Below are 230,686 nucleotides of genomic sequence, written 5' to 3'. Positions count from 1 at the left end.
AGGTTTTGAAGAACATTTAGTACGTAATCAAACAATACGACAAAATCAACCAAAGGTAGGACTTGATTTAGACAAAGAAATTGTGAAGTTTATTTTAAACGGCGACACAACAATTATTAATTATGAGAATGAGAGTAGTTATTTAGGTACAATACGAAAAGTTTGTTATGACTTGATAAACCAGCAGTCTAGTGAAAATATCATTATGTTGGACAGTATATGTCATGCTTATTTTAATCGTAATGGAATTACGGATCGTTATATACTAGAAGTTGTTGATACGAAGAGTGGACAGATTGTTGCTACAACAGAAAATGGTTCTTCAAGGGTAAATAAACGTATTGTTTCTAACATTATTGAATTAGGTATGAAAAGTCATCATGGTTTGATTGTTTATTTTGATATACCTTATAAGACCTTCTTTGTTCAGATGACAAGTATTCTTATTAGTTCGTTTCTTATAATGATATTCTTGGTTATATGCTCTATTTATCAAGTGAAGACAATTTCTTTCCAACGAAACGTGGCAAAAGTCCGAGAGGAATTTATGAGCAGTATGGTGCATGAATTGAAGTTCCCGCTGTCGATAATTAAGAAAAAGCTCCTTGCGCTAAAACAGGAGGGGGTTGATAATTTGAATGAAAGGCAATTGGAAGCATTGAATGGAGGGTTTGATAGAGTGCTGCATTTGAATAATTTCGTGTTTAAATTATTAAATGCATGGAAACAAGGGTTCAAGGTTACGTGGGAAAAGTTATCTTTGCAGGATTCAATTGATGAACTTGTTCGACAGTTCAATTCCGTGTTCGAGAAAAGAAATGTTTCGATTAAAGTGGATTATCAATTGAGTAGGAACGTGATTGAAGCCGATCCGATTCACTTTCCGAACGCCATCAGTAACTTGATCGAGAACGCTATCAAGTATTCGGGTGGTTCGCCGAAAGTCGAGATATCGTGCAAGGACGAGGGGAATATGCTGATTATATCGGTAAAAGACCACGGGTTTGGTATTCCGGAGAAACTGAGGGAGAAGATTTTCGAGCGTTATTTCAGGGTTGCTCGCGGTCGTTCTGCCGATGTACACGGTTTCGGAATCGGGTTGAGTTACGTGAAACAGGTAATAGAGGCTCATGGCGGTGTGATTCGGGTGGACAGTACCGAGGGTGTCGGAACCACGTTCACGGTCATGGTGCCTTTGGTAACAGACGAAAACGATTAATATTTTACAAACGGGAAAATGGCTAAAATTTTGTACGCTGAGGATTCGGCGGAGTATTACGAGGATTTCATAACTTACTTGAAAAAGAATGGGCACACGGTTTACCACGTTACCGACGGGGAGGATGCGCTTGAGGTTTATCGTCAGAAGAAACCGGACTTGGCGTTGCTCGACGTGATGATGCCGAAAATGACAGGTTTGGAGGTCGCTAGAGTGATTCGGAAAGATGATTCTGTCATTCCTATTTTGTTTATCAGTAGTATTGGCAGTTCATCCGCCGCGGTAGCCGGATTTAAGAGCGGGGCAAATGATTATATCCGCAAGGATATGGATGAAGCTGAATTTAAAGCCCGTATCGAAGCCGCTTTAAGACAAATCGGATTTCGTGAGCGTAGCGAGAAAACGATAGATATTAGCGACGGGGTGTATCTTGACCTTGTGAACCGTGAACTTGTCGTGGACGGGGAAGTGATATTATTCAGTCCGTTGGAAATGAAGGTGATGAAAGTGTTGTGCGAGAACAAGAATTGCTACGTGACAAAAGATATTCTGGTGCAAGCGGGTTGGAGCAACACGTTCAAAGAATCGTATCGTTACTTGGATAAATGTCTTGTCGGGTTGAGAAAAATGTTACCGAAAGACGGCTCGATATCTATCGCTACCAAATGGGGGAAGGCGTTGGGATTAATGGTGAAAGAAAAATAGAGAAAGCCCTTTGGGAATAATCAAACGGAGATTTGATATTGTAAGCTTTATAGATTATCTTTGCTTATAGATTAAAAACGAGAGCATCATGGAAACGAGGAAACTTCCGATAGGCATACAGACATTTGAAAAAATACGTGTTGGCAACTATGTATACGTTGACAAAACGGCTTTCGTGTGGAAGCTGGTTTCCTCCAGTGCACCTTATTTTCTTAGTCGTCCAAGACGTTTTGGCAAGAGTTTGTTGCTCTCGACTTTCGAGTCTTATTTCGAGGGACGTAAGGATTTATTCGAGGGATTGACTATCGGGCAGTTGGAGAAAGAGTGGAACGTGCATCCCGTGTTACATCTTGATTTGAACGCCGAGAAGTATGATTCTCCCGAGGGATTGTACGCTATCCTCGACAGGTATTTGAAGATGTGGGAAGATCGTTGGGGACGGGGTGACGGCGAAAGTACCCCGGCAGGTCGTTTTTTTGATGTCATTCGTCGTGCTTGCGAGCAGACCGGACGCGGGGTCGTAGTGCTCGTGGACGAGTATGATAAACCGCTTCTGCAAGCATTGGGAAAGGATAACGCCTTACTCGAAGACTTCCGCGATACCTTGAAGGCTTTTTACGGGGTACTCAAGAGTGCCGACCGTTATTTGCGTTTCGTGTTTTTGACTGGGGTTACTAAATTTGCTCAAGTTAGTGTATTTAGTGATCTCAACCAGTTGAGTGACATTAGTATGTGGCCGGATTACGCTACTATCTGCGGGATAACTTTGGAAGAATTAAAGGATAATTTTCAACCGGAGATTGAACAATTGGCGGCAACTAACGCTATGGACGTCGGCGAAGTAGTGAAAAAGATGACGACGCTTTATGATGGCTATCATTTTTATCAAAATGCCCCGGGGGTATTTAACCCGTTTAGCGTGTTGAGCGTATTCACGTCTAAAGTATTTGGTCGTTACTGGTTTCAGACGGGAACCCCGACTTTTCTTGTCGAGTTGTTGAAACAGAGTGATTACGACCTTCGGGAATTACTTGACGGGGTAGAAGCTCCTGCTTCTTCTTTCACCGAGTACCGGGTAAATGTTGATAACCCGATTCCTTTGATTTATCAAAGTGGTTATTTGACGATTAAGGAATACGACAAGGAGTTCCAGAATTATCTGCTTGCTTTTCCGAATGATGAGGTAAGATATGGTTTTATGGATTTTTTAGTACCTTTTTATACCTCTTTGGCAGAAGATGAGCGAGGATTTTACATTGGAAAATTCGTACAGGAACTTCGTGTGGGGGATGTTGATGCCTTTATGAAGCGGTTACGGGCGTTTTTCGCGGACTTCCCTTACGAGTTGAATACCCGGACGGAACGTCATTACCAAGTTGTATTTTATCTCGTGTTCAAGTTAATGGGACAATTCACGGGGGCTGAGGTACGTAGTGGCAAGGGAAGGGCTGATGCCGTGGTGAAAACACCGAAATACATTTATGTCTTCGAGTTTAAACTAGATGGTACAGCCGAGCAAGCTTTAAAGCAAATTGATGATAAGGGATATCTTTTGCCTTATTCGGTTGATAACAGAGAAGTGGTAAAGATTGGGGTGGAATTTGATGCTAATGAACGTAATATCGGGAAGTGGCTCGTGGAATAATTTGATGATTATCTTTCTTTTTGGTAAACCGCCTTATTTTGAATAGTGGCGGAAGTCCTGTGTCAAGCCTTCGCAAATCCAATTAGCTAAAGCTTGGCGGTTGTCGTTTAGCAGGAAACGTTGTTGGTCACGGCTGTTTTGGATATTACCCAATTCTAGGAAAACGGCCACGGGGAGCGTTTGTTCAATGACGTATAGGTCACGGGTGTTTACCGTTCCGGAGAATCCCCTGTTAGGTTGATGTTTGTCGTATTTCTTGTTAAACACGTCTTGTAGCGTGTTGGCGAGATGTTTGCCCTTGGCGCTACCCTCGTAATGGTAAAAGAAAACGTCAATCTGTTTGCTCTCGCTCCGGCTGTCAAGGTGGATAAAGATAGCCCGTCGATAGGCTTCCTTGTCTTTGCGGAATAGCGTGTTGATTTTGTCACAACGTTGTTTGAGGCGTTGTACTTGATTCAAAGGGATGGGATCGCCCATGCAGGTTTCCCTATCGCCGGTGGCAAGGAATTTATCGTCCCGGATACCGTCCGCGGCGTCTTGGATGATGATGTGAACTTTGGCTCCTTTCGACATCAAGGTGCGTGCCAACCGGAGCATGATGTCGTAAGCGTATTCGTCCTCGTGCAGTTGGTGTCCCTGTAACACCCCGATAGCCCCGGGATCGGGACCGCCATGACCGGAAACCAGATAAAAGCAGGCCCCCTTGAGTTCGTCGGACTCTATCGTGTATTTCGCCAGTTTCTCCCCGAATAAAGGTTCATTACCTTCCCGGTTCATTGGCGGTAAAGTGTATTTCACGCCTAACCGCAGACCGTTATTTTTGTCCAGCTTACTCTTGTTGAGTTCCATGAATTGCGTGTAATGTTCCGGCTTCGTGCGTTCGAAGCGTTTCAGAAATTGGAGTATGCCTTCTCCTTTTCCCGGTGTTCCGGTTTCTTGCGTGAAGCCGTGGATGGGCAAAAAGATGAACAAAATGCTCGTGTATATGATGAATATATATTTCATGGTTTCAAAAATTCATCACAAATATAGTTCTTTTTGTTTGTCCTCGAAAATAATAAATTTAGACAAACGAAAATTAAAAAATACAATAATTCAAGCGTTTGACGCAACGGATGAGCTTTGTTGACATCTAGTATATAAACGTTAAAAAAACAGCTATGAAAAAGAGAACATGGAAAATTGTATTAATGTTGTCATTATTTATTGCCGTATTTGCGGCGTGTGATGACGATGACGAGTATTATTACGTGGGAGGTGGAAGTTCGTGGATCAGTTACGGTAACCTCGAGAAGATAGATAACGGTACTCGTTCCAAGTATGCTATCCGTCGGGATGACGGCAGTCGTTTGATCGTGACCGAGGGATACGGGATAAATTTTTCGGATGCCGAGGAAGGATTGCGGGTATTCGCCAACTACTCGATTCTGGGAAGCGAGAGAGATGAAACCGGGTTGGAAGGTAGAATGAATTATTATATTCGTTTGTATCGTATTACCGACGTGTTGACAAAGGACCCGGTGAAACTTTCTTTCATCAAGGAAAACGAGGAAGTGCGACAGGATAGTATCGGTAACGATCCGATTAACGTGTCCGAAGCATGGTTCGGTGGCAAGTATCTGAACGTGGAGTTCAGAATACCCGTGAAATCCGGTTCTTCAACCAAGCATTTTATCAATCTGGTAGAAGATGATGTGGTGGCGAATGACACGGTATACGTGACTTTACGCCATAATGCTTACGGGGAAGCTCCTAAGGACGGGGATCGTGCAAATCACGTGTGGAGTCGCGGAATGGTATCTTTCGACCTGACTTCTATCGTGCCGGAAGGAAAACAATCCGTACCTGTTAAATTGCTTTGGACAGAATACAAGAATGGTTCAATCGAAACTGTTACCCGTGAAGATAGCGGAACTTACACGCTTTCCGGCAGTAATGAGGAAGAAGCAGACAGCGGACTGAACCAGAGTAATAACGAACGCAAACTGGTGAGCAGCGAAGATGTAGTCGGAGAAGTTAATTAAAGACATTTGATTCAAGTAATAAAACTCTAAGGGAAATGAAGACTGACCGGACGGTCAGTCTTTTTTATTTAATGTATTCCTTCTTGAACCAATATTCGAAAACAGGATCAAGAAAGAGAAAGCCTTGAGGTGTATTATCCAGAATATCTTTTTGTTGCAGTATCACTTTATTTTTTGTCACGTTCTGTGGCGTTCCCAGTTTGTATTTAGTCATAACCTTTGCCCCTGTAAGCGTTTGTTCATTATTTGCGATAGCGATCAGGATATTGAGCTGTGAAATAGATAAGGCTTCGCATTCTGCAACGTATAGGGGAAGATTGGTATCTACGATTTGTTGGAAAGCTTTGTCTATGATTTCAAGTGTTACCGTTTCTTTTGTAATGCTCCAGACAAAATGAGATAATTGTTGTACATACCACGAGTGAGAACTTACTTTCTCCACGATAATTCCCGCAAGTTCTTCCGTGATGTTTTTGCCCGTGTGTTTGAAGGCGCTGACGATAAATGACACCCATTCCTGCTTGTCTATTTTTGCCAGAAACATGATTTGTCCGAACCTGTAAAAAGGTTTTGAGGATGAGTTAAATATCTCTATCATCATGTGGCGTTTACTCCCGTAAAGGCAATAGCTGACATGCTGGTGGTGCTGCCATGTGCTACGCATTTTGCCTTCCAAATGTTCATAGTCTTTTAATCCTGCCAGATTTTGAAATTCGTCTATGCAAACAATAATTTTCATTCCTTTTGCAACGGCAATTTTCTCCGGTAAATTCAAAAGTTCATGTTCATTTTCTTTAATTTGATGAATTTCAAAACCTATTGAAAAATCGGTCATCGGATCTGTCCCGATGGTAATTTGGGGAGAAAGAGCTTTCAAGAATTCTTTCGTATGGGTAATCCAAGTTTCCCAATTATTACTGGTGGCTTTAATTACAGCTTGTGCGAAAGTCTGGTAAAATTCCGCCTCGCTTCTTATCGTGAATACGTCTAAAAAGCATACTTTTACATCGTGGCGCTCTGCCATGAGTTCATGCATGGCTTCTTTGACGAGTGATGATTTGCCCCAACGACGAGGAGAAATCAACATCGTGTTAATACCCGAGTACAAGTTATTTTTGAGTATTTGTTTTTCGTGAACTCTATTCACGAAGGTTGCGCCCATGGCTAATTTCCCGTATTGAAAAGGTGAATCCATATCTTCTTTGTTTTCAACAAATGTATGATTTATTCGAGATATTTCCAATTATTGGTAAAAATATTTTATACCTTTTGGTATAAAATATTTTCTACTAAACGGTATTATACCTTTTGGTATAAAATGAGAATCCCGCGGAGTTCAGAACGGACTCCACGGGATATTTAAGGAAGGTAATCTTGATGTTTCTTGTTAGAATATACCGAATTTGATTCCAGCAAAATAGGTTCTCGGAAGACCGGGACCGTAGATGTAACCGGAATCACGGAACTCACCTTTGTCGAAGTCATTCTGGTAGCTGTTGAACACGTTTTGCACGCCACCGTTGATTTGTACCGTGTAGCCGCTACCGATTTTGATGTCATAAGCCAGTTTTACGGTACCGTCGAAGAAGGACTTGGTTTTCTTCAGCACGTCTTTCTCGATGTACCCGGCGAAGTGTCCCACGTACATGGGACCCGTGTAGGTTCCCGATAGGGCGGTGGAGAAGTTCTTGAACGGGAGTAAGTTCAGCGTGACATACCCGTATTGATCCGGGGAGCGGAGCAGCTTCCGGCAGGGGGCAACATCGGGGTCATTGCTCCATGCCACGGGAGCGGCGTATTTACTGCTTTGGAAAGTCGCGCCGAATTGTAGTTGAGTGGATTTATGCGGGGCAATTCTTCCCTCTATGTTGATTCCTTTTACTTTGGCATCCGAACCGTTGCGGCGTTCCAGTATTTTATTTTCTTCATCACCGGTGTCGACCTCTTCCAGCACGAAAGGATTTTTCAAGCGGGTGTAGAAGCCTTCCACGAGCAGATTGATTTGCACGGCTCCCAGCGTGGTGTAGTAATCAACGGACGCGCTGTAACTGCGTGATTTTTCTGTTTTCAGGTCTTCCGCGACTTGAATAAGAGTTACTTCTCCGCCCACGGCTGCCACGTGCAGGTCTTCGTCGTAGGTCTGTGGAGCCCGGAATCCTTCCGAGTAACTTGCCCGGAAACTGAGATCGGTGATAGGGTTGTAGCGGATATTCAACCGGGGGCTGAATATGGGATCGTCTACATGACTGTTTTTATCCAGACGCCCGCCCAGCAAGAAGCTGAAACGTGCCGTTTTCCATTCATTTTGCAGGTAGACGCTATATACGTTTACTTCCTGATTGATTTCCCGGTTGTAGCCGAGCATTTTGTCATTCAGTTTATTGTGCGAGAATTCAACCCCGGCGGTCAACATGGAGGGCATGAACAGGAATTTGTCGAAGTCATAGGAATATTGTGCTCCGCCCACGACGGTAAAGTCCTTAGTCTGCCCGTAGGCGTTCGTGTCGCGACCGGCACCGTAATAGGATTCCCGTGCGATGTTTTGTAACGAGGTGTAGGCGTTAAAACGGTGTTTGTAATCCTTGGATGAAAGGGTGTAGTTCAGCCCGCCGCCGTGTATGTTGTGGTCTGCTTGCTCTGCCACGTCAGCCTCGTGAGGGGGACGGTGAAGGTTGTCACCTCCCCGGCGAAATTCTTTGATATGGTGGTACTCCATGGATAACTTGCTGAAATGCGTGGGCTTGTAATAGGTACGGAAGCCCAGCGTGGTACTGTTGATCTCCCCTAGCTCGGAGAACCCGTCACCGTCATGGTCATAAGGCTGGCGGTCGCGCACCATCCCGAACAGGTGGATTCCGGCATTCCGTTGCTCGTTGACGATAGCCCCGTTGAAAGAGGTCACGTTGTCGAAACTCTCGCCGTCGATAGCGGAGAGGGTATGTCCTACTTGAAAATAGTTGTGTAACGGTTCTTTGGTGATGATGTTGATTGTCCCGGCGATAGCGTTGGCTCCGAACAATGCCGAGCCGCCACCCCGAAGAACTTCTACCCGGTCGATCATGTTAGCGGGGATTTGTTCCAGACCGTAAACTCCGGCAAGGGAACTGCACATGGGACGACTGTCAATCAGTATTTGAGAGTAAGGCCCGTCCAGCCCGTTGATACGTACTTGTTGGAAACCGCAGTTCTGGCAGTTGTTTTCCACTCGTAGTCCCGGTTGGAAATTCAATCCTTGCGACAGGCATACCGAGTTGGTGTTTTCGAATATTTTGGGTGACAGGACATTGACGATAACGGGGGCTTCCCGGCGGTCGGTTTCGTTCCGGTTGGCGGTGACCACGGCTCCTTCAAGCATCACGACGTCATCCTCGATGACGAAATTGATCTCTTGCGTTTTGCCTTTCACGATCTCGATTTCTTTTTCTACGGTTTTATAGCCTACTCCTTGCACGCGCAGGGTGTATTTTCCCAAGGGGAGGTTTTTCATGAAATAGTGTCCGCTCTCGTCGGTAGCGGTTCCGATGTTCGTACCTTTCAGTAATATCGTGAGGAACGGCAGGTGTTCGCCCGTTTCTTTATGGATAATGTGTCCGTTGACATTCGCGTCTGTCGTTTTTTTGACGCTTCCTTTCTCGTCTGCACGACAGAAAAGACCGAGAAGAAGGAATATAATAAGTGTAAGTAAGTTTTTCATAACCAATATTTTTCACGAGCGTGTCCGTATGGTATTGACACGACCTCGCGTCTTGTTTCAAAATAGAAATATCATTAATAGGTGAAAGCCTCGTGAAATAGCAGGGGTATTGCTTTATTACACGAGATTCTTACCGGAACTGTTGTTTCGGCAGAATAAACTATTTACACTGTAAAGGGGGGAGCCCGAAGGGGGCTTAAGGTGAATGTTTGTTTATCAGGTTCTTCCTCCTGATTATGAATATAGTAATGTATTTTGTGGATCAAGTGAGGAACACTAACGACAAGGGCAACGCTGACCAGTGTGATGAAATTGCTCAAATGGGCGATTAAGGTAAGCTCTTTTGCCGAGTGGGTGTGATTTGCACCGCCGTCCGAATCGGTATGACCGCAGAAGAAGTGCGAGTGTACGATTGTTACCCCGTTGACCACATGATAGTGCGAGAAAAACGTGATACTCCCGTAATAGCTCAAAAATAGAGCTAACAAGAATAAGTGAATGAATTTATTTACGTTTTTACTACGCATACCTTTTTACTTTGCTTTGCAAATGTAGATTATTTCTAAATAATAAACATGAATCTCTGTCTTAAAAATATATTAAATTAACGGGTATATGGAGGTGTGTTTTGACACACCTCCAGTCTATAAAGTTCATAAAGTCGAGCCTTCGGCTCCTAAGATCTATAAAGTTTATGATTTAATATTATGCTGATATTCAGTGTAATTGTGTGTTTGACTTTATGGACTTTTCGACTTTATGAACGAGAGGGCGTGTCAAAACACGCCCTCGTATGCGCCGGGGAGAGAGTTATTCTCCCCGGGTGATCGTGATTTTGTTACCCGGTAGGGTTGCTGTGATGGAGTTATCGTACATCGCCGCGCAAGTGACTGCCGGAAGCAGGTAATTACCGGGGTAAGCCGCGTTAAAGCGTAGCTTGAAGGTTTTCGAATCGCCTTGCTGGAGCGAGAAGTAGAGATACACCCGATCGTCGCGGATGTCCGCATTGTCGGCTCCCTTGAACGGGTTCTCGTTCGTGGTAAGGCGTTCGTTCAGAAATTCGAAGCCGGAGGGGAACATGAAAGTAAGTGCCAGTTCCTCGTATAACCCGATGTTTCCTGTGTTTTGTATCGTGATTTCAGCCACGATGTCTTCGCCTTGGCGATAATCCGTCCGGTTGTTGAGCACGCCGTTACGATAGTAGTTGACGGTCATTTTCAGCCCGGACATTTCGCTTTCGGTGATCACACCCAATGGGGTTGAGCTATTGATCGTGCGCACGTGGAGTGTGCCGGAAGTGTTATTTTTCAAGGTTACTTCTGAACGGTTATCTTTGACTGCCAATTCTTTTTGCAGTACGGTCTTCGTGGTTTTGAAGTTCTCTTTTCCGATTTGCACGTCAATGCCGTTGCCGTCCTTGAAGTAGCGTCCCGCGTAGTTGCCGATAGCGCAAAGTCCGAAGGCACTTTCCTGCGTGCTCAGCCATTCGTTGGAAGCAAATTTACGAGCCATTTTCTGCAACAGTTTGTAGGCGTCGTCTTTCATGTTCATGTCTACCATACTTTGCATGATAATTGCGTTATCCCGTAGATCGGAGCCGTAACACCTGCCCAGTTGGCGATAGAGTTTGGCTTCTGCCGGAAGGTTGGCTACCAGCGATTGGGCAATTTTGTCGTGTTTGCCGAGGGCGTAGGCTCCCGCCAGTTGCCAACGGGCAATCGGGTTGTTGTAATTATCCTCTTTCATCCGGTTCATGGCCGCCATGTTGGGTTTACCCGCCAATGCCAGCACGTAAAGACGGTAGGATTGTTCCAACTCGGAATAATAATCGTCCCGGCGCCAGCTATTCGCTTGTTTCGACAGGTAATCAAGAGCCGAAGCCTTCATGGATGCCGGGATGCGGTAACCGAGTTTCTCTGCCTGCGTCAGGAAGTCGGTGATATAGGTGGATACCCAGTCGGATACATAGTTGGAGTTCGTCCAGTAGCTGAATCCCCCGTTGCTTAACTGGTAGTTCCTCAAGCGATTGATAACGTCTTTCACGTGCAGTTCCACGGTTACTTTTTGTGCTTCGCTGAGATCCATCAGCCTGTCAAGCATCAGTTGCGGGAATACGGCAGAAGTGATTTGCTCGCCACACCCGTGCGGGTAACGGATCAGGTATTGGATGCGTTCCTCCAGATTAAGGGGCGGGATAGAAGTGATTTCAAGGAACGAGGTCGGTTCCAGTCCTTCCATCGTGTTGTTGAAGGTGATTGACTCGCCGCTTGCCACTTCGCGGGCATCCACGCGGGTAATTCTCGGGTTCGGGATTCGGATGTCTACATCACAACTGAAATGAGCTTTCTCCGATCCGCTTTGAGCGGTGAAGGTAAGCGTGGATTTACCGGTATTTTCTTTAATCTTCGCTTTCAAGAACACGATCTGTTCACCCGTGCCGGAGAATTTGATTTCTTGGCTTGCCGGGGCGATAACTTCTATCTTGTCGTCCGTCTTGAGGTTCACGGTGACATCTTTGATATTGTCTTTCATGGCAAATACCGTGACCGGAATTTCGATGATGTCGCCCGGTGTGAACAAACGGGGCATGGTGACGTTGAGCATCAGCGGTTTGTTGACTTTCGTGTTACGGGATGCCGAACCGTAGCGACCGTTATCTTCGGCAACGACCATGGTACGGACTTCGCCGATATACTCGGGCATGTTGAATGAATGGGTTTTCTTCTCTCCTTTCTTGATGGTGAAAGGACCTTTGAATATCACCACGGGGGTAAAACGGTCGCTCTTGCGGGTTTCTTCCGGGTCGAGGGCTTCGTCACCACCGACGGCAAAGGCTTTCTCCAAGCGTCCGCCAAAGGCTCCTACCACGTCGTCGTAGAAGTCCCATGTTTTCACGCCGAGGGCTTCCCGGGCGTAGAAAGCGGGGAAGGGGTTCGGCGTTTTGAACGAGGTAATGGCTAACAGTCCTTCATCGACAATAGCGATAGAGTAGGTCATCGGTTTGCCGTCGTTTTCACTTACCGTGACGGTGAAATTCTGTGACGGGCGGAGCTCTTCCGGCATGTCGATTTTGGGAGTGAGTCGTAATTCCGGGTCGTCGATGTCAATATTCAAAACCCCGTACAGGCGTATCGGTTTATCGTTGTTCCGGTTTTTATGAGGTTGTATGAGTGACACGTTGACATAGATATTGGGGCACATCTCGCTCGTGGCGGGAATCTCGAAAGAAGTCGTCCCTTCAGTTGTCGGAACCCGGAAAATGTCTTTCACGGTCTTTCCGTTCTCGACGCTCACGAGAGCCACGCTACCTGCCGAGGAGGGGAATGTAATCTTGATTTTTTCTCCGGCACGGTAGGATTTCTTGTCGCTGGTGAGCGTGAGCAGGGTTGCCATGCCGGGGATATTCATGTCGTTGCGCCAAGAACTGATGTAGAACGTGGAACCGGTGGAATGACCGGATTCTTTATCCCGTGCGATCACGTAGTAACGTCCCCACTGGTCGCAGGTCACGTCCACGTTGAATTTGCCGTTCTGGCTCTTGACCGTTTTGTTGAACACGGGGCGACGGTATGAGCGGTTGACGTATGAACCGATATAGTCATTCTCCGAATCCCACCACCAACGCCATTCCAAGGTGTAGACTTCCACCTCGATATCTCTGTTGTTGACAGGTTTGCCCTCGGGGGTAAGTACGGCACCGCTGATAGTCATCGGTTTGCCCGCCTTGTACCAATTATCGTCCGATTCCGGTAGTTTGATACCCACGTATTCCTTGTAGGGGGAGTATTTGAACCCGGAAGTGACGATACTGAAGTCTCCGCCCGGTTCGAACACCCGCGTCGTGAGCAGGGCGTTGAGCATACCGGGTGCGTTCTCCGAGGTGATGTTGTTTGCCGACAGGTTAAAGTTTCCGTCAGAGTCCGTCGTGCCGTCGAAGAATGTTTCGGTTGTCGTGTTGAAATAACGGGAACGGTCGTCGAAGTTATACCCGTTGTACCCGGGGAAGGTGGTATTGCCTTTCGAGAGCCGTAGTTCGGTGATAACTTTCAAGTTACTGGTTTTCGCCCCGTGCATCCATCGGGTTTGAACGGGTATCGTGTTTTTCGTCACGCCTTCCCCGAGCACGTTGCCCGGCAAGTTGGCGATGATATTCAAACGATTCGGTTTGATGCTCTCGATACGGACGGTTTTTCTGAAAGAAACACCCCCGACACGTACAACAGCCTGCCAGTATCCGGTCACGGCCTGCTCGTCGGTGCTGAACGTGAAACAATACAAACCGTGTTCATCGCGTCCCGCTTTGCGGGTTTGAGTCACGTTACCGTTCGGGTCATAGAGTTCCGCTATAATGGGATGTCCGACGGGAATCACGTTCTCCTTGTCTTCCAGCATGAAAGAGAGATGAATGTCATTTCCCGGACGCCATACGCCCCGTTCGCCATAGATGAAGCCCTTGAGTCCTTGCTGCACGACTTCACCGCTCACGTCGAAATTACTGAGCGAGAGGGACGAGGCGTCGTTGACTTTCAAGTAGGTTTTATCATTGCCCTTGGTCGCCACGATAACGAAAGGTTTGCCGGGAACCCGCAATGTCGCTATTCCTGCCGAATTGGTGACGGTAGAGTCTATTTTTTGGTTCTGGAAGTTATAAAAGAATATCCTGCAATTTTCCACGGGTGCCGCCGTGAGCAAGTCATTCACGGCAACCACGTATTTGCCGTCGGAACCCGCTTTGGCAATGACACCCAGAGATGTTACGATGAGATTCTTTTTCGGGAACCGGTCACTCACGTAATAGTAGGAATTGGAACAGGGATTGTCCCGCTCTTCCCACGAGTAATCGGAGGGATAGCTGTAATAATAGTCGTCATCGTCATAATAGTCATACGCGGAAGACGTTTCATCCCAGTTTTCTTCAGAGATAGCGTCTTGGGCTTCCTTGGCGCAATCGAGGGTAGTGTACGACTTTTGGAATCGGAGTTGTACCCGGTAAATCACGCCTTTTTCCAGTTGGATATGGTCTGCCAGATTGATTGTATAGTCCTGCCACTTGTTGTTGTCTTGTGGTACTCCCGGTTTCTCCAGCGAGATTTTCTTGTCGAGAATGATGCGTCCCACGCGGCGTAGCTGGTAGTCACTGCTGTAGTTGTAATTTCCTTCCTGAAGATAGAAGTTCATATTCTGGTTGAATACTTTTATTACCCGTAATTGCACGGCTTTCAAGGCGACCGCGGAGAAAGGAATAAGCACGTTGCCTTCTGCCGGGGTGAAAGTGCCTTCGCCGATGAACGTCACGGCGGGCTTGGCTGACTGGAAACTCACGTTGAAAGTGGCATCCGATTGGAGTTTTTCGCCCGTGGTATTTTTGATTCCCTTGAATATATTAACTTGAACCACGCCTTGCATCTTGTCCCGTTCGTTGGAATATACCCGAATGATATTGCCTCGCGTGTTGAAGTTCAAGGTGCCGACCCCGTCGATCGTGATTAGCCCTTGAAAGTCCTGACTGATGTCCACGTTGTCGGACATCGTGATGTCAATCGTGCGGGAATTTTCTTCGCTCGCTTTTACTTCCAGCACGGAGAAGACTTTATTGCCGGGTATTTCAACGATTAGGTCGTTACCGTTCTTTATTTTTTTGTCGAAACTCAATTCAAGGGATTGGCTGTCGTTCGCGCGGGTGATGCCGGCTATCGTGAAATAATGAATATAAGGGGTGTGTTCCCATTCGAGTGTCTGGTTTTGCCCGTTGATTTTTGCTTTCACGAGTTGCTCCACCTCGTTGGGGGTAACGGCGTCCGAGTTGGTGACGGAGGCTCGATACGAGAACTTGTCGTTGTCCTTGGGATCGACACTGAGGCTGCCTTCTTGGAAAGCGTAAACGAGGGGCAGCACTTTCACGTTGAAGCGGAAAGTCGACAGGTCGGACGGCACGTTGCATATTTTGTCCAATGCCAGCGAAATCTCGTAGGTCTGCCCGTTCTTCATCGGAGTCGTCGGGGTAAATTCTATGGTATTACCGTCCCGGATAGTGACACTTCCCTCCACTTTCGGGCTGATTTTCATTAATTTTTCCGGTTGCACGAGAACGTCGTCGCCTGTTTTCATCGTTTTTCCTTCCAACCGGATGTAGATAGGGTCGGTGGATTTTATCATTCCTTGCGTGAAGCCTGAAATGTATTTGCTGTACTCCAGTTTACTTTGTTCCTTCGTTTTCTCTTTACACGAGAAGAAATTGATTGTCAGGAGCAAAATAGAAATGAGAAAAATAACCTTTTTCATGTTTACCAAATATTTGAATCTTATGTATTGTATTTACAAATATAGCACAAAAAAAGCGGTGTTGTTCATTTTTAATTCATATTTTTGCGAACAAGTAAAACAAGGCAAATAAAGGAAAAAATATATGAGAATAGCTGTTGTTGGAACCGGTTACGTGGGACTTGTGTCCGGGACATGTTTGGCAGAAACAGGAGTGACTGTTACTTGCGTCGATGTGAATAGTACGAAAATTGATTTATTGAACGACGGGGGTATGCCGATATACGAGCCGGGACTGGCGGAGTTAGTAATCCGGAACCGGGAAGACGGGCGTCTTTTTTTTACCACTTCATTACGGGAGGGGTTGAAGGATGCGGATGCCGTGTTTATTGCCGTGGGTACGCCGCCCGACGAGGACGGGAGTGCCGATTTGCATTACGTGTTGGATGTTGCCCGGGAGGTAGGGGAGATTATCAACGATTATATCGTGGTGGTGACTAAATCTACTGTGCCTGTCGGAACGAATTATAAAGTGAAAGCCACGATTAAGGCGGCTCTGGAGAAACGGGGGGCGGATATCCCGTTTGATGTGGCTTCCAATCCCGAGTTCCTGAAAGAGGGGGACGCCGTGAATGACTTCATTTCCCCGGACAGGGTAGTGATAGGGGTGGAAAGCGATAGAGCCAAACACGTTATGGAGCGTTTGTATCACGCCTTCATATTGAACAATACGCCTATTCTTTTTATGGATATCCTGTCGGCGGAGATGACGAAATATGCAGCCAATTCGATGTTGGCAACCCGTATTTCTTTTATGAATGATATCGCTAACCTGTGCGAAATCGTGGGTGCGGACGTGGAGGCCGTGAAGAAAGGAATCGGTAGCGATACCCGTATCGGGAAGAAATTCCTGAATGCCGGTTGCGGTTACGGCGGTTCTTGTTTCCCGAAAGACGTGAAGGCGTTGATTCGCACGGGTGACGACCACGGGCATAGTCTTGAATTATTGAAGGCCGTGGAACGTGTGAACGAGAACCAGAAGAGCGTGTTGTTCCGGAAGATAACCTCGCGTTTCGGAAAAGAGCTGAAGGGAAGGCGTTTCGCCATGTGGGGACTCGCTTTTAAACCCGGAACGGATGATATGCGGGAAGCCCCCTCGCTGGTGTTGATAGAGAAATTGCTGGAAGCGGGTGCCGTGGTACGGGCCTTCGATCCTGTCGCGGTCGAAGAGTGCAAGCGGCGGATTGGCAACCGGATAGAGTATGCAGATAATATGTACGATGCCTTGGAGGGTGCCGACGCCTTGATTGTCGTGACGGAATGGGCGGAATTCAAGATACCGAAGTTTACCTTTATCGAGAAAGCCTTGAAACACAAGATTATCTTTGACGGAAGAAACATCTACAACCCGGAACAAATGCAGGAATTTGGGTACGAGTATTACGGGATTGGAAGAAAAACGAAGTAATTTACGATTTATGATTTTGGGTTTATGATTGCGTGCTAGTTGTTCGTGTCTTAAATCTTAAATCATAAATCTTAAATCATAAATTGAAAAGATGGATAAATATCGAATATTGTTTATCGTGAACCCGATTTCGGGATTTGGCTTGGGGTGGGAGATTCCATACCGTATCCGGCATATTGCCGCCTACAAGCATATCGAGTATAATATTCGATTCACGGAGTATGCCGGGCACGCGAAAGAGATCGTGGAGCAGGCGAAAAGTCAGAATTACACGCATATCGTGGCGGCAGGCGGTGACGGAACGGTGAACGAGATCGGTACGGCACTCATGGGGACGGGTATCGCTTTCGGGGTAATTTCCCTTGGAAGCGGTAACGGGTTTGCCCGCCACTTGGGTTTCTCCCAGATGATGACAAAAGCGCTGAAACAGATATTGAAGAGCGAAACGACGAATATAGACGTGGTAGAGATTAACGGGCTCTATTCTCTGAACGTGAGCGGCTTCGGGTTTGATGCCGAGGTGGCTCATTTCTTCAGTACCATGAAAATAAGGGGAATATTCTCGTATATTTATTCAATCGTGCGGATGTGGTTCCGCTATCCCGGTAAACGTTATCGTTTTCACGTGAACGGCAAGACGTGGGAGGAGGAGTGCTTCGTGTTGAGCGTGGCGAATAGTTCGCAGTACGGCAATAACGCTTCTATCGCCCCGAAGGCTTCCTTGCGTGACGGGTTGGTGGATATATGTATATTGAAGCGTCCCAAGTATTACCAGATTCCCCGTTTCCTGTACTGTTTCATGAATTCAAAGATTGCCCGCTTGCCTTATTTCAGCGAGATTCAATGCACGGAGGCGTTTATCGAAGGGGATTTGGCAAAAGCCCATATTGACGGTGATCCTTACACGTTGGTACCACCCGTTACCGTGAAAGTCCACCCGGGAGTGTTGAAAGTAATCGCCCCGAAATTGTCCCATAAAAAGGATGGCGGAAAGGTTTGATTGAGTTGCCTGCAACTCGCCGCAGGCGAACTATTGTTCGCTCGCGGTTAACATGATTTGCCGGTCGATCAATTCATCCAATGAAATGAAAGTTTCCGTTTTGGCTATGCCCGGGATGTTTTGAAGTGTGTTGATTAAAATATCCATCAGGTGCTGGTGGTCATTGCATCTTAATTTCAACAGGAAGGTGAATCCTCCCGTGATGAAGTGGCATTCCATGACTTCCGGGATACTTTCTATTTCTTTCACGACGGTTTTGTACGTGTGGGCGTGATCGAGGACTACCCCGATGAAAGCGCACACGCCAAACCCGAGGGCATCGGGTTTCACTATAAAACGTGAGCCTTCAATAATCCCCGCGTCTTCCATTTTTTTCACCCGCTGGTGTATCGCTGCCCCGGATATACCGCACTCCCGCGCTATCTCGAGGAAAGGGACTCTTGCATTCTTCACCAAGTGGGACAAGATTTTCCGATCTATATCGTCTATTTGATATTTTACGCTCATGTTTTTTTATTTTACCTGTTAAAACTCAACACGCTGTACAGCTGTTTCCTTTGCTTGTAATATTGCCACCCCTCCTCGTTCGTGATCGTGCGAATCACGCCATCGATCAGGTTATTGAAAATCGTTCCGAAGTCAAATACTTCCGGGGGATATATCTCCCGGTTGTGAATGTCGTTGAGTTTGGCGATATACATGCGAGCGACCATTTCGCTGGATACATCATCTTTGTACATTCCCTGTTGCATCCCCTTCTCTATATTTATTTTTATCTTCTCGTAAATAAAATCGGAACGCCGTTGTTTATGGCTTTCAAAAATACCCGGGAATGTTTCGGCCAACTTGAACGAAACGGATGGCGACACGTTAAAGAAACGATCGTGAATTTCATTTCCTACCAGTAATAAAATATCTATCGCGTTCCAACCGTCAAAATCGTATTCTTCAAATATCTTCTCGAACGCTACGCGTTCCTGTTCGAAAATGCTGTTAGCTATATCCTCCATTCCCGAGAAGTTCTCGTTGATCTCTTCCAGGGAAGTTCCCATTTCTTTTAGTTTATCGTCCGAGAGTTCCGTTCCGTGACGATAAACGTAATTCCTCAATTTGTCAGTTAATAGACACTTCTTCTCAGTCATAATGGATGTGGTTGTTTATAGTTTCTTGGCGTAAAGATACGAAACAATTAAGAATTGAAAGAATTTTAGGTTGTAAATTATCATATTCTGATTATTTTTGCACGAATACTGAGAATCTGAAACTTCTGAATGTTATGAGAATATTAGTCGTGAGAAAATTGATATTGCTCGGTTTAGCGTTTCTAGCCGTACAAAACGTGTTTGCCGAGGGAAATAAACCGAAATTGGTCGTGGGAATCGTGGTAAGTCATTTTTACCCGGAATGGTTGGATATGTACGGTGACAAGTTGTCCGAAAACGGGTTGAAACGATTGGTACAACAGGGCTTGCGGGTGAATGCCAATTACAATTACATGTACACGCAGACGGGGGTGGACCATGCTTCGATATACACGGGGATGCTTCCCGCGGAACACGGTATCGTGTCGAGAGCGTGGCATGATCGTTTGCGTCGGAAACGGCAATTTGCAACAAATTCAGATCGTTATACGGAAATCGGTGAGCAGCAAGCGGATAGTATCAAAAGTCTGGCACCGGATTATTTGCAGACGATGAGTCTGGGAAGCGCGATGAAGATGAATAATCCGATGTCCCGGGTGTACAGTGTGGCCATGAATGGCGATGAAGCCGTGTTGAGCGGCGGGTCTAGCGCGGATATGGCTATCTGGTTTAGCGAGAAGACCGGGAAGTGGGTATCGTCTACTTATTATCAACCGGTGTTACCCGATTGGTTAAGGGCTTACAACACGTGGGTGGAGAGCGATCATTTCGTGAACAAAGGATGGATGATGCTTTCCGATGAGGATAAATCGGCGGCACGTATCCGGTTGCGCAATCATTTCTATTACGATATAGCCCGGGCGAAAAGGGAATACAATACTTACCGGGTATTGAAGGCTACCCCTTACGGGAATACTCTTGTGCGAGTCTTGGCGGAAAAGTTGATTGACGCGGAACGTTTGGGGGAGGATAACGATCCTGATCTTCTGGCGGTGAATTTCTCCTGTCTGGATTACATGTATCGTGATTTTGCCATTGATTCGGAGGAAGAGAAAGATATGCTGATCCGTTTGGATATGGATGTTGCCGAACTGTTGAGAAAGTTGGATGCCAAGGTCGGGAAAGGGAACTACACGGTATTCATGACTTTCTCGGAAACGCGGGAATTGATGCCGGAGGATTTGCGGAAGATAAAAGTCAATTCCGATTATTTCAGTATTTTCCGGGCGGTGGCGTTACTGAAGTCTTATCTGGCATTAATATACGGTCCCGGTGATTGGATAGCCGATTACGATCAGGGACAAATTTACTTGAACCGGGGGCTGATAGAAGAACGAAAGCTGGAAGTGAAGGAGGTACAGGACAAGGTGGCCGATTTCATGATCGAGTTCGAGGGCGTGGCGAAAGTGATGACCGCTTATTCATTGATTCATACCTCTTTCCCCGATGGTATGAACCGGTTGGTGCAAAATTCTTTCTCGCACAAACGTAGCGGTGACGTGCTTTTCTGTATTCACCCGACGTGGGTTTCCGAGTTGAAGGAAATGGAGGATACTTATTTCCGTCACAGCAAACGTTCTATCGTGCCGCTATACCTGTACGGGGCGGGCGTGAAACCGGGGATAAAAGAGGATGCCATGATGTCCGATCTTTTACCCACGCTATGTAAAATATTGGGTATACGTACCCCGTACACGGCGCACGGGAAACCGATGCAGTGAAGGAAGTTTATAAAGTTTGTAAAGCTATAAGGTTCATAAAATTCTTAGTCCCCGCTAGTGCTTGGTTACCTTATGAACTTTATAAACTTTATGAACCTTATAAACTAGAATATTGTATCTTCTTGATGCGGCGGTTGTCAACCTCAAGGACTTTGAATTGATGTTCCTTGTAAGTGATTATTTCATTTTTTTGAGGTAATTCGCCTTTCAATTCAAGTATCAATCCGGCGAGCGTGTCCGCATCGCCTTCCACTTCCCGGAACGTGTCTTCATCAATATCCGTGATTTTGTAGAAGTCGTTCAAGAGGGTGGAAGCCTCGAACACGTAAGCCCCGTTTTTGTCCCGGGTATAGGCAATCTCTTGCTCGTCGTACTCGTCGTTGATATCGCCGACAATCTCTTCGATGATGTCTTCCATGGTGACAATACCGGAAGTACCGCCGTATTCATCCACGACGATAGCCAGATGGACTTTCTTTACTTGAAATTCTTCCAGCAAGTCGTTGATTTTTTTGGTTTCGGGCACGAAGTATGCCGGACGTATCAACGTCTGCCATTTGAACTCGTCGGTTTCATCCAAATGTTGCAATAAATCTTTGACGTAGAGGATACCGATGATATTATCCAGATTTTCCTCGTAAACAGGCATACGGGAGTAGCCGTGTTCCGATATGATTTCTTTCACTTGCCTGTACGTGGATTGCGAGTCGATGGCAATCACGTTGATGCGGGGACAGATGATATCTATCGCGTCAATATTGCCGAAACGGACAATTCCCTCGAGAATGTCCTTTTCCTCGTTGATTGAAGTATCTTGTGTTAACTCGAGAGCCTTGGAAAGCTGGTCAATAGAGATTCCGTCTTTTTTATCCATGCGTTTCCGGATAATCGAGGTCGAACCTATCAACAAGGTGGATAGGGGACGGAACACGTGGGACAGGAATGTCAGCGGGCCTGCCATGAAAATGACCATGTTGAGGTGCGAACGGTTGGCGTATAGTTTCGGGATGATTTCCCCGACCAGCAAAATCACAAAAGTGACCACGATGACTTGAATGACGAAACCAAGTACCGGGTATGCCGAGAAGTCAAATAAGGAATTGACCAGATAGGTGGAAATCACCACGATAGCCACGTTGACGAAATTGTTGGATATTAATATCGTTGCGAGCAGTCTGTCCGCTTTCTCGTGCAATTTGAGTGCTTTGTGGTAGCCCTTGTCTTCCAGATATTTTAATTGCGAGGGGGAGAGCGAAAAGAACGCCACTTCCGATCCGGAAACCAGCGCAGAGCACAATAATAAGAACAATAATAAGATGCAAAAAACTAAATCAATAAGGGTGAAGGCACCCGTGAAAACCTGTCCCGCGAGGGGAATATAATCTGCGTCCAAAATTAGAATAATTGGTTAAACTTAAATCGCCGAAAGAATAGGCGTAAAAATTAAAACGGTAGATCGTCACTATCGTCACTTCCCGCGCTCAAATCCGGTGCCGGTGGCATGGGGGTGTCTTGCGAACGGTCGTTGCCGTCTTGCTTGCGGGATAACATCTGGAAGTTGTCACCGTAGATTTCCGTCGTGTAACGCTTCACGCCGTTCTGGTCGTCCCATGAACGGGTTCTGATGCGTCCCTCCACGTACAGCATCATGCCTTTTTTCACGTATTGTTCCGCGGTTTGGGCAAGTCTACGCCAAAGAACGATATTGTGCCATTCGGTTTGCGTCACGCGTTCCCCGTTTTTGTTATTGTACACCTCCGATGTGGCAAGGCTGAAACGAGCCACGGCTACACCTCCGTCGAGGTATCTTACTTCGGGATCTCCCCCGACATTTCCGATTAGAATGACTTTGTTTACCATATATCAATAAGTATGGGTTAAAATTCGTCACAAATTACGGAATATTTTCGGAGAAACAAAAATATATTTTGTAAATTATCTCTTGTGTCTTGCTTACCCCTTTGTTAATGCTTGCATTACCGATGCTCGCCACCATGGACGTAGCATCTTCGAAGCATGGACGTAGCATGAACGTAAATCACCGTTGATGGTGTGTTTATGATTTAATTCTACTGTGTTTATGGAGGTGGGGAAAGGCTAAGTGTGGGTAGGGAAACGGTTCGGGTGAGGCTCGGGTAATACACGAGATTCAGTCCTGCGATATTCCATTGCCGGTAGGTCCGGTGCGTGTCACCTGCCCTTGGATAGTTTTTTGTGCTTAATAAGTTTCGGGAATAGGGGAAGATGTTGGCGATTTTCCGGTTTTATAATTTTATTTATTGATCGTTTATTGATATGAACGAAAATTATCTTAAGTATTCTATCCATAAAATTGTAATCGCTTAATTCTGAGAAATAAAAAAATGCACGAGGAGGATTTGCGGTAAATAAAAATACTGTATATTTATATCACAATAAACGATCGTTTATTGCGTTACAAAGATACAGCATTTTTATTTATCGCAAATCTTTCAAATAATAATTTTTGTTCCTCGCAACTAGATATTTAGTTTTTTTAGTAAATACTTACGAGTACTCCTTTTTGCCATGTTAATAAACGATCTTTTTTGGATATGAGATATGTTTATTGTAACAGTTTTGCCATGAGCGAGGAGAAGAAAATACTCCACTATATCGTTTACATGTGGCTACTTCTCGTGCGGGAAACAGGTGTGAGTCCCTTGTGAAGGGAATGATAAAACAAATGTATTGTAACAGATAATGGACATGAAACTTAAATTAATTATCACGGTGGTCCTGCTGGCGCTGTTCTCGGGCGTCAAGGCTCAGAAGGTGGCGGTTAAGACCAATCTGGTTTCGGATGTTATCTTCTCTCCCAACCTAGGTGTGGAGGTGGGGGTGGCACCGCGTTGGACTGTTGACGTCACGGGGCAATTCAATGCCTGGACATTGTCACATGACAGGAGATGGAGGCACTGGCTCTTGCAGCCCGAGGTGCGGTACTGGTTCTGCGACCGTTTCGCCGGTCATTTTCTTGGAGCTCACATGCACGGTGGGCAGTATAACATGGGAGGATTCAATGGGCGCCTTCATTTCTTGGGCACCGATGCGCGGAAGTTGCAGGGAGTTCGCTATCAAGGTTGGTTTGCCGGGTTGGGGGTAGCTTATGGTTATGCCTGGATACTGGGGCGGCATTGGAACCTGGAAGCAGAGTTTGGTTTCGGCTATTCCTACACTCGCTATGACAAGTTCCCGTGCGCCGTGTGCGGGGAGAAAATAGCGAGGGATAAGTCGCATCATTACGTGGGTCCCACTAAAGTGGCGATCAATTTAGTTTACTTGTTTTAAAGTGCGATAAAGATGAAAAGGATGATATTCATAGTGGCAACCCTGCTGGGGTTGGGATGTTTGCCGGGGGCTGTGGCGCAGGAGGTGAAAAATATCACGCCTGGTGTTTCCGTTAGCCGTTTCAAGATGGAACGGAACGGCAAATACCTCTCGGTGGAGATGGAGATGGACTTGACTGGACTCGAGGTGGAATCGAATCGTGCCGTGTTGCTCACGCCTCGTTTGGTCAACGGGACGGATTCGCTCGACCTGCCATCGGTGGGAATTTACGGGCGCAGGCGGTATTATTATTACGTGAGAAATGGCGTGAGCATGATTTCGGGTGAGAGTGAAATGGTGTTTCGGGCATCCGGGAAGCCGGATGGTATTGATTACAACCGCTCCGTCCTGTACGAGGAGTGGATGGACGGGGCGACGCTCAAGCTGCATCGTGGCGACTGGGGATGTTGCCATGAGATCGTGGCGGAATACGACGGTCCGCTGGGAAGGCACGACGAGGCCTTCTTCCCGGAACTGGTGTTCGTGCGCCCGGAAGCCGAAATGATGAAAAGCCGTTCGCTGTCGGGTTCGGCATTTATCGACTTCCCGGTAGACAAAACGGAGATTTACCCCGACTACCGTCGCAACACGGAGGAGTTGGGTAAGATCGAGGCAAGCATCGATTCGGTGCGGGGGGACAAGGATGTGACCATCGTGTCGGTGTGGCTCAAGGGGTACGCTTCGCCCGAAAGTCCGTACGCGCACAACCGGGACTTGGCGATAGGGCGTACCCGGTCGCTCAAGGAGCATATTCGGAAATTGTATGATTTTGCCGATGACATTATAATCACGGAACACGAGCCGGAGGATTGGGAAGGATTGCGGCGGTACGTGGAGAATTCCAATATCAATCATCGCGCGGAGATTCTAGGGATGATTGACAGTGACATGGAGCCGGATGCGAAGGAGGCAAAAATCAAACGCACCTACCCGGAAGAATATCGTTTCCTGTTGCAGTATTGTTACCCGGCATTGCGTCACACGGATTACCGCATTGATTACAATATACGCCGCTACAGCGATGTGGAAGAGATCAAACGTATATTGGCGGAACGACCACAGAACTTGAGCCTGAACGAGTTCTACCTCGTGGCGAGGATGTACGAACCGGGTTCGCCGGAGTTTACCGACGTGTTTGAAACGGCGGTGCGGATGTTCCCGGACGACGCGGTTGCCAACCTGAACGCCGCGAATGCCGCCATGCGCCACGGTGACCACGAGGCAGCCCACCGTTATCTCGAGAAGGCGGGCGATTCGGCGGAAGCCGTCTACGCGAGGGGTGCTCTCGCCATACGCGAGAAGGATTACAAGAGAGCGGTGACATTCCTGGAAAAAGCCCGGGAAATGGGACTCGAGAAGGCTGCCGCTACCTTGAAAGAATTGAAGGAAAGAAGATTCACTGAATAATTAAATACGAAGAATAATCAAATAAATTTTAAATAACCATATTATGAAAAAAAGAAAATTATTTCAGTTTTTTGCAACTGCACTTGCTTTGGCGTTTGTTGGTTGCAGTCATGATGCCCTGACAGGCGACGACCCAGAGGGGGATCAGAATGGCCCAAAAGACGCCGTTTACATGAACGTGACGGTGCAATTGCCCGTGGCAGGAGGAATGGGGGGGAGAAGTATTACCAATACTGGTACTAATGGTGACTATGGGACGAGTACAAGCGGTACTGAAATCGGTAAGGATCATGAAAATGTCGTGAATACCGTTCTGCTGGTACTGGCTGAAAAAGGGACGAATAAATTCATCGCTTGCGGTACACAAAACGGATTTGCTACTCCGAGTGACGGCAAAATCAAGACGGTTCAATCTATTGAAAAATCGAAATTGTCACAGTATTATACTAATACTGATAATGGTGATGGAAATGGTACATTAAAGTCCGGCAAAGAGAAAATTAACGTGTACGTGTTCTGTAATCCCACACTACGGTTACAGACTAAACTTAAGGGCTTGAGCAGTGGTGCAGAGTGGATTGATGAAACGGGAAAAGTTATAGAGAGTGACAAAGGTGTATTTCCTACTACGACTGAACAAGATGGGGGTGCTGTTTGGGGTGGTTCAGACCACAAGCAAGGCTTTTTGATGGCTACCGCCAAATCGAATGATATCGAAAAGGAAATACCCAAAACGTTGTCCGGATGGGATAACCATAATACGGCAGAAAAAGCATTCGATCTAACCGGACCTAATTATCTGGGAAGTAGCTCCGAGATTGATAATGGTAAAACAAATAATATTGAGGTAGGATCCATCGATGTGGAACGTGCCGTGGCTCGTTTCGATTTCAAAGACGGAAGTCCTTTAGCCTCAACATCGCCCTGTACCTATGATGTGGTGACATATAAAGATAATAATGAGGATAAAACTCTTATTCAAATAGAATTAACGAAAATGGCTTTGGTAAATATGAGTAAGGAGTTCTATTATCTTCGTCGCGTGTCAAATGACGGTTCGGATAAAGTACCCGGTTTCCCTGAAACTAATACTAATAACTTCGCTTATTGCGGAGTTGAAACGCTTTCCAATTACGTGGTAGATACTGATCCGACCTTTAAAACTGGAACTTTGGAAAAGAAAGGAAAAGTATATGCTAGCCATTTCAATTTCTGTTTGGGTGATACTACACTTACTAATATGTGGACTATTAATGAGAATGCACGCGGGCAATGGTACACATCAGAAATTTCAGATGTGCTTGACGGTTTAGATGATACCGATGACGGTTGGAATGCTACTGATAAAATAGGCTATAAAATCTGGCGTTATGTAACAGAGAATACCATTCCGACTGATGTTGCCAATCAAAAACATGGTATCTCTACGGGTATTGTGTTTAAAGGTAAAATGGTTGTCCCGGATGCATTAAGAGGTTCCGAAAAATATGGGGAATTGTATAACACTATAAATAATGCAGGCGATGTACTTACTGGGAATCCTAATGAAGACCCGATTTTATACGCTCATAGTGGTAATTTGTATCTAACTTGGAAAGAAGTACGTGCTGTTGCCATCGATAATAAAGAGTCATATCCGGCGTTCTATAATGCTGTATTCGGCACGGTTAGTGAGGAGGAGGATAAGCAGCCGAAAGCGGCAGCCGAAGGCGCAGCACCTGTTTATAGTACTGACGTGAATAGTCCCGATTTCTGGTGGGCAAAATGGCAGGATGCTGAGAATGTAGATGATTCTGGGCTTTCAGAGGAAGATAAAGATAAAGACGCTCGTGAGGAATTCAAAAGAATTGCAACTAGCGAGGGTGTTGAGTTTACTATTTACCAGTCTAGCAAGGAAGTGGATGCAAAGGGGCAGGTAATAGCTAAGGGGTACTATTGTTATTACTACTATTGGAATCGTCATAACGATAACAATAATGCAACCACCATGGGGGCCATGGAATTTGGTGTAGTACGCAATAACGTGTATAAATTGGCTGTTACTGATATTAGTCGGCTGGGGCATCCTCGCATCTCGGAGAATGATCCTGACCCGGAAGATCCTGATAAACCGGACGAAGAAGGTAAGATCTATTTTAAACTCTCTATCGAGGTGTTGCCTTGGGTAGTTCGCGTGAATAATATTGAATTCTAAGAGGATACCCATGCGAAGTAGCAAACGAAATATTATATCAAGACTCGTGGGTGCGGCATTAAGTGTCGCATCCATGGGGCTTGCTTTTTCGTCGTGCAAACTCATCAATGAAGACCTTGACCCGTGCCCGCACGGTGTATCGTTACGCTTCGTCTACGAGTACAACATGGAGTATGCCAATGCATTTCACAAGCAGGTGGACTGTCTGACACTCTATATCTATGACGAGGACGACAACCTCGTGGACACGCGGGTGGTGACCGGGGCGGAACTACAGGACGAGAATTACCGGATGGTGCTGGAGCTCGAGGAGGGAAATTATCATTTCGCGGCATACGGGGGAATGGCGTGCGAACAGAGTTCTTTCTCGCCGGTGGAGACTCCCGTGGTGGGCAGCAAGCGGACTGACCTGAAAGTCATGCTGGATGCCGACTGCCTCACCGTGCCTGAGCGGCGCGAGCTGCACGATATGTTCTGGGGAGAACTTACCCTCGGGACCGCCGACCTTTACAACGAGGGAACGGTGGAGATGAGGAAGAACACCAACAGCATACGCGTCGTGCTGCAACAAGAGAACGGGGGAACGGTCAACGCTGACGACTTTGACTTCGAGATTATCGATGACAACATCCTGTTCGGGTATGACAACGATCTGATACACGATGCCGTTTTGTTCCCCGAGGGGGAAACCGTAACCTACATTCCCTGGGCGAAGGGACAGGCACAGACGGGAGTCGCTATCGTGGGGCCCGACGAGGTGGTGCCCCAACCCGTGGACGTGGCGTACGCTGAACTGAGTACCTCGCGGTTGATGATGAAGAACAACCCGCGCCTTCTGGTGAAAAACCACGAGACCGGGAAGACGGTGATAGACTTCCCGCTGAAGCGCTACCTGTTGTTGCTTCGCGGCGAGCGTTACAAGATGGGCGACCAGGAATACTTGGACCGCGAAAGCCGTTGGACGCTGTTTTTCTTCTTGAGGAGTAACGATATTTGGTTGAACACACGCATCGTGGTAAACGATTGGGTGGTACGTATCAATGACGTGGAATGGTGATGGACGGAAAAATGTGATACAAGAAAGAGAAAACTGTTTTTTTTATGAAACTGAAGCATCGACATATCATCAGCATAGTTTTCCTGCTTTGCAGCTTGCTGGGATTCACCTCGTGCAACAAGGATTCCTTTAAACTGTCTCGCGAAGAGGGAGAAGAAAAGGATAACAGCGTGTTCCTCACTTTCCACACTGACGTGGCAGGAGGTTTTTCCCGCGCGGGTGAGGGTGAAGAGGGCGCTGACGAGAAGATCAGGCAGTTGCTGGTCGTGATTGTGTCGAAAGAACCGGGGGATGACGGCAAGTGGGAGGTGGAACACAACCGCTTGGTAAAAGGAGCTTCAACCGGAATTCCGTTGACAGACGGGCACACCTTCAAGGTGGAAGCCGGTCGCCAGAAGAGAATTTACCTGATTGCCAACCACGGGAACTTGAAGGATACGGGTGGAAAGCCGTTTGATTTCACTAACCAGGCATTTCTCCCGAATGAATCCGGCAAAGCGCCGGTGGAGGCGTATGTCTTCAAACCCGCTTACAAGCCCGGCGATGACGGCATACCCATGACCGCTGTGTATGATATCACGGTACCGGATAAGGAAAATATCACAAACGATGAATACGTATTAGGATACACGCTGTACGTGGTGCGGGCTGCCACCAAATTCTCGTTCAATTTTGAAAACCGTTCGCGGAGAAAGATTTCCGTGACCGGCATTGAGGTCGAGAACCTGATAACCGACCAAATGTACCTGATGCCTCACGTGAACAAGAATGCCGGGGGGCACTGTTGGGTGGTCGATAGTACAAGCGTGGACAATTATAAAGAATTGCCCTTCGACGAAGGGGCATCCAACGCCACGGACAAGAATTGGATAGATTGGATGGTAATAGAAACGGGAAAAACGGAAACGGACCACTACGAGTGGTTGACGGACTATGAGGTGCCGATGGGAACGACGCATGTTTCTCACGGGTTGCTTTCCTCCCCGCTGGTGCTACCGGCAAAGACGGACGAAACACTTCCCGAGGTAGCTTCCGCCGCTATTTATTTGCCGGAGAGCAAGAGCGTGAAAAGCGGAGATAACGCTTTGAAGCTACAGGAATACAAAGTGACCATTCGCACGGAAGAAGAATTATTGGATGGAAACAAAACGACAGCAGTTTATACTTCCACATTGCCACGCCTCGGTTCGCTCTTCCGTAACACGCACGTGAAGGTAAATATCGTGTTTAACGCCCTCGAGTGGCAAGTAGATGTGGAACCGTACTGGGGTGTAGTACTGGATCCGAAATTCGGGTTGGACGACCCTAAAGAAAAAACGAACGAATTCGAGAAATCGCAACAGATATGAAATGTAAGATAACCATATATACCCTCTTGTGCCTGCTGTTTATCGGCACGTTTTCTTGCAAGGACGATTTGTATATTGATGATGAAAGAGTAGGCGAAGGAGAATGCGTGATTAGTGGAACAGTGAAGTTTAAACCTCTTACCCCCACTCTGAATGGGAACTCGCGTTCTGCGGGGGATGCCATAAAGGCAATCAAGAGCCTGTGCGTGTTGCTATATAATGAAGATGGAAATTTGGTAAATAAATATCCGGTTGAGAATTATACTATTACAAATATTAAGAGAAAAGACGAGAATAGAACGGAATCAATCGGAGGGGAAGACAAGACGTTGCCATTGGCAGAATCCGAAACACCGTGTGCCACCTTCCGTTTGACTGTACCTTACGGGAAGTATTATATCTACGCGGTAGCCAACATGGGGGACTTATCCGGATATAATGACGTTATTAAAACGATAGCGGGATTAAAAAATATTTCTTTAATATGGAACAAAGATGATATAGGTGCCAATAACCAGATGTTCGGTCATTTCTTCTCGGATGCCCAAAGTAACGAAGCGCCTGTATTGACTATTAACAAGCAGAGCGAGAAACTACAGGCGTGGGTACGCCGTGCCGCTTCCAAAGTGACCGTGGCATTTGACGGTTCAAGCCTGAAAGAGGGTGTTTCGATTTATCTCAAAGAGTTACGTATAAAAAATATACCTAAGTCATGTAGTCTCGGTAACGATAACACCGCCAAGAGTGACGAGAATCTTATTCCAACAGGAGAAGAGGTAGTGTACAGCGAATCTGCGAGTTATGATGCGAGCTATCCCGCGCTCATCACAAAAGACACGCCTTGCTACCCGAGAGTACAGGAAACGGGTGAAAACGGAACAATGTCATGGGTGATGGATCCTAACGCTCACTCTGAGAATAACCCTAGTTCACTTTTCTTCTACGAGAATATGCAGGGAACCGGACCTAATAAACAACAGATTGACAACAACAACGATGGTATTCTTGATACCTTGTATCAATACAGGCAAAAACCATACGCCACCTATATTGAGGTGGATGCCTATTACGAGTCTACAAATCCAGAGCGACCGGGAATGTGTAACATTACCTATCGCTTCATGCTTGGACAAAACGTTGTGCAGGATTATAACGCCAAGCGCAACTGCCATTATAAACTGACGCTGCATTTCAACGGATTCGCCGATGAGCCTGACTGGCGCATTGACTATGTGACCCGTCTTTGGGTAACTCATCCTGAAACAGTTGATTACCGAGGCAAATATTTTGTGCCAACCTACAACAATACCATGCCAAATTATGGAAACACTTTCATGGGAGACAATTTCATTACAGTAACGAGTTTTATGTACCAGGCGGATAGTTGGGAGAATCATGATCCGGTGGAATATAAAATCGAGTACAAGGATGCCGGTAGCGATGAATTTACCGAAACATGTCCGGATTGGCTTGGCGGTTTCACCACTACACATGAAGGGAATGGTGTGTATAAATTGAAGATTAAGTATAATAACCCTTATACGTCTGTGAAGCTGGATTCGATGCTTTCGGTGAACGCTAACAAAGGCGGTGACCTATCGATGAAAGACGGTAAGAGAAATACTGCCAATTGCTATATTGTGGATGCAAAAGGAACATACGAATTTCCCCTAGTATATGGTAATGCCATTACTAATGATGTTGTAAATTCCGATGCCTACACCTTTAAAGGGACAGAGCTGCCTGGATATTCTGCACATTATCTTAAAAAATTTAAGAATTATAAGGGTGACGAGATTAGAAGTCCCTATATTTTGGAAGATACCGGCGAAACTAACGTTTCGGCATCGCTGGTATGGCAGGATGAGTTAAATCTGATTACAGACGTAAGATATGAACCAGGTGCATGTAGTGGAATAGGAGGTGTCCGATTCTCAATTGGAAACATCAAGGAAGGCAATGCTGTGATAGCACTTAAAGATTCGAAAAATACAATCATGTGGAGCTGGCATATTTGGGTCACGGCGATTGATTTTTCTGAAAAAAATGTAGTGCTCAGCCGTCCATACCGAGAGTTTGACCAATGGACTAAACCGCAGGAGCAGGAGTTTGAAATAATGCCTGTTAATCTCGGATGGTGTTCCGGAGGCAAGCCTATCCGGTATTATGACAGGCACGAGTGTGAGGTAAGGTTTACACAGCTTATTAGCCAAGCAGGACAAGAAGGTCTATCGATGACCGTGAAAATCATCCAAGAGCCTCACGTAGCTATCCCTTGTGGAAATAATCCTTATTTCCAATGGGGGCGTAAAGACCCATTCATCGCCGGTGGCAATGCAGATAAGACAACCAAGACATGGTATGACGCCGGTGGCAATATGAAAAATTCTGCTCCGTCATTAATGTATGCAAGCGATAGTGATAGAAAGGAATCGTATAAGGTGACAGCTGACCTTATCAAAAACCCAGACAAATGGCAGAATTGTCCTCGTATAAACAACAATAGTACTACTCAGCCTTATAGACCTCAAGATAATATTTATTTTAATCTTTGGGACAATAGTAATTGGGATGGAGACGATAAGGTTATTAAGACAATCTATGACCCTTGTCCGGCAGGATATAATGTAAGTTCTCTCTATGAATTCACCGGCTTTACAGAGGACGGCAAGGGCATAACAGGTAGTTTTAGTACGAATTCCTATGCCGTTATTGAGGAGAATATGATGAAGGAGCCGGACTATAAAGATGGAATAATAGAATTCTATACTAATAAAACAAAATTGATTTCTTTAGGATTCCCTTTGAATGGATATAGAGATTGGGATGATAATGCCTTATTACACACTTATGGTGTTAATGGTCAGATATGGCATTCGCAAGCCTCTCCTTATGATGTACCTGTAAATAGTGCTGATGCTGGATTCCGGTATAATGTCAAACATTTTGAATTCTCGCAAGGCGGTACTACTGTAGATGGTAGTACCTATTCTCCCCATATTTGGCCGTGTAATAATTACTATGCTACAGACGGTTTTCCCGTGCGCCCAACTAAAACACAGCCATAGGAGTATCCATGACAGAGAACGAATGTAACCGGATGAGAGGGTGCAAGCCGGAGACAAAAGCAAAATATCGTCCGGCTTTGGAATTGTATGTCGCCACAGACCTCTCCTGTGTCGAAATATGTCGGCGGTGTGGGGTTTCTCACACCGGATTTTCTCGCTATATCGCTAGTTACCATCGCCAATTGATGCTGAAACGCAATGGTGTCGAGTGCGGTCCGGAGATAGCTCAAGTCCGGTTGCGGAAGAAGAGCGGGCAAACCGCTGCTGCCCACGCCAAATACAAGGATGCTATTCGGGCGTGCGATGATGCGGCGTATATCGAGTTCAACGTGTCGCAGATAGCTCGCTTGTTTGAACTGAACCCTTCCGCCCTCGGTAACCAGTTACGGAACCACTATCCTGAAATACTGGAACGACGCGAAAAGGAACGGCATCGTTTAGGGGTGAACGACAACTTGCATCGGGGTGTGAAATCGTGGTGCAAGGAGCAATATGCCGAAGCCGTGGAGCACCTGCGAATCACGGAGGATACCATCAGGCAGACCGCTGACTTGTACGGACTCTCGTCCTCGGGACTACGGGAACATTTGCTGTATTATTATAAGGACTTGATTCGGGCACGGGCGAACAAACGCGAGCGTGCAAAAACGAACAAGATCCGGGGAGAGTTGACAGGGAACGGCAGGAAGCACGAGCCCATGCCCGAGAGCGAGAAAAAGTACCGTGAGGCGATACGGCTGTACCGGACTACCGCCATGACGCAGGAGGAGATTTGCGCGGCAACAGGAGTCACGGTCATGGGATTGCGCCATCATTTGCGGTTGTGGAACAAGGAGTTGATGGAGGAACGTCACGATGTTGACGGGCGTGGAGAGGGAACCCGTCCTACCGGGACAAAATGTTACTTGAAATCAACAGCCGCAAAGTACGCCGGGGCAATCGAACGGTTGAAGGCAACCGGGAGCCCCATGGCGGAAGTGGCGAAAGAGTTCGGGTTGAATCCCGATGTATTCAGGAAGTATCTGCACGAGCACGAACCGGAGCTTGCCGCAACTCTTGGCAGGACGAAGTTATCGAACGGCAGGTCGGTCTTGGCACGTAGTGCGGAGAAATATGACGAGGCGGTGCGCCTGTATGAAACGACAACCGAAACGCTAAAGTCTATTGCCCGGCGGCTGGGACTGCAATACAAGAGCGTGGGAGGTTTTGTACGCCGTAATCATCCCGAGGCGATAGCGGCTCACGATCGTTTGCTCGAACAGGAAAAGAAATTACAGGAACAAAAAGAGAGCCAGAGCTGCGAAAAGGAACAGACGGAAACAACTGTTTCGGTGCAAGAAGAGGAAACCAAGGAGAAAGAACACATCCTGCAGGTACTGAAACAAACCGGCGGTCACAAAAGAAATGCGGCGAAATTATTGGGTATCAGTAAATCCACTCTATATAATAAACTGAGAAAGTTTAATCTTTCCGAATAATAAGGGGGAGGGTGTAAAAACACACCCTCTCGTCCATCAGGTCTGAAAGTCCGTAATGTCGAACCTTCGGCTCCTAAAGTCTATAAAGTCAAATTATTTTTCCAGATTCAACCCTATTTCCAGTTTCGTGGTTTTTTGCAAAACGGAGGGGATGCCTTGAAGCAATCCTTTGATCATTCCGCCCATGTTTCCCATCGTGGCGGGATCAACGTTATCGAGTCCGGCGAGAATGAGGGGGAATATTTTTTCAATGAAAGGTTTGTCGATAAATAATTTCGCCGTGTTGCCTTCCAGCTTGTAGTTTACCGGGATGCCGTTCTTTACCATTTCAACGGCTTCGTTCAGCGTGGCGTTGTTTCTCAAGCTGTCTGCCGGCAAGGAAGCCAGAAGATTGTCAACATTCGGGAAAAAGAGGATTTGATCGTCTTTTACCTTGTATGTAACCATTCCCGGTTTGGATTTTTCCCATTGGGGTTCTGTTCCCTCTTGGTTTGGAACCGCATAGGTCACAACAACATTACCGTCTTTCTGGAACGTGATGTCTTTTAATTGTTGAGCCAGCTTGCTGCTTCCCATGGGAACGACCATCGTGGGGATGCCTGTAACTTTGAAGAAGCCCAGCACGGCATCGTTGGATGCTTCCCATGTCATGAATAGAGGTCCGGACACGAACTTCGGTTTCCCTCCCGGGACTTCTTCCGTTTTGATTTGACTAAGCTTCCATGTTCTGACAATCCCGTCGTTGCAGGAAGAGAATAAATGTAATGCACAAAGCATCATGAACACGCATACAATAGATTTTCTCATACTTCTTTTAATTAAATTGTAAATTATACTATAAAAACGACGAGTTAGCTGTTATCGGGTACAAATATAGGAAAAAAGATGAGAAAATTGTATTATTACGGGTACGATTATGGGGTTTATCCTTTGCTTGAATAACATAGACATCAAAAAATATTGACAAAAATGGCGAAGTTTGTTTCATTGTTTGTGGAAAAGATATATATTTGCAGACTGAAATCTAGGATAAATGAAATATATTATTGAATATTAAATACTTAAAGAAAATGACAAAGGCGGACATTGTGAATGAAATTTCCAGAACCACTGGTATTGAAAAAGTTGCAGTACAAACGACTGTTGAAGCTTTCATGGAAGCGATTAAAGGTTCTGTAATTGATGGAAAGAATGTGTATTTAAGAGGTTTTGGTAGCTTCGTCGTGAAGCAGAGAGCAGAGAAAACCGCTCGTAACATTTCCAAAAATGTAACAATCAAGATCCCGGCTCACAATATACCTTCGTTCAAGCCTTCGAAGAGTTTCGTGAATCAGGTTAAAGATCAAGTAAAATAAAGAAAGGAGTGAAATTATGCCAAGCGGAAAAAAGAGAAAAAGACATAAGATGGCCACTCACAAACGGAAGAAGAGACTTAGAAAGAATAGACATAAGAAGAAATAGTCATCGTTTGTGAGTAGAAAATATAAACCTAAGGGCTACAGTGCCTTTAGGTTTATTTTGATTAATAGATTAATTATCGGGTAGTGAATACTGAGTTAGTCATAGATGTAAAAGCGGAAGAAATTGTGATCGCTTTGTTAAAAGACAAGCGATTGGTAGAGTTGACGACGGAGAAGACTAGCGTAAAGTTTGCAGTAGGGGATATCTACTACGGGAAAGTCAAGAAGATTATGCCCGGGTTGAATGCTGCTTTCGTTAATGTGGGCTACGAGAAAGACGCCTTTTTACATTACCTTGATCTCAGTCCCCAGTTTTATTCTTTAGACAGTTATATCAAGCAGTGTATCGCCCGGAAAGGGATGCCTGTCGCTAAATTGAAGCTGGAGCCGGAAATCAACAAGAATGGGAAAATCGGGGAAGTGCTTTCCGTGGGACAATACGTTGCCGTGCAGGTGGCGAAAGAACCTATATCTACGAAAGGACCGCGTTTGACGTCTGAGTTAAGTATCGCCGGTCGTCACCTTGTGTTGATGCCTTTTTCTGAAAAGGTATCGGTGTCACAAAAAATTAAGTCGGTCGAGGAACGGAAGCGTTTGAAACGACTGATTGAAAGTATACGCCCCAAGAATTACGGGGTGATCGTCAGAACTGTCGCCGAGGGGAAGAATGCGGAGTTGTTTGACAGTGAATTAACAGAGCTTGTGGAGCGTTTTGAAATGGCTTTCAAGCATATTCGGGATATCGAACCTCCCAAATTGATACTGGGGGAGATAGACCGGACCAGTGTCATTCTCCGGGATATTTTGAATCCCTCGTTCGAGAATATATATGTCAATGATTTAGCCGTGAGTAAAGAAATTAAACGCTATATCAGTACAATAGCCCCGGAGAAAGAAGATATCGTGAAATATATATCTACCGATGTGCCGATTTTCGACTATTTTGGGGTAGATAAACAGATCAAGTCTTCGCTGGGACGTACCGTTTCGTTCAAGAACGGTGCTTATCTTATTATCGAGCATACCGAGGCTTTCCACGTGATCGACGTGAACAGCGGGAACCGCGTGAAGCTGGGAGATGATCAGGAATCCAACGCGTTGGAAGTGAATTTGGCTGCTGCCGACGAGGTTGCCCGCCAATTGCAACTGCGTGACATGGGAGGGATTATCGTGATCGACTTTATAGATATGCAGAGTGCGGAGAACCGCCAAAAATTGTTCGAGAAAATGCGCTCGGCGATGGAACTCGACCGTGCTAAACACACTATACTTCCTTTAAGTAAATTCGGATTGATGCAGATCACCCGCCAGCGGGTGCGTCCGGAAATGACCGTGACGACGACGGAAACTTGTCCCGTTTGCCACGGGAGCGGGAAAGCGGATGCCGCTATTCTGGTGATCGACAAGATTGAAGACCAACTGGAATACCTCGTGGAAGAGAGGAAAATTAAATATCTGGTGTTGAAGGTACATCCGTTTATCGAGGCGTATCTTAAAAAAGGTTTCTGGTCACTGCGCAGGAAGTGGGCTTTTAAGCATCGTATACATTTGAAAGTGGTCGGGGTGCCTTCTTTTTATATTTACGAGTATAAGTTTTTTAATCGTTTTAATAGAGAAATAGAATCAGAATAGGTAGTTTTACTTACAATTTTGTTTTCTCGTATTAAATCGATGTTAAAATAGTACCATGGATTTGCGCTACTGCAAATTAATGGTACTTTTGTGTCCGCTGTGTGATAATGCATACGATTTCGAGAAGCATGCAATTTGATGTTTTATTAAATAATTTTTTATGAAAAAAAGACTATTGACGTTGATCTTTACGTTGTTCATGGGTGCCTTCTCGGCTTTTGCCCAGATCTCCGACCCGACCAGTTGGACGTTCTCGCAGGAGAAAACCGGGGATAACGAGTACACTTTGACCTTTAAAGCAACAATCCAACCCGGGTGGACGGTTTATTCAATCAATACCCCGGAAGGAGGACCGATGCCGACATCAATCTCGATCGAGGAAGTTGGTAAAGGTGTAGAATTGGTTGGGGCTCCGGTAGAGAGTGAACCGCACAAAAAACACGATGATGTCTTTAAGGTAGATGTGCTGTATTTCGCGGACACGTATACCGTAAAGCAAAAGATCAAGGTTACCGATCCGGGAGTAACTGCCGTGACCGGTAGTGTTGAATTTCAGGCTTGCCAAGAGGGTGCTTGCGTGCCGGGTTCAAAAGATTTTACCATTAAGTTAGAGGACAAAGGTGGTGCTAAAGCTACTGTTGCTGAGGCTTCCGCGGAGAAGGATGCAGAGCAGGACGATAACCTGTGGATATTCTTCTGGGTGGCATTCGGTAGTGGTTTGCTTGCTGTCGTGATGCCTTGCGTGTTCCCGATGATCCCGATGACGGTATCATTCTTTATGCACGGGGATGCCAATAAGGCTAAGGCAAAAGCTAAAGCTATATTCTTCGCTTTATCCATCGTTGGGATTTACACGGCGTTGGGATTGATTATCTCTTTCCTGTTAGGACCGGGATTTATCAACTGGTTGAGCACGAACTGGCTGCCTAATATTTGCTTCTTTATCATATTCATGGTTTTTGCCGCTTCCTTCTTCGGGGCGTTCGAAATCGTGTTGCCGGCTTGGTTGGTGAACAAATCAGATAAACAAGCGGATAAGGGCGGATATGTAGGTGCTTTCTTCATGGCATTCACGCTGGTACTGGTATCATTCTCTTGTACCGCACCGATCGTGGGAACCGTGTTGGTTGAGGCCGCTCGCGGATCCGTGTTACGTCCGATTATCGGTATGTTAGGATTCTCTATCGCCGTGGCTTTGCCTTTCGGGTTCTTCTCGTTCTTCCCCTCGAAATTGAGCAATCTTCCGAAGTCCGGAGGTTGGTTGAATGCCGTGAAAGTGGTATTAGGATTTATAGAGATCGCTTTAGGTCTTAAATTCTTGATGGTAGCCGACCAGACTTATCACTGGGGATTGCTAGACCGTGAGGTTTACATCGCTATCTGGGTTGCTGTATTCACTTTGCAGGCATTGTACTTGATGGGTAAAATCAAATTCGCTCATGATAGTGAATTGACTCATATAGGTGTTCCTCGTTTGGTGATGATTATTATCACGATGTCATTCGTGATCTATTTGATACCGGGTATGTTCGGTGCGCCGTTAAAAGCTCTTGCCGGATACTTCCCGCCACAAGAAACGATAGACTTCGATATTAACCGTATCGTTCGCGATAACGCCAAGGAGATCATGAAAAGTGGTGTCCGGGTGGGGAATCAATCTTCCAACGGTGTTTCCGATGAGCCGGTGAAATATTCCGACTTCTTGCACTTGCCTCATGGATTGGATGGATATTTCGATTACAATCAGGCTCTGAAAGCAGCTCAGGCGCAAGATAAGCCCTTGTTTATCGATTTCACGGGTCACGGTTGCGTGAATTGCCGAGAGATGGAGCAGAGTGTATGGTCTGATCCTCGTGTGATGGAGATGTTGAAAAACGACTATGTTGTTGTGGCTCTCTACGTGGACGATAAGACCAAATTACCGGCAGAGGAAGTATATGTTTCCGACTATGACGGTAAGAAGAAAAACACGCTTGGAAAGAAAAACACTGATTTCCAGATCAAAATGTTTGAATCCAACGCTCAACCGAACTATATATTGCTGGATAGCCGTCATGGAAGTGACAAAGAGCTGAAACCACATGTATTGCAACCAGCCAGAGGTCATAACAAAGACCGGGATGCATTCGTGAAGTTTTTGCAAGACGGTTTGAAAGAGTATAAAGCTCGTGCCAACAAATAAGATTTGATTAATAATAAGAGAGAAGAGGGGTTTCCATTGCGGAAGCCCCTCTTTGCTTGCTCAAATATTTCGAGTCTTTCCTTCGATAGTTAATCGTCCGACCGCGAACAGGGAGGGGATAAAGAAGGAGATAATACCGATGGCACAGACAACGAGTCCGCCGATGGCGAAGGTGTTCGAGATGCCGATATTGTCGGCGATATATCCGGTTCCCATTAGCCCGATCATGGAGGGGAACATGCTGATGCTCATGAATATGGAAAATACACGACCGAGGACGGCGGGATTGACCTTTGTTTGTACCACGGCCATAAACGAGGCGTAGTACACGGAACCTGATACGCCCTCTATGGCTGTCAGTATCACGAACCACACGAACGCCGTGGGCGGTAAAAGCCCGGAGAACAGGAATGATATACCCAGCAGGATATACATTGAATTAATCAGCACTATTTTATTGACCTTGTATTGACGGAGGCTTAACACGAGTCCGCCCGCGAGGGAACCGACGCTCCATATTGCCTCTACCAGACTCATCTGGTAAGCACTTCCGGAGAAATGATTGAGAGTCATCAACGGGAACAATACGCTGATAGGCATGATAAAAAGAGTTGCCAGTATGGAAAGCAGGAAAAGGAGTGTCATTCCTTTATGGCTCGTGACTTCCCTTTGCGCCTCCCGTAAATCTTGCCATAGGTTCAATTTCGTTTTCGTTTCACCGGGTTTCGGGTTGGGGATGGTGACAAACAATAACGAGGTACAAGCGAGTAACGCACCTGCCACGTCAAGCATAAGAACGTAAGTCATATCGAGCATCGTGATGGCTAATGCCCCTAAAGCGGGCCCCGCGATGTTGCAGACGGATTGTATGATCTGGTTGATTCCCGCGACGCGTAAAAGCTGGGATTCCGGTGCCAACAAGGGGATGGACGCTTGCATGGAGGGCATGTGGAAGGCAGATCCGACAGAACGTAATGCCAGTAACGTGTATATTGCCCATACCTCTGCCTGCCCGAAGTAAAACAGTACGGCAAGAATGAAGGTGCAGAAGGCAATAAAACTATCCGACAGTATCATAATCCATTTCCGGCTCCAGCGATCGATGAGAATACCGGAGAATAGACCTAACATGGCTTGCGGGAGTAAGGCCGATATCGTGGCAAATGCCAGTGTTTCAGCCGACTTGGTTTCGAATGTCAGCCATAATATGATAGCGAAATTAACAAGTGAACTGGTCAGAATGGAGAAAAACTGTCCTGTCCATATAATAGCGAATACTTTTTTCCAATTATTCATGGTTGTTTTGTATGAATTTTAAACGTTTAAACGCATCTCACCCCGGGATGTGTCGTTTCTTTTTTTAATAATAAATGCGAAAATAGAATCTTTCCCGTGAATGGAAAGTTTCTCAAGATAGCCGGAAAAACAAGTCCCGGACTTCGTTAGCCTCTCACCCTGTAATTTCTTGCCATAAAGAAATGATAAATCTTCATAGATGGTATTTCATGTAAATTTCCACGAAAATAGATATATAATATGAATAATCCTAATAAAATGTGTAGATTTTCCATATCTTTGCATAGTAGGGCGTCTGTAATGACCTGAATATGTAATAATTCACGAAAAGTGTTGATTCATGGAAAGTAATCCACAATTAGAGTTGGCGTTTAATTTCTTGGAATATACCGGGGTGAACGTGTTCCTGACGGGAAAGGCGGGAACGGGAAAGACCACGTTTCTGAGGAACTTGAAAGAGCGTTCCCCGAAGCGGATGATCGTGGTGGCTCCGACGGGTGTGGCGGCGATTAACGCGGGTGGAGTGACCATTCACTCGTTTTTCCAGTTGCCTTTCGGGCCGTATATACCGGGTGTCACGGATGTGATAACGCATGACGGGAAGGCTCGTTTCACGAATAAGTTCAGTCGGGAAAAAATAAATATTATCAAGACGATCGACTTGCTGGTGATCGACGAGGTGAGTATGGTGAGGGCGGATTTGCTGGACGCGGTGGATGACGTGTTGCGTCGTTACCGGAACCGTAACGAGGCTTTCGGCGGGGTGCAGTTGTTGTTGATCGGGGACTTGCAACAGTTGGCTCCCGTGGTGAAGGATGACGAATGGATGTTGTTGAAACAACATTACGAGTCGGCTTATTTTTTCCATAGCAAGGCGTTGGCGGCAACCCGTTACGTGCCGATAGAGCTGAAGCAGGTGTACCGTCAGCAGGATGGTATCTTTTTGGAACTGTTGAACCGGATAAGGGAAAAACAGATTGATGCCTCCGTGTTGAATACTTTGAATCAACGATGTATACCGGGATTTACCCCTTCGGATGAGGACGGGTATATCACGCTGACCACGCATAATCATCAAGCGCAGCGGATTAATGATCTGAAAATGGCGGCATTGAATACCCAAGCCTACACGTTCAGGGCGGAGATAAAAGATAATTTCCCGGCGTACTCGTACCCCACGGATGAATTACTCGTGTTGAAGAAAGGGGCACAGGTGATGTTCGTGAAGAATGATTCCTCCCCGGAGAAACGTTATTATAACGGGAAAATAGGCAAGATCACGGCGATTAACAATAACACGATCGAAGTCGTGGGGAAAGAGGACGGGATGCGGATTCTGGTAAACCGGGAGGAGTGGACGAACACGAAATACACGTTGGACGAAGAAACGAAGGAGATCGTCGAGATGGTGGAAGGGCGGTTCAGCCAGTACCCGTTGAAGACGGCGTGGGCGATCACGATACACAAAAGTCAGGGATTGACGTTCGAGCGGGCAATCGTGGACGCGAACGCAGCTTTCGCTCACGGGCAAGTGTACGTGGCGTTGAGCCGTTGCAAGACTTTCGAGGGATTGGTGTTGAGTTCTCCCGTGACGCCCCGTTCACTGATCAATGATAATGCTATCGATCAGTTCGTGAGTGAGGTGGAGCAACATGAACCCGGCACGGAGGAGCTGCATCAGGCACGGCAATCGTACTTTCGGGAGTTGTTGCTGGAACAATTTGATTACGAGTCTATACGTTGGCGGTTGCATTATTTGTACCGGATACTGGACGAGCAATTGCGTCGCTTGTATCCCGAATGGGTGGAGCGTTACCGCATGGCGGGAGCCCGTTGCGCGGAGGAGCTGTTGATGGTATCGGAGCGATTTCAAAACCAGTTGGAGGGCTTGATGCCGGAAGACGGGGTTTACGAGAACAATCCGGTGATCGCGGAACGGGTACGTAAAGGTGCGGCTTATTTTCGTGAACACACGAAGACAATTTTCGGGGACTTTCTGGAGGAAGCGATACCGGAAATTGACAACAAGGAAGTAAGGAAGTCCGTCGAACAAGCCATGGAACGTTTCCGGGGTGAAATAACCTTGAAAATGGAGACTTTGAAGACGATAGGGAATGGTTTCTCCGTGACCGCTTATTTACGGGCGAAGGCAAAAGCCTTGATTGATGCTCCGAAAGTGAAAATCAAGGCAAAGAAAGCGGGTACGGTAAAGGCGGAAGTGTCCTCCGACATATTGCACCCGAAATTATATACCACGCTTCGGACATGGCGAAATAAAGAAGCCGAACGTTTGAAACTGCCCGTGTACACGGTGTTACAGCAAAAAGCTTTGCTGGGCATAAGTAATCTGCTACCGACAAACACGAAAGAATTGCTTGCCGTTCCGGGAATCGGGAAAAAGATAGTGGAGCGCTACGGTGCTTTGATTTTGAGTATGGTAGATGAATATAGAGGGTTTTAAAAAAAAAGACCGCTTTTGAGCGGTCTTTTTTTTATATCAAATAATAATTATTTTGCTTCCGGTATGAACGTCATGTCAACCACGTCGGCACCCTTGAATAATTTCTTGGTGAATTTCTGTACATCCTTCGGGGTGATCTTGTCGATGATATTATCGAAGTTTTTCGGGTCGGTAATATCGATACCGCGGAGGTAGTAAGTTTGGATAGCACTCATCCAATAGTTATTGTGAGGTTTGGATTGTTCACGGTTTTTCTTCATGGTCGTGATAACCTTGCTGATCTCTTCCTGTGTAGGAGCTTCTTTCATTAACAAGTCGATTTCGGCATAGATTAATGATTTCAAGTGGTCAGCCTTATCCGGGTCGCAATCGAACATCATGCTCATGCTATAACTTTCGTACGGTTCTCTGGATGATCCGGCTTGAACGCTTACTCCATAGGTACCGCCTTCTTTTTCACGGATATTTGTCAGGTATCTTTGATCGAGTACTCCTTTCAAGATGTTTTGGCAGATATTGTCGTGAATACTGGTTTTCATATTTTTAGAGAAGCTCGTGATAACGGTAGCTTTCGGGTCTTGCAACGGAAGTTCGATCACCTTCACGGTTTTTCCTTTCGGGCCTCTTACCTTGTTGTCAACCCAATTCTCTTTGCGGTTGAAGGACTGTACGGAACCCAAGTATTTTTCAACCAACGGTTTCACGGTTTCAGCGTCGATGTTACCCACGATAAAGAACGTGAAGTCGCTGATATCTTTGATTCGGTCACGATAAATTTCCTCGATTTGCTCGATGCTGATCTTATCCAAAAATTCTTTTCCGAATAAAATGTTTCTCGGGCTGTAATTGCTCATGATCCTGCTGATAGAGTCCTGCATGATCTTTTTCGGGTTGTTGTCCATGTTTGCGATAGCCGCGTAGTTACGTTGCATGATCGCGTTGTGGACTTCTTTGTCGAAACGAGGTTCCTCGAATTTCAGATAGATTAATTGCATCAAGGTTTCGAAATCCCCGGGAGTTGAACCACCACCGACAGATTCTGACAATCCGCCGATACCGATACCGACGTTTGCTTGTTTACCTGTCAACAATTTTTTCAAGGTAATAGCATCATAGTCGCCTAATCCGTAAGCTCCAACGAAATCAGCGACAACTTGTGCGGAGGCTAATTTGTCAACACCGTACAGAGAGGTACCCCCCTTGCTGTAAGAAGCCACGGCTACTTGGTCTTTCTCGAAATCTGCTTTGCGGAATACAATTTTCGCACCGTTTTCCAGTGTCCACTCTTCTGCTTCGAATTGCGGTAATTTCTTGGTAGCGATGATTTTTGAGCCTTTCAACTCTTTGTTGATCAGTTTGGCTTCGGCAGATTCGTCCTGATAGGGTTCAAGTTGAGAATCTTCAACTTTTTTCAACGTGGCGAGGGCCTCTGCTTCCGTGATGTGTTTCACGCCTTCTGCCGGTCCTTGCACGATGATTACCATGTTGGTCGGAACGATATATTGTTTTGCCAACGCGGAAACTTCGTCAACGGTGATTGTCGGGATAACCGCTTTCGCGAACTCGTAATAGTAATCGAAGTCAACGATAGGATCTCCTTCAAGGAAGTTTTCTTTTATTTCATCGATATAGGCTTCGGAAGTGGTTTTGTCTTTTTGCTTGTTAGCTGATTCCAAACCTACCAACATGTTTGTTTTTGCTCTTTCGAGTTCTCCTCGCGTGAAACCGAATCTTTTTACTCTTTCATTTTCACGGTAGATGGCTTCCAATGCTTCAGCTTCCTCGTTCGGTTTTGCTGTAGCCCCGAAGTAATAAGCGTTGACGCCTCTCACGATACCACCGGCGAAGCCTGCGCTTCCGTTGATGAAGGGAGGATTACCTTTTTGGAGTAATTCGGAGATACGTTGAGCCAACATCGTGTTGTAGAATGATTGAACAAGTCCTTTCTTCAAGGCTTCGTTCAGTCCTTTTTCTTCTTTCGTGGGAGCCGGGTATTTGATGTACACGGCGATGGAAGAATTGGTTACTTCCTTATCCGTGGCGCACACGAACTTGATTCCGTCGTGGGGAAGGACTTCGAAAGTTTCTCTCACGGCAGGATTTACCGGAGTCGGGATCTTGGAGAATAATTCCTTTACCTTTTGCTCCATTTTTTCAGCGTCGAAATCTCCGACAACTGCAATCGCTTGCAAATCGGGACGGTACCATTTGTGATAGTAATCACGGAGAGTCTGGTATTTGAAGTTTTTGATGATGTCCAAATCACCGATTACATCTCTTTTTGCGTACTTGGAATCGTTCAAAAGAACCGGCATGGTTACGGCTCTCATGCGGAATCCTGCGTCTCTTCTGGTTCTCCACTCTTCGGAAATAACGCCTCTTTCACCGTCGATTTCTTCGTCAACGAGCAGAAGGTAGTGTGACCAGTCGTGAAGCACGAGCAGACAAGTGTCTAAGAGTCCTTCGTTCGTGGTGGGAACATCACTGATATTGTACACGGTTTCGTCTTGCGCGGTATAGGCGTTCACGTTTCTACCGAATTCAACCCCGTGTTTTTCCAGCATATTGGTGATACCTTTTCTTCCGGGGAAGTGTTTGGTACCGTTGAATGCCATGTGCTCCAAGAAGTGAGCCAATCCGTTCTGGTCATCGTTTTCGAGGATTGCTCCCACGTTCTGGATGATGTAGAAACTTGCTCTGTCCTTGGGTTCCGCGTTGTGGCGAATGTAGTAAGTCAAGCCGTTAGCTAATTTTCCCGTTCTGACATTCGGGTCTTTGGGAAGTGGTGCTTTCATGTCATATTGGGCGAACAAGCTAGAGCTGAGTAGCGCCAATAAAGCACACACGGTTAATAGTCTTTTTGTCATACGAATTATTTTAATGTTTTAATGTTTGTGTCTGCAAATATAGTAAAGTGTAAGCAAATTTATCCTGTCGCTTAAAATCTTTAACGTTAATTTATGGCGGAATTGTAAAAATAGAGAAAAATGAAGGCTTTCCGGGGTAGTCGGAAAGATTATATGTTAATATGATTTTAACTTATCAGGTGTTTTGGAATCAGAAAAATCTGTAATTCTTAACTTTTTCCTGTTCAATTCTCGTATAGGGCATATAAAAAAGGAGAGGAATAGTATGATTTGGAAAATAAATATAAGTAAGTGGTTTTCTTGGCTAAACTTGGGAATTAAAGATCCCGAAACTGCTTCACTCGTGGAGGTGATGTTGCAGATCGCGGTTATTTGTCTGATCGCTTTTTTATTCACTCTTTTTCTCCGTAAAGGGGTGATGAGGTTGCTTGCCAAAGTGGTCAAGCGTACCAAGACCAAGTGGGATGACGTGTTTTTGGATGAACATGTTTTCCAGAGAGTTTTTAACTTGATACCCCCGCTGTTTATTGATTTTGCCTTTAAGATTGTTTACGGGAAGTGGGAGCATATTGAGCTTTTCCACCGTTTTATCGTGGCGTGGATTCTGGTGGTGGCGGGATACGTGATTGTCACGGTACTGGATGCCATTAACCGGATTTACGAGTCCTACCCGGTAGCGCGCGACAGACCTATCAAGGTGTTCGTGCAGGTAATCAAAATATTCGTGGTGTCGGCGGTCGTTATCACGATCGTGAGCGTGTTTATCGGGGAGTCGCCCCGTAATCTGTTGGTCGGATTGGGTGCTTTCGCGGCGGTATTGATGTTGGTTTTCAAAGACGCGATTCTGGGGTTTGTCGCGGGTGTGCAGTTGTTGTCCAATCAGATGGTGCGTATCGGGGACTGGATCGTGATGCCGAGTAATAACGCGAACGGGACGGTGCTGGAAATCAATTTGTACACGGTGAAGGTGCAAAATTGGGATATGACGATCACGACAGTGCCTACTTACCAGTTGGTTTCCAATTCTTTCACGAACTGGCGGGGAATGCAGGAATCGGCGGGACGGCGGATTATGCGCTCTATTAATATAGATATGAATTCGGTGCATTTCCTGTCGGATGAGGAGATCGCCATGTTGAGAAAATCTGACGTTCTGAAGGGATATATCGAGGATATACTTCCCGTGCTGACAGAACAGAACAAGGGGAAAGGGGATGTGTTGGACGAGAGGCGACTGACGAATTTGGGGATTTTCCGTCAATATGCCGTTCGGAAACTGGAAGCAAACCCGAATCTGAATATGGATATGACGTATATGGTGAGGCAATTACAACCGTCTGCCACGGGAATCCCGTTGGAAATCTATTGTTTTTCACGCATTCAGGAGTGGGTGGCTTACGAGAAAGTGCAATCTGATATTTTCGATCATTTGCTTGCCGTGATGCCTTATTTCCATTTGCGTATCTACCAGTACCCGTCAAAATTGTAAACGAGGGGGAAAATCAATAGGTTTTTAGTAAGAAGATAGAGGACGGGGAAGGTTGCTATATCTATTTTTGAGGGTGTTGGTTGGGTAATACTTCTATTATACTTCTATCATACTTCCATGAAACTCCTATGACGATAGATTTTTGACCTTGCTTGGGTTGAATTTGTGTAGATTATTTTATAAATGACGTGTAAGATAAGTTCATTATATATTTACGTTTGTTATAGGTTTTCAGTATGATTAGGGTTGTTTTAGAGGGAAAAACGGAGTTGACTCGTGACGCGGGTGTGGTAATTTGTGGGTTATACGGACGAAAGGCGGGTACTTTATAAACTTTCTAAACCTTCGGGATGGGAAAATTGGATTTTTGTACTATTTTTGGAGGCTAAAAATATTCGGATGAAGAGTAAGAAACGGAAATACTGGAATAAATTAAAGAATCGCTACAAGTTGACCATTTTTAATGAGTCGACCTACGAGGAGGTGATGCATCTTCGTCTATCCCCCTTGCAGGTGCTGACGGCTTTAAGCTCGTTGGCGGTGGTGTTGATTATTTTGACAATCATGTTAATCGCTTTCACGAATTTGAGAGAATTTATTCCCGGTTACCCGAGTCAACAGTTGAGAAGGCAGCTTACCCAGAATGCCTTACGGGTAGATTCTTTATTGAACGAGGTGGAGAAGAAAGATCGTTTCCTGCGTTCCATCCAGATGATTTTGAGGGACGAGGTGTTGGATACGACTCATTACATGGCTTCAAGCGAGAACGTAAAAATTAATTATGACACGACGATGTTGGGCGTGTCGCAAGAAGAAGCGGGTTTCCGGGAGGTGATGGAGAGAGAGGAGCGGTATAATTTGGCGTTGGGACAAGTCAGTTTTTCGGATGATGATTTCTATCATTTCTTTTCACCGTTGGACGGTATCGTGACGAATCATTTTGACGAGGGAACCCGTCATTACGGTGTCGATTTGGTTGCGAAGCAAAATTCTAACGTGTTGTCCGTGCTGGATGGTGTGGTGATCTTTACCGACTGGACGATCAAGACGGGATACGTTATTCAAGTGCAGCATCAAGGGAATCTGGTTTCAATATACAAGCATAATTCGGTGTTGTTGAAGAAGCAGGGAGATTTTGTACGAGCGGGAGAGGCTATTGCCGTGGTGGGAAATACCGGGGAGGAAACAACGGGACCGCATTTGCATTTTGAATTGTGGCAAGGGGGGAAAGCATTGAACCCGGAGACATTTATTAAATTTAAGTGATTGGAGTTTTTACGATTAGAAATTAATGAAAAATATAGCAATATTAGGATCGACCGGGTCTATCGGAACACAGACATTACAGGTAATCGAGGCTAACCCGGAACGGTTTCGCGTGGAAGTTCTCACGGCAAATAATCAGGTGGAGTTGTTGGCGCGGCAGGCGAAACAATTTAAACCTAATATGGTGGTGATCGGGAACGAGGAGAAGTTGGGGGAGTTGCGGGATTTGTTGCGGGATGAAGATATAAAAGTGTACGGGGGAAGTGACGCTATCGCTCAAGTCGTGCGAACGTCTACTATTGACGTGGTGGTAACGGCAATGGTCGGGTATAGCGGTTTGCTCCCGACGATCAACGCGATAAAAGCGGGAAAGACGATCGCGTTGGCAAATAAAGAGACGCTGGTTGTCGCCGGGGATTTGATCAATCGTCTGGTCGAGGAGTACAAGGTGGCGATATTGCCCGTGGATTCGGAGCATTCGGCAATTTTCCAGTGCTTGGCGGGAGAGCATGATAACCCGATAGAGAAGATATTGTTGACAGCTTCCGGGGGACCTTTCCGGGGGAAAGATCACGAGTATTTAAGGACGGTAACTGCCGCTCAAGCTCTGAAGCACCCGAATTGGCACATGGGCGCCAAGGTGACCATTGATTCCGCTTCGATGATGAACAAGGGATTCGAGGCTATCGAGGCGAAGTGGTTGTTCGGGGTGGAGCCTTCGCGGATTGAAGTGCTGGTGCATCCCCAATCCGTGGTACATTCGATGGTACAGTTTCAAGACGGGAACGTGAAAGCCCAACTGGGTGTACCTGATATGCGTTTGCCTATACAATACGCGTTGACTTACCCGGAACGGGTACATTCCGATATTCCCCGTCTGGATTTTAGCGTGTGTTCTAACTTGACGTTCGAGAAACCGGATATAAAGACATTCCGCAATTTGGGACTTGCTTACGAGGCGATGAACCGCGGCGGTAATGCCCCCTGCGTGTTGAATGCCGCGAACGAGGTGATGGTGGCTGCCTTCCTGCAAGGGGAAATCTCTTTCACGGCGATGTCCGACGTGATAGAGAAGACGCTGGATAAAGTCAGTTTCATCGGACAGCCGACGTTGGAGGATTATATAGCGACCGACCGGGAGGGACGGAGAATAGCAGAGCAATTGAAAAATAAATAATTTACGATTTATGAATTACGATTGACGATTGGAATCTAAAATCATAAATCAAGAAATCAAGAAATCTAAAATCAGAACATGGATGTATTAGTGAAGATATTACAGTTTTTGTTGAGTTTGTCGATTCTCGTGATGTTGCACGAGATGGGACATTTCTTTATGGCAAAACTTTTCAAGGTACGGGTGGAGAAGTTTTTTATTTTCTTCAACCCGTGGTTTTCGATTTTCCGTTTTAAAAAGGGGGAAACCGAGTACGGGATGGGGTGGTTGCCTTTGGGGGGATACGTGAAGATCTCCGGGATGATTGACGAGTCGATGGATTTGGAGCAGATGAAAGAGCCGCCAAAACCTTATGAATTTCGTTCCAAACCGGCATGGCAAAGGTTGCTAATCATGATTGGCGGGGTGTTGGTGAATTTCCTGCTGGCATTCTTTATATATATCATGGTGCTTTATACTTGGGGCGAGGAGTATCTGCCGGCGGAAAACGTGAAATACGGTGTCGTGTGTGACAGCATTATGTTGGACGCGGGGGTGCGTAACGGGGATATCGTTTTGTCTTTCGATAACAAAAAAGTGGAGCGTTTCAGTGATATCATGCTTCATCTTTTGCTGGATGAGCCGAAGACTATGCAAGTGCTACGGGATGAACGGGTTGTGAGCCTTGAAATACCTCCTACTCTGGTCAAGAAGATACTGGCTTATTCCTCCAATGGTTTTGACCAGAAGGCTTTGTTGGCACCTCGTTACAAGTATAACGGTGAGATTGTGGCTTTCGCTCAAGACGCACCGGCAAGGAATGCCGGGATGTTGGCGACCGACACGATTATCGAGGTGGACGGACGGGGATTTACTTATTATGACGAGTTCCAGTCACTGGTGATGAATCATCGGGATAGCGTGATGAACGTGAGAGTGTTGCGAGGGCAGGATACATTAACTCTCTATCTCGATATGGGCGACTCCAAGCTCATGGGGATACAGCCGAGGATTATAGCCGATTTCGAATTTGCCGTGAAAAAATATTCATTCTTGGAGTCCGTGCCTGCGGGTATCAACATGGGAGTGGATAAGGTAAAATCTTATTTGAAGCAGTTCAAGTTGTTTGAAAACGCGGAGGCGTTCAAATCTTTGGGTGGTTTCGTGTCTATCGGGAATGTTTTCCCGAGTGTATGGGATTGGCACGCGTTCTGGGATTTGACGGCTTTCCTGTCATTGATTCTGGGTGTGATGAACCTGTTGCCTATACCGGCTTTGGACGGGGGGCACGTGGTATTCCTGTTGTACGAGGTGATTACCCGTCGCAAACCGAACGAGAAGTTTATGGAGAATGCCCAGATAGCGGGAATGTTCTTTTTGATATTCTTGTTGCTATTCGCGAATATAAATGATATTTTGAAGTTGATCGGAATTTATTGAAAGAGTTATGAGTGAAATGGTTGAACAGTTCCGGGCGTACCGGGCTAAAATGAACGAAAAGATTCTTGCCGCTGATAATAAGGTAATCAAACGTATCTATAATTTGGATACGAATACATATATGGATGGCGCTTTGTCCGCCAAGGTGAAAGAGATGTTGGGATTGGCAACTTCCATGGTCTTGCGTTGTGACGATTGTATCAAGTATCATCTGGAAAAGTGTCATCAACTCGGGGTGACCACGGAGGAGTTGTTCGAGATATTCTCGGTAGCCAATCTTGTCGGGGGAACTATCGTGATTCCCCACACGAGGCGGGCGTTGGAGTATTGGGAGGAACTGGGGAAATATTCGGTGATTTAGTGATTGCCGATTCCGTGATTTGCGAAGTGCGGGCAAGGTAGGGAAATTAATTCATTTTCCGGTTGTTAGTTTAAGCTATATTTGTACCTTTGTACTCGTTTATAAAGGTAAATGTGGCATGTGCTTAAAGAATATTTTACGGATCGGTTTTTTATTCATTTTTGTTTTGTTTGAGTTTTCGGCCTTGTGGGCTCGTGATCGGGATAATGTCTTGGTTATTAATTCGTACACGGATGTTACCGTGTGGTCGAATTACGTGATTGACAGCCTTCGGAAAGATCCTTCGATCGAGGAGGATATTCTTGTCGAGTCCCTCAATATGCTTTTGGTCGAGGAGGATTCCATCGCGCGGCAAAGGAAACGTTTGATAATAGAAAAACATTCGATTCCATTGCCTCGTTGTATTGTGGTACTCGGGTCTCCCGCGTGGTGTTTATTTGAAGATGCTTTTAACGGGGTGTGGAAAGATGTTCCGATAATCTTTTGCGTGCAGGAAGATTATGTGACGTCGTGGACTTCCGTGTTGGGGAAAGAAGAGATTGTTCCGGGAGAGATGAAATCTTTTCGGGAACTGATAAAAGGATATAATGCCACGGTTGTCGAATGCCCCATTCACGTGAGGGGCACGATTGATGAAATGAAATTGTTGCTTCCCGGAATGGAAAAGGTAGTCCTTATTTCCGATCATCGTTATGTTAGTGCGCAGGTAAGATACGAGATGCGGGAAGTTTGTCAGAAGTATTTTCCGGATCTTCAAGTAAGTTATTTCACGGAAGGGGAGATGACTATGGATGATATGTTGGATTCAATATCTTCTTTTGATATAAACAAGGTTGGGTTACTGTATTTCTCTTGGTTTCAACGTGAGGGTATGGTCGGTAATAAATATATTTCATGTAATAATCATAAGACGATAAGTACTTTCGATCATCATCCCGTGTTTATATTGGAAGATATAGGGATTGAGGATGGAGAGCTGGCGGGAGGATATTTTTATTCGGGACAAGAGTTCGGGCATACGGTCGCCCGGACATTACGGGAGATCATGGCGGGAAAGAGTCCCAAGGATGTTGCTTGGCAACAAGTTGAACCGGATAATTATTTGTGTTATAATGTATTGCAGAAAGCCGGTATTCCCACGTCGATATATCCTGATAACGCGCATTACTTTTTTGTTCCGGAGAGTTTCTGGTCCAAGAACCGGTACATGATATTTGTTGTTGCCGTTTTATTGTTTTCTCTTTATTTGATGTGGGAGAGGATACGTTTGATGAGGAAGGAACGGTCTTTGCACGAGAAGGAATTGTCTTTTTTGAAAAAATACGAGGCATTATTTAATAATATGCCTATCGCGTATACGAAGCATAAATTGATATACAATAGTCGGGGGGAACTGGAGGATTATGTCGTGCAAGTTATTAATCCCATGTTTTGCAAGTATTTTAAAGGTGGTGAGAATATTGTTGGCAAGAGAGGGAGTGAGATTCTGAATAGTAATTATAAAGAGTATCTTGTCTTGTACAAGACGATGCTTGCCGAAAAGAAGTCTTTCACGATAGAGTATTATCACAAGGCTATCGAGAAATATTTCGAGGTGTTGCTTGTCGCTTCGGAACAAGTCGGGATGATCGATGTTTTTTGCGTGGATATTACCGATTTACGGAACACGAGAGCGCTGTTGGAGTCCGTGAATTATAAGTTGGCAATGGCTTTAGATGTTGCCAATATTATCCCGTGGCGTTGGAATTTGGAGGACGGGACTATGTTGTGTGATGTGAATCGTCCGATAGAGTTGCAACATTACCAAGGAAGTGAAGATACTTTGTCTGTACCTCAAGATCAATACTTCTCCAAGATTCACAAGGATGACAGGGAACGTGTACGTGCGGCTTATTCTGCCTTGATCGAGGGAAAGGTGGAAAAGATAAAAGAGGAGTACCGGGTTCTGGACAGGAATAATCACCATTATTCATTCGAGTGGGTGGAAGCGCAGGCTGCCGTGGAGAAAAAGGATAAGAACGGAAAGGCTTTATCATTGGTCGGTTCTTCTTTGGTTATCACGGGACGTAAGAAGATGGAACTGGATTTACGGGAGGCGAAGGAACATGCCGAAGAATCCAATCGTCTGAAGTCGGCTTTCCTCGCGAATATGAGCCACGAGATCAGAACGCCGTTGAATGCTATTGTCGGTTTTTCCAATATATTGGCTTCCGCGGAAGAGGAGCGTGAAAAGCAGGAGTACGTGAATATCATCGAGAATAATAACAAGTTGCTCTTGCAGTTGATTAATGATATTCTCGATCTCTCGAAAATCGAATCCGGTTCGATGGAGTTTGTTTATTCGGATTTTGATTTGAACGCTTTGTTGCATGAACTGGAGCAAACCTCCGCGTTGCGATTGACAACTTCCGCGGTGGAAATTGTTTTCGAGGAAGGATTGCCGGAATGTTGTATCCATATGGAGAAGAACCGATTGACTCAAGTTATAGCGAATTTGATTAATAACGCGACGAAATTCACGGAAAAGGGAAGTATTCGCTTCGGGTATCATTTGCTGGAAAAGAATACCTTGTATTTTTACGTGACGGATACCGGTTGCGGAATTAGTGCCGATAAGAAAGAGGCTATCTTTGAACGTTTTGTGAAATTAAATTCTTTCGCCCAAGGAACGGGGTTAGGATTGCCAATTTGTAAAACTATCGTGGAACGAATGGGTGGAAAAATAGGGGTAGAGTCGGAAATCGGTAATGGCTCTACATTTTGGTTTACAGTACCTTATAATCCCGTGAAATTGCATCACGAGGAGAACAAAAAAGACGAGTTTATCATACAGGAGGCGGTGGAAAAGGACAAATTGAAAATTCTGATTGCCGAGGACAACCCGAGTAATTACATGCTTTTCGAGTCTATTCTGAAGAAAGATTATAAGCTGCTACACGCGTGGAACGGGATAGAAGCGGTGAATTTGTTCGAGGAACATCGCCCGCATCTGGTGTTGATGGATATTAATATGCCGGAATTGAACGGATACGAGGCGGTTCAAAAGATACGTAAAATATCTTCAACCGTACCCGTTATTGCCGTTACGGCGTATGCTTATGCCTCGGATGAAGAGAAAATCATGGCGAGTGGTTTCGATGCTTATGCCGCCAAGCCGATTAACGCGAATGCGTTGAAAAGTAAAATTATTCATTTGCTGGAAAAAAGGATTATTTTATTGTAATATGTTGATGAGAAGGACTATCGGATGTTTCGTTCTTCTCTTTTGCCTGCTTCACGGAAGGGTGTCAGGACAGACGGATTCTTGTCGAGTGGTGTTTTATAATGTTGAGAATCTGTTTGATACTCGTAAAGATTCTTTGAGAGCGGACGGAGATTTTACCCCGAGGGGAAAAATGTATTGGACGAAAGAACGTTATTACCGGAAAATATTGAATGTGTCAAGGGCGCTGCTCGCGAGCGAAAGATTGCCGACGATTATCGGTCTCGCGGAAGTGGAGAATCGACAGGTTTTATTTGACTTGATTCGAAAAACCGGATTGGCTGATGGGAATTATGGGATTGTACACGAGGATTCGCCCGACGCGAGAGGGATTGATGCGGCTCTTTTGTATAATACAACGGTGTTTCGGGAATTGAGAAGTCAATTTTTCCCAGTGGAATTGAGGAAAGGGGAAACCACCCGGGATATCCTTTATTGCAAAGGGGTATTGAGGGAAGTCGATACGTTGCATTTTTTTGTCTGTCACTTTCCTTCCATGCGGGGCGGGGAGGCTAAAAGTGAATGGAAACGGGTGAAAGCGGCTTCTGTTGTAAGGGAGAAAGTCGATTCAATACAATCGTGTCAGCCGGAAGCGATGATCGTGATTATGGGGGATATGAACGGACGGGCAAATACTCGTGCACAACAGGCGTTGGGAACGAAAAATCCGGAGGGACAAGAAATAAACTCCCGCGATCTTTATAATACCGGTTATTATTTGTTGGGAAAGATGCGGGGAAGTTATCGTTTCAAGGGAGAGTGGCAGACGCTGGATCACGTGATTGTTTCCGGGACTTTGTTGGACGGAAAGCATGATTTGCGTTCTTCCGGGCGAATGGAAATTGTGGCTTCCGATTTTTTGATGGAGGAAGAAAAGGGAAGTTTTGGAAAACGTCCGAAACCGACTTACAGGGGGCCAAAGTATATCGGTGGGTATAGCGATCATCTTCCCGTGTTTATTGATCTGAAAAAATAAAACCAGTTGTAAAGCAACTATCTTAAAAATAAAAGATTACTTTTGTGGCAAAATTCATAGAACAAGATATGGACGACTATCATCAACGGTATTAATCTGAGTAGGGGTTCCGAATAAAGCCTCTATTCATAAATTGAAGGAGGAATTATTATGAGAACTTTCCTAATGGGTAAAGTAGGGTTCGTTGAGAAAAAAATATGGGAACCCAATTGCTGGATTAATGTTGTTTCACCAACTCAAGAAGATATTCGATATTTAATCGACGAAAAGGGTGTTCCCGAGGCTTTTATTGATGACATCGAGGACGTTGACGAGCGTTCCCGTCTGGAAGTGGAAGAGGGATGGACGCTGATGATTATGCGTATTCCTTTCAAATCGGTAGATAACAGTATTCCTTTTATCACGGTGCCTCTGGGTATTATCGTGAAGGGGGATGTGTTCGTGACCGTGTGTTATCACCAGACGGCAATGATACCGGATTTTATCAACTACGTGATCCGGAAGAATCTGGAGATAGAGAATAACTGGGACTTGGTGTTCCGTCTTTTCCTGTCTTCTTCGGTTTGGTACTTGAAATACTTGAAGCAAATCAACGCGCAGATGCACATGGCGGAGGTGGAACTGGAAAAGTCCATTCGTAACGAGGAGTTGCAGCGATTGTTGAAGATCGAGAAGTCTTTGGTCTTTTTTATCACTTCGTTGCGAGGAAATGATAATTTGCTGATCAAGATGAAGACGTTGAAGGTGCAACGGCAATTTTTTGACGAGGATCTGGTGGAAGACGTGGAGATCGAGTTGCGGCAGGCACAGGATTCCGCTCGAATATACAGCGATATATTGAGCGGGACGATGGATGCTTACGCTTCGGTGATATCCAATAATTTGAATATCGTGATGAAACGATTGACTTCTATCTCTATTATCTTGATGTTGCCGACGTTGATAGCCAGTTTGTACGGGATGAACGTGCCCAATTCACTGGAGGAAAACCCGTATGGTTTTTTGATCGTGATCGTGATTTCCATTCTTTTTGCTGTGTTCGGGTTCGTGGTGTTCAAGTGGAGGCATTGGTTCTGAAATTAAATTTAAAATCCTTGGTATTTTAACAAAGTCTTAACGGTTTGCCAATAAACTTTTGAAGATATTTGATGTCTTAACAATAGTGTCGTGAATGCCTGTGAAGTAAGCGAACACTAAGGTAATTGTATGTAATGTTTTTAATATGAACAAAGGATTAAAAAGAGTTTTACAGATAGGTATACCGATTGTTGTTGTGGGTATTATATTGATCCCTCGTTTGGATTTTTCTTCAAGTGATAGTGCTGACGATAGCCCGAAAACGGTTGCATCACCCCGTGCCGCATCGAGGGGGGCGCTACCGGTAACCGGTATTGTGGCTTCTCTTGCAACTTCTTCAACCGGTATTCCGGTGACGGGATCGTTGGTGGCTAACGAGGAGGTGGAGTTGGTTTCGGAAACTGCCGGGAAAATTGTTGAGATTGCGTTTAAGGAGGGAGCTCGTGTAAAGAAGGGGGATTTGTTGGTGAAGGTGGACGATTCCGATTTGAAGGCACAGTTGGAGCGGTTGGAGTTTCAAAAGAAATTGCAGGAAGCGAAGTTGGAGCGTTTGCGGGTGTTGTTGAAGCGGGAGTCGATAAGCGTGGAAGAATTTCAGCAGTTGGAAACGGAGTATAATATGAATCTGGCGGATATCGAACTTCTGAAGGTGAAGATTATCCGTACCGAGATTCGGGCTCCTTTTGACGGGCAAATGGGTTTTCGATACGTGAGCGTGGGGAGTTACCTGCAACCCAGTACGAAAGTATCCACAATCGTGGATGATTCTTTTCTGAAAGTAGAATTCGTGATACCCGAGAAATATATCGTGGGAGTTCCTATCGTGGGCAGGAAGATTGATTTTGAAGTGGCGGGATTGGAGCATGATATTAGCGCGGAAGTATATGCCGTAGACCCGCAGATCAATGATAAGCATGCAGCTATATTGCGTGCCCGTTATCGAAACACGGATAACCTGATGGCGGGAATGTTCGTGAAGGGACAATGGAACACGGCGGAAGGATTGAAATTTATCTTGATTCCCACGGAAGCCGTGGTGCCCGAAATGAACGGTAAGCGTTTGTGGGTACTGAAAAACGGCAAAGCAACCAGTGTCGCCGTGCAGACGGAAAGCCGCGATAATAAGTTTGTTGAGGTAACGGCAGGAATCCAAATCGGGGATACCGTGTTGACCGGCGGATTGATGCAGTTGCGTGAAGGGATGGCAGTAGATGTAAGCCTTAATAATTGAAAGTTGAAAATTGAAAATGAAAAGGTGCGGGGCTTATGTAGGTGAAATCTTAAGCGTCGGTCTTGTGCGGTAGGAATCTAAAATCTAAAATTTAAAATCTAAAATTAGATGAGTTTATCTTCGACATGTATAAAACGTCCCGTGTTGGCTACCGTGTTGAACCTGCTTTTGGTGATTGTCGGTTCAATCGGGTTGTTGTATTTGGGAGTACGCGATTACCCGAGTGTTGATCCCCCGGTGATTTCGGTTTCCACGTCTTTCGTGGGGGCGAATGCCGACGTGATCGAAACGCAGATTACCGAGCCGTTGGAGTCGGCGATTAACGGTATTCAAGGAATCCGTTCGCTAAGTAGTACCAGCCGTGACGGGCAGAGTCGAATCACGATAGAATTTGAGTTGGACGTGGATTTGGAAACTGCCGCTAATGACGTGCGTGATAAGGTTTCCGGTTCTTTGCGGCGTTTGCCGAAAGATATAGACCCGCCTACCGTTTACAAGGCAGATGCGGATGCCCAACCTATATTTGCTATTTCTTTGCGAAGCGGACAACGTTCTCTGATTGACTTGAGCGGTTATGCCGAACGTTATTACAAGGAACGGTTGCAGACGATTCCCGGGGTTAGTAGCGTGGATATTTGGGGAGAGAAGCGTTATTCGGTGCGCTTGCGGATGGACCCGGCGTTACTGGCAGCTTACGGGCTGACGCCGATGGACGTGCAGAGTGCCGTGGAAAAAGAAAATATCGAGTTGCCTTCCGGTCGTATAGAAGGAGATAACACGGAATTGACGATTAGGACGTTGGGGCGTTTGATGTCGATAGATGATTTCAATAATCTGGTGATAGCCCGTAATGGTGCACAGATTATCCGGTTTAGCGATATCGGTGTCGCGGAAGTTGATGCCGAGAATACCCGAAGTATAGCCAAGCGTAACGGGATTCCGATGGTGATGTGTGCCTTGATACCGCAGCCGGGTGCAAACTATATCGATATCGCAGACAGGGCATACGTGGTGATGAAGGATTTGGAGAAGGATTTGCCGGATGATATTGACGCGACAATCGCTTTCGATAATACGGTATTTATCCGTAGTTCTATCAACGAGGTGCAGGATACCATATTCGAGGCGTTTATCATGGTGGTATTAATTATATTCTTGTTCCTGAGGAGCTGGCGGACGACATTGATTCCCGTGCTGGCAATCCCGATATCATTGATAGCCTCTTTCTTTATCATGTATATTGCCGGTTTCACGATCAATATTCTGACCTTGCTTGCCGTCGTGCTGTCGATCGGGTTGGTGGTGGACGATGCTATCGTGGTGATGGAGAATATCTTTACGAAGATAGAGCAGGGAATGTCGCCTTTGCAAGCGGGATTCAAGGGGGCTAACGAGATTTTCTTTGCCGTAATCGCTACCACGGTGGTGCTGGTAGCGGTGTTCTTTCCAATTGTATTTTTGGAAGGGACGACAGGACGGTTGTTCCGTGAGTTTAGTATTGTTATTGCCGGGGCGGTTTGCGTGTCGTCATTCGTGGCGTTGACGTTTACCCCGATGATTTCCACTAAATTATTGACCCGGGATGCTGCCAAGAATTGGTTTTACCGGAAAACGGAACCTTTCTTCGTGGGGATGACCGATATGTACAGACGATGGTTGCAGATGTTCTTGAAAGTGCGTTATGTATCCATTATTATCCTTTGCGCTTCCGGGGTGGCTATTTATTTTCTTTGGTTGTTGATACCGTCAGAGATGGCTCCTTTGGAAGACCGTTCCAATATTCGCTTGAATTCTGTGGCGCCGGAGGGTGCGACATACGAATACATGAGCCGGTACGCGGATGAGATTTCAACTTTTGTTGAGGATTTTGTACCGGAGCAGGAGAAAGTCATCGAGTTTATCGGGGGCGGACAGACGAATCGGGCGAGCTTGCAGTTGTGGTTGGTTGATGCGGATGACAGGAAACGTACACAACAGGAGATTGCTGATGAACTTGCTTTGAAGGTAAGACAATTTACAGGGGCTCGTACTTTGGTTTCACAACAACAGACGTTCGGAGGACGTCGCGGTGGATTGCCCGTGGAATACGTGATTCAGGCGAAGAATCTGGAAGATCTGAAAGAGATGCTGCCCGTGTTTATGGATGAGGTGAATAAAAGCCCGATGTTCTCGGCTTCCGATTTGAACTTGAAATTCACGAAACCGGAGTTGACCGTGAATATTGACCGCGATAAGGCGGCAGCCATGGGGGTTTCCGTGCAGGATATCGCTCAAACGTTGCAGTTGACGATGAGCGAGCAACGTGTCGGGTATTATATTATGGACGGGAAGCAGTACCAGATATTGAGCCAGTTGGAACGTAAAGACCGGAATAAACCGAGTGACCTGCAAGGTATATACGTGAGAAATGCCAATAAAGAGTTGGTGCATCTGGATAACTTGATTTCTATTAGCGAGAGTTCGATGCCGCCGCAGTTGTATCGTTACGATCGTTTCGTGTCGGCAACCGTGTCGGCAGGATTGGCGAAAGGGGTAACGCTTTCACAAGGATTGGAGGAGATGGACCGGATTGCTGACCGGGTGCTGAATGACGATTTTAAGACTACTTTGTCCGGTACTTCGAAAGATTTCGTGGAAAGTTCTTCCAGTCTGATGTTTGCTTTCATGTTGGCATTGGTATTTATTTATCTGGTATTGGCGGCACAGTTCGAAAGTTTCCGGGATCCGTTGATTATCATGTTTACCGTGCCTTTGGCTTTGATCGGAGCAATGGTGACCTTGTGGTACTTCGGGCAGACGATGAATATTTTCAGCCAGATTGGTATTATCATGTTAGTCGGATTGGTATCTAAAAACGGTATTCTGATCGTGGAATTTGCTAATCAACGTAAGGCGGCAGGCTTATCCATGAGGGAAGCAATCGAGGATTCTGCCGTGGCACGTTTGCGCCCGATTCTGATGACCAGTTTATCCACGATATTAGGTATTTTGCCGATGGCAATGGCGACGGGAGCCGGGGCAGAAAGCCGTGTCGCAATGGGTATAGCCGTGGTGGGCGGTATGGTCTGTTCCACGTTATTGACTCTTTTTGTGATTCCGGCTATTTACACGTATTTGTCAGCAAAGAAAGTGCGGATCATAGAAGAAATTGAAAATTGAAAATGGATATATTCATGAGTTTTTTGAAAGGAATAAAACAAGTTGATATGATAAAATGTGGGTTACAATATAAGAGAATTGCATTGAAGGCAATATTTTTATTGCTCATTTTCAATTTTCAATTTTCAATTTTCAATTGTTTCGCCCAAGAGCGAAAGACTTTGCCGGAATGTATAGCGCAGGCGTTGGAGTCGAATTATTCTATTAAGATTATCCGGAATGAAGCCCGTATGGCAAAGAATGATTTGAATTACTCTACTTTTTTACCTACCGTGGATGCGAATGCAAAACAGACACAGACGCGTAATGATTCCAAAACGGAAAATAGCGCGGGAGAGGTGAATAAGATGTCCGATATAAAGACGGATAATTATTCTGCCGGGGTTGCACTGAACTGGCGTTTGTTCGACGGGTTGGAGATGTTTACCACGCACGAGAAGCAGAAAGAGTTGCTGGCGATGGGAGAACTTGCTGTTCAGCAGGCGGTGGAGAATCTGATCGTGAATGTAAGCGCTGCCTATTATAACGTGCTGGTGCAACAGCATAAGTTGAAGGCGGCTTTTCGTTCGTTGGAGGTTTCTAATGAACGCTACGAGGAAGCACAGACCCGCTACGAGGTGGGTAATCGTTCCGGTTTGGAAGCCCAACAGGCAAAGATAGATTTAAACGCGGACAGTTCTGTTTACGTGAAACAGAAAGAAGCGTTAAAAGGAGCCTACATCACGTTGAACAAGTTGATGAATACTGACTTGCAGTTGGTGGAATACGTGCGGGATACGATTTTATTGGGACCTCTTTTGTCTTTAGGTGTATTGGAACAAAGGACGTTACAAAGTAACACGACTTTGTTGCTGGCAAAAAAGGATCAGAAAATCTCGGCTTTGGATTTGAAAAATACCCGGGCTGTGTTGTTCCCCACGTTGGATTTTACTTCCGGGTATAACTATAATAAAACGGATACACCGTCTTCCGCGACCACGTTAAACAGGACGAACGGATTTTACTGGGGCTTCTCGCTGAACGTACCTATTTTTAGTCGTTTACAGAATCGTACGAAGATTAAAAACGCGAAGATCGAGTTGGAGAATACCGAGCTTTCATACCAAGAGGCAGAAAAAGAGATGCTCGGGGATTTAGCGTTGTTGTATAACACGTACGAGAATAACTTGTTGATGGTGAATTTCGAAAACGAGAGTGCTGATGTTGCGGCGGCAAATCTGGATGCGGCTTTGGAAAAATACAAGATCGGTTCTCTCTCGGGAATCGAGTTCCGGGAATTTCAACGTAGTTATATTGATGCCGTAGACCGGAAATTGTCGGCTATATATCAGGCAAAGGTTTCGGAATTGTCGTTATTGCTGGTGAGCGGGGAAATCCGTGATTCTATCGTGATGGAGAATGTCGAGGAATAGCGGTTGTTCGCGTGAAATATAAAAATGTTTGTTTGTCGTATCCGAAAAAAGTTTACTTTTGTGGTGACATGTGATTGTTACTGAGACATACAAACATGGGGAATATTGATTTTAATGATAGCACTTTTGAAGATTTATTCAAATCTTATTTCCAAGATTTGATGCGATTTGTATGTAGCTACGTGAATGACGAGGAGGTGGCGAAAGATATCGTTCATGATGTATTTTTTGCCCTGTTGAGAAACAAGAAGCGTCTGGATGTTTCCTATTCCATGAAATCGTATTTATTTACTTTAGCCCGGAATTACGCGTTGAATTATCTGAAGCATTTACGGGTGGTGGCAATGAACGAGAGGGAGGTTTCGGATTTGTTGGAGAATGCAGGTGAAGAACTGGGAGTTTACGAGGAACGACTAAACCGGTTGAATGAAAAATTGGCGGAATTGCCGGAGAAGCAGCGAGAAGTATTGATGAAGTGTTTTGTCGAGGGACGGAAATATAAAGACGTGGCGGACGAGATGGAGATCAGTGTAAATTCCTTGAAAACCCATATATCCCGCGGATTGAAATTCTTGAGAAACGAGTTGCGGGAAGATGTGGTGTTGCTGATGTTCACTTTAAAATAATCATTGGAAAAGTATAAGAAATGAGTTGAGAACATCAAATGTTCAAAGTCGAGAGTGCTTTAAGGAGCACTCTTTTTTGTGCCATTCCGAAAAAGTTGTGATTTTTGGGGATTTGATTCCGAAAAAGTTGTATTTCTGAAAGAAGTGAATTGAGAAGTATTGGGTATTTTGATGAATAACAGATTGTTATGGCCGGTTGGTCGGAATGAAAGAAAAATATAAAATAATTGTAGTTGTTTGTCACCCATTTCACGGGTGTTGTTGTGTTATTGTAAAATTTAAATAATCATGAGATATTGTGATGAAGATATAGAGTTTGCCGGACAGATATTGACGAATCGGGAAGAATTGGATGATACTGCCGTTGAATTGTGGATGAAAGATAAGGAACACGTGCGGTTGCTGGATGAGTTGGCTACCGTGAGGGAGAGGTTGGCAGTTGAAGAGTTCGGGCATTTGGAAATGGAGGAGTTGACTCGTTTGAAACAATCCGTGGCTGACCGGAGAAGCCGGAGGATGACATTGCGTTGGTCCGTGGCGGCTTCAATCGTGTTGATTGCTGCTCTTTTCATCGGGCGGATGGTAGATGAATGGCGCAATTTGGATGAAGAGAGATTAATTGCACAAACGGAACGAATTGCACCGGGGGTAAAAGCCGAATTGATTCTGGCAACCGGAGAGAAAGTCTGTTTGGGACAGAAAAGTGAAATGATTGCCGGTAAAAAGGAGATTGGTATTCGAAACGATTCGTTGACCGGGTTGGATTATGCCATGGCAAAGATGCAAAATGATGATGGCGAGGCGGTATTTAATATGATACGAGTACCTATCGGGGGATTTTATCAATTGACATTGGCGGATGGAACTCGTGTCTGGTTAAATTCCATGACGGATATTCGTTATCCGGTTACTTTTACGGGGGAATCAAGGGAAGTTTATCTGAAAGGTGAAGCTTATTTTGAAGTAAGTAAGGATACCTCGAAACCTTTTATTGTTCGGCTGAACGGTTCGAAGGTTACAGTCTTGGGTACATCATTTAATATAAAAGCTTACGAGGATGAGAATAATATTTACACGTCTTTGGTGCAAGGGGCGGTTCGGTTTACAAATGATGGGAATCGGGAACAAGTCGAGCTAAAGCCCGGAATGCAATGTATTTGGAATAGCGTTTCCGGAAAAACGGAAGTGTATGAGGTTGATATGGAGCAATTCGTTTCGTGGAAAGACGGAAGGTTTGTTTTTGAGTTAATCACGTTGGATGCGATGATGCGGCAGTTGAAGCGTTGGTATGATATTGATGTTGTTTATCAGGATGAAAAGGTGAAAACGTATGAGTTTTGGGGAACGATAGACCGTAATATGGATTTGAATAAAGTGTTGTCAATTGTGGCAAAGGTTAGTAAGGTGGCGTTTGAGGTGCAGGGGAAGACCGTGTTTGTTTCGGCGAAAAAGTGAGGTTTCACTAGTATAAATAAAAAACACGGAAATTGCTCGAACAATTCCCGTGTGGTCCTTCGGGAAGAACCTTAGTATAAATTGAATTTCAAAGTTATGAAAAAAAAGCGAATTTTGTACCTATCCGGTGCAAAGCAGAAATTTTTAAACCTAATTCGAGTGATGAGAATTACTATTTTTCTATTACTGGTTGGTTTGACACACGTGTCTGCAAGCGTGTTTAGCCAAAATACGTCGATTAATTTGAAATTGAAAGACGTTAAGTTGGAACAAGTTGTCAAAATCGTACAAAAACAGCTAAATCAAGATTTCTTTTTTAACCGGAAAGATATTGATGTGAATAAAAAGATCTCGGTGAATTTTGTTGAAGCATCATTGGAAGATGTTGTACGAGAAGTTTTCGGGGAGAGATATACTTATGAGATTGTTGATAACATTATTGTTATATCGACTCGTCAAGTGGTTCTCGAGGAGGTGAAAAAAGTTGTTATAAAAGGGATTGTGACAGATCAGGATAGTGTGCCATTGCCGGGAGTGACTATAAAAATAAAGAATTTGACATTTGGGACGGTGACGAACGGGAAAGGGGAATACGAGTTGGTTTTACCGGAAGCGAAAGATGTGGTACTGGTTTTCTCGTTTATCGGGATGAAGACCGTGGAGAGAAAATACACGGGAGAGAAGGTGATAAACGTGTTGATGGAGGAGTCCTCAACCGAGATGGAAGAAGTGGTGGTGACGACCGGATATGAAACTTTCAAGAAGAAACGTTTAACTAGTGCCATCACGACGCTAAAAGCGGAAGACATTATGGTTAGCGGATTGTCTTCCATTGATCAGATGCTGGAAGGACACGTGCCGGATATGATGTTTATGGTGAACTCGGGAGAGGTTGGGGTTGTTCCGAAGATTCGTATTCGCGGTACTTCCACGCTAATCGGGAATCGGGAGCCGTTGTGGGTAGTGGATGGAATCGTGGTGAATGATCCGGTTCCGGTGAGCCCGGATGAATTGAATGATCCGGATTACGTGAACCGTATCGGGAATGCTATTGCCGGGATCAATCCGCAGGATATCGATCAGATCAATATATTGAAGGATGCCTCCGCCACGGCTCTGTACGGGGCTAAGGCTGCCAATGGCGTGATTTTGATTACCACGAAGAAAGGGCATGCCGGTAAAATGATTGTTAATTACAATGTAAATATGACATTGAAGCGCCGTCCCCGTTACTCGGATCGTCGGATTGACGTGATGGATTCAAAGGAACGGATGGCTTTCTCTCGTGATTTGGTAAAGGCTCATTATAAATATGCCGAGCCGATGACGGAAGTGGGATACGAGGGATTAATAAATCAACTTTACCGGAATGAGATTGATTATGAGCAATTTCAAGTAGGGGTGAACGAGTTGGAATCGACGAACACGGATTGGTTTGATTTATTGACGGAAGATTCATTTTCTCATCAGCATACATTGAGTTTAACGGGGGGTACGGATAAAGTACGTTATTATTCTTCCGTGGGCTATACTCGTGATAATGATGTTATCAAGGGAAATCGAAATGAACGTTACACGGTGGCGATCAATCTGGATGCCACGTTGTCTCAATATTTGTCTACTTCCTTTAGTTTGAAAGGGAACGTGGGGAACCGGGAATATAACCAAACGGCTATTGCCCCGATGGATTACGCTTATAACACGAGTAGGGCAATCCCGGCTTTTGATAAAGAGGGACGATATTACTTCTATAAGAAGAACGTGAACATGTCGGAGAAATATAATTACAATATTTTGAATGAATTGAAGCACAGTTCCTATAAACAGGATAATGCGGCACTTCAATTTAACGCGAGTTTGGATTTTAAACTAAAAACTTATCTGACTGCCCAAGCTCTCTTCTCTTATTCTACAGCCAATACGGATATAGAGGGATATTATGACGAACAAACCTATTATGCGGCCAAAGAACGTCGTTCCGATTATGGTGTGGAACCGGATGAAAATACCACGAAATTGCCGTTTGGTGGGGAATTGCAAAAGGATAATACCCGGAATAGTTCATACACGTTTCGTTTACAAGTGAATTTTAACAAATATTTTGGTGTGAATGAGCAGCATAATGTGAATGCGGTGATCGGATACGAGATGAGTTCTACCGAATACAATGGTTATTCAAATGTGACAAGAGGATATTATCCCGATCGGGGAAAGCAGTTTGCTGTTGGTACTTCCTTGGAGGCGTATCCGGCATATCGGGCTTGGATAGAGAATAATGCCTATCCGAATATGACGGATAACATCACGAATCTGGTCGCCGGTTATGCTACTCTGGCATATACCTACATGAGTTATTTCACGATCAATGCTAATGCTCGTGTAGATGGTTCCAATAAGTTCGGGGATAAAAGTAATGATAAATTATTGCCCGTGTGGTCTGTGGCAGGAATTTATAATGTGTCGGAACATTGGAGGAATGCTTGGAATGGGATCGATTTCTTATCGTTAAAATGTTCTTACGGTTTTCAAGGAAATATGCTGGATGAGGAATCTCCGGAAATGACAATTAGTAAGAAACCCGTGGATCCTTATTATAATGAATTAATATCAAAGGTAATAAATTACCCGAATCCTCAATTGAAATGGGAACGAACGAGTTCCTTGAACACGGGTATTGAAATTGGATTTTTTAAACGAAGAGTACAGTTAAGTGCGGAGTATTATCTCAAACGTACGAAGGATGCATTTCTGTCAAAACCTATTTCCACGGTGAACGGCAGGAACCAATACGTGGTTAATTCCGGGAATGTTAGGAATAGCGGTTATAGTATTGGAGCTACGATAACTCCGGTTGTGATCCGGGATTTTAAATGGACTTTATCGACGTATTTTTCCAAGACCTTTAATAAGTTGAAAACAAAACCGGGTGCGGAACAATACGAGTTGAGTAATTTCTTGAGTGGAACTGCGTTAGTGAAAGGGAAGCCCGTGGGAACCTTTTATTCTTATAAATTTATCGGTTTGAACCCGGAAGATGGCGGACCGGTTTTTGACGACGGGCAGGAGGAAAACGAAAAACTGGAGAATCTCAGTAAATATGACACATACACGAAAGTGCTGGAGGCTTCGGGTACGAGGGAACCGACGATGTCCGGGGGTGTTAATAACACGTTCAAATACCGGAACCTGTTGTTACAGGTGAATTTATCCTATAGTTTGGGGTCTAAGATCCGGTTGTTTAAGATGTATAATGGTGCCGTGAGTTGGGATCCGGAAAAGAATGTGAACCGGGAGTTCATTCATCGCTGGAAACAGTCCGGAGATGAGGTTTACACGGATGTCCCGGGTATTATCAGTACTTCCTCTACAGCGTATAGGTACTATAATGACCATTGGTCAAACAGTCGGGGGTATAACGGTAACGTGATTGCTCAAAATTATTGGGATATGTATAATTATGGTTCACAACGGGTGGTTAGCGGGAATTATCTGAAATGCACGAACTTGAGTTTCACGTATGAATTTCCGGATTGGTTGTTGGGTAAATGGAGATTGACTCGACTGGCTGCTTCGTTTTCAGCGACGAATATGTTTACGATTTGTTCGTCCAAATTGAAGGGCCAGACACCGACTCAGGGGGGCTTTGCCGAGATTCAACTGTCAGAACGTCCGACTTATTCTTTGGGTATTAATGTATCATTTTAAGGTTTAACGATGAAAACGAGATATATAATTGGGATTTTGTTGATACTGACAACTTCCTGCTCTGATTTTTTAAAAGAAAGTTCACAAGATTTGGCATACGTGAGGAGTTATGTCGATTTGGATGAGACACTTCTCGGGGACGGGTATATGAATGTGGCGTCGGCAGCTAGCTTGGGAAGTGATAATTATTCGGAATTTTATTACCCGTATATTCATTTTATGGCAGATGAAACACAAGAGAATGTAGGTACGGGTAGATCAACCGTGCTAAGTAGCCGGGATGCTATATTTGGATATTATACTTGGCAACGTCGGGTTGGAATTAATGTAGAAGGAACTTTCCGGGCATCGGAAAATGCGGATTGGGATAAAATCTACAAACATATTAATATTGCGAACATGGTTATTAATACAATTGATAATCAGACAGCAAAAACATCTTTCGATCGGAACGAGATACAACGGATAAAAGGTGAGGCTTATTTTTTGCGTGCTGCTTATTATTTCACGTTAGTTAATTTATACGGGAAGCCCTATTCCTTAAAGACTTCATCGACGGATCCGGGTGTCCCATTAAAATTGACGGATTATGTCGAAGACTTGAAATTTAGTCGGAATACCGTGGCAGAAGTGTACGAGCAAGTCGTAAAGGATTTGAAAAATGCAGAGATATGTTTGGAAAACATTCCATTGAAGAGTGTTTATCGAGCCGGAATTGTTGCAACCTATTTGTTGCAGAGTCGTGTGTATTTGTATATGCAGAATTATACATTGGCGAAAGAATGTGCTCAAAAAGTGTTGGATAGAAAGGATGGGTTAATAGATTTGAATAGTTTTGATAACATGGAGCATAGTTTTCTTTCTTCCAAATCCGAGGAAACTATTTTTTCCATGGGAACAAGTATCACTCAACAGACGGTTAACGGATTGATGGAAGACTTTGGTATTTCGGATGATTTGTATGCTCAATATAGACCTTATCTGGGAAATGAAGATTTACGTAGAAGTTATTTTATGGAGGATTATTTAGGATACCAGAGATACACGAAAGTGAAGCCGGGAAGAACGGGGCGTATAGATGTTTCTGATAATTTTCTTTTCCGAACAGCTGAAGCTTATTTGAATCTGGCAGAGGCTGCTGCTTGTTCGGGTGATGAATCGACAGCCAGAACGGCCTTGAATGCTTTACGTTTGAAACGGATGGCTCACATCGGTTATATTTCAGTTGAATTAAGTGGAAGTGAACTGGTGACTTTTATTCGAGATGAAAGACGCCGGGAGTTGTGCTTGGAAGGACATCGTTGGTTTGATTTGCGACGTTATATGGTGAATGAAAAATATCCGTTTGTAAAGACGATCCGAAATAGTTATACGATTTTTCAAGATGATGATTGGGGAGATAAAGAACCTGTCGAAACTCGTGTTTTTGAATTAAAAGAAAATGATGATGCTTACACTTTGCCCATACCCATAGAAGTACTTAACTTCAATGATGGAATGAAGGATAACGAAAGGGCTGAGCGTCCTGTAATTAATGTTATAACTTATTAATTAATAGCTAAATCATGAATACTATAAATAGATTAAGTATGTTATTTCTTGCAGGTTCATTGTTCGCTGCTTGTAGTTCCGAAGATCAACTTATTCCAAGTCATTTTGATGTTAATGTTTTTGCGGCGAGTGGGCAAGATTCTGTGTTACAGCATAATTTTTTTGAATCTGTAGGCTCTTATTTGTTATTTAAGGATACCTTAAGTCGGGAAGTTGTCGGGATAGATAAAGACGGAAATACACTTTACCATTACGAGACTGTTGATATCGGTTATTCGCTGACCGGACTTTCAAACAATCGATATAGTTATAAATATTTACAGACCTTGGAAGATAAAAAAGCTGCAGCGGAGTTTCTCGAGAATCGGATTATGCCGGCAATGCGGGAAGATATTCGTCCCTATTCCGTGTTGGCTGTGGAGCAAACGGAAGAATCTGTATTGAAATGGGGTGAGTGGAACAAGAGTAATATTGATTTCTTTGCAGGTTACCGGTGTATGGCTATTTCTTTAAAGGGGATTGCACAAATGGATGAAGCACAACAGGTCCAATTGGCAGAAAGGTTGTTAGCTGGAATTGTGACTCAAAAGATCACTTCTTTAGGTATACGTGATTTAGGTGCTTTTTACGAGAATAGCGATAAGTATTATGGAGAACTAAGACGTGATTATCCGGAGGTAAAAGATGAGAAAGAGGTCGGTTTTCTTTCTTCCGGTTCATATCTTTTTCCCGATCGGCAGACAGATTTAAAAGATTATCTAAATGCTTATTTTTCAGTGACAGAAGAAGAATTTTTACAGAAATACAAGGATTATCTGGTAATATGTATTAAGTACAATTTATTGAAAGACTTGATAAAACAAGTCGGGTATACCGTGGAACGTTAAGTTGAATATATAAAGATAGAGATGATGAAAAACAAGATATATTTATTCGGAATTTTCCTACTGCTGGTTTTTTCCGCTTGCGAGAAGGATGAGCATGAGGTGATTAGTATAAAACCCGAAGCTACAGGTGTTTTTGTGGATACACGGGATGGACATGAATATAAGTGGGTCAGATTGGGTAATCTGGATTGGATGGTGGAAAATTTGGTTTATGGTGTAGGCGATTTTGTGGAACCTTATTATAACATAGATGATCCGGACGATAAGCAAATGGAAGATTTCATGCGTAATATGGAGATTTATGGTGGGCTTTATCCTTATGATATTGCGTTAACCGCGGCACCCGAGGGGTGGCGTGCGGCTACGGATGAAGATTGGAAGAATCTGGAACAGGTGTTAGGAATGGATTCTGACGAGTTGGATAAAGAGGGATACCGGGGTGATCGGCAAGGGGAACTCATGCAGCAAGATTCTGTTGGTACTGGATTATGTATGCAGCTTGGAGGTTTCTTTAATTATTACGGTACTCGTCGACTCACGGATTACATGGGTGTGTACGGGTTCTTTTGGGCTATATCACCGGAGCAGGATGAGGCAGAGGATGTTAATGCGATTTATAGAAAGATTAGTTATGATTTGCCGAAAGTGTACCGGGGTACGACGTTGAAAATAAAACAGATGAGTATTCGTTGTGTGCGGGATGCCGTGAAAGAATAATTAGAATAGTTGTATGTATGTTTAAAACTAAATCACAAGGAATGAAAAATTGGATGGTATTGTTTATGGTTGCTGCATTGGTAACCTTGGTAAACCAAGATGCGTGTGCTTGGGGAAAAAAGAAGGTTGAGAATAAGCGGGAAGTGGTAAAGCCTGAAACTCCTTATGAAAAATTATTTAAAGGGAAGAAATGTGAAACGGCTAAAGGTAAATTTATTACCTTGCATAAAGTGGGGGAAAAATTATATTTTGAATTGCCGTTATCCTATTTGGAGCGGAGAATGTTACTTGCGTCCACGTTGACGGGTGCAAGTGATAACGACCTAGGCGAGGTCGGTTACAAATCGAATGATCCGTTACATATCAAATTTACCAAGACAGACAGTACGATCTATATGCGATTGGTAAACACGGCTGCCACGTATAACGAGAAAGAAGCCGGAATGCGAAAAGCTTACGAGCGGAATTTTATGGACCCGATGTTGAAAGCCTATAAGATTATGGCATACACGAATGATAGTGCGGCAGTGGTGATAGATATGACCGAATTCTTTGCCAAGCATAACGAGATGTTGCCGGCTCTTCCTGATAATGTCGGAGGTTTTATTTCGGTTTCCGCATCCCCGAATAATGATGGGTTTGCTTTGCGTGATATAAAGGCTTTTGATGATAATGTTTCCATAAAAACGGATATGGCGTATAAAGTATCCATGAGTGTTTTGGGAATGTTTACTATTCGTTCCAATGATCCCGTGAGTGTGCGGGTAACCCGGACATTGTTGTTATTGCCGGAAAAGAAAATGCGTCCCCGGATTAGTGATTCGAGAGTCGGGATATTCCTGACGGATAAAATCAATCTTTCAACAGAAGAAGACCAGATACAGACGTATTCTTTAGCTCATCGCTGGCGTTTGGAGCCGAAAGATATGGAGGCTTATAAACGGGGCGAGTTGGTGGAGCCGATAAAACCGATCGTGTTTTATTTGGATGATGCTTTTCCCGAATTATGGAGAGAGCCGATTAAAGAGGGGACGATGAGATGGAACAAGGCTTTTGAAAAAATCGGTTTCAAGAATGTAGTACAGGTATTGGATTTTCCGAAAGATGATCCTGATTTCGACCCGGATAATTTGAAATATTCATGTATCCGTTATTTGCCTTCCACGACAGCAAATGCCATGGGACCCTCGTGGGTTGATCCTGTAACGGGAGAGATCATTAATGCTTCCGTGTTGGTATATAATAACGTGATTAAGTTGATTAACAATTGGCGTTTCGTGCAGACGGCTCAGATAGACCCTTCCGTGCGGAACAAGAAGATGCCGGATGAAATCGTGAAAGAATCGATCGCTTACGTTGTGGCACATGAAGTAGGGCATTGTCTTGGTTTTATGCATAATATGGCTGCTTCGGCTGCTTATCCGGTAGATTCTTTACGTTCCGCTACTTTTACCCAACAATACGGGACGACACCCTCTATCATGGATTATGCCCGTTTCAATTATGTAGCACAGCCGGGTGATAAAGGCGTGAGATTGACTCCTCCGGATTTAGGCGTGTACGATGAATTTTTGGTGAAGTGGAACTATCAACCGATACCGGAAGCTGAATCTATGAAAGAAGAAGCTGCAATATTGGAAAAGTGGGTGGATGAAAAAGCCGGAGATCCCCGGTATCGTTACGGGTGTCAGCAAGTAGCCAGTAGGTATGATCCCAGTGCGTTGGAAGAGGATTTAGGGGATGACCCGATGAAAGCCGGAGAATATGGGATACGTAATTTGCAATATATATTGAAAAATATGGATCAATGGATTACTGGGGATGATGACGGAGAGCATAAGGAAGCGTTGATGGAGTCATTGATGGAACAATATTTCCGCTATCTCCAGAATGTAAGATATAATATTGGCGGTATTTACCTGACACGTGTCAAGGAAGGAACCCGTGGAGAGAAATACCAAGCTGTTCCCAAAGCAGTGCAAAAGGCGTCTTTAGCTTGGATTATTCGGCAAATCCGTCAATCGGACTGGTTAAATAACCGGGAATTGTGCAAAAAGTTGAACCTTCAGGTGAGTGCTGCTCCTATTGTACAGGATGTGATCTCTGGCGAATTATTGAAGTCATACAAGGGTGTAATTTTATCCGCTCATGTGTCACAAGATCCCTATACTTTGAAGGAGTATTTTAATGATCTCTATAATGGTATTTGGGAAAATACATTGAAAGGTAAAAAATTGACGAGTGGGGATATTATTCTGCAAACTGCGCTTGTTGATATGATTAACGGAATGGTGGGCGAAAAGACAAAAAAGTCGTCTTTATTCGGTTTGAGCAAAATGGCTTCCGTGGAAGAGATGGTCGCTTATGGACTGGACGAATCCGGAATGATGCGTAAATACATGGATATCCTTAAAAATATCGAAGATGAGAAGGGAACGGATTACGTGACCCGTCAAATTCATCCGGATGCTTTCGGACAAGGATACGGTTGGCAACGAGAGGTGTCTGTGAAAGCAATCGACAATTCTACGACTTATATTGTGGCTTTGGCTTATAGAATCAAGAGTTTATTGGAGAGTAAATTGTCGTCTGTAGATAGTGCAACAAAAGATCACTACAAGATGTTATTGTTGAATTTGAATCGTGCATTGAAAGTTTAGAGGATATTACTAGACTTTTGTTTTAGAGTTTAGAGGAATTGTCTTGTGAAAAAGATAATTCCTCTTTTTTTGTAAACATATAATTTCTCAGACTCTTTTTTTAATTTAATAAAAAGTATATTTTTGTGAATGTGAAGTTGGGAGCGTTCATTAGGAGAAAAATGTAAAATGAAGCAGGAACTTTTGGATAATCGTGGTTTTGAGGAGTTATTCGGGTTGCATTTCAACAACCTCGCGGGGTTCGTGTATAATTACGTGCGGGACGAGGAGGTGGCGAAAGATATCGTGCATGATGTTTTCCTGACGCTCTGGAAGAACCGGAAACACTTGAATCCGGTGTATCCGGTAAAGTCTTACCTGTTTACTCTGGCACAAAACAGCGCGTTGAATTATTTACGTCATTTGCGGGTAATCGAGGTGAACGAACGAATGGTCGGGGAGCTGTTGGAGTCGGCGGCGGAAGAGTTGGATGATTACGAGAAACGTCTGGAACGCTTGGAGGAGAAATTGGCATTGTTATCCGAGAAACAACGGGAGGCGTTGGTGAAATGTGTCGTGGACGGGAAGAAATATAAAGAGGTGGCGGAAGAGATGAACATCAGTTTGAACACGGTAAAAACGCATATTACCCGTGCGTTGAAATTCTTGCGGGATGAGTTGCAGGATGATTTGGTACTACTTTTTATATTGGGAAAATAAAGTATAATTCGGGGTTGACCTACCCCGTTGCTGGGGTATTACTCTATTTTTAGGTGGCTTTCGCTAGGGTTTTAGGCGACTTTTAGGCGGCATCGCCCACTCTTAGCCCGTAGTTCGCCCACACTTAGCCCACGTTTTAGTGAAAAATAAACAAGTTTAACACATCTGGTGTTTTTGCGGATTCACCTTTTACCGGGGCTATTCAAAAAACATGGGGATGTTACGTTATAGGATAACGGGAGTGTATCCTCTTTATTGGTATCGGTCGGGTTGATTCATGATAAAAAAAAGGAAAAAACTTTATTTTTCTTGTCGCCCATTTTCGGGGGGTACGTGTATTAGCTGTGAAAAGCGAAAAGAAATGAAGCATAGAGAAGAAGATATAGAGTTTGCAAATCAGATACTTGCGCACCGGAATAAGTTGGACGATGGGCAGGTGGAGAAGTGGATGGACGAGCCGGGACACGTGGAGTTGTTGAAGGAATTATCGACACTTCACGGGCAATATGTTCACGTGGATTTCGAGAAGGAGCGGGCGAAAGAGTATGCCCGGTTCGAGAAAGCGATCGGGGGAAAAAGTCGGCGACGGATCATGACGTGGTCATCGGTTGCGGCTTCAATTATTCTGTTACTGGGGTGGTATGTAACTTGGATGGCGGGAGGTCTGTCGGGAGAGAGGAGTATAGGGTTGGTTGAGCAAGCCGGGAGTTTCAAGCCGGGGAGTAATGCGGTGGAGTTGATTCTGGATAACGGGGAGAAGGTCGTGCTTGACGGGAAAGGAAAACGTATCGGGAATGATGTCGTGTCCGGGATACGGGATGATTCCTTGCGGGGATTGACTTACGTGCAGGCACAAGTGAACGAGAGCGAAGAATTGGTGTACAACACGTTAAAGGTGCCGACGGGCGGTTTCTACCAACTGGAACTGGCGGACGGGACGAAAGTGTGGCTCAATTCCGAATCCGAATTACGTTTTCCCGTGCGTTTTGCCATGAACGGGCGGAATGTATATTTGAAGGGAGAGGCGTATTTTCAAGTGAAGCGGGATACGATGAGTCCGTTTCGGGTTTATTTGAACGAGTCGAGCGTGACGGTGCTGGGGACATCTTTTAATATAAAGGCTTACAAGGACGAAGAGAATATATACACTACATTGGTGGAAGGTTCCGTGCGTTTCTCGGAAGAGAGAGGCGGGGAACAAATTGTGTTGCAACCGGGAATGCAGAGTGTCTGGAACGTGGAATCCGGAAAAACGGAAGTGAAGGAAGTGGATGTGAACCAGTTTATCGCTTGGAGGGACGGACGCTTTGTATTCCCATCTACCACCTTGGAGGAGTTGATGCACCAATTGAAACGCTGGTATGATATCGAGGTGAAATATCAGGCTCCCGAGGTAAGGCGGTATGAATTCCGGGGAGCGATTAACCGGGATATGGATTTGCGTAAGGTGTTGTCGCTCGTGGAGAAGACGAGTAACGTGATATTTAATGTTCAAGGAAGAAAAATATATGTAGCAATTAAGAACTGAACCGGAGAAAAATGAGGATTGCCGTCAACAATCCTCATCTGATTCTCCCGAAGAAGAACCTCAATATTAATTTGAAATTCAAAGTTATGAAAAAAGTACGAAAGTTGTGCCATTCCGGCACAAACAGGGAATTTTTTAACTTATTCCGTGTGACTAGAGTAGTGTTTATGATCTTGTTGGTGGGGCTGGTACACGTGTCCGCCACCGTGGTGAGCCAGACGGTGCTCAACCTTAAATTAAAAGATGTTACGTTGGAAGAAGCCGTGCGGGGTGCGGAAAATCAGTTGAAACAGGACTTCTTTTTCAATAAACAGGAGATCGACGTGAACAGGAAAGTATCCGTTGAGCTCGTGGACGGCTCGCTGGCTGATTTCGTGCGGTTGGTGTTCGGGAGGAATTATAGTTATGAGGTGGTGGATAACGTGATCGTGATTTCTTACAAACCGGTGAATCAGGAACAGGTGAAGTCCGTCACCATCACGGGGATGGTCATGGATAAGGATAGCGTGCCGCTGCCGGGTGTGACGGTTCTCGTGAAGGGGACGAGCACGGGTACGGCGACGGATATTAACGGGGAGTATAAATTGTCGCTCCCGGAACAGGCTTCTATCGTGTTGGAATTTTCTTTTATCGGTATGAAGACGAGAGCCGTGACGTACACGGGACAGAAAGTGATAAACGTGGTGCTGGAAGAGGACGTGAGCCAGATGGAGGAAGTGGTGGTAACGGGATACCAGAAGATAGAACGTCGTAAATTGACTTCTTCTATCACAACGGTGGATATGGATCGCTTGAAAATGGTAAACCAGCCGAGTATCGACAAGTTGCTGCAAGGGCAGGTGCCGGGTATGACGATCGTGAGCACGAGCGGTGCCCCGGGTGCTGTTCCGCAAATCCGGATACGGGGTACTTCCACGATTAGCGGGAACGTGCAGCCGTTGTGGGTGGTAGACGGTATCGTGCTGGAAGACCCGGTAGACGCGAACGTGGACGATTTGCTGAATAACCGGAACTTGATCGCTTCCGGTATCGGGGGTGTGAACGTGGATGATATCGAGTCGATCAACGTGTTGAAGGACGCGGCTGCCACGGCTATTTACGGTACGCGTGCGGCAAACGGTGTCATCGTGATTACCTCGAAGAAGGGAACGGCGGGGAAAACCCGTGTGACTTATAACGGTAGCGTGAGCGTGGGAATGCGTCCGAAGTTGAAAGACGCGTATATGTTGAACTCGAAGGAACGGGTGGATATTAACATGGAGATGTTGGAAAAAGGATTGCTGAAGGCAAATTCCAATAAAGCGGGCGAATACGGTACGGTTTCTGATTTCGAGCGTTATTTTATCGACGTGCATGATCACAAGATGACGTGGGAACAGTTCCAGCAGAAAGTGAATCGGTTGGAAACGGTGAACACGGATTGGTTCAAGTATCTTTTCCGTAACGCGATCACGCAACGGCATAGTATTAGTATTTCCGGCGGCTCGGAAACGACGACGTTCTATCTTTCCGGTAGTTACATGGACGAGCAGGCAACCGCGAAGGATGTCGGGATGGAAACGTACACGATGGCAGCCAAGGTGTTTACCAAGTTAAGGCATAATTTACGGGTAGGCGGAATGCTCGACGTGAATATGCGCAATAACAAGAGTTTCTTCGCGGTGGATTCACGGGAGAATCCTTACGAATGGGCGATTTACACGACTCGTGCCCATAACGCTTACGACGAGAACGGGGATTTCAATTACATGTATTATAATGATTTGAAATTTAACTTTCTGGAGAATAGGGAACAAAGTTGGCGCAAGTCAAAGAGTTACGGGTTGAAAGGAACGGTGGATATCGAGTGGAAGATATTATCCGACTTGACATTCAGCAGCTTGTTCTCGTTCTCGAAACAGAATACCACGGACGTGGATATCGCCACGGAGGATAGTTATTTCGTGCGTTCCCGCCAGAAGACGATGCAGGATAACACGACGTACGAGTCCGTGTGGCATGACGGGGGATACCGCCGGAGCAGGGGAACGAATAACAGTTCGCTTACTTTCCGTAACCAGCTTACTTATATGCCGGTGATTAACGAGGATCATCGCTTTGACGTGATGGTGGGACAGGAGATACGGACCACGAAGTACGAGGAGGAAACCACGCAGATTTACGGTTACGCCCATGATAGGGGACACCAGCAAATTTTGCAATTGGATTTGATGGCGAAAATCGGGGAGCCTTACTGGGTGGAAAACTTGAACGAGTCGGCAGCCGTTTCGTGGTTCGGCGTGGCGGGGTACACGTTTATGAATCGCTACACGGTGAGTTTCAATGCCCGTACGGACGGCTCGAATCGTTTCGGGGTGAAGACCAACGATCTTTTCCAACCGCTGTGGTCTGTCGGTTTCAACTATCAGGTGAAGGAAGAGAATTTCTTGCGGGACGTGAAATGGTTGACTTACCTGACGCTGAAAGGTTCTTACGGCAGTCAGGGGAACGTGGCGGATGCTTATTCCGATCTGGTAGCGAAGGTAGGTACTATCGATGCCGTGAAGAAGGAGAATTATCTGGTGATCGAGGCGCCGAAGAACCCGAATTTGAAGTGGGAAAAGAATTACTCGACGAACTTGGCTTTGGAGTTCGGGCTTTTCAACCGGAGGGTGTACGGTTCGTTGGAATACTATTACAAGAAGGCTGTGGATTTGTTGGGTAAGAAAGAGGTATCTCTCGTTTCCGGTTTCCCGTCGGTGTCGGTGAACTGGGCTTCGATGAAAAACACGGGGTGGGAGTTTGCCTTGAACACGGTGAATATTGATTTGCAGGATTTCCGGTGGACGTCCAACTTGAATTTCGGTTACAATAAAAACGAGATACTGGACGTGTATTCCACCCCGACGTATGGTTCTATGACTAATGCCCAGCGGACGGATTACGCGTCGGCGGCTATCGTGGGTAAACCGATCAACGGGTTGTGGTCATACCGCTATGCCGGGTTGAATGAAGACGGACGGGCGCAATTCTATGACGCCGAGGATGAAAAAGTGTTGAAGGGTATGAATGACGTCGAAGGTTTGGTGTATTCCGGGACGACGATGCCGAAGATACAAGGGGGATTCACGAATACTTTCGAGTACAGGAATCTGGCGTTGTCCGTGTTGCTCGTGGGCAATTTCGGGAACGTGATCCGCTTGAGGAATATGACCACGGGACAGGCTTTCGCTTACCCGGAAGCGACACAGAATATGTCGAGAGAATGGGCGAACAGATGGCGGAACCCGGGTGACGAGGCACACACGGATATCCCGCGGTTGGAAGCGAACGAATTTGACGATGCCGTGTTCTATCCTTACCCGTCAAATGCCACGATGTACAATAATAGTGATCTGCGAACGGTAAAAGGTGATTTCGTGCGGTTGCAGAATGTTTCTTTGAGTTATGACCTGAAACTGGCAAAGTTGAAAGAGTGGGGGATACAGAATATCCGTTTCATGTTGCAGGGAAATAATTTGCACGTGTGGAAGAATTCAAAACTGAAAGGACAAGACCCGGAAGCGACGGGGGCTATCATGAAATATAGTTCGGCGAGTAACGCGAATGTTTCTTTCGGGAATACCTATTTGCCGTTGCCCCGTTCTTATTCGTTCTCAGTATCTGTACAATTTTAATGCTTTTGATTATGAAGAAGATATTTTATACATCCGTGTTTTTGCTGCTGACGTTGTTCAGCGGTTGTGATTTGCTCGATATAAAACCGGTGAACAGTATGTTGCCGAAGAGCGTGGAGGATTTCGAATCTGTCCTGCTGGGCGGCTATCCCCGGGAGAATTTCTTTATCAATACCGATTTGGCGACCGATAACGTGTACGCGAACTTGAGCGCCACGTCGGCTGTTACCAAGTCGTATGAACCGTGGTTTGTCTGGGCGGCAACGCACCAGTATAACGAGGCGGAGGATACGTATTGGAAACAATTGTACTCGTCTGTATTTTACGCCAACACGGTGCTGGACGAGTTCGCCGGGAAGACTCCCACCACGGAAGAAAAGGCTTTGTTCGAAACGGTTCGGGGGGAGGCTTATGCCCTGCGTGCCTATTGTTATTTCTATCTGGTGAATCTTTACGCCGAGAATTACGCGGACGAGAACATGGATAAACCGGGTGTTCCGATGCCGCTGAGTGCCTCGGACGTGCACCAGAATACCCAGAATAACGTGCGCGTGTCCGTCGGGAAGGTATGGGAACAGATCGAAAAGGATTTGGACGAGGCTTCCAAGGACTTGGTAGGCAAGGAAAGTAAAGGCAAGTATCGTTTTGATTATATTGCGTTGCAGGCTTTCAAGGCTCGTGTCTATTTGTTCACGGGTAAGTACAAGGAAGCGATCGAGGCGGCAAGTTACGTGATCGACGCGAAGTCTTTGTTCGACATGAACGAGATTCAGTCTTACTTGGACGGGTTGGATAAGATTTCAAACGCTTTCAGCTATACTTACGGGTTTATAGACACGGACTACCGGAACGAGGTGTTGTTCTTCGTGGGCGGCAAGGGAAACGGAAACCCGTATTATTATTACAAAACCCGTTTTAAACCGACGGAAGAGTTATTGAATCTTTGCAAGCGTGATCCCGGTGTGGTGGATTACCGGAGATATATTTTCGAATCGAATGCCGATCCGGGGAGTGCCGATTACGCGGAACAGGGACCGACGGTGTACCGGATGTTCGCGACTCAGCAGAGTGATTGTTATTATATCGGGTTGAAGTTGAGCGAGGCTTACGTGACTCGTGCGGAAGCTTACGCCCGGACGGGAGAGAAGGATTTGGCTATCGAGGATTTGAACCGTTTGCTGGTGACTCGTATCAAGAAATCGGATTACGTGGCACTGGATAAGGCTGATTTCACGGCAGAAACCGCCTTGCAGCGGGTTTTGGAAGAACGTCGGGTGGAATTGGCATTCGACGGGGGAATGCGCTGGTTTGATTTGAGGCGGCTCGGTAAGCCGGGTATCCGGCATGCTTACGAGAACGGGCAGGTACACACGTTGAATCAAGGGGATTTGCGTTACGTGTTACAGATACCGTTGTCTGAACAATTGAATAGCCCGAATATGCCGATAAACCCGAGATAGATGACGGATTATAAATTTGTAAATGTATATCATGATGAAATCTAAGACTATATATTTGATGTTGACTGCGCTCGTGTTGTTTTTGAGCGGTTGTAATAAGGAGAGTAAATTGTCCCCGACGGATGATTTGGGGATCGTCGAGATGTTTGGTCCGGACGAGAATGCCGATCCCCGGGTGAAATCGATGTATAACGATTACGGGGTTTGGGTGCGTACTTATTTCAGTAGTATCGACGAGTTGACGAATGCTATCCTTGCGCAGGACGCCCTTGTTGCCATGAGAGGGGCGAAGAATCTGGACGAGGAGAAAATCCCGGAAGTGTTGTATTACTCGGAAGCATTGTTGAGTAACGTGTCGAAAGAATACGCTAACTCGTATTTCCCGCTGGAGTTGTTTTACGTGAAGGAATACGGTTCGCTTTATTGGATTTACCCGGTGAAAGCGTTGGGGCGGAGCAGGCTGATTCTGATGTGGCCGAACACGTCGGAAGGGGCGATAGAGGTGACCGATCCCGTGAATCACTATTACCGGGATTCCGTGTTGGCGTCGGAGGTGTGGAGAAAAATAGGTACCATGATTGTTGCCCGGATGGAGGAGCCTCTGAAAGATTTCGTGGCGGCAGGCAAGGCGTATGATGACGGAGTGGCTTACGAGAAGCTGGGAGATGAGTTCGATAAGGATGAGGATGCTTGGAAAGAGGAGAATCCGGATGCGAATGATGATGACGAAGATGAGGTGAACAGTCGCCCTTACGTGATCAAGTATAAAAAAGCCGTGGCTGAATTGTGCCGGAACGGGGGATATATTACAGGAGGCTCTTCCCGCTCGTTCGAGGGGGATTTTGCGGAATGGCTTCGCTTGTTGGTTATGGAATCTTACGAGAATATTAAGAAGGAGTATCTGGATAACAGTAAATCCCGTGCTTTGAAATACGAGGTGATTACCAAATATTTCAAGGAATACAATTGGGATATTCAGGCTGCCGGTAATAGGTATCGTGAGAGATTTGACGGGTATAAGGAGTAGAATGGGGAACTAAGGTCCATAAGGTCTATACAGTCTGTAAGGTCCATAAGGTCATGGGTGTCCTTCAGACAAGTCTATCGGCAGCTTTGCTGTTATAAAAAAGCACCCCGCGGGGGAGACCAAAGACCTTACGGACTTTATGGACCTTATAGACTTTACGGACTAAAAAAATACATCATGAAAAGAACATTTTTAATATTGATAATATCTCTGTCGTCCGGATGGCTTTGGGCGCAGGAGGGGGTGAAGTTTGAAGAGTTGACATTTCAGGAAGCCTTGGAGAAAGCGAAAGCGGAGAATCGTTGGATTTTTCTGGATGCTTATACATCTTGGTGCGGCCCTTGCAAAATGATGGCAGAGAAAGTGTTTACACGAGCGGAGGCAGGGGACTTCTTCAATATCCATTTTGTCAACGTGAAGTCTGACATGGAAAAAGGAGAAGGACCCGCTTTAGCAAAGAAACTGGGAATTGGAGCTTACCCTACATTCGTGTTGATAAAACCGGACGGGACTGTGCATGATAAATTGGTCGGCGGTTCCGATGTTGCCGGAATTATCAACCGGGTGGAAAATTCCATGAAAAGCGAGAAGACCGTGGGGACTTTAACTATGCGTTACGAGCGGGGAGAACGGGATAAACAATTTCTATTGGAGTATTTGGAGGCTTTGTTGAAGGTAAGCGATATCCGGCAAGTGAGGGAAGTTGCTGCATTGTTGACAGAGCAATTGACTGACACGGAAAAGGTTGAACCGACGTGTTGGAGTTTGTTTGATAATAATGATTTGGCTCCTTTCGGTTCTGCTAATTATCATTTTTTACTGGAAAACAGAAAACAGTTCTATCGGCACGTGGGGCGAGAAAAGGTAGATACCCGCTTGGCAAATCTATACGCGGGAGTGCTTTCCTCTATTGTTTGGGGACGGGATACTAAAACGACCCCGGACGATGTTAAAGTGATGGAACGTGTTATCCGTGAGTTGCAAACAGACCGGAAGAAACAGTTATTAGCCTACGTGGCTATGGCGAATGCCTATAAAAAGAAAGATACGGGTAAGTTGTTGAAATTATGTCGTAAAGAATTTCCCCGCTTCTCGGATGCCGATGTGATGATGATGGTTATGCCTGTGTCTGTTTATTTCCGGTCACAGGAAGATAAAGAGGCGTTGAAGGAATTCGTGGAGATTGGGAAAGCGTTTATTCCGAATTTGAATATTCAGGCTAATGTTGATTACGTGTCGTATTATTTCACGGAGTTGGAGAGGCAGTTGTAAGATTATTTGTTTGTTTTCGGTTTATAAGACCGCCCTGTTTACGGGGCGGTTTGTTCGTTTTAAATAAACGGTTCAAAAAAAAATGAGATGAGGTGTTGTGGGAACGGAATTTCTAGCTATTTTTGATAGCAAGAAATGAACGTTTGATGATGTGCCAAAAAACGAATTTCATTATTTACTAAGGTCTAAGTCTTTTTTATACATTAATTTGTAACACAACAACTTATCCATATTCGATATTTTGGATAATCTTTATGATTTTATATCTTAACAAACGTTCATTTAATGGAATTTAGATGTGAATATAAATAATTGGAGTTGACTGATTTATCTAATCCGGATGATGTACATGGGTTGCGAAAGCGAGATCCTCGTGTTTATGAGATAATATTTAAGAAATATTATCCGAAACTTCTCGTGTTTGTGAATCGACATGTTGGAGATCAGGATGTTGCGCAAGATATAGTACAGGATATTTTTTTCAAATTGTTTGAGAGCAGTCGTTCTTTACCGGATAACTTTAATTTAAAATCGTGGCTTTATAAAGTTGCTCGAAATGCCGCACTGGATTATTTACGTCATTTGCAGGTGATAGATCGTCATAAATTTCTGATGGCTGACGCTATGATCGTGGCTGAGGATGTGGATGAGAATGTTGATGAGGAAATATATGATCGGGTAAATCAAGCTGTTGAAAGTTTACCGGAACAATGTCGCTTGATTATAAAATTGAATGTAATCGAGGGTAAAAAATATTTGGAAATCTCGGAAGAGTTAGGAATATCAATCAATACGATTCGTACACAAGTTTCCCGGGGATACAAGAAATTAAGGGATATATTGTCCAATGAAAGGGATACATTAATTCTTGTCATTTATATACAGTGAAGAATACTCTTTGGTAGTAAATTAGTTGTAATTTTCAAAAAAAATAAAATTCTTGTCACACAAAACAAGAGGCAAGCCGTTATAGGAGTGCGTTTGAACATTGAATTGTGAGAAACAAGGAGGGGAGTATAGAAGACAAGTTTGTACTTTTTTATAAACAACTCAAAAGCATGAACAAAAGTAACATTTGGATTGAGGCATTGTACGAATTTAGACGTGCACGCAGGAGTATCTTATTTCGATTATTTCTGGTTTTGGCAATTTGTGGGCTTATCCTTTACCAGTTCACATCTTTAGGAAGCAGTGATTCCGGTTCGGTAAAGCATGTGTTACAATTTGCTCCGGATTGGACTTCTTTGGCCTTATCCTCGGCAATACCTTTTAAAAGTGCTTATTACTTTAATATTATCCAGTTACTTTTTATCGTGTGTTTTGTGGTGAACGATTGGAGAATGCTAAACGTGGGTACCAGAGATGCGTTGTACGTTCGTCCGCAGGGGAACAACGAGATGGTCACAGGGTATGCTTTGGGGCTATTGCTTGTTTTTACTCTACTCAATTGGTTTTTATTCCTGACTTCAATTATTTTTAATATTGTCTTGTATCCCGGGTCTTTTAATTTGTTTTATTATTTATTCTATTGGATCACTCTTACGTTACCTGCTTCTGTTTATTTTCTTGGTTTTTCTTGTCTTGTAATCCGTGTTATCCGTAACCTGGGGATAAGTTTAATTGTGTCGTTTTTGTTACTGGGCGGGATAACTTTTTTAGGGGCTGGATTTTTGCATGGGGTGTTGGATCCTTGTGCCCGTTATCTCCCGAATATGTTTTCAGATTTCACGGGACACGTGAATCTGGGGAATTATTTGTTGCAAAGAGGAAGTATTTTGTTGACGGGAGGTAGTTTTGCGGTGTTCTCGATTATCCCTTACCCGAGAATCTTTAATTACGTGCGGAGTCGGAAAGTCTGTTTAAGCATTGCTTGCATTTTACTTGTGTTTGCCGCGGGAGGAGCGTTTATTTATCTTGGTCGGTACGGGAAAAAAGAGGAGTTAAGGGAAGTTTACAAGGGAGTGTACGAGAAATATGAACGAGATTCCAAGATTCGGGTGGTAAGCAATGACTTGCACGTGAAGGAACTTGCAGACGGGGGGATTTCCGTGAATAGCCGGATGACTGTTAAGAATAGGACTTCGGGCGAGGTACCTTTGATCATGTACTTGAATCCGGGTTTGAAAATTACTTCAATCAAGGTGGAGGGGCATCCTGTTTCTTTTCGGAGGGAGTATCAGGCTGTGCTTGTGGACGAAAAACTGATTCCCGGAGATTCGCTGGAAGTTATGATCGATTACGAGGGGAATATTGAAAATGCCTTTTGTTATTTGGACGTATCTTCCGACGAGTATTATTCCCCGGACGTGAATGCCAGCGGGATCTTTCGTCACGGTAATACTTCAGCCTTTTGCGAGAGAGGGTACAAATTGTTGCCCCCGAAGTGTTTGTGGTATCCCGTGGGACTTCCCCCGTACGGAGCCTCGGGAGGAATGGATTTGAATTTTACCCGGTATTCGTTAAGGGTGGAGCATGATCCCGCGTTAATCGCGATAGCCCAAGGAGAAACAATTGAAGAGGGAAAAGGGGTAACTTCGTTCCGTTTTACTCATGACATGCCTGGCATCAGCCTTTGTATTGGTAATTACAAAAAGCGGACAATAACGATCGCACTGGGTCTTAAGTTTGATACGACCCGATTGACACTCTATTATCATCCGGGACACGAGTATCTTCTCGAACGATATGATTTTCCTGATGAAGAGATTATGATGAAATTGAAAGATATGAAGAGTATATTGGAACAAGAGGAGTGCTTGAGTTTTGATGAAAAATTCACGAAGGAAGATTGGGCGATGGTGTACAAGTTGAAAGACAGTTCCAGAGATTTGAATGAGGCTTTTGAAATCGTTCTCGCGAGGAAAGGTTTTGACCGAATCAGTCATTACCCGTACCGGTGGTTTACCCTTTTGGAAGTACCATGTAGCTATCATGTTTTCCCCGATTTGATGCAATTAACCGGGGAAAGAGAACAGGCCGGTCTTGTGTTTCTTCCGGAAAAATTACATTCCGTGAGAAATTACCGGTATGAGGTTCCAAAGGGGGAAGAGGAGAAAAAAGGAGTAATGAGGATGTTCAAGTACGAGACGTTTGACCCGATTTTCGGGAAAGGAAGTTGTAATATAAGACCTGCATTCCGCGGAAAAACGACTTTTATTTCCTCTGCCGAGATACCACTAATCAATGAAGCTATGAATTACGCGTTGTTTCGTTGTCAACGGAGTATTGTTTATTTTGAAGAGAATAATTTTGACGTGATAGAATACTTGAAACATGGAAGTTTGAAGGATGCGTTGCATGATAGGTCGTTATCCCCGGAAGAGTTGCGAAATATAATTCAAAAGAAAAGCGAAGAATTGTGTATGTCTATCATGTTAAATGTCAAAAGTGACTCATTCCTCAAATTTCATCATGACATTTTGAAGAAAAATAGTTTTAAAGAGGTGGCTTGGGAAGAGTATTGTCAACAATTTTATCAATCTTTCGGTTTGCGTCTGGATTCTCTCGCTGAGCGCTGGTATGGCTCCAATCGGTTGCCTTTGTTTGACATCCGGGATGCACGAGCAATCGAGTACGGAGAGAGGGATGACGACGTGATGTTTAGTTTTAAAGTGTTTAACCGAGGTGATGTGCCGGGGCTTATTGCTACAACTGATTTGCGGGTATGGACAATCCCACCGCACGAAGGGAGGATGATCACGGCAAGGGGGCGAGGAAAGAATTTTAATTTTTATCGTATAGAAGCACCTTTGGCACAAAATCTTCCGGATAGTTGGAAGTTGTCGTTAGAGAAGGATGTTCGAGGATGGGTGGATACTGCGACTCGTGTGGTTCGTGTCGATTCTTCCGTTTTCTTTCAAAATAGAAATGCGGATGAGATTATCGTTGATAATGAGGCTCCCGGCTTCAGGGTGGTGAAGTCAAAAGATTTTAATCTCTTGTCTTTGCTGCGGAAAGATGAAGGACGTCCTGAATATGATGCCAAATATTCTCGTCAAACCACATGGACCCCCGTGATAAATGGCGGTTTTTATGGTTTTCCCATTCGAAGCGCGTATGTTAAGCAGGCGGGGACAGGCAAGCAGAAAGTGGAATGGAGTACCGAATTGCCTCGAGAGGGTAAATATGAAGTGTTTTTTCATTATGCAAAACCAACGTATATCGATATGGATAGAAAACAAGAGTTTTATTACTCCATTTTCGACGGGAACGGGGAGCATGAGGTGGTGGCATTCGTGAATGGAGATGACGTGGGATGGATCTCTTTAGGTGTGTTTGATTTTACGAAAGAGGCGAGAGTGACCTTAAGTGACAGGGATAGAAAAGAGCAAATAAAAAGGAACAATAGAGTTATTTCTCAAGAGTTAGTTGCTGATGCTGTGAAATGGGTTTGGCTAAAAGAATAATTTACACGAGTGAAAAATGATTTTTTTAGATAAAAAATAAAATTCTTGTCACACAAAACAAGAGGCAAACCGTTATAGGGGTGTATTTGAACATTGAATTATGGAAAACAAACAAATATCAACCCGGTTAATATATCGAAAGGTAGAAGGACTTCTTTCTCCGGCAGAGGAGGAAATTTTTGACACGTGGTTGAATGAAAACATGGAACATCGTCGTTATTACGAGAAGATACGAGAAGAGTTATCACGGGATGAAAAACGGGAGTTGTCGGAGTCTGAATTGCAGAAAGCATGGTCGGTATTTGAAAACCGGATGCAGAAACAGAGAAAAGTAGAGAAAAAGCGTTATTTTATCTGGAGTACGGGAATTGCGGCGGCTGTGGCTATCGTGTTGGGGTGTTGTCTGTTTTTGTACACGTATAAACGCTCGGAGCTCAAGATACAATCTGCCGTTCAAAACATTGTACCCGGGCAGAATAACGCTGTATTGGAATTAGCGGATGGGTCCGTGTATTATTTGGGAGAGAAACATTATTCACTTCAAGAGAAAACAGGAAACCGGATTATTGCCGATAGTACAAAATTGAGTTACGTGTCGCCACAAGAAGAACAAGGCACAAGAGAAATCGTGTATAATAAATTGAGTGTACCGAGAGGGGGAGAATACCAGATAGAACTGGAGGACGGGACTAGGGTGTGGCTTAACTCTGCTTCCCGGCTGAATTACCCGGTTGCTTTTGCCGGAGAGAGCCGGGAAGTGTACTTGGAGGGTGAGGCTTATTTCGAGGTAAAGCGGGATACGGCAAGACCGTTTGTCGTTCATGCCGGGGAACAGGATATCACTGTTCTGGGAACAAGTTTTGGCGTTACTTGTTACGCGAGTGAGGTGAGCGACTATACGACTTTGGTTTCGGGAAAAGTGAAAGTCAATTTTAGAAAAACGGATAAAAGCTATGTTTTACAACCGGGGATGCAAGTTGCTTTTAATAAGGAAAGCGGTGTGGTGACGGAACGGAATGTGGATGTGGCGGAATACGTTGCTTGGAAAGATGGAGTGTACGTGTTCAAGCAAAAGCGTTTGGAAGATATTCTTACCACGTTAGCACGCTGGTATGATTTTCAAGTTTTCTACCGGAGTGAAGACGTGAAGAATGTTATGTTCTCGGGAGAAATAAAACGATTTGGTGATTTCAGCTATTTGTTGAGTTTGATAGAACGCACGAGTGATGTGAAATTTATAATAGATAAAAAAGTAGTACAAGTTATGAGATAGAAAAATGAAACAGGAGAATACGGCAATATTCCCCTGTCACACGATAAGCCGGCAAGCTTATTCGATTGTTTAATTTTTACAACACAAATCTATGAAAAAAAGAGGTAAAATGTACACGCCTTTCAAAAAAAGGTGGTGTAAAAAAATGATTTTATTAATGAAACAGCTTTGTATCTTTTTGCTGGTGTTTAATTTCGGATTGAATGCCGCCGTTCATTCACAAAATCAACGGGTCACGGTTGATTTGAGGAATGCGGGAATCGAGGAGTTGATTACCGTTATCAAAAGTCAGTGCGACATGGGATTCTTGTATGATTATAACAAGATCAAAACGGTGAATAATATCACTGTAAAAATGCGGAATGCCTTGTTGGCCGAAGTCCTTGTAAACGCTTTGAGAGGTACCGGATTTATCGCGGAGATAGAGAATGACATGATTATTATCAAGGAGGCTCCCAAGGATGAGAAAAAGGAAGCCAAGACGATCATGGGAAAGGTCACGGATCATAAAAAAGAAGCACTTCCGGGAGTCACAGTGTTGATCAAAGGTACTTCAGTAGGTGTGGTGACGGATACGGCTGGAGTGTATAAAATCACGTTGCCGGATCAGAAAGACATTACGCTGGTATTCTCGTTTATAGGTATGATTTCCAAGGAAGTGAAGGTGACGAACCAGAAGGAGATTAACGTGATGATGGAAGAGGACGTGGAGGCTTTGGATGAAGTGGTAGTGACGGGGTACAACAATATCAGGAAATCGAGTTTCACGGGAAACGCGACTGCGGTGACAAGGAGTGAGTTAATGAAAACGAATAATAAGAATATTATCAGTGCGCTTCAGGTGTTTGATCCTTCTTTTCGTATACGGGAAAATTCGATGTGGGGTTCAGACCCGAATGCATTGCCTGAGTTTAATATTCGGGGTGAATCGAGTATCGGTATGAAGAAAGGGTTGGATGTAGAACAAATGAAACAAGAACAACATACCGATTTGAAGGATAACCCGAATCTCCCGATATTTATTATGGATGGTTTTGAAGTAGATGTGCAGAAAGTGTATGATATGGATATGAACCGGGTGGAGGGGATTACCATATTGAAAGATGCTGCGGCCACGGCAATGTATGGATCCCGTGCCGCGAATGGTGTTGTGGTTATCACGACAATCGCACCCAAACCGGGACAATTGATGGTGAGTTATAATGGAACATTCTCTTTAGATCTTCCGGATCTTTCTGATTATAATGTATGTAATGCCGCGGAGAAACTTGAATTGGAACGTTTGTGTGGGGTGTATAGTCCAGATAATGAGTCTCTTGCTGTGGATTACGAGATGAAATATAATGAGTTGTTGCAACAAGTGTTAAGAGGGTATGACACGGATTGGATGGCTCAACCTTTGCGGAATGTGTTTAATCATAAACACAGTGTATATGTCGAAGGGGGTGTTGAAAGTATTCGTTATGGGGTTGATTTGAAATATGAAACAAATGGGGGAGTGATGAAGGGGTCATATCGGGATCGCATGGGGGCAGGATTAACCTTGGATTATCGCTATAATAAATTGCAAATACGTAATTATGTTTCTTATAATTCAACCCGTTCTCAAAATTCTCCTTATGGAAATTTTAGTACCTACGTTGATATGTTGCCTTATTGGCGAATTCATGATGATGAGGGTAAACTGATACAATCGTACAGACCTCTATTAGGTCGTGATATTGCTAATCCGTTATACAGTGCTACATTAGATAGTTATAGTGGAAAGACCAGATATAACGAGTTGATAGACAATTTTAATATTAATTGGTATTTAGCGGAAGGATTGCAGTTTAAAGGACAGTTTAGTATCACGAAAACGGATACCAAAACAGAAACGTTTAAGGACCCTCGGGACCCGTATTTCGACACGCAAAGAGTATTTAATACTATTGACGAATTGGGACGACTGGATCGAGCTTTGACAGAAAGTTACAGTTGGACGGCAAAAGGTCTTTTTCTGTACAATCGTCAGTTTAAAAAACATTTTATTAATGCAACTGCCGGAATTGAAGCGGTGGAATCCCACTCTTCAACGAATAGTATGACTTTTGAGGGCTTTCCTATGGGAACGGTACATTCTTCCGAATTTGCCGCTCAGCAAAAGGACAAAACAAAACATGATGAAACGAACTCTCGTTTGTTCGGTTTATTGGCTAGTGTGAACTATTCTTATAATGATATTTATCTTTTTGACGGATCATGGCGTTTGGATGGTTCTTCTCAATTTGGTGCGGATAAGCGTTTTGCTCCTTTTTGGTCTGTGGGTGCCGGTATCAATATTCATAACTATGATTTCTTGAAAAACATGGGAATGATTACCTTGTTAAGGATTCGCGGATCATACGGAAGTACCGGTAAGGTGAATTTTCCTTCTTATACGGCAGTAACTACTTATTCAATGGATAGTGACGCGTGGTATTACACGGGACCTGCTTCTTATCTTTATTATTTAGGAAATGAGAAATTGAAGTGGGAAACGACCAACACTCTTGATGCCGGGATTGAATTCGGTTTATGGAATGGATTGTTGGACGTGAAGGTAAATTATTACCATAAGGAAACGGAAGATATGATTGATGAAACTTCAATACGCCAATCATCGGGTTTTTCAACTTATTATTCGAATGCGGGGACTGTTGTGAACAAAGGTGTGGAAGTTGATTTAAGAGCCACTCTATATAGGGATAAAGACTGGATGGTAACAGTTATCGGTAGTGTTGCATCCAATCGTAATGAAATAACTAAATTAGGTAAAGCGGCGGAGGCTTACAATAAGGCTTTGGATGAGAATTATAATGACCGGGCAGAAAGTGGTTATTATATCGGTTTACGGAGTGCTCCATTAAAAAGATACACGGTGGGGGCTTCTACAACAGCAATTTATGCCGTTCGTTCTGCCGGAATAGATCCGTCTAACGGTAAGGAAAAGTTTATTAAGAAGAACGGGACCAGTACCTATACATGGGATGCCAATGATCAGGTTGTTGTTGGCGACGAGACTCCGGATGCTCAAGGGGCTTTCGGGTTGAATGTATCTTATAAAGGATTTTTCTTGAATGCCTCTTTCCTTTTCCAATGGGGAGGGCAGACTTATAATGAAACTTTGATTAATCGGGTTGAAAATGCCGATATTACAAATAAAAATGTGGATAAACGGGTATTGGCTGAACGTTGGAGACAACCGGGAAACAGGGTGCCTTATTATGATATGAAAGCGAATCCTTATATTCGTCCGACTTCCCGTTTCGTGCAAGATTATAATTATTTGTCTTTTAATAGTCTGTCTATGGGATATGACTTCCCCACTAATTTGATTAGCAGGTGGCATTTGGCTTCTTTGGGAATACGTTTTAACGCGAATGATCTGGGACGTTGGTCAAGTGTGAAAGAGGAACGGGGAATCAGTTATCCTTATGCCAGAAATTATAGTTTAACCTTGAATGTCGGATTCTAAAAAATAAAGAGATGAAAACACGTATAAAATTATTATTATTCGCGATGGCTTTTATCCTGTCTTCTTGTGAAAGCTGGTTGGATTTGAAGCCTGTGACGCAAGCCACGGAAGAGCAAATCTTTAGTACGGCGGAAGGTTATCGTTCTACATTGAACGGGTTGTATAAGAATATGGGAAAGTCATCGCTGTATGGAAAGAATCTGTCATTTGCGATGTTGGATGGTTTTTCTCAGCAATATGATCTTAGTCCTGAAAATAATGGGGCGAAAGAATTTCAGGCTTGTGGAGAGATGAATTACGGGCAGGTACAACTGGCAGCAAGTATCGAAAAAACTTGGATGGCTGCTTATAATGTTGTTGCCAATGCAAATAACCTGATTCAGAATTTAGTGGAAAATACAACTCCTGAATTATTTGAATTTGGGGCAATGGAGCGCAATATGATATTAGGAGAGGCTTATGCGTGTCGGGCGTTGATGCATTTTGATATGTTACGATTGTTTGCCCCCGCTCCGATAAGTGACGATGGAGCAAATTATGTTCCTTATGTAGAGCAATATCCTAATATTCAACCGGCAGGGATATCGGTGAAAGAGTGTATCAATAAGGTTATAACCGATTTGGAGCAAGCGAGAGAACTTGTGTTTGATTTTGATACTTCGGCACTCGCGATGAATGCCGTGTGTACGGGAGATGCCCGGTTTTATAATAAATTCCCGTCTTACACGGAATTAGCGAGTAAGCCTAGTGCGTTGACGGATTTTTTCAAAGGACGCGGTTACCGTTTGAACTATTATTCGATAACGGCTTTGTTGGCTCGCGCATACCAATATGCAGAGAGATATGATGATGCTTTTGAAGCTGCAGATGCGGTGCTGAAATTTAAATATGAAGCCAGCCAATGGGATAAATTTACATTTTATGAATTCAAGACTACGGGAATAATGAATGGGACAGATAATAGGGTTTCGACTTTTGAAGGTAAGTCCAACTTGCGTCTGGTTGACAATCTGATATTTGCAGTGTATAACGCGAAAGCCTATGACGAATTGAATCTAGAAACGTATTTTTTGAAAGAATCCACTGGTTTCGTGGGACAATACTTTGTTGTAAGGACAGATGATATCTTTAAATCTTCAAAAGGTAATGATGAATCTGCCAACGACATTCGTTACACGAAAATGATTTTCATGGCACAAGACAAATACCCTGTTTCCGGCAAATGGTTCTATCATGAAGATGAAGCGATGCGTAAAAAAAATGTGACAATCCTTCCCGTTATTCGGGGAACTGAAATGCAATATATCATGGCGGAGTACTATGCTCGAAAAGGAAATTGGACAGAGGCTGCTAATAGTTTGAATGAGATTCGCCGGGCTAGAGGATGTTGGGATGATATCTCTTTTGATAAATGGGAAGATTTTGTGAAAGAGTTGATTGTTGACGCTCGTCGGGAATGGATTTCTGAAGGACAATTGTTCTATTTATATAAACGATTGAACGCAGATGTCGATTTCGGAAAAGGCGTGAAACGTCCTTTCAAACGGCAGGAAGCTGTTGTTCCTATGCCGGCAAGCCAATCTATGTAAAATTTAAAAGTAAAATGAGATGAAAAAACAATATGTGATATTTATGTTACTGTTGGCTGTTGCGTTCGGGGCGTGTGACAGGAGAGAGATTGAAATATTTACTGATAAGAATGAAATTTATTTCGAGAAGTTCTATATCGATGAAGTGTATCCCGGCTTGGCACAGGCTGATTCCACTGTAGCTTCTTTTTTCTTTTATCCTGATGGAACCAAGGATATTGAAGCAGCCTTGACCGTGTTGTTATCCGGGGATACGTTGAAAGAGAATCGAGAATTTCAATTGAAAGTGGTAGAGGAGGAAACTACGGCTAACCCGGAGGAATATACAATAGATCCGGCGTATGTTTTTCACACCAATACAGTGAACAAAGACTCTAATGATGTGCGTGATGTAATCAAGATAAAATTTCACCGGAGTGACCGGATTGAGTCCATGCCGAACGGAGTTACTTTGGTTGTTGAAATTATACCCAACGAGTATCTGAAATTGGGACAGATTGAGCGGACTCGGGCTAAACTGATCTTGACAACGGTAGCTGATAGACCAACATGGTGGAATAAAGAGGTCGAAAATAATTTATTAGGAGATTATTCAGGGAAAAAATATAAATTGTTTTTGAATGAAATAGATAAAAAAGCGGAGATGAGTGAGGAGTTAATCGCTAAACATCCGGATAGAGCTATTCAATTGACACTGGAGTTCAAAAATTGGCTGTTGAATCAAGACCCAGTAATTCTGGATGAAGATGAAGAGCCAATGGAAGTTGCTTTATAATTTTTAATTAGATGTCCTATGAAAACCAAATATATATATATAACATTATTTGTTGCACTGTTTATGGCAGGGTGTTTTGAAGATGAGGGAAATTACACTTATCTGCCTGAATCATCTCCAACTTTTCTTTTTAAATCGCCCAACCACATGTATTGTTACGAGGGAGAAACGACAATTATGAAAGGGGAATTCCGTTTTGATACGCCGGATTCGTTGGAGAGAATGGCTGATTTGAGTTTTGAATGGAAACTGAATGGCGTGGTGTTATGTACGGAAAAAGATTTTAATGTTCCCACGGATGAAGCGATGGAAATGCTCGGGCTTTCGGAGTTTCCTTCGTCACATTTAGTCGGGAGTTATAGTATAACGGAAAATTCGACAGGATTAAAGTATATGACTACCGTGTTATATAATTTTGTTCCTAAATATGGTAAAGGAAATTGGATGATTCTTTCTAAAGACGGAGGAAATTCAAAACTTTCTTACCAGCGGATGACGAAAAAGAATAACGGAAATAAAGTAGATACGACTTTTGAAAATACGGTAGGGATTTATCGGATGATGAATGGAGTGCCGATACCCGGGAGTCCCCGGAAATTATTAGATCATCACGCTCCTGCGCTATCTGCTTATTCCGGTGCCACGTTGATTCTTACGGATAAAGTCGCTTATGAGGTCAGTAATGAAAGCCTCAAGAAAGCAAGTGATTTGAAAGATGAGTTTCTGGATGGAACTCCGGTGAATTTTAGTATTGTTGATGCCTACTATACGAAGCAGCTGACTTTTTTGGTGGCAGAAGACGGTCGTCTTTTCCGTCGGTTATTTTCCGATAATTATTTAGGCGGGAAATTTTTGACGGAATCGTATGAGGTGGATGCTAAAGGATATGAGATAGATTTTATTGCCAATGGTCAGACGGCAACGTGGACTTCCCATCGTTTAGTTTATGACAGAAAGAATCATAGAGTATTGTCAATCAATCAGTGGTATACTCCTTTTGGAGCGATTTTCCCGATAACACCTTTGGGTTCAGGGCATAGCGTTCCTGTTTGGGATTTGGGTGAGGAGGTCGAGGTTTTGGCTATCAGTGAAAAAGGAGAAGAGTATTTAAATCCTTATACTGCAAACTTATTCAGAATGATTTATAATAAAGCCGGTAAGACTTATATTGCTGATTTTGTTCTGGATAGTAATCCTCCAGCCTATTATGCCAGTGCACTGAATAATTCTTATATGAAAGAGGTGGAATGTCCGGTACAATTGACAAAAGCGGATAAAATTTTAATAACATCTGCCAATAGTCCGGGTAATTACGGAAAGTTTATTTTTTACACCAAGGATAATGAATTGCGCTATATTGATTGTGGAAGTAATTATCAAGAAGGTATATTTATGACTTTTGACGATAAGGTGACTGCGATACATTATGACTTATCTTCTTCTAGACACAAAGAATTTGGTGTCGGATTGGCTAACGGAGATTTTATGAGAGTGGATATTCGAGATAAAAATAAACCTTTTATAATTAAAAAATCGGTGTTTAACGTAGGAGGAGAAATTGTAGATGTTTCTCAAACTTCGACACGAGAGTATAATGCAGAATAAGAAACGTATTTGTATGTAAATCACTAATTGTATCGTATGGAAAATTCTATTGTAAGAGTGGAACATTTGTCCCACAGGTACTCTGTGCATTGGGCTATCAAGGATATAAGCTTTGAAATAGCTGAAAATGGGGTAGTTGGCTTATTGGGTTCGAATGGAGCTGGGAAATCTACTACTATGAATATCATTTGTGGGGTATTGAATCAGACCGAGGGAAATGTGTTTATAAACGGAATTAATTTGAGGGAAGATTCTGTTGAAGCCAAAAAGTATATTGGTTTTTTACCCCAGCAGCCGCCGTTGTACACGGACTTGACCGTGGGTGAATATTTGAAGCATTCGGCTTTTTTACGGTTGATGCCAGCAGAGGAAGTGCCAAGGGCTGTTGAGCGGGCTTTGGAACGTTGTGCCATTACTCATTTTCGGGATCGTCTGATAAAAAATCTGTCAGGCGGTTACCAACAGCGGGTGGGAATAGCGCAAGCTATCGTGCACAATCCCAAGTTCGTGGTATTGGATGAACCCACGAATGGGTTAGACCCGAATCAGATCGTGGATATTCGGAATTTGATTCGGGAGATTGCAGAGGAGCATGCTGTTTTGTTATCCACTCATATTTTGTCGGAGGTTCAGGCTATCTGTGACGATATCAAGATGATAGAACACGGACGATTGGTATTTTCCGGCAGTATGGAAGATTTTGACAATTATATCGCTCCCGAGAGTTTTGTCATCAAACTTGGTCGAGCGCCCGGTAAAGCAGTGTTGGCTTCTTTGTGTGAGAATAAAGGTGTCGAGGAACTGGAACCGGGATGTTTTCGGATTTATTTTAAAGAAGATAGCGGAATTACGGAAAAATATATAGAAGCAAGTGAAGCGAATGATTGGGAATTGAGAGATTTGGTGGTAGAACGTTGTTCTTTGGATGAAATATTTGCGCAATTGTCAGGAAAAACAAAAAATATGGAGTAAGATGAAATGGAATAATAATATAAAGACTGCTATTCGCGTAGCGAAGATCGAGTTGAATTCGATGTTCTATTCCCCGGTGGCTTGGCTTGTTTTAGTGATATTCGGTTTTCAGATCGGGATGGCTTTTGCCCGGGTGTTTGGCGAGCAAATCCGATATCAGGATATGGGATATGATTTGTGGCAGGTTACTTCTGCCGTGTTCGTGGGGATGAAGGGTATATTACCTCCTATTCAAAGATATATTTATTTGTATATCCCGTTAATTACCATGGGATTGATGAGTCGGGAATACCAGAGTGGGTCGATCAAACTTTTGTATTCTTCCCCGGTAAAGAATGCTTCCATTATCATGGGGAAATTTTTATCGATGATGATATACGGTTTGGCATTAATGGCAGTGTTGGGTGTATTTGTGTTGTTTGCCGCGATTACCGTCGTGAACTTTGATTACCCGATGATACTTACCGGAATGCTGGGGTTGTATTTATTAATACTGGCTTATTCCGCGATAGGATTGTTTATGTCGTCAATTACCAAATATCAGGTGGTTGCGGCTATTGGAACATTGGCGATACTTGCAATTTTGAATTTTATAGGCGGTGTCGGACAGGAGTATGATTTCGTGCGTAATATCACGTATTGGTTATCTATCACCGGGCGTTCGGATTCATTTATCGAGGGGTTGATGGCAAGTGACGACGTGCTTTATTTCTTGATTGTCATCGGTTTCTTTCTCTCGTTGTCCATACTGAAATTGAACACGGAAAAGAGTATTATGTCTTTCAAGACAAAGGTGATGAAATACAGCGCTATTGTTGTGGTGGCAATAGCCTTGGGGTACGTTTCCTCGCTTTCTTCGATGAAGTATTATTATGATGCGACGTACACGAAGTCAAACACGCTTTCCAAGGAAAGTCAGGAAGTGCTTAAAAATTTGGAAGGAGATTTGACGATTACGACTTATGTCAATTTGTTGGACGAGAGTTTTTATTACGGTTTACCCCGTAACAGGAACAAGGATTTTGAACGGTTTGAAAAGTATTTCCGATTTAAGCCGGATATAAAAATGAAATACGTCTATTACTATGATAAGGCTAATAACCCGAGTCTGGAATGGAGGTACCCGAATAAGACGGACGACGAACGGGTTGATCTGTTATGCAAAGCGAACCGTTTGGATATAAAGATGTTTATGACGCCGGATGAGATCAAGGAAATGATTGACTTAAAACCGGAATTGAATAGGTTTCTCCGCATCGTGGAACGGGAGAACGGGCAAAAGGCTTATTTAAGAATGTTCAATGATAATAATAAACATCCGGATGAGGCGGAGATTTCAGCTGCTTTGAAACGTTTTATTTCACCTTCACCGATGGTTGCTTTCTCCACGGGTTACGGTTCGCGGGAAATGGATAATTACGGGGGAAGAGGATTTTACCTGTTTGCCAAGGATAAGTGGTTCCGTCAATCGTTGTTGAACAATGGTTTCGACACGAAAACAATAGATTTGGATAAAGATGAAATTGACGATTCGATCCAAGTGTTGGTTATATCCGACCTGCGGGAACCATTGTCTGACGTGGCAATGAATAACGTTCAGAAATATATTGACAGAGGAGGGAACTTGTTTATTTTAGGTGAATATAACCGAGAAGTGAATATGAATAAATTGGTTGCGTCTTTAGGTGTTAAATTTGAAGAAGGCGTGGTGGTGAATAAAAATGAATACACTTCTCCGACAGTACTTGTCGGTTTCTTTACCCCGGAAGCGGCGAAGAAATATCCGACATACGAGAAATTGCAGAAATATGATTACGTGGTAGCCTTACCCACGGCACAGGCGATTGATTATTCCGGCGTTAAAGATTTTGAGGTGACTCCGGTATTGGTTTCAGATCAGGATGCTTGGATCGAGAAAGAAACAACGGATTTTGTTGACGGGGAGTTTGAGTATAACCCGGAAGCGGGAGAGAAAAAAGGAGTACATGCCGTGTTGGTCACGTTAAGCCGAAAGGTCGGTGATAAAGAACAGCGGATCGTGATTTCAGGGGATGCCGATGTGGTGGCTAACGAAGCGTTGACCTCTCAGTTCACGGGAATCAGTGCATCCAATTACAGTATTATCAATGGTTCATTCCGTTGGTTGTCGAATGAACAATTCCCTGTTGACACGAGAAGAGCGGATTATATAGATACCAGCCTGCGTCTTCCGAAAGGATGCCGTTCGTGGGTAAATTGGGGTAGCATGTGTGTTTTCCCTTTGCTTATCTGTATGTTAGGAATCGTGGTAATATTTCGTAGGAAACGGAAATAAATAAGTTATGACAAATAAAATAGTTGAAGTGAAAGGTCTTTCACACCGTTATAGTGTGGATTGGGCTATCAGAGATATAAATTTCGAGATTGAAACGAAAGGAGTGTTTGGCTTGTTGGGCTCCAATGGAGCCGGTAAGTCCACGACCATGAATATCATATGCAATGTATTGACTCAGACGGAAGGAGATGTTTTTATCAACGGAGTCAACCTTCGGAAAGATCCGATTCAGGCGAAGAAGTTTATCGGGTTCTTACCCCAGAAAGCCCCTTTGCACACGGATATGACCGTTGATGAATACCTGTACCATTGTGCTGATATTCGTTTGATGCCGAAGACGGATATTCCGGCTGCAGTGGAACGGGCTAAAGAAAAATGTGGCATCACTCATTTCAGCAAAAGGGTGATTGGTAATCTTTCCGGGGGATATCAGCAACGCGTGGGGATAGCGCAAGCTATTATCCATGATCCGATGTTCGTGATTCTGGATGAACCCACGAACGGGTTGGACCCGAACCAGATCATGGAAATTCGCCATTTGATTCGGGGAATAGCGGAAGAACGGGCTGTATTGATTTCGACACATATACTTCCGGAAGTACAGGCGACATGTGATTATATCATGATGATCGAACATGGAAATACGGTATTTAAAGGAACGATAGAAGATTTTAATAACTACATGGAACCTAGTGTGCTATTGGTGATTATGCATAATGCCCCGGAAAATGATGCCGATCTTTTGAGTATAGAAGGAATGAAACGGGTGGAGCGATTGACACGAACCCGTATCCGTTTACACTTCACGGATGGGGATACCGCGATTGTCGGGAGAGTTGTAAATAAAGCGATTAGCAATAACTGGCATCTGCGAGAGATATCTTTGGAAAAAGAGTCTTTGGATAAAGTATTCGCTAAATTATCTGGAAAATCATTCTAAAAGAATTTATATTGATGAGGACAATAACAAGAATAATGAAGACAGAACTGAGAGTTCTGTTCTTTTCCCCGATAGCTTGGATGGTACTGATTGTTTTTGCTTTTCAAGCAGGATTGGCTTATTGTGATGAATATGCTAATCAGTTGCGTGATCTGGCGATGGGATACAGACCTTATTATTTGACGAGGTCTTTGTTGGCAGGATATGGTGGGGTATTTACACAAATGTTGAATTATCTCTACTTGTATATTCCACTTTTAACGATGGGGTTAATGAGCCGGGAGTTGAGCAGCGGTTCTATCAAACTGCTTTATTCATCTCCGGTTTCAAACTTGCAGATTGTATTGGGAAAATATCTCTCGATTGTAGTTTACGGTTTGATATTGGTATGTATATTGTTGATTCCCTTGTTCTTCACGGTATTCACGATAAAGGAGCCGGATATTCCGTTAATGTTCACGGCTTTGTTAGGTGTGTTTCTTACGGTATGCGCCTATGGGGCTATCGGTTTATTTATGTCCACGATCACGAAATATCAAGTTGTAGCGGCAATCGGGACTTTGGCGGTACTAGCCGTGCTGAATTTTATCGGCGGTGTCGGGCAAAATATTGACTTCGTGCGGGATTTGACTTATTGGTTGTCCATTTCCGGTCGCTCGAAGATATTTTTGGAAGGTATGATTTGTAGCCGGGATATTTTTTATTTCGTGTTGGTTATTTTCATGTTTTTGGCATTCACGTTCATTAAATTGCAAGGGGAACGGTTGAAGAGGACCGTGTGGCGGACGTCCGGTAGTTACTTGTTTGTTTTCGCTATGGTGTTATTGGCAGGATATGGTTCTTCACGTCCTCAAATGATGGTTTATTACGATGCAACGGCGACGAAATTGAATACCCTTACAGAGAATAGTCAGGAGATAGTGAAACAACTGGACGGGGGGCTGACCTTGACGACATACGTGAATTTATTGGATGATACTTGGTACAACGGTGCTCCGGATTCTAAAAATTACGATATGGAGCGTTTCGAGAACTACGTGCGCTTCAAACCCGAGATGAAAATCAATTACGTGTATTATTACGGGAAGGGTACAAACCAGCACTATGACAAGGTGTACAAAGATTTGTCCGTGGAAGAACGAATGAAAAAAGTATGCGAGGGGTACGATTATAACCCGGAAATGTTCATTTCTGCGGAGGAAGTACAGAAAATGGATGACATCTCGGAAGAAAACGGACGTTTTGTTCGGGTTTTCAAACGGGATAACGGTCAAAAAGCATTTTTGCGTATCTATAATGATATGTATGTCCATCCCTTCGAGAGTGAGATCACGGCGGCATTAAAAACGTTGGTCGGCAAATCACCTCTGGTAGCGTTTGTCAAGGGACACGGGGAACGTGAATGTAACGATTACGGGGATCGGGGATATGCCGCTTTTGCCAAGAATCCGACGTTCCGGAGTGCACTGATTAACCAAGGTTATCAAGTTCGGGAATTGACGCTTGGGGAGTCCGTTCCGGATAATGTGGATGTATTGGTTCTTGCCGATATGAAATCAGCTTTTACCCCGGAAGAACAAGCGAATTATGATGCTTATGTGGAGCGGGGTGGTAATTTGATTGTGTTAGGGGAACCGAAACGCCAGACATTCATGAATCCCGTGGTGGAGAAGTTGGGATTGCGTTTTTCTGATGGAATTCTGGTAGCTCCGTCCAAAGAATATTTAGATGATATTATTGCCGTGAATGTCATGGAGGGAGCGTTAAAAGCTTCGCCCTATTTTATGGATATGATAAGACGGGGATATACCGTAATAACCCCTTCGGCGTGTGCCGTTCAAGTGGTGGATGGGAACAAAGGTTTTGAAATTTCGGAAGTATTGGCAACTTCTCCCCGGGGCTCTTGGCTTGAGTATGAAACAACGGATTTTGTGAATGAAACATCCCAATTGAATCCGGAAAAAGGAGAAATCGAGCAATCCAATTCGGTCATGCTATATTTGACACGGGATATACCGGATAAACCGCAGCAACGGATATTCGTGCTCGGTGATGCCGATTGTTTGTCCACGAAAGAATTATCAACCCAACGGGCTGGATTGAACGGTGCGAATTTTAGCATGATCACGGAAATGTTCCGTAGCCTCTCTTATGGAGAATATCCGATAGAAACTGCTCGGGTGCGTCCACCGGATGATAATGTCAACATCCCACAGGATTCAATGTTCTGGCTTCAGCTATTCTTTATTTGGTTGATTCCGCTTTCCATTCTGGCGTGGTGCATCATGTTCTTGATCGGGAGAAAGAGAAAATAATTTTCGAAGACCGTAGATGTGTTTTGTGAAGGAGGTGTCCGTTAATTTCGGATGCCTCCTTCTTTTGTCAAAGTGTTTTCAAAATTATGGGAAGGTTTTGGTATTTCAAATTAAGTCGTATATTTGTACAAGTTACGTGAAGGTGTACAAATGAATACGGATGATAATTTATTGATCAAACAAATTGCCCGAGGGGATGAGGGAGCATTTAAAGCTTTGTATGAAGAGTTTTTTCATGTATTGCTGGCAGTTGCTTGTAAATACGTGGAACGGGAAGTGGCGGAAGATATCGTGCAGGATGTGTTTTTTAAATTGTGGAGTACTCCTCAAAAATTTCTGCACACGACAGATTTACGTTTTTATTTGTATCGTTCGGTTCAGAACGGGTGTTTGAATTATATCCGGAACAAGAAAGTTGAGGAGGGGTATAGAAATAAAGCAGAGATGGTCACGGAAGATTTCTTTTATAATGTTTTGTTAGAAGAAGAAATTTTTATTCGGTTGAGAAAAGCTGTCGATGAACTTCCGGAAAAATATCGCGTGGTAATAAACTTGAATTTAGATGGATTGAGTGACAAAGAAATTGCCGAAAGGTTGGGTATCACGCTAGATGCTGTCAAACAGCAGAAAAAGAGAGGAAAAGAGCGATTGAGAGAGCATCTGGATCATCCTTTCTTGATATTGTTTTTGATTTTTCTTTAATTTTTTGTCACTTTTCTTGTTGTTCCGTGTCATTTAATAAAAAAATAAAATGACGGAACGATTTCAATATATTAATCACATTGCAGATTTAATTGCTTTAGAGCTAACAGGGAAAATTAGTGGAGAAGAGCAACAAGAATTGGACTGTTGGAAAAAAGAGTCTCCAGAGCATATGGAGTTATACAAGAAATATTATTCGGAGATTTTTGTGGCTCATAAATTTGAATTTGTAAAGGAACATGATCTTAGAGAAGCCTATCAAGTTTTCGTGGAGAGAACATATAGAGCCGTACGACGTAGACGGAGAATCATGTTTTATCGCTACGTCGGAGTTATTCTTTTGTTATTTACGCTTGGAAGTATCGTTTTTTTGACTCGGGAGAAAGAAGAAGTGCCTGTATTTTTAGCACAAAAGATAATGCCTGGGACTTGTAAAGCTGTCCTAACCCAACCGGACGGTTTGAAAGTGGATATTTCAAATACATCTTATTTGGATTATATTACAAATAAGTCTTTGCCTGTAGTTTCCATGGAGAAGGAGGAACTCGATACACTTCCCTTGCGTTATTATACCATTACTATACCACGGGGCGGAGAGTATTCGTTGACACTAAGTGATGGTAGTATTTTGACAATGAATTCGGAGTCAGAAATTCGTATTCCGGAGAATTTTGATAAAAGACAACGGGATGTTTACATGAGTGGGGAGATTTATTTCGAAATAGCTCGGGATACGGCAGTCCCTTTTATTGTTCATACTGATCGCGGAAATATTAAAGTTTTGGGGACTTCTTTTAATGTTAGGGATTATCAGGACGAAACTTTTCTGGAAACAACTCTTGTAAGTGGAAAAATTGCATTTAATCAATCCGAAAAGGAGGTTTATTTGAAGCCTAATGAACAGTTGCGTTTAAATAAAGAGAACGGAGAAACTACAGTGGAAATGGTTGATGTTCGTTTATATTGTTCGTGGAAAGAGGGGCGTTTTGTTTTCGAGAAGGAACGTTTGGAAAATATAATGAATACAATATCCCGATGGTATAACATTAATGTTTCTTATGAAGATCAAGCCGTGAAGGATATTTTATTTACCGGAAATATCAAACGGTATGGTGACTTGGAACAAGTGATTGAAATGTTGAAATTAATAAACAAAATTGATATCGAAGTAAAAGGAAATGATGTTTTTATAAAGGATTGCCAATAAAAAAACAGGTGATACTCTCAATATCACCTGTTTAATTCTCCCGGAGAATGTCCGGAAAAATAGTATTTATTTGAATTACAAATGTATGAAAAAAAAGTTCAATTACAAAGACCATAGATGTGGTCTTCGAAAATGTTCTATTATGATGAGGTTTACAATCTTATTTATCTTGTTGTCAGTTCTCCAGATCAGAGCTGAAGTGAAGTCACAGGAAACATTGTTTAATCTGAAGATGGATGATGTTTCATTGATAGAAGTACTAAAGGCAGTTGAATCTCAAGGTAATTATACTTGTTTGTATAGTTACAGCGAGGTAGCTGATGTATTACATCTGAGTATAGATGTAAAGAATGCAAGTGTCCAAGATGTTTTGAAACAAGTGTTGAAAGGAACGAATTTGCAGTTCAAAATTGTAGATCAAACAATTGTTATTCAGAATGTGAAATCTAAATCGACGAAAACCGAACAGAAAAAAATTAAAGGGCGTGTGCTGGATAAAGAGCGGCTTCCACTTCCCGGGGTGACTGTTTTGATTAAAGGAACACTTGTGGGGTGTGCTACTGATACGGCGGGGCGTTTTACTTTGGTGTTGCCTGAAAATAAAGATTTGACACTAGAATTCCGTTTTGTCGGTATGGAGCCCAAAGAGGTGAAATTGAAAGATATCACAGATCAGAATATTCTGGAAGGGAAAACTGATTTGTTGGTGGTGCTTATGGAGCAAGCAGAGAGCCTCGATGATGTTGTTGTGACGGGATACGCTAATGTTAGAAAAGAATCATACACGGGTACGGCAGTCAGAATAGAGGGGAAAGATATATTGAAGGTTGGAAACCGTAACGTGATATCGGCTTTACAAGTATTCGATCCTTCATTTCGGATTATGGAAAATAATTTGATGGGGTCGGATCCCAATACCATACCGGAGTTTTATATTCGGGGACAATCAGGTGTCGGTATTCGAGAATTGGATGTCTCGGATGTTTCTGAAGCAAAGTTAAAGAATAACCCCAACTTACCTATTTTTATTTTGGATGGTTTTGACGTGAGTGCTGAAAAAATCTATGATATGGACCCAACCCGTATTCATAGTATCACGATATTGAAAGATGCGGCAGCAACAGCTATTTATGGTTCCCGGGCTTCGAATGGTGTCATTGTTGTTGAAACGAAAGCCCCGAAAGCCGGGAAGTTAAATGTGAGCTATAATCTAGTTGGTAGTATCACAACCCCGGATTTGTCCAGCTATGATTATTTTAATGCAAAGGAAAAATTGGATGCGGAGGTTGCTGCCGGATATTACGAGGTGAATGACCAGCAATCACTTCGAGAGGTTTACGCCCACTATATTGATAAGATGAATGCTATCAATAAAGGAGTCGATACTTATTGGCTGAGTCAGCCGTTGAGAACCGGTTTTAATCACAAGCACAGCTTGTACGTGGATGGTGGTAATGATGCTGTACGTTATGGGATAGAACTTCGGTACGATAACGAGAACGGGGTGATGAAGAAATCATACCGGAATCGGGTGGGAGCCGGTTTTTATATTGACTATCGTTTGAAAAATATGCAGATACGTAATCATGTTTCCTATGATCGGGTAAATGCGAAGAATTCTCCATTTGGTAGTTTTGCCGATTTCGTGAAACAGTTACCCTATAACGAGATGAAAGATGAAACGGGACACTACTTGCCGACTTTGACAATGTATGGTAGTGGTAATCCTCCCGTGAATCCGATGTTCGAGGGGAAGGAAACAAAGAATTTCGACAAGAATTATTATGAGGAATTCACGAATAATTTTATGTTGGATTGGTATATTACAGATGCTTTCCGATTGAAAGCCCAATTGGCGTTGACCAAAAGAGTAGAAGGTTCAAAGACGTTTATAGATCCGAAATCAGGTACTTTCGCAAACGTGAGGGATGATCTTGGTGAGTTGAAAGGTTCTTTAGCTGTTTCTGACGGTAAGGATTTTCACTGGACCACGAATTTGTTGTTAATGTATAACCAAACTTTCGGCAATCATTATTTAACAGGGACATTGGGCTTAAATACAACCGAAACGACGTATTACAGTACTTCAAGTGCTTACAAGGGATTCCCTTCCGGAAGTTTGAATTCCATCATGTATGCCCAGCAGCAAGATGGAAAAACACAGGAAACGGATAATCATACCCGTTTGTTTGGAGCATTTCTGACGATGAACTACTCGTATAAAGATATTTACTTGTGTGATGTATCTTGTCGTTTGGACGGTTCCTCTGAATTTGGTGCGGATAAAAAGTGGGCTCCATTTTGGTCTGCGGGAGTTGGTTTGAATGTACATCGTTATAAATTTTTAAATGATAACGAATGGATTTCTCAGTTAAAGCTTACGGCTTCTTTCGGACAAACCGGTAAGGTAAATTTCCAACCCTATGCGGCCAAAGATATTTATGAAATCTATGATAAGAATTGGTACATCACGGGAATGGGCGTACAATTAATGGCTTTAGGGAACACCACACTGGGATGGGAAGTGAAAAATGCCACGAATGTAGGAGCGGAAATCACGTTGAAAGAAGGTTTGCTTTATTTGAAAACAACTTACTATCACGAGAAAACTACGGATATGATCACGGAGATCGATATTCCGTCATCATTCGGTTTCAATAAATATTTTGATAATTTGGGAGAAATCAAAAATACAGGTTTTGAATTCCAGTTACGTTCGGATATATTGAATAAAAAAGATATGTTGTTTTCGGTATTTGCCAATCTTTCCCACAATAAAAATGAGATATTGAAAATATCCAATTCATTGAGTAATTATAACGATAAAGTAAATGAACATTACGAAGGTTATAATCAATGGAATTCCAGTGACGAGAAATATGCGAAACCATTTATGAAATATGAAGAAGGTGGTTCGTTAACCTCCATTTTCGGAATGAAGTCTTTGGGGATTGATCCGTCTAGCGGGCAGGAAGTATTCGAGAGAAAGGACGGAACAATTACCTATGATTGGGAAGCAAACGAGCAACAGATAATAGGAAACACTGAGCCCGATGCTAAAGGTTCATTTGGTTTTAACTTCATGTGGAAATCATTATCTGTTTACGCTTCTTTCATGTATGAATTCGGGGGAGAACGCTACAATGATACTTACCCTACTCATATTGAAAGTGTGGATTTATGGAGACATAATGCGGATAAACGAGTTTATTCCGATCGTTGGATGCATATCGGCGACCGTACTCCATTGAAGAATATTGCAGACCGTTCGGCAGTATCTCGTCCAACTTCCCGTTTTGTTCAAAAATATAATACCCTTGATTTTAATTCATTGAGTGTTTCATGGTCATTTGAAGGCAATTGGATTAAGAAGTTAAAAATAAACACTTTGAAGTTACAATTTAATACGACAGGATTGGCTCATTTTTCAACGGTAAAACAAGAAAGAGGGACATCCTATCCTTATGCCAGAGTATATGATTTGACATTGAATGTTAGCTTTTAATCGTAAAAGTGTTGATTATGAAAAGAAATATTGTTTTGTTATTATTATTCGTGTTGACAGCTTCATGTAATGATTGGCTGGAAATTACACCGAAGAGTCAAATAAGTAAGGAAAAATTGTATTCTGACGAAATTGGCTTCCAGAATGCATTGAATGGTATATATCAAGGAGCCTCTGTTTCAGATTTGTATGGTAAAAATCTGACTTGGGGTATGTTAACAGCTATTTCTCAGACTTATAATCCGGAATCACTACAAGAGGCGGAATCTTATTTTTCTGAATACACGTATGACAACGAATACACGAAACCTATTGTTACCGCGGTTTGGGAGGGGCTATACAAATTAATTGCTAATTGTAATTTACTATTGAATGAGATAAGTGATGCTTCTCCCTCGTTATTTACTTTGGATACAGTATCTAAAAATGTGATTACTGGGGAAGCGTTAGCGTTGAGAGCATTCTTCCATTTTGATATTATTCGTCTTTACGCTCCGGCTCCGGTGACGGAGGATGAAACTCCCTTAATTCCGTATCAGGCAGAATGGCCTTCGGAGATTAAAACGAATCTCGGCGTGACGGCTGCGTTGGAGGAGGTCATCAAGGATTTGTTATTGGCAAAAGACTATCTTGCTTTATGCGATACTTCGTTTAACAAGTCGGCCATGTCTAGTTTTGATGCTCGTTTTAACGGTAATTTCTGGCCCGCTCAAGGTGGTACTTTTATGAATTACCGGGGAATGCGGATGAATTATTGTGCAGTTTTGGGAATGTTGGCCCGCGTGTACCTTTATAAGGGAGATAAGGAACGTGCTTATCAATACGCGTGGGAATTTTATAATAAGTTCGTGTTTGGTAAAAAATGGTTTAAATATAATGCCCCCTATGACTTTACAGATGATTTGACATATCGATGTAAGAAGCATTTGTCTGATTGTTTGTTTGCTTTCTATAATTTTGACTTGCTGGATAATTATGCTGATTATACGGTATATTGGGGCGACCCGATGATGATTCAAGGTGTGGATGAAATTTTTGAAAATGACGGAGATGATTATCGTAAAAATTATCTATTGGAGAAGAAGGAGGACTGGGAGACGACCTATACCTCTCTAAAATACAGAAGAGTGAATTCATTCTCGATAGATTCCGGGGAAGGACGTGTATTACCCAATTTGCGAATGAGCGAAATATATTATATTTTGATCGAGTGCTTGTATGAAAAAGAGCAAGCAAAAGCTTTTGAATTATTACAGGAATTGAGAAGGGCTAGAGGGTGCAAGCGTATAGTGAGCTCTGCTTTGGGAATTAGTGATTTACAGGATATTTTGATTAATGACGCTCGCCGGGAATTTATAGGGGAGGGGCAGTTGTTCTTCATGTATAAACGATTGAACAAATCTATTTTGAGTGTCGGTGCGGCAGTTAATCCCAGCAATAAGGTATTTGTATTTGGAATCCCGGATAGTCAGAAAATCTATTAATTAAGAAATTATGAAAAGATATTTATATTTAGCATTGTGTTTGTTGGGGATGATCGGATGTTCAACAGACAATATTGATTTGTATCAATCAGATGGATATATTTCTTTTGTGAATAAAGAGGCGGATACACTTATGATTTCGTTTTTCCTTTTGGGAAATTTGCAGGAATACGACTTACCTGTTGCGGTTCGGTTTACAGGAGATCCTCTGCTGGAGAAAGAGGCTATTTCTCTTTCTGTGAATAAAGAAGGGACAACAGCTGACACTAAATTTTATGATTTGCCTCAACCCGAGTTTCAGGCGATGAGCCATTTGGATACTTTCTACGTGAAACTTAAAAATTTCCCGGAATTGCAGCAGAAGACGGTTACCCTATGTTTGGAACTGGCTGAAAACGAAAATTTTAAACTGGGAGATCGTTATTATCGCCGGATGCATTTGAAGATAAATGATAATGTTGCAAAACCTTCGTGGTGGACTCCTGATGTCGAGACTTATTATTTAGGGGGGTATTCCGATAAGAAATTTCGGGAATTGATGACAGCGGCACAACCTGATTTGAGTAAGGTGGACGAAGGGTTAATTCGTACTTGGGCTTTGAAATTGAAATATCATTTGGAAGAACGGGCATCTTCTCCGTTAGGACCTGTCACGGAGGTTGACGGTTCATTAATGAGTGTTCCTGTCAGAGGTTAATCTAAAATGAGAAAACGATGAGAATAAATAAATTACTTTATGGAATATTAATTGCCGTTTTCGGTTTTTCATCTTGTTATGATGACAAAGGCAATTATGATTACAAGGAATTGGGCGTTAACGATATCACAATATCATTTAAATCTTATACGGTAACACCGTTTTACGGTGAGCCTGCAATATTTGTTCCGATAATTAAATATGCCAATAAGGAGGTTGATACGACAATTTATAAATTTGAGTATTGTTTTGAGAAGTATGGTGTTGTGTGTACGGAGCGGAACATGAATTATGTGTTTCAAGGTGAAACGGGTAGTGTGTCCGGAATTGTGATAGCAACGGACACAACCACGGGTAAGAAATGGTATCAGTCGGTTTCTGTTTCCTATCAAAGTCCTTACGAGAAAGGATGGATAGTTTTATCCGATGATGGAGGGAAATCTCGACTCAATATGATACGCTTGAGGAATGACGAGTATGTCACAGACCAGAAATTGTACACGACGCTTTATGGTGAAGATTTGGGTACACAACCTTATCGCTTATTCTTGAATACAAAGGGAATGTCTTGGAATGAAAATAAGGAATTGCGTGTGCTACAATATGGTCCGGAGGGTTCGGTTTCCTTGAATCCGAAGAATTTGGAGAAAACAAAAACACTTGCATCGGAATTCGCTTCCGGCGAGGAACCCGATGGCTTGAAACCTGTTACTATGGGATTCTCGGCTAATGCTGCTGTTGTTGTTGGTGACAAAGGGGATATGTACACTCGAACTTATAATAATGATAAACTGAATTATAGTATGTTTGTGGATATACCGATGAAGTATAACAATCGGATATTGGATATTCAATATGTTTTGACTGATCATCCGCTCCAGACTATGTATAATATTATCATATATGATCGGGCAACCCAACGTTTTATGACGATTTATGCGGCAGCTTATTATTACGCGGGTACGCCCAGTGTATTGAATCCTCCGGTTGTATTGCCTCCTAATATTCCTACACCGAACAAGCTGACAGGCTACGAGAATTTATATTCCCAGTTGTTCAACACCAGTTATTATGAAACGGGAGTGTTCGCTTTATTGAAAAACGAGGAGGGGAAAATTTTTGCTTACTCTTTTTCTTATGACACTGGCGATGATGTATGCACGGCTTTATCCATGAGTGAATTTACCGCAAGTGACAAGGTAAATGAAAATACAAAATTTCATCGTTTGAGATCCAGACCTTATTTATTTATCGCTACGGGTTCAGCCTTGTATTATTATGATTTGAACACGAATATAGCATATCCTTACAAAACTGATTTTTCCGGGAATATCACTTGTATCGAATCGGATTATATAAATAAAGACTCTGCGGTGGGTATAGGTTTGGATAATGGCGAGTTTTATTTGTTGGATGTGTCGGAAGATGTATTTATGAGCGGACAAATTCCGGAACCGATATATCATACGAAGGTGGCGGGGAAAGTCGTGGATTGTTTGTGTAAGTAGAATTTTATAAAAAATGAGATAGGTGTTATCAGGACAGGGAAGACAACCTGTCCTGATATTAGAGAACACGTTTTTTTTTTACATATATGTAATTGTTTCAAGATCACTGCTATGAGATTTAAAATCATTTTTGTTTTGCTGGCAATGTTATGTATTGCCACTACAGTGGATGCTCGTAAAAAAGATAAGAAAAAAGCGAGTCAGGAGGTGAAGTTAGAGAAGAAAGACTCTAAATATGAAGAATTATTTAAAGATAAAGCTTGTGAATCGGTAAAAGGAATGCTTACGATTCATAAAATGGATGGAAAGGTATATTTCGAATTACCATTGAGTTTGTTGGGGCGTGAGATGCTGCTTGGCTCGACGGTAAGTGAGATTACGGATAATCGTTTTTCTATCGTGGGAGAAAAGCCGTATGACCCTCTACATGTAGTGTTCACGAAGGCAGATTCGATGGTTAGCCTGCGTTTGATTACGTCTGATTTTGTTTCCCGGGATGAAAATATAATCGAGAGGATTCGGGAAAGCAAAGTTCCTGCTATTTTGAGAAATTTCGAAGTAAAAGCCTATACTCCGGATAGTACGGCAATTGTGATAGACGTTACAAGTTTTTTCTTGGATGATATCGATAATATGGGACCTTTTAATCCATATAGTCCTATCACCGGGTATGGTAGAGCTTGGATAGAGAAAGAATTTAAAGCCGGAGATTCTCGAATTGCAACAATCAAGGCTTTTTCTGATAATATTAGTGTGCAGTCTTCTATGGTGTATACCGTGAATGTCAGGGATGAGCGATATTATTATGTCTATAAGCAACCTTTCACGGCACTGATGAATCGTAGTTTGATTTTGTTGCCGGATGAACCGATGAAACCTAGACTGGCGGATCCTAGAATCAATATATTCGTGACAATGAAAACTTTATTCCGTAACGAGGGGAATGGGGTAAAAAGAATTTATTATGCCAATCGTTGGCGGTTGGAACCTAAAGACGAGGAAAAATTTCGTAATGGTGAATTAGTCGAGCCTCGTAAACCTATTATCTTCTACATAGATAATGCGTTTCCGGCAAGTTGGAAACCTTACATTAAAGAAGGAATTGAAAAATGGAATCTGGCTTTTGAAAAAATAGGTTTCAAGAATGCTGTTGTTACGAGAGATTTTCCCACGGATGATCTGGAGTTTGATCCTGATAATCTGAAATATTCTTGTGTTCGTTATTCTCCTTCTCAAGTAGCAAACGCTATGGGACCTTCTTGGACAGATCCGAGGAGTGGAGAAATATTAAATGCTTCTGTCTATTTATATCATAACCTCATACAGTTGGTGCAAGACTGGCGTTTTTTACAAACTTCTCCGGCAGATCCGGAGGTGAGGAAGATGAAATTGGGGGATGATATGCTAGGAGAATGTATTCGTTACGTGGTGAGTCATGAAGTCGGTCATTGTTTGTCCTTAATGCATAATATGGCTGGTTCTTCAGCTATCCCGACAGATTCTTTACGTTCCCCGGCTTTCACCCAAAAGTATGGAACAACGTATTCTATTATGGATTATGCGCGCAATAATTATATCGCCCAACCGGGAGATAAAGAACGAGGGGTACGCTTGACTCCCCCGGAATTGGGAATCTATGATTATTTTTCAATTAAATGGCTGTATACTCCTTTTTTAGATATGCGGACTCCGGAAGAAGAAGTACCGGTCTTGTCGGCTTGGATCAGTGAAAAGTCCGGAGATCCTATTTATCGGTATGGAAAACAGCAGCTTGATGTGCACATTGATCCCAGTTCCATGGAAGAGGACTTGGGAGATAATGCCGTGAAATCGGCAGAATACGGGGTGAGAAATTTGAAATACGTGTTGGAGCATCTCAATGAATGGGTAGGAAAGAAAGACTTTGATTACTCTTTCCGGGCAAGAATGTATAATGAGGTTTTATACCAATACTTGCGGTACGTGAATCACGTGTTAAGTAATATCGGGGGTATCTATTTGAATGAACGCTATGCAAGTGACAAACGCCCGAGTTACCAGCCTGTACCCAAAGAGAGGCAAAAACAAGCATTGCACTTCTTGTTGCAGGAGATGAAAGATCTTTCATGGCTGAATGGCGAGCAGTTTAAAGAGGGGTTTGCGTTATCGGGGAATATGTCGAATTTAATTGAAGATGAATTGTTTGAATCATTGATGAACTGTCCTTTTGCTTTAAATCTATGTGCCGAAAAAACAAAAAGTAATCCTTACACGGAAGAAGAATTTATGGAAGATTTTTCTCGTTTCGTCTGGGAATCAACCCGAAAAGGAAAAACATTAACAGAAACCGAAAAATCGTGGCAGATTAAATTCTTGACTCATGTGTTTGGAAATGCAGGTGTACAGAAGGGACTGAACGAAGAATCAATGGGTGCTTTAGCTTTTACCGCGAATCAATGTCAGGTTGCTATACCGGAGGTAATCAAGGAAAGAAGTCGTTCGTATTTCGGAATATTGCCTCCCTCTATTCTAGGGCGTTTCACGAATCAAGTGGAGCAGGCTGTTCCGATTTGTACAGATAATATGACACCCCGGGAAAAAGCCGGATTCGGTTTCTTTGTAGCGGCGCAACAGAAAGGTAAGCCTATGGAGCATTTTTATTTCTCTTTATTGAAAGACATACAACGTTTATTGAAAGAAAAGGCGAACACTGGGTCTTCAGATACTCGTGAGCACTATCGTTTACTCTTGTATAAGATTGAAAAAGCGTTGAAATAGTAAGTCCTGAAAATGTGAAATGAGATATGAAAAAGATTCTATATTTTAATATACTTGTTTTCTTGTTGTGCGGATGGGGTATGCCTGTTGCCGCGAAACAAAAGAAAGAAGAAGACCGACAAAAAACGGAAATAAAGACCCCTTATCAGAAGTTTTTTGAAGGTAAGAAAAAAGTGACCAAAGAAGGATGGATGAAAGTACACCGGATAAATGGAAAAGTGTACGTGGAGTTCCCCTCTGTTTATTTAGGAAAAGATATGTTGTTTGCTTCTTCCATTGAAAATACCAGTGATAATGGAGAAGGTGTTGTCGGGCAATTTGCCGGTGCGGGAATTGTTTTCCGGTTTATCAAGCAGGATTCAGTGATACAGGCAAATATGATTAGAAATCTTCCCTTTGACACGGGTGATAATCGGGACTTGACAGATTTGCTGCAAAAATCAAATTGTGGTGGTGTGTACACAAGTTTTAAAATAGAAGCGATAAACCCGACAGATTCATCCTATTTAATAGATATGACACCTCTCTTTCTGGAAAGTTCTTACAATACCAATCCGTTTTCCGGTTTTTCTGGAAATTCATTGTTCGGTTTTGTATCCAGAATTCATAATTACAGGGCGGAACGTTCGTTTTTGAAAGATATTGATGCTAAGGCATGGAACATAAATGTAAAATGTGAATTGAGTTATAATGTCGACCGTTTAATATTCGGTGCGTTTTTGAAAGATAAAGATGTACCCGTAACGGTAACAGTGAACAAGATGCTGACCCTGTTGCCGGAAAATATGATGCGTCCTCGTTTGGCAGATCCCAGAATAGGTGTGTTACCCGAAAGGAAAATGAATTTTTCGGATTCGAAGGACGGGGCAAAGCAAATTTACCTTGCCAAGCGTTGGAGAATAGAACCAGTGAGTGAAAGCGATTATAAACAGGGGAAGATAGTGGAACCCCGTCAGCCAATTGTCTTTTACTTGGACTCTCTGATGCCTGAATTTTGGAAACCTTATGTCAGGGCTGGTGTTGAGGCTTGGAATCAGGCTTTTGAAAGAATCGGGTTTAAAAATGTTGTTCGAGTGAAGGATTTTCCCGTGAAGGATACGACTTTTGATGCTAATGACATTCGGTTTTCCACGATACGTTTTTCCCCGTCAGTATTATGGATGACGAATATACAGACTTCATTACATGAAGATCCGAGAAGCGGGGAAATTTTGAATGCGTCGATCTATATACACCAGAATTTGATTTATGCGATGATAAAAAATCGTATGGTGGCAACCATGACGGCGGATTCCTCCGTGAGGCATGTCTGTTTGCCTGATTCGGAAGTCGGTAATATGATGAAGATGCATGTGATGCAAGCTGTTGGAAAATGTTTGGGGTTGGCGGAGAACTTGGGTGCATCCTACGCGTATCCGGTGGATTCATTGCGTTCGGCTTCGTTTACAAAGGAATACGGGTTGAGTCCTTCGATAATGGATGATCTGGTTTATAATTATATCGCTCAGCCGGAAGATGTGCAAAAAGGCGTTCTTTTGGAGCCTAAAGGTTTAGGAGTATATGATTTTTTTGCCATAAAATGGCTGTATGAGCCTATCTACGGGGTACAAGATTTCCAAGAGGAACTCACGACACTTGACCGATGGATTAAAGAGGGCCAACAACAACCTTACTGTCGATTCGGTAGCAAGCAGATAGGATATCCTGTTTATGATCCTTCCGTGGCGCGAGGAGATTTGGGGGATGATCAAGTAAAAGCGTTGGGGTATTTGCTGAAGAATGCGAAAATAGCTGTTCAACACTTGAATGAATGGTATGCGGAAAATGACGAGAACTTACAGATGCGGGCAGAACTGTCCCAGTATCTGGACGGTCTGCTAACAGGTAGAATACAGGATGTGGCTAATATTATCGGTGGTATTTATCTCCGGGATGTGAGAAATGGTGATGATAAGCCTTCTTACGAAGTTATTCCTCGCGAGAAACAGCGTGCCGCGGTAAAATGTTTACTTCAATTGACAAATGAATTCTCTTGGCTTGACGATAATATATTGATGAATGAATTAGAAATTCAAGACAGTCGGGGAGATTTAATGCGACAGTTGGTCGTGTCCAGTTTGTTTGCTCGAATTAAACCGGTTGCCTTGTGTACGGAAAAATCTAAAGAGGCTTATTCGATTCGGGAATATATCAGTGATCTTTATCAATGGGTCTGGGGAAAAACTTTAAAGAACCAAAAACTGACTAGGAATGAAATGGATGTGCAAAGAGCTTTTTTGACAAGCGTTATACAAACTTCTGCGGTAGATGCTTCCGTATCATCTTTCGAACCAGTCGGTCAGGTTGCGTTAGTTACTCCTGAAAGAAATAATTTAGCCGCACGTTACTGTAAGACTGTTTTGGAACAAATGGTTCGTGACAGGGCAAAAATGCAGCAAAGTGGTTTCAGTCCGATACCCATGATTCAACAGAATAATTATCCTGTTGCCCATATTTATTACAAAATGTTGTTGGATATTCAACAGTTATTGAAAACGAGAATACAATCTAGTTCCGGGGCTACTCGTCAACACTATGATTATTTGTTGTTTAAGATAAGACGGGCTTTGGAATTGAAATAATCTATGTAAACTGTATCAGTGTTTATTCGATTTTAAATAAAAATCCCATTACTTCCCGAAAAAGTAATGGGATTTATTAAGTTGTATTTACTTATTCTATATCCTTAATAATATGTATCGCATTCAATGCCAGAGGAAAACCGATATATGGCAGGCATTGAATCATGGCAGCGATGAGGGTTTCCTTGTTGTTTCCCGCTTTAAGGTTGCCTTGCGCATGCGATTCGATTTGCCGTTCTGCACCGAGGGTTGCCAAGATGCAGAGGGATAATAATTCACGAGTTTTAATATCCAGCCCGCTCCGGGTGTAAAAGTCGCCGAAACACATTTCCGTGAGGAGGCGGGGAAGAGTGTCATTCATTCCGGCGGGGAGAGTTTTCAACGCTTCTTTCATTTTTTCGCCGTAGAGCGCGTGTTGGATTTCTTTCCCTTTCTCGAATCGTTCTTCCTCTTTCACGGTTTCTTGGGATTCCAACGGTAGGGCGATACCACGTTCTTTGAATACCTCGTTGATCGTGCCAAGTGCGTTCAGTGTTTTCGGGAAACCGATAAACGGGGCGCACAAGTAAACTAATTCCCGCAATTCAACGGGAGTTACTCCCGCGTTCAAGGCTGCCCCGGCGTGGGCTTTCAGTTGTGGCAACGTCTGCATCGCGGTTAATGTAATGCAGGTGATCATCTCGCATGTTTTCATGTCCAGATTGCCGGTGCGGAAAATATCCCCGAAGATGAACTTCTGGAGAATATCCATCATTTCCGGATCCGAACCTTGTCCGGTTAATGCTTCTCCGCCGAACAAGGTGGTATAATTCTTTTTACATAACTCGATTCTATCCGTATCTTTTTCATTTTTAGGCGTTTCTTGCGCGAAAGTAGAAATCGCTTCCGAGTATTCCTCGTCAGTCACTTCGCCCATCCATTCCGTGTTGTTCTCGCTGACTCTGGGCGTAATTCCGATATGCGTGAAGCGGCTGTCCGGGGCGGCTCCATGCCAGTGAATCGTGTTGGCGGGGATATTCACCACGTCGCCGGGTTGTAAGCGTCGTGCCGGTTTACCTTTTTCTTGGTAGTAACCGATGCCTTCCGTGCAAAGCAAAATCTGACCTATCGTGTGCGAATGCCAGTAATTGCGTGTTCCCGGGGCAAAAGTGACATTGTACACGTTACACTCGTACTCCGGTTGACCGGATAGGTATTGCAACCAAGCTTCCCCGGTGAAATTTGCCGTAACGGGTGTGCCTAAACCCAGCACCGGCTCCGTTTTCTTTGTAGATGCTTCCATCATTAATTTGTTTTGATTATTATTTTTACTGTAAGTGCCATTCTTGCATGAATTTGTAAATGTCATGACCATGCAAACCATTATTAAAACGAAATTCTTTCTCATGTGTATTTTGTTTTAGGTTAAAATTTCAGTTTAATTCTATCCGGTTTCTTTATTACAAAGATATTTCACCTCGTGCGACAGGATGGTATATGGATTACGGATGTTTGTACCCATTTTACAGGTCGGGAATAAATTCATAAAGAAAATTTTTAACTTTGTATCAGACATATAATAATAGAACCCATGGACGAGATATTGAATATTGAAACAATAGACCAGTACAATAAGCTGTACAATCAGGAAACGTTGCACCCTCTCGTGAGTGTTGTCGATCTTTCGAAATCAAAAGAGAGAAGGTATTGCCGGATGAATTTTGGTCTTTACGCTCTCTTCTTGAAGGAAGTCAAGTGCGGGGATATGCGTTACGGGCGTAATTATTACGATTACCAAGAAGGGACGGTAGTTTGTATCGCCCCGGGACAGGTGGTCGGTTTCGAGGACACGGGCGAGGTCTATCAGCCGAAGGGGCGGGGATTGGTGTTTCATCCCGATTTGATTCGGGGTACGTCATTGGCGCGGGATATTAAGAATTACTCTTTTTTCTCTTACGAGTCGAACGAGGCTTTGCACCTTTCGGAACGGGAGAGGGGAATCGTGCTCGACTGTCTGAACAAGATATTGATGGAATTGGAGCACTCGATTGATAAGCATAGTAAACGGCTTATTGTCACGAATATCGAGTTATTGCTTGATTACTGTACCCGTTTCTACGAGCGGCAGTTTATCACTCGCGAGAGCGTGAACAAGGATACGCTCACGAGGTTCGAGAATCTGATAAACGAGTATTTCCAAAATCAGGTACAGACGGAAGGATTGCCTTCCGTGAAATATTTTGCAGATAAAATATGCTTGTCACCCAATTACTTCGGGGATTTGATTAAAAAGGAAACGGGGAAATCGGCACAGGAATATATCCAGTTGAAATTGATAGGTGTCGCCAAAGATAAAGTGCTTAACCCGGCTAAAACGATTAGCCAGATCGCTTACGAACTGGGATTCCAGTACCCGCAGCATTTCGTGCGTGTTTTCAAAAAGCGGGTGGGGTGTACCCCGTCGGAGTATCGGTTGCAAGGTTCGTGATGTTTTTTTTCAATGTATTATGGAGAATAAAGGCTATCGAAAACAACCTTCGCGAAATTAACTTATCCAAAGGCGAAGGAAAGTTACCAGGTTCCATAACACGTGTAGAGCGATAACATGACCGAATCCTAGCTGAATTCTTGTGTACCCGAAGATTAAGGCTCCGGCGAAGATGGCCAAGAAGAACGTTATAGGCATGTTATAGATATGGTATATCGTGAAAAGAGTTGCCGATAGGTAGAAAATAACGGTAGGGTGGGTATTCCATTTGTAAAAGAAATGGAAGTTTGTGGTGATAGATATGCATAAATATCGATTACTGGGTGTGGTTTCCGGTAATTATAGTTTATTGTATAAAATAATATAAAAGACATACTTCAATAGGGTATATTACTGTAATATTATAGTTATTTTCTAGGTATCCGCTCCTATTCACTTCCCATTCCACTCCCATTTAAAGTCTATTTTAATAAAATATTTATTGTGTTTTATTTGCATTTAGATAGATTTTATTATATATTTGTCCTATCGGATATTTGTTATAGATAACGGTGAATGATAGGATTTTCTTATGATTTGACCGATAAGTTGGTATGTATGGTGTAAGTAAAACAAGGAAGGTATGGCTACATTAAATGATTCTTTATTGAGTGGAGCGTCAGGGAAACTTGATGGCTACGTGATTTATCGGGTGGGGAAGAAGACGTATATGCGGAAATTGGCGGAGAATGTGTCTAACCCTCGTACGGACGGGCAGACGATGCAGCGGGCGAAGTTGCCGGGGGCACAGACGATGTATCGTGCGATGCGGGATGGTATGTTGAAAGATGTGCTTGATGTTGCCGCTCGCGAGGAAGAGCGGCGTTCCGGTTATCATTGGTTTTTGCATGCTAATATGAACGTGTTCGGGAAAGAGCATTATATTGATTACTCGAGATTGGAATTGACGGCAGGGAGTTTGCAATTGCCTTTCGAGATGAAAATGATCGAGGGGGACGAAACGTACGCTTTGTTTAGTTGGATAGATAATTCCGGTTCGGTGACGGCACAGGCGACAGATCGGTTGCTGGTAGCCGCGATCTTTGACGATGAACCGTATAGTCCGGTGGTGTTGGAGATGGATAGGTCGTGCAGGGGTGACGGTGCGGGAGTCGTGAATTTGCCCGAGGGTACGTGGAAAACGGTACATTTATATTGTTTTTTCGCTTCGGAAACGGAGAGGCGTTATTCCCCGTGCCGGTATTTTAGTATTAGTAAATCTTAAAAAGAAACGGTTATGGCTATATTCGATTCGACTATTTTTCGAGATTTGTCAGGGTCCGTGGGAAACGTGACCGCGTATAAATTGGGTGACAAGCAGGTGGCAAGGGCAAAGACTTTCGTCGTGCGGGATGCGAAGTCTTTGGCTCAGTTAAAGCAGCGTTTGCGGATGAAAGAGGTTGCCCGGCTTAGGCGGGGGATTGTGGGGGTGTTGCCCTTGGGGTTTTGTACTTCGTCAAGGAAGGTGTGTTTGAATGGTTTCTTGAAAGAGAATATCAAAAAAGTGGAGGTTGATGATGATTTGAACGTGACGTTCGATTTGTTGTCCCTTTCGCTTTCTGCCGGGGAGTTGGCGTTGCCGTCGATACAGGCGGAGGTTGACGGGGATATGCGGCGGGTGATGTTTCATTGGGTGAAGCAACCGTTGATGCCTTACATGTTCAAGGATGACCGTTTGTACGGGGTGGTATATGAAAGTGGCTTGCGGAGGTGTAGGAAGGTGGAGTTGGGGACGAGGGGTGTGAGTGGGGATATGGCGTGGGAGTTGCCGAGAGATTGGGACGCGGGGAAGTTGGTGGTGTACGGTTTTGCCGTGAGTGCCGACGGGAAGAAGGCGTCGGGGACGTTGGGCGTGTGCCGGAGTTGAACAGGATGTGGTGGCTCGTAAAGATGTCGTAAGATGGATGATTTTCAAGATAGTGATGTGTTGGTGAAGTCCTTGCGGAGTGGTGAGGAAAGGGCATTCGTGTATCTTTTCGATAATTATTATGACGGTTTGGTGAATTATGCCGGGCGTATCGTGAAGGAGGTGGAGTTGGCAAATGATTTGGTGCAGAGCACGTTTTGTAAACTTTACGAGGATAGGAAGGTGTTGGATGTGCGATTGTCGATTAAGTCGTATTTGTATAAGTCCGTGTATAATAGTTGTTTGAATGCGATTAAACATCAAAAGGTTGTCCGCAATTATATCGACCGTGAGATGTTGGATTTTTATTTCGAGGAGGTTGTCCAGCGACCGGAGGTAGAGGTGGAATTGCTGGAACAGGATATAAGAAAGGTGCTTGAAGAGGCTGTAGAACGGTTGCCTGAGCGTTGCCGGGAGGTATTTGTCTTGAGTAAAATGGAGGAATTGTCTAATAAGGAGATCGCGGAGAAGTTGAATGTTTCCGTGAAAACGGTTGAAGCACAGATGACTAAAGCTTTGTCCCGTTTGCGGAAGGATTTGGAATGGTTACTTTGTGTTATTTTTGTTACAAATTTTTGATTCGGGCGTAGGGGTTATCCTTTTCAGAGTTGTCATATAGGTATAAAGGAAAATACTATGGCAAACGAGATGGATGAATTGATATGGCGAGTGCTTGACGGGAAGGCTTCTCCCGGGGAGATTCGCCGTGTGGCGGAGTGGGTGAAGGAGTCCGGCAATAGGGCGTATTTCCGACAGTTGCGGAAGGTCTGGAATCTGGTGAATGGTCCGAGTGTTACCCCGGAACGGAAACGGGTGGAGTTGGAGCGTTTTCGGAATTTCATGCGTCAACAGCCCGTGAGAAAAGAGAGGCGTTTGGTTTGGAAAGAGGGGTGGTACAAGTATGCTGCCGTTATAGTTATTCCTGTTTTGATAGCTGTTTATTTGTCGTGGTACGAGTTTGCGCGGGAGGATACGCGGGTGCTTTTGAACGAGGAACCGGTGTATCCGGGTACCCGTCAAGCGATATTGACTATCGCGGGCGGGGATACGATAGCCTTGCCTCCGAATCGGGATGTGGATATTCAACTGGCTGGTCAAGTGCGTGTTGTCGGTTCGGGAGAGAGTATCGCTTACGAGTTGGGCGAGGGGGAGTGCGCGAGTGAGGAGCGGTATAATACGTTGACGACTCCGGTCGGGGGTGAGTATCAAGTGGTGTTGTCCGACGGGTCCCGGGTGTGGTTGAATGCGTTGACACGATTGCGTTACCCGGAGATATTCAAGGAGGATTGTCGTGAGGTGCATTTGAGCGGGGAAGCTTATTTCGAGGTGGCGCATGATCCGGAGCGTCCGTTCGTGGTGGTGGCGAACGGGGTGGAGGTGACGGTTTACGGCACGCGGTTTAACGTGAATAATTACGGGACGGACGTGGTACGAACCGTGTTGGTTGACGGTAAGGTGGGAATACGGGTTATGGAGTCGGGCAAAGAGGTGGTGTTGAGCCCGAATGATATGGCGGAGTTTTTCGAGGTGTCGCGGTCTGTAAAAGTGAGGAAGGTTGACCCGTACGTGTACACGGCGTGGAAGGAGGGTAAATTCGTGTTTGAGGATGAGCCTATCGAGGAGATTATGAAGCGTTTGAGTAACTGGTATGGCATAAAAGTTCTTTATGCTGACGAACGGGTGAAGAAGCAGACGTTCACGGGGGTGATTACCCGTTACACGGAGGTGAGTAACGTGTTGCATTTGATCGGGGAAACGGCTGTCGTGCGCTTTCAGTTGAATGGAAATGTCGTGACCGTGGGTACGTGATAAAAATAAAACCGGTAGTTATTGGGCTAACTACCGGTAATAGATTGATGCGTTTGCATCAAAATGTCAAACTAATTGCAAAGTTATGAAAAAATTTGAAGAATCGGGAATTTATGTCGCGAGAGGGTGTGTATTGCTGTTATTTTTGTTGTTTACGACGGGAGTTATGGCGCAACACCAGAAGGTGACGATCGACGTGAGAGATGTCGGTGTACAGGAAGTGTTTAAATCCATTAACAAGCAGACGGGGTTGGATTTCGTGTACGGGGCGTTGCAGTTGAAGGAGCTTGGTACGGTGACACTTCAGATGAGGGATGTGACGGTGGAGGAGGTGATGGCGAAGTTGTTTGCCGGGACACAGTTCGAGTACAAGTTTGAAATGAAGTCGATTGTTATCAAGAAAAAGGAGAAGAGGGATGAGGTGAGGAACCGGAGTTTGAGCGGAAGCGTGAAGGACGAGAATGGAAAACCGTTGCCGGGCGTGACGGTGGCGGTGAAGGGGATTAGTTTGGGTACTGCCACGGATAAGGATGGGAAGTATAAGTTGGTTTTCCCGTGGGTGGAGAAGCCGGTTATCGTGTTTTCTTTTATCGGTATGGAAACTTTGGAGGTCAAGTACGCGGGCAATGACACGATCAATGTGGTGATGAAGGAGTGTGTTGCTGAGTTGGAGGAGGTGTTGGTGCAAACGGGTTACCAGTCGATTGACCCGAGAAAGAACACCAGCGCTGTTACCACGATTAAGGCCGCGGATATTATTACTCCGGGGTTGCAGACGATAGACCAGATGCTGGAGGGGTACGTGCCGGGGATGGTTTTTATGCAGAACACGGGACAGATTGGTGCCGCACCGCGTTTGCGCGTCAGGGGGACTTCCACCGTGTTGGGGTCGCAGGAGCCGTTGTGGGTGATTGACGGGATCGTGCAAGAGAATCCGGTGAACGTGGATCCCTCGCAGATTAATGATTTGGATTTCGTGAATCTGTTGGGGAATGCCATATCCGGCTTGAATCCGGAGGACATCGAGCAAATCGACGTGCTGAAGGATGCTTCGGCAACGGCTATATACGGTGCCCGCGCGGGGAATGGCGTGATCGTGATCACGACGAAGAAGGGGAAGGCGGGTCCGCCCTCGGTGTCTTATTCGTTTTCCGGCACGTATACCCGTCGCCCTTATTACACGGACCGTGCTGTGAACGTGATGAATAGCGAGGAACGGATTGATTTCTCGCGTGAGTTGATTGCCAAGCAGACGGTTTACCCGACAATTAAGACTTGGATCGGGTACGAGGAAGCGATCAGGAAGTATTACAGGGGGGAGATTTCTTTCGAGAAGTTCCAGCAAGACGTGGGGTATTACGAGCGAGTGAACACGGATTGGTTCGATCTGTTGATGCAGAATTCATTCTCGCATAAGCACACGCTGAGTTTGTCGGGCGGAACGGACAAGACGAAGTATTACGCTTCCGTGGGGTATAGCGATATGAAGGGTGCCGAGCGGAGGGAGAAGAATAAGTTGTACTCGGTCAGCTTGAAGGTGGATGTGAATTACAATCGTTTCGATTTGCATTTTGATATGAAAGGGAACGTGGGAGAGAAGAGATACACGCCTTCGGATGTGGGTGTCACGGAATACGCTTATAATACCACGAGGGCTCTTCCAGCCTACACGGAATCGGGAGATTACTGGTATTACGCGCGGGAGGGAAGCGATAATACGGGGTATTATCAATTGTTTAATATCTTGAAGGAGGTGGAAAACAGCACGCAGGATATTGATTCTCACGGGATGACTTTTACCGGAACGTTGGGATACCGTATCATGGACCCGTTGAAGTTTGCCTTGACGCTTTCTTATTCGGTGAATAACACGGAACAGGATATCTGGCACGGGGAGGATACTTATTATTGCAGGAAGTTGAGGTCGAATATGCCGGATGGCTCGGAGAATCTTAATTATAATAGATTGCCCGTGGGTGGGGAATTGCAGGAGAAGAACACGAGAAGGAATGCCTATACTTTGAGGGGACAGTTGAATTTTAACAAGTATTTGGATGTTGCCCGGAATCACATGATCGTGGCGGCTGTAGGTGGGGAAATGTCTTCTAATAAGTATAAGGGGCTGGAACAGACTTATCGCGGTTTTTTGAAGGAACGCGGGTTGCAGATGGCGGAGATTGATTTGAAAAAGTACGTGAAGTACGCGGAGTGGTTGCAAACGGCAGAGGCGAAGGGGATTCGTACTGATCAGTTGACGAATATGATTTCGGGGTATTTCACGTTGTCGTATAGTTACAAGGATTACTATACGTTGAATTTTAATACCCGCGTGGATGCCTCGAACAAGTTTGGTTCCCGCGCGAATGATAAGTTTTTGCCGATATGGTCGGTTTCCGGGAGGCTTAATTTGAAGGAGGCGTTTATGGAGCGTGCCAATTGGGTGAACACGTTGGCTTTGAGGGCTTCGTTCGGTTATCAGGGAAATATGCTAGATTCGGAAACGGTGGAAACCGTGATAAAGCGGGGAACGCATGACAAGTATTTTAACGAGTACGCTTCTACGATTTACAAGTATCCCAATCCTTTGTTGAAGTGGGAGAAAATTTCCAGCGTGAATACGACTTTGGATTTTGCTTTTTTGAAAAATAAGATCCGGGGTTCTGTTTCTTATTATTACAAGAAGACGAGGGATGCTTTTTTGAGCAAGAAGGTTTCGGAGGTTAACGGAATAGATGCTTACGTGGTGAACAAAGGTACGTTGACGAATCGGGGGATGGAGCTCGCGTTGAATTTTATCCCGGTGAACACGTTTGGCGGTGGTTCGAAAAACGGTTTTCGCTGGAGTTTTGATCCTCAGTTCGGTCAGGTAATTAATAAGTTGCTTAACAAAGCTATAAATAACGGCAAGAAGCAGAGTTTGCGCGACGAGGATAATATTACTTACACGGATTATTTGAATGGAAGGGTAGAAGTTGCCGGTCGACCGTTGAATAGTTTCTTCTCTTACCGTTTCGCGGGTTTGGACCCGGCGGATGGCCGCCCGATGTTCAGTGGCACAGAGGTTAATTACACGGTGAATGGAGAGGAAGTGCTGGGAGAAGATGGCGAGGTGATCACGAACAAGAGTCGTTACGCTGAGATGACGAAGGAGCAGGTGTTCCTGGAAGTGATGGATTATTCCGGTTGCCGTGTGCCGAAGTTGCAGGGAGGTGTACGTAATACATTTTCTTATAGAGGGTTTGCGTTGGCGTTGAATTTGAGTTATAGTATAGGTTCCAAGGTGCGTTTGTTGAGAATGTACCCGAATATTGCCAAGGAGAACGGAACGTTGGCTCCACAGCCGATGGAGAACGTTCGCCGGGAGTTTTTAAGGCGTTGGAAGAGCCCGGGGGATGAGGCGTACACGAATGTGCCGGGGATTATATCGGATGATGAGTTCGTGAAGTCTTTGTCTAACGGTTGGTGGCGTAAAGAAACGTATTCGTTCGGGACGAATATCTGGCAAATGTATGATTACTCGGATATTCGTGTCGTGAGCGGGAATTATCTTAAAATACAATCGGTGTCGTTGCGTTATAATGTGCCGACGAGATGGTGTAACCGGTTGTTTTTGAAAAGTGCTTACGTGAGTTTGTCGGGTACAAACCTGTACACTTGGGGGGCTAAGGCGTTGAAAGGGCAGGATCCTTCCACGCAAACGGGTAGTTCGACGAAAATCGCGCAGTCCGTGCGTCCCACGTATTCGTTTAGTTTGAATGTAACTTTTTAATCGAGTATGGTTATGAGAAAGATGATTTATGTTTTGTGGCTGTGTTGCTTGGGTGGTCTTTTTTCCGCTTGTAGCGGTTTTTTGGAAGAGTACTCGCAGGATTTGACTTATATACAGACCGTGGATGATTTGAATGAGCTTTTGGTGGGAAGCGGTTATATTTCAAACACGTCGGATTTTTTGCCTATGTTGCACGTGATGGATGATGACACGGAGTACGTGAGAAAACCCACGACGCCGGGATATTGGGGGTTCCATTATTGGTTGGCTAATCCTTTCGTGTCGAGTGCCGGGGTGGAGCAGAAGGACGGGGTGTGGTCGACGTTTTATAAATATCTGGCGGCGATTAACGTGGTGATGACTAAAGCGGAGGATTTCGCGTCGGAAGGCGAGGCGTATAGAAAAGTGAAGGGTGAAGCTTATTTCTTGAGGGGGATGGATTATTTTTATCTGGTGAATTTGTACGCGAAGCCGTATTCCGCCAAGACGGCGGCGAGTGAACTCGGTGTACCGTTGAAGTTGACGGAGTATGTCGAGGATAAGCATTACGTGCGGGCTTCGCTGGCTGAGGTGTACGCTTCGATTGTTTCCGATTTGAAGAGTGCTGCCGTTTATCTGGAGGGAACGACGCAAACGACGAAGAGAAGGGCGAACGTGGACGCGGTACGTGCTATGTTGAGCCGGGTGTACCTGTACATGGCGGGAGAGGAGAATTGGGAGAATTGTGTGGCGATGTGCGATTCCGTTTTGAAGAGTAAACGGTACGATTTGTATGATATTAACGAGCATGAGCCCAAGAAGGATTTTATTTTTTTGGATTCCCCGGAAACGATATTCACGCAGGGAAAGTGTAGTGCCCGAAACCCGATATTCATGGGACAATCTCAAGTAGCTACTTATATGTTGACACAGGATTTGCTGGGGAGGTATGATGCGGATGTCGATTTGAGGTATTCTCATTGGTTTAATAACGTGAGGAATATCGGGTGGATTTGGATGAAGTATTCGCCTTTAACGCCGGTTGTTTCGACGATGGTTTCGAGCGAGTTTTTGCTTCGGTTGCCGGAGGTGTATTTGAATAAGGCGGAGGCGTTGATTATGTTGGGACGCACGGAGGAGGCGGTAGAGGTGTTGAGGGCGTTGAGGGAAAAACGTTTGGTGGAGGGGACAATGGATGTTATTCCCTCGAATCAGAAGGATTTGGTGGATTTCGTGCGGCTGGAACGCCGTTTGGAGTTGTGTGGGGAGGGGCACCGTTGGTTTGATTTGCGGCGTTACGCTGTTCACCCGACTTTCCCGGAAGAGAAGGAGATTATACACGAGTATGTGAATCAATCGGCACGTATCGGTTATTACAGGTTGGCTCCTTATTCCGAGAATAGCGGGAATTGGGTATGGCCGATACCGGAGTACGCGATTACTTTTAATGACGGTACGTTGGTCGCTAACGAGAGGGATGGTGCGCCTTTGGTTGAATATTAAAAAAGAGAGAGATGAAAAAGATTTTATTTGTATGGATGCTGTGTTGCGGGCTGATGGCTTGTAACCGGGATGATAAGGATACTCATGTTTCTTATAAAGATATGGAGTGGTACGTGGTGGAGGATAGCGACGATGAGTTAGACCATTTGATTTACGAGGTTTATAAATCTACGGGGATTCCTCTTTTTTACAAGGACACGATTCGGAGCCGTACGGAGGTGAATGAATGGGGGGGAGTGTACACGCTTTACCAGATATTGAACCCGAATTACATGATAGAGGGTATGTCTAAATTGTGGACATTCACGAAGTCTACGGACCGGGAAAAATTGAAGAAGGGGGTGGAGTTGTTTCGGGATGAGGTGTATCCCAAGCTCCCGAAAGGATATCGCTCGGCGTGTTATCTTTTGGTGGATCAGTTGCGTCAAAAGGAGTTTTATACGGATGTCGTGGGGGCTCGTAAGGGGATGAATACGACGGTTATCGGTCGGGTGGCAGAAGTGGACGAAATGTCCGAGGAGGAGCGGGAGCGTTTGGCTTGGGAGGTTGTCGCGGAGGAAGTGTATGATAGTATCCAGTTGAATTATTCCAAGGAGGTGGATGCGTTTTTTCAAGTGAGTTTCGTGCTGTGCAAGAAAAAAGACGTGTATTCGGATATTATCACGAAGTTCAAGAGTAATATTCCGAATTATAATGCCGGATCGAATGGGGCGGCGACAGACCCGAGGGAGGCCGGTTTCTTGCGCTGGTGGCAGAGTAAAAGGTATACACCGGAGTATAAGGATGATGTGTGCAGTTATCTGATAGAGGTGTTGATGGGTGATGACGAGGGGTTCGCGGAAAGGAACGCGGGGTTTAAAGGATGTCTCGAGAAATATGATATTATAAAAAGTATCGCCGTGGAGATGGGGCTTAGGAGGTAAGTTTAGTCTATAAAGTCTGTAAGGTCCATAAGGTCAAAAGTCCATGGACCCCTGCGGGGCGCTTTGCTTACGGCAGTGTTGCTGCCGATAAACTCTGTCCGAAAGACTCCAGTGACTTTACAGACTTTATGGACCTTATGGACTTTACGGACTAAAGGTGTGTTTTGACACACTGTATAATAATATGTTGTATGTAAATGAATTGTATGAAAAATCCAATTGTAAGAGTGGAACATTTATCTCATCGTTACACGGTGCAGTGGGCGATAGAAGATATTAATTTTGAGATTGAAGCGGGAGGAATCGTGGGATTGTTGGGATCTAACGGTGCGGGTAAGTCAACGACCATGAATATTATTTGCGGGGTGTTGAATCAGACTCGCGGGGAGGTGTTTATTGATGGGGTTAATTTGAGAGAACATCCCGTGGAAGCAAAAAGGAATATCGGTTTTTTACCCCAAAAGCCGCCGATTTATCCGGATTTGAATGTCGAGGAGTATTTACGGTTTTGTGCGGACTTGAGGTTTGTCGCTAAAAAAGATATTCAGTCGGCGGTGAACCGGGCAATGGCACGTTGCGGTATCACGCATTTCAAGGATCGTTTGATACGGAATTTATCCGGGGGATACCAGCAACGCGTGGGAATAGCCCAAGCTATCGTGCATGACCCTAAGTTTGTGATATTGGATGAACCGACTAATGGTTTGGACCCGAATCAGATCGTGGAGGTTCGTAATTTGATTCGAGAGATTGCCTCGGATCGTACGGTTTTGCTTTCCACTCATATTTTGTCGGAAGTGCAGGCTACATGTCGGGATATAAAGATGATCGAGTGCGGGCGTGTTGTTTTCTCCGGTACGGTGGATGATTTTGACAATTATATCAAACCTAACACGTTGTTGGCATGTTTTGAACGCCCTCCGCTGGAAGATGAATTGTTGGCCGTGGAGGGAATCACCAAGGTGAAAAAAGTGAACGAGAAGAATTATCGCCTGTGGTTTGACGGTGGGCGGGATGTGTCAAAGGATGTGGTGAAGTGCAGTGTGAAGAATGGTTGGGAGTTGGAAGAGATTCGTTTCGAGAAGAGTTCTTTGGATGCCGTGTTCGCAAAATTGTCAAATAAAGAGATTCGTGAATTATAAAACGTGGAATGATGAAAACAATATATAAGATAGCGAAATTAGAGTTAGCTAACCTTTTTTATTCTCCGATCGCGTGGTTTATATTGATAATATTCATGTTGCAGATGGGTATTAATTTCGGGGAGATGATGGGGTCGTTGGGACGGTTCCAAGAGTTGGGACGGAATTTAATGAATTTGACGGCGAGGGTGTATTACGGGGGAATGGGTGGTTTGTTGCGCGGGGTGTCAAGTTCTTTGTATCTTTATATTCCTTTGTTGACGATGGGGTTGTTGAGTCAGGAGTTTAGCCGGGGATCGGTGAAATTACTTTTCTCTGCCCCGATTACCAGTTGGCAGATTGTGCTTGGAAAGTATGTCGGCATTATGATATACGGGTTCTGTTTGATGCTCGTTATCGGGGTGTATGTTGCCATCGGTTGGGTGACGATTGAAAATTTTGACTGGCGACCGGTGCTGATCGGGATGTTGGGGTTGTATTTTTTGCTGGGAGCTTATGCGGCTATCGGGCTTTTTATGTCTTCGTTGACTTCGTACCAGATTGTTGCCGCTTTGGGGACTTTTGTCGTGTTCGCGTTGTTGAATCTGGTCGGAAGGGTCGGGCAAGATATTGAATTCGTGCGGGATATCACGTACTGGCTTTCTTTGGGAGGGAGAGTGAACACGTTTTTGCAGGGCATGGTTTGTAGCGAGGACGTGTTGTATTTTATTATCGTGATCGCGATGTTTCTTTCATCCTGTTTTTTGAAGATCCAGCTGGGGCGTGCCCGTTATTCCGGTTTGTCCAAGATGATGCGTTACGGGGGAGTGTTCGCGGTGGCGATGCTTGCCGGTTACGTGACTTCTCGTCCGGTGTTGAAAGTGTATTATGACGGGACTTACACGAAGGCGAATACTATTTCCGAGGCTAGTCAGGATATCGTGAAACGACTGGACGGGGGAATGACGATCACGACTTACGTGAATCTCTTGGATAATGTTTATTCTTTTTCCCGAAAGGGTGTTTTGAGTGATATGGCTTTCTTCGAGAAATACGTGCGCTTTAAGCCGGATATTAGGATGAAGTATGTTTTTTATTATGATGAGGTGGATAATCCGAAATTGGAGCAGATGTATCCCGGTTTGAGTGCCGAGGAGAAAGCGAAAAAGGTGGTGAAGGCTGCCAACTTGAATTTGGATGATTATTTGTCCCCGGAGCAGATCCGTGAGCGTGTGGATCTCTCTGAGGAAGGGAATCATTTTGTTCGTATATTGGAAAGGGATAACGGTCAGACCGCCCGCTTGAGGATATTTACCGATATGCAGAAGCATCCTTCGGAAACGGAGGTTTCTGCAACGTTGAAACGTATGGTTATGAAGTTGCCTAAGGTCGGTTTTTTGAAAGGGCATGGGGAACGTTCTATTACGAGAAATAAGAATCGGGATTATTCTTTGTTCGCTTATGGCAGATATTTCAGGCATTCGTTGTTAAATCAAGGGTTTGATGTGGTGGAGTCCGAATTGGAACCGGAAAAGGATAATTTGCAGGATATTGATATTCTGGTGATAGCAGATCCGTTGGAAGCGTTTGAGGATTGGGAACTAGAGCAGTTGTCGGATTATATTGACCGGGGAAATAATTTGATTATAGCCGGAGAACCGAAGAACGATGAGTATTTAGCTCCTGTGTTGGAAAAGTTCGGGATTCGATATGTTCCGGGGACATTGGTGCAACCGATGGAAGAGTTTCCTGCCGATTTGCTGGTGGTTCGTTCGACGTTGGCGGGAGCGAGATTAAGCAGGGTGAGTGCCGGTTGGCGGCGTTCGATTTTTACCATGCCGGGGGCTATGGGAATTGATTCGGTGGCAGACAAGGGATTCAGGATGATTCCTTTGTTGGTATCTCGGGATTCCGGTTGTTGGAATGAGGTGGAAACGACGGATTTCGTGAATGGAACCGTGAAGTTGAATCCCGCGGCAGGAGAGAGGGAAGCCCGGATGGTAACGGCGATGGCTCTTGAAAGGGAATGTAACGGGCGAAATCAACGGGTGTTGGTGCTGGGGGATGCCGATTGTATTAGTATGGGCGAGCTTTCTGCAGTCCGGAGAGGTATACGGGCTTCGAATTTTTCGTTGATTCAAGGGGCATTTTGTTGGTTGTCCGATGAGGAATTGCCGGTAGATATACGACACCCGAACCCGATTGACAATAAAATCTTTTTGGGAATATCTTCGGGAACATGGGTGAAAGTGTTCGTGAAATGGATTCTTCCTTCTGTTTTGTTGTTGTTAGGGATGATTTTGCTTTTGCGCAGGCAAAGGAAATAGAAAGAGTGTTATTTATAGGAAGAGCACGTCAATTTTTTTTGACGTGCTCTTTTTGAGCTTTTCTTATGTTTTCTATTGGCAAAAATGGAGTAGGAGATTATGTCCGATCCGTTGTAGTTTGAGCATTTGTTTTTTCCGGGGAGTTTGTAGCGGGTGTTGTCGCCGCTTCGGCTTGGGCTTGTTCGTCACCCGGGAGGACAAGGTTGATCTTGTACTGGTTTTTACCGTTGTAGATTTTTAAGGCTTCCGGCTTTATCGTTTCCACCCGGAGGTTTGCCTCGGGTATTCCTTGGGTGATAAGGTAAGTGGCGGCTTTTTGATTCCTTAGGCGGATGAAGCGGTCTACTTGGTCTTGCAGGGTTTGTTCGGGAACGAGGGACAGGGCTTTGTCGGTCACGGAATTATTTTGGTGTTCCGGGGCGACTATACCGGACAGGTAGGTATTCAAGTTTTGATCTTTGGTTTCTATTTCGCCGATTTTGGCGTAGTCGATTGCCAGAAGGGTGGAATCGCTTTTTTCCGGGTGTTGTGACAGGTAATATTTCTTTTTGGCGTTGAATAGAGCCAGTTCTTCCCGTGCTCGCGGGAGGTTGATTTGCTGTTCCAATACCAGCGTCATGGCGGGTTTGTCCTTGATGATTTTTGCCAGATCGTTGAACGTGGTGAATTGTTCCGATGTAAATTCCCATTGACTGGGGTCGAGAGGGATGGATTGCAATTTATCCGGGGATAATCCTAATGAATTTGCCATGAAGGTGACCGGGGAGACGGCTATTTTCACGAGCAGGTTGGTAAGCGTCTTGAAAATCAGTTTCCGGTAGGAGAATTCCGGGGAGGTGATGTTGCCTTTTACCGGGAGTTCCATGTTGATTTTGTCGTTTTTATCCTTGATTAGATAAAGGGCAGTCTTCATCGGGATGTTGTATTCCGCTTTCAGGTCTTTGCGTTTGTTTTCCAGCTCGAACCGGAAAGCATCCAGTGTATTTCTTCCTTCAAGCATATTGTCGGTAATCACGTTCACGCTGGTGAAAGCGAGATTTCCCTTCCGTATCGGGTAGGCGAAGTAGGCGAGACAATAGGGATCAAAGCCGCGCAGGTCTACGTTTTTGATGCTTAATGTCAGCATGAGGTTACTGATGTCGTCGAGTTTCCCTTTCCAGTTGAGGAACGCGCTTCCGCCTTGCCCCATGTTCATCTTCATTAGAATATGGTTCGTGCCGGAAAGAGTCACGGAGTCTGCCTGCACGGAGATGTGTGTCATGGGAAAAGAGAACGGTTGTGCCAGCGTGTGGTCGTTAAACGTGAAGGAACATTCGGCGATGTCGAGTTTGTTTAATTTCAACCGCGTGGGTGTTTCCGCCACGGAATCTGTCGTGACCGTGCTTCGTGTCGTGTCGGCGGGGGAGGCTTTCATGAGGTCGGAGAGGTTGTTGTGCTCTTTGTACAAGTCAAACGAGGTGGTGAGGCCTCTCATGGTGAGGGTGTTGAAATAGAATGTGTTTGTCGAGGGATTGATTTCCTGTATGTCTATCCCGATGGTGTCGAGAGTGAGCACGTTCTTCTGGTGCATGTCCGCGAGAGATAGTTTCTTTAATCCGGTTTGTCCCTTGACCGAGAGATCGAGCACGTGATTCACGTTGCCCGTTATATCCATGTCGGCAGATAGTAACCCGCCGAGCTTACTGATATTCAAGTAATCGGTCAAGTAGGCTTGCAGGTTGTCTATGGCAAGGTCTTGGAGATTCAAATGGATGAGGTAATCGCCGTTTGTCAAGTTGTATTCGGTTTGAGTTTGCAGGCTACCGCCGTTGCTGAAATTCAGGTTGATGCCCACGTTCGTGTTCTCCCCGCTGAAGTAAACCCCGGGAATGTGGAGGTTCATATCTTCCATGTCCCAGACGGATTGGCGTATTTTGTCCTCGTAGTACACGCGACCTTGCCGGAGATTGATGTTGCTTATGGCTATTGTCATGGGGGAGGAGTTTGTTGTGTCCTTGGAGGATGCCGTTTCCGTGGTGTCGGATGAGGCTAGTGCCAGCAGGTCGTTGAAGTTGAATACGTCCCCTTTTTGCCATACCATGACCCGCGGGTGCACGAGCGTGATTTCGTTTACCCGTAATTCGTTAGCGAGTAACCTGTATAAAGACAGGTCTACCACGAGGGTGTCGAATGACACGAACGCCGTGGTGTCGTCCGGTTCGTAAAGGGTGAAATCGGAGATCCGGTTGTACCCCGTGAAAAGATTTGAATAGAGCCCGTTGATTTGAATTTTCCTGCCGACGAGTTCTTTCCCGTGTTTGTTAATGTAGTTTTTGGCTATCGGCGGTGCGATAATTGCACAGATTATAACTAAAAATATAATAACTATCAATGTGATAACTAGTATTTTAATAAACTTCTTCATGATTTTTTCTAAAATAAAACAGTCAATATATATAAGAACAAAATTAGTGTAAAAAGGCGGAACTTCGCTGTTTTAATTTACGTATTTAACAGTGTTTACGTTACCATTTTCTCTAAATAAATGAAAATTGGTCTGAAAGTTATAGATTTTTATTTAAGAGGGGTGTTTGGTTTCGTTTTGTAAGTAAAATAATTAATTCATGTTAAATATTAAGTTAAAATCGAGTTTTGAGTCACCCTTTTTGCTCTTTTAGGTGTTATAAGGGTGTAAGTTGAAATTAATGTATCAAGCAGTATGTTGAAAATTGTATTAATCGTAGGAGTATTATTATTCAATCTTGTTGGAGTGGAAGCTCACGAGAAGGAGATGGATTCATTGGATAATTTAGTGAAGAGGTTCGAAGCGAATCCTGCGGACCCACAGACCACCATCAAGTTGTTGAAGGAGTTGAAGAGTCAAGGCAAACCTAGTGGTGATGTCGTGAACAAGTATTTTCAGACGCAGCAGGAAGCTGATTATCTGAAAGATTACAACTGGTCGATTATCCGTGATTTTGTGGATGACGTGAATGCACCACAAATTAAATACGTGTTTAACAATCAATCCAAGTTCATACAGCGTTTTTCTAAAGACGATGTGTTCCAGAAATTGGATAACGTGTTCGTGGGACACTTGGAGCGGTATTATAACTCGAACCGGACGGAGTATAACAAGTACTTGGATTTCCTGAGAAATACGGGGTACGAGCATTACGACGTGGTTTCGGATTATTTTTACATCAAGCAGTTGCGTGCGGAACGGAAGTCTGAGGACTATTTCTACAAGGCTCGTAAGTTGTTCCGTTATTTCCCGGAAAACCGGAAAATGATCAAGGAGATCACCGATGGTGCGTTGGAGATCATGAATGACGTTTCCCGTTTGAAGGTTATCCAATTGTGGGCAGGCAAGACCGTAGAATCCAAAAAAGATTTTGATGCGCTTTATAATTATGTGCTGATTTCTAACAAATGTGGTTTCGGTGACGTGGCCAAGAAATATGCCCAGATCGCGACTTCTGTTGCAGAGCAGTCATCTAACCAGATGTTGTTGGAGAAAGCAAAGAAATTGAATCAGTTGATTAACTAGGTATAAATTGAATCGAATAGTAGGCGGGGGGTGTCAAAACACCCCCCGCCTGCTATTTCAGAAAAAAATGTTATCTTTGTATGAAATCAAAAAGGGATGCTTATGAAAAAAATTCTACTATTAGCAGTTTACTTGCTGACGTTGGGGAGTTTGACGGGATTGAAAGCACAAGCAAAAGAGACGTTGGTGAAAGTAGGGGATGATGTTCCGGAGTTCGTGGTTGAGATGTTTGACGGGAAGAAAATCGATATCAAGGATTTGAAAGGGAAGATCGTGTTGATTAATTTTTGGGCGACTTGGTGTCCGCCTTGTCAGGAAGAGTTGAAGCGGGTTCAGAAAGAAATTATAGACAAGTTTAAAGGGAAGGATTTCGTGTTTTTAGCGATTTCACGGGAGGAAACGAAGGAACAGGTAGCTAAATTCCGGGAGAAGAACGGGTATACTTTTCCCATGGGATTAGATCCGGAACGTAAGATTTTCGAGAAGTTTGCCACGGCATCAATCCCGCGCAATTTTCTTGTTGACAAGAAGGGAAAGATTGTAGCTATCGAGATCGGTTACTCGGAGAAGTCTTTTAATGAGTTAATCAAGAAGATAGAGAAGTTACTGGAAAAGGAATAACGAACAGGAAAGAGGATTTTTGAGGGTGTGTTGAAACACACCCTCTCGTCTATAAAGTCTGAAAGTCCACAAGGTCGTAAGGTCAAATGTGTAGAAATTGATAATCACGAGAGTAATAGGTATTCGGAAAAATATAATATCTTTGTGTTGCAAGATATGAATAAAGGATCGTTTATTAATTGTGTTGCCCCTAAGATGGGAGGAATGTGTATAATTCTTATATCTAAGTAATTACATTTTTTGAAATATAATAATGCATTCATAATACACTAAATTTTATGGGTGTTTTTAAACGATCGTTTATTTATATATAATGTTGGGTGATAAGAAAATAAATATACGTCAAAAAGAGGTGTTTGATAAATGCTTTCGTGTTTATTATCAAACACTTTGTTATTTCGCGTATAATTATTTAAAGGGGCAGGAAGAGGCGGAAGATGTTGTACAAGAAGTTTTTATTAAATTGCTTGATGCAACAGAAAGCTTTGATAATGAGGAACACTTGAAACATTACCTTTATAAAGCGGTTCGGAATGCATGTCTGAATCAAATAAAACTCTCGGGAATTCGGTCTGAAATCTTGAATAATATACAAAAAAATACTCCTCAAGATGAAAATGACTTTTTTGTCCATGTCGTTCGAGCAGAGGTCTATGGGGAAATTATGGCTGCTGTTAATGAATTACCGAACGAGTGTGGACGTGTTTTCAAGTTGGCATACGTGGATGGTTTTAGTAACGAGGAAGTCGCCGAACAATTATCTATCAGCGTGAACACGGTAAAATCCCAGAAGAATAAGGCAAAGATTCAATTGCGGGAGAAGTTGAAAGGGTTGTATCCAGTATTGTTGTTTTTCTTGAATATATAGATTTTTTTTTGGGGGGGGGTATTTTCTTGAAAAATAGTTGTTTGTAAAAAAAAGATTACTTTTTCAAGAAAAAAAATGAGTTTTGCGTAATCCTTTTTTTCGAGTTATTTGTATTAGGGCAAATTTGAAGAAAGAGATGAAGAATCCATTTAAGTTTGCAAAGGAATTATTACGGTATAGCCGGGGAGAACTTTCAGGACGAGAGAGGGAAGAGATGGAGAATGTACTAGAGGAAATGGAGAGATTGGATGAATTGGCGCGGGAGTTGGGGGATAAGGAACGTATCGGGGAGGAGTTGAGGGTAATCCGGACTTTTGACACGGAAAAAGCGTTGCGAGAAATAAATCGGAAGCGTGGAAAAGGACGGCGTTTATTTATACCGTGGGTGGCAGCGGCTTCTGTCGTGGTTGTTGCCGGAATGACAGTTTTATTTTTGTTGAATCGTGTTCCGGAGAAGGCAGCGAGCGTACCTGTTGTGGCAAGAGTGGAACCCGGGAAAGCGAAGGTTACTTTTGAAATGGCTTCCGGGGCTAGATTCGTGTTGGATACATTGACCTCGACGATTCGTAATGACAGGGCTAACGTGGCTTTTGAAAACAGTGACGGTACTCTTCGAGTTGAAGAGCAGGTTGATACCGTGGGCGATAATGTTCCCGAGGTAGGGAGGAATAAGATATTAGTTCCTTATGGTGGTACTTATTCATTAATTCTTGCCGATGGAACGAAGGTATATTTGAATTCGGGAACAGAGTTGGAGTTTCCCTCTCGTTTTAGTAAAGAAAAACGGCAGGTAACTTTGAAGGGAGAGGCTTATTTTGAAGTGGCCAGAAATGAGAATAAACCTTTTATAGTGCAGGTCAACGAGATGGCGGTAAAGGTGTTGGGCACATCTTTTAACGTGAAGTCTTACGTTGACGAGCCGGGTGTTTACACGACGTTGGTAGAGGGTAGTGTTGCTATTGCTCGCGATGGGCAACCGGACAAAGTGATCGTTCCGGGCGAACAGGCTTACTATAACAAGGGTGTTGGAACATTGAGTGTTAACCCGGTAGACGTGGCTGAATTTATTGCTTGGAAGGATGGTTTCTTCTTGTTTAAGGATCTGCCTTTAGAGGAAATCCTGCGTATCGTGTCGAGGTGGTATGACGTGGAGGTGTTTTACGTGAATCAGGGAGCGAGAAGCGTGGTGTACAGTGGTAAATTGCCGATGTATTCTTCTATCGAAGACGTGTTGAGGAAGTTCGAAATCTCGGGAGAGGTTCGGTTTGACTTAAAAGGAAGAGTTTTAATGGTTTATGACAAATAACAAACGGGATTGGGCAATCCCGTTCGCGATTACTCACTCGTTGGGCAACGAGTAGAATAAATGTTTAATTTAAATGTGATACAAATCTATGAAAAAAAATTGGGACTTGTTGCCAATAATATGGCAATACAGGAAAACTAAATTCTTTTTGTGTATGAGAATCTTGATGATTTTATTGCTGATCGGGTCTTTGCACCTCTCGGCAAACAGCTTTTCGCAGACAAGGGTGTCTTTAAACATGAAAGACGCTACCGTGCAGGAAGTTTTTTCCAACTTGGAGAAGATGACGGATTACACGTTCCTGTACAAGTTGGATTTGGTAGGCAAGTGTGGAAAAGTGAACGTGGAAGCCACGAATAAAGATTTCAGTCAATTACTGGAGGATTTATTGAATCCGCTCGGGTTGTCTTTCAAGATTGATGATCGAGTGGTGGTGATTACTGCTGCTAGGGTGAGGGATGAGAAGAAAGATGAAAAGAAAATGATCACAATCAAGGGACGTTTGTTCATGGCGGATAGTACCACGGTGCCGGGGGCGACGGTTATCTTGAAAGGTACGTCTACTGGTGTAATCACGGATATGGCGGGTGAATTTACTATTACCATCCCGGAAATGGAGGCTCCCGTGTTGGTGTTCTCGTTTATGGGGTTAAAAACGAAAGAGGTGAAGTACACCGGACAGAAGATTATGATGGTGTTGATGGAAGAGGACTCGAAGGCGATGGATGAGGTGGTGGTTACCGGGTATCAGAATGTGAATCGCCGGGATATGGTTGGTGCCTACACAACGGTGAAGGCTTCGGATATTATGATGCCAGCCTATAATACGATTGACCAGATGTTGCAAGGTCGTGTTGCCGGTATGGTGGTTATGAACACGAGTTCCCGTGTGGGAACGAGTCCTAAAATTAAGATTCGGGGAACTACGACGTTATTAGGAAATCAAGCTCCTTTGTGGGTTGTGGATGGAATTATTCAGGAAGATCCTTTGGAAATTGAAGCAACAGCTTTGTTTACCCAAGATTTTAAGGATATTATCGGAAATCAAGTTTCTTGGTTGAATCCTATGGATATAGAGACAATTACGGTATTGAAGGATGCTTCCGCTACTGCCGTTTATGGTGCTAAGGCTTCTAATGGTGTCATTGTTATTACAACTAAGAAAGGTAAGGTTGATCGTATGACGATTAATTATACAGGAAATATGTCTATAAATACGAAGCCGAATTATGGTATGTTTAATTACATGAATTCTAAGGAGCGTATTATTTTTGCCCAAGAAGTATTTAATGCCGGTACTTCGTATTTGAACGAGCCTATAAAACAATCTTATACTTATGAGGGAGTAATGAGGATGTATTTAGAAGGAGATATCAGTTATGATGATTTCATGCAAAAGAAACATTATTTCGAAACGGTAAATACGGATTGGTTTGATTTATTGACACAAACTGCCGTGAGTCACAATCATAATTTAAGTGTTTCCGGTGGTACTGAAAAAATGACATATAATATTTCTTTGGGGTATAATAATTCAGAAGGGCAGGAAATCGGAAACTCGAGCGAAAGAATGACGGGACGTGTTGGTGTCGGTGTCAATTTACACAAAAATATACGTGTAGACGCAAGTATTAGTGGAAGTACAACTACAAATAAAGGATTTGGTGTTGATGTAAATCCGATGTCATACGCAACAACGATGAATCGGGCAGTTCCTGCTTATGATGAAAATGGAGAGCCTGTTTTTTATCAAGTTTCCGGAGGGTATGCACACAATAATGTGAGTTCTTTGGCTTATAATTTTATAAATGAACGGGATAATAGTGGTTCACTTGTTGAAGATACGCATTTAGCTGCTAATTTGAATTTTAGTTGGGATATTCTTGATTGGTTGAAATATGAATTCACGGGAGGATATACTCGTGCGCAAAGTAATAATGAAACTTGGAGTTTGGAGAAAACTCATTATATCGCATCAAAGTATAGGGGGTATGATTACGGAACTGTTGAGCCGGGGAGTGCGTTGTTTAAGGCAGCAATATTGCCTTTCGGTGGCGTGTTAGCCACTGTTGATGGCTTATCGTCCTCGTATAATATACAGAATAAGTTGTTGGTTTCTAAAAGTTTTAATGATGAGCATAGATTGAATGTGATGTTGGGAATGGAGCTTCGTTCATCTTCGGTAAAAAGACATGAGAACAAGGTGTTTGGTTATGTGCCAGAACGTGGTGAAAAATTAATAAAACCGACGCCTCCCGATGCTTTTTTCCCGATAAATGGATCGTTTGAAGATTGGGGTGTTTTAAGCGATTTATTTTCGAGAGATTGGAGAAGAATTAAAAATACAGATAATTTCCTTTCTTATTTTGCTACTATTGCTTATTCTTTGAAGAATAGATATGTGTTTAATTTCTCGATTCGTAATGATGAGTCAAACCGATTTGGGCAGGATGCAAATAATCGTTTTGATCCGACTTATTCATTCGGTGCTTCTTGGAGAGTTATGGATGAACCTTGGATGGAAAGTATTGTCGGATTTGTGAATTCATTGAATTTGCGTGTGACTTACGGTATACAAGGAAATGCAGCGACGAGATTAGGACCGGATTTGATTCTTTATCAAAAGGGGGCTGCTAATGTATATAATCAATATTATTCATCAATTAGTAGATTGCCGAATCCCAATTTGTCATGGGAAAGAACGAAGTCTTGGAATTTCGGATTGGATATGCAATTGATTGAAATGTTTAATGTGGCAATAGATTATTATACTAGAAGTTCAAATGCTATTGTATCTCAGGATATTCCATTTGAGTATGGTAGAACTTCGATGGATATAAATGGAGGCAAGATTCGTAATAGTGGGGTGGAGTTTACTGTTAGTTTTACTCCGATTCAGACAAAAGATTGGGCCTTGAGTGTTTCGTTGAATTCATCTAAAAACTGGAATGAAGCAGGTAATCAACAATATACAGCTAACAAGAATGATTTATTGAATGGAGCTTCTGGTAAAATTTTGAAAAAAGGTTATTCTGTTACTGGTTTTTGGTCTTATTCTTTCGCGGGTTTGAGTGCTGAAGATGGACATCCATTATTTAATAATCTTGATGTTCCAGAAGAGGAACGGGATTCTAAAGTGGATCCAACTACATTTTTGGTATATTCCGGGGATCAAGAGCCTTCATTTACCGGAGGATTGAGTTTAGGGTTGCGTTGGAAAAATCTTTCTTTATCAACCAATTTTTCTCTATTACTTGGAGCGAAAAAGCGTTTGCCTTCACCTTATGAAAATTTCCCATATGGAGGATTAGCCGTACCGGGGGAATTGGATAATTTGAGTAAGGATTTGAATAATCGTTGGAAGAAACCGGGTGACGAGAATAAAACAAAAATTCCGGGAGTTGTACTTCCTGGACAGAGATATGAATATGTTTTGCCAGATAATGACACAGGGCAATGGCTTTCGATGTGGGAGCAGTCAGATGCAATGGTTGTGAATGCTTCCTTTTTGCGGTGTAATCAATTATCTTTATCTTGGAATGTAGATAGGGAGTGGTGTAAAAAAATAGGTGTAAAGACTCTTAGTGTGAATGCAGGGGTTTCTAATTTATTTGTTATCGCTAGTAAGAAGTTTAACGGTTTTGATCCGGAATTAGGTAATAGTGTACAACCGAAGAATTACTCGTTTGGGGTTAATATTGGATTTTAAACAATGAGAAAGATGAAAAAAATATTAATAGTATTGTTTGCAGGAGCAATTGCGGCATGTTCGGATTTTTTGGAGCCAAAGTCGCAAAGTGAGTATATACCTAAGGAAGCAACAGCTTTGAATGAAATGTTGCTGGGTGAAGCTTATCCTATGTTATCAGGAGGAGATAATGCAAAGTCGCTTTTGGATATTGTTTCCATTTTGGATGATGATGTGATGTGTACGGATACTCCGGGAGTTATTAATTCTTCAGTCACAGAATCAAATGCGAGTGAGTTTATTTTGTTACGTGCCTTATTTTCATGGCAACCAGATGTATGTGTTGTGGCGGAGAATTATGAAAGCCCGCTAAAGTGTTGGGGAAATTATTATACTTACATTTTAGGTGCAAACGCAGCCTTGGATTACGTGGACGGGGTATCTGGTACGGAAGACGAGAAAAATATAGTGAAAGCTCAGGCTTTGGCTTTACGTGGTTTTTATTATTTTTATCTAGTGAATATCTGGGGAGAGTCTTATAGCCAAAATAAAGCAGGTTTAGGGGTTCCATTGAAATTAACAAGTGGATTAGAAAAGCGAGATATATCGAGAAATACAGTAGAAGAGGTATATGAACGTATATTGAAAGATTTGAATGAAGCAGAGAGATTGTATGGGGAACTGCCTGAAAGTTTGCGGTTTAAAAAAGATTATAGGACAAGTTTGCCTATGGTACAATTGTTGAAGTCACGCGTGTATTTGTACATGGAAGATTGGAAAAATGCGGCAATATATGCAAAAAAAGTAATTGAAGATTGGGATTTTGCTTTGACAGACTTGAATAATTTGCCAAAGGATTCGTATTATAATTTTATATCTATGGATTGTACCGAGGCGATTTGGGTGTTCGGTTCAATAGCGGAATATATGACTTATTTAGATGTTAATGTATATATAGACGATCCGATGGATGATGAGGAGCATATTTCTGTTAAGTTTTTTAATGCATCTGATAAATTGTTGAAATTGTATACAGATGGTGATTTGAGAAAAGCTAATTATGTGTTGCATGAAAGGTATAATGATTCGTGGGGTAATCAATATGAAGGTAATTATTTAGCAGTTGGAAAATTCGCAATTAATCCGGATCATAATGTAGCTGCCAGATCTGGATTTGCGCATGCATTTAGATTGCCGGAGGCTTATTTGAATTTGGCTGAAGCCGCAGCAATGGATAAAGATGATGAAACAGCGTTATGGGCATTGAATGAGTTGAGGAAGATGCGTTTTGCAAAAGAAAAGTATAAATCTGTTTCAGGACTTAGTGGAGAAGTATTGGTGGAAAGAATTCGTTTGGAAAGACGTTTGGAGCTTTGTTTCGAGGGACATCGTTGGTTTGATTTGAAACGTTATGGAACAACTCAGGTTGAACATCAATGGAAAATGGAGGGAAAATTAGTTCAAACATATTTATTGCCCGAGAATGATCCATTTTATGCCTTTCCTCTTTCACGAGATGTGTTAGAACAGAACAAGAGTTTGGAACAAAATAAGTTACCTAATCCTAGATAGTTGTTGAATATAAAAACGATAGATTATGAAATGGATATATATATTGTGTAGTGCCATAATTATGGGGTTGTTTGCCTCTTGTTATGATGAAAAAGCATTGACACCCACGGAAGATGGGGAAGGTATGAGCCGATATGAATTTCCACAAGGGACAAATGCTTGGGATAAGGATATAGAGGAGATTGCAGAAAAATTTAATGTATATTTGATATATAAGGATTTTACGCATGCTGATTTTAATCGTTCTTGGACGGGTAGTAGCCTAGGAATTGAATATTATGGGGAGGATTTGACGGATGAACAAGCAGAACGGGCAACTCGTTTTATGAAAGAGCATGTATTTGCATATTTGAACGAGAAGGTTATATCTAGGGTATTGCCCATGTATTGGTATATGGCTTATGATGTCCATGTTCTTAATATTATCCTTCCGGGAATTTTGGAATTTAAAAATCCTCAACCAGAATATAACGATGGTTTGGATTTTTGGGTAATTTGTCTGGAAGGTGAAGATCCGGAAGATTCAGGTATGATGGCGGGTGGTGATAAAATAGATTTTCCTATAACCCCAAGGGATTTTTATCTAAGAAGAGGAGGAGTACTAGAGCATATATTATTGACTTCTTTTGATAAAGGTAATATTGAAATTCCTGCAAGTTTTGAAACGGGTTTTGATTATAAAACGGAAGTTAAAAGTGCTGATTGGGAAGTAGATGATGAAAATTATTATTTAACTCGAGGATTTCCCGGATACCCGGGATCTGGTACTATTGGAGATGGTTTTAAACCTTTAGAATATATAAGTCAAATGAGTAATATTAAAAATTTCCAAACTTATATTAAGTTTTGCTTGTATTATTCTGTTGCAGAATTAGATGAAAAATATCCTCGTTCTAAATATCCGCTTTTGAGAGAGAAGCGAGATTTCGTGGCTAATTATTTTAAGACAACATATGGTGTTGATTTTGATGCCATCATAGAGGGACCTGAAATTGGGGAATAATTTGAAAAATAAATCGGGAGGAATTTTCCTCCCGATAAAAAACGAATGGTATGTTTAAAATCGGATATATACTTGTTATTGCGTTATTGTTGAGTGTTACAACTTTTGCCCAATCAGGATTGAAGATTGCCGGAAAGGTGAGGTTGTTGAAATCAACAGAAATAGAATTGAGGACGATTGAGGGAGAAAGGTTGTTGGCGGTTTCGGCAAAGAATGGGGAGGAGTTTGTTATGGGACCTTTGGAGATAGTGCCGGATGTTTACCTGATTTGTTTCGGGGAAACAAGTCAGCCGATTTATTTGACGAATACCGAGGTGACGATAAAAGGATTTTACGATTGTCAGAACGTGGGGAATAGTTCGTTGGATTTCACGGGGATAGACAAGTATTATGAATTGTTGAAGTGGTTGCCGAAGGAGCAGTTTGCGCAAGATAAGACGATAGATGTGGGTGTGAAAGGGAAGTTGGAGGGGAATATGTATAGTGCCTTGGCGTATATCGCGAATATGTCAACTTATGAGCCGAATAAGTTGTTGTTGGACTGTATGGCGGGGAGAGCGTTGGAAACGGCTTCCGGGAAGTGGTTGAAGCATCGGGCGGATAGTTTATATCATTATTCGATAGGTGCCCCGGCGTATGATTTCACGTTTCGGGATGCCAGTGGGAAAAAGGTGAGGTTGAGTGATTTTCGTGGAAAATTGGTTCTCGTGGATTTTTGGGCTTCATGGTGCGGACCGTGTCGTGGGGAGATGAAGAAATTGGTACCGATATACAACGAGTTGAAGGGGGATGATTTGGCATTTATCAGTATATCGTTGGACTCGAAAGAGAAGAATTGGAGAAAGGCATTGGAAGAGGAGAAATTGCCTTGGGTGACGTTGTGGGATGAAGAAGGTTTTGTTATCGGTAACAAGCCGAACACGATTCAACGGGCGTATGGTTTTTATAGTATCCCGTTCATTGTTTTGATTGACAAGGAAGGACGTTTGCTGGCAAAGGATTTGAGGGGAGAACGGGTGAAAGAGGAGATTCTGAAAGCCAGAAGGGGGTAATTTTAGATTTATGATTTACGATTTTAAATTTTAGATTTAAGATTTGAGGTTTTGATTTTGGATTAACGATTGGTGAGAACGAGTCGTATTGATATTGTATTGTAAAAAAGGTAAAACTGTAAGAGATGAAAAAGTATTTTTTGTTATTAATGGCAAGTGCATGTATCAGTGTTGCTGATGCGCAGTTGGTGAAACAGAATGAGCGGGGTGAAAAGAAGCAGTCCGAGTTGGATTGGTATAATTGTTCGTTTGAAAAGGACGGGGTGTACGGTGCGGAAATAAACAAGGCGTACGATTTTTTGAAAGGGAAAAAGATTAAAAAAAGACCAGTGGTTGCTTTGATTGGGACGGGAATGGATGTGGAACATGAAGATTTGAAGCAGGCGATTTGGTTTAACCCGAAAGAAAAGGCTAATGGAAAGGATAACGATAAAAACGGTCTGGTAGGGGATATCAACGGTTGGAATTTCTTGGGCGGTAAAGACGGTCAAGTGATGGAGAGTACGATGCGGGAAGGGGACCGGGAGTTTTTACGGTTGAAAGATAAGTATGCTGATTATATATTCGACGGGAAGGATTATTACAAGGTTATTAACGAGAAGATGACGAAGGTGGCTGCCCCGGAAAATATAGAAGAATATAATTATTTTCGTAATAAGGTGTTACCGGAATCTCCGATGGCAGGTAGTTATGCCGGATGGCAATTGACTTATTTGATAAGGGATTATGCCGCTAAGTTTGACCGGATGATGAAAGAGCGTTTTCCGGGAAAAGAGTTGACCCAAGAAGAATTCGGGATTTGTTATGACCCGAAAGCACCTCGCGATTCTTTGTCTGAAGTGGCGTTTATGATGTGTGCTTATGCTTTTAGTGTTTATCAGTCAGATAAATGGGAAGATGTTTATAAAGGGATAAGAAGTGGAGCACAGATTGAAATGTCTGGAAAAGAATACAGGGAGAAAGTAGAGCGTTTCGGGTCGGATGGGCGTGCTGAAATCATAGGAGATAATTATCTGGATATAAATGATAATAAATACGGGAATAATGTATTGTTGACGACAGATGCTGCGCTCGGTACTATGGTTGCCGGTATTGTTGCCGGTAAGAGAGATAATGGTTTGGGGGGAAACGGTATTATGGATGAGGCAGAGATTATGGCGTTGCGGGTTATGGCAGAGGGAGAACCTTATTTGAAAGATATCGCGTTGGCCATTCGTTATGCCGTGGACCACAACGCTGATGTTATCATGTTGCCGGTTCAGAATACGCTTTACCCGGAGGAGCAGAAAAAATGGGTTAGTGATGCTTTGGAATACGCGGAGAGTAAAGGTGTTTTCGTTGTTTCTCAAGTGTGGGATGCGGCGCAGGATTTGGCAGAGGAAACTTATTTCCCGAATCGTTGGATGACGGGTAAAAAGGAATTGACGAATTTGATGATAGTTGCTTCTTCTGATAAAGCGGGGAATCCGTCCATGGATTCGAATTATGGAGCCAAAGAGGTGGATTTGTTTGCCCCGGGTAGAGATATTTATTCTACCTACACGGGAGATACCTATCAAACAGGAAACGCTATCGGTTTTGCTGCCGCAACCACGGTGGGGGTCGCTGCTTTGATGAAAGCGTATTACCCGGAGTTGACCGGAACGCAGATTCGAAATATCTTGTTAGAGTCCGTGACATCCAGAAAAGACGCGGAGGTCGAAAAGGCTATTGTCGTGAATGGTCAACGGACACAAGATTTATTCTTGTTTGGAGATTTGTGCCTTTCCGGTGGGATTATTAATGCTTATCAGGCAGTAGTGGCTGCTGATAAGGTGTCTAAATAATGAGTGATGAGAATAGGAATTAAGATTATTCTCGGATTGTTGTTGTGTTTGATTGTTGTGCCGCTTTCGGCACAACAAGTCAAAAGCGTGATACCGTACCGGATGGTGGGGGGAAAGATGATTGTGGATATGAGTGTGAATGGCAAGGTGCGTTCGTTTATATTCGACACGGGGGGACAGATGGCTTTGACCGGGGAGCTTTGTGATGAGTTGAATATTCCGGTGGTGGATTCGGTGAAGGTGACGGATGTAAACGGAAAAGAGGTGGGACTTCCCCGGGTGCTAGTGTCTAGTCTGTTGACCCCGGATGAGCGAATTAATTTCTCCGGAGTTCCGGCAATGAAGTTGTCAACACCTTCTCCTTTCGAATGCTTCCACGCGGACGGATTGATTGGGAGTGATTTGCTTAAGAATCTGATTGTCGAGATTGATGGTAAAACTAAAACGATAACGGTAACTTCTGCCGAGAAAGCATCGACCGTTTCTTTGCGTAAAATGCTTCCGTTTTCGGGGAAAGGATATATGCCGATTATCACGTTGCAAGCCGGGGCGGGAAATAGTTTGGTTGCCTTATTTGACACGGGGTGTCCTAGTTTTTTGTCCTTGAAGGACACGGACTACGAGGAGCTAAGTGCTAAAAGTGCTTTTGAGGTGAAGAGTGAAGGAGTCGGGGGAGGCTCTATAGGTGTCGGGGGGATGACAGAGTCAAAGGTCGCGTATCGAGTGGAGTTACCGCTTTTGTCGGTGGGAGCGACTAAATTCAAGAATGTGACGGCAGAAACTTCAACGCCGCCTTACACGTTGTTGGGGGTGAAGTTGTTGGAATATGGTAAGGTAACGATTGATTATTCTCGTAAACGCTGGTATTTTGAGCCTTACGAGCAAGAGTTTGACATGGCAAGTAAGCATTATAACGTGAATTTGCAAGTGAAGGATGGAGATTTAGTGGTTGCTACGGTATGGACGGCTATGAAAGAAGTGGTAGACCCCGGTGATAAAGTGCTAAAGATAAATGGCAAACCCACGGGGAAATATGATTTTTGCGAGAGTATTATCACGGGAATACCGGAATTGAAAGCGAAGAAAAAGACAAAATTGACAATTCTCACGAAGGAGGGGGAGAAGGTGATAGTGTATCAAAAAGAATGAGGGGATTGGCTATTTATGATTTACGATTTATGATTTTGGATTTATGATTATGAGGAAATTGGCGATGATAGCCGGGATGTGTCTGTTGGGGATGACTACATGGGCACAATCGACGAAACGGGTGTGTGACACGATACATTACGAGTTCGTGCAGAATAAGATTATTATTCCGGTGACGGTGAACGGGGTGACTGTGAAATATATCGTGGACACGGGAGGGCAGACCGGGACGGATTGGGAGAACGTGCAGAAGATGGATGGTGTTGCCACGGGAGCCTCGAATCCTATTTCTGATTTGAACGGGATGAAACAATTGTATCAGGTGGCGGAAGTGAAAGACGTGCAGTTGAGCCCGAATTATAAGTTGTCAAAGATGAAAACCATGGTTTTCCCCGTGGGCGGATTGTTTCAGGCGTTGGGGGTAGCCGGAATCCTTGGAGGAGATGCGTTTGCCCAATCGGTGGTGACGTTTGACGCAAGGGAGCAAATTATGGTGATTAATTACCCGTATCGTCCCGAGCGTTTGAAGATTACAGACGGGGTGGAGATGTTCGGGGGGATGACTCACCACTCTATCGTGAAAATGGAGTTGGGGGGAGTAGAAAAAGAAGTGTTGTTTGACACGGGTGCGGGAGGCTTTTTGTTGTTGAATGATGCTGTTTTTAAAGAGATTGAGGAGAATGGAAATGGAGAAAGAGTGGCACGAGGTTGCGGAATTAATGGAATAGGATTGGAAGGATTGTGCGACCCGGTGGAGATAGAGAAAGTCAACGTGAAAGAAATGGTTGTTTTAGGGAAGAAATTCACGAATGTCGGGAGCGTGATTTCAGGGCGTAACTCTATCCTTGTTGGGGTTGATTTGTTGAAATACGGGAAAGTGGTGATTGATTATATGCGGAATCGCTTGTATTTTTTCCCTTTTGATTCAGGAGTTTCGGATATGGGCGGTGCGCCTAAAACATGGAACGTGGGTATTTTGCCCGCTAACGAGCGTTTCGAGATTACCACGATATGGGATAGCATGAAAGACGTGGTGGCTTTGGGTGAGCAAGTGATTGATATTAACGGTACGGATATCACGGGATTCCCGATGAGTCAGGCGGTGATTGATGATTTGATGAATGCTATCGTGGAGGATACTGCTTATATTATTGTGTTGCGGGATGGAAAGAAGGAAAAGATAGAGATTAGGAGGGAGTGATTTTATTTATGATTTTGGATTTACGATTTATGATTATGAGAAAGTTAATGATGATATTGGGGTTGAGTTTGTTGAGTATAATGACATGGGCTCAATCGAAGAATACGTCCGTGGAGGTAAAGGATTACCGGGAGGTGGACGGAAAGATTATTTTGGAAATGGTGGTGAACGGGGTGATGGCGGATTTTGTTCTGGATTTGGCGGGGCATAATGCAATATTGCCGGAATACGTGGAAAAGTTGAATATCGATGCGAACGTGAAGGGAGATTTCCGTTACGATACATTTCAATACAAACGGGTTCCGGTGGAGAAATCGGTAAATATAGAAACAATTTCTTTTGGGAATAGCGTGTTCGGTAACGGGGTTGCGGCATTTGTGTTGAAAGATGAACCATATTTGCGAAAATTGGGTGTCGCTGGTATTGTCGGGGGAACGTTGTTTCGGAGTGTCGTGTTGACGATAGATTCGAGAAGAAAGAAAATTACGATGAGTAATCCTTATCGTCCTGCTTATATGAAATTGGACCATCGTTCTAATATAGAAGTGGTCACGGGTTCAGGGATAGTTTGTCCCGTGGAATTGGATGGGGTATCTTACTCTTTGTTGCTGGATACGTGGAGTGATGGAATGATTGTTTTGAACTCGGCTGACTTTGCCGGATTCAGCGGGAAGGACGGGAATGGAATGAAGAAAAGCGTCGGGTATGCCGGTACTGACGTGGCAGCCTCGAGTAAGTTTGCCGAGAAATGTCGTTTCGTGAAAAGCGATTTCACGGATGTGGCTGTTGTCGAGAACGAGTCTTTGCCTCGGTCGGTACTGGGAAACGGTATCTTGAAGCAAGGGTTGGTTTCCATTGATTACGGGAAACAGAAAGTGTATTTCCAACCGTTTGATTTGGCAGAGGTGAAAGATGAAGTGACGGGAGGCAATGAAGTAAAGGTGGAAGCCGGTAAATTGAACCCGATAACACGGGAGTATTTTTTGGAGCATGTTTACGATTACCGGAAGAGCAAGGAGTTTGTGTTCAAGGGGGATAAACCTGTCGTGATTGATTTCTGGGCAACTTGGTGCGGACCGTGTATGCGCTTGATTCCGGAGTTGGAAAAAATGGCGGAAAAGTATAAAGACCAAGTGATATTCCTGAAGGTGAATGCCGATAAAGAGAAGGAGTTGTGCGGTATGTTTAATGTTGTGGCGTTGCCTACATTGTTCTTTATTCCTGTCGGGGGAAAACCGATTATAGACGTAGGGGCGACTCCGGAAAAGTACGTGGAGATTATCGAGAACCAGTTGTTGAAGAAGTAGAATTAATTGATAGATTATGAAATTAATAGGAATTGTATTCTTGTTGTTTGTGTCTTTGAGCGGGATGGCACAGCAGGCCGAAACGTTGAAAGAATACGTGACGAAGAGATGGGAAGATTTCAAGGTGCCGGAAAAAGAGGTTGCTAAAGCGATTCTGGCTGAACGGGAACAAATAGCAAGATATATAAAAGCGAATGGCGCTTCGAGGGAGGCAGTACAGGAGAACGGGGCTCAAGCTATTCGTCGGGTGGCTGATTTGTATGACGAGGGAAAAGATGCCCGGTTAAAGGCTTCCGTGATTAAGAAAGTATTGAAAGGTGTTGACTTGTCATCTAAGGAATTCGTGAAATGTTCCGGTTTAGAGTTTGTCGTGGAGGATTATTACGGCTTGAAAGCAGTCATGGAAGGTGCCCCGGCAGAAGAGGCTTGGGGAAGTATGTGGTTTAATACCACGGTAGAAACGATAGGAAATGACTATGATTACCGGAGGTATCGTCAGATACTTGAATTGAATAACCCGGAGTTGTCATTGGCTTATTTGTCTTGTTTGAGGTCTGTTTTCAGGTATAACGGGTACACGAAGGGATTGGACGAGCTCCGTCCGTTGTTCGAGAAGAATATGCCGGAAGGGGATTTGAAGGATGAAATCAATAAATTGTACGAGGGGTACGAGCATCTGAAAGAGGGAAATGTTGCTCCGGCATTCACGCTGAAGGACTTTAAGGGGAAAGAGCATTCTTTGGCGGATTATAAAGGGAAGGTGTTGGTCATTGACGTGTGGGCTACGTGGTGCGGGGGATGTATTGCCAAGTTGCCGACATATATGGCTATGAGTCAGAAGTATAAAGAACGGGATGATATTGAATTTATCACGATATCGATAGATGATAAAGGGGCTTTCAATAGTTGGAAGTATGCCTTACCTCGTTTGAAGTTAATGGGAGTGACTAATTTATTGGCATCCAAGGGTGAGTGTACTTTCCAGAAAGATTATAACATAACAGGTATTCCTCGTTATTTTCTGATTGATAAGGAAGGGAAAATCGTATCGGTTTATGCCCCGACACCCGGAAAGGCTTTTGAAGCATTGATTGATAAGACATTGGAAAAATACGTAAGAGAGTAGTGTATGAAAATAACTGTTTGGTGCGTGCTTTTGTGTATGCTGGCAACCGGGCAACGGGTAAATGCCCAAGGTAAGGTGACGGAACAACAAAAGAGTGAATACGCGAAAGGAAATCAGGACCCGAAGTTTTTAAAGGGGTATATTGATGCCTTGAAGGCTGACGGGCGGACAGACGAGTTGAATGATGCTGTCGACCGTTATCTGATGGTGCTCCCGTTGAATGAACGTTATTCGGGGGAAAACTTGCATTATTTTATAGAGGATATAAATAGTTTGAATGCGAAGTCTTTCACGGGTATTATTGAACATTGGAAAGATATTCCTCTGGCAGCGAATCAGGTGGAAGAGGTCGTGAAGAAGATTAATGACGTGTGTAAGACGACATTTTTTCAGACCTTTTTTCAAGAAGGGGACGCCAAGGGAATGCCGACCGTGGATTGTTCCTCGTTGCTGGCAGCTTTGAAAGGGTCGAAAATCCCGGTGCCGGAAACCCGTCGCCGATTGATAGAGATGTGGCAGAATTGGCGGGAGAAAAAGGTTGATAGTATGATTCGTGCTTTTGAACAATTTGTTATCGCATATGCGAACGAGGATAAGGAGGGGGCTTTGCAACTTGACCTGATGTTGGACGGTGTCGTTTTGGGGAATATATTGAATTATATATTGGAAGAATGTAATTTTGAGCAATGTTCGAAGATGTTTGAAGTTATGGAGCATGCCATCGAGAAAAACGGGCGTACCGGACTCTGGGATTTGATAGGAATGTCAAGAGATAATTTTGAGGGGAAGAAGATGATGTTGGAACTGGGAGAGGAATGATTACGAGGATATATTAAATGAACAAGATATGAGATACTTCATTGCTTTTTTAGTGGTTTGTTGTGTAGGATGTACACGATCATCACGTTACGCTTTTACCCTGAAAGGTGATCTGGACGGGATGAAATACGGGAAGGCTTTTTTGATAGCCCCCGGGGATAGTGCAAAGATTCTGTATACGGCAGAGATTGACGGCGGGAAGTTTGAAATCAAGGGTGAGTTGGACGAACCGGGGTCGTATATATTGAAGGTGAATCGTAGGCAGTTCTATTTTTTCATGGATGGAAAGAATATGGAGGTGACAGGCGATTATTCAAAGTTGGGGAATCGTAGCGTGAAAGGCTCTCCTGCCAATGACTTGAACGAGGAATACGATAAGATTGCTCAAGAACAATTCTATACCGTGAGAAACGCACTGATAAGCGAGTACAAGGAGGCTTTGGACGCGGGGGAACAAAAGTTGGCGGACGAGAAGATGACGGAAGCGTTGAAAGCGGAAGAAATTCAATATCGTTTGACGAAAGAGTTTGTCAAGAAATACCCGGACAATATGTTTTCCGCTTATATTGCGGATAATGTAAAAGGGGAGAGCCATGAGAAGGGGAAGGCGTTGTACGACTTGCTTTCGGAAAGGAATAAATCGTCCTATTACGGGCGTTTGTTGAAGAAACACACGGATGAATTGGCGGTTTCGGCTTTGGGGGTTCCTTGTCCTAACTTCACGGCAACGGATGAGTCTGGGAATAAGGTATCTTTGGATTCCCAGAAAGGGAATATTCTGATATTGGATTTTTGGGCATCTTGGTGCGGACCGTGTCGGCAGGAGATGAAAAACCTGCGGGAGCAGTACGCTGAATTTAAAGACCAAGGGGTGCGTATCATGAGTATTTCTTTGGATGATTCCGTGGAGAAATGGAAAAAAGCTTGTGAAGAAGAGCGGATACCGTGGATTAGCGTGAGGGATGACAACGGGTGGTCGAAGTCGGAGATACGGAAATTGTTCGGGATACAGGCCATTCCTTTTATCGTGTTGTTGGATAAAGACGGGAATATCGTGGCAAAGAATATCCGTCGGAATAGTTTACGGGAGAAGATTGTCGAATTGTTGCAAAAATAGTAGGTTATGAAGACAAGAAATATTTTACTGGTTTGTATCATCTTGTGTGGTGCTTTTGGCAGTTATGCCCAACAACAGAAATCGAAGGACGACGTTTTGTTTGAAAAGATACACGCCGTTTATAATCGTATCCCCGGTGGATTGGGTAAAGATGAACTTGTCCGGAAGGTGAATGACGCGGAAAGGGAGGCTCGGCAGGCTATGGATTCTCTTTCCGGCAAGGATGCCAAGCAGAAGGCGGAGTTGCTTTGTTATAACGGGATATTGTGGAGTCTGGGTGCGCAAGCTGTTGAGATGAAAGATAAGGCATTACAAAATGAAGTTGCGGAACGAGTGAAAGGGCTGGATTTGGATTCTCCGGTATTGGAGGTGTTGACAGACGTGGAGAGAACCAATTTGTTGAACGGGTATTTCCGTGTTTTTATGCCGGAATTGTCTGAACTGGCACGTGCTACTTATGTTTTGTATAATATCAAGAGTGAAGAGGTGCGCAATCCTTACGTGTTGTCCGTTTTGGTTTCCGAGTTGAAGCGGCACGGCTACACGGATGAGGTGAAAGGTCTGATGGAGGATATAGAAATTTGTTCCAAGACCGAATCAACCCGTCAGACAGCGTTGGAATTGAAGGAGAGGTATTATCCCGTGCGCGTGGGGGCTATGGCTCCGGATTTCGAAATGGAAGACGAGAACGGGAAAATGATAAAACTTTCGGATTTCAAGGGAAAAGCTGTATTTATTGATGTCTGGGCGACTTGGTGCGGGGGATGCGTGGCAGGATTGCCCGCGTTTATAGAACTCAAAAAGCAATATAAGAATCGGGATGATATTATATTTCTGACTATTTCCGACGACGGGGTGGAAGCAAAAGCCCGTTGGAAGAACTTTCTGCGAGAGAAAAAGTATTCCGGGATTATGCCGCATCTGATTATTAATAAAGAAAAGGATAATTTCACGGGGGATTATTGTATCACGGGTATTCCCCGGTATATCCTGATTGATAAAAGTGGAAAAATTGTGAATGCATGGCATGTCGGGGCGAATCACGAATATTTCCCGTTCTTTTTCTCCATGGAACTGGAGGGGATGAATAGGGAGTGATTTATCATTTTTTTGCAAAAAGGAAGGAACTGATTTGTTAAACAGTTCCTTTTTTTATATTTTTGTTTTCACACGTTGGTGCGAATGCAAATATGGAAAGAAAACAGGTAGATATTAATATGTTGTTACTACGCTTGCAACAAGGGGATGAGAAGGCTTTTCGGAGTTTATTCGAAGAGTTTTATCCCTCGTTATGTTTGTTCGCTACCCATTATTTAGGAGATAAGGATGAAGCTGCCGATATTGTACAGGAGTCTTTTTTGAAGTACTGGAATAAACGGGCTGATTTTGATGATTACCGGAGGATAAAGTCTTTCCTTTATGTCGTGGTTCGCCATGCTTGTTTGAATCATTTGCGGGATAGAAATTTGCGATTGCAGGTTTCCGACGAATTGATTAAAGATACCGAACAAGACTTTCATGATTACTTGATGGAAGAGGAGGCTCATCGTATTTTTAATAAGGCGATTGATAGTTTGCCAAACCAGATGCGTGCCGTGATTAATTATTCGTTGGACGGATTGAAGAATGCTGAGATTGCCGAGAAAATGAATCTGACAGAAGGGACGGTGCATGCTTATAAAAAAGAGGCTTATAAAAAGTTGAAAATCAGTTTAAGAGAGTGTTATTATTTATTATCTGTATTTGTGTATTTATTTTTCGAGTAGTTAATAAATATTAAATCAAAGCATACTGACACTCCATAAAATTTATTTTTTGTGTTCTAGGATAAAATGAATACAGAAGATAGGTTTGAATATGGATGATAAATATTTTGATATTGCCGAATTGGTAAGTAAATACCTCGTGAATGATTTGACGGATTCCGAACGGGAACGTTTAATGGAATGGGTGAAATTGTCCGAAAAGAATGGCGCTTGGTTTCGTTCGGTTACGGAAGAGGAGTTTGTCAGGTTGAAGCGTCAGGAATTAAAAGCTGTTGATATAAATCAAGGTTGGTTTTCTCTCTTGGGTAAGAAGCAACAGGAACGTAAACGGGTGTTGCGGATGTGCTTGTTGAAATACGCCGGTATATTTATACTTCCCGTTCTGGCATTAACGATGTATTTTTTTATGCATGAGGAACAATCCACAGTTCCCACGAGTGTAGCGCAAGAGATATTGCCCGGGGTACGTAAGGCTATTCTTCAAATGGCTGACGGTTCGTCGGTTTTGTTACATGCTAGGCAAGTGGATACTTTTAAAGAGAAGGACGGTACGTTAATAGATTTGAACGGGGAAAGTATCGTGTATGAATCAAATGATACTTCCGGTGTTCAAGTGGCAATATATAATACTTTAACGGTGCCTCGCGGCGGGGAGTACGTGTTGACTCTGAGCGACGGTACGGCTGTGCATTTGAATGCGGATTCAAAGTTACGTTTCCCGGTAAAATTTGTAGGTGATAAGAGAGTGGTTAAGTTGGAGGGAGAGGGATATTTTCATGTAGTGCGAAACGAGAATTCTCCTTTTATTGTTGAAGTATCCGGGATGGAAGTAACTGTTCTGGGAACGGAATTCAATGTATTCGGGTATGATGAAAGTGGAGAGGTACGAACTACGTTAATAAACGGGAGTGTGAAAATTTCATCGGAAAAGAACGAGAGAGTGTGTGTACTATCTCCCGGAGAACAGGCTGTGTTTAACAAGGAAAACGGGCAAATAGAAGTGAGTGAAGTAGATGTATCCTATGCTATTGCGTGGAAAGACGGGCTGATACGTTTCAGGGACCGTCCATTGAAAGAGATTATGGGATTTATTTCCCGTTGGTATGATGTGGAAGTCGTTTATAAGGATGAGGACGTGAAGGATTATCTTTTCGGGTGTAATTTCGACAGGCATGCGACAGTATTACCTTTGTTGGAACTTTTCCAAAGTACGGGTACTGTTCACTTCGAGATTGTTGGTAAGAAGATTATTGTAAGTAAATAAAATAGCGAAGAATAGTCGCATATTCTTCGCTCATTAATCAGCCTCTTGGCGGAGGCATAATTGTAATTAAATCTGATTCAAAATTATGAAAAAAAAATGTAGATGTACTCATTGGGAGGGAACAAAAATGAAAAAATTGTTCTTTCTCTGTCAGGTGACTCTTTTTCTTTTGCTTTCCGGTAATATTTTAGCGGATACCAGGGAAAAAGAACCATTGATTAATCTTTCTATGAAAGATGTACCTGTAAAGGATGTGATTTGGGCTATCGAGAAACAATCCAAGCTTGTTTTTGTATATAATACGGCAGACTTGGATAAGGTAGGGAAGATTAGCGTGGAAATCAAGAACAAAACGGTGCGGGAGGCGTTGGATATATGTTTGAAAGACACGGGATTCGAATATATTATTCAACAGAATACAGTGGTGATAAAACGAAAAGGGGTTACTACACGGGAAATACAGAAGGTTACGGTTCGAGGAAAGGTCGTGGATAAGGACGGTGCGCCTCTACCCGGGGTGACTATTTTAATCAAGGGTACTACCGTGGGTGTTTCCACGAACGGGGACGGACAATACGCTATAAGTGTCGCGAAACAGGATAGCCTTGTCTTCGTGTTCTCGTTTATCGGGCTGAAGACCAAAGAAGTCAAGTGGAACGGACAGGAAACATTGAATGTGGTATTGGAAGAAGATTCCCATGTTATGGATGAGGTGGTGGTATCGACGGGGTACAATACTGTCAACCGCAGGGATATGGTCGGTTCCTACACGAGCGTGAAAGCCGCTGATGTCATGATGCCGGCGTATAACTCGATAGACCAGATGTTGCAGGGGCAGGTCGCCGGTATGGTGGTGATGAACACGAGTTCCCGGGTGGGAACAACCCCGAAAATCAAATTGAGGGGAACAACGACTATTTTTGGAAACCAAGCCCCGTTATGGGTGGTAGACGGTATCGTACAGGAAGACCCACTGGAGTTGGAAACCGCGGACGTTATGACTCAAGACCTGAAAGACATTGTGGGCAGTCAGATTTCTTGGTTGAACCCGATGGATATAGAAACGATTACCGTGCTGAAAGATGCTTCAGCCACGGCTGTTTACGGTTCAAAGGCTTCTAACGGGGTAATCGTGATTACCACGAAGAAGGGAAAAGCAGGCAGGTTGACCGTGAACTACACGGGCAACATGACTATTAACACCCGCCCTAATTACGGGATGTTCAATTACATGAACTCCAAGGAGCGGGTGCAGTTCTCGCAAGACGTGTATAATGCCGGAGTGTATTACATGGAAGAACCGATAACTCAGCCGTATACTTACGAGGGAGCCATGAAAATGTATTTGGCGGGCGATTTAAGTTATGATGAATTCATGAAAAGAAAGACTTTTTTGTCAACGGTGAATACGGATTGGTTCGATTTGTTAACCCGTTCGGCTGTCAGTCATAGTCATAACGTGAGTTTGGCAGGAGGTACTGAGGCGGTAACTTACAATGTTTCTTTAGGGTATAACAACACGTTGGGACAGGAAATCGGAAACTCCAACGAGAGAATGACGGGTCGGGTAGCGGTGAATATACGTTTACACGAGAAAGTGCGTTTGGATGCCAGCTTAAATGCAACTTCCAGTACAACAAAGGCTTTTGGCGAAGAAGTGAATCCGATGTCGTATGCCACGACAACGAGTCGTTCCATCCCGGCTTATGATGAAGAGGGAAATCCGGTATATTATCAAAAACGGAAAACGTATTTATACAATAAAAGTGTACAGAGTTTGAGTTACAATTTTATCAATGAACGGGATAATAGCGGCTCTACCAACAAAAATTTGCATGTATCTGCCGCCCTTAACTTCAGGTGGAATATACTGGATTGGTTGAGTTATGAATTTACCGGGGGATATACAGCCTCGAACACCAACGGGGAAACTTATAACACGGAGAGAACGTTCCGTGTGGCTTGGAGGTATCGCGGGTATGATTATGGAGCGGCGGAACCGAACAGTTCATTATTTAAAGCGGCACTTTTACCTTTCGGGGGTGTGTTGTTTACCACGGATGCCACGCAACGTGCTTATAATATCCAGAACAAAGTGTTAATATCCAAATCCTTTAACGAGGACCATCGTCTGAATGCCATGCTGGCAATGGAACTTCGTTCCTCTGCTGTTACCAACAATGCTAATAAAGTATGGGGATATATGCCCGACCGGGGAGAAACTCTGGTAAAACCCACGCCGCCGGATGAATTGCGTCCCTTGAGTAATGCTGTTTCCGGTTGGGGAATATTGGATGAGATTTACGGGAGCGGGACAGGATGGACGCGCACCAAGAATACGGATAATTACCTTTCTTTCTTCGCGACAGTGGCTTACTCGTTGAAAAATCGTTACGTCTTTAATTTCTCGATGCGAAATGACGAGTCCAATCGTTTCGGGCAGGACGTGAATAACCGGTTTGACCCGACATATTCTTTCGGTTTGTCTTGGAGAGTGATGGATGAGCCGTGGTTAGCGGGAATAAAGAATTGGTTGAACAACTTTAACGTTCGTGCCACCTATGGAATACAGGGAAATGCGATGACTAAATTGGGACCGGATTTGACATTAAGACAATATGGCATTCTTTCGGTTTATAACCAGCATTATTCTAAAATCTCCGGTTTGCCGAACCCGAATCTTTCTTGGGAAAAAACAAAGTCTTGGGATTGGGGTGTGGATATGACCTTGCTTAATATATTTGATGTTGTGGTTGATTATTATAGAAGAAATTCGAACGTTATTGTCACCCAAGATTTGCCTTCCGAATACGGAATGTCGGATATGAAAATGAACGGGGGAAAAATAACGAACGAAGGAGTTGAGTTCACGGTTAGCTTTACCCCGGTAAGGACTAAAGATTGGGCTTTAAGTATCGCATTGAACTCTTCAAAAAACTGGAATAAAACAGGAAAAGAAGAATACGAAGCCACAAGAGATGAGTTACTTGCCGGTAATAGCGAGAAAATTTTGAAAAAAGGTTATCCGGTGGGAGGTTTTTGGTCTTATTCTTTTGCCGGGTTAAGCAGTGAGGATGGTCGCCCCTTGTTTAATTATCTTGATGTGCCGGAAGCTGAAAGAAATTCCGGGGTAGACCCGACTACTTACTTGGTGTATTCCGGTACGAAAGAACCGAATTTCACCGGGGGATTGAATTTCAGTTTACGTTGGAAGACGTTGACACTTTCATCCGGTTTCTCCCTGTTGTTAGGATGCAAAAAACGTTTGCCTTCTCCATACGCCAATATACCTAATGGAGCGAAAATCCCGGATTCGGATGTGAATTTGAGTAAGGATTTAACCAAACGTTGGAAGAAACCGGGAGATGAAAACTACACGAAAATCCCCGGATTGGTGACGACGCTGAGTAGTAATGTTGTTTTACCGAATGGTTCGGAGGAACAATGGATGAGAGTGTGGGAACAATCTGATGCTTTGGTGGCGGATGCTTCATTCTTGCGTTGCAGGCAATTGTCATTGTCTTGGCGGATTGGCGAAGATTGGTGCAAACGGATGGGGTTGAAGACGCTTTCCTTGAACGCCACGGTTTCAAATTTATTTGTTATAGCAAGCAAGCGCTTTAACGGTTTTGACCCGGAATTGGGGGATAGTGTGCATCCGAAGAATTATTCCGTGGGAATTAATATTGGATTTTAAAAATGTAGGATGATGAAAAAGTTATTGATAATATTATGCGCGGGTTTATTAGCCGCTTGTTCGGATTTCTTGGAACCCAAATCGCAAAGTGAATATATCCCGAGAGAAGCTGCTGCCTTGAATGAAATGTTATTGGGGAATGCTTATATACAAGCGGCAGGAGGGGACGAGGTCATGAATCTGTTGTTGATGTTCGACGATGATATCATGTGTTCGGATTCGGCAGGTGCGATAAACACGATGGTGATGACGGGAGATGATTTTCTGTTATTGGAGAAACTTTACGCGTGGCAGCCGGACATTTTTATACAGGAAGGTACTTTGATGTATCAATCCCCTTGGGACTGGTTCTATTCTTATATCTTGGGAGCGAATGCGGCGTTGGATTACATTGATGGAGTTTCGGGAACCGATGATGAAAAAAATATCGTGAAAGCTCAGGCTTTCGCTTTGCGCGGTTACTATTATTTCCAGTTGGTAAACATGTGGGGAGCTCCCTATAACTATGACAAGAAAGCATTGGGGGTACCCTTGAAAGTGACCAGTGCGTTGGAAGCGAAAGAACTTCCACGAAACACGGTTGAAGAAGTGTACGCTCAGATTTTGGCGGATTTGAATGAAGCTGAGAAATCATACGAGAAATTGCCCAAGGAACAACAATACCGGAAAGATTACAGAACCAGTTTACCCATGGTGCAATTATTGAAATCCAGAGTTTACCTGTACATGGAGGATTGGAAAAATGCGGCTATTTACGCGCAGAAAGTGATTGATGATTGGGATTTCATGTTGACAGACCTCAACTCTTTGCCCCAGAAAACGACGGCACAACCGTATTATAATTTTATTTCGCAAGATTGTTCGGAAGTGATTTGGGTGTTCGGGAAGATAGATAAATTTGTGAATTTAGTGAAGCAGGAAATGATATTTCCCGACCCTTATAAACCGGGACAAAACTTAGAAACTAATTTCTTTAATGCTTCTTCCGGGTTGCTTGACGCTTTCAAAGCCGGGGACCTTCGGAAAGAGAATTATATCGTGCGTTCTCCTTACACTGATTCCAAAGATAACCAGCATCTTGGTGGATACGCCCCTTACGGGAAATTCGCGGTGAACTATGCCCATGAACCTATTAGCAACACGAACTTCGCTCACGCGTTTCGGTTGGCGGAAGCCTATTTGAATTTGGCAGAGGCTGCTGCGTTGGATAAGGATGAGAAAACAGCTAAACAAGCATTGGAAACATTGTTGGAGAAGCGTTTTGTGCCGGGCACAGTTTCGGTGACGGAAACGGGAAATGCATTGATTGAACGTGTCCGTTTGGAAAGACGGTTGGAATTATGTTTCGAGGGACATCGTTGGTTTGACCTGCGTCGCTACGGGATGCCGTCCATCACCCACGAGTGGAAGAGTAACGGACAGGTTATCAAGCGTTACACGTTGAAAGAAAAAGACCCGTTCTACACGTGGCCTATCCCGCAGGATGTGATGGAAGATAACAGAAAGTTGATACAAAATCCGTTACCGGAAGTAAGAAATTAAAGAGAATATGCTATGAAATGGAGATATTATTTATATAGTTTATTAGGCTGCGTCTTGTTTTTTTCCTGCTATAATGAAGATACATTGACAGATGACGCGAGTGGTGAAGATTTAGTTCGGTTTGAATTCCCTCAAGGCACGAATTCATGGGATGATGACGTGGTAGCTATCAAGGAGAAATTCAACGTGTGTATTATTTACAAGGATTTCCAAGCCTCTGATTTGAATCGGACATGGACGGGAACTATTGGAAGCCAGACCTATTTTGGCGAGGGATTAAAGAGTGATGAACAAGCGGAGTTCATGATTAGTTTCATGAAAAACCATGTTTTTGCCTATCTGAACCCGGCGATTACTCAAAAGGTGTTTCCGATGTATTATTACATGGTTTATGATTGTCATGCTCCATTCGTGTTTGGACCTTACAATTTGAAAGCACCCATGAAAAATATTTTTGACGGGATGGATTATTGGTCGCTTTGTATGTTCTATGGGGAATCGGATGCTATGTCGGATATGCTCTATGGCAGACTTGAAGCTCCGGAAACCCCGGAAGATTTTTGGGAGTGGAGAGGAGTTATCTTGTATAAAATTTTAGAGAAAGCCTATGAAAAGGGAAATATAATTATGCCGGAAGAATTTCAAGCAGGGATTGACTATAGAACAGAGGTTGAATCCGATCCGGGAACAGAGGGAAATCCCAATTATTACGCGAAGCGCGGTTTCCCGGGTTTATCGGTTACTTACACGAGGATGGATGCGCTGAAGAGTATTGGAAACACCAACCCGAGTAAGAACTTTTTCGCTTACATACATTTGGGTATGAGGTACACTTCGGAAGAACTGGAAGCAAAGCATCCGAAAGCAAATAATCCCTTGTTGTGGGAAAAGCGTCAATACGTTCTTAATTACATGAAGACTAAATACGATTTGGATTTGGAGGCGATAGCTAAAATTCCGGCTGTGAATTAATTATCAAAAAAATATTTCAAATAATGGAACTGTCTAACGTTTCTCTTGTTAGACGGTTCCCACTCTAGTATTGATTAAAAAATGTATTGTATGAATTATTGGTATGTAAATTTACTGGGACTACTCTTTTTTATTTTCCCGTGCAGTGGGAATGCTCAATCCCGAACTTCATTGCAAGATGAAGTAATCAAAGAATGGAACACCTACAGTCTTGAGGGAGCCACCGTAGAATCGATTTTAAAGCAGAGAGCGGCTGTGGAGAAAATGATTCTTGCCCGTGACAAGAAAGATGAAATGGCACGTCTTGCCAATCAAGTGAAGGCAATAAATCTGGTTGCCGATTATTATAGACAACACCGGGACGCTGGTGTGAATAAAAGTGCGTTACGGAAAGTATTGAAAGGCGTACGTTTTGATTCGCGGGAGTTTTTGGCACTTCCCAATCTTGAAAGAAACATAAATACTTATTTCAACGTGAAAGCCTTGGCGGACGGTTACGAGGCATCCCGGATTTTAGGCGATAAACGGGATGAATTGGAGTACGAAAAATACAAACAAATACTGGAATCCCGAAATTCCGATTTGATATTGTCTTATTTTGCAGGGATTAGGAGTGATTTTATTCTCAACTACACGGAAGCATTGAAAAAAGCCCGCCCTCTATTCGTGCTATATATGCCGGAGGGAGAATTAAGGCAGTTAGTGATGGATTTGTATGCCGCGAAGGAACGTTTGAGTTCGGGAAAGGATGCTCCTCTCTTTACTTTAATAGACTATAAAAGACAAGAGCACTCTCTTCAAGATTTCAGGGGTAAAATATTGATAATCGACGTGTGGGCGACTTGGTGTGGAGGATGTATCCGTAAATTACCTTATTTTATGAAAGTTGCGGAGAAGTATAAAGACCGTGCGGACGTGGAATTTATCACGATATCCATTGACGAGGAGGGCAAATTCAATCATTGGAAGTACTCTTTGCCAAGATACAAATTGTTAGGAGTTAAGAATTTGATTGCCTTCCCGAAATCGACACCCTTTCAGGACGATTATGACATACACGGTATTCCCCGGTATATCATAATAGATAAAGACGGGAAAATAATTGATACCGACGTTCCCGGTCCGGGTAATGGTTTCGAAGAATTTGTGGATAAATTATTAGGTAGTTCAATTTAAGCGTACGAGATATGAATAATTGTGTAAAGAAAGGCGTTTTGCTAGTCGTTGCTGTTTTTGCTTTCATGAGCGGTTGGGGACAAGCGAACGTGTTGGAACAGCAAAAGAAAGAATTCGAACAGGGAAAACGTGATATCGATTTTTTAGCGTCTTATATCGCTAATTTAAAAGAGAGTAAAGAGCGTCAGGCTCTGAGTCGGGCATTGGATTGTTATATCGTGCTCTTGCCCGAGGAACAACGGTACGCGGAACAAAGTGTACAGGATTTTATCAGTTACATCGATTATCAGGAAAGTCAGGTTTGTCTGGATTATATCAAGAATTGGGATAAACTCACTTTGAGTGAAGAACAGGTGAAACAGATGAGTCCCAAGATGGAAGTGATGATTTTATGGCCGGTGTTTCATTGGATGACTTCTCCCGCCGAGAAAAAGCCGGCACAGCCCGATTGTGAAGAAATCGTGTTATTATTGGAAAATAACAACGTGGCAGCCGTGTCCCCGACTTGTAAAACTTTGTTGGAAATGTGGCAATTATACAAGCGGAAAGATATTGATAAAATGGTGAAATTATTCGTTGGAATGCTACAATCCGGGGGGACTGTAAGCGGGATAGTAGACATCGGAGTGATAGGTTATTTAGTGAATTATCTGTTGGAGGAAACAAACGTGTCACAGGCACAGGAAATACAATCTGCCTTGGAAAACCTCTTGAAGGACGATTCATTGGAAAGGTCTAAAGCCAGTTTACTGAAAGGATGGAATGATGATTTTACCGGTAAAATCTTGCTAGGAGAAGAATAATGAAAATAGGGATTATTTTTATCATGCTGTTGTGTATCGGGTGTTCCGGTACACAACAATACTCCTTCTCGATTCGGGGAAACGTGGAAGGTGCCAAATATGGCAAAGCATTCTTGTTGACACCCAAGGAAGAAGTCATTTGTTCCACGAAAATCGATGGAGGTGATTTTGAATTGCGGGGAACTTTGAACGAACCCGGGCAATATGTATTGAGAGTGAACCGGCAACAATTCATGTTCTTCATGGATGGAAAGAAAATGCGAATAGAGTGCCCCTATCGTTCTTTCTCGTCCAAGTACTTGAAAGGAGCTCCGGCAAACGATTTGTCCATAGAGTATGGCAAACTCCAAGAAGACTATACGGCAAAGCAAGAGCGTTTTTTAAAAGAATATAAAAAAGCGATGGATGCCGGGAATCAAAAAGCGGCAGACGAGGCGATGACTCAAGTGCTGTTAGTTGGAGAATCGGAATTTGTCCTCACGAAAGAGTTCGTGCGTGAGCATCCCGACAATATCTTTTCGGCTTACATTTCGGAGAAAGCGGGGAGAGAGAATTACACGAAGGCAAAAGAGTTGTACGAGTTGCTGACTCCCCGGGCTCAACAATATTCATGGGGACGTCTGTTGAAACAGCACCTTGACGGTTTGGCAGCGTCCGCCGAAGGACTCGTGTGTCCGGAATTTACCGTGTCGGACGAGGATGGTAATCCGGTTACAATGAATTCCTTGAAGGGAGATATTCTCGTTCTCGACTTTTGGGCATCTTGGTGTGGTCCGTGCCGTCAGGAGATGAAAAGTTTGAGAGAACAATACAAGGAGTTCAAGGATAAAGGCGTACGTTTCGTGAGCATCTCTCTGGATGCCTCTTCGGAAAAATGGAAAGAAGCGTGCAAGGAAGAGAACATTCCTTGGCTCAGTACTTTGGCGGATGGTGGATGGGATGATTCCGAGGTGCGAAAACTGTTCGGCATACAATCCATCCCTCACATCATACTGGTTGGCAAAGACGGGAAAATCGTGGGTAAAAACTTGCGTCGCAATCTTTTGCGAGATAAAATCATCGAGTTGTTGAACAAATAAATTGTACTCCAAATGGGAAAAAAATTATTGATACAATTTATGATTGTATGGGGAGTTTGTGTGTCCGCTTATGCACGGGAACAACAAGCTTCTGACACGAGTACGGTCGTGAAAATGAATCTCGACACCCCGGATTTGGAATCGTTGCGGGAACCCGAAATCATTCGCCTCGTGAATAGAGTCTTGGCTCTCAAGGAACCCAAGTTGGACGTGATGGGGCGTGCCACGTGGGTATTATATAACATCCGGAGCGAGCGAGTGAGAGAATGTTACGTCATGTGGGCATTAGCTGAAAAATTGGATCGAGGGGATAACACGTTTATCGAGCATATTTTCACGGATATGGATTTGTGTTCCGTGTCTGAAAAATTGACAAATAGAGCCCGGGAATTGGTAGCCTTGTACGAACCTTTGCAACCCGGAAAGGATGCCCCGGACTTTGAACTCGAGTCGAGCGACGGGAAAACCATTCGTTTGCACGATTTGCAAGGGAAACCGTTGTATATAGAAGTGTGGAAACTTGATTCCGCGAATTGTCGGAAAGATTTGGCACGTTTGGAAGAATTGAAGTCGGAACATAAAAATGTTCAGTTCGTGACGGTGGTCGTTGAACCTCTGGGCAAGAAAGAAGCTTGGAAACAATTTTTGAGGGATAACGGTCACGAGGGCAAAGGCATTCATCTCTTTGCCGACGAGAACGCTGCTTTCCGCGAGGCATATCGTATTAAGTCCATCCCCCGGTGTATATTGTTTGACGCGAAAGGGAAATTCCTAATCCCGTGGAGTGTATCACCGGGGAATGAGTATTTCCCCTATTTCCTTTCTATGTTGAAACAGCAACAGGGGAATAAAATGAAGTAATTAATGTATTAAATAAATAGAGTGATGAAAATAAAGAAATTATTCGGGAGCGTGTTGTTCATGTGTGCCGTGTTTGTGGCAGAAGCACAGACTCCTGTCGATTGGCACTTGTTGTCGCCTGCCAAAGACAAAGTTTACGGGGCAGGTATTTTAGAAGCTTACCGCGAGCTGGAGAATACTACTCCCAAGCGAAAAGTGGTAGTGGCGTTAATTGACGCGGGCTTTGACGTGCAACACGAGGCTTTGGCTAACGTCTTGTGGCGAAACAAGAAAGAAGTTGCCGGGAATGGAAAAGACGACGATAAAAACGGGTATCGTGACGACCTGCATGGTTGGAATTTTCTAGCGTCCCCTGACGGTAAGTTAATCGAGAGGACTTCCGATGAAGCTTTCCGGCAGTTCTTGAAAGTAAAGGAGCGTTTCGATGAACTTCACGGGAAGGAAAGAAGTGATGAAGAAAGCAACGAATACATCGGGTATCTTAAATTTGCAAAGAACAGTCGGTTAGTATCCCTGTACACGGGAGCAAGTTTTAATTACAATATAGCTAAAGGCGTCGAAGAATTAGATCGGCTGTTACGGGAAAAATGTCCCGATCGTGAACCTACACTGGAAGATTTTGCAGCCTTGAACCCGATAGTGCAACAATCCGGTGATACGCTTCAGAAAATCGCCTACTATACTTATAGTATAATATGGAGCTTCGGGAATCAAAATAAGAAATGGGATACCCTGTATCGAAATCGCTACAGAAGCAGTGAGGCACAGCGTCAGGAGTGTGAAAAAGCGTGGGCGGCATTGGTCGACGAGAGGAGTTTGGCGAACGATGATTTCAATACCCTGTCAAACAAATATTACGGGAACCACGACTTCCTTTCTGCTGCAGCCGACGAGGGAACAGCCGTGGCGGGCATCATTGCCGCCGCACCCGGTGTCGCCAAGGGGATAAAGGGAATTTCCGATCAAGTGGAATTGATGCTTATCCGTGCCGTCCCCTCCTCCGGTGACGCGTATGATAAGGACATAGCTTTAGCCATTCGTTACGCGGTAGAACAAGGAGCGGATATCATCAACATCAGTTTTGGGAAATATATGTTGGATAACCCGAAATGGATAGATGATGCTATTGCCTATGCCGAGAAACACGATGTATTGATTGTGCATTCTGCCGGCGATAACTATCGTGACACGGAGAAAGACCCGTATTTTCCGGTGGCACAAGGTCAGGGGCGTAAACACGCGTTCTCCAATATAATCACGGTCGGAGCCTCCGATATGGAGGGAAATCCTTATATCAACAGTAATTACGGGGCAAGCAGTGTCGATGTCTTCGCTCCCGGCGTGCAATTGTACACAACGGTTCGCGGGGATAACTATCGTAAAGTGACGGGTACGAAAATAGCGGCTCCGGTAGTCACCGGTATCGCAGCCATGTTGAAATCTTATTACCCCTCGCTCAAAGCCTCACGAATAAAGGATATTTTAGTACGCACTGCCCGGCAGACGCCCTCTGCCACTGTCCCCTTCCCGCATGATCCGACCAATAGTGAAGGTGCGCCGACCGGGGGATATGACCGGTTATGTGTATCGGGAGGTATTGTTGATGCCGTTGCCGCTGTTCAACTGGCACGTGAGATTTGTAAGGGAAAGTAATTAAAAATATTCAGTATGAAATTCAAACAATTATATATTAGTCTGTTGGTCGTGAGTCTTGCTTTTTCGTGTTTCACGACCAAGGCAGAAACTCCTGCCTTTTATGTAGAAGTGCCTTACACGACCATCAACGGAAAGATTATCATTGAAGCGCGGGCAGAAGGCGTCCCGGGAAAATTTATTTTTGACACGGGTGCACCTACTTATATCACCTATTCTCTGGCTCGGCGTCTTTCTTTAGACGCCACAAGCACGCAAAATATTCTGGATGCTCACAATCAGTCGATGACTTTGGAGAAGACACAATTGAAAAGTTTGTCCATGGGGATAAAGCCGGGAATTAATATAGAAGAAATTCCGGTCACGATTATGCCTGAAGGTCATCTTATCGAACAATTCGGCGTGGATGGAATGATTGGTTGCGAGTTATTTCCGGGGGCAGTCGTGCGTATAGATTCTCGTCAGAAAAAGATAATTATAACCGATAACATTTCCCCTTTCCGTATTAATTTGAGGAATCGTTTGCCGTTGCTCCACGTGCAAGGGCAGATACCGTTTATAGAATTGAACGTGGGAGCGGGGGTGATAGAAACGGTTATGTTCGATAGCGGTTCGGGAGCTTTCTATGAAATGACCACGGCGACCGCATCGGAAGCTCTTCGGGAGAATGCCGCTGCTTTGGAATCCAAGGGATACGGTAGTAGTGGTATCGGTATGGCGGGGGCTGCCTCTGCCGGCGAACATAATTTGATTCGTTTATTTGAGTTGCGTGTCAGCACGGGACGTTTCCGGAATATTGTCACGGAATCGATGGATGCACCGTGTTCCCGTTTGGGTTCACAATTATTGGACTACGGTACGGTGACGATTGATTACGCCTCGAGCGCTTTTTATTTTGAGCCTTTTGAATCGGCACCTCAAGATTTGTACAAGAAAAGATGGAACGTGGATTTCACCGTGGCGAATGGTCACGTCGTGATTGCTTGCGTTTGGGGAGAGCTGGTGGAAAAGATTTCTCCGGGAGAACGTGTTTTGAAGATAGACGGGGAACCCGTCGGGGAGGTAAATGTCGCCGATGCCTTACAATCTTCGATAGTGAAAATTAAGAACGAGAAAGCTGTTATCACGGTTTTACGACAAGATGGAACGGAAGTGGACGTTACTATTGAGAAAAAATAAATAGTTGACATATTTTTGAAGTGAGGTTGCCATGCAATCTCACTTTATTTTCTGTTTCTCTTTTACTTTTTTCTTTCATTTCTATATGAAATAAATTGAATAGTAATTTGGATTTAGATTAAATCACTACCTTTGTAATTATAATCAGGATATTACAAAAGGAGTTATGGAAATGTTCTTAAGTGCATTGCAGAGAGGTGACGAGAAAGCCTTCCGATTGCTGTTTAATGAATTCTATACTGCGCTTTGCTTATTTGCAGAGCGCTTTTTAGGAGATCGGGAAGCGGCGGCGGATGTGGTGCAGGAGGCATTTCTGAAATACTGGGATCGACATTCTGATTTTGATAATTACTACAAGATAAAATCATTCCTTTACGTGGTCGTGCGGCACACGTGCCTGAATCAACTTCGCGATAAACGGATTCATGTGGAAATCACGGAAGATGTCGCTATCGAGTCCGATGAGTTTTTCCGTGAGCAGGTTATGGAAGAAGAGGCATATCGTGTCTTCTATCGTTCGATAGAAGAATTACCGCAACAGATGCGAAATGTAATTCAGTATGCCTTGGAAGGATTAAAAAATTCGGAAATCGCGGAAAAAATGGGTGTTTCCGATCATGCCGTTCATGCTTATAAAAAAGAAGCGTACAAAAGATTGAAGGTCAGAATGAAAGATCATTATTATTTGTTGCAGGTAATCTTTTGTGTATTGCTTAAATAATTAATAAGTGTTAAATCCATAAAAATAGACATACCCGATATCCTATTTCATGTGTTGTAATGATAAAGAAGAATAATTGTCAACACAAGGAAATGGATAAGACGGATTTTGATATAGCGGTTTTAGTCGGAAAATATCTGGCGAATAACTTGACAGAAGAAGAGCAAGTATATTTAAATGAATGGCTCGCATTGTCCGGGCAAAATAGAATATGGTTCCGTAAACTGACCGATGAGAATTATAAAAAGGAAAAAATAAAGAAATCCGCCACGATTGATGTCGGGCAAGGTTGGCAATCTTTACAACAGAAACGCTCCGGTAAACGGAAACGGCAATTATGGATTCGTTGGAGCAAATATGCTGCTATATTTGTAATACCGGTATTTGCCGCGTGGATTGTTTATCAACAGTCTTCTCGTTCAAGGGTAACCGAATCGCCTGCACAAGTTATTGTTGCCGGAACGAGTAAGGCTCTTTTAGTCTTGGCCGATGGGACTTCCGTGCCTCTGGAACAGAAAAAGCAAGGAGTATTGGTAGAGCAGAACGGGGTTAAAATTGATTTGAAGGAGGAACATATCGAGTACGAAAATGCTGTTAGTGTCCGGGAGGACGAGTTAATATACAATGAGTTGATTATCCCGAGAGGAGGTGAATATTCTTTGACCTTGTCCGACGGGACGGTCGTATTCTTGAATGCGGATTCGAAACTTCGCTTTCCGGTTAAATTTGGGGATACGAAGCGGGAAGTGGAATTGGAAGGTGAGGGATATTTTGAGGTTACCCGTAATGAGAAGGTGCCGTTTATCGTGAAAACTTCCCGGATGGATGTTTTGGTGTTGGGAACGAAATTTAATATTTCGGCTTACGAGGATGATTCTATCACGATGACGACTCTGGTGCAAGGAAGTGTAAGGGTTACCGCGTCGGATAACGGAATGAGTGTTGTGCTTCAGCCTAACGAGCAAGCCGAATTGGAACATGGAGGGAACATTCTTCAGGTAAGTGAAGTAGATGCCTCGTTTGCCACGGCTTGGAAAGACGGACGTTTACGTTTTCAGGAAAAACCTTTGCATGAAATCATGAAAACCGTTGCCCGATGGTACGATGTGGAAGTGGAGTACATGGATGAGGAGGTAAAAAACTATCCTTTCGGGTGTAATTTCAGTCGGCATGCGACGATTGAACCTTTGTTGAAAGTGTTTGAGGCGACCGGTACGATCGGCGTGCGGGTAGATGGACGAAAGATATTGATAATGAGGAAAAAATAGAACGGAAGATGGTGGCACATCTCCCGTTCGTGGAGTACTTCGGATGAAGTACAGTAAATTCAAATATTAAATACCAAAGTTATGAAAAAAAATCATTTGAACCTTCAGAAATGGGGGAGAAAGATGAAGTTTGTGTTACAATTGTGTGTTGTAACCCTATTTCTTCCCCTTTCCGGACATGGAACAGTGAGTACTGTTTTACAGCAGAAGTTGATTAACCTGTCGATGAAAGATGTGACTCTTAAAGAAGTCATATGGGAAATCGAGAAGCAAACTGATTTTGTATTTGCTTATAACGCGAATGATTTGACGAAAGTCGGTAAGATCAGCGTTGATGTCAAAGATAAAACAGTGGAAGATGCTTTGAAGATTTGCTTAAAAGGTACTAAGTTGACTTATGTTTTTCAGCAGAACATTATCGTGATTAAGCAGGAAGGACAACAATCCGTTCCGGAGGTTAAGAAAATCACGGTAAAAGGCAAGGTTGTAGATCGTGACAGTGTTCCGTTACCCGGTGTTACTATTTTAGTGAAAGGGACTAACGTCGGTGTAATTACCGACGCGAACGGGAATTATTTGATCACGATACCCGATGCGACTGATCCGGTACTTGTATTTTCATTCATCGGGATGAAAAAAGAGGAAGTGAAGGTGGCAGGAAAGGAAGTGATTAATGTTGTATTGAAGGAGGAGCAAACCACGGTGGACGAGGTGGTTGTTACCGGTATTTATTCCCGTAAGAAAGAGAGCTTTACCGGGTCTTCTCAGACCTATAAAGCGGAAGAGTTGAAAATGGTAGGGACTCAAAACATTTTGCAGAGTTTGAAGACGTTGGATCCGGCGTTTAATATTATTGAGAATAACCAGTACGGTTCCGACCCGAACCGTTTACCGGATATTGAGATACGGGGAAAAACGAGTATCGTGGGTTTTAAAGAGGAGTTTGGTGAAGATCCTAATCAACCCTTGTTTATTTTGGACGGTTTCGAAACGACATTGCAGACAATCATGGACTTGAGTATGGATCGGGTGGAGTCCGTCACGATATTGAAAGATGCCGCTTCCACGGCAATTTACGGGGCGAAGGCTGCCAACGGGGTGGTTGTGGTTGAAACAAAAATTCCGGAACGGGGGCGTGTGAAACTTTCTTACAATGGTAGTTTTGATGTTTCTTTTGCCGATTTGACAGATTATAATCTTATGAACGCGGAAGAGAAATTAGAATTTGAACTTTTGTCCGGGCGTTTTGAGTCCAACTTGCTATACTCGGAGGAGGAGAATATGGCCCGTTATAACCGACTTTTGGCAAACGTGAAGAGAGGCGTGGATACCTATTGGATGTCAGAACCTTTACGGACGGCATTCACGCAGCGGCATAATGTTTATGTCGAAGGAGGTGATCAGCAGATGCGTTACGGGCTTGGAGTTAATTACACGAACATAGAGGGGGTTATGAAAAACTCCCGTCGCCAGATCATGAGCGGTAGTTTGGATTTGCTTTACCGGAAAAATAAATTGAGTTTCAGTAATAAGTTGACGGTTGATTTCAATAAAACCAACGATCCGGTTGTTGCATTCTCCGCTTACTCCCGGGCAAATCCTTATTATCCGAAATACAATGAGGCAGGGGGTGTTGATAAATGGTTGGAAACGCCTTATAACCCGGGAGAAAGCGTGGGGATTCAATCCGGGAACATATGGGTGGCTAATCCGTTATGGAATGACGCGTTGAGTAGTTATAATAAAGGCAATTCATTTGGTGTCAGGGATAATTTTAATATTGAATATCGTCCGTTCGAGTTTTTAAGGATGCGGGGACGTTTCGGGATAAATAAATCTACTTCCGATAATGAAAACTTCCGTTCACCGGAAGATACCTCATTTGACGGGATGGAAATTTTGAAGAGAGGTTCTTACAGTGATTCCCGTTCTGAAAGTTTTAGTTACGAGGGGGATTTCACGATTACTTACGGGCAATTAATAGCGGATGCTCATCAAATCAATGCTGTTGCCGGGACTTCTTTTTATGAAAGTACCAGTGATTCGAAGTCGTTTTCTGCGATAGGTTTCCCGGAGGGAGATTTTACCACGCCGGCATTCGCGAATAGTTATCCTGATAACGGGAAACCCAACTATAGCGATTCTAAAAAGCGGAGTGCGAACTTTTATTTTAACGGGGGATATTCATACAAGAACCGGTACTTGATGGATGTCAACCTTCGCGCGGACGGGACTTCCGTGTTCGGCTCGAATAAACAGTTTTCAACGACGTGGTCTTTCGGTCTTGCTTGGAATATTCACAATGAAAAATTTGTCCATGATAACACGGATTTTTTCTCTATGCTCAAAATAAGGGCTTCAATCGGGAATCCGGGAAACCAGAATTTCGGTTCGTACAACACGATTACGACTTATAAGTTTAATAACTGGATGATGAATAATTTTGGAACCGGGTTGTTGGTTGATGCCTTTGGTGATCCGGATTTGAAATGGCAGAAAACGATAGACAAGAATATCGGTTGTGATATCAGTATGTTCAACAATCGGTTCCACGTGACGTTTGATTATTATCACAAGTCGACCGATCCATTGATGGCTTCTATCGGGATTCCGTTGTCTGTCGGGATATCCGGTCGTTTAACGAATATCGGCAAGCAAGTGGACAAGGGATATAACGGGACGATCAAATATGCTTTTATTTACCGCCCGAAAGAAAGAATAAACTGGACGACGAGTGTTAATTTCAGACACGGAACGGCTTACTACGATAAAATTGGCAATAAATTGGATCAGTATAACCGGCAGAATATCGCTAAAAGTCTGACACGCTATTATGACGGCGGGAGTCCGACGGCTTTGTGGGCGGTTCGTTCGGAAGGAATTGATCCGGCGACGGGAAATGAAATTCTTTTGACGAAAGAGGGAAAGAAAGTGATGTCGCATAGTTATGATAATGAGGTGATTGTGGGTGATACCCGCCCAAAATTGGAAGGCGTTATCGGTAATACTTTGTACTACAAGGGATTTTCATGTAGTATATTTCTACGTTATAGTTTTGGTGCGGATGCTTTCAACACGACATTGTATGATAAGGTAGAGAATATTTCCGAGACAGATTTACTTAGTAATCAGGATAAGAGAGCGTTGTACGATCGTTGGAAGAATCCGGGCGACCGCGCGAAGTATAAAGCGATTTCATTGACGGATGCCTTCCCGATCTCTTCCCGCTTCGTGCAAAAGAATAACTATCTTGTTTTTGAATCTATTCGTGTCGCTTACGAGTTTGAGCAACGTTGGATGCAAAAGATCCGTTTTTCGGGGATGACTGTCAGCGCGTACATGAATGATATTTGTCGTTTTTCTACCATAAAAGATGAAAGAGGTATTGACTATCCTTTTGCCCGGAGTGTATCGTTTGCGATATCTGTTAATTTTTAAAAACTACAAGTATGAGAAATTATATATATACAAGTATAATCGGGTTGATGTTCATGATTCAAGGGTGTTCCGATTGGTTGAACGTCAAACCTAGTGACCGGGTGTCGGAAGAAAATGCTTTTTCTACAATTTCCGGGTTTAAACAAGCGTTGAACGGTATTTACGTGGAACTGAATCAATCGGATTTATACGGGCGTGCCTTGACGGCGGAATTTGTGGAAATATTGGCCCAACGTTACGCGATTAACGAGGAGGCGACGGCAAATTTGTTATTATCGAAATATGAATATGGCGGTTCCGATGCTAAAAGTAGGGCTTCGGCTATTTGGGCTAAAGCCTATAATTTGATTGCCAATACAAATTTGCTGGTTAAGAATTGTGATGTCAATCGTTCCGTGTTACCGGATGATTATTATCATATCGTCAAAGGGGAAGCGTTGGCTTTGCGTGCCATGCTGCATTTTGATTTGTTCCGATTATTCGGGCCGGTGTATGGGAAAGACTCCACCGTGACATCGATTCCTTATTATAAGGAATTTGTTTTGGATGTCAAACCTTCATTGCTGGGTAATGAATTTATTCAACAGGTGATTGATGATCTTTCGGAGGCGGAAGAGAATTTGCAAGAGTACGATCCGGTTATAACGTTTGGTCCCAAGGGGGATCGTCTGGATAATTTCAAGAGTGATCGTAATTTGCGTTTGAATTATTACGCGGTACAGGCGTTATTGTCCCGTGTATACTTGTACAGGGGAAATAATGCAAAGGCTCTGGAATATGCGAAAAAAGTTATCGAAGTGCAAGAACAATGGTTCCCTTGGGTGAAACCGTTGGATATCGTGGCGGGTTCCGAAAATCCGGATAGGATGTTTTCAACGGAGATACTATTTGCTTTGCAGAATCTGAATCGTTCCTCGATTTTTACAGCCTTGTTTGACGCGAATAACCAGAAATTGAATAATTTGCTTCCCATGCGGGATGACGTGGTTAATTCCGTGTTTGATGACGAGAAGCAAGATTACAGGTATATGACTCACTTTGCTTCAGGTACGGTTGATCTAAGCGGAGTGAATTATAAAGTGTTTAATAAATATCAAGGGAAAGATTCCCTTTTTGCTCAGATGATTCCGATGCTTCGCGTTAGTGAAGTATTCCTGATCGCGGCTGAGGCGGAAGAGAGTTCGACCGATGGTGTCAAATACTTTAATCAAGTGAGAAATAGCAGAGGACTTGAAGGGATTAGGAGCAGTTGGTTATCTTGGATGCTGGAGGAAGAGTGGCGCAGGGAGTTTATCGGGGAAGGGCAATTGTTTTTCTATTATAAACGTAATATGCTGACTTCGGTGAAATCTGCGTATGAGCAGTACGGGACTACATCCCTGACGTTGAAAAATTACGTTCTTCCTATTCCGGACGGAGAGTTAAAATACAACTAAAATGAATGAGTACTATGAAACAGATTATTTATATATTATTTCTACTCTTGACCTTCTGTGCTTGTAACGAGGAGGTGATAGCACCCTACGAGGGAGATTGCGGGATGTATTTTGACGTGCAGCAGACTTCATTGGATACCCTGCGTGTTGCGTGGGGATTGAAAGATAGTGAGATAAAAGAACAGACGGTGAATTTGACTGTACGTCTTTTCGGTGATGTGGCGACTTATGACCGGAAATTCTCGATAGATATTATTTCTGATGAAAACGATTCTTTACGCTCGGTGGAAGGGATTGATTACGTGAAATTTCCCACGGAATACGTGATTCCGGCTAACGAGGCGGAAACTAAAATTACGGTGAAAGTGTTACGGACGGATGCTTTGATGAAGCAGGCTCGTCGTTTCACGATTCGGTTGAATGAAACGCCCGAGTTACAGTTCCTGTATAGCCGTACTCAGTACATAGATAGCGTTACGTCCAGAATGATTGATACTCAACGCGTGATTTACATGAATGAGGCTTTCCCGGAGCCGGGATGGTGGTATCGTTATGGCAGATCTATTTTTGGAACATGGTCAGCCACCAAATCCAAGGTGATTTGTGACGTTATGGGAATAGACCGGGAAATTTGGGTAGGAAATCTTGTTGAACCGTTTACTGTCGGCTATATAAAATTTGTCGGGAAGTACATGCATCGTTGGTTACAAGAAAATCCCACGAAGGATGAAGACGGGGAATGGATGCAAATGGGACCCGATTCGCAAGTATGAAGTTTTTTGTGAAAATATAAAATAGTGAATTATGAAATATAGATACTTGTTATTTCTTGTATTAACATGCTTGTTTATATCATGTTATGATGACAAAGGCAATTATGATTACGTTGATATCAACGAAGTGGAGATATCCGGTATTGCTCAAGACAAATTCTATGAAAAGATTGCTTTTGTAGATACGTTGAAATTGTACCCGGAGATTAAAGGCTCTCTGTACGGGAGTGATGCGGACAAATACACGTATGAATGGAAAATTATCCCGGCGAGTGCAAACAAAACGGGGGATGAAGAAGACTCCTTGGATTATGTTGTTTGTAGGGAAAAGAATCTGGTCTATCCGATAGAGTTGGCTGCGGGTGATTATCGTTGCAGTTTTATCGTGTCGGATAAAGAGAGCAGCGTGTTGTGGCATCAGTTTTTTTACATGCGCGTGAAAACGTTGACAAGTGAGGGGTGGATGGTTTTATGTGATAGAAACGGGGAATCCCGCCTTGATATCATATTTAATGTAAATGAACAGGAAGATCTTATCGCTCATGATTTATGGAAAGACCGTGAGTTTAAGACGGGAAAACCCTATAATTTGGTATTTACTTATAACTTGAATGGAAGTGGCAGATTACTTATTTGCGAGAACGGCACGTTTAACTTGGATGTGGATGATTTGCATGCCGGGGAAGAGAATGATTTGCGTTGGATTTTCGGTACTTCGCCATCACGGGTAGATGTACGTGCTTCCGGTTTATCTCAATTTGCCAATAAAATGAGATACTGGGTAGTAGTCGACAAGCAGGGGGATTTGTATTCTAATAACACGTCTGATGTGGGAAGTGTGTTCGGTTTCCCTATTAATATGGTTGACGGAACGACTGCGTTTGAAGCAGCCCCGTTTGTAGGGGTGACTTACGTGTGGTATTACGGGGCTTCTATCTTGTTGTATGACAACACGCACAAACAATTCTTGGAACTGAAAGACGGGTCTGTTTATCCGTCCGTGATGAAGTTCGCGGGGACACAGTTGTTTAACGTGCAGACCGGGCGTGATATGGTACACGTGGAATCGACAAAAACGGGTTATAATTATGCTATATTGCGGGATCCCTCGACAGGGCAATATTATTTCTACGGTATGATTATGAATGCGGATGGGAAAAATTCACAGGAATATTACGGGGAGATCATCGGTGACGGCTTGGCTCAAGCGACGCAATTTGCCTGTCATCACATGTATCCTTACGTGTTCTATCTGGCGAACAATAAAGTGTATCAATTCGATATGGCGCATCCGGAAAACGAGGCGAAAGAGGTGTTGTCTTTCCTTGGGGAAACAATACGGTTGATTAAATTCAATCCTTTTGTCGCTTGGGCTCCTTATCAGGATTGGGAGAGAGCCCGCGGCTTTAATTTAGTGGTAGCCACGAACGTGGACGGGGCGAACGAAGATCAGGGCGGCATCGTGAGGATGTACGACGTGCCTAATTTGATGGGCGATTTGGTGAAGAAGAAAGAACATACCGGATTCGGTAAAATTGTAGATGTTACATACCGGGAAAGAGGGAGATAAGATGAATATGAAATGGTTATTGGTTATTTTGGGAGTTTCGTGTGCTTGTCACACGGCTCCCCGGTACGAGATTAAAGGAAAACTGGCAAATTATTCCGGGAAGGTATTTTTGCTCACCTCCGGTTTAGAGAAGAAATGCGATACGTTGGCTTCCGCGGAAGTAAAGAAAGGTGTATTCGAGATGCGCGGAAGCGTGCGGGAACCCGTTGTAGCATGGATACTGACGGAGAAAGGTGATTTAAAAGTTCCTGTATTTCTGGAAAATACTTCATTCTCGTTGGAAGGAGATATAAATCAGCCGAAGAACTACGTGTTTACCGGGGGAAGATTGCAGGACTTACGGGAACAGTTTAGGAAAGAAGTGGAAGATTCGATACGGGCGCGTGAAGTAGCCCTTCAAAAAGAGTACCGGGAAGCGGCGGCAGAAGACAATCTTTTCGGGGTTATGCACGTGCGGGCGAAAATGGCGGATTTGGATTCTGTTTACGAGCGAAAAGAGAACGCGTTTCTTCGGGAGAACAATAATATTGTTTCTGCCAGCTTGATTCGCGGGCGATTGAACGAGTTGCTGCAGAGGAAGAAACTGAGAGAGAAATTTGGATTATTGGGTGACACGGCGAGAAATTCATTCATCGGGAAAGAGTTGACGTATTATCTGGAACGGGAACAAAGTACGGCTATCGGGGCGATTGCACCTGATTTCACGATGAATACACCGGAAGGAAAACCTGTATCCCTGCACGCGGTAAAGGCAAAAGTGAAGATTTTGGATTTCTGGGCTTCTTGGTGCGGACCGTGTCGTGCGGAGAATCCGAACGTGAAGAGGGTGTATGATAAATACCACGCTGACGGATTGGAAATTATCAGTGTATCGTTGGACAGTAAAAAGGAACGATGGGTAAAAGCGATAGAGCAGGATAGTCTTCCTTGGATTCATGTTTCTGACCTATTGGGGTGGGAGAATGCCGCGGCTAAATTGTATGGTGTGCGCGGAGTCCCTTTCGTGCTTGTGTTGGATAAAGATAATCGAATCATCGGTACCGGATTGCGAGGGGATGAATTGGAGAAGTGTGTGATAGAGGCGTTACGTTAATTGATATTTTACACGAGAGGGGGTGTTAAAAGTCATTTTAAACTCTCTCTCCCCTTCGGGGTACTCCCTCTATAAACAGAAGGAGAGCTGAATTACTTACCGTCTTCGGTAAGATTCACCAGCTCCTCCTCTGTTTATAGAGGAAACCAGCGAGTAAGCGAGGGCAGAAAGAGAACTTACTCTCGGTTTGCCGAGCGTGAGTTGGTTCGAAACCGGCTTCCGGGCTCACTTGGCCGCGAAGCAGACGGAGGAGTTTTTTGAAGAAAATGACTTTTAACACCCCCTCATTTCCGTTTTTTAGCCAGAGCAATCGTGTCAAAATAATTCTTGCTGTTTTCCTTCCCTTTTCAAGATGAGATTCTGGTGTATTCAATAATAAGTAATAATCATACCATATACTTTTGTGTTGTTAAATTTTATTTAATTTCAATTAAAATGCTATTATTTTACCTTTGTGATAAGGGTTGAATAGGAGATGAATAGGAATTGAATAGGAAATGATATAAATAAAATACAAAGTAAATATATCATATATAATTACTATTTAACTTACTTTGCACGAAACACGAGAGGAAGAGAGGATGATTTCTCTCGCTATTTAATTCTGATGCGGTTGTCCAATTTTTTAGCTAATCATCAAAATATTTCACTACTTTTGAAGTCTTGTGTAACGTGTATTATTATTCGTATGAGGAAAGTAGTTTGCAGTATTTTGTTTATCTGGCTATTCGTGAGTACTAATGGTCAGTGTCCGGAGGATATCCGGTGGAACCCGTCGAACGGGATGAACTTCGTGGAGTTTCTGGAAGTGTGGAAACCGGGAATGCCTGTCAGCGAGGATGATAATTTTTTCATTTCACGTGTGAAACTGAAGGAGCGTTTCGAGAACGTGAAGACGCAGGTGCATCCGGAATTGAGCATGGAACGGCAGTTGTGCTGGTGGACACCCATGGGGGACGGTAAGAAGCAATGGAAATCGTTTCCCCGCAATCAATTTGAGGCGGATAATTTTAGTATGTGGCAATACGTGGATATACACGGGAATTGGGGGGACGGTTGGTTCCGGGTTCCGGGGGTATTCAATGATGCGGCACATAAAAACGGGGTGCGCACGGGATGCGTGTTGTTTATCAACTGGGGGGAATCGGTTCGGAAGCCGGGTGACCGGGTGTACGATCTTTTCGCTAAATTGACGGAAAAAGATGAATATGGGCGTTTCAGATACGCGGAGAGGTTGATTCTGTTTTTGAAGTATTACGGGATTGACGGCATCGGTATCAATCCGGAAGGAGTGTGGAGTGCCGATATCGCTTCGGAGGTTCAGGATTTCTTTGCGGAATTGCACGTGCAGGCGAAAGTGCAGGGATTGAAGGGTTTTCATATAGATTGGTATGATAGCAATGATAATAACGGACGTTTGAGTTTCGGGCAAAACGCTTTGCAGAACCGTAACCGGGATTGGTTCCAGAAAGGGAATCGTGTGGTGTCGAATATGTTTATGCTGAATTATAATATTGATAATTGGGGAGGTAACAAGGACCCAATGGGTGAATCAGCCCGCAATGCCGTTGCCTACGGGAGAAGTTCGTATGACGTGTACGCCGGGTTCTACCTGAGAGGACGGGGGCTTTCCAGTTATGATTTTGAACCTCGTGAAGGAAAGGGATGGGAAGTGTTGAAAGACAAACCCGTGTCCGTCTGCCTGTGGGGTGAACATGAGCGGAATAATATTCATAACGCTTCCCGCGAGTACGGGGAAGATTCGCTTACCGTGCAAGAAACTTATTTGCGTAAACTGGAATATTTTTTCACGGGCGGGACAAGAAATCCCGTGAATGCGCCTGCCGTGACCAACACGATCACGACGGTGAACGAGAAGGATATGCAACGTTTTCACGGGATATCGACTTTCTTTCCGGCACGAAGCGCGATACGGGAACTCCCTTTCGTGACTCGTTTTAACTTGGGGAACGGGTTTTTCTTTAACAAGGAAGGGAAGACGGTCAATACATTGGCTTGGTACAACATCGGGATGCAGGATTGGATGCCTTCTTGGCGTTGGTGGGTAACGGGACGGGACGAGTGTGTCTCGGAGGATGCCGTGCGATGTGATTTCGTGTTCGAGGATGCTTGGTTCGGGGGCTCGTGCTTGAAATTGCACGGGGCGACGGGGTATTCCAAAGTTCGTTTGTTCAAGACGGATATACCGGTTGACGGGCATGTAGAATTGGCTTTTACTTGTAAAGTGGAAAGAAGTGACGATAGTCACTTGAAGGTGATTCTTTCGAGGGTAGGGACGGAGGCGGAGTTTATTGAAATTCCGGTAAGGCAAGAAGTGAAGCCGGGGCAATGGCAGACGATAAGATGTAAGTTAGGAGATTACGGGATACAGGCGGGGGAAAGAATCGCTTGTATTGGTCTGGTGGTCGAGAATACGCCGGAAGACTACGAGGCTTTTATCGGAGAGTTGTCTTTAATCGACCCGCGGGTCAAGTATAATCCTGTACGTCCGGATATTTTGGCAACGAAGGTTATTCGGGAATACAATGATTCTCTGGATTTTAAACTGGTATGGGATGTAATCCCCCTCGTGAATCGCGAGAAGGATATGCCCGTGATGAACGAGGCGGTGGACACATGGTATTATGAGGTGTACGTGAGGGAATCGCCTCGTGGGAAGGCTCGGTTGGTGGCGACGACTACTTCGTGGGCGGCGTACGTGTGTGGCGTGCCTGTTTTGCCCGGTGGCAAAGGACTTTGGTTGGGAGTACGGGCTGTGGCACCCGACGGAAAGCGCACGTCTAAGATTACATGGGAGAGAGTAAAATAGGAATCGTGTATCGATTTTAACGTAAATTTAACCTATCCCGCGGAGCAAGGAGGGGGATAGATGTTTATATTTGGAAATTAATTATTTTGTGTTTTATATATTATTAATTGCGAGATGAAACAAATTTACCGATTATCAATTTTGTTGTGTTTGATGATTTCGGTGATGCCGTCATTTGCCCAGAAGAAAAAGGGCGGCGGTAATACCCGAAACGAGTATGTTGTGTTGGCATCCAAAGACGTGCAGAATGATGCAGCTTGGATGCAGGTAGTGGATGCTTTGAAAAACAAGCATAAAGCGGAGGTCTTCTTTTACGAGAAAGCTCCCCGTGAGAATCTGGCCGATCTTCAACGGGTGCGTCCCCGTTACGTGGCTATCGTGGAGAAACCGGAGAACTTGGGACGTGATTACGTGATAGATATGCACCACGTGAGCCGGGAAGTCGACAATGATATTTTTGCCGATTTCTTGTGGGGTGTTATCACGGGCTATGACGCAGATGCGGCAATGAAAATGGTGAACAACAGCACGGAACCTTTGTTGGTGAAAGATGCCGTTGCCACGATCATGGAGTTGAATAGTGCGAAATGGTTTGATAATTACGCTTGGGTTGACGATCATAGCCGTGGGCTTTGGGGCGAGAAGAAAGGTAGAGACGCGAAAGTGCAGACCGCCCAGATAGACCCGAAGACTGTCCTGAAGAAATTCACGGACTTGTATGGCGATTACAACCCGGATTTGGTTGTGACTGCGGCTCATGCCACCGAAAGGAATTTGGAGATGCCTTTCTCTTTAGGCAATATTCTGGCGAAGAACGGAAAGCTTTACGCCAGCGATCATTATACCCGTACAACTTGGGATTTAAAGGAGAGCGGGAAGCGTAAAGTGTATTTTGCCGTGGGTAACTGTTTGATCGGAAACGTGAACAACACGAAAGAGAGTATGGCTATCGCTTGGATGAATAGCGGTAATGCCGCTACTATGATCGGCTACGTGGTAACTACTTGGCACGGTCGTAACGGTTGGGGTGGTCTGAAATATTGGGTTACCAATCCGGGACGCTATACTTTGGCTGAGGCAATATACATGAACCAGCAGGATTTCCTGTACCAGCAAAACGAGTGGTATCCTTCTTTAATTAAGGAAAACTATAACTTTGACGGAAATGAATTTCAGATTGCGGGACAGAAGATTGCGGAGGCAATAAAAGGACAACCCACGAAAGATCAGATCGGTTTCTGGCATGACCGCGATGTGTTGGCGTATTATGGCGATCCGAAGTGGGAGGTACGTTTGCAGGAAGTTCCGGGAGAAACGGATTTCACGGTAACTTCCAAAGTGAAAGGAAAGAAATGTATTATCACGATCAAGACAAACGAGAATTTCAGTCTGGAACGCATGAAGGGGGATAAGTTCAAACAGGAACATGTGTTGGATTTACCCTTCAACTATTTCTTCCCCGTGCGTTTGAACAATCCTCGTCTGGCTGCCGGACAGGACTGGAAGGCTGTCGTGGACGAGAATTTCCTGATTATTTATAACCCGGATTTCAAACCGAATTCTACTTACGAGGTGGTGTTGGATATAGATAAATAAGGATTAGAGATAATTTTGTAAATGTATGGAGTGGCAAAAAATAGACTTTTTTGCCACTTCTCTTCTTAAGGGAACTGTGTCTTGTTCCTGAAGGTCGGGAATCCCTTTTCCGCGATATATACCCCGCAGATAATCAAAAAGGCACCCCCGATGGCGATAAACGTGACATGCTCGTGCAAGATGACGGCGGAGGCGATGAGTGTGACAAGCGGGGTAAGATAGATGTAATTGTTTGCCCGGATACCTCCCAGTACTTTCACGGTTTTATTCCATGCGATGAAGCAGATAAAGGAGGCGACGATACCCAAGAATAGAAGGTTGCCCCACACTTGCGGTGTAGTAAACACTTCCGCATTCCTGTGTAACGGGTAGAAGTGGAACATGGGTAGTAACGTGACCAACCCGTAGAAAAACACTTTACGGGTGATAAACACTGTCGGGTAAGTGTCTAGTTTTTTCAGTATAATCGTGTAGAACGCCCAGCACAACGCGGCGGCAAGTGTGAGTAAATCCCCGATCGGTTTTACTTGCAGCACGATGCTCCCGTTGAAAACGACAAGCACCACTCCCGCGAGAGCCACGAGGGACCCCCATGCGAATGATTTCTTCAGCTTTTCCCCCCGGATAAACACGCGTGACAGTAAGGCGGTCAGGATCGGTGCCGTGCATAGTATGATTGACACGTTGGATGCCAGCGTGTAGTCGATAGCGATATTCTCTGTCACGAAATAGAGTGAACCGCCTGTGATACCGGAAGCTATGAATAATAATTCATCTTTCACGCTGTTTGCCCACAAACGGCGATGTTCCAGTGCGCAAAGAAGAATGTATGCGATAGCGAAGCGGTATAGCATGATTTCAACCGGTGTGAGTCCGTTATTTAACAGTACTTTCGTGGACACGAACGTGACTCCCCAGATGGAGATGATAAGGAAAGCGGATATATGATATAGCGTGTTAGATGTGGGTTTCATTTATTGCATAAATATTTGTATTAAATGGGTGCAAATGTATAAAAGAATATTGATTTCCCGTAATATGTGCGAAAAAATATGACGCTACTCTTTTTTGTTGTCTACATTGGGTAGTTGTAATATATTGAAAACGTGAAAAAGAATCGGATTGAGCGTTCGTGTGTGAAAAATGTTGCATCCACGGAACTTTTTCTTAACTTTGAAATGTTAAATAGAAATACCATGAAACAAATTGTTGTCGTTTGCCTGTTCGCGTTGCTGGTGTGTGCTTGTGAGAGGGAAGAACATTTTATAACCGATGCCGTCTACCGTGAAATGGTAGAGGTTGATTTTCAACAGAAAAAAGCCGTGTTCGGGGAGGCTGACACGGTACTGTTTGACGTGTTTAATACCGAAATGACTCTCGCGGAGCGGGAGGCGTTGACTTTCCTCTACGCTTATTCGCCGCTCGTAGATATTTCCTTGTCGGGCGGGGAGTTCTTGCTTGATAACGTGCGTCTGGCATTCCGGGCACGTGAAGAGATGCCGTGGGGAGAAAAGATACCGGAACATATTTTTCGGCATTTCGTGCTTCCGGTGCGGGGAGGTAAAGAGAATCTTGACACGGCGAGAGCGGTGTTTTTCAATGAATTGAAAGAACGGGTTGCCGCTTGCGGGAACATGGAGCGGGCGGCGCTGGAGGTGAATCACTGGTGTCACGAGAACGTGATTTATCGACCGACGAACGCGCGTACGTCTTCGCCTCTTGCCACGAGGCAGCGGGCTTACGGGCGGTGCGGGGAAGAGTCCGTGTTCGCTCTGGCGGCATTGCGTGCAGTGGGGATTCCCGCGCGGCAGATATACACGCCCCGTTGGGCGCATTGCGATGATAATCACGCGTGGATAGAGGTTTGGATAGACGGTGAATGGAAGTACTTGGGGGCATGCGAGCCGGAACCGAGGTTGAATATCGCGTGGTTTACCTTGCCCGTGCAGCGAGCGATGTACGTGGAGGCGGAAGTGTTCGGGAAATACGAGGGAGACGAGGAGATCGTGTCGACGAACGAGAACAGTTCGGCTGTAAACGTGACTTCCCGTTACACTCGTGCGGCGAGAACCGTGGTGCAGGTGAAAGACACGGCGGGGAATCCCGTGGAAAACGCTAAAGTGGAATACAAGATATTTAATTACGGGGAGTTCTATCCAGTGGTGACGCTCCATTCCGATGCGCGGGGAGAAACGCACCTGACGTTGGGAGAGGGGGATGTCGTGGTTTGGGCAAGTCGGGACGCTCGCTTCGAGGTGGTGAGGTTCCCCGTGAACGAACGGGACACGCTCGTGGTGACGTTGGATAAGCGGGAGGGAGAACTTTTCTCCGCTGAATTTGAGTTGGTTCCGCCCGAGCAGCGGGATATCGAGGCGTTGACTTCGGCGGGGGAGAGAGCCGAAAACGATTGTCGTTTCGTGCGCGAGGATTCTATCCGGGATGCTTATGTTGCCACTTTTATGACACCCGGAGAGGCGCACCGCGTGGCGACGGAATTGGGCGTCGACACCGCTCGTTTTGCCCGGTATATAAATGTTGCGCGAGGCAATTACCGGGAGATAGAACGCTTGTTCCGCTTGTCGGGGGATAAGGAACGGGCGATGGCGTTGCTGGATGTCGTGGCGGAGAAAGATTTGCAGGATACCCCCGCTGACGTGTGGCTCGACCATTTGGAAGGGACGAGGGATTTCGAGGAGGATGCCCTTTTCCGTGACTACGTGTTGAACCCGCGTGTTCAGAATGAATTGATAACGGCTTTCCGGCAACCGATTTGGACGGCGTTGGCACGTGAAGGGGTACTCTCGGGCGAGGATACTCTCGGACGGCGTGCTATGGCGGAACGGTTGTTGCGATATATCGAGCGAACGCAAATCGTGAACTATCCCGCCAAGGTGGCTACCCCGCCTGTCGGGGTTTTGAGGGCGGGTGTGACTGATGGGCTTTCCCGGGATATTTTTTTCGTGGCGCTTTGTCGTACGGTGGGGATTCCAGCTAGATTGGGGGCAGTTTCCGGTAAGGCGGAATGTTGTCTGGACGATATGTGGTACACGGTGAATTTTGCCTCGGACCAAGCCATGCCGAAAGGGAAACTTATGCTCTATTACCCCGGTGCTCCTGTCGGGGACCCGAAGTATTTCTTGAACTTCACGATCGGGAAGCTCAAGAACGGCGGGGTACGCGTGATTGACTTGGGAAGTAATGCCGATGTCGATATGGGGGCAGGTGCTTCTTACAGTAAGATATTCGCCGCTCCCGTGGAACTGGAAGCGGGTTATTACACGCTTTCTACCGGTAATAGACGGAGTGATGGGGCGGTGATGGCGGGATTGACAACCTTTCGCGTGGAAGCGGGTGAACAGACTGATGTCGAGTTGCGGATTCTTCCCGTGATGGAACGGGTGGAATTGGCGGGACACGTTGCGTTGCCCTTGGTGTTCACGCCGGAGGGGGCAATGTCACCGGGGGACATATCTTTGCCCCGGCAAGGCTACACGGCTATTGCGGTGGTGGAAGCCGATAAGGAACCGACCAATCATCTGTTGCGTGACATGGGCAGTATAAAGGACGAGTTGGAACGGTTGGGTGTCCCGCTCTACATTGTTTTTAAAGATAAGGATAATTTGCAAAAATTTAGTCCTTCCGATTTCCGTCCGTTCCCCGCGGTGATACGCTGGGGGCATGACAGCGACGGGAAGTTGCTCCAGCGTCTGGCGGAAGGATTGCAACTCCGTGACACAGGCAATCTCCCGTTGGTAGTTCTCGTGAATGACAAGGGGGAAGTGGCTTTCATGTCAAGAGGGTATCGCGTGGGATTGGGTACACAGATTATGAACGTGATGAACCGGAAATGATGCAGATAAATATACGCACTTTTGATGTAGAGGACGCGGAAGCGGTGTCCCGTTTGATTAGGAAAAATCTCGTGGAGGTGAATAGCCGGGATTATGACGGTGCGGTGATTGATTACATGTGTCGTTTGTTTTCTCCGGCGTACCTGCGGGAGTTGACCGCCGGACGTGTCATGTTCGTGGCGGAGGTGAATGGTGTCGTGTCGGGTACTGTCGGGTTGGAGGGGGATGAGGTATGTGCCCTTTACGTGGCGCCGGATGCTCACGGGCAGGGGATTGGCGAGCGGTTGATGCGACATGCGGAAGAGGTCGCCTTGGAGCGGAATATTCACGTGCTGCATTTGTCGGCAAGTCTTACGGCTGTCGGTTTTTACGAGAAGATGGGATATGTCGCCCGGGAAAGGGAGGAGTCCGAGTATTTCGGCCCCGCTTATATCATGACGAAATTAATTGAAAATTGAAAACGAGAAAACGTTATCTCTTTTCGAGGTTCTCTTGTTTCAACTTTCAATTGAATTCCGTACATTAGACGCCTCTTTTGTGGAATTTTGTATGTGTTAATTTATATATTATGAAAGAAAAGTCTGTTAGTGTAAAGGCTTTATTGCCTGTGTTATTCGGGTTCTTCATCATGGGATTTTGTGACGTGGTGGGAATTTCCGTCGGTTTTGTAAAGAAAGATTTTCAATTGAGTGAAACGGTGGCGAATTTTCTTCCCTCTATGGTGTTCCTGTGGTTTTTGTTGCTGGCTGTCCCTGCGGCAATACTGATGAACCGTATCGGGCGGAAACGAACTGTGTTGGTGAGTATGTTTATTACTATCGTGGGAATGTTGATTCCTTTCGTCGATTACAACATGATTACCTGTTTCGTGGCGTTTGCCCTTTTGGGAATCGGTAACACGATCCTGCAAGTGTCGTTAAACCCGCTTTTGACAAATGTCGTTAAAGGTAATGTGCTTGCCAGTTCGCTCACGGCGGGACAAGTACTTAAAGCGGTTTCCTCGTTCTGCGGACCTTTTATCGCTGCTTTTGCCGCTTCCGTACTGGGGAATTGGCAGTATCTGTTCCCGATATTTGCGGGATTGACACTCTTGTCGACGTTCTGGCTTATGGCGGTGCATATCCGGGAAGAGGCTCCGGAACAAGCGTCTTCATGGGGTGCGACGTTCGGGTTGTTGAAGGACAGGACGATTTTCCTGCTGTTTCTCGGAATCGTGTTCGTGGTAGGTGTCGACGTGGGTACGAATATGGTTGCTCCCAAGTTATTGATAGAACGATGCGGCTTTACCGAGATCGAGTCCGCGGTGGGGCCGAGCACTTATTTTGCGTTCCGTACTATCGGTGCGTTTATCGGTACGTTCTTGTTGGCACGCGTGGCGGGTAACAAGTATTTCCGAGTGAATATCCTCGTGGCTATTGCCGGATTGCTCGTGTTATTCTTTGTCAGCGGACAATACGCTATCCTCGCTTTGATCGCCTTGATAGGTTTCACCTGTTCCAGTATATTCTCGCTCGTGTTCTCCATGGCTATTCAAGCACGTCCGGAGAAAGCGAACGAAATATCGGGTCTTATGGTTACCGGAATCTTCGGGGGTGCCGTGGTGCCGCCGCTTATGGGATATCTTACCGACCTGCTCGGTAGTCAGGCTGGGTCGCTTTTCGTGATCCTCGGTTGCCTTTGCTACCTGCTTTACTGCTCGTTCGGGATAAAAACTAAATAATTTTTGATTGACGATTTATGATTTTCGATTCTCATGTTGTAGTCATAAATCGTCAGTCTTAAATCATAAATATAGAAAGTTATGTACCAGTTTGATAAAAGAATAGTGATGACGTTGGATGCCGGGGGTACGAATTTCGTGTTCTCTGCCATACAGTCCAACGCGGAAATCGTGACGCCGCTCACGTTGCCTTCCAACGGGGGGGATTTGGATAAATGCCTCGCGACGATGGTCACGGGGTTCTCCGCAATCAAGGAGAAGTTGCCGGAAGCTCCCGTGGCAATCAGTTTTGCTTTTCCCGGCCCGGCGGATTACGTGAACGGGATTATCGGTGATTTGAAAAATTTGCCGGCATTTCAAGGGGGAGTGGCGTTAAAAGCCTTTTTGGAACGGGAGTTCGGTATACCCGTGTTTATTAATAATGACGGTGATCTTTTCGCTTACGGGGAGGCGTTGGCGGGAGCCTTGCCGGAGGTGAACCGGATATTGCAGGAAGCGGGCAAAAACAAGGTGTACAAGAATCTGATCGGCATCACGCTGGGAACCGGGTTCGGGGGTGGTGTCGTGCGGGAGCGGGAACTGTTTCTTGGGGATAATGGTGCTGCCGCCGAGGTATGGGTACTGCGTGACAAGCGGGAACCCCGTTACGGTGTGGAAGAGGGTATCTCTATACGGGCTATTCGGCGGGGATACGCTCGTTTGTCGGGCGACACACGTGATTTGACACCGAAAGATATATTCGATATTGCCGAGGGTACGCTTGACGGGGATGCGGAGGCGGCACGTGAGGCTTTCGCCCGTTCCGGGGAAGTGCTCGGGGAAGCTATCGCCTCGATGAACGCTGTGATTGACGGTGTTGTCGTGATCGGTGGCGGTATTATCGCGGCTCATAAGTATCTGATGCCTGCCGTCATGCGGGAGTTGAACGGAAGTTTGTGCATGTATGACGGCTCCCCGGTCGATCGCATGGAAATGAAGGCTTTCTTCTTGGATGACCCGGCGGATCGTGAGGCATTTCTTGCCCCGACGACCCGGCAGATTATCATTCCGGGTACGACGGAAACGGTGGATTACGATCCCGTGAAACGTGCTGCCGTGGTGATAACGAGATTGGGTACAAGCAAGGCAATCGCTTTCGGGGCGTATGCTTTCGCGTTGAATGAACTGGATAAATGAGTTTATAAGGTTTATAAAGTTCATAAGGTTAATAAAGTTTATAACATGACATAAGCTTGTAAATCTTATGAACTTTATAAACTTTTTTGTATATTTGGAACGAACAAGAATTGTAAACTAGAAGAGAGTACATGAACCCTGATTACTTTTTCTGACGTTACTTCCCGGGTAAAGTTGTCGTGATCCCGCGACCGCTCTTTTTATTTTTTATTCTGAATTTTAATTTCTAAATTATATATTTATGAACCCTGATTACTCGTTGAACCCGCACGTTCTGGCGCGGTATCTACAAAAAGAACCGAAGAATTTTACCAAGGAGGACATCATTCGTTACGTGAGAGAGAATGATATAGAGATGATAAACTTCCGCTACCCCGGGGCGGACGGACGATTGAAGACATTAAACTTTATTATTAACAGTATCGAGCATCTTGACAATATCCTTACTTGTGGCGAACGGGTGGACGGATCGAGTCTTTTCCCTTATATAGAGGCGGGTTCGAGCGACCTCTACGTGTTGCCCCGCTATCGCACGGCGTTCCTCAACCCTTTCAGCCAGATCCCGGCGGTAGATATTCTTTGCAGTTTTTACACGAAGGACGGCAAACCTCTCGAAATGTCGCCCGAGTACACCATGCGCAAGGCTCACGAGGCGTTACGGCAGGTAACGGGTATGGAATACGAGGTGATGGGAGAGTTGGAATACTACGTGGTAACCGAGGTGGAGAGTTATTTCGATATACCCGACCAGCGCGGGTATCACGAGTCGATGCCTTTCTGCAAAGGTCAGGAGTTGCGCGAGTTGGCAATGAAGTACATCGCTTCTACCGGGGGATTGATCAAGTACGGGCATTCCGAGGTGGGTAATTTCACGCTTGACTGCCAGTCGTACGAACAGAACGAGATCGAGTTCCTGCCTACCCGTATGGAAGACGCCGCCGATCAGTTGATGATTGCCAAATGGATACTCCGCACGCTGGCACACGAGTACGGGGTAGACTTGACATTTGCCCCGAAAATTACCGTGGGTAAAGCCGGTAGCGGTTTGCACATCCACACCCGTTTGAGCAAGGACGGCAAAAATGCCATGGTAGAAAACGGTAAGTTGACGGACAATGCCTTGAAGGCGATTGCCGGGTATCTTGATCTCGCACCTTCGTTGACCGCTTTCGGGAACACGAACCCGACATCGTATCTTCGGCTAGTGCCTCATCAAGAGGCGCCCACGAATATCTGCTGGGGAGATCGCAATCGTTCCGTGCTCGTGCGCGTACCGCTCGGTTGGACTAGCGGGGCGACATACATGATGCGTGATGCCAACCCGCTGGAACGCGTGGAAGAACATGATTACAGTAACAAACAAACGGTGGAATTTCGTTGTCCGGACGGTTCGGCAGACGTTTATCTTTTGATTGCCGGACTCGCCGTTGCCGCCCGCCACGGTTTCGAGATGAAAAATGCTTTACAATATGCCCGTGAGCGTTACGTGGACGTGAATATTTTCGACGATGCCAACAAGGCGATAGCCGATAGGTTGAGCCATTTACCTACTTCTTGTCACGAGTCGGCACTCTGTCTTGAACAACAGCGCACCGTTTACGAGGAATATGGAGTGTTCGCTCCCGCTCTGATTGACGGTCTGATCGCCTCGCTTCGAAAATTCAACGATGCTGATCTCCGTGAACAACTCAAAAACGAGGATATCTCCGTGGAGGAATTGGTAGAGAAATATTATTATTGCGGGTAGAGGAGGAAAGGTAAAAACTAAAAGCTAAAAGTTGAGAATAGGAATATACTTTTAGCTTTTAGTTTTTATTTTTTAACTTAATTCAGTCCGCTACGTTCCAGCAAAGCATCAACCGTCGGTTCTTGACCGCGGAAACGCTTGTAGAGTGTCATCGGGTTCTCTGAAGCACCTTTTTCCAGTACTTCACGGCGGAACGATTCGGCAGTGGCACGGTCGAAAATACCGTGTTGTTTGAAATGCGCGAACGCGTCGGCATCAAGTACCTCTGCCCATTTGTAACCGTAGTAACCGGCAGCGTATCCACCGGCAAAGATATGGCCGAAGGCGGGACAGAATGCGGTACCTTTCACGATAGGCATAATCTCCGTGCGTCCCATGGCACGTTGCTCGAAGTCAACGAGAGGCTCGGTAACAGGAGCGGTGATCGTGTGCCATGCCATATCCACCATACCGAAACTCAACTGGCGTTCGCTGGCGTATCCCGACTGGAAATTGGACGAACGTTTGATCTTGTCGATATATTCCTGCGGGATGGTTTCCCCGGTCTGGTAGTGGGTTGCCCACGTGTCCAGCCACTCTTTTTCAAGCGCGTAGTTTTCCATGAATTGCGAGGGCAGTTCCACGAAGTCACGGGATACCCCGTCCATGGAAGTCGAACCGTAAGTACATTTGCCGAAGATGCCGTGTAAGGCATGTCCGAACTCGTGGAGGAAAGTGGTTACCTCGTTGAAGGTCAAGAGTGACGGCAGCGTGTCAGTGGGTTGCGTGAAGTTCATCACGAGTGACACGAGGGGACGCTGGTCTTTGCCGTCCACCGTCTTTTGCCCGCGGAAAGCGGTCATCCATGCACCGCCGCCCTTGCTTGCTCGCGGGAAAAAGTCCGTGTAAAGCACGGCGAGGAACGAGCCGTCATTATCGTAAACCTCGTAAGTCTTCACCTCGGGGTGGTAGCGCGGAATATTAGTCACTTCCTTGAACGTAATACCGTAAAGACGGGTAGCGAGGTCGAATACACCCCGTTGCACGTTTTCCAGTTTGAAATAGGGGCGCAACATCTCGTCATCGAGAGCGTATTTATCTTGCATCAATTTATTGGAATAGTATGCCCAATCCCAACGTTGCAATTCACCTTTCAACCCCTTGGCGCGGGCGTAAGCTTCCACTTCCGCTTTATCTTGCAGCGCGTGGCGGTGCGATGCCTCGTGCAATTGATCGATAAAGTTATTCACGATAGACGGGGTATTTGCCATCCGGTCGGTGAGGGCATAGTCGGCATAGGTCGGGTATCCCAGCAATTTCGCTTTTTCCAGTCGTAGCGCTGCGATACGTTTTACCACTTCCTCGTTGTTATGCTCGTTGTTGCGGTATGCACGGGAGGCGTTGGCACGGTACATCTTCTCGCGCAGGTCGCGATTGTCGGCGTATTTCATGAAAGGTCCCATGCTCGGGTAATGGAGGGTAAATATCCAGCCTTCTTTGCCGCGCTGTTTGGCGGTCATGGCTGCCATTTCCTTCACTCCGTCGGGAAGTCCCGCGAGGTCTTTCGCGTCGGTCACGTGCAACTCGAAATCATTGGTTTCCGCCAGTTCGTTTTTATCGAACGTGAGGCTTAGTTTCGACAGTTCCACGGATATTTCCTTGAACCGTTCCTTGGCATCGCCTTCGAGATTCGCGCCGCCGTCGATAAACGCTTTCCACGTGTTCTCCAGCAAGGTCGTTTGTTCCGTGTTAAGATTCAACTTCTCTTTCTGCTCGTGTACTTGTTTCACGCGGGCGAAAAGAGCGGGGTTCATGTATATGGCGTTGCCGTGAGCGGTGAGTTTGGGCGATACGTTCTGTGCGATATCCTGCATCACGCTGTCCGTCAGGCAGGCGTTCAGGTTGAAAAATATACCTGCCACGTCACCCAACCGCTTGCCGGCACCGTCCAGTGCCACGATGGTATTTTCGAATGTCGGCGCTTCTTTCGAGTTGGCGATGCGGTCGATATCCCGTTGTGCTTCCTCGATGGCAGCGTCAAAAGCGGGTTCGTAATGCTCCGCTTTGATCTTGTCAAAAGGGGGCGTCTGGTGGGGTGTGGCGAAGTCCGCCAACAGCGGGTTATCGTTCGTCTTTCCGCAAGATGCCACAAGTAAAATGATTGCAGCCATAGATAATGTTTTTCTCATGTTATATTATATTTGTTATTACTCGAATTTCGGGCACGAAGTTACGAAATAATTGAAAATTGAAAATGGAGAATTGAAAATGATTTACAATGTTTCCAGAACTACCCCAAAAAAGAGGTTTAGATTGAAGACCTTATTATTATATATATTTAATCATTCAATCTAAAATAGAGCCTTGGCTCGCGGGAGGCTTCATCATAGACTATTTTTTCCGTGTTTCCTTTTGAAGTGAAGTTTTCACCGGACGAGAAAAATAACAGGTCTCGTGCCTGTATAAGTATAAAAAATTGTATATTTGCCATATAGCAATTATTTCCTTGCATATCCGGTGGTCAATTATGGATAAATCTTATCCGGATATGTAGGGAATCATAGGATCGGCAATCTGGTTATTTTCCCCTTGAATACTATTTTAGGCTCCACGACGAAGGGGATGATAGAAACTGTAATATCTAGGGCAAGACTATCGTTCTTGATAGTTCCTTCATGCGTGTAGGACATTTTGCGAGAACCGACGCTGACGTTGCCATTTCCCTTTAAGCTAAAGATGCCGTTGGTAGAGGTAATGGTTGCCGTTGCCGCGTCTACCGTGATGCCGCGCACGGGCATAGTGAAGTCTACCAGCTTGAGGGCGAGCGTTTCGTTCGTGTCCGCCTGTATCTCGATACCGCAGGGAATGGGGCCTTCCGGTATCATGCCTTTGGCTTCAGGGGGTACCATCGCTTTCACGTGGTCGGGTAGCACGATGGTTGCTTCACCGCGGTACACCCCGGGTAGCTTATCGATATCACCGGTACGGCGGTCGGAACAGCTATTGCAGGAAGTAAATAAAACGGGCACCGACATGAAAACAACCAACAAGATAGTAAAGAAAATGTTCTTGTTCATGAACTATGGATTTATTTTTGTATTTTCGAGCGCTAAAAATAGAAACTTTTAGACGAAAAACCATCAGGATTATGAAATTTATAGGACAACTTATTCTCGTTTTGTTTGTTACCGCCGGGATGGCAGGTGTTGTATCAGCGGGAGCCAAGGACAAAAAAGATCACGGGGCAGCCGTTGCCGGAACGTACGACGGGAAGGCATACATCGAGATCATGCAGCGGGAATTGCCGTTGAAATTGGAATTGAAACGGATACACCGCGATAGCGTGATCGTCGAGGTGACGGACTTCGTGCTTCCCACGGGACAGAAGTTCAGCTATCGTTCCGCGGGAGTGTCCGTGAAACCGGAAGTGAAAGACGGCAAAACGGTGTACAAGTTGAACATTTCTTTTACCTATAATTATAATAGTATGCCGATGCGCGTAACTGCCACGGGAACGATCACCGACGGGGAACTGAATTCAACGGTGAAAGCGGTTATCATGGACGCCATGGAAACGAAAGTAACCTATAAAGCGAAGTGTACGACAAAGTAGTGAAAAGGCATGCGTACTGGATTTAGGGGATACGGCTAATGATACATCAGGAGGAAAAGATAATTCGTTACTTGAAAGAAAAAAACGCGGAATGCGTGAAGATGATATTTGATAATTATTATCAAGTATTGTGCTTGTTCGCTTTGCGTTTCGTGCATTCTTTCGAGGACGCGGAAGATGTGGTGCAGGAGGTGTTGGTAAACTTCTGGGAGAAGAAAAGAGGAACCGTGTTCGAGGGTTCCTTGAAGTCGTATTTGTTCGGGGCAGTACAAAAAGAAGCGTTATATATGATACGTCAATCGGGGCGTCTGATTTTCGAGGAAATCGGGAATTACTCGGATGTATTGCTTGACGAGGTATCTGTCGAACGTGAAGAAGATATTAACGCCCGTCGGGAGAAATTACGAAAAGAAATACAGCGATTGCCGGAGAAATGCCGGGAAGTATTCATCGCTATCGTGTTGGAAGGCTTGAGTTACAAAGAGGTTGCCGATAAACTGGGTGTTTCTGTCAATACCGTCAAAACGCATTACGCGAGAGCGTTGAAACAATTGCGCGATAACCTCGATACGATTATCCTGTTGATTTTACTGCGGCTGAGAAAATTGGTGGTGTCCTGAGCTTTTCCCTATGCCTCTGCTTCATTACACCTATTCTTCTCTCTATCTTCGTTAATTGTAATTAATGAATAAAACTTTTATAATCCTATTGTTATTCTATTTTAATAGAATGACAATAGAATGGCAATAGAATAACAGTGCTTGCAACCAAGGCGTAATACCTTGTCATATAGGGCGAAACACATTCTTGGCGAGAAATAATATTAAGTATAGAATATTCGTTCATGATGAAGATATTCTAACAAGAAAAAGTGTTCGGAGTATAAATTTTGTATCCCGTTAAATGTTTGATTCAGAATGATTAATAGCCGTTGAGATTTTTTTTACACAAAATCTCTGGAAAAGACGAATAAAAAGGGACAAATGTCTTCGTAATGCCTGTCAATAAGGCGTTTGCGAAGACAAATGAGGACAGGCGAAAAATCGAGGTAACGTAAAGGAAAGCGGATTTATGAAGAAGAACGGTCTCCAAATCATTACCCGCCGAATGGTGATTTTTAACACACCGTGTTGTATTTGGCAGCTTGTGGCACAGGTTGGCATATCAAGGTCTAACTCGTTGAGTAATAACTTTGCAAACAAAAAACGAGTATGGCAAGAAGCACATTCAAGGTTCTGTTCTACGTGAACGGCAGCAAGGAGAAAAACGGTATTGTCCCCATCATGGGACGAGTGACAATCAACGGGACTGTGGCGCAGTTCAGTTGTAAGCAGAACATCCCGAAAACGCTTTGGGACGTGAAAGGAAACAAGGCGAAAGGCAAGAGCCGCGAGGCACGAGACATCAACCTTGCCCTTGACAACATCAAGGCGCAAATCATCAAACATTACCAGCGCATTTCAGACCGCGAGGCATTTGTTACGGCTGAGATGGTGCGCAACGCCTATCAGGGAATCGGCAGCGAGTATGAGACGCTGCTAAAAGCATTCGACCGTGAGAACGAAGTGTTCAAGAAACGGGTAGGCAAAGACAGGGTAATGGCTACCTATCGGGCACGTGTACGGGCAAGAAACCATGTAGCCGCCTTTATCAAGTCGTTTTACAGACGCAGCGATATGTCCATGTTGGAACTTACTCCCGATTTCATCAAGGAGTTCGCCGCATACCTCTCGACTGAAGCCGGATTGCGGAACGGTTCGATATGGGCAAACTGTATGTGGCTGAAAGGCGTGGTCATGAAAGCGCATTATAACGGGTTGATACCGCGCAATCCTTTCATCCAGTTTCATATCAGCCCCAATGTGAAAGAACGGGAATATCTGACGGAGGATGAACTGAAAGCGGTCATGACACATGAGTTTGCAGACAGCAAGCTCGCATACATCCGTGACATTTTCATCTTTGCCAGTTTCACCGCCTTGTCATTCGTGGACATTCAGGAACTGACGAATGACAACATCGTGGAGGTGAACGGCGAGAAGTGGATATTGTCCAAACGCCACAAGACAAAAGTCGCCTTCCAAGTGAAGCTGCTGGATATACCCTTGCAGATAGTCGAACGCTACCGACCGATGCAGAAAGACAATCGTATATTCCCCGGCTTGAACTATTGGTCTATCTGCAAACCGTTGAAACGGATGATAAGGGAATGTGGCATAACCAAGTCAATATCATTTCATTGCAGTCGTCATGGCTTCGCAACATTAGCTTTGAGCAAGGGGATGCCCATTGAAAGCGTAAGCCGTGTGTTGGGACATACGAATATAGTCACGACCCAACTCTACGCAAAGATAACCACGCAGAAGCTCGACAACGACCTGACCATGTTCGGCGACAAACTGAGTAAGACGTTTAACGGAATAACGATGTCATGAGTATGAGAAGAAACAGCATAACAGTGAATGAATCCGGCAATATCATCATGCCGGAGAATGTCTCAAACATTTGGATGAGCGAGCCGGAATTGGTGGAACTGTTCGGAGTAATTGCTCCGACACTTCGTTCTGCCATCAGAAACATCTATAACAGTGGAGCATTAAAAGAATACGAGGTACAGAAGTATGTTCGGCAGGAGAACGGGTATCATGCCGATGTGTTCAGCTTTCCGATGATAGTCGCACTTGCTTTCCGCATTGACAGCTTCGGTGCGGAACAGGTGCGCAATGCCATATTTAAAAGGCTGTACTTGCGAAAAGAGAAAACAAATATCTTCTTTTCGCTGGGTATAAATGGTTGGGATATGTCTAATTATCAGGCATAAGTTCTAATGATATGACGACATGAAGTAGTGAGACCTATGCGTATTCCCATTGCCAACAATGTATTTATACGAGTATGTGAATAGGTGTATTGCCATTCATACGTACGATTACGACAAAGAGGGTGTGTCAAAACTCAATTATTAAAAAGATGAACTTATAATTTGAAATTTGAGCATCCTAAAAGATCCCCAAAAGGGTCGTATCATTACTCCATACAGAGCTTGATACGACCCTTTTAAGTGTTATACGTTACAATCTGTAACTTTTAGAAGTTGTCATTTCTGTTTTGACACACCCTCCTTTTGTTGTATGTCATAAAGCCAAATCCAAGAAAATCTTACGTGAGGTATGCGTGAGTTGTTAATCCGTTCTGCGCTAATTGCCGAGTTTTGCACTGATTAAACAAAAAAATGAAGTGCTAATGAAACAAGGCAACTTTGAAAATGAGGAGTTTATCCGTGTGGGTACTACCCTCTACAAGTTAGTGAACCAGCCCCGTCTGAACGGAGGCTATGTGAAGAAGCGCATCGTGTGGAACAACGAAACACTGCGGCAGGACTACGGCAAGGACTATCTCGCCACCGTGCCGAAGTACGACGGCTTCTGCACCGTCCCCGACCATGTGGACTACCGTCCCGTGGTGGACAAGTTCCTGAACCTCTACGAGCCGATAGGACACCGTCCGCAACAAGGCGAGTTTCCCTGTATCCGGTCATTGGTGCGCCATATCTTCGGTGAACAGTATGAATTGGGCATGGACTATCTTCAATTGCTCTACCTGCAACCCGTGCAGAAACTGCCTATCCTGCTGTTGGTATCAGAAGAACGCAACACGGGCAAGAGTACATTCCTGAACTTCCTGAAAGCTGTGTTTCAAAACAATGTCACTTTCAATACCAACGAGGACTTCCGCAGCCAGTTCAATTCCGACTGGGCAGGAAAACTGCTCATCGTGGTGGACGAGGTATTGCTCAACCGCAGGGAGGACAGCGAGCGGTTGAAGAACCTCAGCACCACACTTTCCTACAAGGTGGAAGCCAAAGGCAAAGACCGTGACGAGATAGCGTTCTTTGCCAAGTTCGTGCTATGCTCCAACAACGAGTATCTGCCTGTTATCATTGATGCAGGTGAAACACGCTATTGGGTGCGCAAGATAGACCGTCTGCAATCCGATGACACAGACTTCCTGCAAAAGCTGAAAGCTGAGATACCTGCCTTTCTGTATTACCTGCAATACAGACAACTTTCCACCGAAAAGGAAAGCCGTATGTGGTTTGCGCCCTCTTTGCTGCATACCGAAGCCTTGCAGAAGATTATCCGCAGCAACCGCAACCGATTGGAGATAGAGATGTGCGAACTTATCCTTGACATTATGGAAAGTGTCGGCACGGACACATTCTCGTTCTGCCACAACGACATTCTTCTTTTGCTGGTACATTCGCAGGTAAAGGTGGAGAAGCACCAAGTCAGAAAGGTATTGCAGGAATGTTGGAAACTTACTCCTGCCTCTAACGGGCTTACATATACCACTTACCAATTCAATTACAATCGGGAGTGCCGATATGAGCCGATAAAAAGAGTCGGTCGTTTCTACACCGTCACAAGGGAACAACTTGAATCCCTGTAATACTATTCTTTTTTTGTTGAATTGATGAATAATGATATAACCATACTGATAATAAACAGCATACACTCTCAACAAATTCTCAACAATCGAAAAGAAAAGTTGAGAGGGAAACAGCATCAGTTTGTTGGATTCTCTATTTGTGAGTGGTTTGTTGAGAAGATGTTGAGAATATAAAGCATTAACGTATAGGACAATACATATCTCATTCATCAAATCAACGTTTTTACAGTCATCATCAAATCCATAGAAATTATATCATGAACATCCAAGAAGCAAAACAAATCAAAATTGCGGACTATCTGCAAAGTTTGGGTTATTCGCCCGTAAAGCAACAGGGAAACTGCCTGTGGTATAAATCCCCGTTCCGTCAGGAAACGGAAGCCTCGTTCAAGGTGAACACCGACCGCAACCTGTGGTTCGATTATGGACTGGGAAGAGGTGGTAACATCATCGCACTTGCAGGGGTACTGTACGCATCCGACCATGTGCCTTATCTGCTTGGCAAGATAGCGGAACAGGCACCACACATCCGTCCCATATCTTTCTCTTTTCGCCAGCAGGCATCCGAACCGAGTTTCCAACATTTGGAGGTGGGCGAACTCACCCATCCGGCATTGCTCCGATACTTGCAGGAACGGGGCATAAACATCGCTTTGGCAAAGGCGCAATGTAAAGAGCTCCACTTCACCCATAACGGCAAGCCCTATTTCGCCATCGGTTTTCCGAATGTGGCGGGAGGATTTGAAGTGCGTAACCGTTTTTTCAAAGGCTGTGTCGCACCCAAAGACATCAGCCATATTCGGCAACAGGGAGAAGCGAGAGAGAAATGCCTTGTATTCGAGGGCATGATGGACTATCTTTCATTCCTCACGTTGCGGAAGAGGAACTGCTCGAACTTGCCCGACCTTGACAGGCAGGATTACGTCATCCTCAATTCGACCGCCAATGTTTCCAAAGCTATAGATGTGCTGCACGGGTATGGACGTATCCACTGCATGCTCGACAATGACGAGGCGGGAAGAAAGGCGTATCGGGAATTGGAAAGGAAGTTCGCCGGACGCATCCGCGACTTCTCCGACAACTACAAAGGGCATAAAGACCTGAACGATTACCTGCGTGGAATCCGGCAGAAATTAGCCGTTAGTCCACCGCCAAGAACTATCGTAAAACCCAAGAAGAAAGGGTTGGGATTATGACATCCCGAATGAGAAAAACGGGAGATGCCCGAAACTCATTCCTTAAGGATTGGGAGGTAGCAAGTTTGTGTTTCGGGTGTACCGAAACCGCTTGCCACCCACCATCCAAATTGCAGGAGGTGGCATCCCGTCGGTCTATACAGTTGAATCAGTAACCGAATTAAAAGGAATAAAATATGGAACAGACAAAGGAACACAAGGAACGCAACAAGGGAGGTCGCCCCAAGAAGGAAGCAACCGAGAAACTGAAATACCGTATCGCAGTGAAAATGACGGCAGCCGACTACTTCCGCCTGCTGACACGATCGCATGAGGCGGGCGTATCACCAAGCGAGTACATGAGGGAATGTTTCCGTAACGGTCATGTGAAAGAACGGCTGTCGGAGGAACATGCCGGATACATCCGCCAACTCTGCGGCATGGCTAACAATCTCAACCAGCTTGCGCGTAAGGCAAACGCCGGAGGCTTCCACGATGAACGGTGGGACTGCAAGGTGGCAGTGGCAAGGATTCATGAACTTATAACCAAGATAGGGATATGATGGCGAAAATCGTAAAAGGAAGCGACTTCAAGGGTGCGGTGGATTACATCATCGACAAGAAGAAGGATACGCAGATAGTAGCAAGCGAAGGCTTGTTTATGGAAAATCTGGAAACTATCGCCATGAGTTTCAATGCCCAGTCACGGATGAACGATAAGGTGACAAAACCTGTCGGACATATCGCGTTGAGTTTTTCCAAAGAGGATGAGTTACGGCTGACGAACCGTATCATGGCAGGCATCGCGCTTGAATATATGGAACGGATGGGAATCAAGAATACGCAGTTCTTCATCGCCCAGCATTTCGACAAGGAGCATCCACACGTGCATATTGCTTTCAACCGCATAGACAACAACGGCAATACCATATCGGACAGGCACGAGCGTCTGCGCAGTACCCGCATCTGCAAGGAATTGACCTTGAAATACGGCTTGCATATGGCTGGCGGAAAGGACAATGTCAAACGCAACCGCCTGAAAGAGCCAGACAGGACGAAATATGCGCTTTACGACATCATCAAAATGGAAGTCGGCAGATGCGGCAACTGGAACGTGCTTATCGCCAACCTGAAACGGCAGGGAGTGGAAGTACATTTCAAGCATAAGGGGCAGACCAGCGAGGTGCAGGGTGTTGTATTCTCCATGAATGGCTACCATTTCAACGGCTCCAAAGTGGACAGGCGTTTCAGTTATTCCAAGATTGACGCGGCTTTGCAGCACAACAGATGCAGGGAACGTATGGGAATAACAGCCGGAATATATGAAACGGCTACACCAAGCGCACCGTCCGGCACGGCACAAAGCGAGTTGTTCAACGGCTCTTGGGGATTGCTAAAAAGCAGTGGCTCATCTTATAACGCTGCTGATGCGGAAGCCAATCAGGAAATGGTGGATATACTTCGCAGAAGGAAGAAAGTTAAGCGCAAGAGAGGTGTTGGGTTCTAATATTCTGTACTAATCCAATTCTCACGACACTTGCGCTCTATATTCATTCGGAGTGTAACCTACCTCTTTCTTGAACAGTCGGGTAAAATGTTGCGGGTACTGAAAACCGAGATTATAGGCGATTTCATTAACGGTGTCGTCTGTAGATGCAAGTTCCGTCTTGGCTATTTCAATAGACTTGTCATGAATGAAATGCAGGGCGGTTGAACCTGTTTCTTTTTTCAATAAATCACTGAAATAGTTGGGCGAGAGGCAGAGCTTGTCTGCACAATACTGTACAGTGGGCAAGCCTATCCGTTTAGCAGCCCCATCATGGAAGTATTCGTCAAGCAACCGCTCAAATCTTGCGAGGATGTCTCGGTTTTGGTTGTCGCGTGTGATGAACTGGCGGTCATAGAAACGTGTGCAGTAATCAAGGAACGTCTTGATGCTGTCTGTGATGAGGTTCTTGCTGTGACGGTGTATCGGATGGTTCAATTCATATTGAATCTTGTGGAAGCAATCCATGATGATTTGCCGTTCTTCCACACTAAGGTGCAATGCCTCGTTTGTCTCGTAGGAAAAGAACGAATATTCACGCATTATCCGCCCGAGAGGTGTATTCCGCAGCAGGTCGGGATGGAACATAAGCAGGTAGCCATCTGGTTGGAACTGCATGCCGTCATCTTCCGCACCGAACACCTGTCCGGGCGCGATAAATATCAGTGTGCATAATTATTCCTAAGTCTGTGAAACCGGAACGCATGAAGCAGAATCTCGACATATTAGACTTCACCCTGTCGGCCGACGACATGGCACGGATAAAGACGCTGGATACCGACAAGCCTTTCTTACTCGGCTCGCACGAAGATCCAGAAATCGTAAAATGGTTCATGCAGTACAAAAACGCCTGAACATCAACAACCATATTTCGATAGCCGCTATCGACTATATTAAGAAGTTATTCGTATATGCCTTTATTGTAATCCGTCATGTACTGAGTAAATGTTTTGCCTGTTTGCTGTTTGAAGAAGCGCATGAGATGGCTCGGATCAGAGAAATTGAAATCATCCGCCATTTCACTGACAGTGCGGTTGGAGAATAGCAATTCGTTCTTCAGTTCCTCAAGCAGACGTTGTTTTATCAAATGGGTAGCTGATACTCCGAATTGGGCTTTTACTGAGTTATTGAGTGTGATGCGACTGACATGAAGCATGTCTGCATATTCCTGCACCCGCTGGTGGGTGCGGATATTCTGTTCCAACAAGTCCTTGAACCGAAAAGCGAAATTGTTTTTAGCAATTTCAGCGGGCAAGCAATAGGCGGCAGCGTATGTACGATTGATAATCAGCAAAAGATAATATAGTAAGGAAACAATGATATTGTACGTATCGGACACTGGATTCATCAGCTCATACTTAATCTTTCCGAGCAGCCGCATATATTCCTTCATTTCGTCATGTGTGGCATTGATGTAAGGCGGCGTATCTGTCTGGTAACAATACAAAAGGCGAAAAACGAAGAACTTGTCGGCGATAAAAGTACGCATGAAATCTTCGCGGAATATAAGGAACGTGTAATCCAACGCCGTCTCATCTACATGCCACTCTTGTTGCTGATGGGGTGAAAGCAGGAGAACCATGCCGTCGCGCAGTTCAATCTTGCGGAAGTTCAGTAGCAAATATCCGTTTGCCTTACGGAAAAAGTAGAAGCTGAAGAAGTCTGTCTTAAACCGCTTGTTTTCTGTCAGCACAAGTCCGATGTCCTTGTTTATGGCAGTATTGATGTAAAAATCCACGCCGCAGCGTGTCTTGTTGAACGGTACGCTGACCAGTCGATCAGGGTTGATTATCTCGTCCATATCCTTGTCGTTTTTGCAAAGATAATAATTTCATTTATCAAAATGGCATAATTACCGTTTTTTCAGGCATAGATGTTTCGCCGGATTCTTCCGAACTTTGCACCCGTAATCAATAACAAGACATATAGTCATGAAAAAGACATCCACAGTACAATTGGTGCGCAATGCCACCTTGAAAATCAGGTATGCGGGACACACCATGCTAATTGACCCCGTTTTAGCCGACAAAGGCACTTTGATATCGGCCCTCGGTGTGAATAAAACACCGAGGGTACACCTCACCATTCCTATTCAGGATATTATCGGAGGCGTGGACATGGTGCTCCTGACCCACAATCACATCGACCATTACGAGCCGAGTGTCCCCACACATTTGCCCAAAGAAATTCCTTTCTACGTTCAGCCCCAGGACGCGGACGCCATCAGAAACGACGGATTTACAAATGTGATACCCATCGAAGAAATAAAAACAATAGACGGCATATCCATTTACCGCACGACCGGACATCATGGTTTCGGGCAGATCGGGCAGATGATGGGACCTGTATCAGGTTATGTGCTAAAAGCCGAGGGCTTCCCGACCGTTTATATAATGGGTGACTGCCGATGGGAAGCATGTATCCGAGACACCGTGGAACGGTTCAATCCTGACTATATCGTGGTAAACTCCGGAGGTGCAATCTTTCCCGAATTTTCCAAAACGGACGGTCCTATCATCCCCGACGAGAACGAAGTGATGCAGATACTTGACGAATTGCCTTCGCATATCAAGCTGATAGCCGTACACATGGATGCCATCGACCATTGCCAGACCACCCGTGCAATTCTGCGCAATGAGGCAACGCATCACGAAGCCGACATGAGCCGGCTGATTATCCCGGAGGACGGAGAAACAGTTGTGTTATGAGTGTCTGCATTAAATCCCTGATAAAAAACATGAACATAGTGGTAGGGTGCACTATAGGATGCCCTTACTGCTATGCCCGTAACAACTGCCGCCGTTTCCACATTACCGACGACTTTTCCGTGCCTGAATACATGGAACGAAAACTGCGCATCATCGATACGTCCCGTCCTCATGTGTGGCTCATGACAGGAATGAGCGATTTCTCCGATTGGAAGCCTGAATGGAACGCAGAAATTTTCGAGCGGATCAGCAGCAATCCCCAGCACGCCTATATCTTTCTGACGAAGCGCCCTGACAAAATCAGTTTCTCCTCTGACGACGAGAACGTATGGATGGGCGTGACCGTCACGCGCAGTTCCGAGAAAAGGAGGATTGATGATTTGAAAAAGAATATCAAAGCACGACACTACCATGTCACGTTTGAACCTCTCTTCGATGATATCGGCGAGATTGATTTCGAGGGAATTGACTGGATTGTCATAGGCACAGAGACCGGAAACCGAAAAGGAAAGTCATATTCGCGCCCCGAATGGGTGCTTAGCATTGCAGAACAGGCAAAGGCTCATGGCATACCGGTGTTCATGAAAGAGGATTTGCTGCCGATTATGGGCGACGAAAGAATGATTCAGGAATTGCCGGAACAATTTACCAGACGAATACAATGAATATGGATACAATAAAGGAAATAGATGTAAAGAGTGTAATGACCAAATCCTCTCTGCCGGTGGGAGGATATTCGGTCAACCCTTATGTAGGGTGTCCCCACGCCTGCAGGTATTGCTACGCATCGTTCATGAAACGGTTCACCGGGCACACCGAGCCGTGGGGTACGTTTTTAGATGTAAAAAACTGGAAGCCGATAACGAATCCTCATAAATACGACGGTGAACGTGTTGTAATAGGGTCTGTGACGGACGGTTACAATCCGTATGAAGAAGAATTCCACCGTACCCGAAGGCTGCTCGAAGAGCTGCGAGGAAGCGATGCCGAGATTATGATATGCACAAAGTCCGATCTTGTCCTTCGCGATCTCGACCTGTTGAAGAGTTTTCCCAAAGTGACTGTGTCATGGTCTGTCAATACGCTCGACGAGCAGTTCTGCGCAGATATGGACAACGCCGTAAGCATTGAACGCCGTCTGAAAGCGATGCGTCAGACATACGAGGCAGGTATCCGCACCGTATGCTTCGTCTCGCCCATATTCCCCAGAATAACAGACGTGAAGGCAATAATAGAGGAGGTAAAAGATTATGCTGATTTAATCTGGCTTGAAAACCTGAATTTACGCGGGCAGTTCAAAGGCGGGATAATGACGTATATCCGTGAGAAGTATCCTGACCTCATACCGCTTTACGAGGAAATTTACAATAAAAAAAGGCTTGAATACTGGCAGGCATTGGAGCAGGACATTTCAAATTACGCCAAGGAGCAGGGCTTCCCGTATCGTATAAACGATCTGCCATACGGACGCTCGGAAAAAGGCAAACCTGTCATCGTAAACTACTTCTACCACGAAAAAATACGATTGACAAAATGAGGCTATGCCGGACTGATGCAGAAAAGTTGTAGCGCGGATAAAAGCACCATGTATGTGGATAATATCCGGCAATCTTCCGAGCGTATGCGGGAGATGCTCAACACGCTGCTGGATTTCTTCCGTCTGGACAACGGCAAGGAGCAACCCAACCTTTCCCCTTGCAGGATTTCCGCAATCACGCATATTCTTGAAACGGAGTTCATGCCCATTGCCATGAACAAGGGGCTGACTTTGATAGTGGAGAGCCACACCGATGCGGTGGTTTTGACCGACAAGGAACGTATCCTGCAAATCGGCAACAACTTGTTGTCAAACGCCATCAAGTTCACGGATAACGGTAGTGTATCATTGGCAGCGGATTATGATAACGGTTTGCTGAAACTTATCGTTGAAGATACCGGTACGGGCATGACCGAAGATGAGCAACAACGAGTATTCGGTGCATTTGAACGTCTTTCAAATGCCGCCGCAAAAGACGGCTTCGGATTAGGATTGTCCATCGTGCAGCGTATTGTGGCGATGCTCGGTGGAACTATACACTTGGAAAGCGAGAAAGGCAAAGGGAGCCGCTTCACGGTGGAAATTCCCATGCAGACAGCCGAGGAACTGCCGGAACAGACAATTCAAGCGCAAATGCGCCATAATCATATCTGCCATGATGTGATTGCCATCGACAATGACGAGGTACTTCTCCTTATGTTGAAAGAAATGTATGCCCATGAAGGGATGCACTGCGATACCTGTACCAATGTTTCGGTACTGATGGAGCTGATACGAAAAAAGGAATACAGCCTGCTTCTGACGGATCTGAATATGCCTGAGATAAGCGGTTTTGAACTGCTGGAACTGTTGCGCTCATCCAATGTAGGCAACTCGAAGAGTATTCCCATAGTCGTGACAACCGCTTCGGGCAGTTGCAGCAAGGAGGAACTTATAGGGCGTGGATTTGCCGGATGCCTGTTCAAGCCGTTCTCCATATCCGAACTGATGGAGATTACGGATAAATGCGCATTAAGCAGCATATTGGATGAAAAGCCGGATTTTTCCACTCTGCTATCTTATGGCAATGAATCCGTCATGCTGGACAAACTGATAGCGGAAACCGAAAAGGAAATGCAGGCGGTCAAGGATGCAGAACAGCGTAAAGACCTCCAAGAACTGGACACACTTACACACCATCTGCGAAGTTCATGGCAGATTCTCCGTGCCGACCAGCCATTGAGGGAACTTTACGCCCAACTTCATGGAAGTGCCACTCCAGATGACGAAGCGATATGCAAAGCGGTGACCGGCTGTGCTGGATAAAGGTGCTGAAATTATCCGGCAGGCAAAAGAAGAAAGGAAAAATACGAAAATGGATAAAACAAGAATCATCGTGGTGGAGGACAATATCGTGTATTGCGAGTTTGTCTGCAACCTGCTGGCACGGGAAGGATTCCGTACCGTGCAGGCTTACCACCTCTCGACCGCGAAGAAACTTCTGCAACAAGCCTCAGACGGGGACATCGTGGTTTCTGACCTACGACTACCCGACGGTGACGGCATCGACCTATTACGATGGATGCGCAAGGAAGGCATGACACAACCGTTAATCATCATGACCAACTATGCCGAAGTGCATACGGCAGTCGAAAGTATGAAACTCGGCTCGCTGGACTATATCCCCAAGCAGCTTGTGGAGGATAAACTTATGCCTCTGCTTCATACCATCCTGAAAGAACGGAGTATCGGACGAAATCGTATGCCCGTTTTTGCCCGTGACAGTTCCGCCTTTCAGAAAATCATGCAACAGATAAGATTAGTTGCCCCTACTGATATGAGCGTGCTGATATTCGGAGAGAACGGCACGGGCAAGGAGCATATCGCCCACCATCTGCATGATAAGAGCAAAAGGGCAGGGAAACCGTTTGTGCCTGTGGACTGCGGTTCACTCTCCAAAGACCTTGCGCCCTCGGCATTCTTCGGACATGTCAAAGGCGCGTTTACGGGTGCGGACAGCACAAAGAAAGGATACATCAATGAGGCAGAGGGTGGCACATTGTTCTTGGATGAGGTAGGCAATCTCGCATTGGAAACCCAGCAGATGTTACTCCGTGCCATACAGGAACGGAGATACCGCCCTATAGGTGACAAGACGGACAAGAGCTTCAATGTCCGCATCATCGCCGCCACCAACGAGGATCTGGAGAAAGCGGTCATTGAAAAACGTTTCCGACAGGATTTGCTGTACCGTTTGCACGACTTCGAGATAACTGTTCCGCCCTTGCGTGACTGTCAGGAGGACATCATGCCGTTGGCGGAGTTCTTCCGTGAGATTGCCAACAATGAATTGGAATGTAGCGTGACTGGGTTCGATGCGGAAGCCCGTAAGACATTGCTGACCCATCCGTGGCCGGGTAATGTCCGTGAGCTTCGGCAGAAGATAATGGGCGCGGTGTTGCAGGCACAGACGGGAGTTGTCATGAAAGAGCATCTGGAACTTGCCGTAACGAAACCGACCTCACCTGTCAGCTTCGCCTTGCGAAACGATGCGGAGGACAAGGAACGCATCTTACGCGCGTTGAAGCAGGCAAACGGAAACCGCAAGGTTGCCGCCGAATTGCTCGGAATCGGACGTACAACGCTGTATAGCAAGTTGGAAGAGTATGGATTAAAGTATAAATTTCAGCAATCATAGCCCGCAACTTGCCGAAAATAGAAGTAACGGTTAAACCGGATTATTCAGCGAAGATAAAAAACGTCCTGTGATAAAAATCATGGGACATTTTGATGTGTATCCGATTTTTATTGCTACTTTTGTACCAAGACGAGAGACATTGACAGCAACTCACAGCAGAACGTAGAAATAGACAGGGTTGCCAAATCATTACCTCATTTTTACCTTATCCTCAGAACTGCTTGCTAATAAAGTGGTTATAAAAATCTTCCAGAATTACGAAAAAACTTTGTTTTCCTTTCACCCATATTCGTTAAAAGTGCAGTATGTAAGAAACGAAGGATAGATATGCAGGAAAACATACATCAATGGATAGCTGACTACACGGAAGGTTCTATCAGCCGGGAAGATTTCAAGAGGCTGGAGGCGTGGATTGGGCAGACGTCGGAAAATAAGGCTATTTTCGAGGACAGCCTTCGGGTGTACAGGGAAGCACACGGGATCGGTTTTATGGATAGGATGGATCGGGAACGTTCATGGAAAGTGTTGGAACGTAAATTGAAACGACGTGACCGGGTAAGAATGATTCGGGTTATGGCGGCGGCTTCGGTATTGCTTGCCGTTATGATCGGGACGTGGTTATTCCTGCCTGTAAAACAAAGAACGATGGTGATTCCGGTCGCGGAAGTTATTCCCGGGAATGCTTCCGTGATACTGCACATGGCTGACGGGAAGAGTGTAAACCTGAAAAACGAAGAGGCGTTGGGATTGGTGGAGAAGGACGGTACGGAGATTACCAAGGATACCGCGAGCGCACTCGTTTATCATGTAAACGAGAAAGTTGCCAAAAGCGTGTTGCATACCGTGGAAGTACCGGTTGGCGGGGAATTTGATCTAACCTTGGCTGACGGTACGCGGGTGTGGTTGAATTCCGACACGAAGTTCCGTTTTCCGACCTATTTCTCGGGGGAAACACGAGAGGTGTACGTGGAGGGCGAAGCCTATTTTGTCGTGAGTAAAGACGCGGAGCATCCCTTTATCGTGCACACGGGTGGAGCCCGGGTGAAGGTATTGGGTACGGAATTTAATTTATGCGCTTACCCGGAAGAGAGAGTCGTTACGACACTGGCGAAAGGGAAGGTGGAGGTTGCCGACGGAACGTGTAAAGTCTGTCTTCAGCCGGGAGAACAGGCGGTATACAACAAGAGCGTGAATAATATAGAGGTGCGTAAGGTGGATGCTGCGCTTTATTCATCGTGGTTGAAAGGTGTGTTCGAGTTCGAAAATATGTCCTTGCGGGAGATCGGGAAACAATTATCCCGCTGGTATGGTGTTATTTTCGAGTTCGATGACGTGGGGACCGGGGATCGGCGTTTCACGGGGGGAATAAAGAAATATATCCCCCTGTACCAATCCCTCGATATACTGGAAAAGACGACGAACGTGATGTTCAGGATAAAGGATAACGTGATACAGGTACAATCGAAGTAATAAAGTGAGGACGGGTGATAAAAAGCGGAGAATGGTACCAGCATCCCCCGCTCACGTGTAACTCGTTCCTCTTAACTGATAAAAGTCAAGTTGGAATAACGTAAAATTGATTTGCAAAATTATGGAAAAAAGGCGAATTATTCGCTGTCTCCTGCGACAAACTCGAGATGGTAACTCTTTTTTGATTATGAAACTAACAATTGTTTTGACAATTCTCCTGTCTATTAGTGCTTTTGGAGAAGTGGCTTCCCAGAACGTGAGTCTGAAATGCGAGAATGTATTGTTGAGAGAGGTATTTAAATCGTTGAAGCAGCAAACAGGTTACCTGTTCGTGTTCAACGAGGAGGAATTGGACAAAGCGGTCCGGGTAAGCGTGGATATCAACAATTCCACCTTGGCGAAAGCCTTGGATAGAGTGTTACTGGGATTGCCTTACACGTACGAGATTATCGACGATATGGTGGTGATAAAACCCGCCCCGGTGAAGACGACCGCGCGGGATTCCGTGGTTCGGAAAGTAGAGGTGAAAGGTGTGGTGAAGGATTGCAAAGGCGAACTGTTGCCGGGTGTTACCGTGTTGATCAAGGGAACGGCTATCGGCGTGGCAACGAACGTGAACGGGGAGTACACGATAGCGTTGGATCCTAAGAAACAATCCTTGTTGTTCTCCTTTATCGGGATGAGAACCAAGGAAGTGGTTTGGAACGGACAGAAAAGACTGGATGTCGTGCTGGACGACGATTGTGTTAGCATGGACGAAGTTGTGGTGACCGGCTACCAGACAATCGACAAACGGAAGTTGACAAGTTCGATTTCTTCCCTGACGGACAAAGATCTGGATTTCAGGGGTGCGTTGACAGTAGACCAGATGTTGGAAGGAAAGGTTCCCGGGTTACTCGCGATGACGTTGAGTACCACCCCGGGAGCCGCCACCAAGATGCGTTTGCGGGGAAGCAGCACGTTCACGGGAACACGCGAGCCGTTGTGGGTAATCGACGGGATTATTTACGAGAATCCGGTGCCCCTCTCCGCCGACGAGATTAATAGCTGGGATAATATTAATCTGATCGGTAACGCTATCACGGGTTTGAACCCGCAGGATATCGAGCGTATCGACGTGTTGAAAGATGCTTCTGCCACGGCTATTTACGGTACCCGTGCGGCGAACGGCGTGATCGTGGTGACGACGAAGACGGGAAAGGTCGGTAAGACTTCTTTGAGCTATAATTTTAACGCAGGCTTCATGCGACGCCCGACCTATGACGATTTCGAGTTGATGAACTCGAAGGAACGCGTGGAGGTTTCCCGCGAGATCATGGACAGGGGATTGTATTTCGAGTACACGCCCCAGCGCATGGGATACGAGGGGTTGATGATGGACTACTGGGACAAGAAAATATCTTTCGCCGAGTTCCAACAAGGGGTTTCCGAGATGGAAGGACGCAACACGGATTGGTTCGGGGCATTGTTCCGTAACTCTTTCAGCCAGTCGCATGATATCAGTCTTTCCGGCGGTAACGAGAATACCCGGTATTATTTCTCTTTTGGCTATTCCAGTAATAAAGGTACCGAACGGGGGACTGACTTGCAGCGGTTAACCGCCCGCATGAATTTATCGACTCGTCTGCGGGATAATATTCTGTTGGATATACGTTTGAGCGGTTCGTTGCAGGATGCGGATTACAATCCCGGTGATTATTCCGCTTTCGACGAGGCATACTACACGAACCGGACGATCCCGGTGCGAAATGCTGACGGGTCTCTGTATTACGTGGACAGGAATGTGAACGTGAATCGTACGGCAAACACGAATGTGTACGCCGGGTATAATATACTGAACGAGTTCGCTAATGGCGGTAACAATATCGTGAACAAGAGTTTGAACCTGACGGCTTCCTTGAATTGGGAGATTCTGCCTAATCTGCGCTACATGGGAACGGTGGGATTGACGACGACGACAAACCTCACGGAGGAATGGATGGGAGAGAAGAGTTTTTACGTGGCTGATTTGCGCGGGTGGGATTACGGCGAGAGACCCGCGGGTGACGTGCCACCGAAGAATATCATGGATGGCGGCGTGTATTCCAATAGTTCGATGAACCAGTACGATTGGACGGTGCGTAACCAGTTGAATTATAATTTCACGATAAAGGAGATACATCATTTTAACGTGGATTTCGGACAGGAAGCGAAGTCCACGATCTACAAGGGAACGGCAAGCGGGCAGTTCCCGGGATATATGAACGAACAGGGAAAAACGTTCAGTCATTTTCCCGTGGTGCAGAACGGGGTGGACTACGAGTACACGCAAGCTCTGAAATACTGGTTCTTGCAGAGTGGCGGCGTGTTCCCTACGATCACCGACCGTAGGGAAAATGCCTTGTCCTTTTACGCGACGATGACTTACACGTTTAAGAATTTGTATTCCTTGAACTTCAATATCCGTAACGACGGTTCCAACCGTTTCGGGCAATACAAGAACGAGAAGTTCAATCCTGTGTGGTCAGTTTCCGGTCGTTGGAACATCAATGACGAATCTTTCATGAATTGTTCGTGGATCGAGACGCTGGCTCTTCGCGGGTCATACGGTTATCGCGGTAACGTGCCGAACGAAAGTCCTTACTTGGTTATCCATACTCCGAGGAAACAAACGGCTTCGGGAGAGTTGGGTGCACTGGTACGATCTTTCCCGAACGCCAACTTGAAGTGGGAGAAGACGTCGACGGTAAATATCGGCTTGGATTGGTCGTTCCTGCGCGGACGTATTAGTGGTGCTTTGGAATATTATTATAGCAAATCGGTAGACTTGATCACGGAGCGTCCGGTTTCCCTCGTGAACGGGATGACTTCCTTGAAGATCAATGACGGCTCGGCGACGAACAAGGGAATTGATTTCAATATTTCCACGAGAAATATTGACACGGAGAATTTTAAATGGCGGACTACTTTGTCCTTCTCCCACACGAAGAATACCGTGATGCGGGGAGCGGAAGTGATCGAGGGAAGTGTCAACACGTATAGTAATTACGTGAGTGGTTCGGTGGTGAAGAAAGGGGTGTCGGTGGACGGGTTTTATTCGTACCAGTTCGACGGTCTGGACGAGTATGGGTTACCGCGTTTCAAGAACTTGACGGGTAATTCGTCTAACATGACGAAAGAAGAGTTCTTGAGCCATATATTCACTTATTCCGGTACGCGTACGCCGACGGCTTTCGGTAGTTTCTCCACGGAATTTATGTATAAGCGTCTTTCCTTGCGGGCTGAATTCTCTTATAAATTCGGTTACAAGGTGCGTATGTTGAGGCTTTACAAGGACAACGGTAATATCCTGCCTTACCCGGAGGATAACATGAATAAAGTGATGGCGAAGCGTTGGAGAACTTCCGGCGATGAAGCGACCACGAATATTCCGGCTCTCTCGAATGCGACCTTGAGTATCCCGGGAGCGGATACTTACCCGAGCGAGGCGGAGGCTTATATGTACACGATGGTAGATGTTCCGTTCCGGAGTGCTGCGGGACCGCAAACGAACGCAGGGTGGTACATGTATGATTACTCGGATTTACGGGTAGCTAAAGGCGACCATATCCGCGTACGGGCGATTTCCTTGGGGTACAGTTTGAAGGGTGATTGGATGAAAAAAGCGGGTATCAATGGTTTGCGCGTGGATTTTCAAGTACAGAATATCGGGGTGATCGTGTTCGACAAGAAACTGAAAGGACAAGACCCGGATCAAGTGCAATCTATCGGTATGCCGACTTTACCGACGTATAATCTAAGTGTGAACGTGAATTTCTAACCGATAAAAAGAGTTTATGAAAAGGGTATATATATATTTATTGATGGGTATTCTTTTGGCTTCCGCTTGTAGTGATTTCCTGAAGGAAGAAGATAAAGATCAGGTTATCCCGCGTACCGTAGAGCATTTCTTGCAGACCTTGCACCGGGAGGCTTTTATCCAGAACATGACGAATTACACGACGGAGTTCATGACTGACGATATCGAGGAGAACCGGAAGACCTCGACGAACGAAAAGAATTTGTACAAGAGCCTGTACACCTGGCAGAGGGATGTCGAGATGGATGGGAACGGGGATAAATCGACCGTAAATCAATCTTGGGAAATATTGTATCGTCTGGTGCTGTTCACTAATTATGTGATGGAGAATATTGGTAAGGCGATAGGGGAAGATAACGAGAAAGCTTTCGTTCGGGGTGAGGCGTATTTCGTTCGGGCTCGTTCTTATTTCGAGCTGGTGAACTTGTATGCCAAGCATTACGATGCTGCCACTGCCGCATCTGAACTTGGAGTGCCGAAACGCTTGGGCACGGGAGTCGAGGAAACATACACGCGTGCCTCTGTTGCCGAGATTTATAATCTGATCGAATCGGATTTGAAAACTGCTATACAGGAGTTCGAGAAAAGCGGGTTGAAGAAGTCCTTGTGGCACCCGAACGCCATGACCGCGAAGTTGTTATTGTCAAGGGTGTACCTCTATAAATGCGATTGGGACAATTGTATAGACTATACCACACAGGTTATCAACACGACGGGTGGAATGTTGTGGAATCTAAAAGAACACCAAGGTACTTTCGTGAACACGACGAATCCCGAGATATTACATGTTTACGGAGATCCGAGTTCTCTAGTCGGGTCGGGCGATTTGGCAACGCCGCATATTTACGGTTCCACGAATGTTACTTACGGCGTGTCTTCCGATATGATGGCTACATTCTTGCAGGGCGATTTGCGTGCCGACCAATACGTCAAGACGGTCATGGGGATGGGGATTCCTGCGAAATGGCTGGGGGGATTCACGGATTTGGGAGGTTTTAATTTCCGAGTGTCCGAGGCGTACTTGAACCGTGCAGAGGCGTATGCCGCGAAGGATATGGATGCCGAGGCTTACGAGGACGTGAAGAAGTTGGTCGAGAACCGGGTGAAGGACATGAGCGAGATCTCGATACCTTCCAAGGGGCTGGAGCTGAAACGGTTTATCTTTAACGAACGCCGCCGGGAACTGTGTTACGAGGGACATCGCTGGTATGACTTGAAACGGACGAAGTTGTTTGCCAAACAGATTGACCACAAGTTCACGCTGGTGAATAGTACCGGGGGAATCACGGGTACGGAAATTTATATGCTGACACCCAACGATCCCAATTACGTGTACCCGATTCCCCAAGCGGAGATGGATCGTAACGGGGCGATGGAGCAGAACGGGCGCATGGAGAAACTGCCGATAAAAGAGGACTATTAAACGGATAATTGAAAAAGATGATGAAAAGATATAGCTTGTGTTTATTGATCGGGATATTGTGTACGTTCTGGTCATGTAGCGATGACGAGGATGTTACGCCTTCGTTGAAGGACGAGGATCGGTTGGAAGCGTTAATCGATAAGTCGAACACCGATATAATGGCTTTCAAGGAAAAATACGGAACGTATATATTGTACCAGTTCGACCAGTTGCGGGACTTTGCCTACCAGTTCGAGCAAGCGAGTTCTTGGCGGGAAGCGAAATTGACTTATCTGGAAAAAGAAGATGTACCGGGTGCCGTGGCTTTTCTGGAGGAACATTTTTTTAATTGCTACCGGGATACGGTGAAGTTGAATATGTTACCTCGCAAGTTTTTAATTTGTAGTAAGGTATACGGCGGCGTTTTGGGAATTTCAAATCCGGACGGGGGAAAAACCGGTTTGCACGACGCCGTGGTGAACATGAACAGTTTCACGGTAGCCAGACTCGGCCGAGTTACACTGGCAGCCATGTCCGCGGAAAGGCGGGACGAGTTCGTGCGGCAGATACATTATATGTTTTTAGGCGGGTATATCGTGAACGTGCAACGGAATATCTTCGTGGAAGACTTGTTTTTTGACCCCGCGGCTAAATTGTACGGGACGAGAGTCGAGCGGGAAAAGAACGAGATACTGCCGGATGAATATTACATGAGCCGCGGTTTCTTCCCGATCACGGATAAAGAACAGTATTATTACCCGCTCCAGATGGAGGATTTGAGCACGTTCGTGGAACATCTGGTGAAGATGGATGAAGAAACAAAAGAAACGGTATGGGAGCAATCCGTCATGCGGACTAAAATGCAGTATGTTGCTAGAAGTTTAAAAGCTATGGGGGTTGACATTGTCAAGATAAACCCGCTGGCAGAGGATTTTTTATAAAGAATAGAATCGTGTAACTTAATTGAAGTACCAACTTAAAATGAATGAATTATGAAAAAGTGGAAAAATTATTTGTTGTCAATCTTGGCTGTAGCCGGTTGTGTTGCTTGTTCGGATGATGATCCCGGGATGCCTCCCGTTATTGATGGTAACGACGTGAGTCTCGAGATTAAAAGGGATACGGCAGATGTTTACAGGATTAGCTTGCCGATCACCTCTGAAGAAGGTTTGGCTAAGGTGTCATTGATTGATAATGCGACGAACAAAACGATCAATGAACAAACTTCTTTCTCTAACCCGAACAATCATACTTATACCTATGATTTCGACCTTACCCCGTACACGGACAACACGGTAGTGATGTTGACCTTGAAAATAGAGGATCAAGCCGGACAGATCGTGAACAAGAAAATCACGTTGACGGTGAAGAAGTTTTCGGAACTGGATGTGCGGTTTGCGGCAGAAGGGACGATTACGACTCAATTTGAGGATTGTAACTTGAAGGTAACTGTGGTACGCGGAATGATACCGTTGAAAGAGATTCAAGTGTATGTAGATACTAAGTTGTCAAGTTCTTTTGACTTAACTTTTGAAGCAGAACAGTCAAAATATGACTTTAACGTGCTTGTTGAAGGCTTGGAGATGGATGATAACACGGTGAAAGTTGTGGTAATTGACGAAAAGGAGCAAGAATTTGCCAAAGAGATAACTGTGAAACGTATAGCGGCAAAGACATGGGGTGATCTGTATGCCGCACAATATGATCCAAATCCGGCTTGGCAGGGAATGATGGCTTCTGAGATATCCTTTAATGACACGAAGCCTGGCGATCTACCCGGTACGGATAAATTGTATCGGATATCGATCTATCCGGCAATGGATAACGGTACGACGGCCGATTTTGAATATGACGGAAACAAAATCACGAAAATGACAATTCGTAGAGTTGATTCAGGAATGGGGTCATTCGATGAACTGAGTGTTGATGCTGTGTATGATTATAGCTATAATGAAGACGGAGAATTGGTAAAAGTAGTTTATACTGATGAAAATAATGATACGAGAGATTATATTACTGATGTAATTTACGAAAGTGGAAATATAAAGAGTTATAAGATCGACGGGATGGAATACACCCCGACCTATCTGGAGAAGAACGGAACTCTTGTTCGAGTTGATTATCAGGATGCTGATTTGTCAGGTAAGACTTACGGATTTGCCACAGGAAAGGATTTACAACCTAATTCTCTGTTTATAGCCGGTTTGCCTGCTGTAGTGCCGGGAACGATTGGCGGAATTGATTTCAATTATTTCTATAATCGCTATTTATTTGATACGTTAAGTGAAGGAGGTTCTGTTCTTATTGATTATGACGTTACATCGATTATGGATGGTCGTCAAGTCGTGGAATGGGTTCAAGACGGACAGGAAATGACGATGAAATACATTTTTAACGATTAGATTTTTTCACGGAAGCGAGTCAAAAGTCTTTTTACTTTAACAACTCCCTCGCTTTGCATTGCTGACCGAGGGAGTTGAATAGACTTTTGGTATGCTTTCGTGATATATAATAATTTACTATATGAAAAATTTATACTATTTATCTCTTCTTCTCTTTTGCGTGGCTTGCGGCCCGAAAGCGCCGACAAACGAGCAATTGAAAGATCTATGCAGGAATGCGGCGTTTGCCGTGGCAGATCGGCAGGAAGAAGCTGGTAAAAGCAAAGCCTTTCAGGAGGTTGTCGAGAAGAGTGTAAAAGAATTTGATATAAATAAGATTGCACCGAAACAGATTCATTTTGTCTTCCAAGAGGGAGGGATTCCTTTAAATAGATATTTAAGGGATTGGTTGGCTCCAGTGTTGGAACAAAAAGCAAAATTGGAGGGCAAGGAAGGTGCTGAATATACTTTTTATCGTTGGAGATATCTGCCTTCGGCTGATAATTATACCGAAGATAAAGAAATGGAAAGAACAGCTTATAAGGCTGTCGTGACACATCCTTTGATGGCGGATTTCTTGTTAAGTAATAATGAAGCCATGACGGATGTGATAAACGGTGCTGCCCGATTGAAGGCTGATACTTGGGTGGAACGGGGGATACTTGATTATATAAAATCCTTACTGGATTTGACACTGTCGGACGAGTCTGTTTTCGCTTCGATGGGTGTGTTTAATACTGCTTTCACGGCAGAAAGACTCTCTGCCGGGGAAAAAGACGAAATTCGGCAAAAAGTGTTGAAGCAATATACAAACCTGTTAGATAATGAACGTTATGCCAAGGGGAGAAGGCGTGCACGGGTGGAAGAAGCGATTCAGTATCTGCAAGGTCCTTATGCCACGGGTACTTTAGTGGGTAATAAAGCCCCGGGGCTGGATATTATCTGGATCAGCGGGGGAAAAGAAAAGAGCCTCGATGATTTGAAAGGAAAAGTGGTCGTGTTGGATTTCTGGGCTACCAAATGTGCTCCCTGCGTGAGTATATTCCCGAATATGCGGAAATTGGAAAAGAGGTATGCGAAATATCCGGTGGAAATTATCGGGGTGACTTCTATCATGGGCTATCACGTGGATATGAAACACGGCAAGACAATCAAGACGGAAGGAAAACCCGATTACGAGATAGAGTTGATGCAGGCGTTAATGAAAGACATGGAGATCACGTGGCGAGTGGCTTTTACCGAACAGAACGTGATGAATATGGATTATGGAGTGACAAGTATTCCTCATATCGTGATTCTTGACACGGAGGGGAACGTGAGATATAACGGAACGGATCCGTTTGAAGCCCCGTATCACAAGGCGGAAAAGATAGATGCGTTGTTGAAAGAAGCCGGGTCGCGCTATCCGTCAAGCCCGATGGAAACAGTAGATTATAGTAAAAACCAAAACGAATCGTTATGAGAATATATTTGTTTTTCCTGTTGTTCGCGGCGGCCGTTTGGGGATGCGGCGATACCCCGAAAAAGGTGGAGTTGAAAGACTTGGTTTTCAAGTGTACGATATCCGAGCCCCAAGAAGGAGAGAAGTTGCTCGTTACAATTAACGAGCGGGAGCAGGCTTTCGATGTGCCGGCAAACGGGATTGTCGAAATAAAAGTTCCGCGTATCGCCCCTCAATATTCAGGAATTACTTACGGGCGCAAATATTACCCGCTTTATCTGGCAGGGGGAGAACCGGTTATTATGGAGTTTTCCGGGAATGCTACCAACTGGAAAAGAACTTTTTCCGGTAATTGTAAGGAGATCAACGAGTATTTGTCTTCTGCCATAGCCCCTTTGGAATCTTCTAGTTTCTTGCGAGATGAAGAGGAATTGAAGAAGGAATCGGAAAAGGTGTTGGCAAGGAATATCAAGAACTTAGAGGGTAAATCATTACCGGAAGATTTCGTGAAAACGGAGAAAGAACGTTTACGTTATTACGTGTACGGTTCGTGGAACACGTATCGCATGAATCACCGGTGGATGGCGGGTGACGAGAATTTCGAGCCTTCGGAAGTTTATTACGCGACCATGCGGGAATTGGCTAAAGAAAATACGAATTTGGTCGGGTTGAAGGCTTATCGCCGTTTCGTGCAGAAAGCCGTGGAAATTATGGCGGGTAAAGGCGTATCCGATATGACGCCGGATAAACTGCTCGAGCGGGAAGTGAAGTATATTATTGATAATTACAAGGATTCGACATTGTTGAGTGATTTGATACATCATTATATTTTTGACTACGTGTCTGACCACGGCGCGGGAGAGAAGGAAGAGTTGGTAACGTATTACAAACAATACGTGAAAGACAAGAAGTTACTGGAGGATTTCGATCAGGTATGTGCAACTTGGAGTAGATTGAAACCGGGAGATCCTTCACCGGAATTTAATTTCGCGGACGCGAAGGGAGATTTTGTATCATTGGAATCGTTGCGGGGCAAGTTCGTGTATATTGATCTTTGGGCATCATGGTGTGGTCCTTGTCGGCGGGAAATTCCCTATTTGAAAGCATTGGAGAAGAAATTCGAGGGGAAGCCGATCACTTTTGTCAGCATCTCGTGTGATAATGACGCGGAAGCTTGGCGCAAAGCCATGAAAGAAGAAAACGTATCGGGTATCCAATTACACATGAACGGTGATCTGGCGTTCGCGAAGGCTTACGTGGTAAGCGGTATCCCTCGTTTTATCCTGCTCGATAAAGAAGGGCGAATCGTGGATGCGCATATGACGATGCCCTCTGACCCGAACACGGAGAAAACTCTTCAAAGTTTTTTGGAGATGAAGTGATATTATTACTTGGACTTTTTCGAGATAGGAAAAGTCAGAATATTTATATGTAGAATGAGTTATATTGTATTCATTTAAAAATTCAATTATGAGAAAATTATTTATCGCGTTATTAATTGCATTCGTGTTTGGTGCTTGTCAGACGAAGAAGGAAGTTGCGGTCGATGTGGTGGTGAAAGACAAGACTTACGAGGGAGCAGGATTTTATTTATCTAAAATGGATACCGTGTTACAGTTGAATGCGGAAGGGAAAGGGAGTGTTATCTTAACGGTTGACGAACCGCAATATGCCGTTTTCCAGTATAAATGGAAAAATGTACCGGTTTACCTTGAACCGGGGAAAAACTTGTCTGTAACTTGGGACATGACCCCGTCCGGGTTGATGGTGTCCTTTGACGGCGAGGGGGGGGTGAAGAATAATTTTATTAACGGGAACGAGTTGGATATTCCCAAGATGGGAGATTTCGGTTTGCCCGAGGATGAATTTCTCGCGAAACTGGATCAATACATGGAAGACAACTACAAGGCGTTGGAAAGCAAGGGATTTGATAAAACTTTCGTCGAGAAAGAGAAATACCGCATCCGCTATGACGTGAACGGAATCATGTGGCAATATGCCCGGAGGGGTAATCCTTCGGACGAGTTTTATAACAAGATGAAATCCATGATGGAGGAGCAGGAATGGTTACTGCAATTGAGTGGTTATACAAATTACATGCAAGGGGTTATAGAAGTTCTTTCCAATCGCGGCGTTGATCTGGTGAACACTCCGGATGAAGAGATCGTGATGAATGAATTGAATTATGTTTTGCAGAATATCAAGGACCCGAAAATTAAAGAATATTTAGTGGGTTCATTTGCCATAGATTATATCGACAGAGAAGGGATCTCCAAAGCCGACGGCGTGAAAAAGATATTCGAGGAAACGGTGACCGACCCGCTGATCAAGCAAACCTTTGCCAAGATATACGAGGAAGGTACCTCTATCACGAAAGGAAATAAAGCCCCGGATTTCAAGTACTTGGATATTAACGGGAAAGAAGTTAAATTGTCAGATTTGAAAGGCAATCTCGTGTATATCGATATTTGGGCTACCTGGTGTGGTCCATGCCGGGAAGAAATCCCTCATTTGCAAAAACTGGAAGAGGCATTCAAGGGAACGAAAGTTCGTTTCGTGAGTATCTCGACAGATAAAGACAAAGCGAAATGGGAAGAAACCGTGAAGGGCGAGAAATTAGGTGGGATACAACTTCACACGGGAGGTGATGAAGCGTTCACGAGTGCTTTCCGCGTGAAAGGGATTCCTCATTTCATCTTGATTGACCCGGAAGGAAGGATTCTTGAAGCGAACATGAGCCGTCCCTCCGAATCGAAGACGGTTGATTATTTGAGGCATGTACGCTGAATCCGAGGAATAGTTTTTCGTGTATTATATAGTGTGTTGAAAAAGGGAGAAGCCGTGCGAACAGCCTCTCCCTTTCTTTTGTGAATATTGTAAACCTTTAACTTGCCGAAGGCAAATGCAACTTGTAGCCTGCAACTTTCGCCGCGGGCGAAACCTTATCGTAAATCAATTACTTCCACTTCCGGGTGAGCGTCTTTGTCAAAGCGGAAGAATTTCACGTCAAGCTCCATGTCCGGCTTTTTCAAGCTCTTTATCGTGATGATTACATCGTTGCCGTCTTTCCCGAAGGAGGTAACCTTTTCCACCATATTCGTTTTGGTGTTGATCCATACGCCTATTTTGGTAATCTGTTTGTGTTCCTTTTTCGGGGTTAATTCGATATAGGCTGTTCCGTCTTTCTCTTCGACGAGTTTCTGGTTGAATTTCTGGTTGTGAATGTCGAAAAGGATAGAGGGATTCAACATTTCTTCCTCGTTATCATCGGGGTTTTTGATGTTTACTTCTTCCTGTTCCGGCATATAAGTGTAGATCACTTCTCCGTCAAAATAATTGATCACGTCCATGACATCAATCCGGTACATTTTGTCCTTCATGTACGCCTTCCCGTGATGCGTTTCCTTGATATCTTCCTCTTTATTGATCATCGAGAGGTCGAAAACGACTTCCACCGCGGGGTATGACTTGATGTGTTCTACTGTCTTGTCGAGAATCGTTTTCGCTTTCCCGTCTGTCTGTGCGGATGCGTATATGCCGGAGAGGGCAAGGAGCATAAGTGTTAATATGTACTTCATACTATTCATATTTTCGTGTGTTATTAATTGTCTCGCGAATATATAGAAAAAAATGCTACCTTCGTGCCGCTTTTTGAAAAACAGGAGATGGATAAGATAAAAGGGATCATATTCGCGGCATTATCTGCGGCTACTTTCGGCTTAATTCCGTTGTACGCCAATCAGGCGATAATCGACCGGGTGAACAATGAAACTATATTGGTGTATCGCTACGGGATAGCGGGTATAATCTATGCTATTTATTTACTTCTCCGGCGTGTGAACATGAGATTGTCCCGCGCAGAGATAAAAGAGGTTATTCTGGCGGGAGTCGGAGGTTACGGGATAACGGCATTTTTTCTAATGTGGTCTTATCATTATATGCCCACGGGAGTGGCGACAGCGATACATTTCTTTTATCCCGTGGTAGTGGCTATCCTTATGATGATCTTTTACAAGGAGCGACTTTCTCTCGAGGTGAGAGCGGGTATCGTGTTGGCGATATGCGGAGTCTATCTTTTATCGTGGGCGCCGGGAGAGGTGAAGTGGTGGGGATTATTTTTCGTCCTTATGTCCACGGTAACATACGGTTGTTACATCACGGCGTTGAACCGTCCCGTGCTCAAGGCAATTAATCCGGACGTGTTGACTTGCTACGTGTTATTATTCACGGCTATTTTTTACGTGGCGGTGGCTCTTCCGCAGGGGAAGCTTGAGTTCGTGACACGCCCTCGTTTTTTGTTGGACATGGCACAGTTGGCAATATTCAGCACGATCGTGTCTGCCCGTCTGCTTGTTGCCGCGGTGAAGCTGATCGGCTCTGTTCCCAGTTCAGTGCTTGGGACTTTGGAACCGATTACGGCGATAGTCGTGGGGGTGATTTATTTCAAAGAAGAATTAACTTACGTGAATTATATCGGCTTGTTTATCGTGATTGCTGCCGTCCTTGTTGTTGTCTGTCGGATGAAAAAGTGAGAACAGGAGAAACTTTATGAACTCGAGTGATGGTTTCTTTCGTATTTTGGTTAAATTTGCCGATGAAATTGACTTTTTAAGAATATAGATATGTTTTTTCATCTGAGTTTATCTGACATAGCCGATATATTACTGGTCGCTTTTATATTTTATCAGGTGTATAAACTGGTGAAAGGTACTGTCGCTATAAATATATTTGCCGGAATTTTTACATTTTACGTGGCTTGGTTACTGGTAAAGGCCTTGAACATGGAATTAATGTCCGATATTTTGGGACAATTCATCGGGATGGGAGTGATCGCCTTGCTTATCGTGTTTCAGCAAGAAGTACGGCGTTTCCTGCTTTTGATAGGTAGTAAGTATAATTTGCAGAATATATTTAATTTCGAAAGACTCTTTTCCAAACCTTCGATCAAGGACGAGGTGGCGGAGGCTATTGTACGGGCTTGTGACTATTTCGCGAAGACCAAAACCGGAGCATTGATCGTGTTATCCCAAAATTCGGAGTTATTTAATTATGCCCAGACAGGGGTATTGCTTCGTTCTATCGTGACGGAGGAATTGCTTGAAAACATCTTCTTTAAAAACTCCCCGTTGCATGACGGGGCTGTAATCATTGCCGATAATAAAATACTTGCCGCGAGATGTATTCTTCCCGTGTCTGATAATAATAATATCCCAGGTAGCTTGGGGCTGCGTCATCGTGCCGCTATCGGGATGAGTGCCGCCACGGATGCCCATATCGTGGTGGTCAGCGAGGAAACGGGAAATATTACATTCGTTAAAGACGGGCATTTTAAAGTCCGAATAACTCCACAGGAGTTAAATAGCTTCCTGCATAATGATTTCACGGGATTTGTCGTGAATAAATGACTTTTTCACGGGGGATATCCGGTGTAGTTCCGTTAATCATCTCGATCATTAACCTGTCACGTTCCTAACATGGTCGTTTCAAAGACGCCCGTGAACGTCTTTGAAACGTCTTTGTATCGAAGGTGAAACGTCTTTGATCCCTTATTACACCCTTATCTCATCGAGTATCCCCCGGGGGTTCCTTGGGTATATTCTTTTCAACGTGCTGCCTTCTAGTTGTTTGTGAAAAAGTTGAAAAATAATGGTGAAAAAATTTGGATAATGGAGACACGTTCGCTTATCTTTGCACCCGCTTTCAAGAGAGAGGGCAGACAAAAAGGTGCTGAAAAAAGGGAGGTTGGAACACTTCGAAAAAAAAAGTTGAAAAAAACTTTGAAAAAGATTTGGAAGTGGAGAGAAAAAGGTTTTATCTTTGCACCCGCTTTCGCTTCAATAGAGGGGCGATAGGAAACGATAGAAGAAGAGTTCTTTAAGATATTGAAATGAACAACGTAGCGAGCGTGAATCGAGCCGACGAGATGTCGGGATTCATGAAACACATGACCCTTGCCGGAATAAAATTTCTGAAATTAACTATTACAATGAAGAGTTTGATCCTGGCTCAGGATGAACGCTAGCGACAGGCTTAACACATGCAAGTCGAGGGGCAGCGGGGAGTAGCAATACTTCGCCGGCGACCGGCGCACGGGTGAGTAACACGTGTGCAACCAACCCCGTACCGGGAGATAACCCGCGGAAACGTGGACTAACATCCCATGATACTTCAAGCCCGCATGGTCTTGATTTTAAAAGTTAATGGTACGGGACGGGCACGCGCGACATTAGGTAGTTGGCGGGGTAACGGCCCACCAAGCCGACGATGTCTAGGGGTTCCGAGAGGAAGGTCCCCCACACTGGAACTGAGACACGGT

The 230,686-nt window shown here is 44.4% G+C and carries 157 protein-coding genes, 1 rRNA gene and 1 pseudogene; 138 read left to right on the top strand and 21 right to left on the bottom strand.

Annotated elements, in window-relative coordinates; translation table 11 throughout:
* Positions 1-205: 205 nt before the first annotated feature.
* From H8S64_RS17695 to H8S64_RS17685, 3 genes are all read left to right on the top strand, one after another.
* Complete coding sequence (locus H8S64_RS17695; RefSeq protein WP_186977831.1) at positions 206-1,219, top strand: sensor histidine kinase; 1,014 nt, start codon at positions 206-208, stop codon at positions 1,217-1,219.
* A gap of 18 nt (positions 1,220-1,237) precedes the next feature.
* Complete coding sequence (locus tag H8S64_RS17690; RefSeq protein WP_186977829.1) at positions 1,238-1,924, top strand: response regulator transcription factor; 687 nt, start codon at positions 1,238-1,240, stop codon at positions 1,922-1,924.
* 88 nt (positions 1,925-2,012) lie between these two features.
* Positions 2,013-3,569: an ATP-binding protein gene (locus H8S64_RS17685; protein ID WP_186977827.1), complete on the top strand. Its 1,557-nt coding sequence runs from the start codon at positions 2,013-2,015 to the stop codon at positions 3,567-3,569.
* A gap of 33 nt (positions 3,570-3,602) precedes the next feature.
* Here H8S64_RS17685 and H8S64_RS17680 read toward each other — a convergent pair whose 3' ends face one another.
* Complete coding sequence (locus tag H8S64_RS17680) at positions 3,603-4,574, bottom strand: N-acetylmuramoyl-L-alanine amidase family protein (RefSeq protein WP_186977825.1); 972 nt, start codon at positions 4,572-4,574, stop codon at positions 3,603-3,605.
* Between the two features lie 155 nt (positions 4,575-4,729).
* Here H8S64_RS17680 and H8S64_RS17675 point away from each other — a divergent pair, with 155 nt between their 5' ends.
* Positions 4,730-5,593, top strand: coding sequence for a NigD1/NigD2 family lipoprotein (locus H8S64_RS17675; RefSeq protein ID WP_186977823.1), 864 nt, complete (start codon positions 4,730-4,732; stop codon positions 5,591-5,593).
* A 64-nt stretch (positions 5,594-5,657) separates the two neighbouring features.
* Here the strand turns inward: H8S64_RS17675 and H8S64_RS17670 are convergent, their stop codons facing one another.
* The 4 genes from H8S64_RS17670 to H8S64_RS17655 all read right to left on the bottom strand — a co-directional run bounded on the left by H8S64_RS17670 (position 5,658) and on the right by H8S64_RS17655 (position 15,569).
* Positions 5,658-6,788 (bottom strand): AAA family ATPase, encoded by a 1,131-nt coding sequence (locus tag H8S64_RS17670; protein WP_186977821.1) that lies wholly within the window; start codon positions 6,786-6,788, stop codon positions 5,658-5,660.
* Between the two features lie 192 nt (positions 6,789-6,980).
* The gene (locus tag H8S64_RS17665; protein ID WP_186977819.1) at positions 6,981-9,287 is read right to left on the bottom strand and encodes a TonB-dependent receptor; all 2,307 of its coding nucleotides are present in this window, start codon (positions 9,285-9,287) and stop codon (positions 6,981-6,983) included.
* Between the two features lie 164 nt (positions 9,288-9,451).
* Positions 9,452-9,814 (bottom strand): DUF8478 family putative metalloprotein, encoded by a 363-nt coding sequence (locus H8S64_RS17660; RefSeq protein WP_186977817.1) that lies wholly within the window; start codon positions 9,812-9,814, stop codon positions 9,452-9,454.
* Between the two features lie 283 nt (positions 9,815-10,097).
* Positions 10,098-15,569, bottom strand: coding sequence for an alpha-2-macroglobulin family protein (locus H8S64_RS17655; protein ID WP_186977815.1), 5,472 nt, complete (start codon positions 15,567-15,569; stop codon positions 10,098-10,100).
* Positions 15,570-15,693: 124 nt separating this feature from the next.
* Here H8S64_RS17655 and H8S64_RS17650 point away from each other — a divergent pair, with 124 nt between their 5' ends.
* Together H8S64_RS17650 and H8S64_RS17645 are read left to right on the top strand one after the other, a co-directional pair.
* The gene (locus tag H8S64_RS17650) at positions 15,694-17,016 is read left to right on the top strand and encodes a UDP-glucose dehydrogenase family protein (protein ID WP_186977814.1); all 1,323 of its coding nucleotides are present in this window, start codon (positions 15,694-15,696) and stop codon (positions 17,014-17,016) included.
* A gap of 91 nt (positions 17,017-17,107) precedes the next feature.
* Positions 17,108-18,016, top strand: coding sequence for a diacylglycerol/lipid kinase family protein (locus H8S64_RS17645; protein ID WP_186977813.1), 909 nt, complete (start codon positions 17,108-17,110; stop codon positions 18,014-18,016).
* Positions 18,017-18,046: 30 nt separating this feature from the next.
* Here the strand turns inward: H8S64_RS17645 and H8S64_RS17640 are convergent, their stop codons facing one another.
* Both H8S64_RS17640 and H8S64_RS17635 read right to left on the bottom strand, forming a co-directional pair.
* Positions 18,047-18,523, bottom strand: coding sequence for an Lrp/AsnC family transcriptional regulator (locus tag H8S64_RS17640; protein WP_186977812.1), 477 nt, complete (start codon positions 18,521-18,523; stop codon positions 18,047-18,049).
* A gap of 11 nt (positions 18,524-18,534) precedes the next feature.
* Positions 18,535-19,158 (bottom strand): hypothetical protein, encoded by a 624-nt coding sequence (locus H8S64_RS17635; RefSeq protein ID WP_099290145.1) that lies wholly within the window; start codon positions 19,156-19,158, stop codon positions 18,535-18,537.
* A gap of 134 nt (positions 19,159-19,292) precedes the next feature.
* On the opposite strand from H8S64_RS17635, the gene H8S64_RS17630 reads away from it, so the two are divergent.
* Positions 19,293-20,879 (top strand): alkaline phosphatase family protein, encoded by a 1,587-nt coding sequence (locus H8S64_RS17630; protein ID WP_186977811.1) that lies wholly within the window; start codon positions 19,293-19,295, stop codon positions 20,877-20,879.
* Positions 20,880-20,976: 97 nt separating this feature from the next.
* On the opposite strand, the gene gldE is transcribed toward H8S64_RS17630, so the two are convergent.
* A complete protein-coding gene (gldE, locus tag H8S64_RS17625) occupies positions 20,977-22,272 on the bottom strand; it encodes a gliding motility-associated protein GldE (protein ID WP_186977810.1) in 1,296 nt (431 codons plus the stop codon).
* 50 nt (positions 22,273-22,322) lie between these two features.
* Entirely contained in the window at positions 22,323-22,739 is a 417-nt protein-coding gene (locus H8S64_RS17620; protein ID WP_186977809.1) for a single-stranded DNA-binding protein, read from the bottom strand.
* Between the two features lie 867 nt (positions 22,740-23,606).
* Here H8S64_RS17620 and H8S64_RS17615 point away from each other — a divergent pair.
* The 7 genes from H8S64_RS17615 to H8S64_RS17585 are packed head-to-tail and all read left to right on the top strand — an operon-like array spanning position 23,607 to position 34,780.
* Positions 23,607-24,188, top strand: coding sequence for a DUF3575 domain-containing protein (locus tag H8S64_RS17615; RefSeq protein WP_186977808.1), 582 nt, complete (start codon positions 23,607-23,609; stop codon positions 24,186-24,188).
* Between the two features lie 12 nt (positions 24,189-24,200).
* Positions 24,201-25,634, top strand: coding sequence for a DUF3868 domain-containing protein (locus H8S64_RS17610; RefSeq protein ID WP_186977807.1), 1,434 nt, complete (start codon positions 24,201-24,203; stop codon positions 25,632-25,634).
* A gap of 43 nt (positions 25,635-25,677) precedes the next feature.
* Positions 25,678-27,828 carry an Mfa1 family fimbria major subunit gene (locus H8S64_RS17605; protein WP_186977805.1) on the top strand — a complete coding sequence of 717 codons (2,151 nt, stop codon included), beginning with the start codon at positions 25,678-25,680 and terminating at the stop codon, positions 27,826-27,828.
* 10 nt (positions 27,829-27,838) lie between these two features.
* Positions 27,839-28,885, top strand: coding sequence for a FimB/Mfa2 family fimbrial subunit (locus H8S64_RS17600; RefSeq protein ID WP_186977803.1), 1,047 nt, complete (start codon positions 27,839-27,841; stop codon positions 28,883-28,885).
* Positions 28,886-28,929: 44 nt separating this feature from the next.
* Positions 28,930-30,234: a hypothetical protein gene (locus tag H8S64_RS17595; RefSeq protein WP_186977801.1), complete on the top strand. Its 1,305-nt coding sequence runs from the start codon at positions 28,930-28,932 to the stop codon at positions 30,232-30,234.
* Positions 30,231-33,302: a DUF4906 domain-containing protein gene (locus H8S64_RS17590; protein ID WP_186977799.1), complete on the top strand. Its 3,072-nt coding sequence runs from the start codon at positions 30,231-30,233 to the stop codon at positions 33,300-33,302. Before H8S64_RS17595 ends, H8S64_RS17590 begins: the two co-directional genes overlap by 4 nt.
* Positions 33,303-33,310: 8 nt before the next feature.
* Complete coding sequence (locus tag H8S64_RS17585) at positions 33,311-34,780, top strand: helix-turn-helix domain-containing protein (RefSeq protein WP_255469591.1); 1,470 nt, start codon at positions 33,311-33,313, stop codon at positions 34,778-34,780.
* A gap of 93 nt (positions 34,781-34,873) precedes the next feature.
* Here the strand turns inward: H8S64_RS17585 and H8S64_RS17580 are convergent, their stop codons facing one another.
* Positions 34,874-35,587, bottom strand: a complete 714-nt coding sequence (locus H8S64_RS17580) for a hypothetical protein (protein WP_186977797.1) — start codon at positions 35,585-35,587, stop codon at positions 34,874-34,876.
* A gap of 245 nt (positions 35,588-35,832) precedes the next feature.
* On the opposite strand from H8S64_RS17580, the gene H8S64_RS17575 reads away from it, so the two are divergent.
* The 3 genes from H8S64_RS17575 (at position 35,833) to H8S64_RS17565 (ending at position 40,054) form a co-directional block, all read left to right on the top strand.
* Entirely contained in the window at positions 35,833-36,135 is a 303-nt protein-coding gene (locus H8S64_RS17575; protein ID WP_444860995.1) for an HU family DNA-binding protein, read from the top strand.
* A gap of 189 nt (positions 36,136-36,324) precedes the next feature.
* Positions 36,325-37,872, top strand: a complete 1,548-nt coding sequence (locus H8S64_RS17570; RefSeq protein WP_186977795.1) for an Rne/Rng family ribonuclease — start codon at positions 36,325-36,327, stop codon at positions 37,870-37,872.
* A gap of 160 nt (positions 37,873-38,032) precedes the next feature.
* On the top strand, positions 38,033-40,054 hold the full coding sequence (locus tag H8S64_RS17565) for a protein-disulfide reductase DsbD family protein (protein ID WP_099290152.1): 2,022 nt from the start codon (positions 38,033-38,035) through the stop codon (positions 40,052-40,054).
* 60 nt (positions 40,055-40,114) lie between these two features.
* Here H8S64_RS17565 and H8S64_RS17560 read toward each other — a convergent pair whose 3' ends face one another.
* Positions 40,115-41,350 carry an MFS transporter gene (locus H8S64_RS17560; protein ID WP_186977793.1) on the bottom strand — a complete coding sequence of 412 codons (1,236 nt, stop codon included), beginning with the start codon at positions 41,348-41,350 and terminating at the stop codon, positions 40,115-40,117.
* Positions 41,351-41,690: 340 nt separating this feature from the next.
* Here H8S64_RS17560 and H8S64_RS17555 point away from each other — a divergent pair, with 340 nt between their 5' ends.
* The gene (locus tag H8S64_RS17555) at positions 41,691-43,811 is read left to right on the top strand and encodes an HRDC domain-containing protein (RefSeq protein ID WP_186977791.1); all 2,121 of its coding nucleotides are present in this window, start codon (positions 41,691-41,693) and stop codon (positions 43,809-43,811) included.
* Between the two features lie 47 nt (positions 43,812-43,858).
* Here H8S64_RS17555 and H8S64_RS17550 read toward each other — a convergent pair whose 3' ends face one another.
* Positions 43,859-46,678 carry a M16 family metallopeptidase gene (locus H8S64_RS17550; protein WP_186977789.1) on the bottom strand — a complete coding sequence of 940 codons (2,820 nt, stop codon included), beginning with the start codon at positions 46,676-46,678 and terminating at the stop codon, positions 43,859-43,861.
* 265 nt (positions 46,679-46,943) lie between these two features.
* Between H8S64_RS17550 and H8S64_RS17545 the strand changes: the two genes are divergently transcribed.
* From H8S64_RS17545 to H8S64_RS17335, 43 genes are all read left to right on the top strand, one after another.
* The gene (locus H8S64_RS17545) at positions 46,944-48,167 is read left to right on the top strand and encodes a mechanosensitive ion channel family protein (RefSeq protein ID WP_186977787.1); all 1,224 of its coding nucleotides are present in this window, start codon (positions 46,944-46,946) and stop codon (positions 48,165-48,167) included.
* A 399-nt stretch (positions 48,168-48,566) separates the two neighbouring features.
* Positions 48,567-49,433, top strand: a complete 867-nt coding sequence (locus H8S64_RS17540) for a M23 family metallopeptidase (RefSeq protein ID WP_099290395.1) — start codon at positions 48,567-48,569, stop codon at positions 49,431-49,433.
* Between the two features lie 25 nt (positions 49,434-49,458).
* Positions 49,459-50,610 (top strand): 1-deoxy-D-xylulose-5-phosphate reductoisomerase, encoded by a 1,152-nt coding sequence (locus H8S64_RS17535; RefSeq protein WP_186977785.1) that lies wholly within the window; start codon positions 49,459-49,461, stop codon positions 50,608-50,610.
* A gap of 78 nt (positions 50,611-50,688) precedes the next feature.
* Positions 50,689-52,029 carry an RIP metalloprotease RseP gene (gene rseP / locus H8S64_RS17530; RefSeq protein ID WP_186977783.1) on the top strand — a complete coding sequence of 447 codons (1,341 nt, stop codon included), beginning with the start codon at positions 50,689-50,691 and terminating at the stop codon, positions 52,027-52,029.
* 7 nt (positions 52,030-52,036) lie between these two features.
* Positions 52,037-52,390 carry a carboxymuconolactone decarboxylase family protein gene (locus tag H8S64_RS17525; RefSeq protein WP_186977781.1) on the top strand — a complete coding sequence of 118 codons (354 nt, stop codon included), beginning with the start codon at positions 52,037-52,039 and terminating at the stop codon, positions 52,388-52,390.
* Between the two features lie 166 nt (positions 52,391-52,556).
* Positions 52,557-55,613, top strand: coding sequence for an ATP-binding protein (locus tag H8S64_RS17520; protein ID WP_255469590.1), 3,057 nt, complete (start codon positions 52,557-52,559; stop codon positions 55,611-55,613).
* Between the two features lie 7 nt (positions 55,614-55,620).
* Positions 55,621-56,628, top strand: a complete 1,008-nt coding sequence (locus tag H8S64_RS17515) for an endonuclease/exonuclease/phosphatase family protein (protein WP_255469589.1) — start codon at positions 55,621-55,623, stop codon at positions 56,626-56,628.
* Between the two features lie 150 nt (positions 56,629-56,778).
* Positions 56,779-57,705, top strand: coding sequence for a magnesium transporter CorA family protein (locus tag H8S64_RS17510; RefSeq protein WP_186977775.1), 927 nt, complete (start codon positions 56,779-56,781; stop codon positions 57,703-57,705).
* 145 nt (positions 57,706-57,850) lie between these two features.
* Complete coding sequence (locus H8S64_RS17505) at positions 57,851-58,936, top strand: efflux RND transporter periplasmic adaptor subunit (protein WP_186977773.1); 1,086 nt, start codon at positions 57,851-57,853, stop codon at positions 58,934-58,936.
* Positions 58,937-59,044: 108 nt separating this feature from the next.
* A complete protein-coding gene (locus H8S64_RS17500; RefSeq protein WP_099290168.1) occupies positions 59,045-62,095 on the top strand; it encodes an efflux RND transporter permease subunit in 3,051 nt (1,016 codons plus the stop codon).
* Between the two features lie 47 nt (positions 62,096-62,142).
* Positions 62,143-63,507 (top strand): TolC family protein, encoded by a 1,365-nt coding sequence (locus H8S64_RS17495; protein ID WP_186977771.1) that lies wholly within the window; start codon positions 62,143-62,145, stop codon positions 63,505-63,507.
* A gap of 95 nt (positions 63,508-63,602) precedes the next feature.
* Positions 63,603-64,133 carry an RNA polymerase sigma-70 factor gene (locus H8S64_RS17490; protein ID WP_099290169.1) on the top strand — a complete coding sequence of 177 codons (531 nt, stop codon included), beginning with the start codon at positions 63,603-63,605 and terminating at the stop codon, positions 64,131-64,133.
* Between the two features lie 288 nt (positions 64,134-64,421).
* Positions 64,422-65,588 carry a FecR family protein gene (locus H8S64_RS17485; RefSeq protein ID WP_186977769.1) on the top strand — a complete coding sequence of 389 codons (1,167 nt, stop codon included), beginning with the start codon at positions 64,422-64,424 and terminating at the stop codon, positions 65,586-65,588.
* A 162-nt stretch (positions 65,589-65,750) separates the two neighbouring features.
* Positions 65,751-69,293: a SusC/RagA family TonB-linked outer membrane protein gene (locus H8S64_RS17480; RefSeq protein WP_255469588.1), complete on the top strand. Its 3,543-nt coding sequence runs from the start codon at positions 65,751-65,753 to the stop codon at positions 69,291-69,293.
* A 9-nt stretch (positions 69,294-69,302) separates the two neighbouring features.
* On the top strand, positions 69,303-70,844 hold the full coding sequence (locus H8S64_RS17475) for a RagB/SusD family nutrient uptake outer membrane protein (RefSeq protein WP_186977765.1): 1,542 nt from the start codon (positions 69,303-69,305) through the stop codon (positions 70,842-70,844).
* 14 nt (positions 70,845-70,858) lie between these two features.
* A complete protein-coding gene (locus tag H8S64_RS17470) occupies positions 70,859-71,731 on the top strand; it encodes a hypothetical protein (RefSeq protein WP_186977763.1) in 873 nt (290 codons plus the stop codon).
* A gap of 24 nt (positions 71,732-71,755) precedes the next feature.
* Positions 71,756-72,448 (top strand): FISUMP domain-containing protein, encoded by a 693-nt coding sequence (locus H8S64_RS17465; RefSeq protein ID WP_186977761.1) that lies wholly within the window; start codon positions 71,756-71,758, stop codon positions 72,446-72,448.
* 41 nt (positions 72,449-72,489) lie between these two features.
* The gene (locus tag H8S64_RS17460) at positions 72,490-75,108 is read left to right on the top strand and encodes a zinc-dependent metalloprotease (RefSeq protein ID WP_186977759.1); all 2,619 of its coding nucleotides are present in this window, start codon (positions 72,490-72,492) and stop codon (positions 75,106-75,108) included.
* Between the two features lie 168 nt (positions 75,109-75,276).
* Positions 75,277-75,807 (top strand): RNA polymerase sigma-70 factor, encoded by a 531-nt coding sequence (locus tag H8S64_RS17455; RefSeq protein ID WP_099290176.1) that lies wholly within the window; start codon positions 75,277-75,279, stop codon positions 75,805-75,807.
* Between the two features lie 361 nt (positions 75,808-76,168).
* Positions 76,169-77,335, top strand: coding sequence for a FecR family protein (locus H8S64_RS17450; RefSeq protein ID WP_186977757.1), 1,167 nt, complete (start codon positions 76,169-76,171; stop codon positions 77,333-77,335).
* Positions 77,336-77,421: 86 nt separating this feature from the next.
* Positions 77,422-80,991: a SusC/RagA family TonB-linked outer membrane protein gene (locus tag H8S64_RS17445; protein ID WP_186977754.1), complete on the top strand. Its 3,570-nt coding sequence runs from the start codon at positions 77,422-77,424 to the stop codon at positions 80,989-80,991.
* Between the two features lie 11 nt (positions 80,992-81,002).
* Complete coding sequence (locus H8S64_RS17440) at positions 81,003-82,451, top strand: RagB/SusD family nutrient uptake outer membrane protein (protein ID WP_186977752.1); 1,449 nt, start codon at positions 81,003-81,005, stop codon at positions 82,449-82,451.
* A 31-nt stretch (positions 82,452-82,482) separates the two neighbouring features.
* Entirely contained in the window at positions 82,483-83,478 is a 996-nt protein-coding gene (locus H8S64_RS17435; protein WP_186977750.1) for a hypothetical protein, read from the top strand.
* 177 nt (positions 83,479-83,655) lie between these two features.
* The gene (locus tag H8S64_RS17430) at positions 83,656-84,750 is read left to right on the top strand and encodes a thioredoxin family protein (RefSeq protein WP_186977748.1); all 1,095 of its coding nucleotides are present in this window, start codon (positions 83,656-83,658) and stop codon (positions 84,748-84,750) included.
* 312 nt (positions 84,751-85,062) lie between these two features.
* The gene (locus H8S64_RS17425; RefSeq protein WP_099290182.1) at positions 85,063-85,638 is read left to right on the top strand and encodes an RNA polymerase sigma-70 factor; all 576 of its coding nucleotides are present in this window, start codon (positions 85,063-85,065) and stop codon (positions 85,636-85,638) included.
* A 170-nt stretch (positions 85,639-85,808) separates the two neighbouring features.
* Entirely contained in the window at positions 85,809-89,156 is a 3,348-nt protein-coding gene (locus H8S64_RS17420; protein ID WP_186977746.1) for a golvesin C-terminal-like domain-containing protein, read from the top strand.
* 100 nt (positions 89,157-89,256) lie between these two features.
* A complete protein-coding gene (locus H8S64_RS17415) occupies positions 89,257-90,429 on the top strand; it encodes a FecR domain-containing protein (RefSeq protein WP_186977744.1) in 1,173 nt (390 codons plus the stop codon).
* A gap of 91 nt (positions 90,430-90,520) precedes the next feature.
* Positions 90,521-93,925, top strand: a complete 3,405-nt coding sequence (locus H8S64_RS17410; RefSeq protein WP_186977742.1) for a SusC/RagA family TonB-linked outer membrane protein — start codon at positions 90,521-90,523, stop codon at positions 93,923-93,925.
* An 11-nt stretch (positions 93,926-93,936) separates the two neighbouring features.
* Positions 93,937-95,514, top strand: coding sequence for a RagB/SusD family nutrient uptake outer membrane protein (locus H8S64_RS17405; protein WP_186977740.1), 1,578 nt, complete (start codon positions 93,937-93,939; stop codon positions 95,512-95,514).
* A gap of 19 nt (positions 95,515-95,533) precedes the next feature.
* Positions 95,534-96,289: a DUF4843 domain-containing protein gene (locus H8S64_RS17400; protein WP_186977738.1), complete on the top strand. Its 756-nt coding sequence runs from the start codon at positions 95,534-95,536 to the stop codon at positions 96,287-96,289.
* Positions 96,290-96,307: 18 nt separating this feature from the next.
* Positions 96,308-97,894, top strand: a complete 1,587-nt coding sequence (locus tag H8S64_RS17395; protein WP_186977736.1) for a PKD-like family lipoprotein — start codon at positions 96,308-96,310, stop codon at positions 97,892-97,894.
* A gap of 36 nt (positions 97,895-97,930) precedes the next feature.
* Positions 97,931-98,866, top strand: a complete 936-nt coding sequence (locus H8S64_RS17390) for an ABC transporter ATP-binding protein (protein ID WP_186977734.1) — start codon at positions 97,931-97,933, stop codon at positions 98,864-98,866.
* A 1-nt stretch (position 98,867) separates the two neighbouring features.
* Positions 98,868-101,180, top strand: coding sequence for a Gldg family protein (locus H8S64_RS17385; protein ID WP_186977733.1), 2,313 nt, complete (start codon positions 98,868-98,870; stop codon positions 101,178-101,180).
* Positions 101,181-101,187: 7 nt separating this feature from the next.
* Positions 101,188-102,120: an ABC transporter ATP-binding protein gene (locus H8S64_RS17380; RefSeq protein ID WP_186977730.1), complete on the top strand. Its 933-nt coding sequence runs from the start codon at positions 101,188-101,190 to the stop codon at positions 102,118-102,120.
* A gap of 14 nt (positions 102,121-102,134) precedes the next feature.
* Positions 102,135-104,435, top strand: coding sequence for a Gldg family protein (locus tag H8S64_RS17375; RefSeq protein ID WP_186977728.1), 2,301 nt, complete (start codon positions 102,135-102,137; stop codon positions 104,433-104,435).
* Between the two features lie 123 nt (positions 104,436-104,558).
* On the top strand, positions 104,559-105,137 hold the full coding sequence (locus H8S64_RS17370) for an RNA polymerase sigma factor (protein ID WP_222621209.1): 579 nt from the start codon (positions 104,559-104,561) through the stop codon (positions 105,135-105,137).
* Between the two features lie 49 nt (positions 105,138-105,186).
* Positions 105,187-106,344, top strand: a complete 1,158-nt coding sequence (locus H8S64_RS17365; protein ID WP_186977725.1) for a FecR family protein — start codon at positions 105,187-105,189, stop codon at positions 106,342-106,344.
* Positions 106,345-106,486: 142 nt separating this feature from the next.
* Positions 106,487-109,849 (top strand): SusC/RagA family TonB-linked outer membrane protein, encoded by a 3,363-nt coding sequence (locus H8S64_RS17360; protein WP_186977723.1) that lies wholly within the window; start codon positions 106,487-106,489, stop codon positions 109,847-109,849.
* Positions 109,850-109,866: 17 nt separating this feature from the next.
* On the top strand, positions 109,867-111,333 hold the full coding sequence (locus H8S64_RS17355) for a RagB/SusD family nutrient uptake outer membrane protein (protein ID WP_186977721.1): 1,467 nt from the start codon (positions 109,867-109,869) through the stop codon (positions 111,331-111,333).
* A gap of 10 nt (positions 111,334-111,343) precedes the next feature.
* Complete coding sequence (locus tag H8S64_RS17350; protein ID WP_186977719.1) at positions 111,344-112,030, top strand: DUF4843 domain-containing protein; 687 nt, start codon at positions 111,344-111,346, stop codon at positions 112,028-112,030.
* 17 nt (positions 112,031-112,047) lie between these two features.
* The gene (locus H8S64_RS17345) at positions 112,048-113,538 is read left to right on the top strand and encodes a PKD-like family lipoprotein (protein WP_186977717.1); all 1,491 of its coding nucleotides are present in this window, start codon (positions 112,048-112,050) and stop codon (positions 113,536-113,538) included.
* Positions 113,539-113,649: 111 nt separating this feature from the next.
* Entirely contained in the window at positions 113,650-116,295 is a 2,646-nt protein-coding gene (locus H8S64_RS17340; RefSeq protein ID WP_186977715.1) for a zinc-dependent metalloprotease, read from the top strand.
* Positions 116,296-116,321: 26 nt separating this feature from the next.
* Positions 116,322-118,916, top strand: a complete 2,595-nt coding sequence (locus tag H8S64_RS17335; protein WP_186977713.1) for a zinc-dependent metalloprotease — start codon at positions 116,322-116,324, stop codon at positions 118,914-118,916.
* A gap of 91 nt (positions 118,917-119,007) precedes the next feature.
* Here the strand turns inward: H8S64_RS17335 and H8S64_RS17330 are convergent, their stop codons facing one another.
* Positions 119,008-120,303, bottom strand: coding sequence for a cupin domain-containing carboxymuconolactone decarboxylase family protein (locus H8S64_RS17330; protein ID WP_186977711.1), 1,296 nt, complete (start codon positions 120,301-120,303; stop codon positions 119,008-119,010).
* Positions 120,304-120,486: 183 nt separating this feature from the next.
* On the opposite strand from H8S64_RS17330, the gene H8S64_RS17325 reads away from it, so the two are divergent.
* A complete protein-coding gene (locus tag H8S64_RS17325; protein WP_186977709.1) occupies positions 120,487-121,383 on the top strand; it encodes a helix-turn-helix domain-containing protein in 897 nt (298 codons plus the stop codon).
* A gap of 57 nt (positions 121,384-121,440) precedes the next feature.
* Here H8S64_RS17325 and H8S64_RS22820 read toward each other — a convergent pair whose 3' ends face one another.
* Positions 121,441-121,680, bottom strand: coding sequence for a CPBP family glutamic-type intramembrane protease (locus H8S64_RS22820; RefSeq protein WP_366482934.1), 240 nt, complete (start codon positions 121,678-121,680; stop codon positions 121,441-121,443).
* Positions 121,681-122,005: 325 nt separating this feature from the next.
* Between H8S64_RS22820 and H8S64_RS17315 the strand changes: the two genes are divergently transcribed.
* The 9 genes from H8S64_RS17315 (at position 122,006) to H8S64_RS17275 (ending at position 134,759) form a co-directional block, all read left to right on the top strand.
* A complete protein-coding gene (locus tag H8S64_RS17315; RefSeq protein WP_186977707.1) occupies positions 122,006-122,647 on the top strand; it encodes a DUF6266 family protein in 642 nt (213 codons plus the stop codon).
* 12 nt (positions 122,648-122,659) lie between these two features.
* Positions 122,660-123,289: a hypothetical protein gene (locus H8S64_RS17310; protein WP_099290310.1), complete on the top strand. Its 630-nt coding sequence runs from the start codon at positions 122,660-122,662 to the stop codon at positions 123,287-123,289.
* Positions 123,290-123,322: 33 nt separating this feature from the next.
* Positions 123,323-123,907 carry an RNA polymerase sigma-70 factor gene (locus tag H8S64_RS17305; RefSeq protein ID WP_186977705.1) on the top strand — a complete coding sequence of 195 codons (585 nt, stop codon included), beginning with the start codon at positions 123,323-123,325 and terminating at the stop codon, positions 123,905-123,907.
* A gap of 57 nt (positions 123,908-123,964) precedes the next feature.
* The gene (locus H8S64_RS17300) at positions 123,965-125,137 is read left to right on the top strand and encodes a FecR family protein (RefSeq protein ID WP_186977703.1); all 1,173 of its coding nucleotides are present in this window, start codon (positions 123,965-123,967) and stop codon (positions 125,135-125,137) included.
* Between the two features lie 85 nt (positions 125,138-125,222).
* Positions 125,223-128,906, top strand: a complete 3,684-nt coding sequence (locus H8S64_RS17295; RefSeq protein ID WP_099290313.1) for a SusC/RagA family TonB-linked outer membrane protein — start codon at positions 125,223-125,225, stop codon at positions 128,904-128,906.
* A gap of 12 nt (positions 128,907-128,918) precedes the next feature.
* Positions 128,919-130,388: a RagB/SusD family nutrient uptake outer membrane protein gene (locus H8S64_RS17290; protein ID WP_186977701.1), complete on the top strand. Its 1,470-nt coding sequence runs from the start codon at positions 128,919-128,921 to the stop codon at positions 130,386-130,388.
* Positions 130,389-130,399: 11 nt separating this feature from the next.
* Positions 130,400-131,311 carry a hypothetical protein gene (locus H8S64_RS17285; RefSeq protein WP_186977699.1) on the top strand — a complete coding sequence of 304 codons (912 nt, stop codon included), beginning with the start codon at positions 130,400-130,402 and terminating at the stop codon, positions 131,309-131,311.
* 206 nt (positions 131,312-131,517) lie between these two features.
* Positions 131,518-132,453, top strand: coding sequence for an ABC transporter ATP-binding protein (locus H8S64_RS17280; RefSeq protein WP_176554891.1), 936 nt, complete (start codon positions 131,518-131,520; stop codon positions 132,451-132,453).
* A gap of 11 nt (positions 132,454-132,464) precedes the next feature.
* Positions 132,465-134,759, top strand: coding sequence for a Gldg family protein (locus H8S64_RS17275; RefSeq protein WP_186977697.1), 2,295 nt, complete (start codon positions 132,465-132,467; stop codon positions 134,757-134,759).
* Positions 134,760-134,856: 97 nt separating this feature from the next.
* On the opposite strand, the gene H8S64_RS17270 is transcribed toward H8S64_RS17275, so the two are convergent.
* The gene (locus tag H8S64_RS17270; protein ID WP_186977695.1) at positions 134,857-137,163 is read right to left on the bottom strand and encodes a DUF748 domain-containing protein; all 2,307 of its coding nucleotides are present in this window, start codon (positions 137,161-137,163) and stop codon (positions 134,857-134,859) included.
* 294 nt (positions 137,164-137,457) lie between these two features.
* Between H8S64_RS17270 and H8S64_RS17265 the strand changes: the two genes are divergently transcribed.
* The 36 genes from H8S64_RS17265 (at position 137,458) to H8S64_RS17090 (ending at position 187,660) form a co-directional block, all read left to right on the top strand.
* Positions 137,458-138,288: a hypothetical protein gene (locus tag H8S64_RS17265; protein WP_099290318.1), complete on the top strand. Its 831-nt coding sequence runs from the start codon at positions 137,458-137,460 to the stop codon at positions 138,286-138,288.
* Positions 138,289-138,384: 96 nt separating this feature from the next.
* Positions 138,385-138,909 carry a TlpA family protein disulfide reductase gene (locus tag H8S64_RS17260; RefSeq protein WP_186977694.1) on the top strand — a complete coding sequence of 175 codons (525 nt, stop codon included), beginning with the start codon at positions 138,385-138,387 and terminating at the stop codon, positions 138,907-138,909.
* Between the two features lie 352 nt (positions 138,910-139,261).
* Entirely contained in the window at positions 139,262-139,777 is a 516-nt protein-coding gene (locus H8S64_RS17255) for an RNA polymerase sigma factor (protein ID WP_186977693.1), read from the top strand.
* A 136-nt stretch (positions 139,778-139,913) separates the two neighbouring features.
* Entirely contained in the window at positions 139,914-141,083 is a 1,170-nt protein-coding gene (locus tag H8S64_RS17250; RefSeq protein WP_186977692.1) for a FecR family protein, read from the top strand.
* 166 nt (positions 141,084-141,249) lie between these two features.
* Positions 141,250-144,792, top strand: a complete 3,543-nt coding sequence (locus H8S64_RS17245; protein WP_186978012.1) for a SusC/RagA family TonB-linked outer membrane protein — start codon at positions 141,250-141,252, stop codon at positions 144,790-144,792.
* A gap of 12 nt (positions 144,793-144,804) precedes the next feature.
* A complete protein-coding gene (locus tag H8S64_RS17240; protein WP_186977691.1) occupies positions 144,805-146,343 on the top strand; it encodes a RagB/SusD family nutrient uptake outer membrane protein in 1,539 nt (512 codons plus the stop codon).
* 25 nt (positions 146,344-146,368) lie between these two features.
* On the top strand, positions 146,369-147,346 hold the full coding sequence (locus tag H8S64_RS17235; RefSeq protein WP_186977689.1) for a hypothetical protein: 978 nt from the start codon (positions 146,369-146,371) through the stop codon (positions 147,344-147,346).
* 50 nt (positions 147,347-147,396) lie between these two features.
* Positions 147,397-148,398: a TlpA family protein disulfide reductase gene (locus H8S64_RS17230; protein WP_186977687.1), complete on the top strand. Its 1,002-nt coding sequence runs from the start codon at positions 147,397-147,399 to the stop codon at positions 148,396-148,398.
* Positions 148,399-148,523: 125 nt separating this feature from the next.
* Positions 148,524-150,224: a S8 family serine peptidase gene (locus H8S64_RS17225; RefSeq protein ID WP_186977685.1), complete on the top strand. Its 1,701-nt coding sequence runs from the start codon at positions 148,524-148,526 to the stop codon at positions 150,222-150,224.
* Positions 150,225-150,230: 6 nt separating this feature from the next.
* The gene (locus H8S64_RS17220) at positions 150,231-151,373 is read left to right on the top strand and encodes a pepsin/retropepsin-like aspartic protease family protein (protein ID WP_186977683.1); all 1,143 of its coding nucleotides are present in this window, start codon (positions 150,231-150,233) and stop codon (positions 151,371-151,373) included.
* Positions 151,374-151,422: 49 nt separating this feature from the next.
* The gene (locus tag H8S64_RS17215) at positions 151,423-152,574 is read left to right on the top strand and encodes a pepsin/retropepsin-like aspartic protease family protein (RefSeq protein ID WP_186978011.1); all 1,152 of its coding nucleotides are present in this window, start codon (positions 151,423-151,425) and stop codon (positions 152,572-152,574) included.
* Between the two features lie 35 nt (positions 152,575-152,609).
* Positions 152,610-153,881: a thioredoxin domain-containing protein gene (locus H8S64_RS17210; RefSeq protein WP_186977681.1), complete on the top strand. Its 1,272-nt coding sequence runs from the start codon at positions 152,610-152,612 to the stop codon at positions 153,879-153,881.
* Positions 153,882-153,897: 16 nt separating this feature from the next.
* Entirely contained in the window at positions 153,898-155,007 is a 1,110-nt protein-coding gene (locus H8S64_RS17205) for a TlpA disulfide reductase family protein (RefSeq protein ID WP_186977679.1), read from the top strand.
* Positions 155,008-155,010: 3 nt separating this feature from the next.
* Complete coding sequence (locus H8S64_RS17200; protein ID WP_186977677.1) at positions 155,011-155,826, top strand: hypothetical protein; 816 nt, start codon at positions 155,011-155,013, stop codon at positions 155,824-155,826.
* 28 nt (positions 155,827-155,854) lie between these two features.
* On the top strand, positions 155,855-156,943 hold the full coding sequence (locus tag H8S64_RS17195) for a TlpA disulfide reductase family protein (RefSeq protein WP_186977675.1): 1,089 nt from the start codon (positions 155,855-155,857) through the stop codon (positions 156,941-156,943).
* 6 nt (positions 156,944-156,949) lie between these two features.
* Positions 156,950-158,041, top strand: a complete 1,092-nt coding sequence (locus H8S64_RS17190; protein WP_186977673.1) for a TlpA family protein disulfide reductase — start codon at positions 156,950-156,952, stop codon at positions 158,039-158,041.
* A gap of 92 nt (positions 158,042-158,133) precedes the next feature.
* Positions 158,134-158,709, top strand: a complete 576-nt coding sequence (locus H8S64_RS17185) for an RNA polymerase sigma factor (RefSeq protein WP_186977671.1) — start codon at positions 158,134-158,136, stop codon at positions 158,707-158,709.
* A gap of 91 nt (positions 158,710-158,800) precedes the next feature.
* On the top strand, positions 158,801-159,973 hold the full coding sequence (locus H8S64_RS17180; RefSeq protein WP_186977669.1) for a FecR family protein: 1,173 nt from the start codon (positions 158,801-158,803) through the stop codon (positions 159,971-159,973).
* Between the two features lie 85 nt (positions 159,974-160,058).
* Positions 160,059-163,670, top strand: a complete 3,612-nt coding sequence (locus H8S64_RS17175; RefSeq protein ID WP_255469585.1) for a SusC/RagA family TonB-linked outer membrane protein — start codon at positions 160,059-160,061, stop codon at positions 163,668-163,670.
* Positions 163,671-163,682: 12 nt separating this feature from the next.
* Positions 163,683-165,212 carry a RagB/SusD family nutrient uptake outer membrane protein gene (locus tag H8S64_RS17170; protein ID WP_099290347.1) on the top strand — a complete coding sequence of 510 codons (1,530 nt, stop codon included), beginning with the start codon at positions 163,683-163,685 and terminating at the stop codon, positions 165,210-165,212.
* Positions 165,213-165,224: 12 nt separating this feature from the next.
* Positions 165,225-166,184, top strand: a complete 960-nt coding sequence (locus H8S64_RS17165; RefSeq protein ID WP_186977667.1) for a hypothetical protein — start codon at positions 165,225-165,227, stop codon at positions 166,182-166,184.
* A gap of 90 nt (positions 166,185-166,274) precedes the next feature.
* Positions 166,275-167,360 (top strand): TlpA family protein disulfide reductase, encoded by a 1,086-nt coding sequence (locus H8S64_RS17160; RefSeq protein WP_186977665.1) that lies wholly within the window; start codon positions 166,275-166,277, stop codon positions 167,358-167,360.
* An 11-nt stretch (positions 167,361-167,371) separates the two neighbouring features.
* Positions 167,372-168,163: a hypothetical protein gene (locus tag H8S64_RS17155; protein ID WP_186977663.1), complete on the top strand. Its 792-nt coding sequence runs from the start codon at positions 167,372-167,374 to the stop codon at positions 168,161-168,163.
* The gene (locus tag H8S64_RS17150) at positions 168,163-169,242 is read left to right on the top strand and encodes a TlpA disulfide reductase family protein (RefSeq protein WP_186977661.1); all 1,080 of its coding nucleotides are present in this window, start codon (positions 168,163-168,165) and stop codon (positions 169,240-169,242) included. The genes H8S64_RS17155 and H8S64_RS17150 overlap by 1 nt, the downstream gene beginning before the upstream one ends.
* A gap of 12 nt (positions 169,243-169,254) precedes the next feature.
* Positions 169,255-170,103: a TlpA family protein disulfide reductase gene (locus tag H8S64_RS17145; protein WP_186977659.1), complete on the top strand. Its 849-nt coding sequence runs from the start codon at positions 169,255-169,257 to the stop codon at positions 170,101-170,103.
* Positions 170,104-170,127: 24 nt separating this feature from the next.
* Positions 170,128-171,756 carry a S8 family serine peptidase gene (locus H8S64_RS17140; protein WP_186977657.1) on the top strand — a complete coding sequence of 543 codons (1,629 nt, stop codon included), beginning with the start codon at positions 170,128-170,130 and terminating at the stop codon, positions 171,754-171,756.
* Between the two features lie 15 nt (positions 171,757-171,771).
* On the top strand, positions 171,772-172,935 hold the full coding sequence (locus H8S64_RS17135; RefSeq protein WP_186977655.1) for a retropepsin-like aspartic protease: 1,164 nt from the start codon (positions 171,772-171,774) through the stop codon (positions 172,933-172,935).
* Positions 172,936-173,101: 166 nt separating this feature from the next.
* Positions 173,102-173,656, top strand: a complete 555-nt coding sequence (locus H8S64_RS17130; RefSeq protein ID WP_186977653.1) for an RNA polymerase sigma factor — start codon at positions 173,102-173,104, stop codon at positions 173,654-173,656.
* 92 nt (positions 173,657-173,748) lie between these two features.
* Positions 173,749-174,924 carry a FecR family protein gene (locus H8S64_RS17125; protein WP_186977651.1) on the top strand — a complete coding sequence of 392 codons (1,176 nt, stop codon included), beginning with the start codon at positions 173,749-173,751 and terminating at the stop codon, positions 174,922-174,924.
* 81 nt (positions 174,925-175,005) lie between these two features.
* Positions 175,006-178,362 (top strand): SusC/RagA family TonB-linked outer membrane protein, encoded by a 3,357-nt coding sequence (locus H8S64_RS17120; RefSeq protein WP_186977649.1) that lies wholly within the window; start codon positions 175,006-175,008, stop codon positions 178,360-178,362.
* An 11-nt stretch (positions 178,363-178,373) separates the two neighbouring features.
* Positions 178,374-179,798, top strand: coding sequence for a RagB/SusD family nutrient uptake outer membrane protein (locus H8S64_RS17115; RefSeq protein ID WP_186977647.1), 1,425 nt, complete (start codon positions 178,374-178,376; stop codon positions 179,796-179,798).
* A 14-nt stretch (positions 179,799-179,812) separates the two neighbouring features.
* Positions 179,813-180,571, top strand: coding sequence for a DUF4843 domain-containing protein (locus H8S64_RS17110; protein WP_186977645.1), 759 nt, complete (start codon positions 179,813-179,815; stop codon positions 180,569-180,571).
* Between the two features lie 31 nt (positions 180,572-180,602).
* Complete coding sequence (locus tag H8S64_RS17105; RefSeq protein ID WP_186977643.1) at positions 180,603-182,141, top strand: PKD-like family lipoprotein; 1,539 nt, start codon at positions 180,603-180,605, stop codon at positions 182,139-182,141.
* Positions 182,113-183,234, top strand: coding sequence for a TlpA disulfide reductase family protein (locus H8S64_RS17100; protein ID WP_222621208.1), 1,122 nt, complete (start codon positions 182,113-182,115; stop codon positions 183,232-183,234). Before H8S64_RS17105 ends, H8S64_RS17100 begins: the two co-directional genes overlap by 29 nt.
* Before the next feature lie 688 nt (positions 183,235-183,922).
* Positions 183,923-186,064, top strand: a complete 2,142-nt coding sequence (locus tag H8S64_RS17095) for an endo-beta-N-acetylglucosaminidase (protein WP_186977639.1) — start codon at positions 183,923-183,925, stop codon at positions 186,062-186,064.
* Positions 186,065-186,178: 114 nt separating this feature from the next.
* Complete coding sequence (locus H8S64_RS17090; protein ID WP_255469584.1) at positions 186,179-187,660, top strand: hypothetical protein; 1,482 nt, start codon at positions 186,179-186,181, stop codon at positions 187,658-187,660.
* A 65-nt stretch (positions 187,661-187,725) separates the two neighbouring features.
* Here the strand turns inward: H8S64_RS17090 and H8S64_RS17085 are convergent, their stop codons facing one another.
* On the bottom strand, positions 187,726-188,634 hold the full coding sequence (locus H8S64_RS17085) for a DMT family transporter (RefSeq protein ID WP_186977637.1): 909 nt from the start codon (positions 188,632-188,634) through the stop codon (positions 187,726-187,728).
* Between the two features lie 222 nt (positions 188,635-188,856).
* Here H8S64_RS17085 and H8S64_RS17080 point away from each other — a divergent pair, with 222 nt between their 5' ends.
* From H8S64_RS17080 to H8S64_RS17060, 5 genes are all read left to right on the top strand, one after another.
* Positions 188,857-191,511 (top strand): transglutaminase domain-containing protein, encoded by a 2,655-nt coding sequence (locus tag H8S64_RS17080; protein WP_186977635.1) that lies wholly within the window; start codon positions 188,857-188,859, stop codon positions 191,509-191,511.
* A complete protein-coding gene (locus tag H8S64_RS17075) occupies positions 191,511-191,969 on the top strand; it encodes a GNAT family N-acetyltransferase (protein WP_186977634.1) in 459 nt (152 codons plus the stop codon). Before H8S64_RS17080 ends, H8S64_RS17075 begins: the two co-directional genes overlap by 1 nt.
* Before the next feature lie 110 nt (positions 191,970-192,079).
* Positions 192,080-193,231: an MFS transporter gene (locus H8S64_RS17070; protein ID WP_099290367.1), complete on the top strand. Its 1,152-nt coding sequence runs from the start codon at positions 192,080-192,082 to the stop codon at positions 193,229-193,231.
* Between the two features lie 81 nt (positions 193,232-193,312).
* Positions 193,313-194,407: an ROK family protein gene (locus tag H8S64_RS17065; RefSeq protein ID WP_186977633.1), complete on the top strand. Its 1,095-nt coding sequence runs from the start codon at positions 193,313-193,315 to the stop codon at positions 194,405-194,407.
* 241 nt (positions 194,408-194,648) lie between these two features.
* On the top strand, positions 194,649-196,154 hold the full coding sequence (locus H8S64_RS17060) for a glutamine synthetase family protein (RefSeq protein ID WP_186977632.1): 1,506 nt from the start codon (positions 194,649-194,651) through the stop codon (positions 196,152-196,154).
* Between the two features lie 77 nt (positions 196,155-196,231).
* On the opposite strand, the gene H8S64_RS17055 is transcribed toward H8S64_RS17060, so the two are convergent.
* The gene (locus H8S64_RS17055) at positions 196,232-198,322 is read right to left on the bottom strand and encodes a M3 family metallopeptidase (protein ID WP_255469583.1); all 2,091 of its coding nucleotides are present in this window, start codon (positions 198,320-198,322) and stop codon (positions 196,232-196,234) included.
* A 369-nt stretch (positions 198,323-198,691) separates the two neighbouring features.
* The gene (locus tag H8S64_RS17050) at positions 198,692-199,210 is read right to left on the bottom strand and encodes a calycin-like domain-containing protein (protein ID WP_186977631.1); all 519 of its coding nucleotides are present in this window, start codon (positions 199,208-199,210) and stop codon (positions 198,692-198,694) included.
* A 71-nt stretch (positions 199,211-199,281) separates the two neighbouring features.
* On the opposite strand from H8S64_RS17050, the gene H8S64_RS17045 reads away from it, so the two are divergent.
* The 9 genes from H8S64_RS17045 (at position 199,282) to H8S64_RS17005 (ending at position 206,877) form a co-directional block, all read left to right on the top strand.
* On the top strand, positions 199,282-199,746 hold the full coding sequence (locus H8S64_RS17045) for a hypothetical protein (RefSeq protein WP_099290372.1): 465 nt from the start codon (positions 199,282-199,284) through the stop codon (positions 199,744-199,746).
* A 38-nt stretch (positions 199,747-199,784) separates the two neighbouring features.
* Positions 199,785-200,366 carry an RNA polymerase sigma factor gene (locus H8S64_RS17040; RefSeq protein ID WP_186977630.1) on the top strand — a complete coding sequence of 194 codons (582 nt, stop codon included), beginning with the start codon at positions 199,785-199,787 and terminating at the stop codon, positions 200,364-200,366.
* A gap of 591 nt (positions 200,367-200,957) precedes the next feature.
* Positions 200,958-202,181: a site-specific integrase gene (locus H8S64_RS17035; protein WP_005775881.1), complete on the top strand. Its 1,224-nt coding sequence runs from the start codon at positions 200,958-200,960 to the stop codon at positions 202,179-202,181.
* Positions 202,178-202,567 (top strand): virulence RhuM family protein, encoded by a 390-nt coding sequence (locus H8S64_RS17030; protein ID WP_004328110.1) that lies wholly within the window; start codon positions 202,178-202,180, stop codon positions 202,565-202,567. Before H8S64_RS17035 ends, H8S64_RS17030 begins: the two co-directional genes overlap by 4 nt.
* 422 nt (positions 202,568-202,989) lie before the next feature.
* Positions 202,990-204,195 (top strand): primase-helicase family protein, encoded by a 1,206-nt coding sequence (locus H8S64_RS17025; protein WP_004328112.1) that lies wholly within the window; start codon positions 202,990-202,992, stop codon positions 204,193-204,195.
* A gap of 257 nt (positions 204,196-204,452) precedes the next feature.
* A complete protein-coding gene (locus H8S64_RS17020; protein ID WP_005775883.1) occupies positions 204,453-205,391 on the top strand; it encodes a DUF8464 domain-containing protein in 939 nt (312 codons plus the stop codon).
* 8 nt (positions 205,392-205,399) lie between these two features.
* The gene (locus H8S64_RS17015) at positions 205,400-205,546 is read left to right on the top strand and encodes a hypothetical protein (protein ID WP_008145218.1); all 147 of its coding nucleotides are present in this window, start codon (positions 205,400-205,402) and stop codon (positions 205,544-205,546) included.
* 21 nt (positions 205,547-205,567) lie between these two features.
* Positions 205,568-205,933, top strand: coding sequence for a MobC family plasmid mobilization relaxosome protein (locus H8S64_RS17010; RefSeq protein ID WP_004329306.1), 366 nt, complete (start codon positions 205,568-205,570; stop codon positions 205,931-205,933).
* The gene (locus H8S64_RS17005) at positions 205,930-206,877 is read left to right on the top strand and encodes a relaxase/mobilization nuclease domain-containing protein (RefSeq protein WP_004329305.1); all 948 of its coding nucleotides are present in this window, start codon (positions 205,930-205,932) and stop codon (positions 206,875-206,877) included. Before H8S64_RS17010 ends, H8S64_RS17005 begins: the two co-directional genes overlap by 4 nt.
* A gap of 21 nt (positions 206,878-206,898) precedes the next feature.
* Here H8S64_RS17005 and H8S64_RS17000 read toward each other — a convergent pair whose 3' ends face one another.
* Positions 206,899-207,534 carry a helix-turn-helix domain-containing protein gene (locus H8S64_RS17000; RefSeq protein ID WP_224201639.1) on the bottom strand — a complete coding sequence of 212 codons (636 nt, stop codon included), beginning with the start codon at positions 207,532-207,534 and terminating at the stop codon, positions 206,899-206,901.
* A gap of 47 nt (positions 207,535-207,581) precedes the next feature.
* Between H8S64_RS17000 and H8S64_RS16995 the strand changes: the two genes are divergently transcribed.
* On the top strand, positions 207,582-207,770 hold the full coding sequence (locus H8S64_RS16995; protein ID WP_005775886.1) for a hypothetical protein: 189 nt from the start codon (positions 207,582-207,584) through the stop codon (positions 207,768-207,770).
* Between the two features lie 47 nt (positions 207,771-207,817).
* Here the strand turns inward: H8S64_RS16995 and H8S64_RS16990 are convergent, their stop codons facing one another.
* Positions 207,818-208,717, bottom strand: coding sequence for a helix-turn-helix domain-containing protein (locus H8S64_RS16990; protein ID WP_004329302.1), 900 nt, complete (start codon positions 208,715-208,717; stop codon positions 207,818-207,820).
* A gap of 130 nt (positions 208,718-208,847) precedes the next feature.
* Here H8S64_RS16990 and H8S64_RS16985 point away from each other — a divergent pair, with 130 nt between their 5' ends.
* From H8S64_RS16985 to H8S64_RS16925, 13 genes and pseudogenes are all read left to right on the top strand, one after another.
* Positions 208,848-209,624, top strand: coding sequence for an MBL fold metallo-hydrolase (locus H8S64_RS16985; RefSeq protein ID WP_004329300.1), 777 nt, complete (start codon positions 208,848-208,850; stop codon positions 209,622-209,624).
* A complete protein-coding gene (locus H8S64_RS16980; protein ID WP_004329299.1) occupies positions 209,621-210,289 on the top strand; it encodes a radical SAM mobile pair protein A in 669 nt (222 codons plus the stop codon). The genes H8S64_RS16985 and H8S64_RS16980 overlap by 4 nt, the downstream gene beginning before the upstream one ends.
* The gene (locus tag H8S64_RS16975) at positions 210,286-211,161 is read left to right on the top strand and encodes a radical SAM mobile pair protein B (protein ID WP_004329298.1); all 876 of its coding nucleotides are present in this window, start codon (positions 210,286-210,288) and stop codon (positions 211,159-211,161) included. Before H8S64_RS16980 ends, H8S64_RS16975 begins: the two co-directional genes overlap by 4 nt.
* Positions 211,162-212,523: pseudogene (locus H8S64_RS16970) on the top strand (sensor histidine kinase); the annotation flags it as partial.
* Entirely contained in the window at positions 212,516-213,838 is a 1,323-nt protein-coding gene (locus tag H8S64_RS16965; RefSeq protein WP_186977629.1) for a sigma-54-dependent transcriptional regulator, read from the top strand. The pseudogene H8S64_RS16970 and the gene H8S64_RS16965, both read left to right, overlap by 8 nt.
* Before the next feature lie 327 nt (positions 213,839-214,165).
* Positions 214,166-215,308 carry a FecR family protein gene (locus H8S64_RS16960; protein ID WP_186977628.1) on the top strand — a complete coding sequence of 381 codons (1,143 nt, stop codon included), beginning with the start codon at positions 214,166-214,168 and terminating at the stop codon, positions 215,306-215,308.
* A 187-nt stretch (positions 215,309-215,495) separates the two neighbouring features.
* Complete coding sequence (locus tag H8S64_RS16955) at positions 215,496-219,107, top strand: SusC/RagA family TonB-linked outer membrane protein (protein ID WP_186977626.1); 3,612 nt, start codon at positions 215,496-215,498, stop codon at positions 219,105-219,107.
* Positions 219,108-219,123: 16 nt separating this feature from the next.
* A complete protein-coding gene (locus H8S64_RS16950) occupies positions 219,124-220,569 on the top strand; it encodes a RagB/SusD family nutrient uptake outer membrane protein (protein ID WP_186977624.1) in 1,446 nt (481 codons plus the stop codon).
* 17 nt (positions 220,570-220,586) lie between these two features.
* Positions 220,587-221,489: a hypothetical protein gene (locus H8S64_RS16945; protein WP_186977621.1), complete on the top strand. Its 903-nt coding sequence runs from the start codon at positions 220,587-220,589 to the stop codon at positions 221,487-221,489.
* Positions 221,490-221,540: 51 nt separating this feature from the next.
* Entirely contained in the window at positions 221,541-222,950 is a 1,410-nt protein-coding gene (locus H8S64_RS16940) for a hypothetical protein (RefSeq protein WP_186977620.1), read from the top strand.
* Between the two features lie 121 nt (positions 222,951-223,071).
* Positions 223,072-224,391 carry a TlpA disulfide reductase family protein gene (locus tag H8S64_RS16935; RefSeq protein WP_186977617.1) on the top strand — a complete coding sequence of 440 codons (1,320 nt, stop codon included), beginning with the start codon at positions 223,072-223,074 and terminating at the stop codon, positions 224,389-224,391.
* The gene (locus H8S64_RS22625) at positions 224,388-225,752 is read left to right on the top strand and encodes a TlpA family protein disulfide reductase (protein WP_186977615.1); all 1,365 of its coding nucleotides are present in this window, start codon (positions 224,388-224,390) and stop codon (positions 225,750-225,752) included. Before H8S64_RS16935 ends, H8S64_RS22625 begins: the two co-directional genes overlap by 4 nt.
* 88 nt (positions 225,753-225,840) lie before the next feature.
* Positions 225,841-227,157: a TlpA family protein disulfide reductase gene (locus H8S64_RS16925; RefSeq protein WP_186977613.1), complete on the top strand. Its 1,317-nt coding sequence runs from the start codon at positions 225,841-225,843 to the stop codon at positions 227,155-227,157.
* A gap of 155 nt (positions 227,158-227,312) precedes the next feature.
* Here H8S64_RS16925 and lolA1 read toward each other — a convergent pair whose 3' ends face one another.
* Positions 227,313-227,948: an outer membrane lipoprotein periplasmic chaperone LolA1 gene (gene lolA1, locus H8S64_RS16920; protein WP_099290382.1), complete on the bottom strand. Its 636-nt coding sequence runs from the start codon at positions 227,946-227,948 to the stop codon at positions 227,313-227,315.
* An 87-nt stretch (positions 227,949-228,035) separates the two neighbouring features.
* Here lolA1 and H8S64_RS16915 point away from each other — a divergent pair, with 87 nt between their 5' ends.
* From H8S64_RS16915 to H8S64_RS16905, 3 genes are all read left to right on the top strand, one after another.
* A complete protein-coding gene (locus H8S64_RS16915) occupies positions 228,036-228,902 on the top strand; it encodes a DMT family transporter (protein WP_186977611.1) in 867 nt (288 codons plus the stop codon).
* Positions 228,903-228,992: 90 nt separating this feature from the next.
* Positions 228,993-229,775, top strand: a complete 783-nt coding sequence (gene cdaA / locus H8S64_RS16910; RefSeq protein ID WP_099290384.1) for a diadenylate cyclase CdaA — start codon at positions 228,993-228,995, stop codon at positions 229,773-229,775.
* A gap of 578 nt (positions 229,776-230,353) precedes the next feature.
* Positions 230,354-230,686 (top strand): 16S ribosomal RNA (locus tag H8S64_RS16905); the annotation flags it as partial.

This window comes from Butyricimonas hominis (genome assembly GCF_014287455.1).
Taxonomy (GTDB): domain Bacteria; phylum Bacteroidota; class Bacteroidia; order Bacteroidales; family Marinifilaceae; genus Butyricimonas; species Butyricimonas muris.
Note: the sequence above shows the minus strand (reverse complement) of the source record. Positions and strands in the feature narration are given on the sequence as shown.

Coding starts and splice junctions, on each gene's coding strand:
- H8S64_RS17660 (WP_186977817.1), bottom strand. CDS start 9,814: ATGCGTAGTAAAAACGTAAATAAATTCATTCACTTATTCTTGTTAGCT.
- H8S64_RS17135 (WP_186977655.1), top strand. CDS start 171,772: ATGAAATTCAAACAATTATATATTAGTCTGTTGGTCGTGAGTCTTGCT.
- H8S64_RS17500 (WP_099290168.1), top strand. CDS start 59,045: ATGAGTTTATCTTCGACATGTATAAAACGTCCCGTGTTGGCTACCGTG.
- H8S64_RS17490 (WP_099290169.1), top strand. CDS start 63,603: ATGGGGAATATTGATTTTAATGATAGCACTTTTGAAGATTTATTCAAA.
- H8S64_RS17005 (WP_004329305.1), top strand. CDS start 205,930: ATGATGGCGAAAATCGTAAAAGGAAGCGACTTCAAGGGTGCGGTGGAT.
- H8S64_RS17060 (WP_186977632.1), top strand. CDS start 194,649: ATGAACCCTGATTACTCGTTGAACCCGCACGTTCTGGCGCGGTATCTA.
- H8S64_RS17335 (WP_186977713.1), top strand. CDS start 116,322: ATGAAAAAGATTCTATATTTTAATATACTTGTTTTCTTGTTGTGCGGA.
- H8S64_RS17270 (WP_186977695.1), bottom strand. CDS start 137,163: ATGAAGAAGTTTATTAAAATACTAGTTATCACATTGATAGTTATTATA.
- H8S64_RS17460 (WP_186977759.1), top strand. CDS start 72,490: ATGAAAAATTGGATGGTATTGTTTATGGTTGCTGCATTGGTAACCTTG.
- H8S64_RS17485 (WP_186977769.1), top strand. CDS start 64,422: ATGAGATATTGTGATGAAGATATAGAGTTTGCCGGACAGATATTGACG.
- H8S64_RS17215 (WP_186978011.1), top strand. CDS start 151,423: ATGAGGAAATTGGCGATGATAGCCGGGATGTGTCTGTTGGGGATGACT.
- H8S64_RS17045 (WP_099290372.1), top strand. CDS start 199,282: ATGAAATTTATAGGACAACTTATTCTCGTTTTGTTTGTTACCGCCGGG.
- lolA1 (WP_099290382.1), bottom strand. CDS start 227,948: ATGAAGTACATATTAACACTTATGCTCCTTGCCCTCTCCGGCATATAC.
- H8S64_RS17495 (WP_186977771.1), top strand. CDS start 62,143: ATGATAAAATGTGGGTTACAATATAAGAGAATTGCATTGAAGGCAATA.
- H8S64_RS17480 (WP_255469588.1), top strand. CDS start 65,751: ATGAGAATTACTATTTTTCTATTACTGGTTGGTTTGACACACGTGTCT.
- H8S64_RS17095 (WP_186977639.1), top strand. CDS start 183,923: ATGAGGAAAGTAGTTTGCAGTATTTTGTTTATCTGGCTATTCGTGAGT.
- H8S64_RS17390 (WP_186977734.1), top strand. CDS start 97,931: ATGGAAAATTCTATTGTAAGAGTGGAACATTTGTCCCACAGGTACTCT.
- H8S64_RS17645 (WP_186977813.1), top strand. CDS start 17,108: ATGGATAAATATCGAATATTGTTTATCGTGAACCCGATTTCGGGATTT.
- H8S64_RS17455 (WP_099290176.1), top strand. CDS start 75,277: ATGAAGCAGGAACTTTTGGATAATCGTGGTTTTGAGGAGTTATTCGGG.
- H8S64_RS17260 (WP_186977694.1), top strand. CDS start 138,385: ATGCTTATGAAAAAAATTCTACTATTAGCAGTTTACTTGCTGACGTTG.
- H8S64_RS17150 (WP_186977661.1), top strand. CDS start 168,163: ATGAAAATAGGGATTATTTTTATCATGCTGTTGTGTATCGGGTGTTCC.
- H8S64_RS17340 (WP_186977715.1), top strand. CDS start 113,650: ATGAGATTTAAAATCATTTTTGTTTTGCTGGCAATGTTATGTATTGCC.
- H8S64_RS17630 (WP_186977811.1), top strand. CDS start 19,293: ATGAGAATATTAGTCGTGAGAAAATTGATATTGCTCGGTTTAGCGTTT.
- H8S64_RS17125 (WP_186977651.1), top strand. CDS start 173,749: ATGGATAAGACGGATTTTGATATAGCGGTTTTAGTCGGAAAATATCTG.
- H8S64_RS17515 (WP_255469589.1), top strand. CDS start 55,621: ATGAGAAGGACTATCGGATGTTTCGTTCTTCTCTTTTGCCTGCTTCAC.
- H8S64_RS17420 (WP_186977746.1), top strand. CDS start 85,809: ATGAACAAAAGTAACATTTGGATTGAGGCATTGTACGAATTTAGACGT.
- H8S64_RS17505 (WP_186977773.1), top strand. CDS start 57,851: ATGAACAAAGGATTAAAAAGAGTTTTACAGATAGGTATACCGATTGTT.
- H8S64_RS22625 (WP_186977615.1), top strand. CDS start 224,388: ATGAGAATATATTTGTTTTTCCTGTTGTTCGCGGCGGCCGTTTGGGGA.
- H8S64_RS17560 (WP_186977793.1), bottom strand. CDS start 41,350: ATGAATAATTGGAAAAAAGTATTCGCTATTATATGGACAGGACAGTTT.
- H8S64_RS17105 (WP_186977643.1), top strand. CDS start 180,603: ATGAAATATAGATACTTGTTATTTCTTGTATTAACATGCTTGTTTATA.
- H8S64_RS17655 (WP_186977815.1), bottom strand. CDS start 15,569: ATGAAAAAGGTTATTTTTCTCATTTCTATTTTGCTCCTGACAATCAAT.
- H8S64_RS17230 (WP_186977687.1), top strand. CDS start 147,397: ATGTTTAAAATCGGATATATACTTGTTATTGCGTTATTGTTGAGTGTT.
- H8S64_RS17225 (WP_186977685.1), top strand. CDS start 148,524: ATGAAAAAGTATTTTTTGTTATTAATGGCAAGTGCATGTATCAGTGTT.
- H8S64_RS17210 (WP_186977681.1), top strand. CDS start 152,610: ATGAGAAAGTTAATGATGATATTGGGGTTGAGTTTGTTGAGTATAATG.
- H8S64_RS17160 (WP_186977665.1), top strand. CDS start 166,275: ATGAATTATTGGTATGTAAATTTACTGGGACTACTCTTTTTTATTTTC.
- H8S64_RS16915 (WP_186977611.1), top strand. CDS start 228,036: ATGGATAAGATAAAAGGGATCATATTCGCGGCATTATCTGCGGCTACT.
- H8S64_RS17550 (WP_186977789.1), bottom strand. CDS start 46,678: ATGACAAAAAGACTATTAACCGTGTGTGCTTTATTGGCGCTACTCAGC.
- H8S64_RS16990 (WP_004329302.1), bottom strand. CDS start 208,717: ATGGACGAGATAATCAACCCTGATCGACTGGTCAGCGTACCGTTCAAC.
- H8S64_RS17035 (WP_005775881.1), top strand. CDS start 200,958: ATGGCAAGAAGCACATTCAAGGTTCTGTTCTACGTGAACGGCAGCAAG.
- H8S64_RS17250 (WP_186977692.1), top strand. CDS start 139,914: ATGAAGAATCCATTTAAGTTTGCAAAGGAATTATTACGGTATAGCCGG.
- H8S64_RS17010 (WP_004329306.1), top strand. CDS start 205,568: ATGGAACAGACAAAGGAACACAAGGAACGCAACAAGGGAGGTCGCCCC.
- H8S64_RS17415 (WP_186977744.1), top strand. CDS start 89,257: ATGGAAAACAAACAAATATCAACCCGGTTAATATATCGAAAGGTAGAA.
- H8S64_RS17000 (WP_224201639.1), bottom strand. CDS start 207,534: ATGCAGTTCCAACCAGATGGCTACCTGCTTATGTTCCATCCCGACCTG.
- H8S64_RS17140 (WP_186977657.1), top strand. CDS start 170,128: ATGAAAATAAAGAAATTATTCGGGAGCGTGTTGTTCATGTGTGCCGTG.
- H8S64_RS17580 (WP_186977797.1), bottom strand. CDS start 35,587: ATGAGAAAATCTATTGTATGCGTGTTCATGATGCTTTGTGCATTACAT.
- H8S64_RS17275 (WP_186977697.1), top strand. CDS start 132,465: ATGAAAACAATATATAAGATAGCGAAATTAGAGTTAGCTAACCTTTTT.
- H8S64_RS17120 (WP_186977649.1), top strand. CDS start 175,006: ATGAAAAAAAATCATTTGAACCTTCAGAAATGGGGGAGAAAGATGAAG.
- H8S64_RS17040 (WP_186977630.1), top strand. CDS start 199,785: ATGATACATCAGGAGGAAAAGATAATTCGTTACTTGAAAGAAAAAAAC.
- H8S64_RS17405 (WP_186977740.1), top strand. CDS start 93,937: ATGAAAACACGTATAAAATTATTATTATTCGCGATGGCTTTTATCCTG.
- H8S64_RS17315 (WP_186977707.1), top strand. CDS start 122,006: ATGGCTACATTAAATGATTCTTTATTGAGTGGAGCGTCAGGGAAACTT.
- H8S64_RS17555 (WP_186977791.1), top strand. CDS start 41,691: ATGGAAAGTAATCCACAATTAGAGTTGGCGTTTAATTTCTTGGAATAT.
- H8S64_RS17685 (WP_186977827.1), top strand. CDS start 2,013: ATGGAAACGAGGAAACTTCCGATAGGCATACAGACATTTGAAAAAATA.
- H8S64_RS16950 (WP_186977624.1), top strand. CDS start 219,124: ATGAAAAGGGTATATATATATTTATTGATGGGTATTCTTTTGGCTTCC.
- H8S64_RS17185 (WP_186977671.1), top strand. CDS start 158,134: ATGGAAAGAAAACAGGTAGATATTAATATGTTGTTACTACGCTTGCAA.
- H8S64_RS17205 (WP_186977679.1), top strand. CDS start 153,898: ATGAAATTAATAGGAATTGTATTCTTGTTGTTTGTGTCTTTGAGCGGG.
- H8S64_RS17330 (WP_186977711.1), bottom strand. CDS start 120,303: ATGAGAAAGAATTTCGTTTTAATAATGGTTTGCATGGTCATGACATTT.
- H8S64_RS16985 (WP_004329300.1), top strand. CDS start 208,848: ATGAAAAAGACATCCACAGTACAATTGGTGCGCAATGCCACCTTGAAA.
- H8S64_RS17265 (WP_099290318.1), top strand. CDS start 137,458: ATGTTGAAAATTGTATTAATCGTAGGAGTATTATTATTCAATCTTGTT.
- H8S64_RS17195 (WP_186977675.1), top strand. CDS start 155,855: ATGAGATACTTCATTGCTTTTTTAGTGGTTTGTTGTGTAGGATGTACA.
- H8S64_RS17155 (WP_186977663.1), top strand. CDS start 167,372: ATGAATAATTGTGTAAAGAAAGGCGTTTTGCTAGTCGTTGCTGTTTTT.
- H8S64_RS17450 (WP_186977757.1), top strand. CDS start 76,169: ATGAAGCATAGAGAAGAAGATATAGAGTTTGCAAATCAGATACTTGCG.
- H8S64_RS17345 (WP_186977717.1), top strand. CDS start 112,048: ATGAGAATAAATAAATTACTTTATGGAATATTAATTGCCGTTTTCGGT.
- H8S64_RS17590 (WP_186977799.1), top strand. CDS start 30,231: ATGAAATGTAAGATAACCATATATACCCTCTTGTGCCTGCTGTTTATC.
- H8S64_RS17280 (WP_176554891.1), top strand. CDS start 131,518: ATGAAAAATCCAATTGTAAGAGTGGAACATTTATCTCATCGTTACACG.
- H8S64_RS17165 (WP_186977667.1), top strand. CDS start 165,225: ATGAAATGGAGATATTATTTATATAGTTTATTAGGCTGCGTCTTGTTT.
- H8S64_RS17525 (WP_186977781.1), top strand. CDS start 52,037: ATGAGTGAAATGGTTGAACAGTTCCGGGCGTACCGGGCTAAAATGAAC.
- H8S64_RS17305 (WP_186977705.1), top strand. CDS start 123,323: ATGGATGATTTTCAAGATAGTGATGTGTTGGTGAAGTCCTTGCGGAGT.
- H8S64_RS16925 (WP_186977613.1), top strand. CDS start 225,841: ATGAGAAAATTATTTATCGCGTTATTAATTGCATTCGTGTTTGGTGCT.
- H8S64_RS17610 (WP_186977807.1), top strand. CDS start 24,201: ATGAAAAGGATGATATTCATAGTGGCAACCCTGCTGGGGTTGGGATGT.
- H8S64_RS17595 (WP_186977801.1), top strand. CDS start 28,930: ATGAAACTGAAGCATCGACATATCATCAGCATAGTTTTCCTGCTTTGC.
- H8S64_RS16935 (WP_186977617.1), top strand. CDS start 223,072: ATGAAAAATTTATACTATTTATCTCTTCTTCTCTTTTGCGTGGCTTGC.
- H8S64_RS17635 (WP_099290145.1), bottom strand. CDS start 19,158: ATGACTGAGAAGAAGTGTCTATTAACTGACAAATTGAGGAATTACGTT.
- H8S64_RS17585 (WP_255469591.1), top strand. CDS start 33,311: ATGACAGAGAACGAATGTAACCGGATGAGAGGGTGCAAGCCGGAGACA.
- cdaA (WP_099290384.1), top strand. CDS start 228,993: ATGTTTTTTCATCTGAGTTTATCTGACATAGCCGATATATTACTGGTC.
- H8S64_RS17640 (WP_186977812.1), bottom strand. CDS start 18,523: ATGAGCGTAAAATATCAAATAGACGATATAGATCGGAAAATCTTGTCC.
- H8S64_RS17290 (WP_186977701.1), top strand. CDS start 128,919: ATGAGAAAGATGATTTATGTTTTGTGGCTGTGTTGCTTGGGTGGTCTT.
- H8S64_RS17130 (WP_186977653.1), top strand. CDS start 173,102: ATGGAAATGTTCTTAAGTGCATTGCAGAGAGGTGACGAGAAAGCCTTC.
- H8S64_RS16965 (WP_186977629.1), top strand. CDS start 212,516: ATGGATAAAACAAGAATCATCGTGGTGGAGGACAATATCGTGTATTGC.
- H8S64_RS16975 (WP_004329298.1), top strand. CDS start 210,286: ATGAATATGGATACAATAAAGGAAATAGATGTAAAGAGTGTAATGACC.
- H8S64_RS17350 (WP_186977719.1), top strand. CDS start 111,344: ATGAAAAGATATTTATATTTAGCATTGTGTTTGTTGGGGATGATCGGA.
- H8S64_RS17395 (WP_186977736.1), top strand. CDS start 96,308: ATGAAAACCAAATATATATATATAACATTATTTGTTGCACTGTTTATG.
- H8S64_RS17220 (WP_186977683.1), top strand. CDS start 150,231: ATGAGAATAGGAATTAAGATTATTCTCGGATTGTTGTTGTGTTTGATT.
- H8S64_RS17285 (WP_186977699.1), top strand. CDS start 130,400: ATGAAAAAGATTTTATTTGTATGGATGCTGTGTTGCGGGCTGATGGCT.
- H8S64_RS17310 (WP_099290310.1), top strand. CDS start 122,660: ATGGCTATATTCGATTCGACTATTTTTCGAGATTTGTCAGGGTCCGTG.
- H8S64_RS17175 (WP_255469585.1), top strand. CDS start 160,059: ATGAAAAAAAAATGTAGATGTACTCATTGGGAGGGAACAAAAATGAAA.
- H8S64_RS17085 (WP_186977637.1), bottom strand. CDS start 188,634: ATGAAACCCACATCTAACACGCTATATCATATATCCGCTTTCCTTATC.
- H8S64_RS17650 (WP_186977814.1), top strand. CDS start 15,694: ATGAGAATAGCTGTTGTTGGAACCGGTTACGTGGGACTTGTGTCCGGG.
- H8S64_RS17435 (WP_186977750.1), top strand. CDS start 82,483: ATGATGAAATCTAAGACTATATATTTGATGTTGACTGCGCTCGTGTTG.
- H8S64_RS17300 (WP_186977703.1), top strand. CDS start 123,965: ATGGCAAACGAGATGGATGAATTGATATGGCGAGTGCTTGACGGGAAG.
- H8S64_RS17240 (WP_186977691.1), top strand. CDS start 144,805: ATGAAAAAAATATTAATAGTATTGTTTGCAGGAGCAATTGCGGCATGT.
- H8S64_RS17180 (WP_186977669.1), top strand. CDS start 158,801: ATGGATGATAAATATTTTGATATTGCCGAATTGGTAAGTAAATACCTC.
- H8S64_RS17690 (WP_186977829.1), top strand. CDS start 1,238: ATGGCTAAAATTTTGTACGCTGAGGATTCGGCGGAGTATTACGAGGAT.
- H8S64_RS17200 (WP_186977677.1), top strand. CDS start 155,011: ATGAAAATAACTGTTTGGTGCGTGCTTTTGTGTATGCTGGCAACCGGG.
- H8S64_RS17025 (WP_004328112.1), top strand. CDS start 202,990: ATGAAACAAGGCAACTTTGAAAATGAGGAGTTTATCCGTGTGGGTACT.
- H8S64_RS17235 (WP_186977689.1), top strand. CDS start 146,369: ATGAAATGGATATATATATTGTGTAGTGCCATAATTATGGGGTTGTTT.
- H8S64_RS17615 (WP_186977808.1), top strand. CDS start 23,607: ATGAAACTTAAATTAATTATCACGGTGGTCCTGCTGGCGCTGTTCTCG.
- rseP (WP_186977783.1), top strand. CDS start 50,689: ATGGATGTATTAGTGAAGATATTACAGTTTTTGTTGAGTTTGTCGATT.
- H8S64_RS17030 (WP_004328110.1), top strand. CDS start 202,178: ATGAGTATGAGAAGAAACAGCATAACAGTGAATGAATCCGGCAATATC.
- H8S64_RS17365 (WP_186977725.1), top strand. CDS start 105,187: ATGACGGAACGATTTCAATATATTAATCACATTGCAGATTTAATTGCT.
- H8S64_RS17115 (WP_186977647.1), top strand. CDS start 178,374: ATGAGAAATTATATATATACAAGTATAATCGGGTTGATGTTCATGATT.
- H8S64_RS17055 (WP_255469583.1), bottom strand. CDS start 198,322: ATGAGAAAAACATTATCTATGGCTGCAATCATTTTACTTGTGGCATCT.
- H8S64_RS17380 (WP_186977730.1), top strand. CDS start 101,188: ATGACAAATAAAATAGTTGAAGTGAAAGGTCTTTCACACCGTTATAGT.
- H8S64_RS17015 (WP_008145218.1), top strand. CDS start 205,400: ATGAGAAAAACGGGAGATGCCCGAAACTCATTCCTTAAGGATTGGGAG.
- H8S64_RS17545 (WP_186977787.1), top strand. CDS start 46,944: ATGATTTGGAAAATAAATATAAGTAAGTGGTTTTCTTGGCTAAACTTG.
- H8S64_RS17535 (WP_186977785.1), top strand. CDS start 49,459: ATGAAAAATATAGCAATATTAGGATCGACCGGGTCTATCGGAACACAG.
- H8S64_RS17360 (WP_186977723.1), top strand. CDS start 106,487: ATGATGAGGTTTACAATCTTATTTATCTTGTTGTCAGTTCTCCAGATC.
- H8S64_RS17325 (WP_186977709.1), top strand. CDS start 120,487: ATGGACGAGATATTGAATATTGAAACAATAGACCAGTACAATAAGCTG.
- H8S64_RS17465 (WP_186977761.1), top strand. CDS start 71,756: ATGAAAAACAAGATATATTTATTCGGAATTTTCCTACTGCTGGTTTTT.
- H8S64_RS17605 (WP_186977805.1), top strand. CDS start 25,678: ATGAAAAAAAGAAAATTATTTCAGTTTTTTGCAACTGCACTTGCTTTG.
- H8S64_RS17540 (WP_099290395.1), top strand. CDS start 48,567: ATGAAGAGTAAGAAACGGAAATACTGGAATAAATTAAAGAATCGCTAC.
- H8S64_RS17355 (WP_186977721.1), top strand. CDS start 109,867: ATGAAAAGAAATATTGTTTTGTTATTATTATTCGTGTTGACAGCTTCA.
- H8S64_RS17510 (WP_186977775.1), top strand. CDS start 56,779: ATGAGAACTTTCCTAATGGGTAAAGTAGGGTTCGTTGAGAAAAAAATA.
- H8S64_RS16980 (WP_004329299.1), top strand. CDS start 209,621: ATGAGTGTCTGCATTAAATCCCTGATAAAAAACATGAACATAGTGGTA.
- H8S64_RS17565 (WP_099290152.1), top strand. CDS start 38,033: ATGAAAAAAAGACTATTGACGTTGATCTTTACGTTGTTCATGGGTGCC.
- H8S64_RS17075 (WP_186977634.1), top strand. CDS start 191,511: ATGCAGATAAATATACGCACTTTTGATGTAGAGGACGCGGAAGCGGTG.
- H8S64_RS17440 (WP_186977752.1), top strand. CDS start 81,003: ATGAAGAAGATATTTTATACATCCGTGTTTTTGCTGCTGACGTTGTTC.
- H8S64_RS17470 (WP_186977763.1), top strand. CDS start 70,859: ATGAATACTATAAATAGATTAAGTATGTTATTTCTTGCAGGTTCATTG.
- H8S64_RS17665 (WP_186977819.1), bottom strand. CDS start 9,287: ATGAAAAACTTACTTACACTTATTATATTCCTTCTTCTCGGTCTTTTC.
- H8S64_RS17695 (WP_186977831.1), top strand. CDS start 206: ATGTTGGACAGTATATGTCATGCTTATTTTAATCGTAATGGAATTACG.
- H8S64_RS17670 (WP_186977821.1), bottom strand. CDS start 6,788: ATGGATTCACCTTTTCAATACGGGAAATTAGCCATGGGCGCAACCTTC.
- H8S64_RS17400 (WP_186977738.1), top strand. CDS start 95,534: ATGAAAAAACAATATGTGATATTTATGTTACTGTTGGCTGTTGCGTTC.
- H8S64_RS17145 (WP_186977659.1), top strand. CDS start 169,255: ATGGGAAAAAAATTATTGATACAATTTATGATTGTATGGGGAGTTTGT.
- H8S64_RS17620 (WP_186977809.1), bottom strand. CDS start 22,739: ATGGTAAACAAAGTCATTCTAATCGGAAATGTCGGGGGAGATCCCGAA.
- H8S64_RS17050 (WP_186977631.1), bottom strand. CDS start 199,210: ATGAACAAGAACATTTTCTTTACTATCTTGTTGGTTGTTTTCATGTCG.
- H8S64_RS17445 (WP_186977754.1), top strand. CDS start 77,422: ATGAAAAAAGTACGAAAGTTGTGCCATTCCGGCACAAACAGGGAATTT.
- H8S64_RS17080 (WP_186977635.1), top strand. CDS start 188,857: ATGAAACAAATTGTTGTCGTTTGCCTGTTCGCGTTGCTGGTGTGTGCT.
- H8S64_RS17020 (WP_005775883.1), top strand. CDS start 204,453: ATGAACATCCAAGAAGCAAAACAAATCAAAATTGCGGACTATCTGCAA.
- H8S64_RS17190 (WP_186977673.1), top strand. CDS start 156,950: ATGAAGACAAGAAATATTTTACTGGTTTGTATCATCTTGTGTGGTGCT.
- H8S64_RS17375 (WP_186977728.1), top strand. CDS start 102,135: ATGAGGACAATAACAAGAATAATGAAGACAGAACTGAGAGTTCTGTTC.
- H8S64_RS17410 (WP_186977742.1), top strand. CDS start 90,521: ATGAAAAAAAGAGGTAAAATGTACACGCCTTTCAAAAAAAGGTGGTGT.
- H8S64_RS17475 (WP_186977765.1), top strand. CDS start 69,303: ATGAAAACGAGATATATAATTGGGATTTTGTTGATACTGACAACTTCC.
- H8S64_RS16945 (WP_186977621.1), top strand. CDS start 220,587: ATGATGAAAAGATATAGCTTGTGTTTATTGATCGGGATATTGTGTACG.
- H8S64_RS17680 (WP_186977825.1), bottom strand. CDS start 4,574: ATGAAATATATATTCATCATATACACGAGCATTTTGTTCATCTTTTTG.
- H8S64_RS17170 (WP_099290347.1), top strand. CDS start 163,683: ATGAAAAAGTTATTGATAATATTATGCGCGGGTTTATTAGCCGCTTGT.
- H8S64_RS16940 (WP_186977620.1), top strand. CDS start 221,541: ATGAAAAAGTGGAAAAATTATTTGTTGTCAATCTTGGCTGTAGCCGGT.
- H8S64_RS16955 (WP_186977626.1), top strand. CDS start 215,496: ATGAAACTAACAATTGTTTTGACAATTCTCCTGTCTATTAGTGCTTTT.
- H8S64_RS17110 (WP_186977645.1), top strand. CDS start 179,813: ATGAAACAGATTATTTATATATTATTTCTACTCTTGACCTTCTGTGCT.
- H8S64_RS16960 (WP_186977628.1), top strand. CDS start 214,166: ATGCAGGAAAACATACATCAATGGATAGCTGACTACACGGAAGGTTCT.
- H8S64_RS17295 (WP_099290313.1), top strand. CDS start 125,223: ATGAAAAAATTTGAAGAATCGGGAATTTATGTCGCGAGAGGGTGTGTA.
- H8S64_RS17070 (WP_099290367.1), top strand. CDS start 192,080: ATGAAAGAAAAGTCTGTTAGTGTAAAGGCTTTATTGCCTGTGTTATTC.
- H8S64_RS17090 (WP_255469584.1), top strand. CDS start 186,179: ATGAAACAAATTTACCGATTATCAATTTTGTTGTGTTTGATGATTTCG.
- H8S64_RS17385 (WP_186977733.1), top strand. CDS start 98,868: ATGAAATGGAATAATAATATAAAGACTGCTATTCGCGTAGCGAAGATC.
- H8S64_RS17430 (WP_186977748.1), top strand. CDS start 83,656: ATGAAAAGAACATTTTTAATATTGATAATATCTCTGTCGTCCGGATGG.
- H8S64_RS17675 (WP_186977823.1), top strand. CDS start 4,730: ATGAAAAAGAGAACATGGAAAATTGTATTAATGTTGTCATTATTTATT.
- H8S64_RS17065 (WP_186977633.1), top strand. CDS start 193,313: ATGTACCAGTTTGATAAAAGAATAGTGATGACGTTGGATGCCGGGGGT.
- H8S64_RS17100 (WP_222621208.1), top strand. CDS start 182,113: ATGTTACATACCGGGAAAGAGGGAGATAAGATGAATATGAAATGGTTA.
- H8S64_RS17245 (WP_186978012.1), top strand. CDS start 141,250: ATGATTTTATTGCTGATCGGGTCTTTGCACCTCTCGGCAAACAGCTTT.
- H8S64_RS17600 (WP_186977803.1), top strand. CDS start 27,839: ATGCGAAGTAGCAAACGAAATATTATATCAAGACTCGTGGGTGCGGCA.